This window comes from Hasllibacter sp. MH4015 (assembly GCF_020177575.1).
In the GTDB taxonomy this organism is placed as follows: domain Bacteria; phylum Pseudomonadota; class Alphaproteobacteria; order Rhodobacterales; family Rhodobacteraceae; genus Gymnodinialimonas.
In genome coordinates, this window is the sequence record NZ_JAHTBK010000001.1 from 1,443,387 (window position 1) to 1,667,601 (window position 224,215).

Consider the following 224,215-nt stretch of genomic DNA (forward strand, 5'->3'; position numbering starts at 1 on the left):
GCCATGGCATATGACCGATCAACTGCATCGCGACGCGGCCATCGTCGGAGGCCAGCATCAGGTTGGCGGACGGGGCAACGAAATCCTCCCCCGCGTCCAATCCCTCTTCGATCGTGCGGGCGCGCATCAGGCGCAGCGCGGCCTGGATCGACGTGTTCTCGTCACTCAGCGCGGTCCAGCGCATCGACATGACGTGACCGGGCGGGGTTACGGCGGCGATGTTCCAGTGGCCGCCCGGGATGACCGGGCCATTTTCCGTGTTGCGCAAGGTGATCGTCACCGGGGCTTCGCCCGCGATCTCGATGATCTCCCGCCGTGTCTCGAACCGGGCCCATCCGTCGGGGGTGCGGTATTCCTCCGGATTGTCCGGGTTTATCTGCTCCACATAGAGGTCGATATCGTCGAGATAGGCGGAGGTGATGCCCCAGCTCAACCGCTCGGACCGACCGTTGAGGATGGCGGGTGTGCCGGGAATGCTCGCGCCGATGACGCCGCCCGTGGCCAGCTCTAGCCGCACAAGGTACCATAGCGACGGCGCGGTCAGTGTCAGGTGCGGATCGGACGCCATGAGAGCACCACCGGCGGCGGACCGGGCGGGGGTCGCGGCCCAGATATTCGACGCGCCGCCCCTGTTCACGCCCTGCCAGTTCGGATGCAGCGCATCGCGCGGCCAGGACGGGGCCGCACTTGCATCGGCGAACATGGTACGGGGGATTTCCAGGATACTTGCGAAATCGCCCAGTTCCGCGGCACCGGTGCCGGGCGCGTCGGGCATCAGATCTGCGATCCTTGCGGGCTCTGGCAGGGCAAGGGACGCGCGCGCGCGCAGCACCTCGTTCTCGTGGTGCGTGGCCAGTTCGAGGGCGAGAAGCTGCGAGACCATGATCGAATCCACCGGCCGCCACGGCGCGATCTCGGGCTCGAAGAGGAACAGCTCTGGCGCACCGCGCCCCAGCGCCTCCGACCCCACCAGCCTGAGCCAGGCATTCACCCCGTCGGCATAGGCCTGAAAAATTGCGCGACTGTCATCGGAATAGGCATCAAGGGAAGCGCGCGCATGGGTCGTGAAATCCAACCGGCGCATCAGATCGTCGATTTCCAACGTGCGCGGGCCGAACACCTCAGACAGGCGGCCCTGGGCCGTCCGGCGCATCATCAGCATCTGCCACAGCCGGTCCTGGGCATGGGCGAATCCAAGCCCGTAATAGACGTCGTGGTCGGTCAGCGCGAAGATATGCGGCACGGCAGCCGTGTTGCGGACGATCTGCACCTGGCCATCAATGCCACGCACGTCCCAATCGGCCTCGTAGTCCGGGATCGACCGGCTGGCCATCCACCATCCAAGGATCACGACAACGACAAGGATGCCGACACCCACGGTCACAAACCGTGTCAGCCATCGCAAAATCGTCACCATATGCGCGCTGGTCCTTGCCCGGGAAACTCACATCGCTCGCGTCTATCGCGTGGCGGCGGTCTCGGCAATGGCGGCGAAGATCCCATCAAGCTCCGACGCAGCGTCGGAAAGCTCCACGCCCGCCTCCCCGACATAGGGTGCAAGCAGCGTGGACGGGCGGATATAGCTGAGCGTGGCCGTGCCGTCGGCATTCTCCGTCACGTAAAGCCGGACCGGCGCGTGGATCATCGCAGGCGTCGATAGGCGCAGAATCCGCACCGCGAAGTCATTGTTGAAGACACCGATCACCATATTGCCCGGTATGGTAATGCCCCGGTTGGCCGCGGCTCCGGTCGGGCCGGCCCGGGTGACGATGGCCATGCCGTTGTCCGCCACGGCTGCGCCGGTCCGTTCGACCAGGGTGTCGAAGTCCAGATCCGTGGAATGCACCGCCCACCCGTCGCGCGGGGACAGGTCCGAGACCTCCTGCGCGGTCAGCGGCAGGGACAGAAACAGCAGGGCGGCAAGTATTCGAAACATGCGAAGATCCTTTCCCGAGATGAGGAAAGGGTGGCATGGCCCGCACCGACGCGACCAGTCACATGTCCGAGAGTGTCAGGGAATGATCCGCGTGTAACGGGTGCCGTCCAGCGTCGCCCCGATGATCAACCCGGCCTGTCCGTAGATCACGGCGATCACCGGCTCCGCCAGTGTGGCCGTGTCGAAGCCGAGCGTTCCGGCATTGGTGTTGACCGCATAGCGCACGTCACCGCCCACGGACCAGCCGACGGAATTGCGGAATTCGCTGAGGGAGGCGGGTGTCATGAAGAACAATGTATGTGCGTATTGCTGCGCGCCGATCTGCAACCCGAACGAGCCGGATACGGCGGAATAGTAATCCACCGTCGCGCCGCCGACCCGCAAAGCGCCACGCCCGTAAGCGCCGCCAAAGCCAAAGCCCGCTTCGGTGATCAGCGGCATCACCAGCATGCCTGACGCGGTGTTCACCAGCTCCGTCGTGCCGGGCACCTCTTGCTGCATAAAGTCGATTGCGGCATCAACGCGCGCGTCGATGCGCGGGCCGTTGGAATTGCCAAGCGGGTTGCCGCACGCCGCCAGAAGCGGAACGGAGCCTGCGCCAAGAAGGACGGAACGTCTCGAAAGACCATGTGCCATGGGAGTACCTTGCCTAGTTGAGCCTCACGCCGGGGATTGGTCCCCGGTCATTGTCGGCAAGGTTACGCCGAAACCGGCGCGCTGTCATCCGGGAAACCACAAGACCTGCGGGTTTTCGCCGATGATACCGCTATCGGTTGAGGATGCGCGCGACCCGTGGCGCGAAGTAGCTGAGCACGCCGTCACAGCCTGCGCGCCGGAAGGCCATCAGGGATTCGAGCATTACCTTTTCGCCGTCGATCCATCCATTCGCCGCTGCCGCTTCGATCATCGCGTATTCACCGCTCACCTGGTAGGCATAGGTCGGCACGGCGAAGCGGTCCTTCACCTGTCGACACATGTCGAGGTAGGGCAGGCCGGGTTTGACCATCACCATATCCGCGCCCTCCCGCAGATCACGCTCGACGCATCTGAGCGCCTCCCGCCCGTTCAGCGGATCAATCTGGTAGGTTTTCTTGTCCCCGACCAGTGCACCGGAGGCGCCCACGGCATCGCGGAAAGGACCATAGAAGGCCGACGCGAACTTCGCCGCGTAAGACATGATCGTGACGTTGGTATGCCCGTTCTCTTCCAGCGCGGAACGGAGCGCGCCGATGCGCCCGTCCATCATGTCGGAGGGGCCAAGGATATCTGCGCCCGCCTCCGCCTGCGCGAGGCCCATCTTGACCAGGGCCTCTACCGTTTCATCGTTCAGGATTTCTCCGTCCCGGACGAACCCGTCATGGCCGTTGATGTTGTAGGGGTCGAGCGCGATGTCGGTCATGATCGCGATCTCGATGCCCGCGTCGCGAATGGCGCGAATGGCGCGGTTCGACAGATTGTCGGGGTTCCACGCCTCCTCGCACAGCTCGGTTTTCAGGGAGGCGTCGGTGTAGGGGAAGATGCAGATGGCCGGGATGCCAAGCGATGCGGCATGGCGGGCGGTATCCACTAGCAGATCCACCGACAGGCGTTCGACGCCGGGCATGGAGGCCACGGCCTGCCGCTCGTTCTGCCCGTCACACACGAAAACCGGCCAGATCAGGTCATCCACGGACAGGCTGCTTTCGCGCACGAGGTTGCGGAGGGGCGCCGTGGCGCGGGGCCGGCGGAAGCGGGTCATCGGGTAGGGGGCTTGATTGACGCTCATCGTGTCAGGTCTTTCTGTCGTCACGTTTCCCTGACAGGGGTGCCACGGCAACGCCCGTCGCGCAAGCATGGCGCGGGGGGCTGGTATCCCGCAAACCGCCCGCCTATTGTGCCGCCGAATTAGGCACACGACCACGCTGGACACCCCCCGTTGGACTTCCTCGATCTCGTCACCGAAGTGATTGACCTCAGGTCGTTTTCGAACCTGTGGTACTGGATCGTGCTGGCGATCCTGTGGTCGTCGATGTCCCACTGGACGATCGGGGTACCCTATCACCTTGTGACCCGCGCGCGCCGTGGCGATGCCCAGGCAGAGGCGGACATGCTGGTGCTTGCCCGGATGAACGCGGAGCGGATGCTGCATTACGCCGAGACGTCCAGTATCCCCGCCACCGCGTTCGCCACCTTCCTTCTGACCTCCCTTGCCCTAATCGGGTGGGTGTACGGCGTGGAGTTCTGCCAGGCGATCTTCCTCTTGCTCTGCCCCTCCATGCTGGTGCTGGCGCTGGGGACATGGACCGCGGCGCGGCTGCGCGCGGATGACTATTCCCACGTGCCGCAGATCCTGCGTCAGCACCGGACGATGGTGCAGATGCTTGGGGTCGTGTTCATTTTCATTACCGCCTTCTGGGGCATGTTCCAGAACGTCAATGTTGGCCCGTTGGGCTAGTCCATCTTGACACGGGCGCGCGGCGGCGTAGGTCAGGCGCTCCATGGCTGATCCCAAACATATCCTGTGCGGCGGCGCGCCCGAAGGCTTCGACGCCACGCTGGTCCTGCGGGAGGCGGCGAAGGGCCCGGTCCTGCATATCGCACGGGATGACAAGCGGCTGCGCGCCATGGCCACTGCGCTGGCGTTCTTCGATCCTTCCATGCCGGTCCTTCAAATGCCCGGATGGGATTGTCTACCTTACGATCGCGTTTCGCCCCAGGCGGAGATTTCGGCGGCGCGCATGGCGACCTTGGCCACCCTTGCCGCGGGTTTGTCCGGATCGTTCGTAGTTCTGACGACGCTGAACGCGGCGACGCAATACGTGCCACCGCGGGATCTGCTCGCCACCTCGGCTTTCGTCGCGCAGGTCGGCGGACAGATTAATGAAACCGCTTTGCGACAATTTCTGGTACGCATGGGTTATGTCCAGACGCCCACGGTGACGGAGCCCGGCGACTATGCCGTGCGCGGCGGGATCATCGACGTTTGGCCCCCGGGGGAGGACAGCCCCGTGCGGCTGGACCTGTTCGGCGACGTGCTTGATGGCGCGCGCCGCTTCGACGCAGCGACCCAGCGCACCACGCAAACCCTCGACCGGATTGAACTGGCGCCGGTGTCGGAAGTCATCCTCGATGAGGCGGCGATTGCGCGCTTCCGGCAGAATTACCGTGTCGAATTCGGGGCCGGCGGCTCCGAAGATCCGCTCTACGAGGCGGTGACCGCGGGGCGCAAGGCGCAAGGCATGGAACATTGGCTGCCCTTCTTCCATGAGCGCCTTGAAACCCTGTTCGATTACGTGCCTGACGCTACGATCACGCTGGACGATCAATCCACTCCGCAGCGGATCGCACGGTGGGACAGCATCACGGATCAATACGACACGCGCAAAACGGCCCTGACCCAGAAGGGGCGGCTCGATACCGTCTACAAACCGGCGCCACCGGAACTGTTGTACCTGGACGATGCCGCCTGGACCAAAGCGGTGGCCGATAGACGAGTGATGCAATTCTCCGTTCACGCAGCCGCGAGCGGGCCCGGGGTGATCGACGCCGGGGGGCGGCTGGGGCGTAATTTCGCACCGGAGCGACAGCAGGAAAATATCAGCCTTTTCGGAGCCTTGGCAGATCACGTTAACGCGATGCGCAGGACATCCGCCGTGCTGATCGCGTCGTGGTCCGAGGGGGCGCGAGAGCGGCTTGAAGGCCTGTTGGAGGATGAGGGCATCACCGAGATGACCCGCGCCGACGACGCGCGGGGGATCGGCGCGAAGGGAACCCTCACTCTGACCGTCTGGCCGTTGGAGGAAGGGTTCACCGGTGGCGATCTGACCGTGATTTCTGAGCAGGATGTGCTCGGGGATCGCCTGATCCGACCCAAGCGCCGAGTCAAACGGGCAGAGAATTACCTGACGGAGGCCCAAAGTCTCAGTCCCGGTGATCTGGTGGTCCATGTCGATCACGGCGTCGGACGTTACAAGGGGTTGGAGACGGTCACGGCCGCCGGTGCGCCGCACGAATGCATCGCGCTGGAATATGCGGGCGGCGACCGGCTGTTCCTCCCCGTCGAGAATATCGAATTGCTCAGCCGCTATGGCCATGACGAGGGGTTGCTCGACAAGCTTGGCGGCGGCGCGTGGCAAGCCAAGAAAGCGAAGCTGAAGGAGCGTATCCGGCAGATTGCCGACAAGCTGATCCGCATCGCCGCAGAACGGGAGTTGCGCAGCGCGCCGATCTACGAGCCGCCGGGCGATATGTGGGAGGCGTTCAACGCCCGCTTCCCCTATGAGGAGACCGACGACCAACTGGCGGCCATCGCCGATGTGCTGGAGGATCTGACCCTCGGTCGCCCCATGGACCGGTTGGTCGTGGGTGACGTCGGTTTCGGCAAGACCGAAGTGGCGATGCGCGCGGCATTTGTTGCGGCGGCGGCGGGCATGCAAGTGGCGGTGATCGCGCCCACCACGCTGCTTGCGCGTCAGCATGCCAAGACTTTTCAGGATCGCTTCCGCGGCTTCCCGATCACCGTGCGCCAGCTTAGCCGTTTCGTCAGCGCCAAGGAGGCGGAGCAGACTCGCAAGGGCTTGGCCGACGGCTCCGTCGATATCGTGATCGGCACCCACGCGGTTCTGGCGAAATCCGTGCGGATCAAGAACCTTGGCCTGATGATCATTGACGAGGAACAACGGTTCGGCGTGACCCACAAGGAACGTCTCAAGGAAATGCGCTCGGACGTCCATGTCCTCACGCTTTCGGCAACGCCAATCCCGCGCACGTTGCAGATGTCGCTTTCGGGCGTGCGCGACCTGTCGATGATCGGCACACCGCCGGTCGACCGGCTTGCGATCCGCACCTATGTCAGCGAATTCGACGCTGTCACAATCCGCGAGGCGCTGTTGCGGGAACACTACCGCGGCGGGCAATCCTTTTACGTCGTTCCGCGCATCCAAGACCTGCCGGAGATCGAGGAATTCCTGCGCGACCACGTGCCGGAAGTCAGCTTCATCACCGCCCATGGCCAGATGGCCGCGGGGGAATTGGACGACCGGATGGTCGCGTTTTACGACGGCAAATACGACGTGCTACTGGCCACGACCATCGTGGAATCCGGCATCGACATCCCGACCGCAAACACCATGGTCATCCACCGCGCCGATATGTTCGGCCTCGCGCAGCTTTACCAAATCCGGGGCCGAGTGGGGCGCGCGAAGACGCGGGCTTATGCCTACCTGACGACCAAGCCGCGCGGAAAACTGACACCTACCGCCGAGAAGCGACTGCGCGTCTTGGGCAGCCTCGACAGCCTTGGCGCGGGGTTCACGATTGCGAGCCAGGACCTCGATATTCGTGGCGCAGGCAACATCGTGGGGGAGGAGCAATCGGGCCACGTCAAGGAGGTGGGGTTCGAGCTTTATCAGTCGATGCTGGAGGAGGCGATTGCCAACATCCGCTCCGGCGCGGGCGAGGGGTTGGTGGCCGACGATGGCCAATGGTCGCCCCAGATCAACCTCGGCGTGCCGGTTCTGATTCCGGAGGATTACGTGCCTGATCTGGACGTGCGCCTTGGTCTTTATCGCCGCCTGTCGCAGCTTGAGACCAAGGTGGAGTTGGAGGGTTTTGCCGCGGAGTTGATCGACCGCTTCGGAAAGCTGCCTAAGGAGGTCAACACGCTGCTGCTGATCGTGCGGATCAAGGCGATGTGCAAACGCGCCCACATCGCCAAGCTCGATGCCGGGCCGAAGGGCGCGACCATCCAGTTCCACAATGACAAGTTCCCGAACCCCGCCGGGCTGGTCGATTTCGTTCAGGCGCAGGACGGGCGCGCGAAGGTCAAGGACAACAAGATCGTCGTGATGCACGAATGGCTGAAGGACGCCGACAAGATCAAGGGAACCTTCGCCATTGCCCGCGACCTCGCGACCTTGGCGAAGGATGGCGCCGGGAACAAATAGCACGATACTTGCGTTTCACGCGGAAGGGGTGGCCCGCATATGATTGACGATCGTGACGTATTCTACACTGTCGCCGGGTTGGCGTTCCTCGGGCTGACCCTGCAACCCGCCTTGTCAAAATACCGCCTCGCCAATTTTCCGTTGATCTACGTCGCGTGCGGCGCGCTTCTGGCTTGGATCGGGCTGCCCACGCTCGATCCGCTGGCGTCGGACCTGCAGGCGCGGGTGTTGGAACATATGTCCGAGTTGATCGTCATCATCTCATTGGCCGGTGCAGGCCTGGCCATCGACGCGCGCCTGACCTGGAAGAACGGCAACGCGGCGTATCGCCTGCTTCTAGTCACCATGCCGCTGACCATCATTGCGGTGGCCTGGCTGGGAATGTGGCTTCTCGGCATGTCGCTTGCAGCCGCGATGCTTCTGGCCGCAGCCCTCGCGCCGACCGATCCGGTCTTGGCGCGGTCCGTGCAGGTGGAGGCACCGGGCAAGGGTGAGACGCCGATGCAACTGGCGCTCACGACCGAGGCGGGCCTGAATGACGGGCTGGCCTTCCCCTTCATCTACCTTGCGATTTCCATCGCGCTTTACGGGGCGAGCCAGGGTCAATGGCAGGACTGGATCTGGGACTGGCTCAGCTTCGATTTCGCCTACAGGGTCGCGGCGGCCATCGTGGTGGGATACGCTGTAGGCTGGATCCTGACGCGCTTCGCAACCTCGCCCTGGGGGGATGCAAGCAACGGCGCGTGGAATTCCATCATCATGGTGCTGGGTGCCACGATGCTGTCCTACGGCGTTACCGAAGCGGTCGATGGATACGGGTTCCTGGCGGTTTTCGTGGCGACGCGCGCCGGGCGATCCCATACACGCGACACGGATCAGGAAAACTACGAGAAATTCGTGCATCACGGGGCGGATCAGCTGGAATCCATCCTGCTGGCGCTCCTGCTGATCTGGCTGGGGATGTATGCGGCCTCGGGCGTGTTGGACGGGATCGGCTGGCGGGAATGGGCCCTGGCCTTGCTGCTTTTGTTGGTGGTGCGGCCCGCCGCGGGGTTCCTCGCCATGGTCGGGCTCCGATGCGATGACCTGTCCCGATGGAAGGTCGCGGCCTTCGGGATCAGGGGGATGGGGTCGATCTTCTATATCGCCTATGCCCAGAACCACGCCGATTTCGGCGCGGATATCGAAGGGGTGTGGGCCGCGGCGATCTTGACCATCTTGTTGTCGATCGTGCTGCACGGCTTTGGTGCCAGTTTCACAATCGGGCAGGAGGAGACGGCGGATACCGACGATGAGGGCGGCGAGGTTCATCCCTACAAGGCCGCGTCCGAGGGGCGCAGCGCCGCCGAGTGAGCGCGCTGCCATTGAGGTGGGCGAACGCTTCTAGTATGACCCACATCAAGGCGCAGCCAGTGCGCCAGTGGCAGAGCCCTGAGCATGACAGACAAATACCAATCCGGTCCCAATCCCACCCCGCGGCGCGAGATGCCGCGATGGGGTTGGTACGCGTTTCTGCTCTTCTCCGCCCTGTCCGCGGCATCGGCCTTCAAATTCGTCCCGCCCGGCTTGATCCACGGCGTCTTCGCCCATTGGGGGGAGGGGTTCTGGCCCACATGGGGCGCGTTCGTATACGAGGGGATTTCGCGCGGTGCGGACCATGTTGCCTACCACATCGAAAACGTGGGCTCGATCCTTGCGGTGCATATGGTGGCCGGTGGCCTTGCGGTCCTACTTGTGCCGCTGCAGGTCAGCCGGATGTGGCGCCGCGGCGACCGACGCAAGCACGTCTACCTTGGATGGGCGCTCGTTCCGATCGTCACGATTGCCGCACTGACGACCCCGCCCATCAGCTTCAACATGGCGCTTCCCTTCTGGTCGGAGGCAGGTTTCGCGCTTGGCTCCGTGGCATGGTTCGGCGCATTGGTCATGGGCATGTGGTACATCCGGCAGCGCGACTTCGAATATCACCGGCGCTGGATGGTGATGATGGCCGCGCTCAGCTTCGGGGCCGTGTCATTCCGCCTGCAATTGCCGATCCTGCGGCTGTTCTGGGACATGGATGTGGTCTTCCCGTATCTCGGCTGGACCTGCTGGGTGCCGAACGTGATCGTCGTGGCACTGTGGTGGCGGTCGCTGGACCGTCGCCGCGCGCAGGCGGGCGCGACGGCCCCGGCCGAGTGACCCCTCAGAGCTTTTCGCGCGGCATGTAGCGCATGGCGAACGCACCGATGCCGCACAGGATCGCCGTGGCGACGGCCAGCGGCACCGCGCTTCCGTCATAAAGCTGTCCGATCAGGGCCCCGAGGACCGCGCCGCCGATGGTTGCGAAGGATCCCATCAACGATGCCGCCAACCCCGCAATGTGTCCCAACGGCTCCAGCGCCAAGGCGTTTAGGTTGCCGATGGTGAAGCCGAGGGTTGCGAAAACCGTCACGCACCAAAGGAAATACACCCAGACCTCCGCCCCAAGCGGAAGGCCGATAAGCAGAAGGCCAATAACGGTGGCGGCAATCGCCGTCTGAACGACAAGGGCGCGCCGCACCAGCGGGCGCATGCCAAGCCGCACGACGAGCCTGCCGTTGAGCGGGGCGGCGGGCGCCGACAGGATCGCAATCGCGCCGAACAGCCACGGAAACGCGGCCTCCATCCCGTAGGTCAGGTCGAAAATCTGCTGGATGGACGAGATGGTCCCGAAAAGGAACCCGAAGATCAGGGTCTGCACGCCGATCGAAAACTGCATTTGCCGATTGGCCAGGGCCTCTTTCGTGCTGGCCCACAATTGCCGCGCATTCAGGGGTTTGCGCGCGCGCGGCGGCAAAGTCTCCGACTGGCGGAGGGTCAGCCATCCGACGGACAAGGTGATGAACAACACGAATGTCAGAAAGATCGTGCGCCAATCGAAGGCGGCGATGATGCCCGCACCGATCAGGGGGGCAATCGTGGGGAACAGCGTGAAGACCAGCATCGCGAAGGACACGATCTTTGCCATATCGCGCCCGGAATAGAGGTCGCGGACCAGCGCAAGCGAGACAACGCGCGGCCCGGCGGCCCCGAAGCCCTGAAGAATGCGCGCGGCGACCATCAGCTCCATCGTCGGCGCGAGCCACGCCAGAACCGCCCCGACCATGTAGAGACCCGCAAAGACCAAGATGACCGGCTTGCGTCCAAAGGCGTCGGACAGGGGGCCGGTGACAAGCGTGCCCAGGCCCATGCCAAGGATAAAGCTCGTCAGCACCAATTGCGCGTAGGTCGGCTGTGTCGGGGTCAGCTCCGCCGCGATGTCGGGCAGGGCGGGCAACATCGCGTCGATGGAAAACGCGATGGTGGCAAACAGCATTCCGATCAGCGCCACGAACTCCACCTGCGACAGGCGCGGCGGCGCGGAGATGCGCGTGTCGTTCATGGTGTTCGTCGCATATGCGCGCGATGTATTTGCCCGCTCACGCGTCGGAGCCTTCGGATGTCGCCTTGGCCAGCTGTGCGTTCAGATCGTCGATGATCGCCACCCATTGCTCGGGCGGCTGCGCACCGGGCACCGCGTGTTGCGACGCGACGATGAACGTAGGCACCGCTTGAACGCCTCGGGACCGGGCATGGGCGTCGCGGGCCTGCATGTCCGCGGCGTCCGCGTCGCTCTCGTATAGCTTCGCGATCATGTCACGCTCCAGCCCCACGCTCTCGGCGATGTCCAGAAGCGTCGGAACATCCCCGATATCGCGTCCGTCAATGAAATAGGCCCGGAACAGCGCCAGAACGGTTGGTGTCTGCCGTCCCTCGATCCCCGCCCAATGGATCAACCGATGCGCGTTGAGCGTGTTGGCCGTGCGCGTGATCCCTTCCAGGTTCAGGGAGAGTCCAGCTTCTTGTGCCTTTTCCGCGACCGGCGCATAGGCACGCACGGCGTTTTCCTTGCCGCCGAACTTGCCCTCCAGATAGGCGCGGCGATCCATGCCTTCCGGTGGCATGTCGGGGTTAAGCTGGAACGGATGCCATTCGATCGTGAACGGATGATCGGGACGGGATTCCATGGCACGGGCCAGATTGGTCCAGCCGATATAGCACCACGGGCAAATCGGGTCGGATAAGATGTCGAGCTTGATCATGTCAGATCCTTCACAAGGGCGGGCAGGGCGCGGCGGTCCAGCTTGCCATTTCCGCCGCGCGGCAACGCGTCGACGCGGAGATAGGCGCGCGGGTGTTTGTGTCTGGCGAGGTTCGGCTCCGCAAAGCGTCGCAGGTCACCCTCACTGGCAGTGCCGGAATAGGCAAGGGCAAGAAGGGTCGTTTCCGGGTTCGGTTGGATCGTGAGCGCCGCACATTCCGTCAGCCCCGGCGCGCCATCGAAGGCCGCCTCGATTTCCGCGGGCGCGATACGGAAACCGCCAGCGGTCAGCACATCATCGGCGCGTCCGTGATAGGTGAACGCCCCGTCCGGGCGGCGCGTGACCAGATCGCCGCTGACGAAATACGCGCCTGTCAGGGGCAAGTTCGGGCGCCCTCCCGCCTCGATATATCCCAGCATCAGCCCCGGATCGGAACGATGAATCGCCAGATGGCCCGGCGTGCCGTCCGCAACGGGTTCACCTGCGTCGTCCAGAACCGCAAGCTGGCGCCCTGTCTGCGCATAGCCGATGCACCCCTCGGGCGCTGGCCAGGTCGGGGAGCCGCTGAGAAACGTAGAGCATTCCGACATGCCGAGTGCTTCGTGGATGTCGGTTCCGGTGGCCGTCTGCCAGCGGGTGCGGAGAGACGGGGGCAAAGCCTCCCCCGCCGACAGCGCGTGGCGGAGCTTGGGCAGTTTCGGCAGATCGTGGGCAAGGAGCTTGCGGAAGATACCCGGGCTTCCGGCAAGGATCGACGCATCGTGGCGCTTGGCAAGAAGCCCCAGCATCGCGGGGTCCGTGCCGGCGGCAGGCACAAGCGCGGTGGCCCCAGCGGCCCATGGATCCAGCAATCCGGTGCCAAGTGTGTAGGTCCAGTTGAACGCGCCCGTGTGCATGAGCCGATCATCCGCGCGCAGGTCGTACCAATCGCGCCACATCATGCGCCGCGCCCAAACGGCGCGGTGGGCATGGCGCACGGGCTTCGGGCGACCGGACGTGCCGGAGGTGAACACGACATAGGCCAATTCATCGGCCAGCGTCTTCCACCACGGGCTTTCCGGCCCGTCGAGAATGTCGACGCCGTACACGGGCACATCGATCTTCGGCAAGGCGATTCCCGGTTCGGCCAGGATAGCGTGGGGCGGAAGGCTTTCTGCGACCCGCGTGATCTCCGGGCCGGTCAGGGCGGCCGATGTCGGCATCGGCACGATCCCTACGCGGATCGCGCCCAGAAACGCAATCGGGAAATGCGCGCTGTTGCCCATGCGCAGAAGCAAGCGATCGCCCGGCGAAATGCCCGCCGCAAGCATCCCACCTCCCGCGCGCGTCACCGCCTCCGCCAGACGGGCGTAGGACCAGCGTTCGGCCCGTGAGGGGCCAAGGATCGCCAGGGCAATCTTCTCAGGCTGCTTGTACGCCGGGGCCAAGACATACTCGGACAGGTTGAAGGGATCGGAAGGAAGCTCCATGGCCTTTGGCCTATGCGCGCACGCGCGCTGTTGCAAGCGCGGCCCGGCCTGCGGTAGGGCACGGACCATGAGCGATCCGACGTCTCAACCAAGCCTGATCCGATTGGCCCGCGCCTCCGGCGAAGAAGCCCGGGCCACACCCGTCGATTTGGGTCAGCGCGTTCGCGAGTTGCGCAAAGCGCGCACGTGGACGCTGGAACAAGCGGCGCAGGAGGCCGGGTTGGCGCGCTCAACCCTCTCCAAGATCGAAAACGGGCAGATGTCGCCGACGTATGAAGCGTTGAAGAAACTCGCCTCCGGCCTCGGCATGTCGGTCCCGCAGCTCTTTACCCCGGCCGACACGCCCCAAGCGGGCGGGCGCATGGCGACGTCGCGGCGGGGGGAAGGGACGCCTCACCTGACCACCACTTACGAACATGAATTGCTGGCCGACCAGCTGACCCGGAAATCCATGCTGCCCTACCGCGCGCGTATCCGAGCGCGGTCCTTCGAGGAATTCGATGGCTGGATCCGCCACGAGGGCGAGGAATTCCTCTATGTGCTGACCGGGCGTGTCCGCCTCTTCACCGAATTCTATCAGCCGGTCGACATGGTCCGCGGCGACAGTGCCTATTACGACGCTGGCATGGGACACAACGTCGTTTCCATTTCCGACGACGATGCGGAAATCCTGTGGGTCACGTCGATGGCCTAGCCACGTTTACCGCGCCGCGATAGCCCGATCTCAGGCGCGGCGACGGGCAGGCTCTTCCACCGTTTGATCATCCCCGAACCGCGCATCGTCGGAATAGACGTCTTCCTGGGCGGGCACGTATTTGCGGCTGTTGAACATCGCCACGTTGTCTTGTGTCGGATGGGTCCGCGCGTCGGACGGCATCGGGCCTTCCAGCCAATCGTCCAGAGCCTCGCGCGCTTCGGAGTGAGACAGGTCATGCTCATTGGCGATCGCAACTTCCAAGGCGCGGCGCTGGCCATCCGCAGCGATCAGAATGTCGTCCGTCAGATAGGGAAACCGCGCCTTCAGCGACGCAAAGACCGAGGGCCAGTTGGCAGTGACGTCATTCCATTTCATGGGGTTTCCCTTTCCTGTTGCACAGGCGGGAAACGCGACACGGGCCTCCGGGTTCCGCGCTATCCGAACATTGCGCGCAAATCGACGGTACTGTCCTCGCCGATCCGGTCGATATCCTCGCGCAGGAACGTCTCCGCTGCGTCCCGGCCCGCAACGCGTAGTTGATGCAAGATCTGCGGTGTTGCCACCAGTTTCGTCGCCACCGACAATTTGCGCATCAGCGCATCGTCGGCGATCATGTGGATCAGGACATCCTTCATCCGGTCGCCGTCGATCAGATCGCGGTGCAACAGCCGCTGCACGAATTCGATGGCGCGCAATTCGCGCAGGAGCGAGGTGTTGAAGCTGATCTCGTTGACACGGTTCTGGATCGCGCGCGCCGTGGTGGGCACCTCGTCGCGGTAAAGCGGATTGATGTTCACGATCACGATGTCGCGCGGCAGATCCGGCGCAAAAAGCGGGAAAAGCGCCGGGTTGCCGGTATAGCCGCCGTCCCAATAGGCCTCCAGCGTGCCGGTCACGGGATCTTCGATCTCTACGGCGCGGAACATGGTGGGCAGGCAGGCAGACGCCATGATCGCACCGGGAGAGATTTCCGGCCCAGTAAAGACGCGGATCTTGCCCGTGCGGACATTGGTTGCGCAGATGTGGAAGGCCGGGCCCTCTTCACAGCATATCGTGTCATAGCTGAAATCGGCCACGATGGGTTGCAGAGGGTTCTGGTAAAACGGGCCGCTGGCATAGGGGCTGACCATGCGGCTGATCGTGTCGCCGACTGCGAAGGGCAGGGAGGTTTCGATCGCCATACTGACGGCCTGGGGGGAAAACGTGTTGAGCCAGGGCGCGAAGGCATCATCCGTGATCGCACCGACCTGTTCCCAGACCTTTTCCAGCGTTTCCAGGGCCAGCGCCCGGGACCCCTGGGACAGGCCGGATTTCACCGCCACCCCGTTCAACGCCCCCGCCGACGTGCCGGAGATCGCGGCGATCTCAACCTCGGGGTTCTCCAAAATGGCCTCAAGCACACCCCAGGTGAACGCGCCGTGCGCGCCGCCCCCTTGCAACGCAAGGTTGATCGGTTTGGCCGCGGCCATTGCCTTACGCGCCATGGGTGTCTTTCCAAAGCGTCAGAAGATCGCTGACCAGAATGCCGTCGATCTTCATGTCGGTGATGTTTGCGTTGGCGATCTCTGCCCCCGTCAAGTTCACGTTGGACAGGTGGAAGCCGGTCATGTTGACGTTGCTGATGCGCGTGTCGGTCATGTTGGCGTCGGTGATCTTGAGCCCGGTCAAATTGGCATAGTCGATATGGGCCTGCGCCATGTTGACGTCATGAAACCTCGTCTCGGTCAGGTTGACGTTCTCGAAGGCCAGACCGGTCGCATTCACGTCTTCGATATGGGCATCCATCAGGTGGCTGTCGGTGATCCGCGCGTCCTTGAGGCTGACCCGGACGAAGGTGGAGCCGCACAGAAACGTATCCTCGATCTCCAGCTTGTCGCGCCGGGCCTCGGGTTGATCGGCCATGGGGAAGCTCCTTGAATGAGGGTTCGTATGAGGTGGTGCAGGTCACAAAGCGGTCCAACCGCCATCCACGCTGATGGTCGTGCCGGTAATCTGGTCGGCAGCGGGAGAGCAGAGGAAGGCAACGACGCCGCCCAATTGCTCCGTCGTGGCGAATTCCTTGGAGGGTTGGCGCTCTAGAATGACTTTCTGGGTCACTTCCTCTTCCGTCATGTCGTATTTCTTGGCGGTGTCGGGGATCTGTGCCTCCACCAGCGGCGTCAACACGTAGCCGGGGCAGATCGCGTTCGCGGTGATCGGCTCCTTCGCGGTTTCCAACGCCACCACCTTGGTCATGCCCACAACGCCATGCTTGGCGGAGACGTAAGCCGACTTGTAGGGCGACGCGGTCAGCCCGTGGGCGCTGGAGATGTTGATGACGCGCCCCCAGCCTGCGTCACGCATCATCGGTAACGCGACCGCGGTGGTGTGGAAGGCCGAGGACAGCATGATGGCGATGATGGCGTCCCATTTCTCCACCGGGAATTCGTCGATGGGGGCCACGTGCTGGATACCGGCATTGTTGATCAGGATATCGCAAGCGCCCGCCTGCTCGATCAGCGCGCGGGCCGCTTCGCCCTTGGACAGGTCCGCCTGAATGTAGCGCGCGTTCACGCCATGGGCCTCCGCGATCTCGCGGGCCAGTGCGTGATCCTCGTCCCGGTCGGTGTAGGAGTTCAGGACGACATCGGCGCCCGCGCGCGCCAGTTCCCTTGCGATACCGAGCCCGATGCCAGAATTCGAGCCGGTGATGACGGCGGTTTTGCCGGAAAGATCGGTGATGATCGCCATGGGTGAATGCTCCGTTCGTTCGATTTGCCCGCACGGTAATGCTGCAGGTGCGAGATGAACAGGGCGGAGCGCCACATTCCCGGATGCCCGGAAGACAACCGGGCGCGCGCGGCGTTCGTGTGCTGGGAGCGGGACAAAAAAAACCCTGGCACAAGGCCAGGGTTAAGTCATTGAGGCAGGTTTCATACAGGCAAGAAACCTATCGAGCAGTGACCCCTTTATAAGCAATGACTTGGCCCTTGTCCAACCGAAAAGTTTGCCCTTCCCGGCAGGCAGGGATAGCCTTGATCCATAACAAAATCGAGCCGCAGGAGGATTGTTCGCAGATGCAGACGAATTGTTTCAGGAAAGGTGCGGCACTTGCGGCGCTGACACTCGGTCTGGCCAATATGGGCTTGGCGGACGCCACCCATGGTGTCGCGATGTACGGGGAGCCGGCGCTGCCGGCGGATTACACCCATCTGCCCTATGCGAACCCCGACGCGCCCACGGGCGGACGAATCGTCACGGGCGAGGTTGGTTCCTTCGATTCGCTCAACCCGCATATCCGCGAAGGCTCCGTCCCCTGGCAGCTGCGATTCCTCGCCTACGAATCGCTGCTTGGCCGGTCCTGGGACGAGCCGTTCACGCTTTACGGCCTGCTCGCGGAATCCGTGGAGATTGCGGACGACAACACATGGGTGGAATTTACGCTGCGCCCGGAAGCCGCGTTTTCCGATGGCAGCCCCGTCACGGTCGAGGATGTGATCTGGTCCTACGAGACGCTCGGGACAGAGGGCCATCCTCGCTATCTTGGCGCGTGGAGCCGGGTCGAAAGTCTTGAAGCCGTGGGCGAGCGCACCGTGCGTTTCACCCTGGCGGAAGCGGATCGCGAATTGGCGATGATCATGGGCTATCGCCCGATCCTGCAAGCCGCCCAATGGGAGGATCAGGATTTCTTTGAAAGCGGCCTCGACACGATCCCGATCACTACTGCCCCCTACATCATCGACGATTTCGAGGCCGGGCGATATCTCTCCCTGCGGCGCAATCCCGATTACTGGGGTGCGGACATTCCGTTCCGGCGCGGCACCAATGTGATCGACGAGATCCGCATGGAGTTCTTCGCCGACGGCACCGCGATGCGGGAGGCGTTCACCTCCGGCATTGTCACGACCATGCGGGAAACGTCGGCACAGGCCTGGGCGGAGGATTACGATTTCCCGCGGGTTCAAAATGGGGAGGTCGAATTGGCCGAAGTCGCCCACCAGCGGCCGTCGGGCATGACCGGGTATGTCATGAATACGCGCCGCCCGCTCTTCTCCGACTGGCGGGTGCGCGAGGCGATGATCCAGGCGTTCAACTTCGAATTCATCAACCAGACCGTGAATGGTGGGGTGGATCCGCGCATCACGTCGCCGTTCTCCAACTCGCCCCTGTCAATGGAACCGGGGCCGGCTGAGGGGCGGGTGGCCGAATTCCTCGAACCGTTCGCGGAGGATTTGCTGCCGGGCGCGATCGAGGGTTATGAATTGCCCGTCTCCGACGGATCGGAACGCAACCGGAGCGGTATCCGGCGCGCCATCGAGTTGATGGAGGAGGCGGGATACGAGCTGGTTGACGGGGTGATGACCGGCCCCGATGGCCCCGTGACCTTCGAGATCCTGTTGCAGACCGGATCGTCGGAAAATGACGCGATCACCAACATCTACACCGAGGCGCTGGATCGGCTTGGCATTGATGTGGAGGTCACGCGGGTTGACAGTGCCCAGTTCCGCGAACGGCGCGATGTCTATGATTTCGACATGATCTACTACCGCTGGGGTCTGTCGATGTCCCCCGGCAACGAGCAGCGCAACTACTGGGGCTGCGAGGTGGCAGAGCAGGAGGGAGGTCGTAACCTCCACGGCGGTTGCAACCCGGCGATCGAGGCGATGATCGACCAGCTGCTGAATTCCGCTGACCAGGCCGATTACCGTGCGGCGGTTCAGGCGCTGGACCGCGTCCTGATTTCGGAACGCTACGTGGTGCCGTTTCACCACAACCCGATCAGCCGCCTGGCCTTCAACGCGGAGCTGAACTTCCCTGACTATATCCCGATTTACGGGGACTGGATCGGCTGGCAGCCGGATGTCTGGTGGGTCGAGGAATGAGGGGGGGATAGGCGGGGCGCGCCGGGCGTACCGGCGCGACGGTCTTCAAGCGAGGGGCCAGCCCCTCGCGCTCCCCGGGATATTTTTGGCACATGGAAGACGGGGCCGGGGGGAAACTGGCAAGCGGCGGTGGCGCGCGTTAACCTTGATGGAGTGTGACTTGCGGCGCGGCTATTCTGCCGCGTCCGGCAATTGCTCCGTCGGCCGCGTCGGGTCTTGGGAATTGGGATAGACGAGACCCGCCGAGATGATCAGCTTGGCCGAATCCTCCACGCTCATATCCAACACGATCACGTCCTTCTTGGGGATGAACAGCAGAAACCCGGATGTCGGGTTGGGCGTGGTGGGCAGGAAGACCGACACCATATCCTCGGGCGCGCGGGCCGCGATTTCACCCTTGGCAGTGGTGGAGATGAAGGCGATGGCCCAGATCCCCTTGCGCGGATACTCGACCAGGCACGCCTTGTCGAAATTCTGCTGGCCCTGTTGCAGGATCGTCTCTGCGATCTGCTTCAGGCCGGAATAGAGCGTGCGGATCAGCGGGATGGACAAGACAAGCGATTCCGCCCACCGGATCATCGACCGCCCGATCAGCCCCTTGGCCATCCACCCCACCATGATGGTGAAGAGCAGGAACGTCACCACGCCGATGCCGCGGATATTGATCTCGATCCCCGTCCAGCGGTTGATGAGCATCGCCGGGTTATAGGCGTCGGGGATGAACGGCAGGACCCATGAATCGATCCAACCCGTGAGCGACCAGATCAGCCAGACCGTGATCCCGATCGGCGCGATCACGATGAGCCCCGTCAGGAAGCTCGACCGGATCGAGCCGAGAAAACGGCGCTTCGGGGGCTGATTGGGATCAGGCAGTTGCATGGGGTCGGCGGAACTCGGGCGAAGACTGGTCTGACATGTATCTAGGCAGGCGCGTGGGGCGGCACAAGCGTCGGTTCGCGGACAAGCCGTTTACGCCGGTAATGCGCCCGCAATTTGGGCGGCAAGGCGCGCGTTGTTGCGCACCAGCGCGATATTTGCGGTAAGCGTCGCACCTTCCGTCAGCTCGAACAGCCGTTGCAGCAGGAACGGGGTGACGGCCTTGCCGGTGATGCCTTTTTCCTCCGCCTCCGTCTGCGCCCGTGCGATGAGCGGAAGAAGCGTCTCAGCGGGGATCTCCGCCTCCTGAGGAATCGGGTTGGTGACAAGCTGGCCACCCGGCAGGCCAAGGCGCGCCCGCATGCGATGGGCGGCGGCGATCTCGCTGGCCGTGTCGAGGCGTAGGGGAGTGCCCAGGCCGCTGTCCCGGCTCCAGAAGGCGGGGATTGCATCCTGGCGGAAGGTGATGACCGGCACGCCGAGGGTTTCGAGTACTTCAAGCGTCTTGGGAATGTCGAGGATCGCCTTGGGGCCGGCCGCAACGACACTGACGGGTGTCCGGGACAATTCGGTGAGGTCGGCGGAGATGTCAAAGCTCCGCTCCGCGCCCTGATGCACGCCGCCGATACCGCCCGTGGCAAAGACAGCGATGTCGGCAAGGGCGGCACAGATCATTGTCGCGGCCACGGTCGTCGCCCCGATACCGCCCGTGGCAAGGCACACGGCGAGGTCCGCGCGGCTGAGCTTGGCAGCGTTCCGTGTTTGGGCGAGCGTTTCCAGTTCAGTATCGTCCAGCCCGATATGGATCCTGCCTTCCATCACCGCGATGGTCGCGGGCGCCGCCCCGTTGCGGCGGATATCGCCTTCCACCAAGCGCGCGGTCTCGAGGTTCTGGGGATACGGCATGCCGTGGGTAATGATCGTCGATTCTAACGCAACGATCGGGGTGCCCGCGGCGCGGGCGACGGCGATCTCGGCGGAAAAATGGAGGGGCAGGTCGGTCAAAACGGAGTCTCTCCGGACACATATGTGGCGGCGGCGCGCAGGGCGGTGCCAAGCGCGGTTTCGGGGTCTGCGCCGGCATGTTCGGCGCTGATATGGCCCGCCATGAATGTATCCCCGGCCCCCGTGACCCGGGTGACGAGCACTTCGGGTGGTGTGGCGGTCACGATGTGGGTGTCCCAGGCGAAGGCCGCCTCCGCCCCACTATTTGTGACGGAGACGCGGTGGGCGCCGCGCGCGCGCAGGGCAAGGGCCGCTTTCGTGGCGTCGGGCTGTGGCGCCTTCAGCAGTAGCCCCGCCTCCTCAAGATTGACGTAAAGCGTTGCCCGCGTGGCATCGAGGAACGGCAGCAGGCGCAGGGCCTTGCCGGGGGAGGCGGGCGCGACACGCAGATCGGCGGCCGCGAAATGGGTGCGGGTTGCGATATCCGTCAGCAGGCCGACGGTCAGGTTTCCGTCAAGTACGACAATGCCCGGAAACGGATCCGTGCCAAGGGTGCCACGCTCCAACGGGCGCAGGATTTTCGCGCCGGCCGCCTCCAGCGAATGGGCATCGGCGATGGCGGCGATCAGGCCGTTTGCGCCTTCCACGGCCATATAGCGGTCCGTCGGCAGATCGGCCGAGCGATAGATGTGATCGGTGATGAGCCCCAGCGCATCGCAGGCGCGGATCAGCTCCGCCCCTTCCTCGTCCTGACCCACAACCGTCAGAAGCGCGGGTGAAAGGCCGAAACCTTTGAGCGCCATGGCTATATTGAGCGCCACGCCACCCGGTAGGCGCGTGATCCGCCCCGGCACGTCGGAGCCTTCGCGCATTACCGACGGGCTGCGCCCGATGATGTCCCACAGGACCGCGCCGATACACAGGATGTCGGGTGTCTTCGCCATGGCCCTCTCTTGCCTGCCCCGTCCCGCGCCCGCAAGCGTTGCGCGCGGCATCTTGCCCAAAAACCGACACCCATGGCGCGCTAGTCGGGGGCAGGCGTGGCTGGGGGCTTGCATCGTATCGCCATCTCCCCTAATGGACCCCCACTTCTCAGGCGAAGGCGGGCTTCCGGGGCAAATTCCCCGGGTCGGTCCACCGGTTGGAGCAATCCTATCCTTCGCCCTACGCGCAAACCGGAAAGGAATATGGCATGGCGCTTCCCGAATTCTCCATGCGTCAGCTTCTTGAAGCTGGCGTTCACTTTGGCCACCAGACGCAACGCTGGAACCCCCGTATGGGCGAGTTCATCTATGGCGACCGCAACGGTATCCACATCATCGACCTCACGCAGACCCACCCGATGCTGGAGCAGGCGCTTCAGGTCGTGCGCGAAACCGTCGCCAAGGGTGGCCGGATTCTTTTCGTCGGCACCAAGCGCCAGGCGCAGAAGCCCATCGCCGAGGCGGCCGAACGCTGCGCGCAGTATTACATGAACCACCGCTGGCTCGGCGGCACGCTGACCAACTGGAAAACCGTGTCGAACTCCATCTCCCGCCTCAAGGAGATTGATGAGAAGACGGCGGATGGATCCCTCGAAGGTCTGACCAAGAAAGAACGTCTGGGCATGGAGCGGGACCAGACCAAGCTGCAGGCGTCGCTTGGCGGTATCCGCGAAATGGGTGGCCTGCCTGACCTGATCTTCGTGATCGACGTCAACAAAGAAGACCTGGCGATTGCCGAAGCCAAGAAGCTGGGTATTCCGGTCGTGGCCGTGGTCGACACCAATTGCTCGCCCGATGGTGTGGATTACATCATCCCCGGCAATGACGACGCGGCGCGCGCGATTGCGCTCTACTGCGATCTGATCTCCCGCGCGGCGCTCGATGGTATGACCACGCAGATGGAGACCGCCGGTGTCGATCTGGGTGCGCTTGAGGAAGGGTCCGTCGAGGAGGCGCTGAGCGAAGAAGCGCCCGCCGCCGAGGCTGCAGCCGACGCGCCGGCCGAAGAGGCCCCCGCCGAGACGCCCGCCGAAAGCTGAGGCCCACGCGTCACAGGAACTGACATGAGGATCGGGGGGAACCGTAAGAAGCGTCCCCCGATCCGATATTCCCCATTTCAGGAGACATGACATGGCAATCACCGCAAGCATGGTGAAAGAACTGCGCGACTCGACCGGCGCAGGCATGATGGACGCCAAGAAGGCGCTGACCGAGACCGATGGCGACATGGACGCCGCCGTTGACTGGCTGCGCACCAAGGGTCTGGCGAAAGCCGCCAAGAAATCCGGCCGCACCGCCGCAGAGGGCCTTGTGGCCGTCACCGTGGATGGGTCTACGGGCGTGGCCGTCGAAGTGAATTCCGAGACCGATTTCGTCGGCAAGAACGCGGAATTCCAGCAGATGGTGGCTGGCATCGCCAAAGCCGCCGTCACCGCCGACGATCTCGATGCGCTTCTGGCCGCCGATATGGGTGGCAAATCCGTCGCTGATACCGTGACCGACAAGATCGCCACGATCGGTGAGAACATGGGCGTGCGCCGCATGGCGAAGCTGGAGGGCGAAAACGTCGTCTCCTACGTCCACAACGCGGCCGCAGAAGGAATGGGAAAGATCGGCGTTCTCGTCGCTTACACGGGCGGCGATGCGGGTTTCGCCAAGCAGGTCGCGATGCATGTCGCCGCCGTGAACCCGGCTTCGCTGAGCGAGGATGATCTGGACCCCGCCGTGGTCGAGAAGGAAAAGCAGGTCCAGATGGACATCGCGCGCGAAAGCGGCAAGCCGGAGCAGGTCATCGAGAAGATGATCGTGGGCCGGATGAAGAAGTACATGGCCGAAGTGACGCTGGTGAACCAATCCTTCGTCGTGAACCCCGATCTGACCGTGGGCGACGCGGCGAAAGAGGCGGGCGCCGAGATCACCGGCTTTGTCCGCCTTGAAGTGGGTGAAGGCATCGAAGTGGTGAAGGAAGACTTCGCCGCGGAGGTCGCAAAAGCCGCACAGGGATAAGGGTCCAATCGGGCCGCAAAGGACACGCAAAGAACGGACCGTTTCTGTCGAGGGACAGCGAAGACGGGGCAGGGGAGTGATCCTCTGCCCCGGTTTGTTCGTGACGTCAGTGCCGCCTTGAGCGGGCGAAAGCGAGCATGATTACAACCATTAAGGGATTTTTATAGGTTGTAATACGCCCACGGCGCTGCGCGTCACGGATCAGCTGTTTTCGTCGAGGATCGCCTGAAGCTCCGCCAGGGCCGCATCGGCCTGGCCGGTATCGCGGTAAAGGTCGCGCAGCTTGAAGCGGATGATGTTGCGCGCCGGCTGATCGTCGGGATATTGCGCCAGCGCCGATTGCAGGATCGGGATGGCTGCGGCTTCTTCACCGCGTTCCTCGAAAATCTCCACGATGCCTTCCACGGCAAGGAAGACCGTCGCCTCCTGCTCGGTCGCGAAGCCCACGAATTGCTCGGCGATATCCATGTAGCTCTGGAACAGTTCGATCCCGGCCATCTCGGCGTCTTGCGCCTGGGCGGTGTAGACGGGGGCCAGCGTCGCGGTGACGCTCAGCAGGCCTGCAGCGATAAGGGTTTTCATGTCAGTTTCTCCTGTTTCATTGGGGAGGTGGCTTGGTTCTTGAGGGTTCGGGTGGCCCGGTGCAGGTGGGCCTTCACGGTGCCTTGGCGGCATCCGAGAATCTCGGCGGTCTCGGCGGTGTCGAAACCTTCGAAGTATCGCAAAACCACGACTTCGCGTTGGCGCAGGGGCAGGGCGGCAAGGGCGCGCCCGAGATCCCGAAGCCGGTCAAGGCGGGTGGGATCGGCCGTCGGGTCGGCGATGGTCGCCAGCACATCGTGCGCCTGCGCATCGCCCCAGACCCGGCGCCGCTTGCGGGCCTGTTCGCGGGCGGAATTGATCGCGACGCGGTAGAGCCATGTCGTCAACCGGGCACGGGGATCGGCGCGCATCCGGCCGTCATGGATGCGCAGGAACACCTCTTGCACGACATCGTCGGCGGCGGCGTCTTCGCCCAAGATGCCCCACGCCACGCGAAACACGTAGTGCCGATGCCGCTCATAGAGCAGCGTGAGCGCCGCGGGATCGCGCGCGGCCCGGGCAAGAAGCGCCCAATCCTCCGCGTGCTGGTCCACGCGGTTCATCCGTTCGATCCGCCGGGCCGCTCGGGCAACGCGAAGCTGAGCGTCGGGCGTGTGACATCCAGGACCGGACGTTGCGCGCTTGCGATATCAGGCCGCACGATCGGTACATCGGGCAGCGCGCTGCGCGACGCGATGGTCGACGGCATCGCACGTTCCGGCAATTGCGCGGACTGCCATGCGATGACGCCCGTAATGCCGATCGCGAGGGCGACGGACGCCGCGATTGCAATCGGCACAACCTTTCTACGGCGCGGCTCAGGCCGTTCGATGCGTAGGGGGGGCGCGTGGCGCAGGGCGTGATAGTCTGCCTTCGCTTGCCCAAACACTTGATCCAGCGCAGCGATGTCATCGTCCGTGTCATGCATGATCTGCCCTTTCCATGTCTATTGATGACATGGGCCACCGGTTCGGTTTACCGGCGTGCGTAATTTTTTCTCTCGGTCGGGGGCAGGGCATTGGAGCGGGCCAAAGAAAAACGGCGTTGCCAAGGGACAGGGCAACGCCGTTCTCTTGCATGTCCGGCGCGAGGGACAAGGGACAGAAAGGCGCCGGACCGAAAGCACAAGCGGGGGACAGCCGCCGGTGCCTATGTCGTCGGCGGCGTCGGGGAGGGAGGGACCCGGGCCACCGTTTCCCTGAAGCGGAACCGTGGCGCTGAGAAATACGCACCACCCGCTTCAGGCCCCGAGGGCGCGGCCCCCGGGTGGGTCCGGAGGCGGGAAAAAGCCGCTCCGAAACCCGATGTTCCTGGCTGTAATTGCCATCACTCACGGAACACGCTCCTTTTGCGATATTCCGGAAGATGGCGATAGATGAGGGAATCCTTACCCCTAGATTTCGAGACGCTTAACCGTCGTCAGCGGCGGTCGCCCACGGCCCCGGTCAGGTGTGGCAGACGCGCGGTCTTGTCGTCCTTGTCGTCGAGGCGGAAGATTTGGTTGAGGATGGAGGCCTTGCGCACTGCCTGGGCCGTCGTCTCCACTCCCAAAGCGTCGCGCGCGCCGCGCAGGTGCTTTTCCACGGTTGCGACGTTGCGTTCCAGCAATAGCGCGATGTCGGCCATGGTCTTGCCGTCGGCCACAAGTTCCAGCACCTCGGATTGGCGCGGGGTCAGCAGCTTGCGCTGGCCGGTGGCGGGCAATTGCAAGATGCAAAGATGCGCGACATGGCAGATGGTTTCGATGTCTTCGCCATGCTGTTCCCAGATCGCGTCGGCCTCATCCTGGCCCATGCCTTTCTTGACGGCCATGCCGATGCCCGCATTGGCGTTCTTGATCGCCATGGGAAAGCTGATGGTGTAGCCCGCCGTGATCCCGTGCTTCTCGTTCAGGCCGCGCATCGCAAGCTCCCCCTGCGAGGGTTCTTCGTGCGCCATGGCCATGTAGACATCCCGCCACGACGCGGCCCCGGTGTTGGAGATCGCCCACCGCATCATCACGCCGTTGCGGAACATGCCGCCGTCCACATAGGCCTCCACGTAATCCGTGGGCATGTTGGTCAGCAGCAGGGCATCCTCGGGATTGTCGTAAAGACCCGCACCGCGAAAGGCGTTGAAGCCATAAAAGACACGGTCAAAGCCGTATCCGGCCAAAACCTTGGTGTGGTGGGACCAGAGATCTTCCACCGTGGTCATTTCGAGATAGGGACGTAGGCGTTTCATAAGGGGGGTCCTCGCCAATCGTGTTTATGATTTTGGGTTCAAATGTCCGTGGAGCGCGCGCAGGGCGAGCGGATAGCCCGCGGTGCCGAAGCCAAGAATGACGCCGACACAGGCGCTCGCGATCATCGAATGATGGCGGAAGGCCTCGCGTGCGTGGGTGTTGGAGATATGGAGTTCGACTGTCGGTAATTGTGTGGCCTCGATCGCATCGTGAAGCGCGATGGATGTGTGGGTATAGGCGCCCGCGTTCAGGACGACGCCGTCATGGGTCTGGCGCGCCCCATGCAGGGCGTCGACCAATCCGCCCTCGTGGTTGGATTGGGCGAAGGTCAGCTCCACCCCCAGCTCCGCCGCCGTGGCATGGCACGCGGCCTCCACCTCCGCCAGGGTGGTGGAGCCATAGATTTCGGGCGCGCGCTCTCCCAACAGGTTGAGGTTCGGCCCATTGAGCACCAGGTATTTCATGCGTCATTGTCCCTTTGGCGCCACCCTATATTCAACAATGGGTTAACGTCGAGTCGTGCGGGCGTTCAATCCCGCGGTTCCGGCATCTGAACCGGCCCGCCCTTGGCTGCCCATGGCGAAAACCCCTCCCGCAGATGCGCGGCGGCAAAGCCCATATCCTGCAAGGTCGCGACCGTCAGGGCCGAGCGCCAACCCGATGCACAGTGGAAGACATAACGTTTGCCCTCCTGCGCGAAGACGGGCTTGTGATAGGGGCTGTCGGGATCGACCCAGAATTCCACCATGCCCCGCGGCGCGTGGACCGAGCCGGGAATGAAGCCGCGATTACGTTCGCGGATGTCACGGATATCGACGACGACCAGATCGGGGTCATCCAATTGCGCGATCAGATCGGTGATCTCCACCTCCTCGATCCGCGCGCGGGCGTCTGCCACCATCTCGGCGGCTGTCTTCTTCAATGGCATGTCATACCCCAATCGTCGCAGATAGCGTTAACGCACATTGACCGCGACCAAGGCCCGCCGCAACCTGACCCACGGAAGGATCGGGCCGCAATGCGGGTGGTCCGCTGCAATGGATTGAGACGGCAATGACCTATAAAGACACCTATGCGGCCTGGGCCGCTGACCCGGCCGAATTCTGGGCCGAGGCCGCGACCGGCATCGACTGGATCAAGGCCCCTGATGTCACCTTCGACGCCGATCAGGGCATCTACGGGCGCTGGTTCCCGGACGGGGTCTGCAACACCTGCCACAACGCGGTCGATCGCCATGTGGCGGCGGGCAACGGCGACCGCTTGGCGTTGATCTATGACAGCCCGGTGACGGGGCAGGTGCGCAAGATCACCTATGCGGACCTGCAAGATGAGGTCGCTGCCCTAGGCGCAGTGTTGCAGGATCACGGCGTGGGGCAGGGGGACCGCGTTATCGTCTACATGCCCATGGTGGCGGAAGCGGTCATCGCGATGCTGGCCTGCGCGCGGATCGGCGCGGTGCATTCGGTGGTTTTCGGCGGGTTCGCGGCGCCCGAGCTTGCCACGCGGATCGACGATGCCGGTGCGAAGGCCGTGATCACGGCATCGTGCGGGATCGAGCCCGGGCGCATCATCAACTACATGACCCTCCTCAACGACGCCATTGACATCGCTCAGGTCAAGCCGGATTTCTGCGTCGTTCTGCAACGGGACACACAGCCCTGTGATCTGACCGAAGGGCGCGACGTGGATTGGGCCGAGGCTGTCGCGGACGCAAAAGCAAGGGGTCGGAGGGCCGATTGCGTTTCGGTCAAGGCAACCGATCCGGCCTATATCCTCTATACGTCCGGCACGACCGGCCAGCCCAAGGGCGTGGTGCGCGATACCGGCGGGCACATGGTGGCGCTGCACTGGAGCATGGAGCACATCTACGGCGCTAAACCGGGGGAGGTTTTCTGGGCCGCGTCCGATGTCGGCTGGGTCGTGGGGCATTCCTATATCTGTTACGCGCCGCTTCTGGCGGGCTGCACAACGCTTGTCTACGAGGGCAAACCGGTCGGCACGCCCGATGCAGGGGCGTTCTGGCGGGTGATGGCCGATCACGATGTGAGCATCCTGTTCACTGCACCCACGGCGTTCCGGGCGATCCGTGGCCAAGATCCCAAGGGCGAGCTGATCGGGCAATACGACCTGTCAACGTTTCGCACCCTGTTTCTTGCCGGCGAACGCTCCGATCCCGCGACCCTGCAATGGGCAGAGGAGCAGTTGGGCGTGCCCGTCATCGACCATTGGTGGCAGACGGAGACGGGATGGGCGATTTCCGCAATCCCTATGGGGATCGAGGCGCTGCCGGTGAAGCATGGTTCGCCCGGCGTCCCGATGCCGGGATATGACGTTCAGGTGCTCGACGATGCAGGACAGGCCGTGCCACGCGGAACCCTGGGCAACATCGTGGTGAAACTTCCGCTGCCACCAAGCTGTCTGCCGACATTGTGGAACGCGGAGGAGCGGTTCCAAGCCAGCTATCTCAACGATTTTCCCGGGTATTACGCCACATCCGACGCCGGGATTCTGGACGAAGACGGCTACCTGCACATCATGGCGCGCACCGATGACATCATAAACGTCGCGGGCCACAGGCTCAGCACCGGCGCGATGGAAGAGGTTCTGGCCCACCACGACGCGGTGGCGGAATGCGCGGTGATCGGCAAGGCTGACGCGCTGAAGGGCCAGACGCCGCTGGGGTTTTTCGTGCTGAAATCCGGTGTGGACTTGGCGGAGGACGAGATCGTTCGCGACCTCGTGGCGCTGGTCCGCGAGGAAATCGGCGCGGTGGCGGCCTTCAAGACGGCCGTGGCGGTCAAACGGCTGCCCAAGACGCGGTCGGGCAAGGTGCTCCGTGGCACGATGCAGAAGATCGCGGATGCGGAAAGCTACAAGATGCCCGCGGCCATTGATGACCCGGCGATCTTGGACGAGATTACAGAAACGCTGAACGCGAAGGGATTGATCGGATGATCGAGCGGATGGAAACCGGCGCGCGGATGTCGAAGATCGTAAAGCATAATGGCGTGGTTTATCTGTCCGGTCAGGTGGGCGAGGGCGCGGACGTCACGGAACAGACAGAGGAATGTCTGCGCCGGGTCGATGCGCTGTTGCAGCAAGCCGGTTCGTCGCGGGCGCATCTGTTGCAGGTCACGATCTGGCTGGCTGACATGGCAGACTTCGCCGCGATGAACGCGGTCTGGGATGCGTGGGTGCCGGACGGCCATGCACCGGCACGGGCCTGTGGTGAGGCAAAGCTGGCGCGCGACGTGTTGAAGGTGGAAATAATCGTGACGGCAGCGCTCAAATGAGCCGTGCACGCGTGCACATCACGCTAAACACTTGATCTTACGGTATATCACACAAGTGCGTATATTTAACATAATCATGATTACTGGCCAACTGGATATCGTGTAATGGCGTTGAAAGATCTCCTCCCCCACGGCTATATCGACGCGCATCACCATGTCTGGGCGCCGGAAAGTCGCGGTGACGAAATCGGATACGGCTGGTTGCGCGATGTCGGTGCAATGAAACCGTTCGGCGACCCGACACCGATCCAGCGCGATTACCTGATGGACGAATTCCTGGCCGAGGCCGCGCTTGCGCCCCGTGCCTCCGTCCACGTCCAGACCGATGGCGCGCTGCCGGACCCCGTCGCGGAGACGCGCTTCGTGCAGGATCAGGCCGATGCGGCGGATCACGCGGTAAAGATCGTGGCGCTCGTCGACCTGAGCGCCGATGATCTGACCCAGACGCTTTCCCGCCACGCAGAAAGCAAGGATTTTTGCGGCGTACGTCAGATCGTGGCGCGGCTCGATCAAAGGCCGGATTTGTCATTCGCGCCAAGGGATTACCTGACGGAGCGAAGGTGGATTGACGGCCTTAAGGTTCTGGAGGATCGCGGGCTGAGCTTCGATTTTCAGATGTATCCAGAACAGGCGGAGGCGGCGTTGGAGGCGCTGTCCGACACCCCTGCCCTGACCGTCGTCATCGACCACGCGCTTTGCCCGTATGACCCGCGGGCGGAGGGCTACGAACTCTGGTCGGACGCGGTGCGACTGATGGCGGAGCGGCCCGGTACGTTCATCAAGCTCAGCGGTTGGGGCATGTACGATGCCGTTTGGGGACGCTACGGCAGCGAGGCAATTGGCCCGTATATCGACGATATTCTTGCGACTTTCGGAGCCGATCGCGTGATGTGGGGAAGCAATTATCCGGTCGAAAAGCTGGCCACGCCCTATGAGACTTGCGTGGAGACGATTGCCCGCCATGTTCCCGACGTAGATCGTGAGAGCGTATTTATCCGTTCTGCGGCAAGGGCTTACGGATTGAAGTTAACCTAGGGAATAGCCCGCACCGCGTACTGTGCGGATGGGGTCACCCGCCTCCCCGGCCTTGAGCGCCTTGCGCAGGCGGCCGACATGGACATCCACGGTGCGGCTGTCGACATAAATCTCCCGCCCCCAGACGCGGTCGAGCAATTGTTCGCGCGACCAGACGCGGCCGGGGCGTTCCATCATCGCGGTCAGCAGGCGAAATTCCGTGGGGCCGAGCGACAAGGGTTCGCCCGCCCGAAAGACGCGATGCTCCGTCAGATCCACCATTATGTCTTCGTATTCCAACCGCTCGCCCACTGTGGCCGGGCGCACGCGGCGCAGTTGGGTCCGCAGGCGGGCAAGCAATTCGGCGACAGAATAGGGCTTGGTGATGTAATCATCGGCCCCCGTTTCCAGCCCCCGGACCTTGTCCGTTTCCTCCGACCGGGCCGACAGCATGATGATCGGGATACGCGCGGTGTCGCCGGACATCTTGAGCTGGCGGCACACCTCGATCCCCGAGACATGGGGCAGCATCCAATCCAGCACGATCACGTCGGGGGGCGTTTCGCGCACGGCGATCAACGCCTCGTCGCCCGCCGAAGCGGTCTGCACGTCGAAGCCTTCGGCCTTGATGTTATAGGCCAGAACCTCACGCTGTGCGGGTTCATCTTCCACCACCAGAACGACGGGTTCGCCAGCCATGCTCACGCCTCTTGCACGTAGGGGGTCTTGTCTTCCTTGGGGCGATCCTCATCCGGCATCTCACCGGTCACGAGGTAGATGACCTGTTCGGCGACCGAGGTGACGTGGTCGCCCATGCGTTCGATGTTCTTGGCCATGAAATGCAGGTGCATGCACGGTGTGATGTGGCGCGGATCTTCCATCATGTGGGTGAGGTATTCACGGAACAGCGCGGAATACATCTGGTCCACCTCCAGGTCACGCTGGCGCACATCCTCGGCCAGTTCAGCGTCGTGCTGGATATAGGCGTCGAGCACGTCCTTGAGCATCAGTTCGACCTGCCGCGCCATGCGCCTGAGCGATGCGGTGGAGCCTTCGACGGGCGGCAATTCAATGACAGACTGGCTGCGCTTGGCGATGTTCTTGGCGTAATCCCCGATGCGTTCGAGATTGGCGGAAACCCGAAACACGGACAAAACGGTTCGCAGATCGCTTGCCGTGGGCGCACGAAGCGCGATGATGCGTGCCGCTTCCTCGTTCACCTGTTCCTCCAGCGCGTCGATGGCCTTGTCGGCCTTGCGCACGGCCTGGGCCAGTTCGATGTCGCGGGTTTCCAACGCCTCGGCGGATTTGGCAATCGCCTCTTCCACGAGGCCGCCCATGCGCATGATCTTGGCCTGGATGCCCTCCAGGTCGCGGTCAAAGCCGCTGACGATATGTTCTGAATTCGGCATTGGTCTGCCCTGCCCTTGAGGATTCAGCCGATACGGCCGGTGATGTAGCTTTCCGTGCGGGGATCGCTTGGATTGGTGAATATCTTGTCGGTGTCGTCGAATTCCACGAGGTTGCCGAGGTGGAAGAACGCCGTCTTCTGGGAAACGCGTGCGGCCTGCTGCATGGAATGGGTGACGATGACGACGGAATACCGCGAACGCAGGTCGTCGATAAGCTCCTCCACCTGCGCCGTGGCGATGGGATCGAGGGCTGAGCACGGCTCATCCATCAAGAGCACTTCCGGAGACGTTGCGACGGCGCGCGCGATGCACAGGCGCTGCTGCTGGCCGCCCGACAGGCCGGTGCCGGGCGCTTGCAGGCGGTCCTTCACCTCGTCCCAGATGGCCGCCCGGCGCAGGGAGCGTTCAACGATCTCCTCCAGGTCGGCCTTATTGCGCGACAGACCGTGGATGCGGGGGCCGTAGGCGACGTTGTCGAAAATGGATTTCGGGAAGGGGTTGGGCTTTTGGAAGACCATGCCGACCTTGGCGCGCAGCTGCACCGGGTCAACGGCGGGGTCGTAGATGTCTTCACCCTCCAGCAGCACGTCGCCCGTGACCTTGCAGCCATCAATGGTGTCGTTCATCCGGTTGAGCGCGCGCAGGAACGTGGATTTGCCGCAGCCCGAAGGGCCGATGAAGGCCGTGACGGTCTTGTCGGCGATATCCACATCCACGGCTTTGATCGCGTGGGTGACGGATTTGTCCTCGGCCATATCGGCCGCACTGCGCGTGCCGCCCCCTGCCCCGTAAAACACGTCCACGTTGCGGGCCTGCATCTTCAATTCACTCACGCCAACCCCCTGGTCGATCTGGGTCATGTCGTTCATCGCTGCATCCTCCATCGGGGTCATCCTACCACCGTCTCTCGAACCGGCGGCGCAGCAAGATGGCCAGAAGGTTCATAAATACCAAGAAAATCAACAGCACGATGATCGCCCCGGAGGCGCGTTCCACAAAGGCAGGGTCGGAGCGCTGTGTCCAGCTATAGACCTGCACCGGCAAGGCGGTGGCCCCGTCGCCCATCAGGGGGAAGCTGTTGGAATGGCCCGACAGGAACTCGGGATATTCGCGCACGAAGGCGACCATGCCGATCAACAGAAGCGGCGCGGTTTCGCCAAGGGCCTGGGCGAGACCGATGATCGTGCCGGTCAGGATGCCGGGCATGGCAAGCGGCAGGACGTGGTGAAAAATCGACTGCATCTTCGACGCGCCCAGGCCAAGCGCCGCCTGCCGGATCGATGGCGGCACGGCGCGGAGGGAAGCGCGCGTGGCGATGATGATCGTGGGCAGCGTCATCAGCGTCAGGACCAGCCCGCCCACGAGCGGCGACGATTGGTTGAACTCCATGAAGTTGATGAAGACCGCGAGGCCGAGAATGCCAAAAACGATGGACGGCACGGCGGCAAGGTTGGAGATATTCACTTCTATCAAGTCCGTGAGGCGGTTTTTCGGGGCGAATTCCTCCAGGTAGATCGAGGCCGACACGCCAATGGGCAGGGCCAGCGTAAGCACCACGATCATCATGTAGAGCGAGCCCATGATCGCCACGCCCAGACCAGCGGCTTCGGGCCGCTGTCCGGAGGCATCGGGGAAGGTGATGAAATTCCAGTTGAAGCGTGTCGTGATGATCCCGGCCTCGGCCAGCGTCTGGGCCAGCATCAATTGCTCGGGCGTGACGTTGCTGTCGCGTTCCGCCGTTTCCAGGGTCACGCGGCCCTTGAAGAAGCCGTCGATGCGTCCACCGGCAAGGATGTCCACTTCGATGGTCTCTCCCACCAGGTCGGGGTTGGCCAGCACCATCGCGCGGACCTGCGCGGGCGCTTCCTCGGAGATCATAGCGGCCAGTTCGCGGGCGCCCAGATCGTGTTCGATGCCTTGCTCGGCCAGATGTTCCTGAAACGCCATCGCCAGGATCGGCAGGTAGCCGAAGGTCGTGACGGAGGCCATCTCCTCGGGATTGCGGTTGCCCTGGGGGTCCACACGCTCGGCCGTCAGGGTCACGGGGTAGCTGACATAGGTTTGCCGGAAGGAGCTGAGGCCATTGCCGAGGATCGAGACCAGCAAGACGATCAGAGCGAGAAGACCCACGCCCACGGCGGCCGTGCCATAGGCGCGGAACCGGGCCTCCGCCCGATTGCGGCGCTTGGTGCGGGCATCCTGCGCCAGAAGCGAGCGTTTGGGCGTGGCGGGTGCGGCGGTGATGTCGCTCATTCGTACTGCTCCCGGTATTTGCGGACGATGGCGAGCGCCAGGATGTTAAGACCCAGCGTGATGACGAAAAGCGTCAGGCCAAGGGCGAAGGCGACGAGGGCTTCGGGGGAGGAGAAGTCGGTGTCGCCGGTCAACTGGCCCACGATCTTCACGGTCACGGTGGTCATCGCTTCGAATGGATTGAGGTCGAGCCGTGCCGCCGCCCCTGCCCCAAGCACGACGATCATCGTTTCGCCGATGGCGCGCGAGGCGGCCAGCAGGATCGCACCGACGATGCCGGGCAAGGCGGCCGGCAGCACAACCTGCTTCACGGTTTCCGATTGCGTCGCCCCAAGCCCGTAGGAGCCGTCGCGCAGCGATTGGGGCACCGCGTTGATGATGTCGTCGGAGAGGGAGGAGACGAACGGGATCAGCATGATGCCCATCACGATCCCAGCTGTCATCACCGAAGACGAAGAATTGCCCAGACCGAGGGGCTGCGCGAAGTAATCCCGCAAGAGCGGACCCACCGTAATCAGCGCAAAAAGGCCGTAGACGATGGTGGGAATGCCCGCCAGCACCTCGATCAGCGGCTTGGCGACGTTGCGCACGCGGCGCGAGGCGTATTCGGCCATGAAGATCGCGGCGAACAGGCCGATCGGCACGGCCACGAGAAGCGCGATGAAGGAGATGTAGAGCGTCCCCCACAGAAGCGGGATCAAGCCAAGTTCGGAATTGCCCTCAAAGGAGGGTCGCCATTCGAGGCCGAAGAAGAAATCCTGCCATGGATAGAGCTGGAAGAAGTTCCGCGTATCCCAGAGCATCGACAGAACGATGCCCACCGTCGTCAGGATCGCGATGGTGGAGGCGATGAGAAGCACGCCGAGGATGGCGTATTCCACCCGGTTGCGCGCGCGTAAATCCTTGTGGGTGCGGATATAGGCATAGCCAAGGCCCGCAAGCGCCAGGGCGAAGACCGCGACCAGCATCGTGGTGCGGCCCGTGGCCGACATCTCCCGCAGGCGTTGGGCGGCGGTCAGGATCTCCGGCTCCACATCGGCACCGAGGGCCACGCCGACCTCAGCCAATCTGTCGCGGATAGCACCATCACCGGATTGCAGGGCCAGTGCCTCCGCCTCCGAGAACGCGCCGCGGTCGATTGCGGTGTCGATCCCGTCCGCCAGGCGGCGCACCTCCGTCATCAGGAGGCTGCGGGAGCCGCTCTCCTCCACCAGCGTATCCGGAAGGGTCCCGGTCACGGCGCGGTCGATGGCGATAGGTTGGACCACCAGCCAGACCAGAAGCACCAGAAGCGCGGGCACCAGGGTCAAGAGCGTGACGTTCAGCCCGTAATAATTCGGCAAGGAATGCAGCAGCCGCGCATCGCCATTGGCGCTTGCGACGGCCCGCTGACGTCCCAGAACATAGCCGAGGGCACCGAGAAACAGGAGGGCTGCGAGGATCCAGATCATGTTTTCGGTCCGGCCACTGGGAGGAGGTTGAACCGGGCCCGCATATCGGCCCCGGTCCGGTTCATGGAGCAAGCGTTATTCGCCCATCAAGGTGCCGTTGGCGACCACGGCCTGGGTTTCGGCCAGTTCCGGGTCGGAGACAAGGCCGTAAGCCGCAAGCGGGCCGAAGGGACCGGCGATGTCATCGCTGACGAAGAATGCGGCGTATTCCTGGAGGCCGGGGATAACGTCGAGATGCGCGGCCTTGATGTAGAAGAACAGCGGACGCGACACCGGGTATTCGCCCGATGCGATGGCGTCGACCGTCGGCGTCACACCTGCCATCGTGGCCACTTGCAGGACGGAGGTGTTGTTCTCGTAGAAGGCCAGGCCGAAGACGCCGATGCCGTTCGCATCCGCGTTGATCCGCGCGAGCGTTTCGGTGTAGTCGCCGTCGATGTCGACGGACACGCCATCGGCGCGGATTTCCATGCACGCTTCCTCTGCCGCGTCCTCATCCATGCCCATGTCGAGCATGGCCTGGTAGGCGCCGGTATCTTCGCAACCTTGGAGGATCACACGCTCGTCAAAGACTTCGCGAGTCCCGTGGCGGGTGCCGGGGATGAAGGCCGAAATCGGCTGATCGGGAAGATCGGCACGAACCTCGTTCCAGTTGGTGTTGGGGTTGGCGACCATCTCACCGTCGACGGGAAGTTCGGCGGCCAAGGCCAGGTACCAGTCGGACTGGGTGAATTCGAATGACGGGCCTTCGATGTCGGAGGCAAAGACGATACCGTCATAGCCGAAGCGGACTTCGACGATATCGGTCACGCCGTTCGCGGCACAGGTCTCCACCTCGCTGTCGCGGATGGAGCGCGAGGAATTGGCGATGTCGATCGTGTTCTCGCCCACGCCTTCACAGAAGCGGCGCAGACCGGTGGAGGAGCCACCCGATTCGACGACGGGGGTGGGGAATTCGAAGTTCTCCCCGAAGGCTTCGGCGACGATGGTCGCGTAGGGCAGCACTGTGGACGACCCGGCGATCTGGACGTTGTTTCGGCTTTGCGCGGCGGCTGCCGTGGCAGAGATGGCGACGACGGCAAGCACCGACACGCTGAGCTTTGCGAAGGACATTGGGTTTTCTCCGATATTGTCTTCAGACATCACACGCGCGGACATCCCGAACGCGCTTGAGCCATCGCCTAAAGACGGGCTGCAATGCTTTTGTGTCAGTTGCGTAACAGTTTTATGACGGTGGCCACGGTGGGCCGCGCGGCGCCGGTCAGGTGGCGTCCGAGAGGGCCGGCAATGTCACCGTGAAGGTGCTGCCCTGCCCCCGTTCGGAGGTGATCTTGAGCCGTCCGCGGTGGCGGTTCACGATATGCTTTACGATGGCCAGCCCGAGCCCCGTGCCGCCCATTTCCCGCGATCGGTGGGCGTCGACGCGGTAGAATCGCTCCGTCAGGCGCGGCAGGTGCAGCGAATCAATCCCCGGCCCCTCGTCCGTGACGTCCACCTGCAGGACCGGACCGCGCAAAAGGCCCCTGCCCTCCACCCTGCTCAGGTGCAGGCGCACGGGCTTGTCCGGCCCGCCGTATTTCAGAGCGTTTTCGGTAAGGTTCAGGAAAACCTGCATCAGCTGATCCGGATCGCCCTGCAAGTGCGCCTGTGTCGGGTCCAGGTCGGCAGCACAGGTCAGATGAAGATCATTGCCCGCATCTTCCGCCGCCGGGCGCAGGGCGGCAAGGACACCTTTCAACAGCGTGTGCAGGTCGATGGATTTGTTGGGGCGCTGACGCTCCTCCGCCTCCACGCGGCTGAGCGACAGAAGGTCGGAGACGAGCCGGTTCATCCGGCGCGCCTCCTCCTCCATGATGCCGAGGAACCGCGCCTGGGCGTCGGGATCCGTGCGGGCCGGGCCGCGCAGGGTCTCGATAAAGCCCAGAACGGCGGTGAGGGGTGTTTTCAACTCGTGGCTGACATTGGCCACGAAATCGCGCCGGATCTCTTCGGCGGCCCGAAGGTGAGTGATGTCGGTGAAATGCAGCATTACCCGGCGCACCGGCGGCCCCTGCCCCGAGGTGAGCGCGGTGACGTGGACCTTGTATTCCGTAACGCCCGCCTGTTCAGACCGCTCGAACCGCGCATCCCCCAGCGGGGCGCCGGCCCGCACCGCCTCGATCCGCGCCAGAAGCGCGGGTTGGCGCAACACCGCGTCGTGGCTGCGCCCGATGATCCAGTCCCCCATCAGCGCAACCGCCGCACCGTTGGCATGGGAAATCTCACCACCCGTATCAATCAGCAGCATCGGGTCCGGCACCGCATCCATGGCGCCGTTGATCAGGTCCGTGGGCATGTTCGTGTCAGCTCCTGCCATGGCGGACCATGGGCGTTTCGCGCGATGCCTGTGCGTTTTGCACCAATGGCCCCTCGTGACAAGGCAAGGGTAATGGCCGCGCCCAGAAAAGGTTTCATTGGAAAGTAATATACCCTCTGATATAGTCGACCGCGTCGGGAGATGGCTCCTGCCAGGCGCGATTCCGGGTCGTCAGACCGCCCGGATCCATTCTACGTGCCGCATATAGGTAACGACGCGATGACCAAGATCCTTCACCTCCAGCCGCGCGCGCCGCGGATGCCCATGGCCGAGCCCACGGCACGACCGCCCGATGTGCTGGCCGTCTCCTGCTCCGATATCGGGATCGACGCGATGCCGCGGCATATCCTGTCCCCCGATGCGCGCCTCCGCCGGGCGCGCCTTGGCGATGTGACGGCGCAGACCGTGACGGGACCCGGCGCACCCGACCTCATCCTGTCACCGCTCCTGTCGCGGGGCTTCGATGCGATGGATCTGCTGACCACGTTGCGCGAATTGCGCTATGGCGGGCGATATCTTGTGGTGGCCCCGGGCCTCCACCATGTCGGGCTGATCCGCTGGGAAATGCAATCGAGTGCGCCGGATCTCAACGTCGATATCGTGTCACTCAACGGCAAGTCCGTTCTGCACCTGGCCCAGGCCGCCTGAACGATCAGACCGCGTCGAGCCCCGCCGCGAAATCCCGTTTCAGAAGCCCGATATCCTCGATCCCAACGGAGACGCGGAACATCCCGTCCGATATGCCAAGCGCCGCGCGCCCCTCCGCCGAAAGCCCCCGGTGGGAGGAGGACGCCGGATGGCTGAGCGTGGTGCCGACATCGCCAAGGGTGGGCGCAAAGGGCAGGTCCGGCGCGCCCTGCACCAGGCGATCCGCCGCAGCCTCCGTCGCGTCCGCAAGCTCGAAGCTGACCATATTGCCGAAATTGGCCCCCACCAGCCGCGCGGCCAGCGCGTGGTCGGGGTGATCGGCGCGTCCGGGATAGAGCACGCGGCCCACCTTGGGGTGATCCGACAGCCAATCGGCAAGGGCGGCGGCATTTTCCTGTGCTTGCTGGAAGCGCAGGGGGAAGGTGTAAAGGCCCCGCTCGGCCAGCCAGCATTCCTGGGGCGCGGGCGTCATCCCCACCGTTACGGCGAAGTCGTAGATCGCACGCATCCGGGCCGGGTCCCTGGCCGCCACGTAGCCAAGGGTGACATCGGAATGCCCGGCCAGCAGCTTGGTGACGGAATGGATGACGATATCGGCCCCCTCCTCCAGCGGCCTGTAGGCGAAGGGCGTGGTGAACGTGTTGTCGACGGCCAGCATCACGCCCTTATCCCGCGCCAGCGCCACGATACCCGCCATGTCCGCCACCCGCAGGGTGGGGTTGGAGATCACCTCGACCAGGATCATCTTCGTCTCGGGCCGGATCGCGGCCTCCATCGCGGCCACGTCGGACGGGTCGGCAAGCGATGTCGCGATCCCAAACCGCGCCAGGTCTTGATGCATCAACCGCAGGGAGCGTCCGTAAAGCTGGTTGCCACCCACGATATGATCGCCCTGTCCCAGCAGGCCCATAATGGCCGCCGTCACCGCCGCCATGCCGGAGCCGAGGATCAGGCCATTCTCCGCCCCTTCCATTCCGTCGATCTTGCGCGCCAGCAGCTCCGCATTCGGATGCCCCTCGCGGGCATAGGTATATCCGTGGGCCTCGCCCTCATATTGCGCATGGAGCGTGGCGATTGACGGCGAGGCATAGACAACGGACGGCTGGATCGGCGTCACCACCGGTCGGCTCACCCCTTCGCGCAGGGCCGCGCGCCGCACCAGCGTATCCGGTCTTTCGTTTCGCCCGTCACTCATCTCAGCGCCCCTGTCTTCCATGTGCCAAAAGTATCCCGGGGGGAGTCCGGAACGGACGGGGGGCAGAGCCCCCCACGCCCGCTCGCATCCCGCGCGCCGTCAGCCGCGCACGGTCCCGTCCCCCGTCACGAGATACTTGAACGAGGTTAGCTGTTCCGCCCCCACCGGTCCGCGCGCGTGCATCTTACCCGTTGCAATCCCGATCTCCGCCCCCATGCCGAATTCGCCCCCATCGGCGAATTGCGTCGATGCATTCCGCATCAGGATCGCAGAATCGAGCCGTTGGAAGAACCGTGCAGCGGCGGCGTCATCCTCGGTTATGATCGCGTCGGTGTGGTTGGAGCCATGGGTCCGCACGTGGTCCAGCGCCGCGTCGATATCGGGCACGACGCGCGCGGCGATGATCATGTCGAGGAATTCCTGCCCCCAATCCTCCTCCTGGGCGGGCACGACCCCGTCGATGTCCTGCAAGGTCGTGTCGCCACGCACCTCCACACCGGCATCGATCAGCGCGCGCACCACGCCTTGTCCAATCGTCTGCGCGATATCTTCGTGGATCAGCAGGCATTCGGCGGAGCCACAGATGCCCGTGCGCCGGGTTTTGGCGTTCAGCACGACCTTCAACGCCTTCTCCGGGTCCGCTGCCGCATCCAAGTAGATGTGGCAAATCCCTTCAAGATGCGCGAAGACCGGGACCCGCGCTTCCCGCTGGACCAGGCCGACAAGTCCCTTGCCGCCGCGCGGTACGATCACGTCGATGGCGTCCGTCATGGTCAACATTTCGCTGACCGCCTGCCTATCGCGCGTCGGCACCCGCTGCACCGCGTCTTCGGGCAGGTCCGCCGCGCGCAGCCCGTCTTTCAGGCACTCCACCAGCAGGCCCGAGGAATGGAAGCTTTCCGAGCCGCCGCGCAGGATCACCGCGTTGCCGGATTTCAGGCACAGGGCGCCCGCATCCGCCGTCACGTTTGGCCGCGATTCGTAGATCACCCCTATGACACCAAGCGGCGTGCGGACCCGCTGGATATGCAGGCCGCTTTCCATGTCCCATTCGGTCATGACCTCCCCCACGGGATCGTGCTGCGCTGCCACCGCGCGCAGGCCCTCGACGATGCCACCCACCCGGGCCTCGTCCAGCATCAGACGGTCCAGCATCGCGTCCGACAGCCCCTTGTCGCGGCCGTATTCCATGTCCTGCCCGTTGGCCGCGATGATCTCCGCCATGCGCGCGGTCACGGCGTCGGCTGCCGCGTCGAGCGCCTGCCGCTTCTGGGCGGCGGGTGCGAATGCAAGCGTCGCCGCTGCGGCTTTCGCGCGCGCACCGATATCTTCCATCAGGGCGGGAATGTTGTTGGTCAGGTCTTTCATGGCGAACCTCGTGGCGGGGTTGGGCGCAGAATATGGGGTTTTTCGGAAAGAGGAAGGGCTGTCAGAGCGCCATGTCATCGCGGTGGACCAAAGCGGCGCGGCCCGGATAGCCCAAAAGCGCTTCGATCTTGTCGGATTGATGGCCCGCGATCACCCGCGCTTCGTCGGACGTATAACGGCTCAACCCCATGCCGAGCGCGTCGCCGTCCGGCCCTTCGAGCTTGAGCGGATCACCGCGGTGGAACGTACCCTCCACAAGCGCCACACCCGCCGGAAGAAGCGACTTGCCCCGTCCAAGGGCCGCAGCCGCCCCGGCATCGAGGCGCAGGACCCCCTTGGGCTTCATTGCGCCGATCCACGCCTTGCGTGCCTGTTGCGGGCTGAGCGTGGCGGGGAACCAGGTCGCGCGTGCGCCGCTTTCAAGCGCAGCGAGCGGGCGCATCGTCGCGCCTTGCGTGATGACCATGGAGCACCCGGCCGCCGTGGTCGTGCGCGCGGCCAGCACCTTGGTCTTCATCCCGCCCTTGGACAGGCCCGATCCCGCATCGCCGGCCATCGCCTCGATCTCGGGCGTGATGGCCTCGACCAGCGGCAGGTGGGTCGCGCCATCCGTCCCCGGCGGCGCGGTGTAGAGTCCGTCCACATCGCTGAGCAGAACGCAGACATCGGCCCCCGCCATGACGGCCACATTGGCGGCCAGACGGTCGTTATCGCCATAGCGGATCTCGTCGGTGGCGATGGTGTCGTTTTCGTTGACGATGGGCACCGCCCCGCGCCCCAAAAGGGCGGCGAATGTGGCACGGGTGTTGAGGTAGCGGCGCCGGTCAGCACTATCGTCAAGCGTCAGGAGGATTTGGGCCGAGGTCAGGCCATGGGGGGCCAGAACCTCCTCATAGGCGCGGGCAAGCCGGATCTGTCCTACGGCGGCGGCAGCCTGTGCCTCGTCCAGCGACAAAGCTCCGGCCCCGAGGTCAAGCGCGCCGCGCCCCAGTGCGATCGCGCCGGACGAGACGAGGATCACGTCACTGCCCCGCGCCTTCAACGCCGCCACATCTTCGGCCAGTCCGCGCAGCCATTCACCGCGCAAGGCGCCGCTCTCCCGGTCCACCAACAGGGCGGAGCCGATCTTGACCACGACGCGGGATGCGCCGGACAGTCCGCCCCCTAGGGCCGCCATGCGCCCGCGTCCTCTTTCTCCGCCCGCTCCGCCGCGCGGTTCGCATCCACGCGCGCGCGCAGGGCACGCAAAACGTCCGTCAGACCAGTGCGCGCGACGCCCGACATTTCCATCACGGGGCCGGCGACATCCTCCAGCAAGGCGCGCTGCTCGGCCACCTGTTCAGGCAATAGGGCGTCGATCTTGTTGAGCACCGTGACCCGCGGCTTTTCGGCCAGCGCGCCGCCATAGGCCTCCAACTCTCCAATGATCGTCCGGTAATCGGCCACCACGTCTTCGCTGGTGCAGTCGATCAGGTGCAGAAGTGCCGCGCAGCGTTCGACATGGCCCAGGAACAGGTCGCCGAGGCCCCTACCCTCGCTCGCGCCCTCGATCAGGCCCGGAATGTCCGCCACGACGAATTCCGCGCCGTCCACACCTACCACGCCTAGATTAGGGTGCAGGGTGGTGAAGGGATAATCCGCAATCTTGGGCCGGGCGTTGGACGTGGCCGCAAGAAACGTTGACTTGCCCGCGTTGGGCAGGCCGAGAAGCCCCACATCGGCGATCAGCTTCAGGCGCAGCCAGATCGTGCGTTCGACGCCGTCCTGGCCCGGATTGGCGCGGCGCGGGGCCTGGTTGGTGGCGCTTTTGAAATGCAGGTTGCCGAAGCCACCGTTGCCGCCCTTGGCGATACAGATGCGCTGGCCCACCTCGTCCAGGTCGGCGATCAGCGTTTCCTGATCCTCTTCCAGCACCTCGGTGCCCGCAGGCACACGCAGAACGATGTCATCGCCATCCTTGCCGGTGCGTTGCTTTCCCATGCCTGGCTGGCCGTTCTTGGCGAAGAAATGTTGCTGATAGCGGAAGTCGATGAGCGTGTTCAGCCCCTCGACGACCTCGATCCAGACATCGCCGCCGCGTCCGCCGTCGCCGCCATCGGGACCGCCGTATTCAATGTATTTCTCGCGCCGGAACGAGACCGACCCGCCCCCGCCGCTGCCCGAGCGGATGTAGACCTTCGCAAGATCGAGAAACTTCATCTATTTCGCGCGCGCCGGTCGGCCCGCCCTTTCATCTTGCCAAAAACGCCGGGGGTGTGGGGGCAGGCCCCCACCCGTCCTTTGCTCGCCTCTTACGACACCCGCTTGAGGTAAGTCCACGTTGCAACCTTGGCATTGCGCGCGACGGAGAACGCCTCCGCATCGCCCAGGTAATCGAAGCCCGCATTGGTCAGGACCCGCGCGGAGCCGGGATTGTCCTGAAAGACCGACCCGAAGATGGTGCAATTGTCGAGCGGGTTGGCATCGACAAGCGCATTCACGGCCTCGGACGCGAAGCCGGTGTTCCACATGCCGGGCGCGACCCAATAGCCGATTTCGGATTGGTTGCGATCCATCTGGTCAAGCGTGATGACCCCCAGCAATTCGGCCCCGCCAAAGGCGCTGGCATCCATGGCCCAGGCAAATTGCACACCATCGGCGCGCAGGAACTTGCCCACGAATTGTTCGGCCGCGCCGGGCGGTAGCGGATGGGGGATGGTCGTCGTCATCTCGGCCAGGCGTTTTTCGGCGTGGTAATGCTCCACAAGTCCGACGTCGGACGTCCGCAGAGGGCGCAGGATCATGCGCGCGGATTCGATCACAGCCTGGGCCAAGATGGTTTCCTGTTTCATATTCCGGTCCTCCTCCGACCCGAAATTTTGGCCCCTGCTCAAGGCCGTCCCCCCGTTTCAGGTGGGCGTTGTGCGCTTGTGCCACAAGATGTGTGACCAAAAAGCGAAGGGGCCGGCGTTTCCACCGACCCCTAAATTTTCAACCACGGGATGCGGTGCTTACTCGGCGGCCTCCTGGGCCGGGAGTACGGAAATGAAGGTGCGGTTCTTGAAGCCCTTGCGGAACGTCACATGGCCTTCGACGGTGGCGAAGATCGTGTGATCCTTGCCTTCGCCGACACCTTCACCGGGCCACCACTTGTTGCCGCGCTGGCGCGCGATGATGTTGCCGGGGATGACGGCTTCGCCACCGAACTTCTTGATGCCGAGGCGGCGACCGGCTGAGTCGCGGCCGTTGCGGCTGGAACCACCTGCTTTTTTATGTGCCATGGTGAATTACTCCTGTTCAGCGGCAAACGTCTTGGCTTGCTCGATCCAGTTGTCACGCTCGATCCGACCCTTGAACGACAGCTGGTCGTCCATATAGGCGATCTCGTCCGGGCCCCATTCCATGATCTGGTCGAAATGGAACACGCCGTTCTCGTGCAGCACGCCTTCCAGCTTGGGACCGACGCCGGAGATCTTCTTGAGATCGTCGGGCTGGCCGCCACGGGCCTCGGTCAGAAGGTTGGCGGGGCGGGTGCCTTCACCGGCTTCCGCAGCTTCGGGCGCTTTCGCGGGCTTCTCGGCCTTGGCTTTCTTTGCCTTGGGCTTTTCCTCGGCCTTCGCCTCTGCCTTGTCGGCCTTGACCTTCTTGGCGACGGCAGCACCGGCCACAGCCGCACCGGCGACGGCGGCGATGGCAAGACCGGCACCGACGGCGGCTTTCACGCCGGACTTGTCGGCACCCTTTTCAAGGATGTCGGTCACTTCGATCAGCGTGAGCTGCTGGCGATGACCCTTGGTGCGCTTGGAAGAATGCTTCCGGCGGCGCTTGACGAAGTGGATGAGCTTTTCGCCCTTCACCTGGTCCACGACAGTCGCCTGAACGGCCGCACCCTCGACGAGCGGTGCGCCAACGGTGGCTGTGTCGCCCCCGAGCATCAGAATTTCGTTGAATTGGACCGTTTCACCGGCCTCTGCCGCAAGCTTTTCCACGCGCAGTTTGTCACCGGCCTGGACTTTGTATTGCTTGCCGCCTGTCTTCATGACAGCGAACATGGGTGTCTTCCTTTTTTACCCGCGTCCTGTGGCCCCGGCGATCACCGGTGTTCGTGGGGGAGGGTTCGGCCCCTGCCCCGCCTCGGACGGCGCGCCCCGTCGGGGGCGTCTTATACCATTCTGATGCGGCATATCCGAACCAGAGCGCGCCGTATCGGGGATCGCCCGGCTTTTGTCAACAGCACTTGCGGCCATTTCGCCCGGCGCACGTGCGGTTTTTCGCGTGCGGCGCGGGTCAGATATCCTCGACCGCGATGAACCCCGCCGCCGCGCGCCCGATCTCATAGCTCAGCGTGCCCAACATCTCGTCGAACGCGGTGAAGAGCGCGGCATTTACCGCCCGGCCCGCATTCGTTTCACCAAACGCCACATATGCGCGCAATTCCGCGTCCGAGATGTCGCGATAGGCGGCCAGTTGGTAGGAGAACAGCCATTCCACCGTGGTGCGATAGATCTCGTCCTGCTGGCTCCAGACCTGCTCCAGCATCAGGTCTTCGCCCATGTCGTCATCGAACGCGCCGCCGTCGACAAGGCCGCGCAGCAGCGCGAAACGCAGGTTCAGGGCGCCGGTGACATTTCGGTCGATGAACCCGTTGACCTCGTTGAATTCGTAAAGGATCGGCAGGCGGTCGTCGTCGGCTTCCATCGCGTCGGCCAGTTCTGCGCTGGCCATATCCACGCGGTCTTCATCCATGAAGTCCACCCGCGCCTCGATTTCCCCTGCAACCAGGCGCCGCCCGAGATCCGAGGTCATGAACTCCGTGACCTCCGCCACCTGGCCCGGTGTCATCGCATCTTGGGGAAACCCTTCCTCGAACAGCATCGAGAGGCGTTCGGGCGTGTGAAGCTCCGCCATGAGCGCCACCCATTCCGCGCCGCCGCGCCCGGGAAACAGGCTCGCCTCCAGAGCCGGTGCGCTTGCGACGTTTTCTTCGGCCACGATACTGAGGAGCCTGTAGACCTCCATCGCGTCCAGCATGGCGTGAAGCGCGGGCGCGCTTTCATCCAGCCCGGCAGACGGGGCCGGGTCCGGCGCGTCATCTCCCTGACCCAAGACGGGACCGCTCAAGACAAGCGTGAAGGCCAGGGTGACGGCTCGGATCATGGCGGGCATCCTCGGGTAGACAATCTCTGCTTCGCACCATGGCCTGCGGATCGCCGAATGGCCAGTCTCCCCTGCGCGGGCATGCATCACACCGCAATTCCCGGCAATGCCCCCTTGCGCGGTTCCGCGCGTGCCGCTATCCCCCCGCCATCGGTGCGGCGCGTGCGCGGCCCGATACGCGGAGAGGTGCCGGAGTGGTCGAACGGGGCGGTCTCGAAAACCGTTGTGGGTGCAAGCCCACCCAGGGTTCGAATCCCTGTCTCTCCGCCATCTGATCCTTAGCATTGCCCCCCACGCCGATCGCGCCATGCGCCCTATACAAGGGCAGCGGGAGGCTTTAGGGGCGGGCCTCTGGCGGGATGTTCCGCCCAATTGCCAAAACTTGCCGAAAAGCGACACGCCCGTGATCCCTGCCCTCCAAAAAGCCCTCGACGCCCGGGGATATGACAGCCTGACACCGGTGCAGGCGGCGGTCACGGAGCCCGCGCTTGAAGGGCGCGACCTTCTGGTGTCGGCCCAGACCGGGTCCGGCAAGACGCTCGGCTTCGGGCTGGCGATTGCGCCGGGTCTGCTTGCCGGCGCGGATCGGTTCGAGGATGCGGGCGCGCCGCTTGCGCTGGTCATCGCGCCGACGCGAGAATTGGCGATGCAGGTGAAGCGGGAGCTGTCGTGGCTGTTCGAGCATGCGGGCGCCACCCTGGCCTCCACCGTCGGTGGGATGGATATGCGCGACGAACGGCGGGCGCTGGCGCGTGGGGCGCATATCGTCGTTGCCACGCCAGGCCGCCTGCGCGACCACATCATGCGCGGCTCCATCGACCTGGGTGCCATCCGCGCCGTGGTGCTCGATGAAGCGGACGAAATGCTGGACCTGGGGTTTCGGGAGGATCTGGAATTCATCCTTGATGCGTCACCGAACGACCGCCAGACCCTGCTCTTTTCCGCAACGGTGCCGGCTGCCATAGCCAAACTCGCGCAGAATTACCAGAAGAATGCGGAGCGGATCGCCACCGTTACCGGGGCCGCGCAGCACGCCGATATCGAATACCGGGCGCTGAATGTCGCGGCACGCGATGGGGAGAATGCGGTCATCAACCTGCTGCGCTATTACGAGGCGCCAAATGCCATCGTCTTCTGCAACACGCGCGCGACCGTGAACCGCATGACCACGCGCCTGTCCAACCGGGGCTTTTCCGTCGTGGCCCTGTCGGGTGAGTTGTCGCAATCGGAACGCACCCATGCGTTGCAGGCCATGCGCGACGGGCGTGCACGGGTCTGCGTGGCGACAGACGTGGCGGCGCGTGGCATCGACCTGCCGAATCTTGAACTGGTGATCCATGCCGAATTGCCCACCGGCAGCGACACGCTGCTGCACCGATCGGGGCGCACGGGCCGCGCCGGGCGCAAGGGGGTCAGCGCGCTGATCGTGCCGCCCGCCGCCCGCAAGAAGGCGCAGCGCCTGCTGGGATGGGCGAAGCTGACCGCCAGCTGGGGCGACGCGCCGTCCGCCGATGACGTGCGCGCCAAGGACAATGCCCGGATGCTGGAGGAGACCGATTGGTCGGTCCTGGACGATGGTCCCGACCGCGCGGCGATGGAGGCGTTGACCGAGGCCCATTCGGCGGAGGAGTTGGCCAGCGCCTTCGTGCGTCTTTACCGGGAGCGCCATTCCGCACCGGAAGAGCTTTCGGACGCCTCCGCGCCCGCCCCGGCCAAGGAGCGCGCCCCGTTCGGACCGAGCGTGTGGTTCTCCCTCGACGGGGGCCGCGCCGCGCATGCGGAGCCGCGCCGCCTTCTGCCGATGATCTGCAAGATCGGCAATATCACCCGCGACGATGTGGGCGCGATCCGTATTCAGCCCGAAGCCTCCCTGATCGAAATTCGGGAAAGCGCCGTTGCCGGTTTCCTCGCTTCCGTGGGTTCGGACATGGTGTTGGAAAACGGGGCGCGCTTGGTCCGTTTGGACAAGGCCCCGAATCTGGAACGCGCACCGCGACCGCCGCGGCACGATACCCCCCGTCCGCCTCGGCCCGACACGCCAAAGGGGGATGCGCCAAAACCAAGGGGCAAAGCACCCGGCACCACGACGCCTGTCGATTGGAACGACGCGCCCGAGCCGCGCCGCAAGAAACCCAAGCCCGGCGTGAAACCTAAGGGCGAAAAACCGAAGACGCGCGCGGAGGACAAGGACCGTGCCGGCACGAAGCAAGGCGAGCCCTACAAGCCGCGCAAGCCCCGCCACAAAGCTGGCGATACCAGTGCGAACCGTGGCCCCGCGCCGCCTAAGGGAAAGCCAAACAGCAAGAAGAACAAGGCACGCGCGGCCGCGAAAGCGGCGGAGACCGGCACCAAGCCCCGCAAACCCCGCGCACCTAAAAAGCCCAAATCGCGCGGCGGGGCGTGATTGCACCCGCACGTCCGGGCTGATTGACTGGTCGCCGAGGACGGAGGTGCGAAATGGCGGAAAACGAACTCTTGTACGCCGGAGAGGCCGCGGCCCGCGCGCCCGCCTTTCGCGACCGCATGGCGCAGTTGATCGGGTTTCGCACCGACGCCCAGGCCAAGGATGCAGCGCCACAGATCGAGGCTTGCCTGTCTTGCATGACCGACTGGCTGTCGGCGCTCGACTTCGACGTTGCGCGGGTGGACAAAAACGGGCGACCTTTCGTGATCGCGAAACGGGTGGAGGGGGCAGACCTTCCCACGATCCTGACCTATTCCCATGGGGACGTCGTGCCGGGAATGGCGGGCCGCTGGTCGGAGGATCGCGACCCGTGGATTCTGACCGAGGCGGGCCCGCTTTGGTACGGGCGCGGCATCGCCGATAACAAGGGGCAGTTTCTGGTCAACCTGACGGCGGTGGAGGCGGTGATTGCGACACGCGGCGCGCTTGGGTTCAACCTGACCTGGCTGATCGAGATGGGAGAGGAAATCGGCTCCCCCGGATTGGCGGAGATCTGTGCCGAACACCAAGAGCGCCTGCGCGCCGATGTCTTGCTGGCCTCCGACGGACCGCGGCTTGCAGCGGATCAACCGACCCTCTTCTTGGGTGCGCGGGGCGGCATGACATTCCGCCTCGATCTGGATTTGCGGGCGGCAGGACGCCATTCGGGGAATTTCGGCGGGGCCTTGCGCAACCCGGCGCTGGAGATGGCCCATGCGCTTGCCGCGATCACGGACCGGTCCGGCGCGTTGCAGATCCCTGGCTGGACCCCGGGCGACATTTCCGCGCCCACCCGCGCGGCGTTGGAGGGATTGACGCCCGCAGGCGGCGCGATCGACCCGGATTGGGGCGCGCCGGGTTTGAGCCCTGCGGAGCGTATTCACGCCTGGTCCTCCGCCGAGATCCTGGCGTTCCACGCGGGCGATCCCCCTGTCCCGGTCAACGCCATCCCGCCCCGGGCGACGGCGTGGGTGCAGTTGCGCTACGCGCCGGGGACGCCCGATGATGATCTGGAAATGGAGCTGCGCGCGCATCTGGACAGACACGGTTTTGGCGACATCACGATCACGACCGAGGGGCCGCGCTTCCGCGCCTCCCAGACGCCAGTGGACCACCCCGCCGTCACCCATGCCGCGGCCTCGCTGACCCGCGCGATGGGCCGTGCGCCGGTGATCCTGCCTGCGCTTGGCGGCTCCCTGCCGAACGACATCTTTCGCGACACGCTTGGCCTGCCGACGATCTGGATGCCCCATTCCTATCCCGGCTGTTCCCAGCACGCCCCCGATGAGCATCTGCCCGCCGCCCTTCTGGTGGAAGCGGTGGGGCTGATGGCGCATCTGCTGGGGGACATGGGAGATATGCCGCGCGGAACGGACACCTAGTCGTCGCTGCGCCAGTCAGACAGGGCCGGGTTGTCGGGCGCGGGATCGCCCGCCGCCTGCCGCCTGCGGCGTCCGAATATGCCGCCCAGACGGTCCCGCAAACGTCGCCGTCCGGCGGCCGCACGGCCTTGAGTGGGCGTGCGCGCGTAATGCAGTTCCCGCGCGCCGAAATAGAAGCTGACGATCGCGCCAAGAAGCCACCAGAGCGGCTCCGGCACTTCCTGGAGGCCGATCATCCGGTCGGCGAAGGCGCCCGGGTCCACCATGGCGTAGACGAACAGGCCAAGCGTTCCCAAGGCGAGGAACGGGCGCGGCAGGCGGTTGATGCCGTTGATCATCCGGTCGAACCAGCCGTCGCCCGCATATTGGAATTCCGCCGCCGCCGTGGCCAGCGTGGCCTGGTGGATGTCGGCGGCCAACTCCATGGATCGGGTGGCGTTGGGCACGAACACTTCCGACAGGCCTTCCGCCGCCTCCCCCAAAGCCTCCACCGGACCGGCGCGGCCCAGGGCGCGGTCGATCAATGCCATGACGCGGTCCTTTCGCGGTGCTGTGCGAGGGTGAGGTGGTAGCGGGGAGAGATGAACTCCTCCGCCCGGATAATCCAGCCGCCCTTGCCGCCATCCCGCCTGCGCGCGTATTTGCGGCTGGCCGGTCTGCGGTCGCCGATCCGGTAATAATAATTGCGCCGCGCGATGCCGTAGGCGTCGACAAGATGGTCGGGCGCTTGCAGCAGCGCCGCATGGGCCGCACGCGCCGTTTGCGGACCGATCACACCATCCACCGCGATGTCGAGGCCCATGTCCCGCAAGAGCCGTTGCAAGATGCGCACGGCGTTGGAGCCGGCGTTGACCTGCATATCGAAGACGGTCGCCTGCAACGGGTCCGGCAGCAGGTGGATGCGCGGCGCGGTGAAGTAATGGTCGATGAAGATGTCGGTCGCGATGTCGGGGGTGATGCGTCGCACGTCGGCCACATCCACATCGCCGTCCGCGTCCAGGTCGAGGCCGAGCGCGCGCATCGTGTGGATCGTCACACCGTGCTTGGTCGCGCCGCCGGGATCGTCGGGGTCGTTCACGAAGCCGCCCTCGCGGGCCACGATGGATTCTGCAATAGATCGAACCGACTGCATGGGTTCGCCCTCCATGCTCAGTGGTTCGGAATGGCCAATTGACCATGGCAGGGTTAAGAAACCCCTAACGCGCCCGCCTCAATTCGAAAGAATGGGTCGACGCATTTGTCCGTGCCTGTCAGCTTTCACTGGGGTCGCGGTAGACGCCCTGATCCTGCAAGGCCTCGATGACTTCGGCGGGCATGTAGGTCTCATCATGGCGGGCGAGGATTTCGGTTGCCTCGAATACGCCGTCCACAAGGCGCCCGGTGCCGACCATGCCTTCCCCCTCACCGAAGAGGTCGGGCAGGATACCGGTGTAGGAGACGGGGACGGAGGCCGCGCCATCGGTGACGTTGAAGGTGATCGTCGCGCCTTGGCCGCGGACCAAGGTGCCCTCCTCCACCAGACCGCCGATCCGGAACACTTCATGGGGTGGCGGCGGGCTCGCCGCGATTTCGGCAGGGGGACGGAAGAAGTTGAAGGTATCCTGGGAGGCATAGATGATCAGCCCGGTGCCCGCGACAAGCGCCACCGCCGCGATCGCCATGATCTGAATCCTGCGCTGCTTCTTCAGACTTCTCATTCCATCCCCTCCTCAGGGAAACACACCCAGCCCCGTCAATCCTGCCGTTTCCTCCAACCCGAGCATCAGGTTGGCGTTCTGTATCGCCTGCCCCGAGGATCCCTTGCAGAGATTGTCCAGCGCGGCAACGACCTGCGCGCGCCCGGCCCGGCGATCCCTCGCCACGCCGATATGACAATAATTGGTGCCGCGCACGTCGTGTGTCGAGGGGGTGCGGCCCATTGGCAGCACGTCGATGAACGGCTCGTCGGCATAGGCCGCTTGCAGACATTGGAGGATCGCGTCGGCATCGCCCTTGACGTAGCAGGTCGCAAGGATGCCACGGTTGAACGGTGCAAGATGCGGTGTGAATTGCACCTCCACCTTGCGGCCCGCGACACGGCTGAATTCCTGGTCGAATTCGCCCAGATGCCGGTGTGTGCCGCCGACGGCATAGGCATTCGCGCCCTCGCTCAACTCCGCATGGAGGAGGTTTTCCTTCAGGCTGCGCCCCGCCCCGGATACGCCGCAGATCAGGTCGAGGATGATGTCATCGAGATCAACGGCGCCCGCGGCCACAAGCGGACGCAGCGCGAATTGCCCCGTGGCCGCATTGCAGCCTGTCCCGGCCACAAGCCGCGCGGCCCTGATGTCGTCGCGGTAGAATTCCGTAAGGCCATACACGGCCTCGGCCTGCAAGTCCGGCGCATCGTGGGGCTTGCCGTACCATTTGGCATAATCCGCCGGATCACGGAGCCGGAAATCGGCCGACAAGTCCACAACTTTAAGGTCGCTCGGCAAGTCTTTGATAACGCTTTGTGACGTGGCATGGGGAAGTGCGCAGAATGCGAGATCAACCCCAGAGAAATCCACATCTTCGATCCGCACCAGATCGGGCAATCCGGCCCCACGCAGAAAGGGGAAGACATCGCCCATGGTCTGGCCCGCCTTGCGGTCGCCGGTCAGCGCCGCAATGTGCATGTCCGGGTGCGTCCGGATCAAGCGACACAGCTCCGCCCCGGTATAGCCCGACGCCCCCAGGATCGCGATGTTCTTGGTCATGGGATCAACCCTTTGCCGAATGTCCCGCGCGGTCTAGGGCAAATCGCTGCGTGGTTCAAATCAAGGTTGCTGATCGGGATATAACAAATCGAAGACAACCTCGACGGGGGCCCGGGCCGCATCCTCCATCCGAAGGTCATCGGTGAATTCCAATGCCAGTTGGTACATGCCGGGTTCGAGTATGGGAGCCAGCCCACCCGTCACCCAGCTTTGGAAATACTCCGGGTCATCGGGCCGCATCGTCATGGTGCCGGTATAGGTATGGACCTCCATCCAATCCATCATCGCTGCGCCCTCGATGGATCGGACCTGGGCGCGCAGGGATATGGCGAAACGCGCGCCGTCTTCTCCCACCGGATCGCGGGCGACATTGGCCAGCGAGACGTAGAAAAACACCTCCTCACCGCTCGCGTAGGCATTGTCGGGCCGTTGCAGATGTTCGCGGTTGGGTCCACGCTCCTCCTTCCGGGCCAGAAACGCAGCGCGGACGGCGATGGACGGCATGGCAGTCTGCCAGGCGGCGGGATCGGCGCGCGAAGCATCGGCCAGTGCAGGCACCGTGGGGCCTACGCGTAGGATCGGGACATCGGCGAAATTGGGGCCGGTATGGACAAGAAAGGTTGGGATCAGCAGGGCAAACAGGTAACGCATGGAACCTCCGTATGCCGCCACATTGGCATCGGGCACAGTCCGGCGCACGGCAAGGTTCAGTCCACGGCCTCGAAGGTGATTTTCCGCCGAAGGAACAGGGTCGCCTTATCCTCCACCGATCGGGGATCGCCGGTCGTCAGGAAGGCGGGCGTGCCGTCGCCCACCATTTCGGGTCGGCGTTCCAGGTAATCGGCCAGGCTGTCGGCCACGAGCGCGGGTTGCGAATAGACCGCCACGTCCTTGCCAAGGGCCGCGCGAAACACGTCCTCGACCAGCGGATAATGGGTGCAGCCCAGGATAGCGGCCTGCGGCTTCGGCATCCGGCGGCGCAGTGCATCCACGTGGGAGCGCACCAGCGCCTCGGCCAAGATCATGTCGCCTTGCTCGATTGCATCGACCACGCCGCCGCAGGGCTGCGCCTCCACATCCACCCCGATGGCGCGGAAGGCGAGTTCGCGCTGGAATGCGCGGCTGGAAACGGTGGTGGGCGTGGCGAAGAGCGCCACCTCGCGCACATCGACCTGGCGCGGGGGGGAATTGTCACCCCATTGGCGTTCCGTCAGCGCCTCGATCAGGGGTACGAACACGCCAAGCACGCGCTTGTCCTCCGGCACCCAACCCTCCTGCATCCGGCGGAGCGCCGCCGCCGAAGCGGTGTTGCAGGCGAGGATCACCAGATCGCAGCCCCGGTCGAACAGGTGCTGCACACCGGCAATGGTCAGGTCATAGATATCGTCGGCTTCCCGCACGCCGTAGGGCGTGTGGGCGTTGTCGCCAAAATAGATCAACGGCAGGTCGGGCAGGCGCTTGGACACCGCATCAAGAACCGTCAATCCGCCAAGGCCGGAATCGAAAATGCCCACTGCCATCAGTAGCGATCCTTCAGGGTCAGGCGGGCCGATTTCTCTTCCGGCGCGCGATGCTTGTCTTCGAACTCGAATCCGCGCGCCGATGGGTCCAGCGGGCGCGGGGACAAGGCATAGGTGGTCTTGCGCAAATGGTCCATGAGGGCTTTCGCATCGCCCGCCATCTGGTCCAGGTCCGCGCGCGGGATCGGATCGCCGACGACCACTTCAACGGGCGAGTTCACCCGCTTCTTGAACTCCTTGATGAGCAGACCCATCCGCAAGGTGTAATGCAGGTGGCTCATCAACTGGAACAGGCGCGAATTGTGCCCATCGAAGAAGACCGGGACGACGGTCGCGTCCGATTTTGCGATCATGCGTGCGGTGAAACTGCGCCAGATCGGGTCCATGGGCCGCCCGAACGGCTTGGCGGCGGTCGATACGGTACCGCCCGGGAACACGCCGATCGCGCCACCGTCTGCCAGATATTTCAGCGCCGTCTTGCGGGTGGCGAGGTTCTGGGCCAGCGCCTCCTTTGTCTCGTCGAACGAGACCGGGAGGATCACGCGGTTCAGGTCCTCGGCCTTGCGAAACACCTGGTGGGCCAGGATGCGGAAGTCGCCCCGCGCCTGGCTGAGGATATGACCCATCATCAACCCGTCGAGGATGCCGTAGGGGTGGTTTGCGATCAGGACCACCGGCCCCTCGGCAGGGATGTTGGACAGCGACCCGCCCGTGACCTTCAGCTCCAGCCCGTAGCGTTCCACCATGACCTGCCAGAAATCGCGGCCTTTGCGCACTTCCTCGTCATACCCGTCTGCCTGCTTGATCAGGCGCATGCGGCCTGTCGTGTTTTCCATCACGCGGATCATGGCGCGTCCGCCCTTGGTGCTTGCGGAACTGGCGTAGGAGATTTCGCGCGCAACGGTGCGGCTGTCTCGCCCGGGTCGGCGGCGTTTCGGCATCTGCTCGGCCTGTCCTGTGACTACGTGCTGGTGCCTAGATAAGGGGGCGCGGCGCACCGGTCCAGCGCACTATCGCCGCGTCCAGCCCCACAGGCACAAAAGCTCCATCGCGACATGGGCGCCGGCCACGGCGGTGATCTCAGCATTATCAAAAGGCGGTGACACTTCGACGACATCGCCGCCCACAAGGTTGATCCCTGCCAGATCGCGTAAGAGGATCGCGGCCTGCGCGCTGGATAATCCGCCCCAGACCGGCGTGCCGGTGCCCGGCGCAAAGGCCGGGTCGAGGGCGTCGATGTCGAAGCTGAGATAAACCGGCGCGTCCCCCGCCCGCGCCTTGACGGCCGCCGCAACGGCAGAGGCGCCGTCCTCATGCACCTCGCGCGCGTCGTGGATGTGGATACCGAGATTGTCATCCACCACCGTGCGGATACCGATATGGGAGGATCGCTTCACGTCGATCAGCCCTTCCTTGACCGCCGTGTAGCAAAACGTTCCATGGTCGATGCGCGCGGCATCGTCATCGGGCCAGGTATCGGTATGGGCATCGACCTGGATCAGCGCTAGGGGGCCGTGAAGGGCCGCATGGGCGCGCAGGATCGGAAGCGTGATCGAATGGTCGCCACCGAGGCTGATGGCGGCGGTCCCGGCCCCCAGGATACCGGCGATATGCGCCTCGATCCGCGCGGGGACATCTGCGGTATGGGCGTAGTCGAAGGCCATGTCGCCATAATCGGCAATCGCCAGCGCCTCCAACGGGGAATAGCCGTCCCAGCCATAGGGCGGATCGAAGGGTTGCAGGCTGGACGCCGCCCGGATCGCGCGGGGGCCAAGGCGCGTACCGGGCCGGTTCGTGACGGCTTGATCGAAGGGAATGCCCGTCACGGCCACGTCGACACCGGCCAGGTCCTTGGTGTATTTGCGCCGCAGAAACGATGGCGCGCCGGCAAAGGCATTCTCGAAGGCGAGACCCTTGAGATCTTGCCGCGTGACGGCCCCGTCGACCTCGTTCTTTGCGTCTTCCAGCGCCATTGCACCCTCCCGGTGATCTGCCTTCATCGATGCTATAGCGCAGATTTCGCGCGACGCAGCCCCGAATTGATCCATCTTGTGCGCCCGGTGGCCTTGGGCGATGGTCCGGGCGCGCGAACATGGGGCGGATAATGGCGGATATGGACGAGTTGAAAGCGAGCTTTCTGGAGGGGATGAGCCGATCCGCCGCCTCCGTGTCGGTGGTAACAACCGATGGCCCCGCCGGGCGCGGGGGGGTCACGGTGTCGGCCATGACCTCGATCTCCGCCGACGGCGACGCGCCGACGATGCTGACTTGCCTCAACGCCTCCTCCTCCGCCCTTCCGTTGGTGCTGGAAAACGGGTGCTTCTGCATCAACGTGCTGGGGATCGGGCAGACCGACATCTCGGACGTCTTCTCGTCCCGCAGCCCGGCACCGGGGGGCGACAAGTTCAACGCGGTCACCTGCGACGTCCTGCAAACCGGCGCGCCGTGGTTGACCGATGCGCTGGTGGCCTTCGACTGCCGGTTGATCTCCGCCGACCGGCACGGCACCCACCATATCTGCATCGGCGCGGTGGAGGCGGTGCGCGTCGCGCCGGAGGGGGAGCCGCTGCTCTACGGGATGCGCCGCTACCTGCGGGCCGAGGATCACTGAACCGTGCCGCGCGCCACGGCAATCTGTTGCAGATCGCGTTCGGTCAGGTTGGCGGACCCCAAACGCTCATCCAGTTCGTCGATGATTGCGTTCGCGCCGTCGGCATAGACATCGGGCGACAGGGCGGCCAGCCCGCGCAGGGCCGCGATCAGACGCGCCAGAACTTCCGCCTGTCCGATCCCGTCCCGTGCGATGGGCCGGAACGCGGCGTCCAGCATCTCATCGGGATCGACCGACGGGACATGGAGGCGGTCGAAGTGGACGTCCGGGCCCTCCTCAACGCGCCAATCCGACAGGACGGAGAGCTGGCGGCCGATCACCGCGATCGCCGTACCGGGATCGTTGATCCCCGGCGACAGGGCGCGGGACGCGATTTCAGAAAACACGATCATCCCGAAACGGGGATCTTGGTCGAAGGTGCGGTCGGCGGCGATGGTGAAGGCATTGTGGAAGGTCTTCCGCGCCGCGTCGTCGGGCTCCCCCCCCAGAACGTGCACCACGGCCATGGCCGGATGCACGAAATCGCCCGGCAGGACCGCCAGCCAGACCTGCGCGCCCGCCTCCTCCGCCCATTCCTGCAAAGGCCCCATGTCGATATGCTGGACGTACCCCGCCAAGTCGCAATTGACCGGATACGCCCCGTCGGGAACCGTTGCGCCATCGGGATGCGCGCCCAGATACGGGGATTCCAGACGCGTGGACAGCGCGTCGCGCGCGGCCTCCTCCACCCGGTCGAGCGTGTTTTCCATCCGCCCGAAATCCGGCAGATAGCCGATCCACCGCAGCAGGGCGATCACGACGATTGCCGTGACGAGGATGGTGGAGAAGAACAGTACCACGCGCCCGCCATCGTCGTAGTAGCTGGCGTTCAGCCCTATGATCGCGACGATGGAATAGACGAAAGCGCCCAGGAACGTCGCCAGGGTCGTCTGGGTGATATGATCCTCCTGCAACAGCTTGATCGCGCGGGGCGTCGCACTGCTGGCCGCGGCGGTGAACGCATTGACCGCAATCGAGAGTGAGAAGGTCGTCACGGCAAGCATCGAGGAGGCGAGGATCGTCAGGACCTGGTCAACCGCGTCCCCACCCAGAAGCTCCGCCCATCCATCGGGGACCAGCGGCGACAGGGCCGGAGCCGCGATGGCCGAGGCGATGGCGAGCACCGCGAAGGAGGCCACGCGCACCCAAAGCCGGCGCAGGATCGAACGCAGAAGCCAGAGCCATTTCGCAATCATGGGCGCAATGTCCGGTGCATCTGATCGTGTTCCTTCAACGCCTCAGCACATCAAAGCGGTTGTGCCGTCTCCACAAGTCTCGCGAAGAAGCTAGCGCCGATGGGCGCAATGTCTTCGTTGAAGTCGAAGGCCGGGTGATGCAGCCCCGCACCCTCCCCCGCACCAAGGAAAACGTATGCCCCGGGGCGCGCCTGAAGCATGTAGGCGAAATCCTCCGCCCCCATCTCCCGACTGGCATTGGGATCGACCGCGTCCGCCCCCACCACGTCGCGCGCCACGTCGATGGCGAAGGCCGCCTGCGCCGCATCGTTGATCGTCGCGGGGTAGCCGCGCTCGTAGACCAGCTTGACTTGCACGCCGTAGGCGGCGGCGATCCCATCCACGATCTCTCCCATGCGGCGTTCCACCATGTCCTGAATCGCCGTATCGAAGGTGCGCACCGTGCCGTTGAGATGCGCGTCTGCCGGGATGATGTTGGAGGCGGTGCCGGAATGGATCTGGGTAACGGAGACGACCAGATCATCGAGGGACCTGTGATTGCGCGACACGATGGAGCCGAACGCCTCCGCCATGGCCAGGGCGGGGGGGATCGGGTCGATGCATTCATGGGGGTAGGCCCCGTGGCCTCCCTTGCCCGTGATATCGACGTAGAATGTGTCAACCGCGGCCAGAAGCGCGCCGTCATTGGTAAAGAAAGCCCCCTCGGGCGCACCGGGTACATTATGGATGCCGAAGACCCGTTCGATCCCGAACCGATCCATGATGCCCTCCTGCACCATGACCTCTCCGCCGCCGCCATCTTCCTCGGCCGGTTGGAAGATCAATGCGACGCGCCCTTTGAATGCGCGCGTCTCCGCCAGGTATTTCGCGGCCCCCAGAAGCATCGTCGTGTGCCCGTCATGGCCGCAGGCATGCATCTTGCCGGGAATGGTGGAGGCATAGTCCGCCCCCGTGATCTCCTCCATCGGCAGCGCGTCCATGTCGGCGCGCAGGCCGATCGTGGGGCCGTCCCCCTGCCCTTCGATGATCGCCACGAGCCCGGTCTTCGCGATGCCCTCGTGGATCTCCGTGATGCCGAATTCCCGCAGACGCTCCACCACGAAAGCGGCGGTCTGGTGGCAATCGAACTGCAATTCGGGATGTGCGTGCAGATGTCTGCGCCACGCCTTGAGGTCGTCGGCCATGGCGGCGATGGAGTTGATGACGGGCATGGGGGGCAACTCCGAGGCGGGGAATGGTGGTCAGGGTCGTCGGACCAGTGCCAAAAATGCAATAGCAGCAAGGAAAGTCCAGCCCCACTATTGCCTGAGCCTGTCGAATGACCCAAAAACTTCCTATTATTAAGGAGGGATTTTCAATGCGACTTTTGACTGCCGCTGTCACTGCACTGTCTGTTTCCGCAACCGCCGCGTTCGCCAGCGGACCTGTTGACCGCACCCCTGCCCCACCCGTGATCGTGCCCGAGCGGGTCGCCGATTGGTCGGGCTTCTATGGCGGCCTCAGCTTTGGGGCGGTCAGCTACGACTGGGTTGGAAACGCTGGAGGCCCTCTCGACTCGGAAGATTCGACCGAGCCGGGGGCGTTTATCGGGTACAACTTCCAGTCCGGCAATATCGTCTACGGTGCTGAACTCAACTACCAGATGCTCGAAGCGCCGCTGGTTGCGTTCCCGAATTCGATCCAGCATGATGTCCTGCAGGTGCGTGGGCGCGTCGGCTATGTCGTCATGCCCGACCTGTTGCTCTACGGTTTTGTCGGTTTTGCCCAGACCTCGTTCAACGATGGTGGAACTAACTACGACCAGACAGGCCCGGCCTTTGGAATCGGTGCCGATTACATGTTGTCGCGCAATTTCTTCGCAGGGATCGAATATTCCTATTCCGACACGTTCGGTGAGGCTGACAACAACCCAGCCCTGAGCATCGAATCGGACGTTCAGGTGATCAGCCTGCGGGTCGGCTTCAAGTTCTGAGGCTTCGTGATGCGATGGCCAAGGCCTAGCTGTCGCGCCGGGCCTTTTCCAATGAAGCGAAACCCGCCGCCCTTGCCGCGCCCTCGCTCTGTAGCAGACCATTGCTTCCGTCGTGCCGAGGACATTAAAGAGGCCAATGAGGTCATCAACGCCATCGCGTGCGGGGACACAGGATGGATGACCGCCATGGGTCGCTAAGCGTATGGTCTCGAAACGCTATCCTGCGGCAGATTGCACCACGATCCGGGATGTCAGGTCTGGTCATCGCCCTAAGCAGGAAGGTTACATGTTGCGATTCGGACACTTGCATCCACAAGATCGACCGTAAGACCCATCCCTTTCTTGCCGCCAAAGCGGTTTTCGCGGCAGATAATGCCAAGCGGTCGTTAACCTAGGGGAATTTTCAAGTGACACATTTTCGCATTGCCGCTGCCGCATTGATCGCATCGACCGGCTTCGCGGCTGCCGACGAACCTTACAACTGGACCGGCGTGACCGGCGGGGTGGCCTACGGCTCCGTGACCGGGGAAAGTATTCTTTCATCATTGACTACGGGTGCGGTTCAGAGCCGAACCGGCGTTTCAGATGAGACACCGACCAGTGCCTATGTTGGCGTGAACTATCAACATGGATCCTTTGTGATCGGCGGCGAGATCACGTTCACGGATTACTCCAGCACCTTGGACAGCAATCCGGCAAACACCTTCGACAACCTGACCGAAGTGCGGGCACGGCTCGGCTATGCCTTTGATCGCATCCATGTCTACGGCACGGTCGGACATGCGGAACTGGACCTCAACTATATCGGTGCGCAAGCTTTGGGGACAGGTACCGTTTACGGTCTGGGCGCCGAATATGCGGTGCACGATAACGTCATCGTGGGTCTGGAATACACTCAAACGGAAGTATCCGCCGACTTCGGGGCTCCCTTTAATCAGAGGGGGACGATTGAGCTGGAAGCTGCCCGACTTCGCGTCGGTCTTCGGTTCTGATCGCTTGCTCTGACCTTGTGCATGGCGCATTCGGTGCGCCATGACAGCCCTGCCCACTAACCCGATGCCCCGCCTGCGCGCCATCATGGCAAGGCTGCGCGACCCCGTGCACGGCTGCCCTTGGGACGTAGAGCAGTCCTTCGCCTCCATCGCCCCCTACACGATCGAGGAAGCCTACGAGGTCGCCGACGCCATTGCGCGCGGGGATATGGAGGAGTTGAAGGGGGAATTGGGCGATCTGCTGTTTCAATCCGTGTTCCACGCGCAGATGGCAGAGGATGAAGGGCTGTTCGATTTCGATGACGTGGCGCGGGCCATCGGGGACAAGATGATCGCCCGCCATCCCCATGTCTTCGGCTCGGAAAGTAACGCCAAATCCGCCGAGCAGCAGGTGCGTGACTGGGAAGCTGTGAAGGAAGCGGAGCGCGCGGCGAAAGCCAGGGGCGGTGTGCTGGCGGATGTCGCGCTGGGGTTGCCCGCGCTGATGCGGGCCGAGAAACTGCAAAAACGCGCCGCGCGGGTCGGGTTCGACTGGCCGGAAATTGATATGGTTATCAACAAGATCGCCGAGGAAGCTCAGGAACTGGCCGACGCGCGCGACACGCTGCCGCCAGCCAAGGTCGCGGAAGAGATGGGTGATCTCCTGTTCGTCATGGCCAACCTCGCGCGGCACCTGAAGGTCGACCCGGAAGAGGCCCTGCGCGGGGCCAACGCGAAGTTCGTGCGTCGGTTTGCCTATATAGAACAGGAGCTTGCGGCGCGATCTTCAAGTCCCGAAGACAGCACGTTGGAGGAGATGGACGCGCTTTGGGACGCGGCCAAAGCGAACGGGCTATAGTCGTCGTCCACGCTTTTCCCCGCCCTCCCTCTGGCCATTTCGGCGGGTCGCCGTAAGGTCGCGCCATGGACGATCCCGCCCCCTCGAACGTGCCTGTGGCCGCGCTTTGGATGATCGGCGCGGTCGTGTCGTTCTCCGCCATGGCAATCGCAGGGCGCGAAGCGTCGGTGGAACTCGATACGTTCGAGCTGATGACCTACCGCTCCATCGTGGGGTTGATCCTTGTCGTCCTCATCGGCGGCCTCGCCGGAACCCTGACGCAAATCCGCACCAACCGGATGCGCACCCATGTCTTTCGCAACATCGCCCATTTCACAGGACAGAACCTGTGGTTCTGGGCCGTGACAATAATCCCGCTGGCCCAGGTCTTCGCGCTGGAATTCACCTCACCGCTCTGGATCATTGCATTGGCCGCGATCTTCTTGGGGGAGCGGTTAACAACAGTGAAGGTGCTTGCCGGTCTCCTCGGCTTCATCGGCGTCTTGTTCGTGGTCCGCCCGGGTGTCGTGCCGGTCTCTGCGGGGATGGTGGCGGCGGGGACGGCGGCGATCTTCTTTGCGATCACGGCGATCTTCACCAAGCGGCTGACACGGGACCAGTCGATCACCTGCATCTTGTTCTGGCTTACGGTGATCCAGCTCGGCCTCGGCCTGGTTGCCTGTCTTTATGACGGGGACATGGCGTTGCCGTCCCTGGCGTCCCTGCCATGGGTGATCGTGATCGGCCTGGGCGGACTTGCCGCGCATTTCTGCATCACCACCGCCCTGTCGCTTGCCCCCGCATCGGTCGTAATGCCGATCGACTTCGTGCGCCTTCCGGCCATCGCAATCGTCGGCATGGCGCTCTATGCAGAGCCGTTGGAAATCGGTGTCCTGATCGGCGCGGTCCTGATCTTCGGGGCCAATTACATCAACATCCTGGCGGAGCACCGACGCAGCCGATCCGCGCCGCCACGCCCTCCGCTGTAACAAAACTGTCGCTTTTCGGACACAGGGCGCAGCCCATTGCGCCGTCCGTGGCCCCGTGACGCTGGGGAAGAATTGACCGGATCGGCCCTTTTCCGCCCATAGTTTGTGCAAGAGACATTCGGGACACCTGTCGGGGAGGACAACCATGACCCGCTTTACAATTACCGCCGCCGCCGCGCTTCTGGCAACCACATCGCTCGCCCAGGCCGGTGGCCTTGACCGCAGCATTTTGAACGTGTCGCCGCTTTTCGAGGACGGCAATTACTTCGAGTTCAGTTTCTCTGCCGTGATTCCGGAAGTGACCGGTACGCTTGGCCCAAACACCTCGGGCGACATGGCGGACGATTACTTCAATGCCGGCTTTGCCTATCGTCACGAGATCAGCGATACCTTCGCCGTCGCGCTGATCTACAGCAACGCCTACGGCGCAGACGTCAACTACACCAACACGTCCGTGGCTTATCCCGTTCAGGGCTTTACCGCATCGTTGACCGGCAACGCGCTGAGCGTTTTGGGCCAGTACCAATTCAACGAGAATATCAGCGTTTACGGTGGCTTGCGCTACGTCAGCATGTCGGCGGAAACGGGCGTTGCTTCGGTGGGTAACGTGAACGATTACGCGGCCGATGGAGCGCTCGGCTACGTCGTCGGCGCGGCCTACGAGATCCCGGACATCGCATTGCGGGCAAGCCTGACCTACACCTCGGCGACCACGCACGACAACTCAATCACGGTCAATGGCCCGAACGCGCTTACCGTCGGCGCCACGCAGACCGGCGAATACACCATGCCGCAATCGCTGGCACTGGATTTCCAGACCGGTGTGGCAGAAGGCACGTTGGTTCTGGCCTCGATCCGCTGGACCGATTGGACCGAGACGATGATCAACACCCAATCGAGCTTGGGAACCATCGACTACGACAACGACACCTGGGCCTATTCCATTGGGGCTGCGCGCCGGTTGAGCGAGGAACTCGCGGTTGTCGGCACCATCTCCTATGAAGCGTCGAGCGGCCTGCCCGCATCGAACCTGTCGCCCACGGACGGTCAGATCGGCGTGTCGGTCGCAGGCATTTACGACCTGTCGGACCAGGTGACGCTGACGGGCGGGCTCAACTACACCTTCCTCGGTGACGCGACGACCGAAGGTGTCGGCGCGACCTTCGCGGACAACCGTGCCTTCGGTGTCGGCTTCCGGATCGGCTACAACTTCTGATCTGAACAAAACTGTAGACATCCAACCCCGCGCGCCAATCGGCCCGCGGGGTTTTTCTTTGCCCCATCCGCATGTTCCGGGTCGCGGGGCGCAGAAACGCGCCCTAGACAGGTCCCATGACCCAGACCCAAGTCAGCCCCCGCGCATGGACGGAGATTGCCCTTCTAGGCACGATCTGGGGGGCATCCTTCCTTGCCATCAAAGTGGGGCTGGAGGAGATCCCCTTCCTCACCCTTGTCGCGCACCGCGTGTTCTGGGCCTGCCTTATCCTTTGGGCCTATGTCCTGCTGCGCCGCCTCGCGATCCCCACGGAGTGGCGGATCTGGGCGGCTTTCCTGGTGATGGGATTGCTCAACAACGTGATCCCCTTCGCGTTGATGGCATGGGGGCAGCAATTCATCGAAACCGGCCTCACCTCCATCTTCAACGCAGGCACGGCGATCTTCGGGGTGCTGGTCGCGGCGATGGTGTTCCCTGACGAACGCCTGACCCTGCGCAAGGGCATCGGTGTGCTGGTCGCTTTCCTTGGCGTGGCTGTGGCCATTGGGTTGGACAGTTTCCGGCAATTCGACATCCGGTCATTGGCGCAGCTTGCGGTGATCGGGGGCACGATCTCCTACGCCTTTGCCGCGGCATGGGCACGCAAGACGATGTCGGGCCTGGCGCCCCAGGTCTCCGCCGCCGGAATGCTCACAGGCTCAACGCTGATCCTGCTGCCCGCCGCATTCCTGATCGACGGGGTGCCAAGCTGGCCCACCCTGCCCCAGACCTATGCCGCCATCGCCTATTTCGCGATTCTGGGCACGGCCGTGGCCTACCTGCTTTACTACCGGGTGCTGGCCATGGCGGGGTCGGGTAACGCGATGCTGACCACGCTGTTGATCCCGCCGGTCGCGATTGTCCTGGGTGCCCTGGTGCTGGGGGAGGAGCTTGCCCCCTCCGCCTTTGCCGGGTTCGGCCTTCTGGCGTTGGGGCTTCTGATCCTGGATGGGCGTGTGCTTGGCTGGGTTCGGGGCCGCCGGCGAGTTTGACCCCACGACATCCAGCAACGGCACCGGATATGAAGCCTGTTGCATCCACGGCGCTTGCCTTGGGCGGGAAACCCGTGGCAAGCAACCGCCCATGACCTTGCTTTACGACAGCCCCCAAGCCTTCCGTGCCGCGCCCGACAAACGGGTCGCGGTCTTCGGCATGTCGGGGCTCGGCAAAACGGTGCTGTCCAACCTGTTGCGGCAGCGCGGGGACTGGTTCCACTATTCGGTCGATTACCGGATCGGCACCGCCTATATGGGCGAGCACATAACCGACAATTTGAAAAAAGAGGCGATGAAGGTGCCGCTTCTGGCGCGTCTTTTCCGGTCCGACAGTATCTATATCGGCTCCAACATCACCTTCGGCAATCTCGCGCCGCTCTCGACCTTCCTGGGCAAACCGGGCGATCCGTCCAGGGGTGGCCTGCCGTTTGTGGAATACAAGCGCCGCCAGGCCCTGCACCGTCGGGCGGAGGTCAATGCGCTGCTCGACACCGTGCCGTTCATCCACCGCGCGAGGGAGCTTTATGGCTACGGTCATTTCATCTGCGACACCGGCGGTTCCATCTGCGAGGTGGTGGAGCCCGGCAATCCGCAGGACGAGGTTCTGCGCACGCTCAGCGCCCATACGCTGATGGTCTGGATCGAAAGCCCCGATGGTCACGACGCGGAGCTGATCCGGCGCTTCAAGGCCGATCCGAAACCGATCTATTACCGGCCCGACATGCTTGATGCACTCTGGTCCGAATACCTAACCGACACCGGGCTGTCCGAGGCGGATGTCGATCCCGACGCTTTCGCGATCCACGCCTTTTCCCGTGTGATCCGCCACCGCGCACCGCTTTATGAGGCGATGGCGCGGAACTGGGGGATTTCCGTTGCGTCGCAGGACGTGGAGAAGGTGCGCGACGCCACGGATGCCGAAGAGATGATTGCCGCCGCCCTTGGCAGCGCCGCCGCGACCGCCTAAATCCGCCCTTCCGAAGACTTCATCGACGGCCCTGATCCATGCCCATCAAGATCCCGCAATCGCTCCCCGCCTACAACGTGCTGTCGCGCGAGGGTGTGATGGTCATGCCCGAGGAAACGGCCGCCAAGCAGGACATCCGCCCCCTGCGCATCGGGTTGCTGAACCTGATGCCCAAGAAGATCCAGACGGAGACGCAATTTGCCCGCCTGATCGGCGCCTCGCCCCTGCAAATCGAATTCTCGCTGATCCGCATGTCGGACCACGAAAGCCGCAACACCTCCACCGAGCACATGGAGGCGTTCTACCGCCCCTTTGCCGAGGTTCAGGCCAGCGGGGAGAAATTCGACGGTCTGCTGATTACCGGTGCGCCCATAGAACATCTGCCGTTCGAGGACGTGACCTATTGGGACGAGCTGAAATCGGTCATGGACTGGACGCAAACCCATGTGCACTCGACGTTCGGCATCTGCTGGGGCGGTATGGCGATGGCCTACCATTTCCACGGGATCAAGAAACACATGCTGGACGCCAAGTCCTTCGGCTGTTTCCGGCACCGCAACCTCGCGCCCGCCTCCCCCTATCTGCGGGGCTTTTCCGATGATGTGCTGATGCCCGTCAGCCGCTGGACGGAGATACGCGCCGATGAGATTGCGGAGGCCGGGTTGACCACGCTGATCGCGTCCGATGAAGTCGGCCCCGCGCTGGTGGAAGATCGCGCGCACCGGGCGCTCTATGTCTTCAACCATTTTGAGTATGACAGCGACACGCTGAAGCAGGAATATGACCGCGACGTGGATGCGGGCACGCCGATCAATGTGCCGGTGAATTACTACCCCGCCGATGATCCCACGCGCGATCCGATGAACCGCTGGCGGTCCCATGCCCATCTGCTCTACGGCAATTGGGTGTCCGAAGTGTATCTGACGACGCCCTTCGATATGGAGCAGATCGGCCTGGCAAGCACGGATCTGCGCGCGTGAAACTGATGCTCTGGATTCTCATCGCGCTCATCGTCTTCGCGGGCCTGACCCTTTGGCGCGCGTCCGCCCGGCAAGCGTCGGCGGAGGCGGAATACCCGCCCGCGGGACAGTTTGTGGAGGTTGACGGCACCCGCGTACATTACGTGGAGGCGGGCGAAGGGCCGCCTGTCGTGCTTATCCACGGATCATCGGGCAACGTGAACGACTGGACCTTCGACATGTTCGCGCGGTTGAGCGGCAATTACCGCGTCATCGCCTTCGACCGCCCGGGCCTGGGCTATACGCAGATGATCGGGCCCAATGCGCTGGCTGCGGATCAGGCAAGGCTTCTGGCCGATGCCGCCGCGGCCATCGGGGCCGATGCGCCCATCGTCGTCGGCCATTCCTATGGCGGGGCGATCGCGCTTGCCTGGGCGCTGGAACGGCCCGAGAATGTCTCCGGGCTGTTGATCCTGGCCGGGGCATCGCACCCCTGGGATACCGGGATCGGCACGTATTACACGCTTCTGTCTCACCCGATTTCGGGGCCGATCATGGCCAGTCTGCTGGCGGCCTGGGTGCCCGACAGCGTGGTTGCGGCCAATATCGAAGGCGTCTTCGCGCCGCAGACGGCCCCGGATGGCTATGCGGAGCATTTCGGCCCCGGCCTGACCCTGCGCCGCTTCTCCCTTCTGGAAAACGCGCGCCAGCGGGCGAGCCTGCTGCCCCAGATCGAGGACATGGCATCCCGATATGGCGAGATCACGGCCCCGATGGAGATCCTGCACGGCGACGCCGATGCAACCGTCGGCCTGCATATCCATTCCGAGCCGCTGTCGCGCGCGGTGCCGAACGGCAATCTGGTGGTGATGGAAGGCGTGGGTCACATGCCCCACCACGCCGATCCGGAGGCAATTGTCGACGCAATCGACCGGTTGAGCGTCGCGTCGGGTTTGCGTTAAGCCCTCCGAGTCCCTAATGTAATAGGGAATAACATTCGCGATCACGCGATCCCCTCAGAGGCGGGCACGCATATGAGCAACAAGCATGTCGGTGCGATCAGCGCCTATTTCGATGACCTCGCGCCGGATTGGGTGCGCGATCAGATCAAGGATGCCAAGAAGGGCCGTATGCTCGACCCGTCCTACCCCTATGAGGAGCGGATGGACAAAGGCGACTACGAGGATGATTTGGAGGCGCTCCAGATCGAACTGGTAAAGATGCTGGCCTGGGTGCGCGAGACCGAACAACGCGTCGCCGTCGTGTTCGAGGGCCGCGATGCCGCCGGCAAGGGCGGCGCGATCAAGCGTATCCGCGAAAACCTGAATCCGCGCGCCGCGGGTGTCGTGGCGCTGTCCAAACCGACGGAGCGGGAGGCCGGCCAATGGTATTTCCAACGCTACGTGCCGCATCTGCCGTCCGCGGGTGAAATCCGTCTGTTCGACCGATCCTGGTACAATCGGGGCGTGGTGGAGAAGGTGTTCGGTTTTTGCACCGATGCGCAGCGAGAGACGTTTTTCGCCCAACTCCCCGGCTTTGAGAGCACGCTGGCCAACGATGGTATCCACCTGACGAAGATCTGGCTGAACGTCGGTCGTGCCGAACAATTGCGCCGGTTCCTCGACCGGGAAGGCGACCCGCTGAAGCAATGGAAGCTCAGCTGGATCGACGTGGAAGGCCTACAGAAATGGCAGGAATATTCCGATGCCATCGCGGAAACGCTGGACCGCTCCCATAGCCAGGCCGCGCCCTGGACCGTGATCCGATCCGACGACAAGCGCCGCGCGCGGTTGGCGGTGATCCGGTCCGTGTTGCAACACCTGGACTATGACGGGAAGGACAAGGAATTGGTCGGCGCACCGGATCCGAAAATCACCGGCGGGCCGGACATGTGGTCGGACCCGGGCGCGCGGGACTGATCCATGCCCAAACGCGGCTACCACCACGGCAACCTCAAGCAAGCCCTCGTCGATGCAGCCCTCGGCCTGATCGAGGAGAAGGGCCCGACCGGCTTTACCCTGTCGGAGGCGGCCAAGAACGCGGGCGTGACGCCGGCGGCTGTCTATCGCCATTTCGAGGGGCGCGAGGATCTGATCGTGGAATGCGCCCGCCAAGGGCATGAGATTTTTGCCGATCTGATGCAGCACGCCTTCGATTCCGGCCAACCCTCCGCCCTTGCGGCGTTCGAGGCGACGGGGCGCGCCTACCTCGCCTTCGCGCGCAAGTTTCCGGGGCATTACATGGCCATGTTCGAAAGTGGCACCGCCCAGAACGCCACCCCGGAACTGGCCGCCGCCGCGGGCCGGTCGCGTGCGGTGCTCGAAAGCGCGGCGGAGGCGTTGTCAGAGAATATTCCGCCCGAAAAGCGACCGCCGCCGTCGATGTTTTCCGCTCATATCTGGGCCATGAGCCACGGGGTCGTGGAATTGTTCGCCCGTGGTCGCCCCGGCGCCAACGCCCCCTTCCCGCCCGAAGACCTTTTGGAGGCCGGGATCGGGATCTACCTGCGCGGCCTTGGTCTTATCACGCCGGATAGCTGAGCGTTCCGGGCCGCGATCAGGCGAATAGCTCGTGGCACAATTCCAGCGCGTCGACCAAGACGTCGACCTCCTCGCGCGTGTTGTACATGCCGAAGGACGCGCGCGCGGTGGCGCTGACGCCCATATGCTCCATCAGGGGTTGCGCGCAGTGATGCCCCGCGCGCACTGCCACCCCCTTCTTGTCGAGCACGGTAGAGATGTCGTGGGCATGGGCCGCCCCATCGAGCGTGAAGCTGAAAATCGCGCCTTTCGTGGCGCTTTTGCCCTGCACGCTCAGCCAATTCAGCCCGTCGAGCCGCCCGCGCGCGTAGCGGGTCAAGTCCGCTTCGTGGGCCGCGATATTCTCCATCCCGACGCCCATCATGTACTCGAGCGCCGCGCCAAGGCCGATCTGCTGTACGATGCCCGGCGTGCCCGCCTCGAACTTCATCGGCGGGTCGTTCCAGGTGATCTCGTCTCGATGTACTTCGCGGATCATGTCGCCGCCCCCCAAGAAGGGCCGCATCTCGGCCATCCGGTCCTTGCGGATATGGATCGCGCCCGACCCGCTGGGGCCATAGAGCTTGTGGCCGGTGATCGCGTAGAAATCCGCGCCGATCACATCGACATTGACCGGCATGTGCACCGCCGATTGGCTGCCGTCGATCAACACCGCGATCCCCCGCCCATGGGCGGCCTCCACGACCGTTTTGACGTCGAAGACCGTTCCCAGCACGTTGGACATGTGCGCCATCGCCACCAGCTTCGTGCGCGGTCCCATCGCGTCGATCACGGCCTGCGGGTCCAGATCGCCATTGGCGTCCACGTCAACCCAGACCAGCTTCACCCCCTGACGTTCGCGCAGGAAATGCCACGGCACAATATTTGCGTGATGCTCCGCAACCGTCAGCACGATCTCGTCGCCCGCCTCCATCCGCGGCATGGCCCATCCATATGCTACCAGATTGATCGCCTCCGTCGTGCCGGTGGTGAACACGATCTCCTCTTCATCGCGCGCCCCCAGGAACCGCGCGATGATGCCGCGTGTCCCCTCATACTTCTCGGTCGCAAGGTTGCTCAGGTAGTGCAGACCGCGATGCACATTGGCGTATTCCATCGAATAGGCTTGCGTGATTGCGTCGATCACCGCTTTCGGCTTTTGGGCGGATGCACCGTTATCGAGGTAGACCAGCGGTTTTCCGTTCACCTCCCGCGACAGGATCGGAAAATCGGCGCGGATGGACTGGACGTCGTAGCTCATGGATCAAACTCCGCTCGGGGCGGTGCCGGGCAGCGCCACGCCAAGGATGGTAAGGACAAGGCTGAGGGTGAACAGGATGCCGATGAACGACACCAGCGTCATCACGAACACCATCCCCACGGAGCTGAAACCGTGAAGCGTTGCGATGAAATTCACCAAAAGCCAGAAGAACAAGCCGATCGCGATGACTGAGATCATCGGGGCGAAGGGCGGCAGCACGATCATCAGGACCAATTGCACCAACTGCACACCGAGGAAGATGAATTGCAGCCATGTGATGAGCGCCAGCGCGCCGTCGAACGTGCCATGGCCGTCGAAGATGCGTCCGATCTGCGTGATGGCGTGGACCGCGACGAACAGGATCGCCGCCTGCATCAGACCCAACGCCAATGCGGAGCGTCCGGTCAACGGCCCCTCCTCCACCGGTGGCGCGATCATCGTCACGACCTCCCCCAGCATGAGGGAGCCGACGACGACGAGCGAAAACGCGAGGTAAAGCGCGGCCCGCGGCAGGTTGAGGGCCAGGATCGCCTCCGCCCCCGATTTGGGGTCGCGGATCGTATGGACGGCAAGCGGAACGAGATAGCGGAGACTTGTCACATCCGTCATCGCGCGGCCCCGTCGGGATTGGTCTCCGCCTCTCTCAGGCAGACGCTCCAGAACAGAAAGAACGATCCCAGAACGATGATCCCGGCCAATTGCTGCCCCGGTCCCGGACCGATGAAGCCTTCGACCAGGCCGTAGAAAAGCCATGCGGGCGTGGAGGCGAGAAGCGCCCAGAACAGCGCCAGTCGAGCGGTATACGTGGTGCCGCGTCCCCGGAAAAGCTTGGCGATCAGGTGGGTCAAGGTGCCGATCCCGTAAAACAGAAGCGGCCAGACCAGCAGCCAGACGAAGAAGGTGATCCCCATCTCGGCCCCGAAGCTCAGCACCTTGTCCGATGCCTTCTGGTCCAATGCCGCCCTTTCGAACCCGGCCAGCGCATGTTCCCGCTGCAGGCGCGGCAGTTGCGATACGAAGATCAGCGCACAGGCCCCCAACAGGATCGCAAGCGCGCGATCCTCCCGCTGACCCATGGCCAGCAGGCGCCGGAACACCGCCCGGGGGCGGCGCCACGTGGCGGCTATGTCCTGTGATACGCTCATCTATGCCCGCCGTCGCCGCTCCAGCCAGTCCTGAAGACGTCCGGTGATATCGTCGCGCAACGCCTCGTCGGCGATCTCCTCGATCGCTTCGGCAAGGAAGGCAAGCGTCAGAAGGTCCGTCGCCTCTTCCGTCGGCACCCCGCGCGAGCGGAGATAGAACAGGGCGTCCTCGTCGATCGCCCCGGTGGTGGACCCGTGGGAACAGATCACGTCATCGGCGTAGATCTCCAGCTCCGGCTTGGCCTGGAACGAGCTGTCGTCGTCCAGCAGAAGCGATTGGCTGATCTGGTAGCCGTCGGTTTTCTGGGCACCGGCCTTCACGAGGATCTTGCCCTGAAACACCCCCTCCGCCCCGTTGCGCAGGACTTTCTTGAACACCTGACGGCTTTCGCAATCGACCGCGTCATGGGTGACGAACACGGTATCGTCATGGTGGAAATCGCCGTAATTGCCGTCACCCAAGGCCGCACCGGCGACATGGGCGGACGCATTATCGCCCACGATTTCAATGACATGTTCGTTTCGGGTCATCACGCCGTTGGCGGTGGTGGTGAAGGACTTGTAAAGCGCCTCTGCCCCCACGCGGGCGAACATGTGGCTCATGCAGCGGCGTTCATGGTCGCGGCCTTGGGCGCGGACATGGTGGAACGCGCCACCCTCGGCCACGTCGATCTCCATACACTTGTTGAATCGCGCCGCCGCCGGGCCGGCCTCAAGCACCGTGACCTCCGCGCCCGGTTCGACCTTCACCAGATGATGCAGGGTCGCGTCCGACGTTTCCTCCTCGTGGAGGTAGATCAAGGCGACGGGTCGGGCGGCCTTTCCGGTTGCGCGGATCACCACGCCGTCGCTTGCAAACGCGGTGTTGAGCGCGGCCAGCGGGCGCGGCACGGGCACCTGGCCCCGTGCCTCCAACGTTCCATAAAGGTCCTTGGCCCAGTGAATATCCTTGGCCAATGCCTCAGACAGCCGTTCGATCTCTAGGCCCGCCATTGACAGGTCATCGGATTTCTCGGGGCTGAACACGCCGTCGACGAACACGACTTTCAGCCGGTCGATGCCCCGGAACATCGCCACTTCGTCGTCGGGCCGGAACACCGCCGCGCGGGGGGCAGTGGCTTGGGTCAGTGTCGCGGGGTTGGTGTAGCGCCAATATTCGTCGCGCCGGGTCGGCAGGCCCATCTCGCGCACGCGCGCCAGGGCCGACTTCCGCAGGTCCTGCGCCCCCTCGGGCATCGTCAACGCCGCGATCCGCGCCTCGGTCAGGTCGGGTTTCGGTGCCGGGTTGGCCATCTACGCCACCTCCGACAGGATATCGGCATAGCCGTTCTTCTCGACCTCAAGGGCCAGTTCCGGACCGCCGGATTTCACGATGCGCCCGTCGGCCATAATATGCACCACGTCCGGTTTGATGTGATCCAGCAGGCGCTGGTAGTGGGTGATCACAAGAAACCCGCGCCCCGCATCCCGCAGGGCGTTCACCCCTTCGGAGACCAGCTTCATCGCATCCACGTCCAAACCGGAATCGGTCTCGTCCAGGATGCACATCTTGGGCTCCAGCATCGCCATTTGCAGGATCTCGTTGCGCTTCTTCTCGCCGCCCGAAAAGCCGACATTCACAGGACGTTTCAGCATCTCGGCGTCGATCTTGAGATCCTTCGCCTTGGCGCGGATCAGCTTCAGGAAATCGCCCGCGCTCATCTCCTCCTCGCCGCGCAGTTTGCGTTGGGCGTTCAGCGCGGTGCGCAGGAAGGTCATGTTGCCGACGCCGGGGATCTCGACGGGATATTGGAACGCCAGGAACAGGCCCGCGGCCGCGCGCTCCTCGGGGTCCATGTCCAAGAGGTCTTCACCTTCCAGCGTGGCTTCCCCACCTGTCACCTCGTAGCCGTCCTTGCCGGACAGCACGTAGGACAGGGTGGATTTGCCGGAACCGTTCGGCCCCATGATCGCGTGGACAGAACCGGCCTCCACGCTCAAATCCACGCCCTTGAGGATCTGCTTATCCTCTTCTTCAAGTTTGACGGACAAGCCTTTGATATCAAGCATCTTCTGCTCCCTTTTCTGCGCGCTCCGCCGGGATCATCAGGACATTCTCCGACTTGGCGTAGCGTCTGTATTCGGTCACCGGCTGGTAGCTGTGGGCCTGGGCCCAGTCCTCCAGCACGGCGCGGTTTTCATCGTTCAGTTCCACGAACAAGGTCGGCCTTGAACGTGCAATCGTCTGCTCAAGACCCTTGAGGACGTCGATCTCCATCCCCTCCACGTCGATCTTGACGAAATCTATCGCGGCATCGCCCGCCAGACGGTCGGCGGTTGAAACCGGTATATTGCCTTTACCGGCAACCAAATGCCCGCCGCCCAGGTTCGCGGGCCCGGCGCGCACGCCAAAACCACCGCCATCTTCGGCCCCCATCCCATAGCCAAGGCCCCGGCCCTCCACCACACGCTCCAACCCGTTGAGCGCTATATTGGCCAGCAGCACGGCATAGGCTTTGGGGTTCGGCTCCACCACGAACACACGCGCGGCCTGCAAATGGATCGCGGCGTAGAGCATGTGGTTGCCCACGTTCGAGCCGATATCGAAGAATGTGCCGCCGGGCCGGAAATGCCGGCGCATGATCTCCAGCTCTTCTTCCTCGTAGAACTGACCGTTGATGTGGTGGCCCTGGATTTCGTCCTCGGGGTTCATCACCGCGAACATCACCGGGCGGCCCTGGGGGCTGGCCTTGGCGACGTGATACTGACCCAGCCGCACCGGGCGACCGCGGCGCATCCTGAGAAGTTTCTCACCCGGCTCCAGAAGGGGCAGATCGCTCATTGGGCGGCCTCCGTCATATCGGCGCGCAATTCGTGGGGGAAATGGCGCAGCAGGCTGTCGCGGCACCGTGCGATGCCATCGGTATAGGGCAAGGGCGTATCTTTCACCGCGCGCGCGACGGCGGGGACATCTGCAATCTCAACCGGCGCGATCATGTCGCGCCCGATGGAGGCGGCGTAATCGTGGTATTTCAAACGCCCCTGTGCATCGGGGTCCATCCAGGTATTCCCGACGCCATAGGCATCGGCGACGATCAGCCCATGCAGGCTGGCGGAAAAGACATGGGCGGAGCTTGCGATCTCGTGGCAGACCGTCACCGGATCAAGGCGCACGTCCACCAGGTGCAGCGCCGGGTCCCGCTCCACCATGTCGACAAAGCGCGGATCTTCCATCTGGCTGTGATGGGGCAGGATCGTGATCTTGTCCTCCCGCGCCGGGGCCTTTGGCAGGGCCTCGGGGGCCAGCAGGCCGGGATCGCCGAATTCGTTCATCTTCAACCGTAAAAACGCGGCAGAGATCGGGCCGCGTAGCAGCCTTACGCGCACATTCTCAAGAAAGTCCTTCCGCCAGAACGGGTTCAGCACGCCCGTGCCCCACAAAAGCGGCCCGTCCCCTACCGAGCGATCCGTCCAATGCTTGGAGATGACGTGCATCAGCGAGCCTAACGCAAACAGCTCCGCCTGTTTCGGGCGCGCATTCACGACCGCCCTGCCCGAGACGTGCTCCACCACCAGATGCGACAGCGCATCGCCGAAATTCGGCGCGGGCCAGTAATACAGGCGAATGGGATCGCTCATTCGAATTCCCCAAGACGCTCTTCGGGAACGCACAGGAAGTTTCGGTTTTCCTTGTAATGCTTGATGGAGGTCGGCAGCGCGAAACCGTGGGCCAGCCGCCAATCGGCGAAATCGTGGATGTTCTCCCGATCCACCTCCACCAACATGATGGGCCGGGTCCGCGCGATGGTCTTCTGCAAGCCGCGCAGGACCGCCATCTCCATCCCCTCGACGTCGATCTTGATGAAGTCGGGCCATTCGTCGTGCAGCACGTCATCGGGCCGCACCGCGGCGATGTCCCCCTGCCCCGGCAGCATCTGCGCCGCGCCCAGGTTGAACTCCCGCTCGCTCATCCCGAAGCCGTCTTCGGGGATGTCCGACGCGCCGACGCCCACGAAATCGAAGCACGTGATGTCGTGGAGGTTGTTCAGCACGATGTTCCAGATCAGCAACCGGTAGGCGAGCGGATTGGGCTCGAACGGGATGATGCGCTTGGCCTCCAGAAACAAGCCCGCAAACAGACTGTGATTGCCGACATTGGCCCCGATATCGAGGATGCAGCCCCGCTTCGGAAACACCTCCCGCATCAATTCCAATTCGTCGGGCTCGAAGAAGCCGCCGCCCCGATGGCGCCGCTGGATCGGATCGCGCTGCATGTCAGTGGCGAAATGGACCGCGCGGCCTTCGATGCGCGCCTCCGTTATCTCCGGCCGACCTTCCGCGCCGTCCATCAAACGCTGCAATTGCGGCGTGGATCGGATCACGTCACCCGCCGCGCGCAGGGCGTCACTGTCCATGGTCTCACTCATCGTGCGACGTCCGGTGCGAGTGCGCTGGTCATACCCCATGTGTCACCGAAACCGGCAACAGCGGGCAAGCCGCGGGCGCGGCGCTTCTGTCGGGACAAAGCGTTCAGCATCTCAGCGCCCCCGGGCCTAGCCCACCGAACCTTCCAGGGAGATCGCGACAAGCTGCTGCGCCTCCATCGCGAATTCCATCGGCAGGGCCTGCAAAACCTCGCGGGCAAAGCCGTTGACGATCAGCGCCACGGCCTCTTCCTCGTCCATGCCGCGGCTCTGGCAGTAGAACATCTGGTCGTCGTCCACCTTCGACGTCGTCGCCTCATGCTCCACCCGGGACGAGTTATTCTTCACGTCGATGTACGGCACTGTGTGTGCCCCGCATTTGTCACCGATCAGAAGCGAGTCACATTGCGTGTAATTGCGGCTGTCCTTGGCCTTCGGATGCATCGACACGAGCCCGCGATAGGTGTTCTGCGCTTTGCCCGCACTGATCCCTTTCGAGACGATCCGCGATTTCGTTCGCTTCCCCAGATGCACCATCTTCGTGCCGGTATCGGCCTGCTGCATGTTATTGGCGATCGCGATGGAATAGAACTCGCCCTGGCTGTCATCGCCGCGCAGGATGCAGGACGGGTACTTCCACGTCACGGCGCTGCCAGTCTCAACCTGGGTCCACATCACCTTGGACCGGTCCCCACGGCAATCGGCGCGCTTGGTCACAAAATTGTAAATCCCGCCCTTGCCGTTCTCGTCGCCCGGATACCAGTTCTGGACCGTGGAATACTTGATCTCCGCATCGTCATGGGCCACCAGCTCCACCACAGCCGCGTGCAGCTGGTGGGTATCGCGCATCGGCGCGGTGCAGCCTTCCAGGTAGCTCACGAACGAGCCCTTGTCGGCGATGATCAGCGTCCGCTCAAACTGCCCGGTATTCTCGGCATTGATCCGGAAATAGGTGCTCAGCTCCATCGGGCATTTCACGCCGGGCGGGATGTAGACGAACGACCCGTCCGAGAAGACGGCCGAATTCAGCGTCGCGAAGAAATTGTCGGTGATCGGCACGACCGAGCCGAGGTATTTCTTCACCAGATCCGGGTGTTCCTGAATCGCCTCGGAAATCGAGCAAAAGATCACGCCCGCCTTCTTCAACTCCGCCTGAAACGTCGTGCCCACGGAGACGCTGTCGAAGACCGCATCAACGGCCACCTTGCGGCCCTCTGCGGGCGCATCCTCTGCGCCCTCAACGCCTGCCAGGATCATCTGCTCTTTCAGCGGGATGCCGAGTTTCTTGTACGTCTCCAACAGCTTGGGGTCCACGTCGTCCAGCGACTTGGGCTTCTCCGCCATGCTCTTGGGCCGGGCGTAGTAATACTGATCCTGGTAGTCGATCTTCGGATAATCGACCATCGCCCAGTCGGGCTCCTCCATCTGCTTCCAGCGTTTGAAGGCCTGCAGACGCCAATCCAGCATCCATTCCGGCTCCCCGTTTTTCTCGGAGATCAGGCGCACGATATCCTCGTTCACGCCCTTGGGCGCGTAATCCATCTCGATATCCGTGTTCCAGCCGTATTTATACGCGCCGCCCAGATCCTTGACCGCGTCGACCGTCTCCTGATCCACACCGTCCTTGACCTGTGTCACATCCGTGTCGAGTGCGCTCATTCTAACCCTCCAACCCGGGCTTGATCCGGGAATTTCCTTTGATAGGCGCGGGTCCATGCGTCGCAAAACGCGCGGACCTCCGCCTCCGTCGTGTCGGGGCCGAGGGAGACGCGCAACGCGCATCCCGCCTGTGCCTCCGAATACCCCATGGCGCGCAGCACGCCCGAAACCTTCACCTTGCCGCTGGAACAGGCAGAGCCCGCCGATACGGCAAATCCCGCAAGATCCATGGCCATAACCTGCGTCTCGCCGCGCCACCCTTCCGTGATGAACATGGAGGTGTTGGGCAGGCGGTCATGGCCTTTCCCGACAAAAATAGTCGATCTCGCCCGATCTTCCAGAATCTTTTCTAGAATATTTCTAAGTTTGTCCACCTTGGCCCAGGTCCCGTCGGCCAGATCCCGCGCTGCCGCTTCCGCCGCCGCCCCGAATCCGGCGATCCCGATCAGGTTTTCCGTGCCGTGGCGCCGCCCCATTTCTTGCCCGCCGCCCTTGATCCGCGCCTCGACATCCAGACCACGCCGCATCACCAGCGCGCCCACACCCTTCGGTCCCCCCAGCTTGTGGGCGGAGACGAAGGCCATCTCAACGCCGGACCAATCGAAGGCGAGGGGGATCTTGCCGAAACCCTGGGTCCAGTCGCTCACTGCAAGCCCCTGGGGCAGGTCCTGCACGATCCCGGTTTCGGAATTCGCCGCCTGCACCGCGGCCTGCCCGGGATCGGGCACGTGCACCCTGCCGTCGCGCGATACGGAAAGCTCCCCGTCGCCCCAGGCCAGCACCGCGTCATGTTCCACGCCCGCAACGCGCAAACCCCGCCCCGCCATCGCGAGGGCGGCGGCTTCCGTGGCCCCGGACACGAAGACGATATCCGCCCCCTGCGCGCCCAGGGCTTCCGCCACCTTTGCCCGCGCGCGCTCCATCATCGCCTTGGCCGCGCGCCCTTCCGCATGGACGGAGGATGGGTTGCCGACCAAATCCATGGCCGCCGCCATCGCCGTACGCGCCTCCGCCCGTAAAGGCGCCGTCGCGTTCCAATCCAGGTAGACCCGATCGCTCACGCGCCGCACCCGCCGCTCAGGCGCGCCGGCGCGGTGCCATTCCCAGCCCTTGTACCTTCGGCCCAATCCCTGCTCTGCACCGGCCTATTCATCCACCAGCTCGAACAGGTTCGGGACGGCCGGGCATGGGGTCAGGTCGTTCTTGACCACGTCCGACAGCCGCGTCTGGTGCAAGAACACGTAGACATGGGCCGAAAATCCTTCCCACAACCGGTTCGTCAGGCTCTGCGCGCGGCTGCCGGACGTGCCGCCCGACGCGCCTGCCCCGGTATGGAGCGCGCTGACCGTCTCATCCACCGCCTCGAACACCTCGACTACGCGGATCTCCGACGCGGCGCGCGCCAGCTTGTAGCCGCCGCCGGGGCCGCGCACCGATTGCACCAGCCCTGCCCGGCGCAGCTTGACAAACAGCTGCTCCAGGTAGGGCAGGCTGACATCCTGCCGCTTGGCCAGTTCCGACAGGGATGTCAGCGCGCCCTCGGGCTGCAGGGCTAGATCAGCCATCGCCACCATCGCGTAGCGTCCCTTGGTGCTCAACTTCATCGCTGTCTCTCCCCCACGGGTCCCATCGCAAACGCGCAATCGGCGCTTGAATGATTGACCTTTCGCCGCCCCGCGCTTAACTGCGAGACAGCCCCGCGCGGCGGCCCCATGGCCACCCGCACTTTGGAATCGTTCTAAGCACGACAGGGGGACGCGTCAAGAAACCCGCGCCCTGTCCGCCGGAACGCACGAGACGATTAGGAGACGCGGATGCCCGAGGTCATTTTCCCCGGACCTGAAGGCCGCCTTGAAGGCCGTTACCACCCCCAGAAAGCCAAAGACGCCCCCATCGCCATCGTGTTGCACCCGCATCCGCAATTCGGCGGCACGATGAACAATCGCGTCGTCTACAACCTGCATTACGCCTTCCACCAGATGGGCTTCACGGTCCTGCGGTTCAATTTCCGCGGTGTGGGCCGGTCCCAAGGCGAGTATGACCAGGGCATCGGTGAGCTTTCCGACGCGGCCTCCGCGCTTGACTACCTGCAATCCATGAATCCCAATTCCAAGCATTGTTGGGTCGCGGGCTTTTCCTTCGGCGCTTGGATCGGGATGCAGCTTCTGATGCGCCGGCCCGAAATTACCGGCTTCATCTCCGTTGCGCCGCCGGCCAACATGTACGATTTCTCGTTCCTGGCCCCCTGCCCGTCCTCGGGCCTGATCATCAACGGCACCGCCGACCGCGTGGCCAAGCCCCAAGACACGCGCATCCTCGTCGATAAACTGCACGAGCAGAAGGGCATCACCATCACCCATGAGGAGATGGAGGGCGCGGGCCACTTCTTCGAGGATCCCGCCATGGACCCGATGATCGACCACGTGCAGACCTATGTCCGCCGCCGCCTGACCGAAAACACGAGGTAAGCGGTTATGGGGCTGGCAAACGATCTGGCAGAGCAACTGGCGCTGGACGCCTGCAATGCAGCCGACAAGATCGGTGATGAGACCCTGCCGGAGACCATCGCACAGGTCGTGGGCGCGTCGTCCCCCACGACGGAGGAGCTCTACCGCACCGCCGTCCGCGTGATCCAGGCCGAACGCCGCGCCCGCGGCATCCTCGAGCAGAGGATCAAGGCGGCGGAGGCAAAGGCGTCGGGCGGTGACACCGCCTAAAGGACGCAACTATTCATTATTGAATAGGCCCTTTTCGCCGCCCGTTTCCATGGTTTAGAAAATCTTACCCGAGCGGCTCGCCTCACGAGTCAGGAAAACTGATTCTGGGCGCGCGCACATTAAGGATAACAGCGACTCACCTGTATTTTCTGGAGTCACTGCCATGTCTCACCCCGCTGAAGCCGCGCGTCCGATCGAATTCGAGCTGACGTTCCTCAAGGTGTTCCGATTATCCGCGACCTATCGAAGCCTGTGCGTGCTCAAGCAATTGGCCGTTTGCGTCGTGCTTGCGCTCTACGGAACCGTCCTGCTTCTGGTCGTCGTGAACGCGGTAACGCCTTGGATGCTTGGGGCAGCGTAGCGGACGCACCATCCCCCTGCGACGGTATGCAACGGTATACGCTCTTCCCTTGTGCCCCCCGGATCGTCTAACAGACGCCAACAGACCCAATCGACCCCGGAGGGCACGCGCCATGACCAACCCCGATATCATCTATACCAAGGTGGATGAAGCACCCGAACTGGCCTCGGCCTCGCTGCTGCCGATCATCCAGCGCTTCGCCTCCGCCGCGGGCATCACCGTGGGTACCAAGGACATCTCACTTGCGGGTCGCATCCTTGCCACCTTCCCCGAGCATCTGAACGAGGATCAACGCATCCCCGATGATCTGGCCGCCTTGGGTGAACTGGTGAAGACGCCCGACGCCAACGTCATCAAGCTGCCCAACATCTCCGCCTCCGTCCCGCAACTCGTCGCGGCGGTGGAGGAGTTGCAGGCCAAGGGTTACGCCTTGCCCGACTACCCCGAGAACCCGCAGACCGACGAAGAGAAGGCCATCCGCGCCAAGTATGACGGCATCAAGGGCTCCGCCGTTAACCCGGTCTTGCGTGAAGGCAATTCCGACCGCCGCGCCGCTGCCGCGGTGAAGACTTACGCCCAGAACAATCCGCACCGGATGGGCGAATGGAAGGCCGACAGCAAGACGCGCGTCGCTTCCATGTCGGGGGGTGATTTTCGCTCGAACGAGACATCGGTGACGCTGACCGATGACACGACCGTACAGATCGTCCTGGAAAGCGACGGCAGCGACACGATCCTGAAAGACGGCCTGTCCTACCCCGCCGGCACCGTGCTCGACGCGACATTCATGAGCGCCGATGCCCTCGACACCTTCCTTGCCGAAGAGATCCGGAAGACCAAGAAAGAAGGCGTCCTTTTCTCGCTCCATATGAAGGCCACCATGATGAAGGTCTCTGACCCCATCATCTTCGGCCATGCCGTCAAGACCTTCCTCGCCCCCGTCTTCGACCAGTTCGGGGACGAGATGGCCAAGCTCGGCGTGAACCCGAATTCCGGCCTGGGCGACCTGCTGGAACGTGTGAACGGCCATTCCGAAATCATGTCCGCCATCGACGCCACGATGGCCGACCGCCCGCCGATGTATATGGTCGACAGCGACCGTGGCATCACCAACCTGCATGTGCCAAGCGACGTCATCATCGACGCCTCCATGCCCGCCCTCATCCGCGCAGGCGGCAAGGGCTGGGGCCCCGATGGCAAGGAACACGACGCCGTCTGCGTGATCCCCGACAATTCCTACGCCCCGGTCTATGATGAGGCGATCGCGTTCTTCAAGGAAAACGGCGCGCTCGATCCGGCCACGGCGGGCACCGTTCAGAACCTTGGTCTGATGGCCCAGAAGGCCGAAGAATACGGCTCCCACCCCACCACGTTCAAGATCGAGACCGCAGGCACCGTCAAGATGATCGCCCAGGACGGCACCGTGCTTCATTCCCATGAGGTGCAGCCCGGCGACATCTGGCGCTCCGCCTCCGCGCGCCGCGCCCCCATTGAGGATTGGATACAACTGGCCATCGACCGCCAGAAGGCCACGGGCTTCCGGTCCATCTTCTGGCTGGACGCGGACCGAGCCCATGACGCGGAGTTAATCCTTTACGTGAGAAACGCGCTGGAAGCCGCTGGCGTTGCTGACCAATTCGAGATCATGGCACCCCGCGAAGCCACTCGCGCATCGCTCGAGACGATCACCAAGGGCGAAAACACCATCGCCATCACCGGCAACGTCCTGCGCGATTACCTGACCGACCTCTTCCCGATCCTGGAACTGGCGACGTCGGCCAAGATGCTCTCCATCGTGAAGCTGATGCAGGGCGGCGGATTGTTCGAGACGGGCGCCGGCGGCTCGGCCCCCAAGCACGTCCAGCAGCTTCACGCGGAAAACCACCTGCGCTGGGACAGTCTTGGCGAATTCTGTGCACTCGGTGAGAGCTTCAAGTTCCTCGCCGATGCCAAGGACAATTCCAAGGCCCGCACCCTTGGCGACGCGGTCGAGAAAGCCACGCAAGGCATCCTCGACGACAACCGCTCCCCCGGCCGCAAGGTGGGCCAGCCCGACAACCGTGACAGCCATTACTGGTTCGCCCGCTATTGGGCGGAGGCGCTGGCAAACGGCCCCGATGCCGAGCTGGCCACGGAGTTTGCCCCGATGGCCCAGGCGCTTGCGCAGAACGAGGCGACGATCATCGCTGAGCTTGATGCGGGTGCGGGCGACCCGGCGGAAACCGGCGGATATTACATGAACGATCCGCACAAGCTGGCGGATGTCATGCGCCCCAGCGTGACGCTGAACGGGATCATCGGCTGACCGAGAGCGTCGTCCGGGGCGGGTCCATCCCTGCCCCGGCGCGCGCCCTTCAGAACCGCCAATCCACGCTCACATCCAGCCCGTAGGATTCGTAGCGTGCCTGACCAATCCCGTCATAGAACAGGCCAAAATCGAAGCTGACCGGCCCGGCGCCTTGCCGCCTGAGGCCCAGATCAATGCGCCCCCGCGCCCCCTCCGGATCGCCATTGCCGCCCTCCTCCGCGGTGAAAAGGCCCGCGAAGCCACCCACGAAATCCACGCCCCCCGTGCCAAGCGGCATGGTCCAATCCAGCGCCGCCTCCAACTGGCTCAACCTCACGCGCTGTGCTGCGACCGGGTTCGACAGCGCGTCAATGTAGCTCTCCGACCGGTCGTCCACGTAGGACCAGCCGATCAGGGGCCGCAGGGTCACGCGCTCCAATTCCACTTCGCCCGATAAGTTGACCGTCGCTAGGATGCGTTCCGTCGCGAAGCGGTCGGTATAGGTGCCGATGGGCGAAATCTCATTCTCCGTCCGCCCCCAAAGCAGCCGCGCGTCCAGATCGACGTCACCATAGCGCGCCACGTAATACGGCCCGATCAGCCAGCCCGTCCCCTCGATCTCCGCCAGCCCCTCGCCGGACGCCGCGTGGTCCAGTTGCAGCATCACACCCAGCAGCGTCTCGTCTTGCAGATACATGTGAGAGCCGAAGGTCAGATGCGTATAGGCCGTCTCGAACCCGTCCAGATCGCTCCATTGCGCGTCGAGCGCGGCCCAGATCGGCCCCTCCGTCCCGGTCCGCATCTGCACGATCCCCTGGCCCCGCGTGACCTGGATGTTGCCGCTGGGGCCATCATTGCTAAGCAGCCCGGCAAGATCGGGTTGCGCTGCAAGCAACGCCAGGCTCCGTGCGCCAAGGAAATCGCGGATCACCTCTTCCGCGACGGACCCGCTGGCGAAGGCACCGGTGGCGCTTGCCGCCGCCGACGGCGTGCCGCTCGCGTCCTGCACCGCGCTGGCGGCCACGTTCACCGTCACATTCGCGTCGCCATCCACGGTCAATTCCGCGGTCCAGGCCTGCCGCCCGCCGGTGATCGGCCCCAGCGTCCCGCCGGTGACGGAGATATCAGCCCGCTCGAAGCCCAGGACATCTTCGCCCCAATCGAACGTGACTGTCGCCGTGACCGGCCCCGTAAACCCGTCCGGCACTCCGGTGATCGCGACAACCGGCGCGGTGCCGTCCGGCGGTGGCGGGGTGGAGAGGGCCGAGGCGGTGTTGTCGTTGCCCGCCGCATCCTGGGCGACGCCGGCCAACACCTGCACGGAATGGGTGAACTCACTGCCCGGATCGGCCGTAACCACCGCACTGAACGTGGCGCAGGGGTCCGTGCCGCAGGTGTTCACGAAATCGGAGACCGTGGCATTGTTGGCGGTGATGTCGCCAAACACGAAACCGTTCACCGGCTCATTGAACGTGATGCCGATGCTGTAGGGATCGCCCGGGAAACCGGGGCTGCCACTGATCGAAACAGAGGGTGGAGTTACGTCGAATGTCCCCACATTGATCGGCCCCGTCGCGGCTGAGGTATTGCCCGAGGCCAGATCGGTATAGGCCCCTTCCGGAAAGTTGAAAACGACGGCCCCGCCGGTCACGCGACCGGGAAAGCCATCCGGAATTGTCGGTGAAGACACTGGTAGGCCATCGGTCTCGGTCGGCCCGTCGAAATTCGAAATGTCGACATCGACACCGCCCCGTATTCCGGCCCCACCCGGGTTTGTCACACCGAACGTGAACACGTATTGATCCGGCGCCGCCAGAAGCCTCGCACTGAGAAGCGAGATTTCCGGTCGACTGGCGATGGCATTGGTCGTGATTTCTGCGGCGGCGGTGTTCGCGCCACCACCGCTGGTTGCGTTGGCCACAGCCGCCGGAAGGGAGATGCGCCCGGTTCCGTCACCCGTTGCGGTGACGTCGAACGTGAAGACCGTATTGTCACTGGTCTGCAGGTTCGACGCCGCCAAATTCGTCAGAGACAGATCGCTCAATTCGAACCCCGTCACCGCCTCGCTGAATGTCAGCGTCACTTGGTCCCCGGCCAGACCCACATTTGCCGCAAGACCCGACAACGTGGCGGTGACCGGTGGCGGTGGATCGAATACACCGCCGCTGATTGCGAAGGATGCGACGCTCACGGATGGTTCGCCAGCCACTTCCGACGCCGTTGCCGTGAACGATGCCGAAACGGCCTGACCATTCTGGTCATTGTAGGAAATCGAACACGTCACGCTCGACGATCCCGAAGTCGTAATGGCAAGGCCGACTTCAGTTTGCGGAGTATCGAAGACGGGCGCATATGAAACAGTCCCCCCGCTACACACCAGCGCCGCGTTTGTGATCGCAATCGCTGGCGGGGCGGCGCCTTGCGGACGCAGGTCTATCGAAAATATCGCACCGGATGTGGTTTCTCTCCCGAAAATAGACAGCGACGCTCCGTTGATGCCTGGAGGAAGGGATATGAGCGGCACATTCACGCAGGTTTCGGCATCGGCATTCATTTGGAATGTAATCGCCGCCGTGGTGCCACCGGGGCTTGGCGGACCTGCCGTCGTTGCCGGGCAGGTTAACGATGCCTGCGCCGCCGAAACGGACAGAATGAACACAAAGAAAGCAGCGACTGCGCGAAATCCGGAACGAACCATGGAAATCCCTCAAAAAAACCAAACCCAAAGCGTCGCCGCGAGGAGACGCTAGATCCTGGCCTTCTTCCTGCGACGGAGGGGCACAGCCCCCGGGTTCAACCCCGAAGCCGACATCTTACCGGCGGGGCCTAAACCGCCGGAGGTTCTCAGGTACCTCAAAGATTTCCTGCGTTGCGGATTCGCTCAAGCGCGAACAAGGGCCTCCGCTCCGACCTGTGGCATCGACGCCACAACCCTGCCCGCCATCGCCGCTTTCCCATGCCGCATCCGTGGGTTACACCATCGCTCACACGCCCACGCCCTGACCGGAGGCCACCCATGACCAAGATCAAGGTAGACAACCCCATCGTCGAAATGGACGGCGATGAGATGACCCGCATCATGTGGCAGTTCATCAAGGACAAGCTGATCCTGCCCTACCTCGATATCGACCTGCTCTACTACGATCTCGGCATCGAATCCCGCGACGCGACGGACGACCAGATCACCATCGACGCGGCGGAGAAAACAAAGGAAGTCGGCGTCGCCGTCAAATGCGCCACCATCACGCCGGATGAAGCGCGGGTGGAGGAATTCGGCCTCAAGAAAATGCGGCGCTCGCCCAATGGCACGATCCGCAACATCCTGGGCGGCGTGATCTTCCGCCAGCCGATCATCTGCCGCAACGTGCCCCGCCTCGTCCCCGGCTGGACCCAGCCGATCGTCGTGGGCCGCCACGCCTTTGGCGACCAATATAAAGCCACCGACATGAAGTTCCCCGGCCCCGGCACGCTCACCATGAAATTCGTGGGCGAAGATGGCACCGTGGATGAGCGGGAGGTCTACAAGGCCGACGGCGCGGGCGTGTTCATGTCGATGTATAACATCGACGCCTCCATTTACGATTTCGCCCGCGCGTCCTTCAACTACGGTCTGAACCTCGGCTGGCCGGTCTACCTGTCAACCAAGAACACCATCCTGAAGCAATACGACGGTCGCTTCCTCGAAATCTTCGCCGAAGTCTATGAGGCTGAATTCAAGGACCAATTCGAGGAAAAGGAGATCTGGTACGAACACCGCCTGATCGACGACATGGTCGCCTGTGCGATCAAGTGGAACGGCGGGTTCGTGTGGGCCTGCAAGAATTACGATGGCGACGTGCAGTCCGATGTCGTGGCGCAGGGCTTCGGCTCGCTCGGCATGATGGCCTCTGTCCTGATGACGCCCGACGGCAAGATCGTGGAATCCGAGGCCGCCCACGGCACCGTCACCCGCCATTACCGCAACCACCAGGAGGGGAAGGCCACCTCCACCAACTCCATCGCGTCGATCTATGCCTGGACCGGCGGCCTCAAGCACCGCGCGAAGCTGGACGGCAATGCCAAGCTGATGGAATTCGCGGAAACGCTGGAGCGCGTGATCGTGGAAACGGTCGAGAGCGGGTTCATGACCAAGGACCTCGCCTTACTGGTGGGCCCGGACCAGAAATGGCTCACCACGATGGGTTTTCTAGAGAAGATCGACGAGAACCTGAATAAGGCACTTGCGGGCTAGGAATGCGCCGCTGATGGCGGGCCTCAGGCGCCCGTCACCTCCGCGGCGCTTTGCACGTCATCGCCCATCGCTTTCGGGACGATCCGGAACAGCGCGTTGACCAGGCAAAAGAGCGCGAAGGCCAGAAGGCCGACGCAGAGCGCGACCACAAGGATGCGCCCGAAGGCCCGGTCGCGCAGCCAGTCGAAGACCGAGCCAAGCCCGCCCGCCTCGGAAGGGTCGACCTCAATCGCGGCGAAGATCAGCAGCCCGCCGATGATCCCGACAAGGACACCCTGCGCCACGACGCCCAGGCGCAGCATCCAGTTCCAGTTCCGCGTGAAATGATTGGCGCGCAGGCTTTCCAGATAGGTCATCTGAAAGGCCTTGTGCAGGTAGTAGATGCCCGCCGCGACCGTCAGGCCGCCCGCGATGCCGATGATCCAGGTACCGCCCTGCATCCCCATGATCGCGCGCAAGAGGGATTGCGTGCCACCGCCGCCACCCGATGCGTCCGCCGACCGCGCAAGGCCGAGCGCGGTGATCGCAAGCACGCCGATCCCCGCATGGGCCAAACCAGTCACCACCATACCAGCCCGGGCGATCACGCCTTTGAGCGTCCAGCCATAGGCTTCCAGATCGTAGAAGCTGTCCACCGCGCGCCAGATCGCGTAGGCAAACAGCCCCGCCGCGATCAGCGCCACCACCAATGTCCCCCACCCGCCGTCAAGGGAGCGGAGCGCCGCCTCGGTCCCCTGCGCCTCCCCCCCTTGCCACACCGACAGGAGAGAGATGATCGCAACCGCGCAATAAACCATCGCACGCCCGCCGTATCCGGCGCGCATGATCGGGATCGCCCATTTGAAATCGTCCGGGCTGACCGCCGCCAGTATCTTCGCGCGGGCCTCGTCGGCCTTGATCGACGGCAACTGGCCGGTTGGCATGGGGTCGAAACCTCTCTGGGTGATGCGAGGGGCGGATGCGCGACAGATCGCTCCGCACCCATCGGCACGACATGTGGGGAAAGAACCGTCCGGGGCGCGCTTTTGTTCCACAAACGGCGCGTGGGACAGTGGTGCGACCGGTCGCCTTGCCATAGCCCCCACACCCGCGTCCAACCAACTCTCCCCTCATGCGTGGCAAAAGCGCCAGCCGCCACGAAGGAAAACGCGCGAAACCGGATCACGCTTTGACAGGCCACGCGCCGCCCAACAGATTGCGGTCAACGCAGTAACTCCGGGGCGCGATATCATGGGCATCCTTTCACCAACCGTGCAGACATGGCTCGCCAGCGCGGTGATCCTTGCACTCGCAGCGCCCGCCATGGGCCAGGGGCTGCAAGTCGGCGACGAATTCATCGCCATCGACGCCACAAGCGTGACGCGAGAGGACCTGGGGACGGAACGCAACGCCACAACGCTCATGGCGACGCACGGTTATCAGTTCAGCGGTGATTGGCAGGTGCTCACCCAGATCGGGTTCACCCGCAATGAGAACCGCTTTCCGCCCGCCGACACCCAGCATTCCGACGCCACCAGCCTTGCACTAGGGTTGTCCTATACCGGCTTCACCGGTGGAACGGCCACGGCGATGGTGATCTATGGCCGGATCGAGGAAGAAAGCGTGATCGGCGGCTCGACCACCACCGGGTCGGGCGATCTTCTCGGCCTGTCGCTGTCCTACCAGCAGATCGTGCCCCTGTCCGACCGGTTGGCCGCGATCGGCCTGATCGCCTATTCCACCACGGACAGCGATTTCACTTCCGCCGGGGCGGGCGTCATGAACGACATCACCGGCACGCGCTTCACCCTTGGCGCGACGCTGGCCTATTCCGCGACACCCGATCTAACGATCCTGGCTGGCGTCGATCATGCGGCGTCGAACCAGATCATCACCATCACCGGCAGTCAGGAACTCACGCGCGCCACGCTTGGCGCATCGTGGTCGCTCTCCCCCGATCTCGACCTGCGCGCCAGCTACGGCCACGCGATCAATGCCGAACAAACCCACAACCGGTTGAGCCTCGGGCTCACCCGCCGGTTCTGATGGCCTCGCAAAGGATGCTGACAATGACTTCGACCCTCCGACGCTCACTGGTCCTTCCTGCCCTTCTGCTCCTCGCCGCCATCGGGCTTTCGGCCTGCATCACCTACTCTGGCCCGACGGAGCTTGTGGACAGCGCGCGCAGTCAGGTCGCCGATCCCGAAGATCCCAGCCAGACCTACGAGATCGAGATGAACGTCTATGTCCGCGACACGACGCAAACCGTGCCGGGCTTCGGTGGCGGACGGGAGTATATCGGCACCACTTTTATCACGCAGACCATCATCACCCGCCCGGACGGCACGCAATTCGTGCTGGTGGTTCCGCCCGGCCGGTTCTTGGAAACCACGTCAGGGCTGTTCGGCCGTACCAGCGAACGCGGCTTTCCCACGGCGGAAGAGGCGGCGCTGGCCGCGCAGGAGGAAATCCTGGCCGCCATCGCAGAGGACAGCGCGGGCACGCTCTACCTGGAACCGGCCGGGGCGGCCAATCTCCTGCATTCCGATCTGATGTTCGCCACCGTGGATGCCGTCACGAACTGATCTAGACGACGGCCGCCGGTTCGGGGTGCGGGGTGGCGCTATCGCGTCGATGGCGCGCACCTCCACCTCCGCGCCCTCGAACCGTGCCACATGGCCCGCTGGCAGGGCCGTCCAACCGCCCTGCCCAACCTCAAGCGGTTCGCTGACCACGGCCCATCCCTGGCGCGTGTCGCTCCACCGGTAATAGACCGACGGCGCGATATGGTCCGATGACAGGCGCAGGGCATAGAGCCGCTTGCCATCGCTCCACGCCGCCGAGGATCGCAGATGCGGGGTCGTTCCGTGCGTGACCGACATGTCCCAAAGCCGCCGATGCACTGCAACCATCGCCCCGATCGGGTCGGCGTCCAATCCCGCCTCCAATGCGTAAAGCAACAGCAATTCGCTGTCCGTGGCCCCCTTGCGGTAGGGATAGAGCGCGTCGCTCACCCCCATATCCGCTTGTCTGCGAAACCGGTCGAACCCGCCGATTTGGCCGTTATGCATGAAGCTCCACCGCCCGTGAACGAAGGGGTGGCAATTGTTCCGACTTGTCGCCGCCCCGGTGGAGGCGCGAACATGGGCTAGGAAGGCGTGGCTCTTCACCGCCCGGCACAGGGAGGCGAGGTTCGGGTCCGCCCATGCGGGATAGACGTCGCGGTAAATCCCCGGCTCCGCCCGGTCGCCGTACCATGCCAGCCCGACGCCATCGCCGTTCAGCGCCGACTTGCACTCCGTCGCTTCGCGCGACTGGTGGATCAGGGAATGGCCGGGACTTGTGACCAGCTCCTCAAGATAGATCGCGCGCCCCAGATACGCCGCCCATCGGCACATTACTGGCCCCTGTTATGGGTCTTCGCGTACATCTCCGCGATGATGCGGCTGGCCGTTTTCTCGAACAGACACGGGATCACCGCATGAACCGCCGCCGCGCCCGCCGCCAGAAAGAGCTTGCCGCTGAACTTGCCCGCGAAGGCCGCATGTTCCAGATAGCTTTCGTCAACGCTTTGCGGATGGTCGAGGAAGACGCGATTGATCATGGGAAGCTCCTGTTCACTGCTGCTGCGATCAAGATGCCCCATGGGCCACGTGAAATGATCCCAAATGATGCGCAGAACCCGCGTGACGCGTGGAGATTTTCCCGTCATATTACGCAATATGATGACACTTGATGAAACCGACCGCCGAATCCTCGCCCGTTTGCAACGCCGCTGCGATGAGCCGTTGGAGGAGCTTGGCACCCATATCGGCCTGTCGCGCAACGCGGTCTGGCGGCGGATCAAGGCGCTGGAGGAGCGCGGCATCCTCAAGGGTCGCGTCGCGGTCGTGGATGCGGAGGCCGTGGGCCTTGGCCTGATGGTGTTTATCCAGGTCCGTGCGGCGCATCATTCGGGCGATTGGCTTGACCAGTTTCGCCGCGCCGTGCGCGCGATGCCGGAGATCTTGGGCGTCTACAGGATGACGGGTGATCTGGATTACCTGATCCGCGCGCGGGTGGCGGATGTGGCGGATTACGACCGGCTTTACCAGCGCCTAATCGACCGGGTGGAGATGGGCGATGTCAGCGCGTCCTTCGTGATGGAGGAGTTGAAGGAGGGCACCGCCCTCCCCCTTTGATCCCGCGCAATGGGTAAATCAATGCTAGATCAATTGACCCCTCAGGCGTTCACGTCCACCACGACCCGGCCCCGCACCCCGCCCTTCAGGATCGACCGCCCGAGATCGGGCAGATCGCTGAGTGTCGCGGGCTGCACCATCGCCTCCAGCTTCTCCATCGGCAGGTCCTTGGCGATGAAGTTCCATGCGCGCACCCGATTGTCGTAGGGCTGCATCACGCTGTCGATCCCCAGAAGGTTAACGCCGCGCAACAGGAACGGAATGACGGTCGCGGGAAGCTGCGCCCCGCCCGCCAGACCGACAGCGGCGATGGAGGCGCCGTATTTCATCTGTCCCAGCACACGGGCCAGCATGTCGCCGCCCACCGCATCGACGCAGCCCGCCCATGTCTCCGCCTCCAGCGGGCGCTTCGTGGTCTCGTTCAACTCTTCGCGCGGAACGATGCGCGTCGCGCCGAGGGATTTGAGGTAATCCGCCTGCTCCGGTCGTCCTGTCACCGCCGCGACCTCGTGGCCGAAATTGGCAAGGATCGCCGTCGCGATGGACCCGACGCCACCCGCCGCGCCGGTGACAAGAACCTCACCCTGGTCGGGTTTCAGCCCGTGATCTTCCAGCGCCATGATTGCAAGCATCGCCGTGAACCCCGCGGTGCCCACCGCCATGGCCTGTCGGGTCGTCAGACCGTCGGGCAGCGGCACCAGCCAATCGGCCTTGACCCGCGCTTTCTGGGAATAGCCGCCCCAATGGGCCTCCCCCACGCGCCAGCCGGTCAGCACCACCTTGTCGCCGGGCGCGTAGCGCGGATCGTCGGAAGCCTCCACAGTACCGGCCAGGTCGATACCGGGCACATGGGGGTAATTGCGCACCAGCCCGCCGCCGGGCCCGATGCACAGGCCGTCCTTGTAGTTCACCGTCGAATATTCGACTGCGACGGTGACATCGCCCTCGGGCAGACGATCCTCGGTCAGGGATTGGACGGAGGCGCTGGTCTTGCCCTCGTCATCTTTCTCCACCACCAGTGCATTGAAGCTCATCTCATCTCTCCCCGTTCATCCATTACATGAAGATCGTCTGGCAAAACCCTGCGATCAAATCCAGAATTTCTCTCGCACCTCGACATTGTAGGTGCCGTCCGGCGCCTCGACGTATAATTGCACACCCGGATCCCAATGGGTCATGCGGACCATGCCGATGGCCACGCCTTCCCCGAAATCCGGGCTGTGGGCGGCGGACGTGATCTGCCCCACCCGTCGGCTGCCCGCGAAAAGCGGCCAGGCGCGGTCGCAGGACGGCAGCGCGTCCGCCTCGATAGCCAGCGGTCGGATCTGTTGCACCGGGCCTTCCAGCGCCACCCGCAAGAGCGCGTCACGCCCAATACAGCCGATCGCGGTCGCGGTGTTGCAGAAGCGCCCGAGGCCGCATTCGTGCGGCGTGTTGTCGTCGGTCATGTCGTTGCCATAGCTCAACAACCCGGCCTCGATCCGTTCAATGCTGTTGGGACAGCCCGCATGGACATCAAGATCGCGCCCCGCCTCCATCAGCGCGTTCCACAGCGGCATGGCAATATCGGCCCCGTCCACGTAGATCTCGAACCCGCCCTGCTTGGAATAGCCCGACCGGGCCACCGCCATCGCGCGGCCCTGGAAATCGAACCAGCCGAAGCGGAAGAAGCGGATATCGCGCACCCCGTCCCCGAACACCCGCGCCATCAGGTCGTCGGATTTCGGACCCTGCACCGCAAGGGGCGAGACATCGGGTTCATCGACCAGCACGTCGAGGCGGTAGCCCTGCGCCACGCCCTTGACCCAAAGCAGCAAGTCGCTGTCGGCGATGGAGATCCACCAGCGATCCTCTGCCAGTTTCAGCACCACCGGATCGTTGAGCATCCCGCCCGTCTCATCGACCACCGGCATGTAGTAGCATTGCCCCGGCAACATCCCGCGCAGGTCCCGGGGCGTCAGCATCTGCACAAGGCGACCGGCATCGGGGCCGCGTACCTCCACCTGGCGTTCCACCGCGACGTCCCAGAGCTGCACGGCGGTCTTGAGGTGGTGATAATCCTCCTCCACCGAGCGGAACATGGTGGGCAACAACATGCGGTTATAGACGGTGTAGGCCTTCACGCCCGCGGCTTCGACACCGTCGGAAAACGGCGTGCGGCGCAAGCGGCGGGAGGGTGAGATCAGGGCCATTGCCGGGTCTCCTTACCTTGGCGGCGGTTCCCGTCCGTCCTAGGCTCCAAGCCGAACGTGAAAGGACCCTTTCCATGAAACACGGTATTATTCTTGCGGCGCTCGGCGCGGTGATGCTTGTCGGCCGTGCCGACGCCCAGACCCACAGCGCGGAGGCCGTTGCCTCCGCCGTGCTGGAGGGGATGCGCAGCCAGGATGCCGGCCTGATCGCGTCCCATTCCAATGCCGCCAACGCGGCGTTCTTTGCCGAGGCCGCCGTCGATCCCGACACGGCCTCCGAATTGTTCGACGGCACGAGGGGCGAGGCCGGCGTGACATGGGACGGGATGATCCTGCCCGCGCGGTATCGCACAGGGTCGGAGGGCCTGCCGGAGGCGATCATCCCCTTCGCGATCGAGACGGAGACGGGCGTCGCGGCACTCGGCTCCGGCCAGCCGGGGCGCTACATCTCCCTGGTCCTGACGCTGGATACGCCCGAGGATACCACTTGGGGGGCGGAGGACATCAACTTCATCGACCGCGCCGATTACCTGGCCGCGTCCGAGGCCCGCTAAACCCATTCCGGCACCTCGTCCGGCATGAAGGGCAGGTCCGTGTCCGTGGTCTTGACGCCCAGTTGCGTCAGCGCCGCGTGGACCTGTCCACGGTGGTGGGTCTGGTGGTTGAACAGCTGAACCGCGCACAAGGCGCGCGGCTTGGTGATCTCCCGCCCCGCCCCCATCGAATACCAGGTCAGATCGCCGTCGAAATCACTTGCATCCGCGCCCCAGGCCCAGGCGGCGATACGGGCGTCCAGCTTGGGACGTTCCGCCATCAGGGTGCGCCAGTCATAGGCGGTTGCGGTCTCGGTCAGGGGGGCGTCCGGCCCCGGACCACCATCGAAGCGCGAAATCCAGATCATGTCGCCCCAGAATGCGTGGGACAGCGTGCCCTCGATACTGGTCCAGAACAGCCCCCGATCCTCGGCCCGCTGCGCGTCGGACAGCCCGTCGCAGGCCTGGAACATCCATTGGTTCTGCCACGCATTGTAGCGCGCCATGCATTGCGCGTAGGCCGGGCCGATCATCCCTTGCCGCCCGCCGAGCCGGACCAGTCGATCGGACAGATCTCTGCCGACTTGCCGGAGAAATCCCACATCTTGCCGAAATCACGCACCTTCGATTTCAGCCCGCGCGCGGCGATGATGTCCGGGCCCATCCAATACTTGGAATTGGTGATCATGACCGGATGATCGGGATTGCCGCCGTCGATCATCTCGATCTCACCCTGGATCTTGCGGCCCACGAAAAGGCCGCGTTTCTTGCCGTCGCGGGTGATCTCCACCTTCTCGCGCTCGGCGCTCACGATGTCGGAGACCAGGAGCGTGAACAGCCCCGTGGTGCCGCCCGCAGCACCCGAGAAGATCTCCAGCAGGCCCTGGTAGGCCTTGCCGGAGGCGCGGTCATCCACGTAGGCCGCCACCTGCCAGCCACCCTCGGCCATCTTGCCGGGGATATAGACCATCAGGCCCACGTTCAGGCCGCTGAGGTCCTCCCCCTCGAAATGGCCTTCGTCGATTGCAATGCCCATCCACGCCTTGCAATCGCCCTCTGTCGGGTCGTGTTTGCCGAGCGAGACCACGCAAGGGCAGAAGACAGTGCAGGAGCAATTGAGGATCAGCTCGCCCTTGATCGCCCAATCGCGGGGTTTGAGCGCCCGGCGCTTGGGGTTGTCCATCCGCTGGTCGATGCGCTGGCTGACCGGCAAGCGGTCCGCGTCGGGGCGTTTCCTGGTGGCCATGAGCGTCTCTCCCTATCCCGCGATGGCGGGGTAGATGAGCACGCCCACACCCCCCAAAATCAATGCAACCCCGAGGGGTTTCGTCACATGATGCCCGATCTGGGGCAGCTTTTCGATGACCATGAAGAGCGTGGCGAGGCCCATCCAGAGCAAGCTCATCATGCCGCCGACGAATCCCAGCGCCATGAAGCCCCAGCAACAGCCCGCGCAGAACACGCCAAGGCCCGCGCCCATGCGAAGCCCGCCGGAGAACCCGGTGCGCCAATGGCCAAGGAAATAGGTCATCGGGGCGTGACAGACGCCGTGGCAGACCTCCTTGGCGCGGGTGAACTGGAACGCGCCCACCGCGATCAGAAGCCCGCCCGCGATCCATCGCGACCGGGCGATGCCCATCATGTCGATGATACCCGCGCGCAGCAGCCCGATCTGGACCAGCGCGAACAGCGCCGCGACCCCGATCCAGACGATCGAATAGCCGCCGAATACGCCGAGCCAACCCGCCCGCGTCCCGTCGGCCGAGACCATGAGGCGTTCGTAATTCACCAATGTCGGGACAAGCGTGGGCAGCATCATGGCGGCCATCATCAGCGACCACATGCCGAAAAGCGGGGCGAAGCGGGTCATGGCGGACATGTCCATGCCGCCCATCGCCATATCGTCCATCGCCAAGCCGTCCATCGCCATACCGTCCGCCGGCGCGGCCTCCATCGGCATCGCGCCATCGACGTCGCCGCCCGCGTCCATCGGCATCGCCTCGCCACCCATCGGGGCGGGTTCCACCGGGGCGGACATGTCCGTATTCATCGGCATGGCGGGGCGACCGATCCAGTCCAGCCCCATGCCCGTCGCCATCTGGTACAGCACGATCCACGCGACGAGGATGCCGGAGAAGAACATGAGCCACAAAGCGGACCGAATGGTGTGGGTCATCCCCTGCCGCCCTCCCCCTGGCGTGATTCCTCTTGCCGAAATTGATGTCAGACAATTAAATGTCTGACAAATGAAAATCGACCCCAACAACCCCGCCGACCTGTCCGCGCAAATCGCCGCCGCCATCCGGGACGCGATCGTCGCGGGCAAGCTGATCGTGGATGAACGCCTGCCGTCGGAGGCGGAATTGTCCGAACATTTCGAGGTCTCGCGCTCCACCGTGCGGGAGGCGTTGAAACGGCTGGCCGCGCAAAGCCTGATCCGCACCCAGCGCGGGGCCTTCGGCGGAGCCTTCGTGAACCGATTGTCCTATCACGATGCCTATAACCAGCACATCACGACCTCCACCTTGCTTCTGGGGATGAACAACGTCTCGTTCGATACGGCGTGCGAGGCGCGGTTCGCGCTGGAACGGGCCTGCGCGGATCTGTCTGCGGCGCGCCGTGACGCCGACCACCTTGCCACGATGCGGGCGGAGATCGTGCGCCAGGCGCAGCCGGGGCTCAGCGACGAGGCGTTCTGCGCCTCCGACGTGGCGTTTCACCGGGCGCTGGTGGACGGGGCGGGCAATGCGGTGATGTCCTACCAGCTTGCCGGCGCGGTGGAGGCGATGCAGCCTCTGATGAACATGATTACCTTCACCGCACGGGACCGGGCGGAGATCGTGCGGGTTCACGAACGGATCGCCGATGCCAGCGCGGCGCAGGACGGCGCAGCGGTCTCAGATGCCCTGACGGAGCTGGAAGCCTATACCAAGGCGTTGGCCCAATCGGTCTTTGCCGCGCGCGCTCAGACCGGGGCGGAGGGCAAGGCGCGGTAGATGCGGGTCAGGATCGCCGCACCGATCAACGTGGTCAGCGTGTCCGCCACCACGTAGGCCAGCCGTCCGGCATATTCGTGGGCGAAGCGCAGCGTCTCCGTCTCCCAGTCTAAGGTCATGGAATAGGCCCCGTAGGACGCGGCGAAGAGCGCGGCCTGCCCCAGCACGGCCAGAAGCGCCGCGCCCCCGATGGGCCGGGCCAGGTCGCGCGTGGCCCGCCACGAGGCGCGCATCGCGATACCTTGGCCGTCGCGCACGGCCACGCTCGGCATCGCCATGCCCATGCGAAACAACAGGTAGAGGTAGAGGAACCCGGCCAGCGCGGCGATAGCGCTCAGCAAAAGCGCGGGAAACAGGCCACCATCGACCACGAGATACGGGTCAGGGGCGATCACGTTCAGCATCAACTGCCCCAGAAGCGGGTCGATCACGACGCCGAGGAGAAGGACCGGCACGCCGACGCACAGCAGCACGATCAACCCCACGACCAGCCCGATCACGATCCAGGCCAGCACGTAGCGCAGCACGAGGCTGGGTTTCAGGCGTGGCACGAGCCCGGGCACCTCACCCAGGATCATGAACCGGTGCCAGGACGTGGCAAGAATGCCCAACAGGGCGAGGAACGCGAAGATGGCGATGAATTCGCCGAGCGGGCTGTCCGGCCCGTCGAAATCGTTGAACCAGTTCACATAGGCGCGCGCGAGGATCGCCTCCATCACCAGGAACACCGCAAGCGGCAGCAGTCATAGCCGCAGGACCGCGCCCCGATGGCGCAGGAGGTCGCCGATCGCCCCGAAGAAAAGCGACCGCGCGGTCGGGGATGGGTCCATGTGATCCTCGCGTCTTGCGCGCCCGATCCTGCCAGCATCGCTTGCAGCGTCAAGCAATTCCGTGCCGTCAGCGGGTGAATGTTGCGGAAACAGACATCGTTTTGTCCCGGTCTTTCAGAAGTTTAACCCGGTGGATCATACGTGCGACCACCGCCTCAAATCCGCTGGACCGCACCGCGCCCAAGCCCTAAAATCAACGCCAGTCTGAATGAAACAAGACGCCAACAGGGATCCTACAACATGACAAAGACCTTTCTTCTGGGCAGTGCAGCCGCCCTTGCCCTCACCCTGCCCGCCGCGGCGCAGGAACTGACCGTCTTCGACTATTCCGGGTTTGAGGATCCGTCCTTCCACCAGCCCTATATCGACGCGCGCGGCGCGGGGCCGGATTTCGTCTTCTTCGGTGACGAGGACGAGGCGTTCCAGCGTCTGCTCGCGGGCTTCCAATCGGACGTGACCCATATCTGCGCGGGCTCCGTCCCCCGCTGGCAGGCATCCGGCATCATCGAGCCATGGGACACCGACCAGATCGAAGCGTTCGAGACGCTCAATGCCGCACTTGTGGGCCAAGACGTGCTGGCGGGCTCCGAGGAGCTGTTCTTCCTTCCCACCGATTACGGCTCCACCGCGGTGATCTACAACACCGAAACCGTCCCGGCCGAAGACGTCGCAAGCCTGGAGATCTTCAACAACCCCGCCTATGCGGGGCGTCTGTCGATCCCCGACAACGTCGATGATGCCTATGCGCTGGCCTACCTCGCCACCGGCGTCTCCGACTGGTCCGACGTGAGTGACGAACAGTTCGAGGCCGCGACCGATTGGCTGCGCGGCATCCACCAGAACCTGCGAACCTACTGGACCGACCCCGCCGAGATCAGCCAGCTTGTGGGCTCGGGCGAGGTCCAGGCGGCATGGGTCTGGAACGAGGTTCCGGTGGCCATGGCCGAGGAAGGCTTCCCCGTGGGCTTCGCCCGCAATACCGAGGAAGGCACCTCCGTCTGGCTGTGCGGCTACGTCAACATGGTCGATGCCCCGTCTGACGAGGCGCTGGCCTATCAATACGTGAACGCGGTCCTGTCCGAAGCCTCCGCCGGGCCGCTGTTGGACAACGGCTTCGGCTCCGCCAATGACGCGGCGTTGCAGGCGCTTGGCGCGGAGGCGATGGAAGCCGCCGGTCTGGGCGAGGTCGATGTGCCGGTGCTTGCGCAGCTTCCGATTTCCAACGAGCAGCGGGAGCGTCAGGCCGAAGCGTTCGAGCGGATCAAGGCGGGCTTCTGAGCCACGATCCCCATCGGTCACTCAAAGGCGCGCGTCCGGGTTCCGGGCGCGCGTTTTGCGTTTCGGGGACGGCGTCGGACAAAGAAAAAACGCGCATGGCCGGGCCACCGCGTTTTGAGAAGGGGACCCTATGCCGGGTCGGCGCGATCCACTGCGGGTCTGCGCGTTATACGTACTCTCGCGGTGGGGCCATGACACGGGTAAAGTTGGCCCCACCGCAAGAGTTACAGGGGCTTGGAGATTTCCGGATCGCTCCGGGCACGCTTCAATCGCCATGCACCCTGCGGACCTGTATACAGGTGTCCAAGGAACGTCTCAAGGCAAATTTTCCGCGCGTCAAGTTGCCGTTGCGTCAGGCGCGCGCGCTTGGGTCAGGGATGCCGGGCGCGCAGCCAGTCTTCCTGGGCCGCACTTTCCACCGCGTCCGGGAAATGACTGCGGACAAGCCGCATCGCCGCGTCGGGCGCCATGCCGCCCTCGATCAGGCACAGGGACGCCATGAGGCCGGACCGCCCTGCCCCGTATTGGCAGTGGAACGCAAGCGTGCCGCCCGAGGCCAGAACCTCCGCCCGCGCGGCGCGGCCCGCATCCCACCTGGCGAATTGCGTGTCGGACGGGACAGAGTAATCGGCGATCGGAAACGGGATCAGGGCAAGGCCGGTATCCGCAGCACTGGCGCGCAGGAGGTCCATGCCGAGCGTGTCGATCTCGCCCGGTTCCACAAGGACATGCAGATCACGGGCGCCGAGGGCGCGCATACCCGCCAACGTCTCTTTACAGGTTTCGGGATCGAAGTAGGTCTGCCCGTCAACCGACGTCTCCAGCCCCGGAAACCCGCTCATCACCAAGGTGCCACCGGTGGGATGGGAAATGACCGCACGGATCGCACCGGGATGGGCGGCATCCGTTGCCGGTTCTGTCGTCGTCTGCATCGAGGTAATCCTTCCCCCACAGGTGTATACGGATATACGTTGGAGGCAAGCACCCCCACCCGATCCCCCGAAGGACCCTCGCCGCATGTCGCGTCACAACGCAGATACCATCGCCACCGCCCTGCGCAAGCGCGTCTGCATGGAACCGCCGACCTCCAGCCCGGTCCTGCACGAACAGGCGCTCGCCGCCGAATTCGGCGTGTCACGCACCCCGGTGCGCCAGGCGCTGCAACGGCTGGCCTATGAGCGATTGGTGGAGGTGCGGAGCGGCGTGGGCACCGTGATCTCCCCGCTTTCACCCGCACGCAAGGCGCAGGATATCGCGCTGGCCCATGCCTTGGCCCATGTGGCGGCACAGATCGAAGGCGACCGGCCCCTGTCGGAGGAGGCAAAGGCCTATATCGTCGCGCTGGATCGTCAGGTCGCCTCCGCCGAGGCGCTGGATTTGGAGACGAATTACACAATCCGGTCCACCTGCATCCATGTCCTGACCCGGGAGATGACCAACGACATCCTCGCCGATGCGCTCAAGGCGGCGCTCTGGCGGTTGTTCCGCTGGCGCATGGCAGAGGCGGCGGAAATCGCGTCGGGCATCGACCCGCGCCTGCCCCAGGTCATGTCCCGGATGGCGGAGGCCACGCGCGTCGGCACCCTGCGCGCCCTGCTTGCCGCGCAATCGGCGGGGCCGGATGATGCCGCCCGCGCGGATGCAGGTGGTTGAAACACGCCCCGCGCGCCCGTATATCTGTTCTGTTCCTTCGGGGACTATGGACATAAACGCGCTCGTAATAAGCGGATCGGACCCGGGGGCGGTACCCGGCGACTCCACCAACGCACACCCGTCATTTGCGGGCAGGTTAAGGGGTCGAAATAGGATCGACGAACGTCTAAAGGGGTTAGCTTTGTCCCGGTGAGATACCACCGTTATCGGTTCAAATCGTACAGTTGCAAATGACAACCGTGCTCCGGCAATGGCTCTCGCAGCGTAAGCTGTCCTGAGTCGCCGACTTTAAGCCCAGTTCTCTAGCCAGAGCTGGCGGGGTTCGCAGGCACCTGGCAACAGAAGCCTGCACTTACTCCCTGCACGAACGACGATATCGCCGCGCGCAAAACACCCGCACCGCAAACGACGCGCCTTTGCACGGCAAAGACGCTGGGGCAACAGAAGCCTGCACTTTCACCCCCATCGCTATGATCCAAGGCTTTGTGCCGAACACCCGCACCGCAAACGACGCGCCTTTGCGCGGCAAAGACGCTGGGGCAACAGAAGCCTGCACATTCCGGTGAACGGTAAGCACAGGTTCCCGCGTCAAGCATCGTTCGGTTGCAAGGTCCGCGTCCCAAGCCAAAGTGACAGGGATCATGGCCGATGATACCGTCCACAAATGGGCCGCGCGTATGTATTCGAACCAGCAAAGACCGAACATGTCGACGGCATCAGCCGCGTCATTCGCGAAGCGATCAGTCAGGTCAACGCAAAGGACTATCCGCCGGCCGAAATTGAACGCCTCTTGCGGAACTTTTCGGAGCGAAGCGTGCGCGCGTTGCTTGGGCAGAGACAGACCCTAGTGGCCCTGCTCGAAGGGCGCGTGGTCGGGACGGCGGCCCTTCAGGGCTGTGAGGTGAAGTCCGTTTTCGTGTCGCCGTATCTGCACCGCACTGGCATCGGGTCGTCGTTAATGCGCGAACTTGAGCGGATCGCCAGACGTCAGGGCATTGCATCACTGGACGTGTCGTCTTCCCTTTCCGCCGTGCCGTTTTACGCGGCTTTGGGGTATGTCGAGAAGGAACGGACCTTTTTCGGCGACGAGGAAACGGTCCTGATGAGGAAAACGTTGGGCAATACCCCACCGGACTAGATCCCGCGGAATGCCGTCGAGCCTCTCTCGATCAAGCCGTGGTCCGGCTTGGCGAAAATTGCCCATATCAATTTCGGGCTAAGAACTATAGAGACGTGCAAAAGCTCGCGTCCTAGTAGCTCGCGCCGCGGGACATCAGCGCCATGCGTGGGCGGACGCCGCGCGGCCAATAAGGAAACGCCCCACCTCTCGGCAGGGCGTTGAAATACTCGGACCTGCCGTGGCTTATTCGACGGTATTCATCCGGATCGTCCGCGTGTTCAGCGCGTGGCCGTCGCGCCCTTTCAGGCCGACCCGTGCCGCGGACATCGTTTCCAGCCCTTCCTCCAGCTCCGGGAAGATCGCGTAAAGCTCCTGCCGCTGGGGTTCGGTCAGCACCGACACCGTGTCGGCGGCGGGGTGGAAGCTCTCGGTCTCCAGCCCCTCGGAATAGATCACCTCGTGGCTGTCGAAGGCGATGTGGAAGTAATCCACGCCGTCGGGCAGATCGCAGTCGGGTCGGACACTCGTGTCGTTTATCAGCGTGAAGGCAGGCGTCAGGACGCCCTCGGCGCTGCCGAACATCATCTCCGCCCGCCAGTCGCGGACCAGAACCCGGTGTTGGCGCGACACGCACAGGTCGCGGACCGGGATGTCGGGGCCAAGCGCACCGGCGGAAATGCGCACCGGGCGCAATTCGGGGCGCGCCGCAAGGGCGGAGGCCGGAAGCCGGGTGCAGCCGATCCAGCGAATGGGCTGCACGCCATGGTCGCGGGTCACGACCCGGTCGCCGATCGCCAGATCCTCGATCCGCTTTTCGCCCGAGGGCGTCAGGATGTGGGTGCCGCGCACGAAGCAGACGAACATCGGAAGCGCGAAGCCGTCCACGACCAGCGTATCGCCATTGGGGGTGAAGACGGCGCGGACCTCCACACTGAGGCTCTCCCCGACCTCGTAATCGTAGCCCGAGATAGGCTCGCAATCTATGCGCAGGCCAAGGGGCGTCTCGATGATCCGCGGATCGCCCGCGGGGATCGTCGTGATCGTCTCGATGCCGTCCTCGTCCGTCACCACGATCTGCACTTCGATCAATTCGGGGAGCGGGGGCGGGGCGGTAATCAGATCGCCCAGTTGCGTCAGGTCGGTGATCTGGGTGGCGCCGCCGGTATTGTCGATCGCGTTAAGCTGCGTCAGGCTGGAATTGGCCCCGATGCCGATGGCGGTGATGTCGGCGTCGAAATCGTTCTCCAGCGTCGCGATTTCGCCGGTGAAATTCGTGCCTCCGCTGGTGGGGCGCCCGTCGGACAGGAACAGGACCAGGTTACTGTCATTGGCCGTGACTTCGCTTTCGGGATTGTCATCGGCGGTGCCGTCGGTTGTGGTCGCCTGCCATTCCGAAATCACCTCGTCGAGGGCATCGTCGAAATTGGTGCTGCCGCCGGCGGTCAGCCCATCGACGGCGGATTCAAAGGCCGTCTCGTCGTTCAGGTCGAAATTGCCCACGGTGCTGCCATTGCCGTTGTATTCGATCAGCGTGATTGTGACGGCGGCCGGATCGTAGCCCGCATTCTTGAGCGATTCGAACACCTCCTTCGCGGCAAGTTTCTGGGCCGCGAGAAAGGTGTCGTTGATGCCGTCGCCATCCACGTCAGACCCGGAATTCTGCGCCGTCGATCCCGACGTGTCGATCACGAGGGCCACATTGATGTCCTGGGTCGACGATCCGGTGGTGATATCGGCCGTCACCTCGAACTGGTCGGTGGCGAATGTCGGCAATTCCGCGGTCAGGCCGACGTCAATGCCGTTGATCGTGCCACTGTCGGACCCGGTCTGTGTATCGGTGCTGGAAACCATCATCCACCCCACGTGCGATTGTTTCGATTTCGGAAAAAGTCTTGTTAATCAATGGTAAACCAGATCACGCGGCAATGCAAAAGGGGAATATGTGCCGGCACGCGTCACGGGGGGCGTCGGCGGCGGTTTGGGCGGAATGCCGCCCTTTTTTTGCACAATCAAGTGATCCAAACGCCGCGATCCTGCGTTTAACGAGTATCAACCCTAGCGACCGGACCTGACATGACCGCCATTGATTATATCAACTTCGCCGTTGCGATCGTGACCGTGGGCCTTGGCCTGTGCGGTTGGCTTGCCCCCCGATGGACCATGAACGTGCTGGATATCAAATCCGGCCCCAGCAACATGGCCTATACCGAAGTGTCCGCCGTGTCGGGGTGCCTGTTCGTCGGCATCGGCATCGGCGTGCTGATCCTGAACGAGCCGATGGCGTGGATCGCACTTGGGCTGGCCTATGCGGGCGCGGCGGTGGGGCGCGTGACGTCGATTTTGCGCGACGATGCGGCCTCGCGCCAAAGCTGGACATTCTTCGGGACCGAAGCCGCCCTTGGCGCGTGGCTGGTCCTGGCCAATTGGCCGCCGGTCTGATCGCCGCTCCGTTCGCCGCGCCCGTGGCCCGCGCGGCTTTCATCTGAACGCGAATCTTCTATGGTGGGGGGCATATCTGACCCTCCATCTTTCGTTTGGCCGCATCCAATGACCGATCTGCCCTCCTCCATTCCCTATGGCCGCCTGATGCACGATGCCGTCTGTGGCGTGATCCGCACGGTGCTGGACGGGGTGGCGCAACACGGGCTGCCGGGGGAGCATCACTTCTTCATCACCTTTTCGACCCAGCACGAGGATGTGGACCTCGCCGATTGGCTGCGCGACCGCTACCCCGAGGAGATGATGATCGTGATCCAGAACTGGTATGACGATCTGGTGGTGGACGAGGCCGGCTTCGCCATCACGCTCAATTTCGGGGACGCGCCGGAACGGCTGCGCGTGCCGTTCGACGCGATCCTGACCTTCGTGGACCCCTCCGTCGAATTCGGCTGGCGGTTCGAGCGCACGGATGAGGAAGGCGACGGCCCCGATGGCGATCCCCCTGCCCCCGACGACGATCCCGGCGGCGAGGCGGAGGAGACCGGGGAACGCCGCGATGCGCCCCACGATGCCGAGGTCGTCAGCCTCGACCGGTTCCGCAAGTCGCACTAGACGCATCCCGACCACGATTTTCTTCCAGGAGGCCGCCCTTGGCCAGCAGTGATTTCGCGCTTTTCATGGGGCAATTGTTGCGCAAGCCCCATCAGGTCGTGGCGCTCGCCCCATCGTCGGCGGGTCTGTGCGCGGAGATGGTGGCAGAGCTTGATCCCGATGGCGGCCCGGTGATCGAACTGGGTGCCGGCACCGGCAACATCACGCGCGCGATCCTTGGCACCGGCCTGCCGGCGGAACAGTGTCATTCCATAGAGATGAACCCCGAATTCTGTGACCGGCTGCGCGAGAATTTTCCGGGCCTGAACGTCCACCGCATGAGCGCGGGCGATTGCGGCGATCTGGAGGTGGCGGATGTCCAGGCCGTGATCTCAGGCCTGCCGCTCCTGTCGATGCCGACCCAGCTACAGCGCGATATCCTGACCGGCTTTGCCCGGAAGGTCCGCCCGGGCGGCGATTACGTGCAATTCACGTATGGCCCCAAGCCGCCCGTCACCAAGATCGTTCGGGAGGAGTTGAACCTCACCTGGCGCAAGTCCGACAAGATCTGGTGGAACATGCCGCCCGCCCGCGTCTACCGGTTCCGGCAAGCGGGCTAGGCAAGGGGACCCAGGAATATGTCCCGCTGCGCGCGCAAGGCCGCGGCCAGGTGATCGACCAGGAGCCGCACCCGGGTCGTGCGGCGCAGGTCGGAATGAAGCAGCAGCCAGATCGACCGATCAAGCCAGGGCTGCGTGCCCGGAACCGGAACCAGGTCGGGGTAATGGTGCTGAAAATAGACCGGCAAACGCCCCATCCCCATGCCCGCGCGGATCAGGTTCACCTGGGTGTAGAAGCCGCGCACGATGTGCCGGAGATCGGCGTTGGGAAACGGCGTCTCGCGCACCCATGCGCCATTGTCGCCCCATCCCAGCCAGGTCAGCCCCTCCCCGCCGGGACCCGCATCGTCCAAGTGGCGCGCGATGTAGCCTTCGCTGGCATAGATCGCGGAGGCGGTCTGGACCACCTTGCGGCCCACCACGTCGTCATCCACGGAAAACCCGACCCGCACCGATACGTCCACTTCGGCTCGCTCCAGGCTCTGGATGCGGTTGGAGATGTCGATATCCAGCTCGATCTCTGGATAGGTGCGGGCGAAGTCGCCAAGGATCGGGCAGAGCACGTCGAAGGCAAGGCCCGGCGGCATGGTCAGGCGGATCAGGCCCGACGCTTCCCGGTCCAGCCCTTTCACGCGCCGCCGCGCCGCGATCACCGCCGCCTCCGCCGCTTCGGCCTGGGGGATGAGCGTCTCGCCCGCCTGGGTCAGGACAAGGCCCTTGGGCGTGCGGTCGAACAGGCGCACGCCATAGCTCGCCTCCAGCGCGCGCAGGTGGCGGTCCACCGTGGCATGGGTCGCGCCAAGGGCGTCCGCCGCCGCGCGCAGGCTGCCGCCGCGGGACACGGCAAGGAAATAGGGCAATCCGGTCCAGTCCATTCCGGACCCTTACCATGATCCGGCGCTCCATGTGGATCGAAAACGAACCACGGCGGCCCAATTCCGTGCATTCCGGCGCGTCAGCGATCCGCATAGGTCTGGAGCACCGGGGGGCTAGATGGCCCCGCCCCACCAGACCCATCCACCCGAAAGGACCAGTCCAATGCCTTCAGTTTCCGTCACCCGCACCATCGACGCGCCGCTCGACCAGCTTTGGGCGTCCTGGGATGAGTTCGGCGATATCGCCCGCTTCAATCCCAACCTCAACGCCTCCTTCCTGATCGCGAACAAGCAGCCCACCGGCAAGGGCGCCGAACGGCAATGCGACCTGAGCGACGGCAAGACCTTCCTCAAGGAGCGGATCGTGGGATACGAGCCCCATCGCCGCCTCGACATCGACATCTACGAGTCGAACATGCCGATCAAGAACGCGCGCGCCACGTTCGATTTCCGCGCAAGGGGGCCGAAACGCTCCGAAGTGACGATGACCATGCACTTCACCCCGCCGATGGGGCCGCTCGGCTACCTCATGCTGCCCCTGATGAAGCCGCAGATGCGCGGTCTGCTGGCCAAGCTGCTGGACGGCAACAAGGCGTTTGTCGAACGGGGCGTCGAAATCGACCGGATGGCGGCGTGACCATGGCCCATTACGTGATCGCGCAACTCGACGTGACCGACCCGGACGCATTCATGGAAAGCTACGCCAAGCCCCTTGGCCCGCTCTATGAACGCCATGGCGGCAAGGTCATCGCGGCCTCCATGGCGCCCGCCATCGTCGAAGGCGCCAGCACCGCCAACATGGTCGCGGTCCTGGAATTCCCGTCGGAGGACGCATTCGAGAATTGGTACGGCGACCCGGATTACAAACCGCTTCTGGCCAAGCGGCGGGCGTTGACCCGCATGGGCTCCAGCCGGTTGATCGCCCTGCCAGGCACCTGATGCATCGGCCCGCCCGTGCGCCAATTTGCGCGGGCGGCGGAATTGCCTCCCCGCGCGGGGCTGGGTAAACCGGCCCTGCGCTTTGACCGGAGGACGACATGGCCCAGACCCGCACCGAAACCGACAGCTTTGGCCCGTTGGAGGTTCCCGCCGACAAGTATTGGGGCGCACAGACCCAACGCTCGATCCTGAATTTCCCCATCGGCTGGGAGAAGCAGCCCGTTGCCATCGTCCGCGCGCTCGGCGTCATCAAGCGCGCCTGTGCGGAGGCGAATGTGGCCCGCGGCAAGCTCGACGGGATCGGCGATGCGATCATCGACGCCGCGCAGGAGGTGATCGACGGCAAGCTCGACGACAACTTCCCCCTTGTCGTGTGGCAAACGGGCTCCGGCACGCAATCGAACATGAACGCCAACGAGGTCATCGCCAACCGCGCGATCGAGATGCTGGGGGGCGAGATCGGATCGAAAGACCCCGTCCACCCCAATGACCATTGCAACATGGGGCAATCGTCCAACGACACGTTCCCCACGGCCATGCATATCGCCACCGCAATGACCGCGCGCGACGTAACGCTGCCCGGCCTGCGCAAGCTGCACGCCGCGCTTGAGGACAAGGTGGCGGCGTTCCAGGGCATCATCAAGATCGGGCGCACCCACACGATGGACGCCACGCCGCTCACGCTGGCGCAGGAATTCGGCGGTTACGCGCACCAGGTGCTGAAAAGCATTCAGCGGATCGAGCTGGCGCTTGGGGACATCTATGAACTGGCCCAGGGCGGCACGGCGGTCGGCACCGGTCTCAACACGCCCGAGGGTTGGGGCGAGGAAGTGGCAGGCAACATGGCGCGGATCACCGGCCTGCCCTTCGTCACAGCGCCCAACAAGTTCGAGGCGCTGGCCGCCCATGACGCGATGGTGCAGATCTCCGGCGCGATGAAGACGACGGCTGCGAGCCTGTTCAAGATCGCCAACGACATTCGCCTGCTTGGCTCCGGCCCGCGCTGCGGATTGGGCGAATTGATGCTGCCCGAGAATGAGCCGGGCTCGTCGATCATGCCCGGAAAGGTGAACCCCACCCAGTGCGAGGCGATGACTCAGGTCTGCGCCCATGTCATCGGCAATGACGCCGCCGTGGGTTTCGCCGGATCGCAGGGGCATTTCGAGCTGAACGTCTACAAACCCATGATGGCCTACAATGTCCTGCAAAGCATGCAGCTGATCGGGGATGCCGCCGTCGCCTTTACCGACAATTGCGTCGTGGGGATCGAGGCGAATACCCAGCGGATCGAGCGGATCATGAACGAGTCGCTGATGCTGGTGACGGCACTCGCGCCGACCATCGGTTACGACAACGCGACCACGGTGGCCAAGACCGCCCACAAGAACGGCACCACCTTGAAGGAGGAGGCGATCGGCCTCGGCTTCGTGGACGAGGAGACGTTTGACCGCGTGGTGCGCCCCGAAACCATGATCGGGCCGAAGTGACGATGCGGGCTGGCGCCCATATCATGCTGGACGGCGGACAGGGCGCGCAGGCCATCGACCATTGGCAGCGCGCCTTTCCGGATCTCTCGGCAGAGGCCGATGCCGATCAACCCGGCCTTTGGACACTCACCTTCGCGGGTATGACCTTCACGCTTTTCGACAGCCCCGAGCCGCACGATTTCGCGCCCACGCCGTCGTGGTCGATGATGGTGGACGTCGACCGGGCGCAGGATGTGGAAGGTCCGACCGCGATCCTGGCCGAAGGCGGCAAGACCCTCATGCCCCTTGACCGATACGATTTCGCCGATCGCTTCGCGTGGGTGGAGGATCGGTTCGGCATCTCGTGGCAAATCCGGTTCATCGCGCCATGAATGGCAAGCTGGTCAGCCTGTCGAAAGCGCGCAAGGCGCGCGCGCGCGCGGAGGCAAAGACGCGGGCCGATGAGAACGCCGTGAAGCATGGCCGGACCAAGGCCGAACGGGCCGCCGAAGCGCGCCGCGCCGAACGGCAGGAGAAGGCGCTCGACGGTGCCAAGCGCGATGACTGACGCGCGGCCTCGAAAGCACTCCCTGACGTTGCAGGGCCACCGCACCTCCGTCTCGTTGGAGGATGCGTTCTGGGACGCGCTGCGGGAGATCGCGGCACGGCGCGGCATGTCGATGAACGCGCTGGTGGCCGAGATCGACGGGGCGCGCGGTGTGTCGGCGGGCCTGGCCTCCGCCATCCGGGTTCATGTCCTCAACGATCTGCGCGCGCGGGTCGAGCCGTAACCCCTCGTTTACCAAGTCCCTGCTAGAGCGGGGAATATGCGGATTGCGATTTTACAGACCGGCGGTGTGCACGAGGAAATCGTGCCAAGCCTGATCGAGGCGATTGGCCCGGATGCGCGCGTCGCGGTGTGGCTGAACGCGAAATGCCGCGCCACGCGGGGCGACATTTTCGCCGAAATTCCGGGGCTTGGGGCGCAGGTGCATGATGTGCGGCTGGAGGGCCAGGCAGATTGGGATGCCCTGGCCCGGGAGGTCCACGCCTTCGCCCCCGAAATTATCCTCGTGGCCACGTTCCAGCGGCAGGGCGTGGCGGAGTTTGTGGCGCAATTCGGCAAGCCCGTCCTTGGTGTGATCCACAACGTGCCGATGGCGTTGAAATCGCCGCTGATTGCCACGATGATCGCCGATGGACGCTGCCGGCCCCTAACCCTCGCGCCCCATGTTGCTGCCCATTTCCACCGCAGCACCAAGGGCGCATATATCGACCGGGTCGGCGTGGTGGAGCCGGTCCATTGGGGCTCGCCCGCGCAGGCCCAAGGGCGGCGCCTGATCGCCATTCCGGGCGGCGTGAATGCGACAAACCGCGATTTCGACGGGTTGATGGCGGCGTTGGCCGACGGCTTGGCGGATGATCTGGCCGCGCGGGACATGGCCTTGGCGATCCTGGGCGGCGGGCCGGACCGCGCGCGGCTGGAGGCGGAGGTCGGCAGGGCCGGATGGCAGGATATCGTGCGCTTCGCCCCCCTCGGACCGAATGGGCGGGTGCTCTACGACGCGTATCTGGGCACGCTTCGGCGGGCCTGGGCGCTTCTGCCGCTCATCCCGCTCAGCAAGGCCGATTACCGGGAGTTCAAGATCACCTCTGCTATCCCCACCGCCATCGGATTTGGGCTTCCCCTGCCGCTCGACCGCTGGACATCTGCGGTCTATCGCTGCCCCCACATCCCCGCCCTGCCCGACGCGGCGGGCAGTTTGCGCGCGCTCGTTAACCTGACCGAAACCTCCCATGGGGCATTGTCCGACGACATCGCGCGCAGCCGCCAGGCGGCCTTGACGCGCAACCGGGCAGAAATGGCCCGCCTCCTCCCATTGCCACCCTGATCTTACCGGAGCCCTGCCCGTGTTGCGCGCCGCCTTTCTGTCCTTTTGCGAAGATCTGGCCCCCGCATCCTACGCGCAGCGGTTCCAGGACCTCTTCTGCCTCTGGATCTCGGGCCTGAAACACGACGGGTATTTCGTCGAATTCGGCGCGCTTTCGGGCATCAACGTCTCCAATTCCTACCTGTTGGAGCGTCTGGGATGGGACGGCATCGTGGCCGAACCCCACCCGGCTTTCGCGGATCGCCTGCGGGCCAACCGCCGCGCGCGGGTCGTGACCGACTGCGTCTGGTCGGAAAGCGGCGCGACCGTGCCGTTCCACGCGGTCAAGGGCAAACCGGCGCTTTCGGGCATCGGCGGCCTCGGGCAGGACGACATCCAGGCAGTGCAAGGATCGCGCGCGGCCTTCGTGCGCCATGACGTGCGCACGATCTCCCTCAAGGACATGCTGGATCAGGCCAAGGCGCCAAGGGTGATCGACGCGATCTCCATCGACACCGAGGGCTCGGAATTCGAGATTCTGAAGGCCTTCGATTTCACGGCCTACCGATTCCGCGCGATAGTCGTGGAGCACGGCTTTTCGGCGATGCGCCCCAAGATCCACGCCTTGCTGAGCGACCACGGCTATCTGCGCCTCTGGCCGGAGCTTTCGGGCCACGATGATTGGTACGTCCACGCCGCCCACCTGCCCGAGAGCCCGCCCGACGCCGGTGCCTACCGCGCCCTGATCCGTGCCCTTCCCACGGACGCCCCCTTGCCCAAACCCGGTCCCCGCCTGCGCGTGCTGGCCGAGATGGCGCAGGCCATCGGCCACCGCGACCTGCGCCTGCGCTGCCTGCAACAGGCCGCCGCCGCCCTGCCCGACGTGGCAAGCGTCCACAGCGAATTGGCGCGCGCCTTTGGCGATCTGGGCCTGACGAACCGGGCCATTGCCGCGTTCGACGCGGCCCTTGCCCTGAACCCCGATCTAGCCCCCGCCCGCAAATGCCGCGCGCGGATGCTGGACGGCGCCGACCCATCCCCAGCAAAGGAGAGAGCGAGATGATTGCACTACAAGACAGACCAACGGATCAGGAGGCGTGGATCGAACAGACCTTCGACTGCCCGGCGGTCCGAAACGGGGGCATCCTGCGCACCTCCGCCCACGCGATCAAGGCAGGCGCAGGCATGGACCGCTTCGTGGCGGAAGTGCATCGCCGCGGCTTTCGGGCGCTCGAAAACAATGGCCACGTGGTCGTGTTCTGCAATCGCAAATCGGTGGCGATCCTGCGCCCCAAAGACGTCAGCGCGGCGTGACGCGCAACCGGATCCCGTCCTTCGCCCGCACCGTCAGGTAGGCCACCGGCACCGGATCATCGCCCGCAATCCGCTCAAACCGGAACGCGCGCACCAGCATGGCCAGCAGAAGCGGCCCCTCCACCATCGCGAACCCCGCGCCCGTGCAGACCCGTGCGCCCGCGGAAAACGGAATGAACGCATCGCGCATGCACGCCTTGCCGTTGTCCGTGTGCCAGCGGGCGGGATCGAAGCCGTCGGGATTGTCCCAAAGACGGGTCTGCCGGTGCAGGTGCCAGGGCGAAATCACGATCTGGCTGCCCGGTTTGACAGCGCGGTCCCGGAAGGTTTCCGGGCAGGTCGCCTCCCGCACCATCATCGGCACGGGCGGGTAAAGCCGTAACGCCTCCCGAAACACGTCGCGGGTGATCTTCAGCCGGGACATGGCGGCGAAGTCGGGCGTATCGGGCAGGCTCCCCGCCTCCTCCGCTACCTTGTCCTGCCACTCGGGGTAGCGCGCCAGCAGGTAGAGCGCCCATCCAAGGGCTGAGGCGCTGGTCTCGTGCCCTGCAAGGAAGAAGATGGCGACCTGATCGACCATTTCATCCGTCGTGAAGCGTTCGCCCGTCTCGGGATCGGCGGTGGTCATGATCTTCGTGGCGAGGTCGTCGGGGGCGGTCCCGGCCTCGATCTCCGCCATGCGATGGGCCGTCAGCTCGGTAATCAGGGCGCGGATCGCGGCGGCGGTCTTCCGCGTCTCGGCCCTGTGGCCCCGCGGCAACCAGCGTGGCAGCGGCACGAAGGCGGCCGCGTTCAGGATCGGCTGGGTCCGCTGATAAGCGCGGAACTGGTGGAAGACCCGGCTTGCGATGTCGGCCTCGATCGGCAGGGAAAAGAGCGTGCGGAAGATGACGTCGGCGGCCGCGTGGGACATCTCCTCCTCGATCTCCACGACATGTCCCTCCGCGCCCTCCGTCGCACTCTCCGGCGCGATGCTTTCCTGCGCACTCTCCGGCGCGACTCCGGCCCCCATCCGCGCCACCGATGCCTCCCCCGCCGCCCACATCGCCGGGAACGTGTCGCGCAGCCGCCCGCCCTCAAAGGCCGGGTCGATGATGCGTCGCTGCCGCTGCCACTCCGCCCCGTTGGTCAGGAAGACCGAATTGCCCAGAAGCGGGCGCAACCCCTCCCCCACCCGATCGGATTTCGGGAAGTCGAGCGGGCGCGCCTTGAGCACCTCATCCACCAATTGCGGCTGGTTGATCATGTAGGAGCGGAAGAACGGCGTGCGGAACTCTGCCATCCACGCGCGATAAAGGCGCGCGGGCTGCGCCGACAGGATGTCATCGCGAAACAGCCGCATGTAGCGCCACAGCGACACACGCTCCGCCCGGGCGGGCGGTTTGGGGGGCAGATCGCTCATGCCGCGATGTCGGTGAAGCGGTTGACCGGCGCCTCGATCCGGCTTCTGGACGGCGCGCGGGTGGCATAGCGGTCCGCCAGGGTGAGCGGCCCCGCGGTGATGCGGAAGTAATCATAGGCATCGGGCGCGTCGGGCAAATTGTCGAAGGCATTGAGGTATTGGAAATGCAGCTCGAACAGATGCCATTTCAGCGCCTTCTGCCGCTCAGGGCTGAGCGTCTGGGTAAACGCGGCGGAGATCACCAGTGGCCATTTCTTCCCTTCCGGCGCAACGCCGGAGACAGCGACCGGATCGCAGAGCGCAAAGGCACAACCATCGCCCGGTGCCGTGACATCGACCCACGGCACGTCCTGCACGCTCAGAAAGGCCAGATCGGCGCGCAGCCGCGTGGCCTCGGGCAGGAAGCTGACCATCGGCACCACATGGCCAAGCGTCAGGAGCGACAGGACAGGCCCATCCGCAGGCACACGCCCCGCCCGGATCAGATCGGCGAGGACCGAAATCGCGATATAGGCGCCCGAGGAATGGCCGACGACCAGCACCTCATCCACGTCACCCTGCAAAACCTCCGCGATCCGGTCGGCAAAGTCGCGCATCCGCGCCTCCTGCTCCGGCGGATAGGCTCCGTTCAGGGAAGACGAGAAGGCGTAATCCTTCATCAGATACCACGCGTAAAGGTGATCGCGCCGGGCGCACCATCGCAGGAAAAGCCACGCGCAAGCGGGGCCAACAACCAAAAGGCCAAACCATCCCCGCAACCCAAACATCGGCTGGAGCAACGCCTCCCCCAAGATCAGGTCAAGAAGCCGTTCGGACCCGGCATGAAACGCAAAATAGCCAAGATACCAGATCGCAGCGGCAAGGGCGGCTTGCCCGAGTAGAACGACCACCGGGTAAAGCGCCGCGATCACCGGCCCCTTGCGCAGCCGCATCAGCCGAAACAGCGCCCCCGACCCGATATAGGTCCAGGCCGTGCGGGCCAGTTGCAAATAGGTGGCCCCGATCCCCGCCGCCATGCCCTTGCGCACGATATCGGCCCAGTAGAGCACCTCCAGATCCGTGGCGACCTCCGCCCCCTCCATCACCGTGTCCACATGCCAGCCGAACCGCGCCCCGCGCGGCCCCTTGCCATTGGCCACCTCGAACCCCGACAGCCTGGCCTGCGCCGCGATCTCCCGCCGGTACCGCTCCCGGTAGGCGCGCGGCGGCACCGGGTCGAACCCAGGGATATAGAGAACATGTCTGCGGCTCACCTGCACCATAGGGTGCAGCATACCGACGGAATGCGGCAGGGCTAGGGCAGATCAGCCAAGCTGACCCAAAGCGGGGAACGTCTCCAGCAGCCAGAAGGCAAAGGCAGAAAAGGCGCCGGTCATCAGCGCCGTTCCGACCGCGATCAGAAGCACGCCCATGATCCGCTCGATCAGCTTCATATGCCGCTTCATTCGCGCCATCAGCCCCTGCGCCTGGTCGATGAACGCCGCCGCCAGCAGGAACGGCAGGCCGAGCCCCACGGCATAGACCGCAAGCAGCGCCGTTCCCTTCTGCACGCTCGCCTCCGTCGCGGCAATCGACAGGATCGCGCCCAGTTGCGGACCGATGCATGGCGTCCAGCCAAAGGCGAAGGCAAGGCCCAGGACGTAAGCCCCTAGGGTGGAGCCGCCCTTGTCGCCCGCATCCAGCCGTGCCTCCCGGTCCAGCAGCGGGATCCGGATGATGCCGAGGAAGTGCAGCCCGAAGACAATCACCACCGCGCCCGAAATCCGCGCCAGCAACACCTGGTTTTGCAAGAAGAACTGCCCAAGGATTGACGCGGTGAACCCAAGAAAGATGAACACGGTCGACAGCCCCAGCACGAAGAACAGGGCTGGCAGGATCGCCTTGCGCCTGGCCTGCTGCGCCTCGTCTCGGATCTCGTTCATCGTGATCCCGCCCATATAGGCGAGGTAGGGCGGCACGATCGGCAACACGCAGGGGCTGAGGAAACTCAGCACACCGGCGGCCAGCGCCACCAGCATCGCGGGCAGAAGCGACGCATCGAACAGATCAATCCCGAACATGTTCAACCCTTAGTGCGCGCCGCGCGTGCCGTCACGGGGCCAAGGGGTCACATTCCCGTGGACGTGCCCGAAATCCCGCACTACCCCTCCGCCCATGGATACACCCATTGAGATCGACGCGCGCGACCTGCTTTGCCCCCTGCCCGTCCTGCGCCTGCGTAAGGCGCTCGCCAAGGCGGGCCCGGGGGCGCAGGTTCACCTGCTCGCCACCGATCCCGCCGCCCGGATTGACGTGCCGCATTTCTGCGCCGAACAGGGCCATGATCTGCTCGGCACCGACGATCTGGACCATGGCGTCACCCGCTACCGTCTCCGACACCGCGCCTGAGCCACCCGGCCCCGGCCCGGTCCCGCTGCGCGCCCCGTCTTCCATGTGCCAAAAATATCCCCGCCGGAGGCATCCCGCACTCACCACAGGCCCCACGGCCCGGAACTTGCGCGCAACGCCACGGCCCGCGCCGACGGGCCGCCTGCGGCCCCCGGCGCGCGCGGCCCAAATGACGCAAGGCCGCAAGGCCGAGGCAGATGCGGGAGCACCCCGCTGCCGCAGCCCCATCGCTCAGTCGGGGAACACCACCATCGCGCGGGGATCCCAGGCCACCCGGGCCGACGCGCCCACATCCAGCACGTCGCGGCCCACCACGTTGCGCATGGAAATGCGCACCGGTGCCTCCGCCCCTTCCAGCCGGACGTCGTAATAGGTCATGTCCCCGTAATAGACGACCTCGTCGATCACGCCGTTTGCCTCCCGCGCCGGGGCGGCCTCCGACCCGTGCAGGATCGACAATGTTTCGGGCCGCAGCCCCACGCTGCACGGCCCCGAAACCGGACCGCCGGGCATCTGCGCCGAAGCCACCGTCGCCGCGCCAAGGCCGCGCACGTCCAGCGTTGTCCCCTCTGCCGTGGCGGGCAGGAAATTCATCACCCCGATGAAATCGGCCACCCGCTTGGTGGCGGGCCTGCGATACAGCACTTCGGGATCGTCCAGCTGCGCGATCTCGCCCTCGAACATCACCGCGATGCGGTCGGACATGACCAGCGCCTCCTCCTGGTCGTGGGTCACGAGGATGAAGGTGATCCCGACCTCGCGCTGGAGCTTCATCAGCTCCACCTGCATCTCCTCGCGCATCTTGCGATCGAGCGCGGAGAGTGGCTCATCGAGCAGCAGCACCTTGGGTTTGAGGATCAGCGCGCGGGCCAGCGCCACGCGCTGCCGCTGCCCGCCCGAGAGCGCATGGGCCGCGCGTTTGCCCAGATGGCCCAGGCCCACCATCTCCAACGCCGCCCCGATCGCGCGCGTCTTCTCCGCGCTCGACATGTCGGACCGGCGCAGGCCGAAGCCCACATTCTGCTCCACGCTCAGATGCGGGAAAATCGCGTAGCTCTGGAACACCATGTTGGTGGGGCGCTTGTTCGGCGGCACGCCGGCCATATCCTGCCCCGACAGGGTGATGGTCCCGCCCGAGATATCCTCGAACCCCGCAATGGCGCGCAGAAGCGTGGTCTTGCCGCAGCCCGACGGCCCGAGCAGCGAGAAGAACTCTCCCGCACCGATCTCCGCCGTGATGCCGCGCAACGCGTGGTACTCGCCGTAATATTTCTGCACATCGCGCATTGCGATCAGCGGATTGTCGGTCACAGGAATCCTCCGGACTTGCTTTGCCCCATACGGGCCTGCCCCCAACGGCGGAACGCATCCGCCACGATCAGAAGCACGATCGACAGCGCCACCAGCAAGGTGCCGAGCGCCATGATGACAGGGACCCGGCCGGGGAAACGCAACTGGCTCCAGATATAGACGGGCAAGGTCGGCTCGTTGCCGCTGAGGAAGAAGGCGATGATGAATTCGTCGAGCGAGATGATGAAACAGATCAGCATCGACGCGATGATGCCCGGCAGGACCAGCGGCAAGATGATGACCCGGAAGGTGGAGGCGCGGGTCTCCCCCAGGTCAATCGCGGCTTCCTCCAGGCTCTGGTCGAGGCCCTGGAAACTGCCCTGCAGGATCGCGATGGCGAACGGCATGCACAAAAGCGTGTGGCCGAGGATGATCGTGAAGATCGAGGTGCCGAGGCCCAGTTGCGACAAGGTCAGCAGAAGCGAGATCGCCACGATCACCTCCGGCAGGACCAGCGGCAGCATGATGAACCCCATGATCCCGGCTTTGAGCGGAAAGGTATGCCGCGTGGCCGCCCGCGCGGCGAAAAGGCCCAGGCAGGTGGCAAGGATCGACACCGATACCGCGATCACCAGCGAATTGCCCGTCGCCTCGATCAGGTCGGGCGTGTTGGCCAGTTGATAGAACCAGTCGGTGGTGAAGCCCTGCAAGGGGAAGGCGATCACCGTGCCGTCGTTGAACGCGAAAAGCGGCAGCAGGATGATCGGCGCATAGAGGAACACCAGGTACAGGACCGCGAAGGCGGTGAGCGGGGTCAGGCGCCTCATATCCCCCACCTCCCCTTGGGCAGGAAGATCGCGATCAGGATCGCACCACCCCCCATGATCGCCGCCAGAACGCCCAGCGATCCGGCGGGGCCGAACCAATCCGGTCCATGGACGAAGACCCAGCGTACGATGGCGATGTCGACAAGTGCGGCGAGGGCTGCAAGGGCCAGCCCCGCCACGCCGCCGCCCACGCGGTCCGACAGATGCACCCAGAACCGGATATGCAAGATGAACCACGCCAGCGTGATCGTGACCGTCAGCATGGCCAGCACCGCCAGCGTCGCCCCCATGGGCCGGTTCGACAGATCGAAGATCTGCACGTAAATCATGTTGGCGATCATCGTGCCGCCCGAGCCCCCCACCAGCCGCGGGGTGACGTAATCGCCCACCGTCGGGATGAAAACGATCAGGATCGCGGCCAGAACGCCGGGCATGGCCAGCGGCAGGGTAACGCGGAAGAAGGTCATCGCCGTCGCCTCCCCCAGGTCGCGCGCGGCTTCCAGAAGGGAGCGGTCGATCTTCTCGAGGCTCACGAAGATCGGCAGGATCGCGAAAGGCGCGAAGGCATGGGCCAGCGTGATGATGACGGAATTGGCGTTATAAAGGATGAATGACAACGGCTCCTCGATGATCCCAAGGCCCAGGAGCGTGCCGTTGACCGGCCCGTCATAGGCCAGGATCACACGCCACAGGAAAATGCGGATCAGGTAGCTGGTCCAGAACGGGATCGTGATGAGGAACAGCCACAACGCTTTCTTGTCGGGCCGCACGTGGAACGAGATGAAATAGGCAATCGGAAAGGCCAGGATCACGGTCGCCGCCGTCACGAAGCTCGCGATCCGTAAGCTGCGCAGCATCAGCGCGCGGTAGAGCGGATCGCTCAACGCCTCGGCATAGTTGGCGGTGGTGAAGGTCCGGTCGATGGTCAGGAAATTCTGGGTCCAGAAACTGAACAAGATGATCGTCAGAAGCGGCGCGGCCAGCAGGATCAGCGCATAGGTGAGCGCCGGGCTGACCGTGATCAGCCCCTGGCGCGCCTCTTTCGACAAACGACCCGTATTCATCCGATCCTGCCCATCCCCATTGGCCCACGTTCGCCGGAAGCGGCACGGATCACAAGGTCAGATTGCGGCTCAGAGGGACATCAGAAACCCAAGCGCGGTCAGGACGACAAGGCCCACGCCAAGCCCCCGATAGAACCCGACGCGATTGTAAAGCGGCGTGCGCGACCAGCACGCTCCGCATTGCGACGACCCAAACCGCAACCGATGCCCGCAAAGCGCGCAACGAAACAGGCGCCGGGTCCGCGGCCTCTGGGACGGGATATGCAGATCGGGCATGGCGCGTGTCCCCTTTGCTCCGGGCGGCACTGCCGCGCGCCGCACCTGGACACCTAGGCGCCCCATCGTCGTACCCGATCCACGCGCAGGGCAAGGCGCACCTCCGCCCAAGGGCCTTTCGGGCGAGCCACGGCCACTTCCTGTCCGAAAGGCCCCCTTGCGGCTGGCGGTTTCTTGCCGCGTCCCCCGGGGCCAAAAGAAAACGGGCCACCCCAAAGGGGCAGCCCGCTGAATTCCGACGCTTGAGACCGGCTTAACGCTTGGAGAACTGGAAGCTCCGGCGGGCCTTGCGGCGACCGAACTTCTTGCGTTCCACCACGCGGCTGTCGCGGGTCAGGAAGCCTGCCGCCTTGAGGGCCGCGCGCAGCGACGGCTCATAGAGTTGCAGCGCCTTGGAAATCCCGTGGCGCACCGCACCGGCCTGGCCCGACAGGCCACCGCCCTTGACGGTTGCCATCACGTCAAACTCGCCATCGACACCGGCCACGGTGAAGGGCTGACGCAGCAGCATCTGCAAAACCGGACGCGCGAAATAGTCGGGCATGTCCTTGCCGTTCACAACCATCTTGCCGGAACCGGGCTTGATCCAGACGCGGGCGACCGCATCCTTCCGCTTGCCGGTCGCGTAGGAGCGGCCAAGCGCGTCGCGCTGCGGCTCCCGGTGGATAGTTTCAACGGCGGCGGGTGCGGCGGCATCTGCGCCGTCCACTGCGCCTTTCAGCTCATCGAGCGAGGAGAGGGTCTCGGACATTATTTCGCGTCCCTTGTGTTTTTCTTGTTCATCGACGCCACGTCGAGAACCTGGGGATCCTGGGCTTCATGGGGGTGCTCGGCACCGGCATAAACGCGCAGGTTGGTCATCTGCTGACGGCTCAGCTTGTTGCCCGGCAGCATGCGCTTGACGGCCTGCATGACGACCCGCTCGGGGTGGGCGCCTTCCAGAATCTGGCCGGTGGTGCGGGACTTGATGCCGCCCGGATACCCGGTGTGCCAGTAATTCGGCTTGTCGCGCTTGTTGCCGGTCAGCTGCACCTTGTCGGCGTTGATGACGATGACATTGTCGCCCATATCCATGGACGGCGTGAACGTGGCCTTGTGCTTGCCGCGAAGACGCGTGGCGATGACCGACGCAAGACGGCCCAGAACGATGCCTTCGGCGTCGATCAGGATCCATTTCTTGTCGATATCCGCCGGCGTGGCAGAGAAAGTTTTCATTTCGACGTTTCCTTACGGGGGCCGATCCGGCCTAGAAAAACGAAAGAGGGGCCTGTGCCCCCCGAACATGGGCGTGTTCTACGCATCTCTGCGCCCGCGTCAAGCGCCATAACTCCACCCTCTTCCAACGAAAACAATGCCTTACGTATGGGGTTTTATTTTACCCCATCTTTCTGGACCCCAATGTACCGCAAAACCGCCCCCCTTGCCCTCGCCACGCACCCTGACGCATAGACCCCGCCATGACCGACACCCACCTCACGCGCAAAGACGGCACGACATATGCGGGCACCCACCTCATCGTGGATCTGCATGGCGCGCGCCACCTCGACGATCAGCCGCATATCGAACAGGCCCTGCGCGATGCGACAAAGGCCACCGGTGCCACGCTGCTGAGCCTCCATGCCCATCGCTTTTCGCCCCAGGGTGTCACGGCCATGGCGATCTTGGCGGAATCCCACATCTCCTGCCACACCTGGCCCGAGATCGGTCTCGCGGCCTTCGACATCTTCATGTGCGGCGCGACCCACCCCCATGCCGCCCTGCCCGTCCTGCGCGCCGCGTTTGAGACCGACGATATCCGCGTGACGGAACTCCATCGCGGCGCCATCTGAGCGCCCCTCTTCCATGTGCCAGAAATATCCCGGGGGGAGTCGCGCAAGCGATGGGGGGCAGAGCCCCCCAAACTTACAAATCGAATGCGGCGTCAGCCGCTCCTTTTGTGACGACCCACCTATCCCGGCGGCATCGAATAGGTCATCGACATCCGCGCGACCGGCTCCGCCATCCCTTCGGAGAACAGCAAGCATTCGCCCACCGCCAACACGCGCCCCAGTTTCAGCAACCGGCATTCACAGATCAGATCAACGCCCGCCGCGGGTTTGCGCATGAAATCGAAAGACCCGCCAGTGGTCACGGCCAAGGCCTCGCGGCCCGTCATGGCAAGGACCGCGATATAGACCGACACATCGGCCAACGCGAACATGGCAGGGCCTGACACCGTCCCGCCGGGGCGCAAATGCCGCTCAGCCACCGGCATGCGCACGCGCACGGCGCGGTCGGCCACGTCCTCGATCACGAAATCGCCGCGCACCTGCGGGAACACCTCATCGAGGTAGGTCGCGATCTCTGCGGCGTTCATCTTTACCGTCAATGGCCTTTCCCCCCTCACACTTGCCCGCTACCTTTCGCCAAAGCCCACGGCCAGCGCAAGGGAGGCGCGCCCATGTCATCCGACCCCCTCGTCCTGCGCGACGATCACGGCGCCATTACCCATCTGACGCTCAATTCGCCCAAGAACCTCAATGCGCTGAGTGATGAGATGCTGGCCGCCCTGCAATCGGCGCTCGATGCGCTCGAAACCGAGGCCACGCAAAAGGTCATCGTCCTGAAAGGCGCAGGCCGCGCGTTCTGCGCGGGCCATGACCTCAAGCAAATGCAGGCCGCACGGCAATCAGACGACAATGGCGCCGCTGCGTGGAAGGACCTGTTCGACCGCTGCGCACGTTTGATGCAGACGATCCCCCGCCTGCCCCAGCCCGTCATCGCGCAAGTTCACGGCCTCGCCGCCGCGGCCGGATGTCAGCTTGTCGCGTCCTGCGATCTGGCGGTGGCGGAGGAGGATGCGAAATTCGGCGTCAACGGCGTCAATATCGGCCTCTTCTGCTCCACGCCCATGGTCGCACTCAGCAGGGTCATGCATCGCAAGCAGGTGTTCGAGATGTTGACGACTGGGAAATTCCTGACGGCGCACGAGGCGCAGGCCGCTGGCCTCATAAACCGAACCGCGCCCGCCGACGATCTGGACGCATCCACAACCGAGCTTGCCGAGACCATCGCCGCCAAACTCGGCTCTGCCGTTCGCGTCGGAAAGCAGGCCTTCTATGCACAGGCCGAACTCACCACGGCGGAGGCCTATGCGCTTACCGGAGACGTGATGGTCGAAAACATGCTTAACCGCGATACGGACGAGGGGATCAACGCCTTCCTCGAAAAGCGCCCACCGACCTGGACTTGACCGCCGCAAGCCCGGGATGAGACCCCCAGAGGCCGGAACCGCTTGCCCGTTGAGCCCGCTTCACAAGGGTTAACGAATGGTAAACCTTGGTGAGAATATTGCGCGTTTCCAGATACATAGATAGGGGTTGCGACCTTGCAACCGCCTCTCAAACCCCAAACAGCGCGCCGTATTTCGCATCGAGGTAATCCAACAGCGGTGCTTCGCTGATCTCGCCACCCGTTGCGTGCATTATCGTCGCGCGCGGCGTCCGCAAGCCGCCATGGCGCTGCAAATTCTCTCGCAGCCATTCCAGCGCCGCCGATGGGTCACCGGCCTCCAGCTGCGCATCCAGATCCGGCACATCGCGGCGCAACGCCTTGTTCAGGCAGCCCGCATAGACGTTCCCAAGCGCGTAGGTCGGGAAGTAGCCGAACAGCCCCACGGACCAATGCACATCTTGCAGCACGCCGTTTGACGGTTTGTCCACTTTCATCCCGAAATCCGACGCAAAGCGCGCGTTCCAGGCCTCCTCAAGGTCCTCGACCTCAAGCGCACCGCCGAACAATTGCCGCTCCAGATCGAAGCGCAGCATGACGTGGAGGTTGTAATGCACCTCGTCCGCTTCCGTCCGGATAAAGCCCGTCTCCACCCGGTTGATGACCCGCGCAAAGTCCTCCGGCCCGGCGGACAGCGCACCGAAATGGGCCTCCATCCGCCCGTGCAGGAACCGTGTGAACGGGGCCGAGCGCGCAAGCTGGTTTTCGTAGATGCGGCTCTGGCTCTCATGGACCCCCATCGACACGCCCTGCCCGAGCGCGCTCAACCGGAATTCCGGCGCGATACTCTGCTCGTACGTGGCGTGGCCGACCTCGTGGATCGTGGAATAGAGACAGCCCAATGGCTCCCCCTCATCCACGCGCGTCGTGATCCGCACATCCGTGCCCGAGCCGGAGCTGAAAGGATGCACGGCCAGGTCGATCCGGCCATTGTCGAAGGAATAGCCGAAAGTGCCCGCGATCTCCGCGCTCAGCGCCAATTGGGCGTCGGCGGCGAATTGACCGTCAAGCGGCGCGGGTTGTTCCGCCCCCGCCAGCCGATCCCGCAGCGCCACAAGGCGTGGACGCATCCGGTCAAACAGCGCCGAAATATCCGCCGCAGAGGTGCCGGGCTCATAATCCTGCAACAACGCATCGTAAAGATCGCCCCCGTCGGCAATGGCCGCCGCCTCCTCGCGCCGCAGATCGACCACCTGTTTGAGCGTCGGCAGGAAGGCCGCCACATCGTCCGCGGCGCGGGCCCTGGCCCAGATCCCCTGGCTGAGCGACGTGACCCGCGCCAATTCCTCGGCCAAGGCGGCAGGTACCTTCACGGCGCGAGTGTGGCTGCGCGTGATCTCCCGCAGCTGGGCGGTTTCGGCCTCGTTGCGCGGCGTGGCATTGGCCAGCCACTCCCCCACACGCGGATCGGTGCGCCGCGCGTGCAGCACGCCTTCCAGTGCCGCCATCTCCTCCCCCCGCTGATCGGCGGCACCGGGCGGCATCATGGTCTCCTGATCCCAGCCCAAACGGCCCATCACCTGGCCAAGCGCCTCCGTCTGGCGGTTGAAGGCAAGCAGATCATCAAGTGCAGGCATGGCTCACGCACCCCTAACGGATTGTGGACGTGGATAGCGCGCCAGGAAGCGCGCGCGCAGGATAAGCGTGATCAGGACTACCGCGCCAATCTGATGCAGGATCGCCAGATACCAGGGCGAGGAATGCATGACGGTCACGATACCAAGGACGATCTGGCCGAACAGCATCACCGCCATCCAGTCGAACGCCCGCCTTGTCGCGGATCGGGCGGAGCGTCGCGCTGCCAGCCATGCGCCGATGCCGAGCGCCAGGAGCAGGTAGCCCGTGATCCGATGGAAAAACTGCACCGTCCCGTCATTCTCGAACAGGTTGCGATACCACGGCTCCAGCGCCCACATGTCGGGCGGCGTGAAGGCGCCGGCCATCAGGGGCCAGTCGATGTAATTGCGCCCCGCATCGATACCCGCCACCAGCGCGCCGATCAGGATTTGCAGAGCCGTCAGGTGCAGCACGCCTGTGGCCATGCCGAAAAGCCTGCGGTCGCCGTCCCGGCGCGCGGTCATCAACTCCGCCTCCGCCCGGCCAAGGACCATGATGTACCACGCCATCAGCCCGAGGATGAGGAAGGCGAGGCCCAGATGCACGGCGAGGCGGTAGGATGCGACGTCGAACATCCCCGGCGCGAGGCCGGAATGGACCATCCACCAGCCCGCCACGCCCTGCACACCGCCAAGAGCACCCAGAAGCAACAGCCGCCCGGTCCAGCCCGTCGGCACCGATTTCGTCGCCAGAAGCCCGACAAACCCCACGGCCCAGACCAGCCCGATGACCCGCGCCCATTGCCGGTGGCCCCATTCCCACCAATAGATCACCTTGAACTCGGCAAGCGTCATGCCGCGGTTCTGTTCCTGGTATTCGGTGGTGGCGCGATAGGCCTCCAGCTCAGCCTCCCACGCGGCCTCATCCAGCGGGGGGATCGCGCCGGTGATGGGCGCCCATTCGGTGATGGACAGGCCCGAGTCGGTCAGACGGGTCAGACCGCCGATGACGATCTGCACCACGACCATCACGAAGAGAATGAGGATTAAGGCGCGCACGCGGCGGCGGCCCCGACCCCGGTCGCCACTGACCCCGCCGGGGGTCGCGGCGGGTTTCCGGGCCGTGTCGACCTCTTCAAAAATGCTTCGCTGGCCTGCCATGGCGCGCCCCTTTTGCGTCTTTCGCCAGACCTATCGCGCGCCACGCGCCCCTTCAAGCGTCCGCGACACTTGTGCAGGCGGGGCGGCCGGGGCCCCGTCAGTCGCTGCGCCCGGACCGGTCGCGCCGTCTTTCCGCCCATCGCACCATCTGGCGCATGATCCCGTGGAGGACCTGCACATCCGCGCGGGTGAGCGGCAGACGCCCCCAGAGGTTGCGGAGTGTCAGTTTCATGCTGTCGGCCTTGACCTCGGGCCAGAAGAACCCGGCCTCCTCCAGCCGTTCCTCGTAATGCTGCGCCAGCCGCTCAACCTCCTGCCCCGTGGCGAATTCGGTCTTGGCAAGGTCCATGATCTCCGGCGCGACCTCCGCCGTTTGCCGCCGCCATTCATAGGCGCAGAGCAAGGCGCATTGGCCGAGGTTGAGGGACGGAAAATCCGGGTTCACGGGGACGGAGATGATGGCATTGGCCAAGGCGATGTCGGCGTTTTCCAAGCCCGCGCGTTCCGGTCCGAAAAGGATACCGACCTTGCCGCCCTCAGCCGTGATGGCGCGCGCCTGCTCCATCGCGCGCTCGGGCGTGACGACGGGTTTGGTCATGCCCCGTTCGCGGGCCGTGGTGGCGAAGACGTAAGTGCAATCGGAGAGTGCTGCCGGGACATCCTCGAACAGCCCCGCATGGTCGAGCACCCGACCGGCGCCGGAGGCCAGGGCCACGGCGCGTTCGTTGGGCCAGCCGTCGCGCGGGGCGACCACGCGCATATGATCGAGCCCGAAGTTCCACATGGCTCGCGCCGCGGCACCGATATTCTCGCCCATCTGCGGACGGACAAGGACGAAGGCGGGCGATTTACGGGGGCGCGGATCGGACATGGCGGGGCCATACAAGCGCGCGTCACCGGGGGCAAGATGCGCACCATTGCCCAAGCCCCGACCAGAGGCTATCAGCGCGCAACGACTGACTTGATTGCAAGGAGGGTCTGCCTTGGCCGATCCGGACCGCCCGCAAATCTACCTCATCACGCCGCCTGCCTTCGAGGCGGAGGTGTTCGGCCCGGAGCTTGCGCGCATCCTTGACGCCGTTGACATCGCCTGCCTGCGCCTGGCGCTTGCGGAAAGCGACGAGGGGCTGATCGCGCGCGCCGCCGATCAATGCCGGGAGATCGCCCATGCAAGGGACGTGCCCCTGGTGATCGAACGCCATGTTCAGCTGGTCGAACGCCTGGGCCTTGACGGTGTGCACCTGACCGATGCCGCGCGGTCGGTGCGGGCCAGCCGCAAGGCGCTGGGGGGCGATGCGATCCTGGGCAGTTTCTGCAATGCGTCCAGCCATGACGGCATGAACGCGGGCGAAAGCGGGGCGGATTACATCAGCTTCGGACCGGTGGGTGAGACGGATCTGGGCGATGGTACCCGCGCCGAACACGACCTTTTCGCGTGGTGGTCGCAGATGATCGAATTGCCCGTGGTGGCCGAGGGGGCGCTTGATGCGGCCCTGATCGAACGCCTTGCCCCGGTTACGGATTTCTTCGCCATCGGGCCGGAGATCTGGCGCGCCGATGATCCGCTTGACGCGTTGCAGGCGCTGATCGCGCCGCTCGACTGAACCCTAGCGTTCCATGCCCGCGCGCACCGCAGCCTCTGCGGCGGCGGCTAGGGTCTTGCGCGTCTCCGCCTCCGCCACGGGCAGCGGCGTGTGATAGATCACCTCTACTCGCCCGCGGCCCGGCGTGGCGAGGATCTGCATGAGGCTCGGCCCAAAATCCATGTCTCCCCACCACCCGTAATGGCGTGGATGCGCGCCCGGGGGCGCGGTATAGCGCAGGGTCACGGGCTGGATTGCCAGCGTGTCGCGCAGGCGGTCTGCGAAGAAGGCCGCGAAAAGGGTCGTCTTGAACGGAAGGACCCGCATCCCGTCGGTCGACGTGCCTTCGGGGAAGAAGAGGAGTTGATGGCCGGCCATCAGGCGATCCTCGAACAACTTGGCCTGAACGGCGGCCTCCGCCCGGTTGCGGCGGATGAAAACGGTGCCCGTCGCGCGCGCCAGCCAGCCGATGCCGCCCCAGCCCGACACCTCCGACTTGGCCACGAAATAGAGCCGTTTGCCCGCGTTCAGCACGAAGATGTCCAGCCAGCTGACATGGTTGGCGACATACGCGCCCGGTCGCTGCATTGGCGTGCCGGTCACGGTCCGGCGCAGGGCGAGGCAGCGGCACGCGACATTGCAGACGAATTGCGTGAGGAAGGGCGTGATCGGGCGATGCAGGCCCCAGATCAGCCGCTCCGGCACCCGAAGGATCAACAGAAGCGGAAAGCAGATCAGCAGCACGATCGCCAAGGGCGTGACGCGGAAGAGGATGCGTGGCCAATCCGCCGGGCCGATCGCCCGCGGCTCTGGCGTCGGCACCCCTTCCCACCGATCACTCATTTCCCAGGTCCCCGTGCGTAGATCGCCCGGTGCCGGTCGGACATGCGCGCGACATCCATCACAAGGCAGACGTCGATGCAGTTAAAGGGACGGTCGATGAAGGCCCCCTGCCCCACGAAGCCGCCAAGGCGCAGGTAGGCCTTGATGAGGGCGGGGATCGCGCGGCTGGCCGCGACGCGGTCAAGGTCCCGCTCGGCCACGAGGTCCATGGCCTGAAACCCATCGACCCGGGCGCGGGGCCGGATGTCGGCCGGGGCAAGGTGGCGATGGTGCAGGAAGGACAGCGGATGGGCCAGCGGCGCCGGATCGGTGCCATGGAACGACGCGACGCCGAACATCACCTCCACCCCCTGCTCCGCGATATAGGCGGCGAGGCCATTCCATAGATGCATCATCGCCGTGCCACCGCGATAATCGGCATGGACGCAGGACCGGCCCAGTTCCAGGAGTGTCCGGTCCGAGCGGCGCAGCGCATCGAGGTCGTATTCATCCTCGGAATAATATTGCCCGGCCCGCGCCGCTCCGTTTTCGCCCATCACGCGGTAGACGCCCACGACCCGGTCGCCCTCTGCGCGGCGGTGGTCCAGGAGGAGGAGGTGGTCGAAATAGGGATCGAAGCGGTCCGCCTCCAGCCCCGCATCGTGGTCCACCAGCGCGCCATCGCCGCCCAGTTCCTCCACGAACACCGCGTAACGCAGCGCCTGCGCGGCGCGCAGATCGGCCGCATCGCGCGCCAGGCGCAATTCGAAATGCGGCTCATCGAGTTGCATGAAAGCGGCCCATCCTTTCGGCGCGGTTTAGCAGGACATCGCCTGTTTGCAACCATCCGCAAGGGAGGCTGGACGCGCCGGTGACGTGAACGTTAAGCCCCTGTTAACCACTGTGCGCTACGAACGGCCAAAGGATCAGGAGGGATCGTCGATGACCAAAGCCGCTTTGTGTCCGTCCAGCACGACTTTGCCCTCGTGCTCGAAATTGACCGTGACCTTGCCCCCGATATTCGATTGCACCTGCCCCAGCCCCCAATCGGGTGCCGCGGGAAGACGCACATACATGCCGGGTTCCAGGATCGCCGTGATGTCGGCGGCAGCGGAATTGTCTTTGTCCATTTGCGAAGGACCCATTTGCCATGCGTGACGTCTTGACGGATTCGAGCCTCAGCCTTGCGGACCTCGTGGCGTCGCGGCTGTGCCACGATCTAGTTAACCCGTTGGGCGCCATAGGCAATGGCGTCGAATTGCTGGAGATGACGGGAAAGGCCGATGGCCCGGAAGTCGATCTGATCCGCGATGCCGTGCGCGCGGCGGAGGCGCGTATTCGCCTGTTCCGCCTTGCCTTTGGCGGCGCATCGGAAGGGCAGACCACCAGCCAGAGGGAGGCCAAGCAGGCGGTCGATGGTTATTTCCACCAAAGCCGGATCGACGCCCGTTGGGGGGCCACGGGGGATCGCACGCGACAGGAGACCAAGCTCGCCTTCCTGATGCTGCTTTGCGCCGAAAGCGCGCTGCCGATGGGTGGGTCCGTCTCGATCGAGCCGCGGGCCGATGGCCATTGGGAGCTGACGGCGACCGGCGCGCGGCTGAGCGTGGAGGAAAGCCTGTGGAGCCGCCTGCGCCTTGCGGAGCCTGCCGATAGCCGCCCCGTCCGCGCGGCGGAGGCGCAGTTCCCCCTGTTGCTTCTGGCGGCGGAGGCGCTGGGGCTGACGATCAATTACGTGGCCGATGGCGATACGCTGCGCATGTCCACAGCCTGACGGCGCCTAGGCGATGGCGGACAGTCCACCACGGAACCGGCGCATATTCTGGCGGTAATGTTCCGCTGATTGTAGAAGGCCCTGGCGCGCGGCGTCATCCAAGTCTCGCACGACCTTGCCCGGCATCCCCATCACAAGCGACCCGTCCGGGATCACCTTTCCCTCCGGGATCAGCGCGCCCGCCCCGATCAGGCAGCCCGCGCCGATCACCGCGCCGTTCAGCACCGTGGCCCCCATCCCGATCAGAGAGCCGTCACCGATCGTGCAGCCATGGAGCATCGCCTTGTGGCCGATCGTGCAATCGGCACCGATCGACAGGGGACACCCGGGATCAGTGTGGCAGACCACATTTTCTTGCACGTTGGAGCCCGCACCGACGCGGATCACCTCGTTATCGCCGCGCAGGGTGCAGCCGAACCAGACGCTGCCGCCCGCCTCGACCACGACGTTGCCGATGACATTGGCATCCGGTGCGATCCAGGTATCGTCCGCAATCGTCGGGGCTGTGCCGTCCAGCGCGTAAATCATGGCGTTTCCTCGAATTCCGATTGCAACTTGCGGACATGGTCCATCAGTGCCGGTTGCTGTGCGGCCTTCATCCGCTCGGCCTCGATGATGCATTTCAGGTGGCCTTCGGTCGCGTCCAGATCGTCATTGACCAGTACATAATCGTAGCCATCCCAATGGCTGATCTCGTCCCAGCTTTTCTGCATGCGCTTGGCGATCACGTCTTGCCCGTCTTGCCCCCGCGCCTCCAGCCTGCGGCGCAATTCGGCGATGGAGGGCGGCAGGATAAAGATCGACAAGACGTGCGGGGCCAGCACGCTTTTCTGGATCTGCTGCGCGCCCTGCCAGTCAATGTCGAAAAGAACGTCGCGGCCCGCGTCGATGGCCTTTGCAACGGGGCCCATGGGGGAGCCGTAGAAGTTTCCGAACACGTGGGCATGTTCCAGCATCTCGCCGGAGGCGACAAGGGACCGAAAACCGCTATCGTCGATAAAGTGGTAATCCTGCCCATCAACCTCGCCCGGGCGCGGTGCGCGGGTCGTGGCGGAGACCGAGAAGCTGAGCGTCGGGTCCCATCCCATCAGGCGACGCGCCAGCGTGGATTTGCCCGCGCCCGACGGCGAAGACAGGATGATCAGAAGGCCGCGTCGCGTCGTTTCAGCCATGCTCACTCCACATTTTGAACCTGCTCGCGCATCTGATCTATGGTCAGTTTCAGGTCAAGCCCGATGGCGGTCAGACCGGCGTCGCCGGATTTCGAACACAGAGTATTCGCCTCCCGATTGAATTCCTGCATCAGGAAATCGAGCTTGCGCCCAACCGGCCCACCACCCGCGATCAGATCGCGCGCTGCGGTGACGTGGGCGCGCAGGCGGTCGATCTCCTCCGTCACATCGGCCTTCACGGCCAGCACGGCGAGTTCCTGGGCCAGCCGCCCCTCATCGACGATATCCGTGGTCTCCAGCAGGGCGGATACCTGCGTCTTCAGTCGCTCACCCTGGGCGGCGGCGCGGGCGGTGGCGCTTTCGGCGGCAGCTTCCGTCAGGTCCGCGATGCGGGTCAGTTGCGCCTCCATCACCTCGGCCAAGGCGGCCCCCTCGGCGCGCCGCATGGCGACGAAGGCGGCGATCAGGTGCTCGGCCTCGGCCATCAGGGCGGCGAGATCAGGGGCCGCCGCCACCTCACGGATGTCCCAAACACCCCGCTGCGCCAGGATACCGGACGCGTCGCTGGGGGCGAGGTGCAGGCCCGCATCCGCCGCGCGCGCCTCCACCTCGGCCATGGCGTGTAGAACAGCGCCCAGGGCATCGGGGTCCAGCATGCCGCCCCCGGCCCCCTTGGTGCGCGTGACTTTCAGGTTCACCGTGACGTTGCCGCGCGCCAGCGCCTTGCCGAGCGCCGCACGCAACGGCACCTCCAGCGCACCGAACCCGTCCGGCAGACGCAGGCGCAGGTCCAGTCCCCGTCCGTTGACGCCGCGCATGTCCCACGTCCAGGCGGATGCGCCGTCGTCCCCTTCCGCCGCTGCGAACGCGGTCATGGATGCAATGCCCTTACCGGCCAATTTCCGCCCCCCCACGATTAACCAACTGGCCAGACTCCCCCTGCTGCCGACAATTTTATGCGTTATATACGAAAAGGGACAGGAAGCGGGTCCGGCGTCAACCGATCAACGGCGCAGCCCCCGTCCTTCCGCGGGGGCGGGAACAAGTTTGACGGCAATCGCCGAGGAGCCAGAGCCATGACCATACAGACCGGCACAGCCCGCAATCTGCCCACGCTCGACACACGCCTGACCAGCGTCCTGCGCTATTGGGACGAGGTGCGGGCGGGGCGCACGGCCCCCGGCCGGGTGGAATTGCAGCCCGCCGCCATGGCCCGTCACCTGTCGCGGATCTGCGTGCTGGAACGGCCCCGCGCGGGCACGATCCGGATGCGCCTGACAGGGGCCACGATCTCCATGCGTCTCGGCATGGAATTGCGCGGCATGCCGTTCCGGGCGCTGTTCGAGCTGGATGACCGCGCATTCGCTATGGCCGCGGCGGAGGCGGCGATGACCACCCCTAATGTCAGCCTGTTGTCGCTGTCGCGGATGGAACGCACCGGCGCGACGGCGGAGGCGACGATGGCCATCCTCCCCCTGACCGACACGCGCGGCGCGCTGACACGGGCGCTGGCCGTCTACTCCGAACGTCCGTCCATGACGCCGTATCTCTCGGACATTCGCGGGCGCTTCCTCGTCAATGGATGCCACACGCTGGACATCCCGGAAGTGGGCAGCATCCTTGAGAACGCACCTTTGGCGGAGCGGATGCGCCCCCAGGTGCGGATCGCGCGCGGGGTCGATACAGCGCCGCAGGACGATGTTCAGTGCCTGACCGGACAACGCCCGACATTCCGGGTGATCGAAGGCGGGCTGGCCTGATCCGGCCAGCCGCCGTTTCTCAGGCCGTCGCGCGCAGCGCCTCACGGCTCGACGACAGCTCTTCCGCCACAAGGAACGCCAGTTCGAGGGATTGCGACGCGTTCAGGCGCGGATCGCAGGCGGTGTGATACCGGCTTGACAGATCCTCGTCGGTCACGGCCCGTACGCCACCGGTGCATTCGGTCACGTCCTTGCCTGTCATCTCGAAATGCACGCCCCCGGCGATCGTGCCCTCCGCCCGGTGGACGGCGAAGAATTCCTGCACCTCGCGCAGCACGCTTTCGAACGGCCGGGTCTTGTAGCCGCTGTCGGACTTGATCGTGTTGCCGTGCATCGGGTCACAGGACCAAACGACGGGATGCGCCTCCTCCTCGACCGCGCGGATCAGCTTGGGCATGTGATCGCCCACGGCCCCCGCGCCGAAGCGGTTGATCAGCACGATCCGCCCCGCTTCCCGGTTCGGGTTCAGGGTGTCGAGCAATTCCTTGAGGTCGGAACGCGTGATCGACGGGCCGCACTTGATGCCGATCGGGTTCTGCACGCCCTTGCAGAACTCCACATGGGCGCCGTCGGGTTGCCGGGTGCGATCGCCGATCCAGATCATGTGGCCCGATCCCGCCAGCCATTTGCCGGACGTGGAGTCCAGTCGGCAAAGCGCCTCCTCGTATTCCAGCAACAACGCCTCGTGGGAGGTGTAGAAATCCACCGCCGACAATTCGTGGTTGGTCTCGGATGTCAGGCCCGCGGCGGTCATGAAGTCCAACGCATCCTGGATACGGTTGGCCATATCGCGATATTTCGCGGCGTCATCGCCATCGGTGAAGCCGAGGGTCCAGGAATGGACGTGGTGAATGTCGGCATAGCCCCCGGAGGAGAAGGCGCGCACAAGGTTCAGGGACGCCGCCGCCTGGGTATAGGCCTGCAACATCTTCTGCGGGTTCGGGATCCGCGCCTCGGGGGTGAAGTCCAGCTCGTTGATGATGTCGCCGCGATAGGACGGCAACTCCACCCCATCCTTCACCTCCGTAGGGGCGGAACGCGGCTTGGCGAACTGGCCCGCCATGCGCCCGATCTTCACCACCGGCACCTTCGCGCCATAGGTCAGGACCATGGCCATCTGGAGCATGACCTTGAACGTGTCACGGATGTTGTCGGCGGAGAATTCCGCGAAGCTTTCCGCGCAATCGCCGCCCTGCAAAAGGAAGCCTTCGCCACGCGCCACGGCCGCCAATTCCTGTTTCAGCCTGCGTGCCTCGCCTGCAAAAACCAGCGGCGGATACTGGCTCAACTGAGCCTCCACGGCATTCAGAGCGCCCTGATCGAGGTAATCTGGCATCTGAATCCGCTCTTTGCGGCGCCAATCGGCTTTCGTCCAGGTGGTTGCGGCGGTCATGGTCGTCTCCATTTCCAAGGATCGGCCCCCTCCATACACAAGGCCCGCATGGCTTCCAATCCCGCAAATGCGATGATTTCGGGATTGCGCGGGCGATAAATTGGTGCTTTCGGTGGAGCCGGGGCGAACAAGGCGCACAAGCAACGATGCGACCGTCCCCAAGGGAGACATCGGATGTCCAATGCACCGGCACGGACGCGCAATACTGACGGGCCGAAGCGGTTCGTCTTCGTGTTGCTGGACCAATTCACCATGCTTTGCCTTTCCTCCGCCGTCGAGGCGTTGCGGATCGCCAACCGTATGTCCGGCTCCGAGATCTATTCCTGGACCCTTGCCGGCGAAGGTGGCGAACACGCCCAAAGCTCCGCCGGGATCTGGTTCCGGCTCGACAGCGATCTGGAGGAATTCGACCGCGACGATACGATCCTCGTTTGCGGCGGCATCGACGTGGCCGGTGCCACGACCAAACGCATGCTCAGCTGGCTGCGCCGCGAGGCACGCAAGGGTCCGGTCATCGGCGGGCTGTGCACCGCGGGCTATACGCTGGCCAAGGCCGGTCTTCTGGACGGCAAGCGGGCCACGATCCACTGGGAAAACCAGGACAGCTTCACCGAGGAATTCGAAGAGGTCACGCTGACCAAATCGGTCTTCGTCGTGGACGGCAACCGGATTACAACTGCCGGGGGCACCGCCTCCATCGACCTGATGCTGAAGCTGATCGCCCAGGATCAGGGGGAGGATCTGGCCAACCTCGTGGCCGATCAGTTGATCTATTCCTCCATCCGCACCGATCAGGACACGCAGCGCCTGTCGATCCCCACCCGGATCGGCGTGCGCCACCCCAAGCTGGGGCAGGTCATCCGGATGATGGAGCAGAATATCGAGGAGCCGATCAGCCCCGCACAGCTTGCGCAGGATGTCGGCATGTCGACCCGGCAGTTGGAGCGGCTGTTCCGGCGCTACCTCAACCGCTCCCCCAAGCGGTATTACATGGAATTGCGTCTGGGTAAGGCGCGAAACCTGCTGATGCAGACGGATATGAGCGTCATCAACGTGGCGCTGGCCTGTGGCTTTGCCTCTCCCTCGCATTTTTCCAAATGCTACCGCGCCCATTACGACACCACACCGTACCGGGAACGCGGCACCCATGCGGCCCGCGAACGGGCGTGATGCGCCTTGCCGTGATCGGCGCGATTTGCGTGGCGCTGATCGTGGCCATCGTGGCGCTGGCCGGGGGGCCACGGCAATCGGTGACGGCGCTGCGCGATGCACGGGCGTTGGCCAACCTGCCGCAGGTCGAACTCGGCCCCATGCTGAGCGCCGACGAAGGCACGCCCGATCTTGTGGTGTTTCAAGACGGGGCGGACGGGTGGTTCGAGCTGGACATGGCCGCCCTGCCCGAAGGTTTGCGTATCGGGTTCTACGGCACACGCCTGATCGATGCGTTCACCGGCAACGCCCACGTGCCGCTTTATTGCACAGGCACGACACAGCGGCCGGGCAAGATCATCTGGGTGGTGCAAGATGCGCAGATCGTGGCGGATTACGCCTTCTGTTCGCCCCGACGCATGGACCTGGGGCCCCTTCGGCCCTTTGCCGTATCGGTTGAGTTGGTGAGGGAAGACTTGACGCGGGACGAGGTCGAGGACTTGGAGCTTGCGCTTGCCGACGACCCGCACCGCGCGCCTGTGGTGCTGCCGCAAGACATCTCCGACCTGACCCACCGGCGCATCGTCACCCTGCCGCATCTGTGGGTCGCCCCCCAGTCACGCGGTCGCCTCTACGATGTGGAGCAAGCGTTGCAAGACGCCATCGAGACCCATCTGGGGGAGGCCGAGGTGTCGTTCACCCGGCGGCCCCAGAGCAATCCGAACCTTGTCCTGACGCCCGAGGATGGGGGGCCGCAGGTCAACGGCATGGCCATCCAGGTCGGCGCGCGGTCCGGCGTGGTTCCGGGTATCTGGGCCGAGCCGATGGTGATCCGCGTCGCCTGTCGGCCCGAGGCCTGCGCGCGGCTCGATTCGCTGGACTTCACCCCCCTGATCGCGCCCGCGCGCGACATCGAGGCCTTGCACGCGGCGATGGCAGAAATTGTCTTGCGGGCGGCGGATGATCCGGGCCCGACGCCCGGCCTATACCCCACAATTGAGGCGTTGGAGGACGACCGGCTGGAGATTTCAGACCCGCAGCCCGTCACCTACCAGACCCGGTATATCGTCCGGCAGGGCGGGGATTAATCGCGCGCCACGCGGGCCGCGCGCCCGCCGCGCCGCTTGGGCATCGGGCTGGAGAGCAGCCCTTCTTCCAGAACCGCCTTCATGGGGTGATCCGCCGGATCGCCCGCGTGGCGCGCCAACAACGCGCGGATCGCGGGAAGGTGATCGGCTTGCCCGTGGCTCAACGCCCAATCCACGAAGATGGACCGACACTCCGCCGCAGTGATCCCGTCGATGCGGAACGCCTCCCGGATCAGGTTCTTGGGGTCGATCGGGTCCTTGTCGGCCATCAGGGATCACTCGCGGCATCGGGCATGATGTGGGCGATCCTAGTGGCAGCATCGGCGCGGGATGTGTCCAACTGCGTCACCAAAGCGTCCGCGTCCGTCATTTCCGTGAGCCGAACGAGGAAGGCACGCCCGCCCGCACCAAGCGTGTCGGCCCTGAGCGGTCCGGCGCTGAGAAGATGCGCGCCCTGTTGAAGGCGGCGAAACAGGGTGTGCGTGGCGCTCAACGCATCCGCGCTTTCCGTGTCGATCAGGCCCGCGCCACACGCCGCATGCAACTGCTCCGCCGGTCGACGGTCGGGCGCACCGGCGGCAAGGGCCAGCGCCTGGCTCAACAGCGCGATATCCTGCGTCCCGCCGGGGCCGTCCTTCACCGCCCAGGTTGAACCCGCGCGCCCCGCCTGCCCCAGCCGCGCGCGCATATCGGCGGCGTCTTGCAATATCGCGTCCCGCGCGCCCCTGCGGCCCGCGATCACGGCGCAGCGCACCGCCTCCACATCCGCCGCAAGGCCCGCATCGCCCGCCACGACCCGCGCACGGGTCAGCGCCATATGCTCCCACGTCCACGCCTCTTCACGCTGATACCGCTCGAACGCGCTCAAGGCCGTAGCGACCGGCCCCTGCCCGCCCGAGGGACGCAGGCGCATGTCGACGTCGTAAAGCTTGCCTTCCGCCGTCGGCGCGCTCAACGCCGTGATCAGCGCCTTGGTGGCCTTCGCGAACCAGCCGCGTGGGTCCAGCGGGCGGCGGCCTTCGGTCATCTCCACGCCCTGGGCATCGAAGATCACGATCAGGTCTAGGTCAGACAGGGCGGTCATTTCCGACGCGCCGAGGCTGCCCATGGCCAGCACGACGCCACCGCGTCCCGGCGCGGGCCCGTGGCGCCGCCCGATATCGGCACAGACAGACGGCCAAAGCCCGGCCACGACGGCTTGCGCCAGGTCGGAATACTGCGCCGCCGCTTCGCCCGCACCGATCAGGCCCCGCAGCATGTGAACCCCGATCCGGAAATGCCATTCCTTTTGCCAGATCCGCGCCGCGTCCAGCTGCGCCTCGTAATCCAGCGGGGCGAGCGTTTGGCCCAGATCCTCTGCCAGCCCGTCCGCGCCGGGCCATGGCGCGAAGAACTGCCCGTCAAGAACCGCGTCCAGAACCCCGGAATTGCGGCTGAGATAAGTCGCCAGCGCCGGGGCCGTGGTGCAGATATCCCCGATCAGGTCGATCAGGCTCGGGTTCGCCTCGAAGAGCGAAAACAACTGCACGCCCGCGGGCAGGCCCCGCAGGAAGCCGTCGAAATTCGACAAAGCCTCCTCGGGCTTGGCGGCCTGGGCCAGGCGCGCCAGAAGATCGGGCTTGAGGCGTTCAAAAATCTCCTGCCCGCGCGGTGACCGCAATGCCGGATATCCGGGCCAGCGTGCCACGACATCGCGGGCCGCATCGCTCAAATCCGGCGCGGCCTGCGCGCGGGTCTTGGTTGCGTAGAGATCGCCGGTGATTTTTGCGACCGCCGCCATCCGCTCCCGCAATTCCGCGCAATAGGCGACGGTGTCACCCTGCCCGCTCAACCGGGCCAGGCGATCGAAGCCCTCTGGTGATTTCGGCAAAGTGTGGGTCTGGGCATCGTCGATCATCTGCACCCGATGCTCCGCCTCTCGCAGGTGGGCGTAGTGATCGGCCAATTCGCCGGCCACATCGCGGGTGATCCAATCGGCTCGCGCGAGCGCCGCCAGCGCCTTGACGGTGCGCCGCTGGCGCAGGCCCGGATCGCGCCCACCGGCCACCAATTGCCGGGTCTGGGCGAAAAACTCGATTTCCCGAATGCCGCCTTTCCCCAGTTTCAGGTTACGCCCCTCAAGCGCGTCCCCGTGCAATCCCTTGTGGTCCTTGATCCGCTGGCGCATATCCATCGTCTCGGCCACGGTCGCAAAATCCAGGTGCCTGCGCCACACGAACGGCGTCAGCGTATCGAGGAACCGCGCGCCCGCCGCCACGTCGCCCGCCGCCGCACGCGCCTTGATATAGGCGGAGCGTTCCCAGGTCCGCCCCTCCGCCTCGTAATACCGTTCCGCCGCCGCCATGGAGATGCAGACCGGCGTCACGGACGGGTCCGGGCGCAGGCGCAGGTCGGTGCGGAACACATACCCCTCCCCCGTCACGTCGTTGAGGCTGGCGGCCATGGCGCGGGTCGCCTTGATGAAGCCTGCGCGCGCCTCCATCTCCTCCGCCGGGCCATCGAAGCGACTTTCGTCGAACAGGCAGATCAGGTCGATGTCTGAGGAATAGTTCAACTCCCCCGCGCCCATCTTGCCCATGGCGAGCGCCACCATCCCCGCCCCGTCGCGCAAGGCGTCTTCCTCGGTCTGGCCGGGGATCTTTCCGCGTTTCGCGATCTTGGCCACCTGGATCGCCAACGCCGCCGCCACGCAGGCATCGGCAAAATCGCTCCAGGCTTGGGTGACCGTGCCTAGCGCCCAGACCCCGCCCAAATCGCACAGGGCCACGATCAGGGCCGCACGTCGCTTCAGCTTTCGCAATCCGGTGTCGAGCGTGCTTGCGTCCAACGTGCCGGTTTCCGCGATCAGGGCGGCAATCACCTCCTCCGGTGTATCGTCAAGCGCGTGGGACAGCCAATGCCCTTCCTTCGCGATCAGTCCCGCCAGATAGGGTGATGACCCAGCCGTTCCTTCGATCAACTCCGCAATCTCCCCGGGTGGGCCATGGAGATGAGCCAACGCCTCCGCCCCCCTCTCGGGCACATGGGCGATGGGCGTGCGCGTGATGCGGGAGGCGAAGGTCATTGGCGGCGCGGATATCCTGTTACGGGCCGGGTCTTGTCGGCGCGTGCGATCCTTACGAGGGTCCGCCGGATTGGCAAGGGATCACGGACATGTCGAAGTCACTCAAACGGGTCAGGCGCGCGCTTGAGGAGGCCGGGATCGCGGCAGACGTGGTCGAGATGGCCGATGGCACCCGCACCGCAGCCGAGGCCGCACGGGCGGCGGGATGTGAGATCGACCAGATCGCAAAATCCATCATCTTCCGGGCGGAAACCTCCGGCGAGGCGGTGCTGTTCGTGACCGCAGGCAGCAATCAGGTGGATGCGACCAAGGCCGGCGACGTCGCGGGGGAGCCGCTTGGCAAGGCCGACGCCGCGCTGATCCGGGCGCAGACTGGTTTCGCCATCGGGGGCGTCGCGCCCATCGGGCATCTCAACCCGATCCGCGCCTGGTGGGACCCGCGCCTGTCGGAGTTCGCCACGGTCTACGCCGCCGCCGGAACGCCGCGCCACATTTTCCCCATTGCGCCCGACGTGCTGCAGCGGATGTGCGGGGCAATCGACGCGGATTTCACCGGCTGAGGACGCGCAGAACCGATTGCGCCGCCCGCAGGCCCGGCGGCGGACCGCCCCGGCCCAGACGGTCCATCGTCGTCTTCATCGCGGCCAGTTGATCCGCGCCGTCGCCCGCCAATATGCGGTCGAGCGTCTCGCGTATGGCATCCGGTCTGCACTTCTCCGCCAGGAATTCCGGCACGGCGCGGGTCTCCGACACCAGGTTCACCAAGGTCACGGTGTCGACCTGGATCGCGCGTTTGACGATGAACCGGGTCAGCCAGTTCATGTCATAGGCGATGACCATGGGCGTGGTGGCGGCGGCCAGTTCCAGCGACACGGTGCCGGATGCGGCCAGTGCCACGTCGGCCGCCGCGAACGCCGCGCGTTTCTTTGCGGCGAAGCTCGGGTCTGCATCTCCTTCGGGGGCCAAGATGATCGGGCGCGGCGACCAGCCCCGCGTCACCGCCTCCACCTCCGCCACCAGATGCGGCAGGGTCGGCAGGACCAGCCGCGCGTCGATGCCCGACAAAGCCGCCCCGAAGATCGGCGCAAGCCGCGTCACTTCCGACCGGCGAGATCCAGGGAGGACAAGCACCAGCTTCTCTGCCGCCCCGATACCGTTTTCGTCCCGAAACGCGGTCACGTCCGGCGCCGTGGCCACGGGCTCCGTCACGACCGGATGGCCCACGAAATCGCAACTCATCCCCGCCGCTTCCATATACGGCGGCTCGAACGGTAAAAGCGCCAGAACATGGTCCACCACGCGGGCCATCTTCGTCGCGCGCTTCGGGCGCCATGCCCAGACCGAGGGCGCGACGTAGTGGATTGTGATGGTCTCGGGCCGGGCCGCCTTCACGATCTTGGCCACCCGCAGGCAGAAATCTGGGCTGTCGATGGTGACAAGCGCCTCCGCCCCGCTGTCGAGGAAGGCCTGCGCCGTCTGCGCGATCCTCCGCTTGAGCGCGCGGTATTTCGGCAGCACCTCGGCGATCCCCATCACCGCGAGTTCGTCGTAGGGAAAGAGGGAGGCAAGCCCCTCCGCCGCCATGGCCGGGCCGCCGACGCCCGACGCCGTCACATCGGCCCCCGCCTCGCCCAATCCGCGCAGGAGCGCCGCACCCAGACGGTCGCCGGACGGCTCTCCGGCCACGAGGAAGAGCGTAACGGGTCGCGGCGTCACGGCCCCGCCCAGAGGTTCATGCCGGTTTGCAGACACGCCTCGGTCACGGCCGCGCGGTCGAGGATCAGAACCTCGCCCGTCGCAATCTCGATCCCCGAAAGGCCGGCGCGCGCCGCGGCGTGAATCGTGTCAGGCCCGATTGCGGGCATGTCCACGCGCAGATCCTGACCCAGCTTTGGGCGCTTGACGAAGATGCCACCGGATCCGGGCCGGGTGCGTCCCACGAATTCCAGCATCGCGTCCGTGCCCTGCAATGTCTCCACCCCCAAGACCTGCCCCTTGGCGACAATCGCGCCTTGCCCCACATCAAGCGGCCCCAATGCCTCCAGCACCGCGCGGCCGCGCGCGGCATCCTCTGACCCGACCTTTGCACCCGCAATCACACCGGCCTGCGCCACCAGATCGGGACGCACCTCATGGGCGGCGATGACCTTGAACCCCTGCCCCTCGATCACTTCGATGATGGCGCGCAACAGCGCGTCGTCGCCCTGCCCCATGGCCTGCATGAGCGTGGGCATCAGCTTGGCGGTGAACGGATCGAACGCCACCGGGTCCAGCGACGGGCGCGACATCGCACCGGCAAGGCAAACTTCCGAGACATGCTTGGCGCGCAGATCGTCGAATAGGCGGCCCAACGCCTCGAACCGGGCCTTGATCGGGGGGGCCTTGAACGGCGCCACCTGCACGCCGCGGAACTTCACGACATAGGCCGGCTCCGCCTGAAGCAGCAGGTTCGGCAAGACGCCGCTGCCCGCAAGGATCGCCCGCATCGTTGTCATTCCGGTGTCAGGTAGGATCGGTCGCTGTCACCGAGGACGAAGTCCACGATCTCGCGCACGTATTCGCTGTCGATTTCCTCGCTTTCGCCAAGGCGGCGGGCCCGTTCCTGGAAGCTCGCGCCTTCGCCTTGCTTGAGCGCCTGCAGCGCCGCGCGCAGGGCCGTGATGTCGGCCTTCGCCACGCCACGCCGCTTCAGCCCCACAAGGTTCAACCCGTCTAGTCGCCCGCGCGGCCCCTGGACAAGGCCGTAGGGGATCACGTCATTCGTCACCATCGTAACCGCGCCCACGATCACGCCGCGCCCGATGCGAACGAACTGATGCACGCCCGACAGCCCGCCGATGATCACGTCATCGCCCACTACGCAATGGCCCGCCAGTGCGGACGAATTCACCATGATGACACGGTCGCCCACGATGCAGTCATGGGCGACGTGGGAATTGGCCAGGAACAGCCCGTCATCGCCGACCCGCGTGACACCGCCGCCGCCTTCGGTGCCGGTGTTCATCGTCACGCCCTCGCGGATGCGGTTGCGCTTGCCCACGATCAGGCGTGTGCGTTCGCCGCCGAATTTCTTGTCTTGCGGGATCTCTCCGATATTGGCGAAGGGAAAGATCTCGCACCCCTCCCCGATCTCCGTCCAGCCGGTGACGATGGCGTGGGATTTCATCACCACGTCCGCCGCAAGCGACACCTCGGGTCCGACGACGCAGAACGGGCCGATCCGGCAGCCGGGGCCGATGCTGGCCCCGTCCTCGATCACCGCGCTTGGGTGGATCTGCGCGCTGGCGTCGATGGCCATGTCAGCCTGCCTCCGTGGGCAGGTCCATCATCGCGGTGAAGGCGCATTCGCAGGCGAGTTCCCCACCCACTTCCGCGCGCCCCTCGAACTTCCAGACCTTCGCACCAGGCTTACCGCGAGTGGCGGTCACATGCAGCTCCAACACATCGCCGGGCACCACCTTGCGGCGGAATTTGCAGGTGTCGATACCCATGAAATAGACGAGGAAATTCTTGTCGGCCAGATCGGCGGACACCCCCACCATGACCGCCGCGGTCTGGGCCATCGCCTCCACGATGGTGACGCCGGGCATGATCGGCACACCGGGGAAGTGGCCCTGAAAATGCGGCTCGTTGATGGTGACGTTCTTGATGCCCACGGCGGATTTGAACCCGTCGATATCCCGCACCTTGTCGATCATCAGGAACGGATAACGGTGGGGCAGGATCCGCTGGATCAGGTCGATATCGGCAGTGGTCTGGACGTCACCATGCATGGCAGGGCCCCTGGCTGTTTCATATTCGGTCGAACCGGGTTAGCAACTCCACCCCCGCGCGGCAAGGCGCGGTGTCAGTCCGGGTCGGGCGGGGCCTCATCCTGACCGGGAAGGGAGATCAGGGGCTCGTCACCGCCATTGCCAAGGGCCTCGTCGATGGCGGCGATGGCCGCGTCGGTCACATCCACTGAACCCGCCGACAAAAGGACCGACCGGCTGTCGAGCAGAACCGCCGCGCCCCGCGCCTGGACCAGGTCCAGAAGGACGGGCACGATCTCCTCGAAGAACCGTTGCTGCGCGGCGTCGAACTGGGATTGCAGGTTGCGCGCCTTGGCGTCCTGGGCCGCGCGAATGCCGCGCACACGCTCGTCGAATTCATCGGCCAGGGTGCGGAACGCGCTCGGCTCCATGGTGGGGCGCAATTCCGTCAGCTCCAGCTCTTCCTCGGTCAACTGCGCCTCGATCCGCCGGTTCTCGGCGGCCAGACTTGAGGACGCGGCTTCAAGCTCCGTCTGGATGCGCTGGCCGAATTGCGTCTGTTGCAGCACCCGATCCTGGTTGAGCACCAAGATACCTCCCGCAGGCGGTGCACCCAGACGCGGCAATTGCGCGTCCTGCGCCAGCGCGGGACCGGTCATGCAAAGCGCCGCCAACCCGAGGGCGGCGGCGCGAAGAAGGGCAAAGGGCCGGTGCATCACGCTCAGAAACGCGCCTCAACCGTGAAGTCGAACTGGCGGGTCCGGTCGTAATCCTCGACCTCGATCGGATGGGTGAAGTTGAACCGAAGCGGCCCGAGTGCGGTGTCCCAGAAGATCGACACACCCACGACGGAGCGGAGCGAGAAGCTGTCGTCTACCGTGGCGTGGCCGGCCGTGTCGTCTAACCCCCAGACGGAGCCGACATCGGCAAACACACCGCCCGAGATGCCATATTCCTCGGGCAGACCAAGCGGGAAGGCCGCCTCAAACCGCGCCACGGCGAAATAATTGCCGCCCAGGAAGTTCTCGTTATCCGCTCCAAGATCGCGTGGGCCCAAACCGCCGCTCTCAAAGCCCCGCATCTGCCGGGAATTGAGCGAAAACCGGTTTGCAAAGCGCGTACCATCATCGAGAGAATTGATCGCGCCCGCCTCAACCGTCGCACGCAAAGTCACTTCCTCACGAGCGACCCGGGTTTCCGCGATCCCTAGAAATTGTGTCCGAATAAACTCGGTATCACCGCCCACGCCTGCATATTCGCCTGTGAAGCTCAGTGCGATACCGGCATTGGGGTTCAGGCCCGTCGAGCGGTTGTCAAAGCTATAGGTGAAGCCAACTGCGGACGTGTCGGCCTCAAGAGGCTCGTTCAGCAGGATCAAGGAGTTGACAGTGCCCGTATTGTCGAGCGCGGACACTTCGTCATGGGCGAAGTTATAAAACAGCCGCAATCGTCCATTCTCGCTGATTGGGAAAGCCAAGCCGACGCCAGCTCCGTAGCGGACTGTGTCGAAATTGGTATTCCCCTGCTGCTGCGTCACGCCGTAATAGGCGTTCAGACCCAGGGCCAGGTCGCGGCGGAGGAATGCGGGCTCCTCGAAGGAGAAGTTGAGCGACTGCCCGTCCCCCACCGTGTTGAAGCTGATCGCCAGCGCCTGGCCCCGGCCAAGGAAGTTCTCTTCGGAGAAGTTCACGGCAAGGCCCGCGCCGGTATCGGTCGAATAGCTGGCCGAGAAGCCGAGCGAGCCGGTGGGCTGCTCTTCCACATCCACATCAACGATCACCTGCTCGGGCGAGGTGCCAGGGCGACCTTCGACCTGCACGTCGGCGAAGAAGCCGGTGGCACGGATGCGTTCGGCGGCGGCGCGGATCTGGCGGGCGTCGAGCGGATCGCCTTCCACCACGTCGAACTGGCGACGGATCACCCGGTCCAGCGTTGTCTGGTTGCCCTCGATGTCGATGCGCTCCACGAAGACGCGCTCGCCGCGGGAAATGACGAATTCGACGTTGATGATGAGGTTGGCATCGTCGCGGATCACGTTGGGCTCGATCCGCACGAAGCGCAGGCCCATGTCGGAGGCGAGATTCTCCATCCGGGTGATCTGGTTGTCGATGATCCGGGGGCTGTAACGGACCCCGGGGCGCACGCGGATCGCCTGCTGGAACATCGCAGCATCGGCACCGGGAAGCTCCGACCGGACCGACAGGTTCCCGATGCGATAGGATTGCCCCTCGCGGATGTTGAACGTGACGAAATATGCGCCGCGGTCGCGGCTCAATTCCGGCGTCACCGACAGGATCTCGAAATCAATGTAGCCGCGATCCTGGTAGAAATCCGTCAGCAGCTGACGGTCCAGCGCGATGCGGTCCTGGATGAAGGTGTCCGACCGGATGATCGCGCGGAACAGGCCCGCTTGCGTGCTTTCCAGAACCTGCCGCAGGCGACGGTCGGAATAATCACGGTTGCCCACGAAGGCGATGCGCTGCGTCTCTACGATCGACCCTTCGGAGACTTCGAAGACCAGGTCGACGCGATTGTCGGAGCGGCGGATGATCTGCGGTGTCGCGACCGCCGTAAGGCGCCCGGTCAGGCGATAGGCCTCCGCGATGGCGGCAGCGTCCCGTTCGGCGGTGATGGGCGAATAGACGCGGCGAGGCGTGGATTCGATGACGGCCAGAAGCTCCTCATCGTCCAGGCGGCGATTGCCTTCGATGGCGATGCGGTTGACCGTGGGATATTCGACCACGGTGATGACCAGCGTGTTTCCGCGTGGCGCGACCTCGACCGACTGGAACAGGCCCGAATTCTGCAAGCGTTGCAGCGCGTCGTTCACCTGCCCCGCGGACACCGCGGTTCCGGGCGAGATTCCGGCCACCTGAAGCACACCGGCATCGTTTGTCCGCTCGTTGCCCTGCACGTCGAAATTGGAAAAGCTGAATGTCTGCGCGGTGACGGGGACTGCCATGACGGCAAGCGACAGGACCAAAGCGACCGGAGCAGCCAGATGGCAAATGCGCTCGAACAGACGCGTAACCACAACACGGGCCATAGTATCCCACCCCTAGGATAAATTGCAGACCCGTTCTGGGTATCGTGCGGGATGGGGGTAGTCAAACCGATGTGGCGCATGGGTTGTGGCGTGGGCAAGGTTTATCACAACCTGTGGCGAATCCAGCACGGCGGCCGGATTGCTCCGCCGCCGTCTCACACGTCCAATTCGTTGATTTCAGCCGGGTTTAGAAGGGCTGCGTCAGGCTCAGAACCCAACCTGCAAGGGTCAGGGCCGCAACGATCAGAAGCGGCGTCAAAAAGCGGTCGGTGTTCAGCATCACAAGCTGGGTCACGCCGCGGTAGCTGTCTGCAAGAATACGCATCGGGTCACGTCCAAGGATTTGTCTTTCCGTTGTTCCCAATGTCGCGTCCAAATGTGACGACACTGTGGTCGGGGGATGGAGTTTTAACGCCTACCGCCCCGGAATGCGCCGCATATGACTGCGACGCTACAGGCCCGGCATCAGGGGCAGAACAGATCATTGGTCAGGGCAAACAGCATCAGCGACAGCAGCAGCGTCAGGCCGATCGTCATGAACACCCGCAGCACCTTGTCCGAGGGCGGTTTGCCCGTGACCGCCTCGTAGGCGTGGAAAATCAGGTGTCCACCGTCCAGCACCGGGATCGGGAACAGGTTCAGCAAGCCCACGGCGGTCGAGAGGACCGCGATGAACCAGATGAAGTTATCAAGACCTTGGCTGGCCGCCGCACCCGAGGTCTCCGCAATGCCGATGGGGCCTTGCAGGTTACAGGTCGAAATGGCGCCGGTGATGATGTGCCACAGGCCGGACAGGGAGGATTCGATGATGAACCCGGTCTGGCTGAACCCGTAGGAAATCGCGTCCCATGGGCTGACGGACACGATTTCCGGCTCGAAGATCAGGCCGCCGGTGATGCCGATCAAGTAGCGCGTCTCGAACCCGTCCTCGGTCGGCAGGTCGGTGGATCGCGGGCTGAGCGCCAGGTCGAGCATCTCACCCGCGCGCCAGACCGTCAGTTGCAATTCGTCCCCCTGGGAGGCGTCGACCGCCTCCCGCAACTGGCTGAACGCGAAGATGCGTTCGCCGTCCACGGACATGATGACATCGCCCTCCTCGATGCCCGCCGCGATGGCCGCCGATTGCGGCGCAACGGAGCGGACGATGGGCAGAAGCGGGAATGCGGCCTCCACCCGTTGCGGGGTGTCATCCCGGACGACGTCGTAGATCAGCGTCTCCGCCGGGGTGAGGTTGCGACCAAGCTCATAGACATCCGACAGGGTCTCCACCGGCTCATCTGCGATCGCCGTGATCAGGTCGCCGGGCTCCAGCGTGATGATCTCCTCGGGTACCGGCACCAGGGCGCCCACCCGCGCCTCCTCCGCCGCGCGCCCGCCCAGAAGGACGATGCCGCCGAAAATCAGGATCGACAGGATGAAGTTGAAGATCGGACCCGCGGCCACCGTCGCGGCCCGGGCCCAAAGCGGTGCGCCGGGCATGGAGCGTCGCCGTTCCGCCGGATCAAGGGCGTCTATGACCGCCCCGTCCGCCCCGGCAGAGGCCGCGTTGGCGTCGCCCAGGAATTTCACGTAGCCGCCGAAGGGCAAGGCCGCCAATTGCCAGCGCGTCCCGCGTTTGTCCACGCGGCTGAACAGAACGGGGCCGAACCCGATGGAGAAGACCTCCGCATGGATGCCGGACCAGCGCCCGACGATGTAATGGCCGTATTCGTGGATCGCCACGATGATCGACAAGGCTGCGATGAAGGCCAGAAGCGTGAAGCCGAAGCTTCCGAAGCCGGGGAGGAAATCCATATGCGCGTGCCCTTTTCAGGTTCGGGTCTCGTGATGCTCGATTGCGGCCCAGGCCGTGTCCCGTGCAATCTGGTCCGTTTGCAGGACCTCCTCAAGGGTAGCTGGGGCATTTGAAAGGCTGATCTTTGACGACATAGCGTCAAGGGTCGCCTCGACGATGGCGCTCATGTCCATGAAGCCGATCCGACGGGCCAGAAACCCGTCCAGCGCGGTTTCCTTGGCCGCGTTGAAAATCGCGCCCGCCGCCCCGCCCGTCTCCATCACCTGCCGTGCGAGCCCCAGCGCGGGATAGCGGATGTCGCACGGCGCGTGGAACTCCAGTGTCGCGATCTGCGCAAGGTCAAGCCGCGCCACGGGGATATGGCCCCGGTCCGGGTGGTACAGCGCATAGCCGATGGCATGGCGCATGTCGGGCGGGCCCAGATGCGCCATCAGCGCCCCGTCGCAGAACCCCACGAGCGCATGAACGATGCTTTGGGGGTGGATCACCGTTTCAATCCTGTCCGGCGCGATCCCGAAGAATTCCTTCGTCTCGATCAGTTCCATCGCCTTGTTGAACATCGACGCGGAATCGATGGTGATGCGCTGGCCCATGTCCCAATTGGGATGCGCGCCGGCATCTTCGGGTGTGGCGTTGGCCAGCGCCTCCACCGGCCAATCGCGCAGGCCACCGCCCGAGGCGGTGATGATGATCCGCTCCACCGCCGCGATGTCTTCGCCGACAAGGCCCTGGAAGACGGCGGAATGCTCGGAGTCCACGGGCAGGATGTCCGCCCCGTTCGCCGTGGCCTCAGCCAGCAGAAGCGGACCGGCGGTCACGAGGCTTTCCTTGTTGGCCAGCGCGAGGGTCGTGCCATGGCGCAGCGCGCGGAAACCGGGGGCCAGCCCCGCCGCCCCGACAATCGCCGACATGATCCAGTCGGCCGGGCGATCCGCCGCCTCCAGAAGCGCGGCCTCCCCCGCCGCGGCCTCCACCCCGGACCCGGCCAGCGCGTCGCGCAGATCGGGCAACAGCGCCTCCTCCGCCGTCACCGCGACCTGCGCGCCCAATCGCTTCGCATCGTCGGCCAATAGCTTGATATTGCTGGCCCCGGTCAGGGCCACGACGTCGTAGGCATCCGCGTCCCGCGCGACCAGGTCTATGGTGTTCTGCCCGATGGACCCGGTCGCGCCAAAGATCGAGATCCGGCGCGCCCCGCTCACAACGACACCGTAAACCCGGCCAGCACGAAGGCCAGCCCGGCAACGAGGAATCCGCCCAACATCCCGTCGAAGCGATCCAGCGCCCCGCCATGGCCGGGGATGATCTTGGAGCTGTCCTTGACCCCCGCCCTGCGCTTGAGCGCGGATTCCGCGATATCGGCCATTTGCGCGGCGAAGGCCACGGCCACAAGGAAGATCACGGCCACGATCATCGTCGGGAACGGATCATCGGCGCGGATGCTGACGACCACAGCGATCAGCGCCGCCATGACCCATCCCGACGCGGTGCCCGACCACGTCTTGTTGGGGCTGAGGCTCGGCCAGAATTTCGGCCCGCCGATGAGCTTGCCGAAGAAATACCCCGCCACATCGGTGGAAATGACAACCGCCACGACAAGCCACATCGCCAATGGGGCCGATTGGTGCAGATAGAAGAACAGGAACGTCGCCAGCGGGATCATCGCGCCGAAAAGCGTCTCCAACCGGCTCTTGCGGACCGGGATCATCACCGCGATCATCGTCACGACCAGCACGCCCACCGCGACCGGCGACAGGGCCAGAACCTCCGCCCCCACGGTCAGGCGATCCTCGAGGATCAGGGCGATGGCCAATAGGATCGACGTGATGATCGTGGCCCCCATCGCATAGGGTTCCGTCAGGCGAATGATCAGGCGGAAGTATTCCCACAGCATCACCGCGCCGAAGATCGACAGGAGCACGGCCAGCACCAGCCCGCCAAGCCACAGGCCCAATCCCGCAACACTCAGCAGCACGAACGCCGAGGCGATGCGCGGCAGCAGGTCCGCGAATTTCGGGCCGCCTGCCATCGCGCGCCTCAGACCGTGACGGCGCCGAACCGGCGTTCCCGTGTCCCGAACCGCCCCACGACCTCCGCAAAGATGTCCTTGGTGAAATCGGGCCACAGCGTGTCGATGAACTCATATTCCGCATAGGCCGATTGCCACAGCAGGAAGTTGGAAATCCGCGCCTCCCCGCTGGTGCGGATCACCAGGTCGGGATCGGGCAGCACGTGGGTGTCGAGGTATTTCGGAAAGGTCTCGTCGCAGATCGACTTCGGGTCGAGCTTGCCCATGGACACGTCATAGGCCAGGCGCTTGGCGGCACGTGCCACCTCGTCCCGGCCACCGTAATTCAGCGCAATGGTAAGATGCACCTTGTCATTGTCCGCCGTCAGAAGCTCCAGCCCGTCCATCAGGTCGACCAATGCCGGTTCCAGCCGCACGCGATCCCCGATGAAGCGGACGCGCACGCCCTCTTCCAACAGGCTCGCGGCCTCGCGTCGGATATAGCGTTTGAACAACTTCATCAGCCCCGCCACTTCCGTCTGGGTGCGTTTCCAGTTCTCGGTCGAAAAGGCAAAGATCGTCAGGTACTTGACCCCCAGATCCGGACAGGCGCGCACGACCTCCTGCACCCGCCGTGCGCCCGCATGGTGGCCCATCAGGCGCGGGCGATGGCGCATCTGCGCCCACCGTCCGTTGCCGTCCATGATGATGGCCACGTGGTTGGGGGAGTTTTCGGTGTCGGGCATGGGGCGTCCTTTCGGGGGCGTCCGTCTTGGTCCTGGGCGGGTGGTCGGCGTCGTTGGGCTCAGATGGGCGCTTGCCCCTCGAAAGTCCACTCTCGCCACGGCCACGCGGGCCGGGCCAGCCGATCGCGACCGGCTCTCAGACCTGCATGATCTCTTCTTGCTTGGTGTCCAGCGATGTGTCCACGCGCTTGATGAACGTATCGGTCAGTTCCTGCACCGCGCCTTCCCAAAATTTCGCATCGTCTTCCGAGATATCGGCCTTCTTGATCCGGTCCATCCCGTCGCGGCGCACGTTGCGGATCGCGACGCGGGCATTCTCCGCATAGGTCCCGGCGACCTTGGTCAGCTCGCGACGGCGTTCCTCGTTCAGTTCCGGGATCGGCAGCATGATGATCGTGCCGTTGAGCTGCGGGTTGATGCCGAGCCCGCTTTCACGGATCGCCTTCTCCACCTTGCCCACAAGACCCTTGTCCCAGACATTGACCGTCACCATCCGTGGCTCGGGCACATTGACAGTGCCCACCTGGTTGATCGGCGTGAGCGCACCGTAGGCGTCAACCATCACCGGCTCCAGCATGGAAGCACTGGCCCGCCCCGTCCGAAGGGAGGCGAATTCGGTGCGAAGCGATGCAATCGCCCCCTCCATCCGCCGCTCCAGATCGTCGGTGTCGAGCATGAATTCGTCTGACATTAGGTGAAGCCTGTTTTTGTTTGCGCGTTTCGTCGCTTGTAACCCGTGCAGGCGCGCATCGGCAACACCTCTACGCGATAGGCGCCTTGAAAGGCCCCGCGCTATGCTGCTTGTGCGATTTGACCGCTACGAGACTTTCGTCGGCAAAGCGTGATACTCGTTCAGGGTTCCCTTCAGCCAACCTGTGATCCTCAGGTGACCAATCCCGCGATTGTCCCTGAGGCGGGGGTTGATCCGACACATGTGTCGAAGTCAGAAGATGAAATCATCGAACGTCAGCAACGAAAGATCGGTGTCTTGCAGCGTCACCAACGGCGTCCGATCGGACACGTCGCGCGCCGGCATTCCATTCCAGAACACAACGTCATCGCCCACCTGGCTGGCCCAAATGAAAACGTACGCCAAGTCCTCTGGGACGTGGCACACTTGCCGCGGGTCGTACCCTGCGCCGAAGAACATGGATAGAATCTCTCCATTCCCGACGAACCCGCTTAAGTCCAGCTTGTCCGCCCCTGCTTCGAAATCAGTAACGACATTGTCCGCTTCGCCAGTGAGAAAAACGAAGTGATCCGAACCCTCTGCGCCGGTCAGAACATTGGCTCCTGTACCACCCATCAATACGTCGTCGCCCGCACCGCCAAGCAGAACATCGTCACCTTTGCCGCCTATCAACGTGTCGGCGCCTCCACGTCCATCAATCGTGTCGTTGCCATCAAACCCGTCAAGCGTGTTTCCGATTGAACTGCCGAACAATTGATCGTTTCCACTGCCGGTCGTGGCATTCTCTATGCTGTGAAGCTCGGCGTCCGTCCGTATGAATTGAAAGGCCGATCCCGCCTCAAGGTCGATCGTGCTGGGTGCGGTGGAAAGCCACCATAACACAACGGTATCGCTGCCTTCACCGCCGTAGACAGTGTCATTACCCTGGATCTGAAACTCGTCATCCCCAGCATATCCGAAAAGCAGATCTGCAGACCCATCCTGACCAGATATGACATCATTCATGTCGCCGCCATGAATGGTGTCGGACCCCTGCCCGCCAAACAGAAAGTTCTCCTGACCGTTGGCCCCGATGATCAGGTCCATCGAACCACCACCGTTGACAATCTCAAAACCCGATATGGTGTGACGAACGCCCATCGTGTCGATGAAGTACCCCTCTTGGAGGTTCACGGTATTCAGGCCACCGCGATAGTCGCAGACGAGGTTGTCCCGTCCTTCACCGCCATGGATCGTCATTGGTTCGAATTCGTGGAAATTCACATGTACGTAGCGGTCGTTGCCGCCACCCAGATCGACGTAGGTGACGTTGTAATATTGGTTGTTCTCAAACAACTCATCATCGTCACCGCCCTGTACCGCTACAAGCGTCGGAATGAGTGCTTCCCACATCGGGGTCCAGATGCCGTTGTCCCAGTCCGTCACCAGGTCTTGGAAAAGAAGACCATCATAATCGAAATCCAAAAGAGCGCCGGCATAGAATTCGTAGTCGCGGACATAGAAATCCAGCCGGTCCACCGTCCCGCTTACGATGCGACCGTCAACGACACTTAACCCCTCGCCAGAAAGGACGACGGTGGACCGGACCGCGAGCGGATCGTTCGCTGTCTCGGGCGTCAGAATCTGAATTTCCACGTCGTCACCAACTTGCGTTACCTCGATAACGCTTTCGGGCGAGGTCGAACGCATGTGTCGACCTACGAAATAAAAGAGGTCGTAGAGCGCATAAGGATCAAGCGTGGCCATGAAACCCCAAGCAGATTTTACCCGTTACGATATGGCGCACAGATGAAATGATCGCATATCTCGAAAAAAGTTAACCTAATCCACCACCTTCGTAAACGTCCCCTCGCCCGCAAGGATCGACCGGAACCCGCCCGGCGCGTCGAGGGAGAAGACGATGATCGGCAGATCGTTTTCCCGCGCCAGTGCAATGGCCGAAGCGTCCATGACCCCCAGATGCTGCGCCAGGACCTCGTCATAGGTAACGGTCTCGTACCGCTTGGCATCCGCGTGCTTGGCCGGGTCCTTGTCGTAGACGCCGTCGACCTTGGTGCCCTTGAAGATCGCCTCGCAATCCATCTCCGACGCGCGCAGGGTGGCGGCTGTGTCGGTGGTGAAATAGGGGTTGCCGGTGCCCGCCGCGAAGATGCAGACGCGCTTCTTCTCCAGATGCCGGATGGCGCGGCGGCGGATATAGGGCTCCGCCACCTCGTTCATCGTGATCGCGGAAATCACCCGAGTGAAGACGCCCAGGCTTTCCAGTGCGCCCTGCATGGCAAGCGCATTCATCACCGTCGCCAGCATCCCCATGTAATCCGCCGTCGTCCGTTCCATCCCCTGGGCGCTGCCTTGCAACCCCCGGAAAATGTTGCCGCCCCCGATCACGAGGCAGATTTCGACGCCGAGGTCATGGACCGACTGGATCTCCTTCGCGATGCGCTCGACGGTGGGCGGATGCAGGCCGAACCCCTGGTCGCCCATCAGCGCCTCCCCCGAGATTTTTAGCATGACACGGGAGTAGCGGGCGGCATCATTGGACATGACGGGAGTTCCTTGTTTGCTCTTGCCGCGCACAATGGTCTAAATGCCGTCTCGGTTCAACGCCTGACCTTCGGGTCATTTCCCCTTCATGTGATGCATGAACAAGATACTGCAACCCATTGTTTGATATAGATTCCATTCCTGAACCTGGCCCTGTGTTGATCGCGGGGCCGACGGCATCCGGCAAAACCGCCCTGGCCATCGCGATCGCGCGGGCGCAGGGCCGCCCCGTGGTCAATGCCGATGCGCTTCAGGTCTACGATGGCTGGCACGTGTTGACCGCGCGGCCCTCGCCGGAGGAAGCGCGCGCTGCACCCCACCACCTCTTCGGTCACGTGCCGTTCACCGAGGATTACAGCGTCGGGCAATGGCTGCGTGACGTCACCCCCCACCTCTCCGACCGCCCGGTGATTGTCGGCGGCACGGGGCTCTACTTTCGCGCCCTGACGGAAGGGTTGGCCGACATCCCGGCCACGCCCGCCGCCATCCGGGCGGAGGCCGACACCCTGCCCACCGACGTTCTTCTGGCCACGCTCGACGCCCAGGACCCGGACCTTGCCCGCCGCATCGACCGTCAGAACCGCGCCCGCATCCAGCGCGGGTGGGAGGTTCTGCGCACCACCGGGCGGCCGCTGTCGCAATGGCAGCGGGATACGCCGCCGCCCCTCGTGCCCCTACGAAACGCGACACCGCTGGTGCTGGAGGCCGAAAAGGATTGGCTCACCGACCGGATCACCCGCCGCTTCGACCGGATGCTGGAAGCCGGCGCGCTGGAGGAGGCGCGCGCGAACCTGCCGCGATGGGACCGTGCGGGGGGCGCGCGCAAGGCCATCGGTGCGCCGGAACTGATCGCGCATCTGCAAGGCAAGATCACCCTCGATCAGGCGCGGGAGGCCGCGATCATCGCCAGCCGCCAATACGCCAAGCGTCAGCGGACCTGGTTCCGCTCCAACATGGGCGCCTGGACCCGCATCCCCTGCCCCTGACCCGTCCCCTCATGCCCCCTTGCGCCTGACCGCGCCGCGGTTACGCTGGCGCCATGTTTGAAACCGCCCGCCGTCCGCTTGTCCATTCCGTCGCCTCCCTGGGCAAGTTGCGGATGCAGGGCGCGTGGCGGATCGAGATGCTGCACGGCTCGCCGCGCAACCGCCTGTACTGGATCACGCGCGGACAGGGCCGGGTGACGGTGAATTGCGTCACGCGCGGATACGGGCCCAACACGGCCGTCTTCGTCCCCGCCCGGGTTCCCATGGCGCTGGAGCTTGCGGCCCAGACCCAGGGCCTTGAACTCGCCCTGCCCAACGACCGATCCCTCGACCTGCCGGATCAGCCGTTTCACCTGCGCGTGTCGAACATCGAAAGCCAGGCCGCGCTGACTTCCCATATCGAGAAGATCGAGACGGAGATCGCGGCCCGCGCCCCGGCCATGGACCGCGCGCTCACCGCCTATTCCCTGCTCGTCTCCGCGTGGATGTCGCGCGAATTGCTGCGCCAGGAAGGACAGACGGGGCGGGAGCGGAACCACCGGCTTGCAGAATTGTTCGCCGAGCGCATGGAGGCGACGTTCCGTTCGGGCCGTCCCATCGCCGATTACGCCCGCGAATTGCAGGTCACGCCCACTCATCTCAGCCGCGTGTGCCGGGATGCCGCCGGGCGTCCCGCCCATGCCCTGCTCAGCGAACGGGTCATGCACGAGGCGCGGCGGCTGCTGCGTGACACCGACCTTCCCGCCCGCGAAGTGGCGGAGCAACTGGGCTTTTCGTCGGCTGCATATTTCACCCGCGCCTTTTCCAGCGCCACCGGCCAGACCCCCGGCGCGTTCCGCAAACCGCGGCTGCGGGCCTGACATGGGTTCACGCTTTAAGCCGCGCGCGACGAGTCGGCACAGCCGGATCGGGGACCGCCATCCTATACACCTGTATACCGATCCGCTTGCACTCCGCGCGTTTGTCGGTTCTGTTCAGTCACAATGTCGCAAACAGACCATCAGCAGGCGCAACTAATCATTGACGCAAGTGTCCAATCGGGGCGCTAATGCGTGCAGTGGTTCACGGACCGTTCGCGAAAACGCCGGGCTGATAGAACGACAGAAAAACGAAAAAAGCGTCACAGGGAGACGACCCAAAATGAAAGACTTCACCCAAATCGATCGGGCCAAGGGCCTGACGACCCATCCGGTGGCGGAGATGTATGCGCGTGAGCATAAATCCGGCCAGCTGGATCGCCGCGAATTCCTCGTCCGCTCCACGGCCCTCGGCCTGTCGGCGGCAGCGGCCTATTCGCTCATCGGCGCCTCGCCCGCCCTGGCCGACGGACACCGCGCCGTCCCCGCCGCCGGCGGCACCCTGCGCATCCAGCAGGAGGTCCGCGCCCTCAAGGATCCGCGCACCTATGACTGGTCCCAGATGGCCAATGTCAGCCGCGGGTTCCTGGAATACCTGATCCAGTATAACGAGGACGGCTCGTTCGAAGGCGTGCTCCTCGACAGCTGGGAAGCCAATGACGACGCCACCGTCTATACGCTGAACCTGCGCCAAGGCGTGATGTGGAACAACGGCGATGCCTTCACCGCCGAAGACGTGGTCGCCAACTTCATCGGTTGGTGCGACAGCACGGTGGAAGGCAATTCCATGGCCACCCGCATGGGCGGCCTGGTCGATCCCGACACCGGCGTGGCGCGCGAAGGCGCGATCGAAATGGTCGATGAACACACCGTGCGCGTCACCTACCCCGCGCCCGACATCACCCTTGTCCCCGGCATCGCGGATTATCCGTCCGCCGTGCAGCACCGCGACCTGATCGGAACCAACCCCGCCGACCACAACGTGGGCACCGGCGCGTATGAGATCGCGGAATACGAAGTGGGCGTTCAGGCCCGCCTCGTGCGCAAGGAAGGCCACGAATACTGGGGCGAGACCTATCTCGACGAGATCGTGTTCGTCGACCTGGGCCAGGATCCCGCCGCGTGGTTCGCCGGTGCGGAAGCCGATGAATTCGACATGACGTATGAAACCGTCGGCGAATTCGTAGACCTCTTCGCCGCGATCGGTTGGGAGCAGTCCGAAGTGACGACCGCCGCAACCGTGGTGATCCGTCCCAACCAGAACAATGCGCCCTATGACGACGTTCGCGTCCGCCGGGCCATTGCGATGGCATGTGACAACCAGGTCTGCCTCGATCTGGGCATCAACGGCCAGGGCGTGACCGCGCAGAACCACCATGTCTGCCCGATCCACCCGGAATATGCCGATGTGCCGGCCCTTGCCTTCGATCCGGCGGCCGCCCAAGCCCTGCTGGAGGAATCCGGCAATGCCGATTTCGAGTTCGAACTGATCTCGATCGACGATGATTACCGCAAGAACACGACCGATGCCGTGGCCGCACAGCTGCGCGATGCCGGGTTCAACGTCACGCGGACGATCATCCCCGGCTCCACCTTCTGGAACGACTGGGCGAACTATCCCTTCTCGTCCACGAACTGGAACCACCGGGAGCTTGGGGTTCAGGTCCTGAACCTCGCCTATCGCTCCGGTGTGCCGTGGAACGAGAGCGGCTTTGCCAACGAAGAGTTCGACAGCCTCCTTGATCAGGCCAACGGCATCCAGGACGCCGATGCGCGCCGGGAAGTCATGGCCCAGATCGAACAGATCATGGTCGACGAGGGCGTCACGATCCAGCCCTACTGGCGCTCGCTCTTCCGGCACTACCGCTCGGGCGTTGTGAATGCGGGCATGCATCCCAAGTTCGAGATCAACGTCCACTATCTCGGCTTCGACGCGTAAGCCACATCAACCGAACCGGCGCTCCGATCCACGGGGCGCCGGTTTTCATGTGCGCCGGCGACAACGACCGCTCACCACCGAAGCCCGCGCTTCGATCGAACCGCCCCGCAGCGTCCACAGCCGACAGGCCTGCGAGAGACAGAGGGGCGGACGGTCCATCAAGGTTCCGTGCACCGCGCGGCGCCCAGACACAGGGGACTAAATCATGGGAGCCTTCATCCTACGCCGAACAGGCGTGATGATCCTGACCGCACTTTGCCTGACATTCGTGGTGTTCTTCCTCACGAACCTCTTCCCGAACCTCGAAAAGCTCGCCAAGACGCAGGGCAACGCGCGGATGACGGATGCCGAAGTGGTCAGCTGGCTGGACCGCAACGGCTATGGCGGCCCCCTGATCGTGCGCTACGGCGAGTGGTTGGGCGTGGTGCCCGGCTGGACCCGGGAGGATGAAGCGACCGGAGAGGTCACCGGCCGCTGCATTGATTTCGGCATGGACCCCGCCGATGCCCCCACCTTCTGCGGTCTCCTGCAAGGCGATCTGGGCTTTTCCACCGTCTCCGATGACGAGGTCGGTAATATCATCGGCGGACGGCTCGTGCTGACCGGCAAGCTGATGTTCTGGGCGTTCCTGCTGATGGTGCCCTCCGCTCTTCTGGTCGGTGTGCTGGCCGGGATGCGCGAAGGCTCGCGCCTCGACCGGACGTTATCGACCTTCTCCATCGCGTCCACCGCGACACCCGAATACGTCTCGGGCGTGATCTTCATCGTCCTTCTCGCCTCCTCCACCGCCGGATTGTCCCCGATCCTCGCGGAATGGGGATGGATCGACGGGCGCACGCTGTTCCTGGGCTCCGCCCGCTCGGCGATGGAAGACGGCATCACGTTCTGGAACTTCGCCCTGCCCGTGACCACCATCGCGCTTTACGGCATGGGGTATATCGCGCGCATGACCCGCGCCTCCATGGCCGAGGTGATGACCGCCCAATACATCCGCACCGCGCGGCTCAAGGGCGTCAGCTTCCGCAAGATCGTCCTCAAACACGCGCTCCGCAACGCCCTGATCGCGCCCTTCACCGTCATCATGCTGCAATTTCCGTGGCTTCTGACCGGCGTGGTGATCGTGGAGACGCTGTTCAACTACAACGGCTTCGGCTGGACCATGGTGCAGGCCGCTTCCAACAACGATATCGAGCTGCTCCTGGCCTGCTCCATCGTCGCGGTCTTCGTGGTCCTCGTGACGCAGCTGATCTCGGATATCGGCTACGTCTTCCTCAACCCCCGCATCCGGATTTCGTAAGGAGTATATGAGATGGAACCCCTTACCTGGACCGGTACATTCGGCACTTTCCTCAACCCCCTGATCCTCGCTTCGGTGGTGATCTTCATCCTCGGCTTCCTCGCCAATACCGTCCTGACCCTCGCCGGGCAGCGCGCGGGCGAGATGGTCGTGAACCCCGATCACACCCTCACGTTGGAGCGCACATCAGTCGATTACGCGCTCAGCACGATGAAATACGCGGTGCTTCTGTTCGTGCTGTGCTGCGTGGGCTACGTGATCGGCGGCATCGTCCTGCCCTCGCCCGAGCAGAAGGGCATCCTCGGCGCCATGGGCCTACGGCTCCTGCCCGTCTGGATCGCACTGATCGTAACCTTCGTCGTTTCGATCAGCTTCAAGCGCCGCCTCGGCCTTTACGGGAAACTCTTCGACAGCCCCATCGGCATGGCGGGCTTCGGCCTCGTGATGTTCTGGATCTTCGCCGCAATCTTCTCGGGCATCTTCCCGCTGGTGCCGACCCACGGCGCCATCGACCTGGTGTCGTCGATGCGCAACGAGTTGCCCGGCACCCCCCTGCCCAACCCCGATGAGGGGGATTATCCCTACTACCTTCTCGGCGGGGACAATCTGGGTCGCGACGTCTTCAGTCGCGTGTTCTTTGGCGCGGCAGACGTGCTCAAGATCACGCCCGCGGCCACGCTTTTCGCCTTCATGGTGGGCGTCACCCTCGGGCTTCCGGCGGGCTATTTCGGCGGCAAGCTCGATACCGTCCTGACCTTCATCGCCAACCTCGCCCTCGCCTTCCCCGTCATCTTGCTCTTCTTCTTGCTGGTGACGCCGGAAATCGTCGCGGCGGGCGTGCCGCAATACATGTCGATGGTCCTGTTCCTGTTCCCGATCCTGTTCCTGGTGGTGCTGTTCAATTCGCGCTACCACACCGATCCGGTGCGCCGGAACATCTTCGTGGGCGCTGCGCTGGTGGTGGGCCTCCTCCTCTACTTCTCCCTGATCTCGAACCGCGATGACGCGGATCTTCCGGGCCTCTTCCGGATCTGGCCCGAGGCGCTGGACCTCTTCGACATTGCGGGCAACCTGCTGATCGTCTTCGTGTCGGTGGTCTTCGTGAACTCCCCCACGGTCTTCCGTATCGTGCGCGGCATCGTGTTGGACGTGAAAACCCGCGACTACGTGGCCGCGGCGCAGACGCGCGGCGAAGGCCCTTGGTACATCATGCTGTGGGAAATCCTGCCCAATGCGCGCGGCCCCCTGATCGTCGATTTCTGCCTGCGCATCGGCTACACCACGATCCTTCTGGGCACCTTGGGCTTCTTCGGCCTCGGCGTGTCGCCGGAAAGCCCGGATTGGGGCTCCACGATCAACGAAGGCCGCCGCCTTCTGACGATCTACCCCCACCCGGCCCTGCCCCCCGCCCTCGCGCTGATGAGCCTTGTGCTTGGCCTCAACCTTCTGGCCGACGGCCTGCGCGAAGAGAGTTTGAAGGATTGAACGCTCGCGTGGCGCGGCGCATCCGCGGCGCCACGTGGAGATCTCGAATATATACCGGTCCTATACCGCAGATATACCGGTTCCATACGCGGCCAAATGGTCGGTCAGTTGAGGAAAACTTGAAATGGTCGATGTAATCGCAGAAGACGTCAAAGCGGTCCCGGATCGGTACGATGGCCCCATTCTGGAGATCGAAAACCTCTCCATCTCCTTCTTCACGCGGCTCCGCGAAATTCCTGCCGTGATGGATTTCTCCTGCACCGTGATGCCCGGCGAAGCCATGGGGCTGGTCGGCGAATCCGGGTGCGGCAAATCCACCGTGGCGCTTGGCGTGATGCAGGATTTGGGCGTGAACGGGCGTGTCGTCGGCGGCACGATCAAGTTCAAGGGCCGCGACCTGAACACCATGTCGGACGAGGAATTGCGCGACCTGCGCGGGTCCGAGATCGCGATGATCTACCAGGAGCCCATGGCGTCCCTGAACCCCGCGATGAAGATCGGCAAGCAGCTGATGGAAGTGCCCATGATCCACGAGGGCAAGTCCGAGAAGGAGGCCTATGACCTCGCCCTGCAAGTCGTCACCGACGTTCGCCTGCCGGACCCGGAGCGGATGCTGAAAAGCTATCCCCACCAATTGTCCGGCGGTCAGCAGCAGCGCATCGTAATCGCCATGGCCTTGATGTCAAAGCCTTCTCTGCTGATCCTGGATGAGCCGACGACAGCGCTCGACGTGACGGTGGAGGCCGGGATCGTCGATCTGGTGAAAGGGTTGGGAGAGAAATACGGCACCTCCATGCTGTTCATCTCCCACAACCTCGGGCTGGTGCTGGAAACTTGCGACCGGCTTTGCGTGATGTATTCCGGGGAGGCGGTGGAGACCGGCTCCATCGCCGACGTCTTCGACAAGATGCAGCACCCCTATACCCAGGCGCTCTTCCGTTCCATCCCGCTGCCGGGCGCGGACAAGAACGCGCGTCCCCTCATCGCCATTCCGGGCAATTTCCCCCTGCCCCATGAACGCCCGCCGGGCTGCAATTTCGGGCCCCGCTGCAATTATTTCGAAGAAGGCCGCTGCGATGCCGGTCCGATCAAGATGGCCCCCGTCGCCGGCGACGACCGCCACGCCACAAGGTGCCTGAAGTTCGAGGAGATCGACTGGAACGCCCCACCCGAACTGGGCGCGACCTCCGAGAAAGCCCCGATCGGCGACACGGTCATCAAGGTCGACAACCTCAAGAAATACTACGAGGTCGCGGCCAACGCGCTGTTCGGCGGCGGCGACAAGAAAGTCGTAAAAGCCAACGAAACCCTGAGCTTCGAGGCGCGCGAATCCGAGACGCTCGCCATCGTGGGGGAATCGGGGTGCGGCAAGTCCACACTTGCCAAGGTGCTGATGGGGCTGGAGACGGCCACGGACGGCACCATCCTGATGGGCAACAAGGAAATCCAGAATACGGCCATCGAGGATCGTGAGACGCGGACCGTGTCGAGCATCCAGATGGTGTTCCAGAACCCGTTCGACACGCTCAACCCGTCGATGACCGTGGGTCGCCAGATCATCCGCGCGTTGGAAGTCTTCAAGATCGGCAATTCCGACGCCGACCGGCGTGAGCGGATGCTGGAGCTACTGGACCTCGTGAAGCTGCCCCGTGCGTTTGCCGACCGGATGCCGCGCCAATTGTCCGGCGGGCAGAAGCAGCGCGTGGGCATCGCCCGGGCCTTTGCAGGCGACGCGCAGATCGTGGTGGCGGACGAACCCGTCAGCGCGCTTGACGTGTCGGTACAGGCCGCCGTGACGGACCTTTTGATGGAGATCCAGCGCCGCGAGAAAACGACGCTTCTGTTCATCTCCCACGACTTGTCCATCGTCCGCTATCTTAGCGACCGCGTCATGGTCATGTATCTCGGCCACGTGGTTGAACTTGGCTCCACCGAGCAGGTGTTCAGCCCGCCCTACCACCCCTATACCGAGGCGCTTCTGTCGGCCGTGCCGATTGCGGACACGTCCATTGAAAAACAGCATATCGTCCTGGAAGGCGACATTCCGTCGGCCATGAACCCGCCGTCGGGCTGCCCGTTCCAGACGCGCTGCCGCTGGAAATCCGACGTGCCGGACGGCTTGTGCGAGAAGGAGGTGCCGCCGATGCGGACGCTTGCCACCGGACACGAGATCAAGTGTCATCTGGCCGAAGACATCCTCGCACGGATGGAACCGGTGATTAAAATCGCCGCGGAATAGGTGCGAGGCCCGGGGGCCAGCCCCCGGACCCCCGAGGTATTTGGGAAGCAAAGAGGGGCGCAGCCGTGTCAGGCCGCCCCGACATTGCCGGACGCGACGGCGACGGATTTGATGACGGCGTAGCCCTGCCACCCTTCCCGGAGCGCCATCGCATCGGCGGAGCGGCCCGTGACGCGCGCAAGCAGCAGGTCATCGCCCGCGCGCAGCTGCACCATGACACCCGGCCCATCGCCGCGACGGAGCGCGGAAATTGCCACCGGCAAGACGTTCAGCGCCGATATGCCCTGTGGCCGGGTTTCCGCGAGCATCACATCCTGCGCCTTCACCCGCACGCGAACGGACGCACCCTCCACCTCCGACACGCGCGGCAGCCAGAGGGGACCGGCGGCGCATTTAAGCTCCGTCAATCCATCGCCGTGGTGCCGGACGACCCGGGCTGAGAGAAGCGCACCCGCCTCCCGCACCCCCAGAACCGGGCTGATATCGGGGTCCGACAGCACATCGGCCGCAGGCCCCACCCGCACGACGCGCCCCGCCTCCATCGCCACAACCGTCGTGGCCAAACGCGCGATTTCGGCGACGGAATGGGAGACGTAGAGGATCGGCAGATCGGCCTCCGCTTGCAGCCGTTCGATATAGGGCAGGATCTCCGCCTTGCGCGCCTCGTCCAATGCGGCGAGCGGCTCGTCCAGCAGCAAAAGCCGGGGCCGGGTCAGGAGGGCGCGGCCAATGGCCACCCTCTGCGCCTCTCCGCCCGACAGCGCGCCGGGGCGGCGGGACAGGAGATCACCGATACCGAGCATCCCCACGATACCGTCCATATCGCCGTCACGCATGCCGTAGCGCAGGTTCGCCGCCACGCTCATATGGGAGAACAGGCGCGGCTCCTGAAAGACGTATCCGATGCGGCGGTCGGAGACGGGCAAGCGCAGGCCGGTCGCGGTGTCTTCCAGGCGTGTTCCGCCCACCGCGATCCGTGCGACATCCGCTTTAAGAACGCCCGCTATTGCTTTGACCACGCTCGTTTTTCCGGCACCAGACCTGCCGAACAGGGCCGTCACACCCTTGGGCGCCTCGAATTGCGCATCGAGGTCGAAGCCGGGAAACCCGTGCCTGATCCGAACGTCAATCATCGCGCCCCCCGATCCGCCGGGCCATGCGCCGCGCCAGTATTTCTGAGGCCAGGAGCGCCCCCATCGCGACCAGGACAGATACGATCACCAGCCGCCACGCCGCGCCCTCCCCCCCGGGCACTTGCAGGAACGCGTAGATCGCCGATGGCACGGTACGGGTCTGACCGGGGATGTTGGAGACGAAGGTGATCGTCGCCCCGAACTCCCCCATCGCCTTGGCGAAAGCCAGGATCGCGCCGGTCAGGATGCCGGGCGCGGTCAAGGGCAACGTGATCGTTGCAAAGACCCGCCAGCGGGACGCGCCAAGGGTGCTCGCCGCCTCCTCCAGCTTCGGGTCCACGGCTTCGATCGACAGGCGGATCGCGCGGACCATCAGCGGAAATGCCATGATCCCCGCCGCCAGCGCCGCGCCGGTCCAGCGGAAGGCAACGCCGAGGCCCATATTTTCCAACCATTGCCCAAGCGCCGTCTGCGGCCCGAAGCTGATCAGCAGAACATAGCCGGTGACGACGGGCGGCAGGATCAGGGGCAGATGGACAAGGCCGTTCAGGATCGCGTGGCCCGGGAAACGGTGCCGCGCCAGGAGATACGCCACCGCGATGCCCAGGGGCAGGCTGACGAGGGTCGCGGTCAGCGCCACGCGCAGGGACAGGGCCACCGCCTCCCATTCCGCCGGGCCAAGCCAGTTGCTCAACGTTCCACCAGGCCGAAGCCCGCCCCGGATAGCGTGGCGCGGGCCAGTGGCGTGTCGAGATAGGCGAGGAAGGCGGATGCCTCCGGCCGCGCCGCGACCGTCAGGGCGATAGGATAGCGGATCGGCGGATGAAGCTCTTCCGGCACATGGGCCAGCACCGCCACGCGCCGTTCGTCCACCGGATCCGTGGCATAGACGATCCCCATCCGCGCGGCACCGATCGCCACCAGAAGCTGCGCGGCGCGCACGTTGTCGGTTTCGATAATTTGCGGGCGAAGCGGCCCCCACAGCCCCAATTCCTCTAATGCGGCGCGGGCATAGATACCCGCAGGCACGGCGTCGGAAAGGGCAATGGCGAGGCGTCCGCCCTCAAGCGCCGCACCCAGGTCAGCAAGGGCGACCGGATCCGTGCGGTGCCAGCTTCCGATCAGGACCAGCCGGTTGGTCAGGAGGTCGCGCCGTGTGCCCGGTTGCACCGCGCCCACAGCCTCCAGATGGTCCATCCAGGCGGCATTGGCGAGCAGAACGATATCCGCGGGCGCGCCGCTTTCCACCTGTCGGGCCAGGGCGGAGGAACCCGCATAGACAAGGGTGACGTCATGGCCAGTCTCCCGTTCCCACGCCTCCGCAATCTGATCGAGCGGTCCGCCAAGGCTTGCGGCGGCGAACAGGGTCACGTCCCCGGCGAGGGCCGGATGAGCAAACAGGAACGTGGTAAGAAGCGCGCGGAACATGGGGCGACTATCGCCGGAGATGGGCCAAGCGGCAAGGCGCGGCACGTGGGTGCAAATCCGCGACACGCAAAGAAAAATGGGGCCCCCGAAGGGACCCCAAGGTTCGCTGATCAGGCTCTGATAGTTTACTGCCCGAGTGTTCTGCCTGCGGCCTGATCCGCGTCAGGGGCGAGCGCACCCGCCCCGGAACTCAGGTTCGCGTCTCTGGTGAGGACGACGCGAACCCGATCTTGTTAACTGCAGCCGCTTGTCGCGCCGCAGGTGTTGCACTTCATGCAGGTGCCGTTGCGAACCAGCGTGTAGTTGCCGCATTCGCCGCAGGCTTCGCCTTCATAGCCCTGCATTTTCGCCTTGGTCCTTGCATCCATCGACACCGTGCCGGTCGTGACCGCCGTGGTGGACGTGACCGCCGCCATCGTGCCGCCGCCGCCCTTGGTCTCGGGCACCAGCGCCTCCAGCACTGCGACCGGGTCCGCGCCGCCTTGCAGCACCACCAGCTCTTGCGGGGCGCGGTTGCGAAGGTATCCGGTGGAGGCGACCTGCTTCAGGACGTCCACGGCGCTTGCCGCGCGGCTGTCGGGGACTTCCTTGACGTTGGACACGCCTTCCTCCGCCCCGCGGCCCACATCGTCGAAGCTGGCGCCTTCCGGGGCCACATGGGCCAAGTCGGTGCGGTCGAGGTAGCTGACGGCCAATTCGCGGAAGATGTAATCGAGGATCGAGGTCGCGTTCTTGATCGTCTCGTTGCCCTGCACCATGCCCGAGGGTTCGAACTTGGTGAAGGTGAAGGCGTCCACGAACTCCTCCAGCGGCACACCGTATTGCAGACCCACGGAGACGGCGATGGCGAAGTTGTTCATCATCGCGCGGAAGCCCGCGCCTTCCTTGTGCATGTCGATGAAGATCTCACCGAGGTTGCCGTCCTCGTATTCACCCGTGCGCAGGTACACCTTGTGGCCGCCCACAATCGCCTTCTGGGTATAGCCCTTCCGACGTTGGGGCATCTTCTCGCGCGCCCGGCTGATCTCCTTCACGATGACCTTTTCGATCACCTTCTCGGCCAGCACCATGGACTTCTCATGGGCCGTGCCGGTCTCCAGGATTTCGGCGGCCTCGTCGTCATCCTCCACCAGCGCGGCGGCCAGAGGTTGGGACAGTTTGGAGCCGTCGCGGTAGAGCGCATTGGCCTTCACGCCGAGGGACCAGGACAGCTCATAGGCCTTCTGGCAGTCCTCGATCGTGGCGTGGTTGGCCATGTTGATCGTCTTGGAGATTGCGCCCGAGATGAAGGATTGGGCCGCCGCCATCATGTGAATGTGCGATTCCACGCTGAGGTAGCGTTTGCCTTTCTTCCCGCAGGGGTTCGCGCAGTCGAACACGCCAAGGTGCTCGTCCTTGAGGAACGGCGCGCCCTCCAAGGTCATGGTCCCACAGACATGGTCATTCGCGGCCTCGATATCGGCTTTGGAGAAGCCGAGATGGCGCAGCAGGTCAAAGGTGGGATCGTTCAGTTTTTCCGCCGGGATGCCCAGGGTCTCGGTGCAGAATTCCGCGCCGAGGGTCCATTGATTGAAGACGAAGCGAATGTCGAAAGCCTGCGGCAGCGCGGTCTCGATCTTCTCGATCTCCGCAGGGCCGAAGCCGTGGCCGATCAGGCTTGTGTGATTGATGCCGGGGGCCTGACCCAGGGTGCCGTGACCCACGGCATAGGCGATAATCTCCTCGATCTGGCTGGACGTGTAGCCAAGCCCTTCCAGCGCCGAGGGGACGGACCGGTTGATGATCTTGAAATATCCGCCGCCGGCCAGCTTCTTGAACTTCACCAGCGCAAAGTCGGGCTCGATCCCGGTCGTGTCGCAATCCATCACCAGACCGATGGTGCCGGTGGGTGCGATGACGGTGGCCTGGGCGTTGCGATAACCATGCGCCTCACCCAATGTCAGCGCCTCGTCCCAGGCCTGCTTGGCCAGTTCGACCAGCTTGGCATCGGGGCAATTCACCTGGTCCAGCGCGACCGGGTTCACATTCACGTCCTCGTAGCCGTCGGTCTTGCCATAGGCTGCGTTGCGGTGGTTGCGCATGACGCGCAGCATGTGTTCGCGGTTCTTGGCGAACCCGTCGAAGGGCCCAAGTTCGGAGGCGATTTCAGCTGACGTTGCATAAGCCACCCCGGTCATGATCGCGGTCAAAGCCCCGCAAAGCGCGCGGCCCTCCTCACTGTCATAGCCGTAGCCCATGTTCATCAGCAGGCCGCCGATATTGGCATAGCCCAGGCCGAGCGTGCGGAAATCGTAGCTCAGCTGCGCGATCTCCTTGGACGGGAACTGCGCCATCATGACGGAGATTTCCAGCGTCAGGGTCCACAACCGGCTGGCATGCATGTAGCTTTCCGCGTCGAACGTGCCGGCGGTGTAGAAGGTCAGCAGGTTCATCGAGGCGAGGTTGCAGGCCGTGTCGTCGAGGAACATGTACTCCGAGCACGGGTTGGAGCCGCGGATCGGGCCGTCTTCGGGACAGGTGTGCCAAGCGTTCACGGTGTCATGGTACTGGATGCCGGGATCGGCGCAGGCCCATGCGGCATGGCCGACCTTTTCCCACAGGTCGCGGGCCTTGATCTCCTTGGCGATCGTGCCGTCCTTGCGATTGGTCAGCTGCCACATCTCGTCATTCGCAACCGCTTTCAGGAAGTTATCGGTGACGCGGATGGAGTTGTTGGAATTCTGGCCGGAGACAGAATTATACGCCTCGCTGTCCCAGTCGGTGTCGTAGGTCGGGAACTTGATGCTGTCGAAGCCCTGCTTGGCGTAATCCAGTACGCGCTTCACATAGGTCTCGGGGATGGCGACCTTCTTGGCCTCGCGGATCGCCTGTTTCAGGCTGTCATTCTTGGCCGGATCGACCGCGTCTTCCAGCGACCCGTCCCACGTCTTGATGGCCGTGAAGATATTGTTGAGCATCCGCTCGTGCATCTTGGAGCCCGCGACGATGCTTGCCACCTTCTGCTCTTCCAGCACCTTCCACTCGATGAATTCCTCGATATCCGGATGGTCCGCATCGACGATGACCATCTTGGCCGCGCGGCGTGTCGTGCCGCCGGACTTGATCGCGCCCGCCGCCCGGTCGCCGATCTTGAGGAAGCCCATCAGGCCGGAGGACTTGCCGCCGCCCGACAGCTTTTCGCCCTCGCCGCGCAGGTGAGAGAAGTTGGTGCCGGTGCCAGAGCCGTACTTGAAGAGGCGCGCCTCACGCACCCACAAATCCATTATGCCGCCGTCATTCACCAGGTCGTCCTGCACGCCCTGGATGAAGCAGGCGTGCGGCTGGGGATGCTCGTAGCTGCTGGTGGATTTCGTCAGCTTACCCGTTTTGTAGTCGACGTAATGGTGGCCCTGCGCCGGGCCGTCGATGCCATAGGCCCAGTGCAGGCCGGTGTTGAACCATTGCGGGCTGTTGGGTGCTGCCATCTGGCGCGCCAGCATCAGCTGCATCTCGTCGAAATAGGCGCGTGCGTCGGCTTCCTTGGTGAAGTAGCCGCCTTTCCAGCCCCAATAGGCCCACGCGCCCGCAAGGCGCCGGAAGACCTGCTTGGCGGATGTTTCCCCACCATAGCGTTGGTCCTCCGGCATAGCCTCCAGCGCCTTTTCGTCGGCCACGTGGCGCTGAAGGAATGCAGGCACGCCTTTTTCCTTAACCGGCTTGGTGGCAGCAGGCACACCGGCCTTGCGGAAATACTTCTGGGCAATCACGTCGGACGCGACCTGGCTCCAGCCGGTCGGCACTTCGACGTTGTCGAGCTTGAACACGATGGTCCCGTCGGGATTGCGGATCTCGGACACCGTCGTGGTGAAATCGAGGTCCGCATAGGCGTCTGCACCGTCACGGGTAAATCTGCGTTCAATCTTCATCGTCTTGCCTCTTTGCACTTGGACCGCTCGATGCGTGCCCCTTGTTCCCTACGAAAGCGGCCTGCCAGGGTCTTCTGCCCTCTGACCGTCAAAAGCGTGTGGGGCGCATTGCGCGCAGCCGATGGCACACATCATTCGGGTCGGCCGCTTTTTGTCGCGGTCGGCTGATGCAGCATCCGTGCTAGTCTTTGCTGAGGTTACCCTCTGCCCCCGTCGGGCTGCGCTATATATTGTGGCGCTTCACCCGGCCCGCACAACCTGACGTGTTTGGACCGATTGGGTCAATGACATTTTTGTATTTTTCCACGGGAATTTTTCCTTGAAATCGTGATTGCAGGCCGGGCCGTCGACCGCCCATCCGATTCCCCCCACCCGCCCCGGCGCGGGTTTTCCTTTGTTCCGGGCGGGATAGCGGGCGAACTCCAAGTCATACCTTCACGGCCCGGTTGACGCAGGGGCCGCCCACAGCATTTCGATGCTGCGCTGCGGCGTGCCACAATATGTAGTCGAATTGTCACAATCCGTGACAAGGGCCACCACATCAGGGGGCCGCTTGTCGAAAAACACACAACATTTAGACGATGGCGGAGGAGTGGTCGGGGAGGCGAGATTCGAACTCACGACCTTCTGTACCCAAAACAGACGCGCTACCAGGCTGCGCTACACCCCGACTGCCGCGCTCATATCGGGGCGGGCGGCCCCAACGCAAGCCCTTACTCTTCGCAGGGCCACACGGCGAGGTCTTGATTGATCGCCGGGTGCCGCAATTCCGTGCCCTCGGCGATCCCGAACCGCTCCGCAACACCGCCATTGATCTCCAGCACATACTGGATGTCGTTGCTGCCGCCCGGGATCGGCGTGCGGTCCAGCGGCACCGCCTCCGCATGGACATGGCGCACGACGCCCGTTGCATCCACGAAGATCATGTCGAGCGGGATCAGCGTGTTCTCCATCCAGAAGCTGACCCTCTGCGGGCGGTCATAGACGAAGAGCATCCCGGCCTGTTGCGGCAATTCTTCCACATGCATCAGGCCCTGCGCCCGCTCCCTCCGGTCATCGGCGACGGAGACACGGAAGCGCGCCGCGCCCCAATCGCCGCGCACCTCAACCCGATCCTCGCGGCACGCGGCCTGGGCGGCCAACGGAAAGGCGGTCAGGGCGGCAATGGACGCGAGGGCTATAAGCGATGCTTTGAACATAACGGCATATTTGCCCCGACATCTTGCGCCGTGCAATGGGGCCGAAAGCACAAACCTGTGTGTGGGGCCAAGGGAACGCCTGGCGCCTGTCAGACCGGGATGTCGTCCCAGACCCTGATTTCCGCTGCCATCTTGCCGCGCGGCCCGTCGATCACTTTGATCGCCACGGCCTCCCCCGGCTGCAATTCCGAAAAGCCCGACGCGCGGAGCACTTCTATATGCACGAACACATCCTCGGACTTTCCGAAGACATTGGCGAACCCGAAGCCCTTGCTCTTGTCGAACCATTTCATCCGCGCCGCCTCGAACGGAACGCGGGTCGTGTCGGGCAGGTCGAAGCTCTTCTCGGGCTGCGCCCCCGGCGGCGTCTCGGGCGTGTCGATCGACAGGATCTCCGTGGCCTGAAGCCCGCGTTGCGTCGGGTTGGCGCGCAGCGCGACGCGCGCGCCCTCCGCGACCGAGCCGCGCCCGAAATTGCGCAGGACATTGGCGTGCAGCAGGATGTCGGGCCCGCCCTTGTCGTCGATGACAAAGCCAAAGCCCTTGCCCGCGTCGAACCACTTCACCTGTCCACTTACAACACCGTCTGCCATCACGTCCCGGACTACGTTCACGGTCAAATTCCTAACACTACGACTATGTCCCCATGGTGGCGACACTGTTGCGACATACAAGCAATAAAAATTGTTCAATTTCATCACTTTGCAATTTCACGCTACGTGAAATTGCGAATATGCAACACCGAAAGTCAGGTAACGTTCACGTAAGCTAGGGGTTCAGGCGTCGGACATCCCACGCCCCCTCCGGGCCTGTTCTGCGCCACTGAAACCGGTCGTGCAGGCGGAAGGCTCCGTCGGCCCAGAACTCGATTTCCACCGGCCTGATCCGGAACCCGCCCCAGAATGGCGGGCGTTTCGGGTTGGCGCCCTGCTCGGCCGTCACGCGGGCCACTTCGGCGACCAAAGCCGCGCGGCTCGACAGCGGTTGCGACTGGTCCGAGGCCCAGGCCCCCAGGCGGCTTTTGAGCGAACGGGAGGCATAGTAATCATCGGCCTGCTTGCCGTCCTCACGCTCCGTCAGACCCCGCACCCGGATTTGGCGCCGCAGGCTTTTCCAGTGCATCACGAAGGCGGCCTTGCCCGCCGCCTCGATCTCGCGCGCCTTGGCCGAGCCGTAATTGGTGTAGAAGACGAACGCCCCCTGCCCGTCGCCCGCGCCCTCGATATCCTTGAGCAGGACCATCCGCGCATTGGGCAACCCGTCGGCGTCGACGGTCGACAGGGCGATCGCGTTGGGATCGTTGGGCTCCGACGCCTCCGCCTCCGCCAGCCAGCTCCGGGCGAGCGTGAACGGATCGTCGCCCGCGAAAATTCCTTTTCGGTCACTCATGCGACCCTCCCCTTCCATGCCCCGTGCGGGTGGAGCTAGCGGCCACATCGCGCCTCGGCAAGCCCCGCGCTGGCTTGAAGCGCCCCATTAAACGGCCTACGAGAGAGACAGCGAATGAAGTGACGGGGGCTCGGCATGGGTCTGATGGAAGGAAAACGCGGCCTCATCATGGGGTTGGCCAACGACAAATCCATTGCATGGGGGATCGCAAAGGCCGTGGCCGCCGAAGGGGCGGAACTTGCGTTTTCGTACCAGGGGGAGGCGCTCCTGAAACGGGTCGGCCCGCTCGCCGAACAACTGGGCTCTTCGCTGGTGGTGCCCTGCGACGTGGGCGATCCCGCGTCCCTCGATGCGCTGTTCGAGACGCTGAAGGACGAATGGGGCAGCCTCGATTTCGTGGTCCACGCCATCGGCTTTTCCGACAAGAACGAATTGCGCGGACGCTACGTGGAGACCTCGTCCGCGAATTTCGCGATGACGATGGACATCTCCGTCTATTCCTTCACCGCCGTGTGCCAGCGGGCGGAGAAGTTGATGCCCAATGGCGGCTCCCTCCTGACGCTCACCTATTCCGGGGCGGAGCGGGTGATGCCCCATTACAATGTCATGGGCGTGGCCAAGGCGGCGCTGGAAGCATCGGTCATGTACCTGGCGGAAGATTTGGGCCGCGACGGCATCCGCGTCAACGCGATCAGCGCGGGCACGATCAAGACACTCGCGGCAAGCGGGATCGGCGATTTTCGCTACATCCTGAAATGGAACGAGAACAACGCCCCCCTCCGCCGGACCGTCACGCAAGACGAGGTCGGCAAATCCGCCCTTTACCTGCTCAGCGACCTCGGCTCCGGCGTCACCGGAGAGGTCCACCACGTCGATGCGGGCTATAACGTGATCGGCATGAAAAACCCCGAAGCCCCCGACATGACGCTGGAGAAGAAAGGCGAATGACGATCGAATGGGTGCATGTGCTGGCCTTCAACCTTGCGCTGTTGGCGGCCATCGCCTCTCCCGGGCCGTCGCTGCTGTTTCTCGTCCGCACCGCGATGGCCGAAGGGCGCGCTGCGGGGCTTTTCGCGGCCTTGGGGTTGGGCGTGATGGCGCCGCTCTGGACATTGGCCGCCCTCCTCGGCCTCGACGTACTCTTCACGCTCTTTCCATGGGCCTACAGTGCCGTGAAGATCGGCGGCGCCGCCTACCTGATCTGGATCGCCGTGCAAACCTGGCGGCACGCCCGCGCGCCCATCGCGCAAACGTCCACACGGGACCACAGGCGCGCCTTCCTGCAGGGGCTGCTCATCAATCTCGCCAATCCCAAATCCGTGCTGTTCGCCGCCGCCGTGATCGTGGTGATTTTCCCCGAAGGTTTGACGACCGCCGATAAGGCACTGATTTACCTCAACCACCTGGCGGTGGAGCTGGTGTTGCAACCGGCGCTCGCGATTGCCCTCTCGACGGGCGTGGTGCGCAGGCGCTATCTGGGGGCCAAACCGATCTTTGACCGCATCGCGGCTTGCGTCCTGGGCGCGCTTGGCCTGCGGCTGTTGCTGGAACGAGGCTAAGACATGACCACGCGACTTCCCCACGAAAAAGGCTTCCACATCTCGTGGGATCAGATCCACCGCGACAGCCGCGCATTGGCGTGGCGGCTCGATGGCAAGGGCCCCGATGACGGCGCGTGGCGGGCGGTGGTGGCAATCACGCGCGGCGGAATGGCGCCCGCGATGATCGTGGCGCGTGAGCTGGACATCCGCACGGTCGATACAATCTCGGTCGTGTCCTACCATTCCGGCGGCGGCAAGGCCGACCAGCGGCGGGAGGCCAAGGTACTGAAATCGCCCAATGACGATCTGATGGGCGATGGCGAAGGCGTGCTGATCATCGACGACCTCGTGGATAGCGGCAAGACGCTGGAGCTGGTCCGCACCCTCTATCCCAAGGCCCATTTCGCCACGGTCTATGCCAAGCCCGAGGGGGAGCCGATGGTGGATACCTTCATCACCGGCGTGAGCCAGGACACCTGGATCTTCTTCCCCTGGGACATGGCCCTGCAATACGTGGAGCCCTATCGGGGGGTGGACTGACCCACGCCGCAGCATCAGCTCGCGTGAATGATCACAAAGCGAGGCAAAGTCGCCGGTCAGATGTCCAACGGCACCACAGACAGGAAACCTGATACGGATATTGCCGTGTCAATTTGGTTCGAGGTGCAGCGTGCGAAGTGAGATCCTGAAAGGCTATGAAGACGCGGCCAACGGCGACTTCATCGCGCGGGTCGAAGCGATTTCGTCAGCCGATCTTCTCGCGCGCGTCATCGAACATATCCCGAAGCAGCCGTGCCGTATCCTGGATGTTGGATCAGGGACCGGGCGGGACGCCGCGTGGCTTGCCTCGCTCGCTCACACAGTTGTGGCCGCGGAGCCCGTGGATGCCCTGAGGCAGGCCGGCATGGCGAAACATGCGTCGCCGAATGTATCTTGGGTAAAAGACGCCTTGCCAGACCTGTCGCGCACGATTTCACTCGGGCAAACGTTCGACATCGTTCTTCTGAGTGCCGTCTGGCAACATCTGGGTGATGCTGACCGTAAAGTCGCGCTTTCGGTCCTGCGGTCTTTGACCGTCGATGGCGGCAAGGTCATCATGTCCATCCGACACGGGGCCGGTGCGCCAACTCGACCCGTGTTTCCCGCCAATGTGGAAAACACCGTGCGATGGGCGCAAGCCGTCGGGCTGTCCGCTGTAGATCGAACAACAAGCCGGTCGGTTCAATCTGGCAATCGTCAAGCAGGCGTCACATGGACCTGGTTGGTGTTGCAGGCGCAAATCGGCGGCAGTTAAGGCCGCAAACCTGCCAATCGCGGCTGGTGCGTCAATCGCTCAAACTCGCCCGCTGCGCACACAATCTCTCAATCGCAATCGCCAGGTGCTTGTCGGCAATCGCGTCGTCGCCCGCCGCGACACGGACCTTGTGCGCCTCCATCAGGACATCGGCGTGGGTGTGGCCCTCGGGCGGCTCGAAGCGATAAGACGCCAGTTCGATCAACATCCCCAGGGGATCGCGGAAGTAGATGGAGTTCATGAAGCCCCTGTCCTTCTCCCCCGAATGGGAAATGCCGCGTTCGTCGAGGCGCTCCACCAATTGCGAATACATCGACTGGCTGACGGAAAATGCGATGTGGTGGAGCTGGCCGACATTCTGTTCAGCCGCATTGCCCGGTGGCTTGCGGTCTTCCGACGTGAAGATCGTGATAAGCCGCCCGTCGCCCGGATCGAAATAGAGGTGCCCCTGATCCGGATCGTCGAGGTTGGGTTGCTCGAAAATGAACGGCATACCCAGCACCCCTTCCCAGAAGTCGATGGAGGTCTGCCTGTCCGCGCCCATCATCGTGATGTGGTGCAGGCCTTGGGATTGGAGCTTGTGCATGGGAAACCTTTCATCGGAGTGATGGGGTATCACGGTCAACGCAAGGTTAACGGGACCCTCGTAATCTTTTCAAATCAACGGCTTGAGGCAGGGTTGCAACCTTGCAACCTCCGGCCTTACAGCCGCCTGATCTTGAGCTTCGTCAGCCGGTTCGCCTCCCGCGCGGCCACTTCGAAGCGGAAGCCGTGGAAGGCGAAGCACTGCCCCGGCTCGGGGATCGTCTGCGCCTCGTGGATTACCAGACCTGCGACCGTATTCGCCTCTTCGTCGGGCAGGGTCCAGTCGGCGGCGCGGTTCAGGTCGCGGATCGTCATGGCCCCGTCGACGGTGTAATTCCCCGCCGCATCCGTCTTCAGGACCGGCGCATCGGGCGTGTCGAATTCATCCGTGATCTCGCCCACGATCTCTTCCAGGATGTCCTCCAGCGTGATCAAGCCACGCAGCGCCCCGTATTCATCGACCACGAGGGCGAAGTGCGTGTGGCGGCGCAGGAACTGGCGCATCTGGTCGTCCAGCGTCGTCGTTTCCGGCACGAAATAGGGCTTCATCGCCACCGCACCGATATCGAACCCCGCAAGGCCCGCCGCATTCTCGCCCCGCGTCAGCCGGTCGATGCCGCGCAGAAGATCCTTGGCATGGACCACGCCCACGATATTTTCCTGATCTTCCTTGAAGACCGGCAGGCGCGTATGGCGCGATTGCAGGGCCTGGCTCAGAATCGCTTCGGGGTCGGCATCGGCGTCGATCATCTCGATGCCGGACCGGTGGAGCATGATCTCCTCCACTGTGCGTTCATGGAGGTCGAGCGCGCCAAGAAGCCGGTCACGCTGTTCCTTCTCCACGCTGCCTTCCTCGTGGCCGATGGACAGCGCGCCCATGATCTCTTCCTTGACGGACAGCATGTTGTCCCCCGCCTCGATCCGCGTGCCGAACAGGCGCAGGACCCCGCGCACGAGGAAGCGGACGATGGCCACAACGGGTGCCATGACCGCGATGATAAGGCCGATGGGCCGCGCGATCCGCGCCGCCGACGTCTCTGGGTTGTTGATGGCATAGGTCTTGGGCAGAACCTCCGCGAAGATCAGCACAAGCGCCGTCATCACAAGGGTCGCAATCGCAACGCCGCCTTCGCCCAGAAGGGCCGTGAAGAGCGCCGTGGCCAGCGCCGTGGCGAGGATGTTGACCAGGTTGTTGCCCAGAAGGATGCCGCCGATCAGACGCTCGTTGTCTTCCTTCAATTCCAGCGCCCGCTCCGCGCCCTTGGCCGGCCCATCCTCCCGCCCGGCGATAGAGCGCAGCTTGCCGCGCGACGCCGCCGTCAGCGCGGTTTCAGAGCCGGAGAAGAAGCCGGAACACAGCAACAGAAACAGGATCACTGCCGCCATGATCCAGGTCGACGGATCGGACAGGGCGGACGGATTGGGTACGGGAAGTTCGTTTTCCATGGACGGGTTATGGGGGCGCGGGGCGGGCCGTTCAAGTCAGGCCGCGCCCGGCAACGGCACAGACAGCACTTTTCGGGTGCTTTTCACGAGGCAAGCGCCCTAGTCCGATCGGGCGAGCGGGTGCTTTTCAAGGACCAGCGCGCGCAGGCGTTCGTCCAGGATGTGGGTATAGATCTCGGTCGTGGCGATGTCGGCATGGCCCAGAAGCGTCTGGATCGCGCGCAAATCGGCCCCGTTCTGCAACAGATGCGTGGCAAAGGCGTGGCGCAGCGTATGGGGCGTGACCCGCGCGGGGTCGAGGCCGGCGGTCACGCTCAATTCCTTGATGAGGGTGAAGAACCGCACCCGCGTCAGATGGCCGGATTTGCCACGCGAAGGGAAGGCAAAGGGGCTGGGTTTTGCCCCGGTCTCAGTCTGCGCGCGCGCCTCCTCCGCATCGCGGTGGGCAAGCCACGCGGCGGCGGCTTCACGGGCGGGCGGGGACAGGGGCACGACCCGCTCCTTCCCGCCCTTGCCCATCACCAGAAGCATCTGCGGATCGCCGCGCAAGGCCGCCACGGGCAGCGAAACAAGCTCCGTCACCCGAAGGCCGGTGGCATAGAGGATCTGCATCAACGCGCGGTTGCGGAGACGGTCGGCGGCGTTGCGGCCATGGACCTCCGACGCCGCGAGAAGCGCATCGACATCCTCAAGGCTCAACGTCTTAGGCAGGCGTCGCGCGCGGGCGGGGCCCGTGATCTGCAAGGTCGGATTGTCGGCGCGCCAGCCTTCTTCATGGGCGAAGCGGTAGAGCTGCTTGAGCGAGGACAGACGCCGCGCACGGGTGGCCGGCGCCAGCCCGTCGGCCTCCAGCCCCGCGATATAGCTCTCAAGCGCCGCACGGTCCGCCATGGCGAACCCGCCGCCTTTGGCCAGCGCGCCCGCGGCATCCTGCAAGTCGCGCCCATAGGCGAGAAGCGTGTTGCGCGCCGCGCCTTGTTCGGCGGCCGCCGCATCGAGGTAGAGCGTAATCCAGTCGCTGTCGCTGGCCGGTCCTCCCACGCCCCTACCCCCGCAACAGATGCAGTTGCAGGGCCGCGCGGCGGGCCACGTCCTCAAGCCCTACGCTGCGAAACAGCACAAGCGCGTCGGTCAGGTCATCGGCATCGGCACTGCCCGCGCCCCGCGCCAGAACGATGGACGCGCGCAAAAGCGCCTCCCCCAACCGATCTTCCGAAAGATAGCTCGCGTAACGGTGGACGGGCGGCTCCGCGGCGAAGGCGGCGGCGATGGCCTGGTCCGTGGAATGGTCGAACGTGGCGGCGTCGGGGGGAAGGCCGCGCGCGATAGCGAAGGCGAACGCCTCCTCCGTGCTTTGGGCGATGGCGCTTTGGGCAACCTGCTCGTAGATCGGAGAGAGCAGACCGACGCGCCGGGCAAGGATACCGGCCTCGCCCACCAGGGGCGTGCGCATCAGGCGCTCGGCATAGATATCGGCGAAGGCCACCTCCAGCCCCGCCTCCTGCATCGCTTGCCACGCGGGGCCAAGACGGCGGCTGGCTTCCACCGGATCACCGGCCAGAAGCGCCGCGTCAAAGGCCTGCAACGCCGCGACCCGGTCCCATACCGCGCCGGAGGCTGACGGCGCCTGCGCTGTATAGATCGCCAACCATTGCTGCGGTTCGATCGCACCGGATCTTGTCAGGCGCTCCGCCGCGTCCAGCTGCGCGCGCCAGCCGGCCAGCACCGACAAATCGGCATAGACGAAGGCCAACGGCAGCCCGGTCATATCGGGCCGTTCCGCGATTGCCATGCGCATCTTGAATTCCAGCGGCGTCAACGTGCTGTCGGGGGGCAATGGCGGTTCGCCCTCGAACAATTCGGGGTCTAGGAAGCGCGCGATCAAATCGCCCTCCTCCTCCGTGATCTGGCCCAGAGCCTCTCCGGTGCCGAGTGACAGGGCCGCGGCGGACCAATCGCCGCCCCGCGCAAGGCAGAAGATGCGCGCAGGAAACGTGGGCGCGATGTCGGGATTCGCATTCATCGCAGCGCAAGCCCGGTCGGAATGGCCCGTCAGGAGGGAGACGTCGAACCAGCGGCGGAACACGGCCGGATCGGTCGGCCCCGCACGTTCCATCATCGCTTGCGCCGGTTCCAATGCGCCGCGGCTCAGCAACATGTCGAGCCGGGCCAGGAACAAGGCGGCGCTTTCGGGGGGCGCGTCCCGCGGCGGGTCCAGTTCGGCCAGGGCCAGCGTTTCCGTGAAACCCAGCATCGCGGGCAGGCCCTGGGCCGGTTGACGGCGCATCAGGTCGGCCAGCACCGCCGTCTCCGACGCGCCCCACAGGCCCTCCGGCAAGCCGGTGATGGAGGCCGGAAGCAGGCCCGTCGCGTCCAACTGAACCGCATCCAGCGGTAAAACGGTTATCGCGGGCACGGAGGCATCGGTGGCGACATTTGCGTGCGGGCGAGTGATCGCGTCCGATAACCAATCCGGTGTGCCAAGCGGCGGCAGGTCACTCGCGACGTCCTGGGCCAGTACCGGGCCGGCAAGCGCGCCACACAACAACGTCAGGGTCAGGGTCGCGCGCGCCACCGGCCTAGTCCGCATCCAGCGTCACGGGTTGCGTCACGCTGCGCACCTCGGGCTGCATCAGCCCGGAATAGGCATAGCCCACAAGCGCGAGAAACCCGATAAAGACCAGGCCAAACAAAAGGATAATGATACGCCCCATGGAGTGGACCCCAGACCCCGCAATCGTCTTTTCCCGCGCCCCGCGCGCGGGCCGATCGGCGTTTGCCGCCGGTTGGAAATCACTATAAGCCATGGACGGCGGGAATTTGCCAGTCGGGGGGGACAATTTTCAGGGATGGGCGAAAGCGTGCCACAGACCGGGCTCAAGCTCACGCGGTCCATCGTGCTGATCGGCATGATGGGCGCGGGCAAGACCGCCATCGGCCGCGCTCTGGCCGCCGAACTGGGTGTGGAGATCCGCGATTCCGACACGGAGATCGTCGCCTCCGCCCAATTGAGCATCGCCGAGATTTTCGACCGATTCGGAGAGCCGTTTTTCAGGGAGAAGGAGGGCCAGGTCATCGCCCGCCTGCTGGAGGGTCCGCCTTGCGTGCTCAGCACCGGGGGCGGCGCGTGGTTGTCGGCCCAAAACCGCGAGATGCTGATGGCACAGGCCAGTGTCGTCTGGCTGGAGGGCGATCTGAACCTTCTGTGGTCGCGCGTGAAACACAAGAGCCACCGCCCCCTTCTGCGCACCGAGGATCCCAAGGCCACGCTGGCCGGATTGCTGGCGACGCGCACGCCCGCCTACGCGCTCGCCCCCGCCAAGGTCACGGTGCAGCCCCATTGGTCCATCGACCGCACGGCGGCGGAGGTCATGCATATTCTTCGTGCCAATGGCACGGTCGTGGCCTCCGAAAACGCAACGCGCGCGGGATGAGGGGGCACCGGGTATGAAGGATGTGGTGCATGTCGATCTGGGCGACCGGGCCTATGATGTGGAAATCGGCTCCGGCCTGTTGGCGCAATCGGGCGCGCGCCTTGCCGCCCTCACCCCACGCCCGAAGGTCTGGATCATCACCGAGGCGCGGGTGGCGGAACTGCACCTCACCACCCTGAAAGCTGGCCTGGACGCGGCCGGGATTGAGGCCCGTGAGTTGATCCTGCCCCCGGGCGAGGCGACGAAATCCTGGGACCATCTGCAACAGGTCGCCCATTGGCTGCTGTCGGAGAAGGTCGAACGCGCCGATATCGTCGTGGCCTTCGGGGGAGGCGTGATTGGTGATCTGGTCGGGTTCGCCGCCGCCATCCACCGCCGCGGCATCCGGTTCGTGCAAATCCCCACATCCCTGCTGGCACAGGTCGACAGCTCGGTGGGCGGCAAGACCGGGATCAACGCGCCCCACGGCAAGAACCTGATCGGGGCGTTCCACCAGCCGACGCTGGTGCTGGCGGATATCGACGTGCTTGGCACAATGACGCCGCGCGATTTCCTGGCGGGCTACGGCGAAGTGGCAAAATACGGCCTTCTGGGCGCCGCCGACTTCTTCACCTGGCTGGAGGAGAACGGCCCCGCCATGGCCGCAGGCGATGCCACTTTGCGACAGGAGGCGGTGCGCCGTTCGGTGCAGATGAAGGCCGATATCGTGGTCCGGGACGAGACCGAACAGGGCGACCGCGCTCTCCTCAACCTTGGCCACACCTTTTGCCACGCGCTGGAGGCCGCGACCGGCTATTCCGATCGCCTGCTCCATGGCGAAGGGGTGGCCATCGGCTGCGCGCTGGCCTTCGATCTGTCCGCCCGCCTCGGCCTCTGCGCTCAGGAAGATCCCAGCCGGGTACGCGCCCATCTGGCGGCTATGGGCATGAAGCGGGACCTGCGCGACATCGACGGGTCCCTGCCCGATGCGGACGGTCTTCTCGACCTGATGGGGCAGGACAAGAAGGTTGTGGCGGGGCAGTTGCGCTTCATCCTCGCGCGCGGCATCGGAGAGGCGTTCGTGACGGGCGACGTCCCGCGCGATGCCGTCCGGGCCCTCCTCCAGGATCATCTGGCAGAGCGTTGAGGCCCGCGTTTTCGACGGCCTCGGCACACCCCGCCACCGGCGTCGGCCACATGTCAAACGCGCGACCCGCTGATGTCGTTTTCCGGCTTGCCGCCCCCCGCCCCCTGCCCTCAGATGAGCCAAATCATACCGGAGGTCGCCCATGAAATCCCATACCCGCGTCTGCATCATCGGCGGTGGCGTCGTCGGGTGCTCGGTCGCGTATCATCTGACGAAGCTCGGGTGGTCCGATGTTGTGTTGCTGGAACGCTCCGAGCTGACATCCGGCTCCACCTGGCATGCGGCGGGCGGGTTTCACACGCTCAATGGCGATACCAACATGGCCGCGCTTCAGGGCTACACGATCCGCCTGTATCGAGAGCTGGAGGAGATGACCGGCATGTCCTGCGGCCTGCACCATGTGGGCGGTGTGACGCTGGCGGATACGCCGGAGCGGCTGGACATGCTGAAGGCCGAGCGCGCGAAGCATCGGTTTATAGGGCTGGAGACGGAAATCGTCGGCCCGGACGAGATCAAGGCGCTGGCACCGATCACAAATACCGACGGTATCCTGGGCGGGCTCTACGATCCGCTCGACGGGCATCTGGACCCGTCCGGCACGACCCATGCATATGCAAAGGCCGCGCGTATGGGCGGGACGGAAATTCACACCCATACCAAGGTGTTGGAGACGAACCCTCGTGTGGATGGATCATGGGAGATTGTAACCGATCAGGGCACCCTCATCGCTGAGCATGTGGTCAACGCCGCGGGCCTCTGGGCACGGGAAGTGGCGGCGATGGCGGGCTGTTACCTGCCGCTGCACCCGATGGAGCATCAATACCTCGTCACCGAGGAGACGCCCGAAATCTACGAACGCGATACCGAACATCCCCACGTGATGGACCCCGCGGGCGAAAGCTATCTTCGACAAGAAGGGCGCGGGCTTTGCATCGGGTTTTACGAGAAAACCTGTCGCCCCTGGGCCGTCGATGGCACGCCGTGGGAGTTTGGCCACGAATTGCTGCCCGACGATTTCGACAAGATCGAGGATTCGATCGCCTTCGCCTATAACCGGTTCCCGGTTCTGGAACGCGCGGGCATCAAATCGGTCATCCATGGCCCCTTCACCTTCGCCCCCGATGGCAACCCGCTGGTCGGCCCCGTTCCGGGCTTGCGCAATTACTGGTCCGCCTGCGGTGTGATGGCGGGGTTCAGCCAGGGTGGCGGCGTGGGCCTCAGCCTCGCGCAGTGGATGATCGAGGGCGAGGCGGAGCGCGACGTGATGGCCATGGATGTCGCCCGCTTCGGGCGCATCATCACGCCGGGTTACACGCTGCCCAAGGTGATCGAGAACTACCAGACGCGATTCTCAGTCGTCTACCCGAACGAGGAGCTGCCCGTCGCGCGGCCTTTCCGCACCACGCCTATGTATGACGTCTTCGACGCGATGGGCGCGGTCTGGGGGCAGCAATACGGGTTGGAAGTGCCGAATTACTTCGCGGAACCGGGCGAGCCCCGGTATGAGACACCGTCGTTCCGCCGCTCCAATGCCTGGGACGCCACGGCGCGAGAGGTCAAAGCGGTGCGGGAGGCGGTCGGCATCAACGAGGTCCAGAATTTCGGCAAATACGACGTGCAAGGCCCCGGCGCGCGGGACTGGCTCGACCGCATCATGGCGGGTCGCATCCCGCAGCCCGGTCGCCTGTCCCTCAGCCCGATGTTGTCCCGGCGCGGCAAGATCATCGGCGATTTCACCATCTCCTGCCTCAGCGAGGGGCATTTCCAGCTGACCGGGTCCTACGGCGCGCAGGATTATCACATGCGCTGGTTTATGCAGAACGCGCCGGAGGGCGAAGTCACGCTCGACAACATCTCCGACCGGCGCACAGGGTTCCAGATCGCGGGCCCACGCGCGCGGGACGTTTTGCGGGAAGTTGCGCGCGAGGATGTGAGCGACATGAAGTTCATGGATGTGCGCCAGCTGACCATCGGGCTCAGCACCGCCATCGTGCAGCGGGTCAGCTATACCGGCGATCTCGGATACGAGATCTACGTCAACGCGATGGAACAGCGCGCGCTGTGGGACGTGCTGTGGGACGCGGGCCAGCAATTCGGCATGAATCCGTTCGGGATGCGGGCGATGATGTCGCTCAGGCTCGACAAGTTCTTCGGGTCCTGGATGCGCGAATTCTCCCCCGATTACACGCCCGCCGAAACAGGGTTGGACCGCTTCATATCCTTCAAGAAGAACGCGGAGTTCATCGGGCGCGCGGCGGCGGCGGCCGAACGCGCCACGCCGCCGGATCGCGTGCTGTCGGCCTTCGAGGTCGATGCCGACGATGCCGATGTCGTGGCCTATGAGCCGATCTGGATCGACGGGGCGGTGCATGGCTTCTGCACATCGGGCGGTTATTCCCACCACGCGGGCAAGTCTATCGCGTTGGGGTTCGTCCCGCGCGCGCAAGCCACCGAAGGGTTGGAGGTGGAGATCGAAATCCTCGGCCATATGCGCCGCGCCCACCTCATCACCGCGCCGCTTTTCGATGCCGACGGCACACGGATGCGGGGATGAGCGACGCACTGATCGTGCTTCTGGCCGCCGGTGCCTCGATGCGGATGAAGGGCAAGGACAAGCTGTTGGAAGAGGTGGACGGCGAACCCCTTCTGCGCCTGATGGCCGACCGCTGCGCCAAGGCGGGGGCCACACGCGTCGTTCTGGGGCCGGGCCAAGGCGCGCGCCGCGCCGCTTTGGACAATGCGGATGTCGACATCGTGGAAGCGAAAGGGGACGACGGCATGGCCGCGTCGATCCGCGCGGGCGTGGCGGGGCTCACGGATCAGGCGGTGATGATCGTGCTGGCCGACATGCCCGAGATCACGGCGTCGGACCTGCACCTGCTTCTCGGCATGCACGGGCAGGGTCTGGCCCCGATCCTGCAAGCCGCAAGCAAGGACGGGCAGCCGGGCCAGCCCGTGGTGTTCGCCCCGAAATACCTCAAATCGCTTGGTAGGCTCCACGGCGACGAAGGGGCGCGATCCATCCTGAAAGCGCATTCCCGCGACGTGGCCCTGATCCCCCTGCAAGACCACCGTGCGCTGGTCGACCTCGACACGCCGGAAGACTGGGCGGCGTGGCGCGCGGGGCGCGGCGCCTGACCCCTAGCCCTTCGGCGTCTGCTGATGGGCAAGCAACTTCCACGCCGCACCGTCGCGAATGTAGGTGCTCATGCAAAACGCGACGTAAGGCTCCTCCCCTTCGCGCGATCCCGTCGCTTCATAGGCAAGGACGGCGACGTCATCGGTGCCGGTTTCCGTGCGATTCTCGAACGCGACCTCGTCCCAACGCGGCGCGTTGCGCAAACCCTCCAAGATCGCGTTGCCCTCCAGGATGCCCACGGGTGCCGGAAACACCATGCGCGCATCGGCCGCCATGGCCTCGCCGTAGAAATCCGGGCCATCCAGCCAGAACTTCTCCTCCATCGTCCAAAGCTCTTGCATATCCATCGTCGACCCCTCCTTGCCCCATCAATTCACAGGGCGCGGCACGGGTTCCCGATAGGGATTCGCGCACAAAAAACGGACGACCCCAGCCCCCTGGGATCGTCCGCGCCACTCGTTACTTGTAGCTACAGAATCCGGGGGGTCGCGTGTGGTGCGAGCAACACGCGACCCCAGGCACACTCAGAGTTGCAGAAGCTTCGCCTCGTGAGCCTTTAGCGAGCGGCGCGCGGCCGCGTAATCGGTCAGACCGTCCTGGGTCGCAAGCTCGGGGAACAGCGCGAGGATTTCCTCGCGTGTCGCCTCACCCATAGATCCCAGGCTCTGATCGCCGGGCTGGAAGCTTTCGGTCCAGGCCCCGTCGGACAGAACGACCTCGTGACGGTCGAACATGAAGTGGATGTAGGTGGTCCGCATCGCATCCACGACACTGACGCCCTGCTTGCCGACCAGGTGCTTGGCCGCCACCAGAACTTCGCTTTCGTCGAAGTAGAGTTGCGGCGTCTCGCCCGTGACCAGCACGCGGTGTTGCGGGCTGACCAGCATGTCCCGTTCGGGCAGATTGTGCCCGAGCGAGCCTGCCTTCACGAGGATCGGCTTCATGTTCGGCGCTTCGGCCAGTTCGGTGCGGTTCAGCGTCCGGCTGCCGGTCCAACGGATCTCCTGGATGCCGTTGTCGCGGGTGATGACCTTGTCGCCTTCGCGCAGGCTTTCGACCGGCACTTCCCCTTTCGGCGTGGCGATCATGGCCCCCGGCGTGAAGCAGGGGATGACATTCTCGATCTCCTTGAACGTCAGGCGGCCCGATTCTTCGGTCTGCGTGTCGTCCGTGTAGAAGATCACGGTGCCGGATTCACCCGGCTCACCGCCCGGATCGACCGCATCGTCGAAGATCACCTTGAGCGAGCCCGAGCCGGTGAGGTCAAGGACATCCTCATCCTCGTCATCGGGGTCTTCCCCGCCGACGATCGTATCGCCCACGCCTTCCTGGTAATCTCCGGTCCCGTTGGGATCGGTGAAGGTGCCGACATTGAACGTGTCGTTGCCGAAGCCACCGTCAAGGCTGTCCGCCCCTTGGCCGCCGACAATCACGTCGTTGCCTTCGCCACCCAGCACGGTGTCGTCGTCGATGCCGCCGTCCAGCGTATCGTCGCCTTCGCCGCCGTCGATCAGGTCATTGTCGTCTTCGCCGTTGACCACGTCGTCGCCCGCGCCGGCATTGATCGTGTCATCGCCGTTGTCGAGGATCGGATCGCCGGTGAAGCCGTCATTCGGCTCGTCGATGAAGTTGGCCGCAGGATCGCCGACGCCGCCGTCGATGGTGTCATCGCCGTCACCGCTGTCGATGCTGTCGCTGCCTTCGCCGCCGACTATGCTGTCATTGCCGTCACCGGTGGTGATGGTGTCCGCATCGGTGCCGCCGTCGATCACGTTGTCACCATTGCCCGCGTCGATCACGTCAGCGTCGTCACCGGAATTGATGGTGTCGTCGCCGTCACCGGTGGTGATGGTGTCCTTGTTGTCGTCCGGATCGGCATCCGGGGGCGTCACGATGAACGGACCGGTCAGGCCGCCCGTCGGGATCGGCACGCCGAGATCCGGATCGAAGGAGCCGGGATTGTCGGAGTTGATGACATTGTCGCCGTCGAGATCGGTGATGCTGTCCGCGCCGGTTCCGGCCGTCACGGTATCGTCACCCTCGCCGCCGTCGATCACGTCATCGCCGGAGCCGCCGGTCAGGCTGTCGTCGCCGGTGCCGCCGTCGAGCGTATCGTCACCCGCGCCGCCCGTGACGCTGTCATCGCCGTCGCCGCCCGAGACGACATCGTCGCCTTCGTTGCCGCGCACGGTGTCATCGTCGTCACCGCCGTCGATGGTGTCGTCGCCTTCACCGCCGAGGATCGAGTCATTGCCCTCGTCCCCGTCAATGCTGTCGTCGCCATCATCTGCGCCGCCGTCGATCACGTCGTCGCCGGTGCCACCGGATACGGTATCGGCGCCGAGGCCCGCGTCGATGGTGTCATTGCCACCATTGCCTTCGATGACATCGTCGATGCCATCGTCGCCGTCGATCTGATCGCCGCCACCATCGGTGGGGGCGTTCGCGTCGTCATAGCCCGGGCCCATCAGCTCGCCGAACTCCTCGCCGTCGACGATGCCGTCGGCTTCCTTCGGGGGCAGCAGCAGCGTTTCGATCTCGGCGAAGGTGACTTCGACCCATTCGTCCTCGTCGTTCTTCACCTCGACGGTGCCGGAGGTCGAGTCGCCGTCGCCATCGACCGTTTCCACCAGGTTCCGGTAGGAGACGAAATCGGTCAGGTCGAGCGTGTCACGGTCATCGCCATTGCCGGAGCCGTCGGCGAAGATGGCGGTGTCGTTCTCGCCGTCGCTGTCGACCTCGTCCTGGTCGATGATGATCGTGTCGCTGTCGCCGCCGCCGATGATACTGTCGCCCGCGCCGCCGATGATAAGGTCATCGTCGCCGTTGCCTTCCAGCGTATCGTTGCCGCGACCGCCTTCCAGCGTGTCATCGCCGAAGTTGCCCTGGATGCTGTCGTCCCCATGGTCGCCCAGCAGGCTGTCATCGCCCTGGCCGCCGGAGATCTCATCATCATCCACACCGCCGTCGATCGTATCGTTGCCGGTGCCGCCGGTGATGGTGTCGTCATCGTCCTGACCGAAGATCAGGTCGTTGCCAGCGCCGCCGTCGATCAGGTCGGCGTTATTGTCGGTCAGCGGATCGGGACCGAACGGGGCGCCGAAGCCATCATCGGCCAAGTTCACGCCATCGGGTGCCGGCGTTTCCAGACCGCCGAAGATGGTGTCGTCGTCACCGCCACCGGACAGGACGTCATTGCCTTCGGACCCGATGATCAGATCTTCACCCGCACCACCCTGCACAGTGTCGTCGTCGATGCCCGCGTCAACGGTGTCGTTACCGGTGCCCGCGTCGATCAGGTCGGCATCGTCACCGGTGGAGACGACGTCGTCGCCTTCGCCAGCAAAGACCGTGTCCTTATCATTGTCGGGGTCCGCATCGGGGTCGACGGGCGGGATCGGGCCGTAGCCGGGCCAGCCGGTATCCAGCAGATCCTCGGACCCGGACGTGTCGATGGTGTCGTTGCCGCCACCGCCGATCACGCTGTCATTGCCGTCGCCGCCGGTGATCGCGTCATCATCCGCGCCGCCGTCAAGTACATCGTCGCCTTCGCCACCGTCGAGCGTGTCGTCACCGCCGCCACCGCGCACAGTGTCGTCGCCTTCGTCGCCCGACAGGTCGTCGCCATCGGGCGATGCGCCGCCGTCGATCACGTCGTCGCCGGTGCCGCCCGAGACGGTGTCGGAGCCCTGGCCCGCGTTGATCGTATCATCGCCGCCATTGCCTTCGATCACATCGTCGTTGCCATCGTCGCCGTCGATCTGGTCGCCGCCACCATCGGTGGGGGCGTTGTCGTCGTTATAGCCCGGCCCCATGTTCTCGCCGAACTCTTCGCCGTCCACGACGCCATCGGGCGGGGTCGGGTCCGCGCCCACTTCGATCGTGTGAACCGCGCTGTCGGTGCCGCCATTGCCGTCGGAGATGGTATAGGACACGGTCGCCGTACCCTCAAACCCATCGGCGGGCGTAAACAGGTAATTGCCGCCGCCCTGATCTTCGAGCGTGCCCTGTTCGGCGGGCACGGTGGCCTCGGTCACGGTCAGGCTGTCGCCATCCAGGTCCGTGTCATTGTCGAGCAGGTCGATGGAAACTGGCGTCTCGAAATCGGTGCTGTCGCTGTCGTCCACGGCATCGGGATCGTCGTTCACCGGGTTCACCGTGAAGGTGATCGTTCCCGTATCGGTGCCGCCATTGCCGTCGGACACGGTGTAGGTGACTTCATCGGTGCCGTTGAAGTTCGGATCAGGCTCGTAGGTATAGGTGCCGTCACCGTTGTCGGTCAGCGTACCGTTGGCCGGATCGGTGATGTCGGTCACGGTCAGCGTGTCGCCATCATCGTCCGTGTCATTGTCGGTCGGGTTGAAGGTGACGCTGTCATCCTCGTCCACCTCGATCGGGTCGTCATTCGCCACGGGGCCATCGTTCACACCGGCCACATCCACGGTCACAAGGCCCGTATCGGTGCCGCCATTGCCATCGGCGATGGTGTAGGTGATCTCGGCCACGCCGTTGAAATCGTCGGCCGGCGTGAATTCCAGCTTGTTGTCGACGATATCGACCGTGCCTTGCGCCGGATCGACGGTCGCGGAAATGATCGTCAGATCATCGCCATCCGCATCGGTGTCATTCTCCACAGCGTCGATTGTGACGGTCGTATCCTCGTCGGTGGAGGCACTGTCATCCACGGCAACGGGGCCGTCATTGACCGCACCCACGGATACGATCGCCTCACCCTCATCGGTACCGCCATTGCCGTCGGACACGGTATAGTTGATCGTGACCGGCCCGTTATAGTTGAGCGCAGGTGTGAACGTCACCGTGCCGTCGCCATTGTCGACAACCTCACCCAATGCCGGATCGACGGAGACGGAGGCCAGCTCAAGCGTGTCGCCGTCCACATCGGTGTCGTTGCCAAGCAGGTCGACCACAACCGCGACGTCCTCATCGGTCGTCTCGATGTCATCTACCGCAACCGGATCGTCGTTGACCGGCGTGACGGTCACGTTGACCGTGGCGGTGTCGGTGCCGCCGTTATTGTCGGTCACGGTATAGGTGATCTCGGCCGGACCGTTGTAGTTTTCCGTGGGCGTGAAGACCAATTCATTGCCGATAACCTCGACCGTACCCTGGGCCGGATCGACCGTGGCCCCCACGATCTCCAGCGTGTCGCCGTCGGGATCGCTGTCATTGTCGAGCACGTCGATGGTGATGGGCGTGTCTTCGTCGGTGGTGGCGCTGTCGTCCTCGGCCACCGGGCCGTCATTCACAGCGCCAACCGAGACAACGGCCTGACCATCATCTGTGCCGCCATTGCCGTCGGACACGGTGTAGTCGATCGTCACCGGCCCGTTGTAGTCGGGGGCAGGCGTGAACGTGACCGTGCCGTCGCCATTGTCGACAACCTCACCCAATGCGGGATCGACGGAGACGGAGGCCAGCTCAAGCGTATCGCCGTCCACATCGGTGTCGTTGCCGATCAGGTCGATCACGACACTTTCGTCCTCCATCGTGGACGCGCTGTCATCCACGGCGACCGGGTCGTCGTTGACCGGCGTGACCGTCACCGTGACCTCGGCGGTGTCGGTGCCGCCATTGCCATCGGAGATGGAGTAGGAAATCGTCGCTTCGCCGTTGAAATTCTCGGCCGGCTCGAACAGCAGCTCGCCACCGACGATGGACACAACGCCCTGATCCGCGGGAACGGATGCGCCGGTGATCTCCAGCGTGTCGCCATCCACGTCGGTGTCGTTGTCCAGCACGTCGATGGTGATCGGCGTGTCTTCATCGGTGGTCACGGAATCGTTCACCGCGTCGGGCGCGTCGTTCACCGGGGCCACGTTGAAGGTCACGGTGGCCGTGTCGGTGCCGCCATTGCCGTCGGAAATGGTATAGGTGACGGTGTCGGTCCCGTTGAAATCTGGATCGGGCGTGTAAGTGAAGGTGCCGTCGCCATTGTCGGTCAGCGTACCGTTGGCCGGGTCGGAGATATCGACCAGCACGGGCGTGTCACCATCGGGATCGCTGTCATTGCCAAGCGGATTGAAGGTCGCCGTGGTATCCTCGTCCAGGTCGACCGTATCGTCCATGGCATCGGGATCTTCGTTGTAGCGTTCGCCGCGGATTTCTTCGATCTCGATGAAGGTCATCTCACCGGTGACGCTGCCATCGGTGGGGTCGATGAACTGGATCGTGCCGGAGGTGGAGTTTCCGTCGGCATCATTGGTCTCGTTGATGATGCGGAACGGGCCTTCGCCGGTCAGGTCCAGGACGTCGAGGTCATTCGCGTCGCCCGGCGCGCTGGAGCCGGTGCCGCCATCGGCAATGTCGCCATCGTCGCCGCCGACGATCGTGTCGGCATCGTCGCCGCCCGACAGCTCGTCCATGCCGATGCCGCCGGTCAGGATATCGTCGCCGCCTTCGCCGAAGATCGTGTCGTCGCCTTCGTTGCCCATCAGGACATCGTCGCCCGCGCCGTTGCCCACATCGCCCGGCACGTCGAAATAGACGTCCGTGATGTTGATACCGGAATTGTTGCCGCCATCCTGGCTGTGGTCGATGATGATCGTGGACACGGGGCCCGGGATCGTCACGAGGACGGAGTAATCGGCCGATGTATCGGGCTGGTAGCCGCCATTGGAATCCGCCGTGTCGTTGCCGGCCACGCCATCGGTGTCCAGAAGCGTCAGGTTGGACCCGGCCTCCAGCTCGACCGTGATCGGGTTGCCCGCCGCATCCAGCGCGGTGATCTTGACGATCCCGTCGCCGTCGATGTCGTTCACGCGGAACGAGACGTTTTCGACCGGGTCGGAGAAGTCCAGCTCATAGCTGGCCTCGTTGCCGTTGCCATTGGTCGTGCTGTCATAGGACGACGTGTCGTCGATTGTCTCGGTGCCGGTGTCGATGCCCGTGACGTTCTGCTGGTCGGAGGCGACTTCGTCTTCCACACCCGCATCGGCGGTCACAACGCGGAAATCCACGGTGACGGAGCCGGTATCCTGCGAGAAGGAATCCGCCGTGCCATCGGGCACCGAATTCCACTCAAAGCTTTCGCGCACGGTCGGCGTCGCGGGGCCACCGTTATCGCCGTAAATCAGGTCATCGCCGACATTGCCGGAAATCGTATCGTTGTCGCCGCCGCCGAAGACAGTGTCGTCGCCAAGGCCCGCGTCGATCTCGTCATCGCCGCCATTGCCCATGATCACATCGTCAATGCCATCGGCCCCGTCGATGATGTCGCCACCGCCATCGGTGGGCGCGTTGGAATCGTCGTAATCCGGTTCCATCACCTCGCCGAAATCCTCACCGTCGACGATGCCATCGGGATCGGCCGGGATCGTGTCGTCGGTGGTGTAAAGCGCCACGTAGTCGATGGAGCCCTGGAATTCCTTGTCGTAGACGCCATCGTCCTTTTCACGGGCGCCGAAGGTGAACTCCTCGTCGTCATTGTCCGTCAGGTCGAAGGTCAGCCCGGTCTCTTCGGTCACCAGCGTCTCGGACGCCCCGGTCGTCAGGTTTTCCACGATCAGCTGTGCGCCGGTCGCGCTGTCGAAGACGTACTTCACGTTGATGACATCCCCGGGCGAAAAGAAGCCGGAGGAGGTGCACAGCGTCGCTTCCGCGTTGCCATTGTCGGTGTTGTGGTAGGACTGGACCTGGCCGTCGTTGGTCACGCGGATCTCGAAGAAGCCTTCGTCATCCTCGTCGATATGCTTCTCGCCGCGCGACAGGATGACGTCTTCGGAACTGCCGGAATGCGCCGATTGCGTGAACTGGACCTCCAGCGTCCCCTTGTCGAGGTTGAACTGCTCGTCATCGGCCGAGGTGCTGCTGTCGGCATTGACGTCGAACACCGTGGGGCTCGAATTCGTGCCGCCGCCGACGTGAAGCTGGTCGTTGGAGAAGGTGGGCGATTGACCGTTGCCGTCGATGGCATTGCCGTTCTGGGCGATCCCGTCATCCAGCCCCGTATCGGCGGTTTCGTTGCCGCTGCGGAAATCCCACAGGCCGATCAGCTGATCCAGGTTGGACGGCTCGTTAAAATTCGTCATCTCGCACTCTCCTAATCGCCGACGTCTGAGCCGGCCCTCCCACGCGCAGGGCGTGGGTCAACACAAGTCAACTGTACATGCGACGACGCGAGGCTAAGGGCGGCACGCAGCACAATGATCCGACTAGAAGGAGGATGAGGTTACGGGTGGCAGACCCGCATTACGGCACACAGGTGATCTCTGGAGAAGATCGCCGGTCTATCGTTCGTTCCCGAGCCCGGTCTTCGACCGGATATTGTTACGGCAACACCCCTCCCGCATCTACAGCGGTCATCGTGTGCGGCCGCCCCCGTGGCCTATTGCAGACATCGCCCCCCAGTTGGGCTGAAAGTGGAATAGCGGAAAATTTGACGGGATTAGAAGGGAAATTTTCGGGGATTGCGTCAGGAATAGGGCTGAAAGTGGTAAATGACGGCCTCAATCTAAGGCTGAATCCGGGCCGATTGTTTCGCTTCCGTAAATGAACGCCGCGGGGGGCACCCGATCATAGGCGGCCATCCGCCTGTCTTTCATGGCAAATCATCCAAAAGCTCTGGCAATCCAGTTTAACCATCACCGAAGATTGTCCACGTACCGGTGACAAACGTTAACTTACCCAACGGAAACAGTGTGTGTCACGAACCGTTGGGAATGCCCTCCGACCGACCTGTCCTTTTAGACATGTCACAAAGGTACTTATTCCGTTTTGGCCGCGAATCGAGTGACGCGGGACGCCACGAAACACGCGCGCGCCGCGACGCGCCCGCAAGGGGCGATCCAAAGACGTGATCTAGTCGGCGATAAAATGCATGGTACCCGCGGTCGGACTCGAACCGACAAGCCTCGCGGCGGGGGATTTTGAATCCCCTGCGTCTACCAATTCCGCCACGCGGGCCCGACGCCCCGCTTACCCCCGCAATTTTGCCGCGTCAACGGCTGCTGACCCGCGCTTGACCCCCCTGCCCCGATGCGGCACGTCAGGCGGCGAATGATTGTCAGGATACGCGATGCTACGCCGCCTTTACGACTGGACCATGGGGTTTGCGGGCCATCGCCACGCTTTGTGGGTCCTGGCAATCGTCAGCTTCGCCGAAAGCTCCGTCTTTCCAATTCCGCCCGACGTCCTGATGATACCGATGATCCTTGCGCGCCCGTCGCGCGCGTGGCTGATCGCGGGCGTGTGTCTCGTGGCCTCGGTCCTGGGCGGGCTTCTGGGTTACGCGATCGGCTACTTCGCGTTCGAGGAGATCGGCCGCCCGATATTCGAAGCGTTGGGCAAGGTCGAACGGATCGAACAATTCAACGAACGCTTCAATGATTTCAGCTTCTGGCCGGTCCTGATCGCGGGCCTGACGCCCTTTCCCTACAAGGTCATCACGATCATGTCGGGCTGGACGGGCCTGCCCCTAGCGACTTTCATCGCCGCGTCCGTGGTGGCCCGCGGGTTGCGGTTCTTCATCGTTGCCGCCCTTTTGTGGAAATTCGGCGCCCCGATCCGCGACTTCATCGAAAAGCGTCTGGGCCTGATGTTCATCCTGTTTTGCGTCCTGCTTGTCGGCGGCTTCTATGTGTTGAGGTATCTGTGACCCTCACCCGCCGTCATCTGATCGCCATCGCCGGTGCCGGGTCCCTTGCCCTGTTTCTCGGGGCGCTCGCCTTTGAATATATCGGCGGGCTTCTGCCTTGTGCGATGTGCCTGTGGCAGCGGTGGCCGCACCGGATCGCCATCGGCCTTGCCCTTGTCGGTGTGATGGTGCCCAACGCGATCATCGCGTGGTTGGGCGCGCTCAGCATGGTAGTGAATGCGGGCATCTCGCTGTTGCACACGGGGGTGGAGCGGGCTTGGTGGCAAGGCCCGCAGGTCTGCGGCGCATCGGCGGCGCAGGACCTCGGCTCGCTTTCGGTCGATGAATTGTTCGACACGACGTCCGGGCCCCAGCTGGTTCTGTGTAACGAGGCCGCGTGGACATTCGCGGGGCTCAGCATGGCAAGCTGGAATGGAATTTTCTGCCTGATCCTGGCCGCGATCTGGATCATGGCCGCCCGCCGCCCGGCCTAACGCATCCGTCGCGTCAGGCCCGCCGCCCGCCCTTGCGCGTGTTCAGAAGCAGCGAGGTCTCCGACGTCTCAACCCCGTCGACCCGGCGAATGTCGAACAGCACGCGGTCGAAGGCTTCCAGCGTATCGGTGCCGATCTCCACGATCAGATCCCATTTGCCATTGGTCGAATGCACCTCTTTGACCGCCGCGTTGCCCGTCAGGCGATGCATCACGCGCTCCGCCCCCGGCCCGGAAATGGCAAGCATCATCAGCCCGCGCACCGGCGCGTCCATCAGGTCATGGGCCGTCTGCACCGTGAAGCCCCGGATCACTCCCGCCGTTTGCAGCTTCTCCATCCGCGCGCGCACCGTCGCCCGCGACAGTCCAAGCGCCGCCCCAAGATCGGAGAGGGACGCCCGCCCGTCGCGGCGCAAGGCCGCCAGCAGTTTCTGATCCGTATCGTCCATATCGGCGGCATAATCCGCCAATTTGTGAAAGTCACGCGCGTTTTGCGCGATCTGACGGCTTCCCGATCACCCGGACCGGACGCCAAAAAGGGCGAAACATCTATCCGGAAGGGCCTTCCCATGTCTCGAACCTGTCTTCTGATCGGCGCGCCGGTCGATAGCGGCAAAGATCGTCGCGGCTGCATCATGGGCCCCGACGCCTATCGCACCGCCGGTCTGGCAAAGACGTTGAACGATCTCGGGCAGGACGTACGCGACCTGGGCAACCTGCACCCTGCCCCGATCCGCGATGTCACCGGTCCAGCCCACCTCAAGGCGCTGCCGCAGACCGTCGCGTGGTGCGAGGCGCTGACCGACGCCGCGCGGGACGCGATGGGCCAGGGCCTGCCGATCTTCCTGGGCGGGGACCATTCGCTGTCCATGGGCTCTGTCGCGGGCGTGGCGGCGCATGCATCAGCAGTGGGGCGACCGCAATTCGTCCTGTGGCTCGACGCCCATTCGGATTTCCACACGCCGCGCACCACGACCTCGGGCAATCTGCACGGCACGCCGGTGGCCTATCTCACCGGTCAGCCCGGCTTCGATGCCTTTCCGCCCGTCCCCGCCCCGGTCCCGGCGGAGAATGTCTGCATCATGGGCCTGCGTTCCGTCGATCCGGAGGAACGCGCGGCGCTCGCCGATCTCCCCGTCGACCTCCACGACATGCGCGCGATCGACGAGACGGGCTTCGCAACCCCGCTCAGCGCATTCCTCGCGCGGGTGGCGGCGGCGGACGGCCTGCTCCATGTCTCGCTCGACGTGGATTTCCTCGACCCCTCCATCGCGCCCGCCGTCGGCACCACCGTCCCCGGCGGTGCCACGTTCCGGGAGGCACATCTGGTGATGGAAATGCTCCACGAAAGCGGCCTCGTAACCTCCCTCGACCTGGTGGAGCTGAACCCGTTTCTCGACGAACGCGGGCGCACCGCGTCGCTCATGGTGGACCTGACCGCGTCGCTCATGGGCCGCAAGGTCTTCGACCGCCCCACGCGCAGCTTCGACGGGAGGGTCGCGGCATGACCCTTCCCGAACCCTCCGCCCGCGCTTTCGTCCCCTTCGTCTCCGTCGCCAACATGATGGCGCTGATCCACCATATCGGGCTAGAACGAATGCTGGTGGAGCTTGCCGACGCGATCGAGGCTGACTTCCGCCGCTGGCCGCTGTTCGACAAGACGCCCCGCGTGGCCGCCCATTCGCCCGATGGCGTGATCGAGCTGATGCCGACCTCCGACGGCACGCAATACGGGTTCAAATACGTCAACGGCCATCCGCTGAACACGCGCGACGGGCTTCAGACCGTGACGGCATTCGGATTGCTGGCCGATGTCGATACCGGCTATCCCACCTTGTTGAGCGAGATGACGGTCCTGACCGCTTTGCGCACCGCGGCGATGTCGGCCATGGCGGCCCGCCACCTTGCCCCCAGGGACGCGCGCGTAATGGCGATGATCGGAAATGGCGCGCAATCCGAATTCCAATGCCACGCCTTCAAATCCGTCTGCGGGGTGGAGGAGGTGCGCCTCTACGACATCGACGCGGACGCGACCGCAAAGGCCGTGCGGAACCTTGCAGGCAGCGGGCTGCGCGTCATCCCCTGCGCCACGCCCGAAGACGCCGTGGAAGGCGCGCAGATCGTCACGACCTGCACCGCCGACAAGCAATGCGCCACGATCCTGACCGACAACATGGTCGGCGCGGGCGTGCACATCAACGCCATCGGCGGCGACTGCCCCGGCAAGACAGAGCTTCACCGCGACATCCTGCTGCGGTCCGACATCTTCGTGGAATACCCGCCCCAGACCCGGGTGGAGGGGGAGATCCAGGCCCTGCCAGACGACCATCCGGTGACGGAGCTTTGGCAGGTGATCGAGGGTCAGGCGACGGGCCGCCGCGATCCCCGCCAGATCACGCTGTTCGATTCGGTGGGGTTCGCGGTCGAGGATTTTTCCGCCCTGCGCTACGTGCGGGAGAAGCTGCGCGGCACGGATTTCTACGACCGGCTCGACCTGCTGGCCGACCCCGACGATCCGCGGGACCTGTTCGGGATGCTCCAGCGCGCCCGCCCCGCACCTTAGCGCGCGGGTCGCCAGAAGAACCCACCGGCTTGACGCGTGGATCCCGCGCGCCTCAGTGAACCGTGAATTCGCCCGTCACGTTGCGCCACTGCCCCGGCGCGATCACCTTGCGATGGGTGAAACGGACCGAGTGCAACGGCCCCTCGATCTCGTCATGCCAGAAGGCAATGAATTCGAACAGCTTCGGATAATCCGGGGCCAGGTCGTAGTCCTGCCATACGAAGGTATTGAGAACATTGCGATAATCCGGCATCCGGTAGATCATTTCAGCCGTGGTCAGCCCGTATCCTTGCAGCATCAGCTCGGTCTCGGTCATTTGGCACCTCTTGAATGTTGCCTCCGCTCGTTCATCCAGATTGCCGCGAAATCGGTTACTGTCAAAGAAAACAATGTGTTAGCACGCATGACTGGGCGCTGCCAAAATCCCGCCTCGGCATTGCGCCCCATATCCCGTGCGGATATAGTGAGAGCCAACAAAATATAGCGTAACGCGCAAGCGACAGGCGGACATATGACCGATACACCGGAACCCCCTGAATCCGATGGGGAAACCCGCCCCGAGCGGCCGCAATATTCCGGCCCCTCGATCGACATCTCGGCGGAGATGAAGACCTCGTTCCTCGACTACGCCATGTCGGTCATCATCTCCCGCGCGATCCCGGATCTGCGCGACGGGTTGAAACCGGTGCACCGCCGCATCCTGTTCGCGATGCACGAGACGGGGAATACCCACGACAAGTCCTACCGCAAATCCGCGCGGCCTGTGGGTGACGTGATGGGCCAATACCACCCCCACGGCGACGGCGCGATCTACGACGCGCTGGTGCGGATGGCGCAGGATTTCTCCATGTCGCTGCCCTTACTCGACGGGCAGGGCAATTTCGGTTCCATGGATGGCGATAACCCCGCTGCCATGCGTTATACCGAGGTGCGCATGGACGCGCCCGCCGCGTTCCTTTTGGCCGATATCGACAAGGAAACGGTTGATTTTCAGGACAATTACGACGGCAAGCAGCAAGAGCCGACGGTTCTGCCCGCCCGCTTCCCCAACATGCTGGTCAACGGCGCGGGCGGCATCGCGGTCGGCATGGCCACCAACATCCCGCCGCACAATCTGGGTGAGGTGATCGACGCCTGCCAGGCGCTGATCGAGAACCCCGATCTGTCCTCGGAGGAATTGATCGAATACGTCCCTGCCCCCGATTTCCCCACGGGTGGCATTATCCTTGGCCGCTCCGGCGCGCGGAAGGCGTATCTGGAAGGCCGTGGCAGCGTCATCATCCGCGCCAAGACCCGGACCGAGGAAATCCGCAAGGACCGTTACGCCATCGTCATCGACGAGATCCCCTATCAGGTGAACAAGGCCTCCATGATCGAACGCATCGCGGAGCTTGTGCGCGAGAAGAAGATCGACGGCATTTCCGGCGTGGCCGACGAATCCGACCGGATCGGCGTCCGCGTCGTGATCGAACTCAAACGCGACGCGACCCCCGAAGTGGTTCTGAACCAGCTGTTCCGCTTCACACAGATGCAGACCTCGTTCGGGTGCAACATGCTGGCGCTCAATGGCGGGCGGCCCGAGCAACTGACGCTGCGCGGGTTCCTGACCGCCTTCCTCGACTTCCGGGAAGAGGTCGTGGCCCGGCGCACCGCGTTTGAATTGCGCAAGGCCCGTGACCGCGCCCATGTGCTTTGCGGTCTGGCCGTAGCGGTGTCGAACGTGGACGAGGTCGTGCGCACGATCCGCGCCTCCGCCGATGCGCCCGAGGCGCGGCAAAAATTGATGGAACGGCGCTGGCCCGCCGAAGAAATCCTGCCCTTCATCAAGCTGATCGACGATCCGACCCATACGGCCAACGAGGACGGCACATACAACCTGTCCGAAACCCAGGCCCGTGCGATCCTTGAGCTGCGCCTGCAACGCCTAACCCAATTGGGCGTGAAAGAGGTGACGGATGAGTTGGAGGAGCTTGCAGGCAAGATCAAGGAATACCTCGCCATCCTCGCCTCGCGGGAGCGTATCCTTGCGATCATCTCCGAGGAATTGGCGGAAGTGCGCGAGAAATTCGCCGTCGACCGCCGGACGGAGATTGTCGACTGGTCCGGCGACATGGAAGACGAGGATCTGATCGAGCGCGAGGACATGGTCGTGACGATCACGCAAGGCGGCTACATCAAGCGCACACCGCTCGCCGATTTCCGGGCGCAGAAGCGCGGCGGCAAGGGCCTCAGCGGCGGGTCGATGAAAGACGATGATGTCGTCACGTCCCTTTTCGTCGCCAACACCCATACACCGCTTTTGTTCTTCACCACCTCCGGCATGGTCTACAAGCTGAAGACCTGGCGCCTGCCCCAAGGCTCCCGCTCCAGCCGCGGGAAGGCCATCGTGAATATTCTGCCCATCGAGATCGGCACGGGGATCGCCGCGATCATGCCCGTGGATAGGAATGAGGATCACTGGGACGAGTTGCAGGTCGTGTTCTGTACCGACCGCGGCACCGTCCGGCGCAACGCGCTTTCCGATTTCGCCAACGTGATGCGCAACGGCAAGATCGCCATGAAGTTCGAAGGCGACAGCGAAGGCTGGCGCATGATCAACGCGCGTATCGCCTCGAACGACGACGATGTGATGCTGGTCACGAAGCAGGGCCGCGCGATCCGCTTCCCCGCAACGGACGTGCGCGTGTTCAATTCCCGCGCCTCCACCGGCGTGCGCGGCATCAAGCTCGGCCACGATGATGAGGTCGTGTCGATGTCGATCATCCGCCATTTCGACGCGGAGGCTTCCGAACGGGCCGCCTATCTCAAGCAACGCCGCCTGATGGCCGGCGCGCCGGAGGAGGAGGTTGATCCAGACGAGGAGGAAGTGGCCGAGGGCCAGCTGTCCCAGGAACGCTACGCGGAGATGTCGGCCTCAGAGGATCTGATCCTGACCATCACCTCCGGCGGGCTTGGCAAGCTGTCTTCCAGCCACGATTACCCCGTTCGCGGACGCGGCGGTCAGGGTGTCATGGCCATGGACAAGGCGATGCGCGGCGGCACGCTCGTGGCCAGTTTCCCCGTGGATATGGACGACCAGATCATGCTTGCCACCTCCACCGGTCAAAGCATCCGGGTGCCGATTGACGGCATCTCCTTCCGCTCCCGCTCTGCCGGTGGCGTGAAGGTGTTCAACACCGGAAAAGGCGAAGAAGTGGTTTCCGTGGCCTATATCGCTGACCAAGGCGACGAAGACGCCGAGGTCATCGACGAGGGCGGGGCGCCGGACACAAGCGGTGACTGACGCGCTCGCGCTGATCGGGCGCCTTCTCCTGGCGGCGCTGATGCTGGCGGGCACCGCGCAGAAGCTGGCTTCCCCGACCGAGGCGCAGGCGCTCCTTGCGCTTGCCGCCCTGCCCGGCTGGCTCCTGTGGCCCGCCGGCCTCTTCACCACCATCGCCGGGATCGGCCTCGCCCTCGGCGTTGCCACCCGCCCCCTCGCCATCCTCGCCGCGCTCTATTGCATCGCCACCAGCGTCTTTCACGTGCTGATGGATGACCCGTGGCAAATGACGATCGCCTTCAAGAACTGGATCATCGCGGGCGGCTACCTGATGCTTGCCGCCCATGGCCCGGGCCGCTTCGCCCTTTCCCTCGGGCGTCTGAGCGCCTAAATCCCCCCCATGACAGATCTCACCATCATCGGCGGCGGCATGGCCGGGGCGGAGGCCGCGTGGCAAGCCGCAAATCAGGGCCTCAAGGTGCGTATCGTGGAGATGCGTCCGAAGGTCGAAACCTTCGCCCACCGTACTGGCCACCTCGCGGAAATGGTCTGCTCCAACTCCTTCCGTTCCGACGATGACGAACAGAACGCCGTGGGCCTTCTGCATTGGGAAATGCGCGCCGCAGACAGCATCATCATGACGACCGCCGACGCGCACAAACTGCCCGCGGGTGGCGCGCTGGCGGTGGACCGCGACCCATTTGCCGAAGCTGTCACTGCCAAGCTGTCCGCCCACCCGAATATCGAGATCACCCACGACGAAATCACCGCCCTGCCCGACAGCGGCCCGACCATCATCGCCACCGGCCCGCTCACCGGCGGCGCACTGGCCCAGGCCATCGCGGACGAAGCGGGCCAAGACAGTCTCGCGTTCTTCGACGCCATCGCCCCCATCGTCTACGCCGATAGCATCGACATGTCCGTCGCCTGGCGGCAATCGCGCTACGACAAGGGCGACACGCCGGAGGAGCGGGAGGCGTACATCAATTGCCCCATGACGAAGGATGAATACGACGCCTTCATCGACGCACTTCTCGCCGCCGACAAGACCGAGTTCAAGGAGGGGGAGACGGCCACCTATTTCGACGGCTGCCTGCCCATTGAGGTCATGGCCGAACGGGGCCGGGAGACGCTGCGCCACGGCCCGATGAAACCCGTCGGCTTGACCAATCCCCACGATCCGCAGACCAAGGCCTGGGCCGTCGTGCAGCTCCGCCGCGACAATAAGCTCGGCACGCTTTACAATATCGTGGGCTTCCAGACCAAGATGAAGTACGGCGCGCAAACCTCTGTTTTTCGTATGATTCCGGGCCTTCAAGACGCCAGTTTCGCGCGGCTCGGCGGCATCCACCGGAACACCTTCATCAATTCCCCCACGCTGCTGGATGACCAGATGCGCCTGCGCTCCAAACCCCATATCCGCTTCGCGGGCCAGATCACGGGGGTGGAAGGCTACGTCGAATCCGCCTCCATGGGCCTGCTTGCGGGCCGCTTGGCCGCCGCCGAACACCACGGGCACGTGCTGCCGCCGGTGCCCCACACCACCGCGATGGGCGCGCTCGTCACCCACATCACCGGCGGGGCGGAGGCGAAGAGCTTCCAGCCGATGAACGTAAATTTCGGCCTGTTCCCCCCCGTCGAAGGCCTCAAAGGCGGACGGCGCGGGCGCAAGGACCGCTACAAGGCCTATACCGATCGCGCCAAGGCCGATTGGCAAACGTGGCTCGCCCCGCAAGCGCAGGCCGCCGAATGATCTGGACGCAGGCCGTTTGCGCCGCCTAGGCTTCCCCCATGGCAACGTTCGACAAACCGCTCTGGCAGCCCCGCTCACCCGAAGAAACCCAGGCCATCTACCGCGACTGGGCCGCGACCTATGACGTCGATGTGCAAGGCGCGGGCTATGCCACGCCGGGCCGCCTCGCCAAGGCATTGGCCAAGGTCGCACCCGACAAAACCGTCCCGCTTCTGGATTTCGGATGCGGCACCGGCCTCTCGGGCATGGCGCTGGCGTCAGAGGGCTTCACTGCCATCGACGGCACCGACATCACGCCCGAAATGCTCGACATCGCATCCCGGACCGGCGCTTACCGTTCCACTTGGATAAGCCAACCGGGCGACGCGCCGCCTGGCGGCCATACGATCATCGCGGCCATCGGCGTCGTCAGCCTCGGTGCCGCCCCGGCGGAGACGTTGCACACGCTCATCGCCGCCTTGCCGCCGGGCGGGCTTCTGGGGTTCAGCTACAATGACGCGACCCTTGCCGATCAGACCTACATGGAGGCGCTGGCCAAGGCGCGGAACAGCGCCGATCTGATCCATGACAGCTACGGCGATCACCTGCCGGGCAAGGACATGAAGTCCTCCATCTACATCCTGCGCAAATCGTGATCACCCGCTTCGCGCCGTCGCCCACCGGGCCGCTGCATCTGGGCCATGCCTATTCGGCGCTGCTGGCCCATGACATGGCGCGGGCCGCCGGTGGGACATTCCTTCTGCGCATCGACGATCTCGATCAATCCCGGGCCCGCGCGGAATGGGAGGATCTGATTTACGAGGATCTGAGCTGGCTCGGCATAGGTTGGGACGGCCCCGTGCGCCGCCAATCGGATCATTTCGACGGATACCGGGCAGCCCTGGAAAGCCTTGCGACCCACGGCGCGGTCTATCCCTGCCGATGTTCGCGCGCCGACATCGCCGCTGCGGCCTCCGCCCCACAAGAAGGTGTGCCGGATTTCGGCCCCGACGGGCGCATCTATCCCGGCACCTGCCGGGGCCGCGCCTTTTCAGATCGGCAACCCGGCGACGCCTTGCGCTATGACCTGTCCCGCACGGTCGGACCGCCCTCCCGAATGCCGGCCTTCACGGAAACCGGCCCCCTTCATGAGGGAGAGCATGACGTGACCGCCGAGCATCTGCTGACCCGTGTGGGCGACCCGGTCCTCGCCCGGCCCGGCATGGCGGCGAGTTACCATTTCTCGGTCATTCTCGATGACGCCGAGCAGGGTGTGACCCACGTGATACGTGGCGAAGACCTGTTCGAGGCGACATTCCTGCAAAGGTTCCTACAATGGGAATTGGGATTGTCGCCACCAATCTACCACCACCATCGTCTGATCCGGGACACGTTCGGCAAGCGGCTGGCCAAGCGTGACGACGCGCGCGCAATCCGCAAGTATCGGGAGGATGGGGCGAGCCCGCAAGATGTTCGGGCAATGGTGGGCCTATGATCTCCAATCCTTAAGATTTGGTTACCAGAAAAGCCTTTTTTGTTTTCTTTTAATGACTTAACCCCTGGTTGCAAGCGCGCAACCCCTCACTCCGGCGCCATCAATTCCACCTCTTCGCCGGAGGTAACCGAGGTGAAGAAACACACCCGCCGGTTCGTGTGGCAGGCCGGGCCGGTCTGGTTCACGATCGCCAGCAGGCAGTCGCGGTCGCAATCGACCCGCAGGTCGACCAGGTCCTGCGTGTGGCCACTGGTCTCTCCCTTCACCCAGAACGCCTGCCGCGACCGGCTCCAATAGGTCACGCGTTTCGTCTCCAGGGTTTTCGCGACGGCATCGGCGTTCATCCACGCCATCATCAGAACCTCGCCGCTCCCCTTCTCTTGGGCGATGCAGGGGATCAGGCCGTTGGCGTCAAAGCGGAGTGTGGCCGGGTCGAAGGCGGTCATGGGCGCACCCTTTGCAAATCGAAAACTCACCGCTACCTATGGGCAGACGGCACGAAAGGCAAAGCGATGACGACCGACACCGATCTCATCAAGCTCTATTCCCAGCGCATCCTCGCGCTTGCGGCGGACATCCCCCACCGCACGCGGCTTGCCGACCCGCAGGCCAGCGTCAAGAAACGCGCGCCCCTCTGCGGGTCGACGGTGACGGTGGACGTGGTGATGGAGGATGGACGCATCAGCGCGTTCGGGCAGGACGTGAAGGCCTGTGCCCTTGGCCAGGCCGCTGCCGCGCTGTTGGGCCGGAACGTGATCGGACGCACCCGCGCGGAGGTCGAGGCCGCCCGCGACGCCCTGCGCGCGATGCTGAAGGACGGCGGTGATCCCCCGTCCCTGCCCTTCGCGGGATATGAGGTGCTGGAACCCGCGCGCGACTATCGCAATCGCCACGCCTCCATCATGCTTGCGCTGGACGCCACCGCCGACGCCATGGCCGAAGCCGAACGCGCCGCCTGCGCCTAGGCGCCGTCCCGAACGACCTGCCATCCAAAAAAACCGCCGCGCATCCAGGGCAGGATGGCGGCGGAGTGATGCGTATCCGTGACGCCCCGAGGCATGGGGCTATGGGCGAGGCAGATGTTCGGGCGGGGACAAGTCGCCGGAACAAGAAACCCAAGAATGGATCGCAGGCAGAACCGTGTCGGACCTCAGATGAGACCCGGAAGATGCAAGAGCGCGACCGTCATCCCGGCAAGGGCCACGACACCGGCCAAATCATACATCAGCGTGTCGCGCGACCGGGCGAGGATCTGAGTGGCTTGGCGGATCATGGGGACCTCCGGGTGTTGGTTAACGTCTTTGTTGACCCTTTGTTCTCATGTCCGGTCGCATTTGTCCAGAACTTTTTGAGAACATTCGCGAACAAACCGCGTTTGTTCTCATTTTTAGCCTTACCCTACGTCGAGCAGGCGGATGGCCTTGTCCTGCTCCATCAGCCACAGCAGAACCCGCGCTGATTGCCCCCGTGCGCCCTCCAATTCCGGGTCGCGGGCCAAGAGGGTGCGCGCGTCGGTCTGGGCCAGCGCCATCAACGCCGCCTGCCCTTCCAGATCCGCGATACGGAACCGGGGCAGACCCGATTGCGCCGTGCCGATCAGGTCGCCCGCCCCGCGGATCGCAAGATCCTCTTCGGCAATGCGGAACCCGTCCTCGGTCTCTCGCATGACCTGCAAGCGGCGTGTTGCGGTCTCTCCCATCGGGGCGCGGTAAAGGAGGAGGCATGTGGATTCCGCCGCGCCCCGCCCAACGCGCCCCCGCAATTGGTGCAATTGCGATAGGCCGAATATCTCCGCCTGTTCGATCACCATGATCGACGCGTTGGGGACGTCCACGCCGACTTCGATCACCGTTGTCGCCACAAGGACCCGCGTGTCGCCCGCCTTGAATGCGGCCATGATCGCGTTTTTCTGGGCCGACGGCATCTGGCCATGGACCAAGGCGACGGCGTCATCGCCCAAGGCGGCGCGGAGCATCTTGAACCGCTCCTCCGCCGCCGTGGCGTCGTAAACCTCCGATTCCTCGACCAGCGGGCAGACCCAATAGACTTGCCGCCCTTCCGCCAATGCCGTGCGCAGTCGATCTACCACTTCGTCCAGCCGCGCGGTGGAGATGAGCGCGGTTTTGACCGGGGTGCGCCCGGGCGGCTTTTCGTCCAGCACGCTCAGATCCATATCGCCGTATTGCGCCAGTGACAGCGTGCGCGGGATTGGCGTGGCGGTCATCACGAGGATATCCGCGGCCGCCCCCTTCTGGCTCAACCGGACCCGTTCACGCACGCCGAAGCGGTGTTGTTCATCGACAATCGCAAGGCGCAGATCGTGGAACGTGACGTCGTTCTGGAACACGGCATGGGTGCCGACGAGAATGTGGATGTCACCTTTTGCCAGTGCGGCCAGCTTCGCCCGCCGCTCCGGCCCCTTGTCCGCGCCGGTCAGGATTTCGCACACGATCCCCGCCTCATCGGCCAGCGGTTTGAGGTTCAGGTGATGCTGCCCGGCGAGGATGGAGGTCGGGGCCATCATCACGCCCTGCCCGCCCGCTTCCACCGCGATCAGCAGCGCCATGAGCGCCACGAGCGTTTTGCCGGATCCGACATCGCCTTGCAAAAGACGGTTCATCCGGTGCGGCTGCGCCATATCCTCCGCGATCTCCTCCACCGCGCGGATCTGCGCGCCGGTGGGCTTATAGGGCAGCGTCTTCAGCACCTTGTCGCGCAACGCACCGTCACCCTTGCTGACCAGACCGGGCTTGCGCCTGCGATGGGCGCGGGCGAGCGACAGGGTCAACTGGTGGGCGAAAAGCTCATCGTAGGCGAGGCGTTCGCGGGCCGGGTGGGCGCGGCTGAGATCGGCGGCACCCTTCGGCCTGTGCGCGGCCTGGAGCGCGTCGGACCAGGCGGGCCAGTCCCGCTCCCGCACCAGATCGAGGTCGATCCATTCGCCCAATATCTCCACCCGGTCCAGCGCCGATGTGACGGCCTTGTGAACCCCCTTCTGCGTCAGACCCTGGGCCAGCGGATAGACCGGCTCGAACGGTGGGATGCTCGCGGCCTCTTCCGGGGGCAGCATGTGATCGGGATGGGCCATCTGCGCGATGCCGTCGTAAAGCTCCACCTTGCCGGAGACGACACGGCGGCTTCCCGTCGGCAAAGTCCGGTCCAGATAATCGCCGCGCGCGTGGAAGAAGACCAACTGGAACGCGGTCTTGGCATCCTCCACGTCGATGCGATAGGGGCCGCGGCCCTTCGGTTTGAGATGCGCGCCCACCGTGACCTCGACCGTGGCCATCCCGGGAAGGGGAACATCCCGGATGGACTCTCGGCGTGTCCGGTCAAGCCCGCCCACGGGCAGGGTCAGGATCAGATCCTTGGGGGTTTCAACGCCGATGCCCGCGTAGCTTTTTGCGGTCTTCGGCCCGACGCCGTCCAACGCATCGAGGCTTGCAAAGAGCGGGAACAGGATCTCCGGCCGGCCCTTGGGAATATGCGCCTTCGGGCGATCTTTCTCAGCCATCGCCGATCAGATCCAGCCATTGATCTTCGTCGAGCAGTCTTACACCAAGCTCCCGCGCCTTCTTCTCCTTCGATCCCGCGCCGGGCCCCGCCACGACGATATCGGTCTTGGCCGAGACGGAGCCGGAGACTTTCGCGCCCAGGCTTTCGGCGCGCGCTTTCGCTTCCGCCCGCGTCATCTTCTCAAGGCTGCCGGTAAACACGATGGTCTGACCGGCGACCGGGCTTTCGCTCGCCCGTGCCTCGGGGGCCTGGATGTCGAGATGGGCAATCAGACGCTCGATCGAGTCCCGTTCCCGCCGTTGCTTCAATGTCGTGACCAGTGACACGGCCACGGTCGCGCCGATCCCGTCGATGCCGATCAGATCCTCCCACGCTGTCTTGGCCTCCTCGGGCGTATTGGCCCAGGCCATGTCCCGCTGCGCTTGCAGATTGGCGCGTCGGCCTTCATCAGCGGCTTGCTTGCGTTCGGCCAGGATCAGTTCCTCCGCGCGCAAGTGGGCCTGGGCGGCCTCAGCCGAGGCGTCCACCGTTTCGGCCAACGCGGTCCAGCTTGTGTAATGGCGCGCAAGATCGGCCGCGGCGACCTCCCCCACATGGCGTATGCCGAGGCCGAAAATCAGGCGCGCGAGCGGAATTCGGCGCTTGTCGTCGATGGCGTCAAACAGGTTTTCGGCCGACTTCTCCCCCCAGCCTTCGCGGTTCTTGAGCTGGTGCATCCCCTGACTGTACCGGTCGCGCAGGGTGAAGATGTCGGCGGGCTCCCTGATCCAGCCGTCGAGGTAGAACGCCTCCACCTGTTTGGCGCCCAGACCTTCGATATCGAACGCGGCGCGGGAGACGAAGTGTTTCAGCTTCTCCACCGCCTGCGCGGGGCAAATCAGGCCCCCGGTGCAGCGGCGCACGGCGTCGCCCTCTTCCCGGATGGCGGCGGATTGGCATTCGGGGCAGGTCTCGGGGAAGGCATAGGGCACCGCGTCGTCAGGCCGCTTGGAGAGGTCCACGTCGGCCACCTTCGGGATCACGTCGCCCGCGCGGTAAACCTGCACGAAATCGCCCACGCGAATGTCTTTTCCGTCCCGGATCGGCGCGCCGTTGGCGTCGCGGCCCGCGATGTAATCCTCGTTATGCAGCGTCGCGTTGGAGACGACGACACCGCCTACCGTCACCGGCGTCAGGCGCGCGACGGGGCTGATCGCGCCGGTGCGCCCGACCTGGATGTCGATGGCCTCCAACGTCGTCCAGGCCAGCTCGGCCGGGAATTTGTGGGCGATAGCCCAACGCGGCGTCGTTGAGCGCATCCCGAGGCGGCGTTGAAAGGCCAGGTCATCGACCTTGTAGACCACGCCGTCGATGTCATAACCCAGCGCCGCGCGCGCCTCCTCGATGCTGGCATAGTGGTCCAGCATCTCTTGCGCGGTCTTGCAGGTCTTCGTGGTTTCGTTGATCTGGAAGCCTATGCTCTCGAGGCGGTCCAGGGCGCCGGTCTGGGTATCGGCAAGCGGTTCGCTGACCTCCCCCCAGGCATAGGCGAAGAATTTCAGCGGGCGAGACCGCGTGATTTCAGAATCCAATTGGCGCAGCGATCCGGCGGCGGCGTTTCGGGGATTGGCGAAGGTCTTGGCGCCGGCATCCGCTTGGCGCGTGTTGAGCGCCTCAAAATCCGCATGGCTCATATAGACCTCACCGCGCACTTCGAGGATATCCGGCGCGCCGTCCAGGCTGGTTGGAATATCCGTAATCGTCCGGGCATTCGCGGTGACATTTTCGCCCACCGCCCCGTCGCCCCGTGTGGCCGCGGTGACGAGTTGGCCGTCCTCGTACCGCAGGGACAGAGACAATCCGTCGATCTTGGGCTCCGCCGTGAAGGCAAGCGGGGTATCGGTGGACAGGCCAAGATAGCGCCGGATGCCGGCCACGAAATCGCGCACGTCATCGGCATCGAAGGCGTTGGAAAGCGACAGCATCCGTTGGGAATGGGTCACTTTAGCGAATCCATCCGACGGGGGCGCGCCGACCTGATCACTGGGGCTGTCGGACCGCTTGAGCGCGGGGAAGCGCGCCTCGATCGCCGCGTTTTCACGTTTGAGCGCGTCGTATTCCGCATCGGTCAGGTCAGGTGCATCGTCCCGGTGATAAGCGGTATTCGCCTGGGCAAGCACCGCGGCCAGCTCTTTCAAGCGGGACTTGGCCTCCGCCTCCGTCAGGGCATCGGCCAGGGCCGCCGCGTCGTGCATTCTGTCTGACAAGGTCGCGCCCCCATGGCCGGTGTCGATGCCCTAGGTGATAGGATCGTGCGCCGCCCGCGTCCAGAGATGGCGGGTTCGGTGGGCCGGGTTCGGTACGGGAAAACGGCCCGGGGCAGTGACCGGGCCGTTCCAAGCGCATCAGGCTGCGTGTTCGGTGAAAGCCCCCACAGAAACCGCCGCGCCGTGGCGCTAGGGGTGGTGCGGAAGGGTCAGGCGGAGGCCGCGATGCCAAGCGGTTCGGCAGCCGGCATCGGATCACGCAACACGTAACCGCGTCCCCAGACCGTTTCGATATACGTGTCGCCGCCGGTCGCTTCGCTCAGCTTCTTGCGAAGTTTGCAGATGAACACGTCGATGATCTTCAATTCCGGTTCATCCATGCCGCCATAGAGGTGATTGAGGAACATCTCCTTGGTCAGCGTCGTGCCCTTGCGCAGACTCAGAAGCTCCAGCATTTGGTATTCCTTGCCCGTGAGGTGGACGGGCGCGCCTTCCACCTCCACCGTTTTGGCGTCGAGATTGACGGAGATGCGACCGGTCTCAATCACCGATTGGGCATGGCCCTTGGAGCGACGGATGATGGCGTGGATGCGCGCGACGAGTTCTTCGCGGTGAAACGGCTTGGTCAGGTAATCGTCGGCACCGAAGCCGAAACCCTTGAGCTTGTTTTCCGGATCGTCGAGGCCTGAAAGGATCAGGATCGGCGTCTCCACCCGTGCGGTGCGCAGGTGGCGCAGCACCTCGTGGCCGGAAACATCAGGAAGGTTCAGGTCCAGAAGGATGATGTCGTAGTCGTAGAGCTTGGCGAGATCCATCCCCTCCTCCCCCAGATCGGTGGAGTAGACGTTGAGGTTGGCGTGCTTCAACATCATCTCAATACTGCGGGACGTGGTGGGATCGTCTTCGACAAGCAGAACGCGCATCAGCTCTCTCCGGGTAAACTCTTTTGTGTTGTCGCCCACTTTTCGCCGAAATGGTTAATTACAGGTTACTGACACCGGATCGATTCACAAAAACATCCGGATTTTTTTGAGCCTTAGTCGCGAAACTGCTGCAAAGCTGTTGCTTTCAAGGCGTTTTCGCCGTGCTGGTGCACCGCGGCGCGCCACGCCTCCAACTCCTCCTCCGACAGGCTGTAGGTACGAATCGCCTCCTCCGCCGTCAGAAGCCCGTGGTCGACCGCCCGCACGACGGCCGCTTTCCGGCTGGCCACCCACCGCGAGGTGCGCGGCGATGGCAGGTCCGAGCGCGTCATGGTGGAGCCATCGGGCAAGGTGACGGCATGGGGCCCCTGGATACGTCTGATGTACATCTTGGCCTCAAATCTCGCTTGTGTTGCCGGGACCATGGAACAGGAGGCTTAAGATCGCGTAAGCAGTCCTTGAGATAGCGCGCCTTTTTCCTATATTCCGCGCTTACCCTTCCTCGTCAGGACCGATCCCATGGCGCTCGACCAAAAAAGCGGCCTCAACTCCCTTGGCTTTGCCAAATCGCCTGCGGATACGCGCGTGGTGGTGGCGATGTCAGGTGGTGTGGATTCCTCGGTCGTCGCCGCGCAATTGGCCGAAGAAGGCTATGACGTGGTGGGCGTGACTTTGCAGCTTTACGACCACGGCGCGGCCTTGGCCAAAAAGGGCGCGTGCTGCGCCGGGCGCGACATCCACGATGCCGCACGCGTGGCCGAGACGATGGATTTTCCGCACTACGTCCTCGATTACGAGAATGTGTTCCGTGACGCGGTCATCGACGAATTCGCCGACAGCTACCTTGCGGGCGCCACTCCGGTGCCATGCATCCGCTGCAACGAGCGGGTGAAGTTCAAGGATTTGCTGGCGACGGCGAAAGACCTCGATGCGGATTGCATGGCGACGGGCCATTACATTCAACGCAAGATGGGTGTGGAAAAGGCGGAGCTTTACTCCGCCGCCGATGCCGCGCGCGACCAGAGTTATTTCCTTTTCTCTACCACGCAGGAGCAACTGGATTACCTACGCTTTCCGCTTGGCCACCTGACCTCCAAGGCCGAAACCCGTGCGTTGGCCGCAAAATACGGGCTGAGCGTGGCCGACAAGCCCGACAGCCAGGATATCTGCTTCGTGCCGAATGGCGATTATGCGTCCGTCATCGAAAAGCTGCGCCCCGGTGCGGCCGATCCCGGAGAGATCGTGGATACGGACGGCAACGTCCTCGGCCAACACCGTGGTGTCATCCATTACACGATCGGGCAACGGCGCGGCCTTGGCATCGGGGGGCTGGCCGATCCGCTTTACGTGGTGAAACTCGACCCCGACACGCGCCGCGTCATCGTCGGCCCGAAAGAAGCGCTCAGCACCCGAACCGTGCCGGTGCGGGAGATCAACTGGCTGGGGGATGCACCCTTCGACAGCCGCGATGCGTGGGAGCTGGAGGTCAAGATCCGCTCCACCCGCCCGCCGCGCGCCGCGACAATCCGGCCCCTGTCCCCGACTGAGGCAGAGGTCGAACTGATCGTGGCCGAAGAAGGCGTCAGCCCCGGACAGGCCTGCGTGTTCTATTCGCCGGAAGGCGGGCGCATCTTCGGGGGCGGCTGGATTCACAGGGGCTGACGCCCTTCAGAACCCACCGCCCATCAGGAAGCTGCGAAAGGTCAGGGATTGGTGTCCGAGGGTCAGGACGATCTGGGCGCTTTCAACGTGGATCACAGTATCCGATGGACCGTGCCGTCCGGTAAGGGCATAGCCGTCCGGGCCGTAAAGCGCTTGGCGGAACGCGATATTCGCGCTTGATCCGACCTCCGCGTAATGCGCGTTCAGCGTGGCAAGCGCGGCATCCTCCGGCACGATGGCCACAACCCGCGCGTCGTCCCACACGAAAGAGCAATGCAGCCGCGCCACGGCCCCGTCGGGCCAGACATCGGGGTCGTCGGATAGGGGAAGGGCCGCACGCATCAACGCGAACATGCGCGGCTCCACGAAGCCGCGTTCCGCGAACGCCTCCCGCGTGGCGAGGCCGTACCGCCCGCACCCAAAGATCGCGCCGGGCAAGGCGCGCGCGCTGTCGGGGCCGAACGTGCCGCCGATGGCCCACAGGAACGGGTCCGGTTCGGGCGTATCCATTGGGCCGGATCGGATCAGATGGGTCGGCACGGCCTCTGACAGGGCCGCGATGAACCGATCCTCCGCCAAGAACGGCTGCCGCGCCAGATCGAGGATCGCGGCCATCGGCATGATCAGCGGGTCCGGCGCGTCCTGACCTTTAGCGGACGCCGCGGCGCAAAGGCAGAACAGGAAGGCGAATACGCGCGTCATGGGGTTGGATAGAGCGCGGCGAAGCGCCGTTGCAAGGCGCGGGACACAGATGTGATGTCAGCGCGATGCGCGCCCGCGATCCAGAGGGGTCTAGCATCTGGCATTGGAATTGGCGCGGTTGACGGGGCTCGAACCCGCGACCCCCGGCGTGACAGGCCGGTACTCTAACCAACTGAGCTACAACCGCGCATCACGCCTTGACCGTCGAAAGTGCAGGATGGTGGCGCGGTTGACGGGGCTCGAACCCGCGACCCCCGGCGTGACAGGCCGGTACTCTAACCAACTGAGCTACAACCGCTCACCCTGCACCGGACTGCTCCGGCGTGAGGGGCGGTTTAAGACCCGCCGCCTACCCCGTCAAGCGCCGTTGCGCGCCCCCGCCCGGTATTGTTGCGGATAATCCGAAACGTGGCCCCTTCGCCCGGCGCAAACCGCCTCAACCCCGCCGGATCGGACGTTCCGCCGCCGGGCCGACGCCCGCTTGCCTGCGTTCGCGCGCAAAGACATAGAGCCCGCCCCCCGCGATCAGTGCAGCACCCAGGATCGTCGCCACGCCGGGACGTTCGGCAAAGACGGTCCAGCCGATCACGATGGCGGCGGGAAGGGCGACGTATTCATAGGACGCGATGGTGGCGGCATTGCCCAAACGATAGGCTTGGCTGAGGCTATAGCCGATCGCCGCTGACATCAGGCCGAGAGTCGCGAATTTCCACCAATCCCCCGGCTCCGGCCAAATCCACGCGCGCAGCAGGAATTGCAGGCTGGGATTGTTCACGCCCTGCGCGAACCGCCCGTCGCCTACGCCAACGTAGAACAGCGCCGATACCGCGATAAATGCCACCTGGATGTAGATCGCCATGGCCGATGCCGCCGATTGCGCGCCAAGCTTCCGCGTCATGACCTGCATGCCCGCGTAACACGCCGCCGCCAGGACCGGCAGGATCAGCGCCCCGCGGGGGGCCTCCCCCCAATCGACGCCGGGGGCCATCATCACGGCCACGCCCGCCAGCCCGACCAGAATGGCGGTCAGGCGATGCCGACCGACACGCTCCCCCAGGACAGGGATCGCCAGAAGCGTGATGAAAAGCGGCGCCACGAAAAACAGCGCAACCGCCGCGCCGAGCGGCATAACCGCAAGGGCCGCGAAATAGAGCATGTTGGCCGCGACGATCAGAAGCGCCCGGATCGCGTGCAGGCCCGGCTGCGCCGTCCGCAACAGCCGCAAGCCGCCCTCGTATCGCAGAATGATCGCGGTGAAAACGACGCCGATGATCGAACGCACGAAGACCATCTGGTGCAGGGGGTAGCCGCCCGAAAGCAGCTTGATGAGCGTGTCATTGACCGAAATGCAGACCATCGCGACGAGGATAAGCACGATCGCGCGCGTGGGCGTCGGGGCCGCGTCAGCCATGGGGCAGACCCCGCAAACGGTCGACCAGTTGCGTCGCCTCCGGCCAGCCCACGATGACGGATGGTACGGCCTCGCCCAGGATCGTGTCATTGAATTCCCGCCCCTCGATACCGCCCCAGCTCCGGTAGATCCGGCGCGCCGTGCGATTGGCGCTCAGCACCTCAAGGGTCAGCGCACCGGGAATGGCGAGGATGGCCACCGCCGACATCAGCGCCCGACCCACCCCCTGGGCGCGTGCCACCGGTGCCACATGCAGATTGTCGAGATACGCACAGCCGTCCGGCCCCTCATCGAGCATGGCGGCGAACCCGATCAGGTCGTCGCGCGCATCGTGCGCCACGAAGGCGCGGCTGGTCGACAACACCCCCGGATGCCACCGCTGCTGCATATAGGTGCTGAGCCGGGAACCCAGGGCCGCCTCGGGCAAGAGGCCCGCGTAATCGCGCCGCCAATTCGCCTCGTGCAGATGCGCGATGGCGGCGAGGTCGTCTTGCATGGCGGGGCGGATGAACATGCGCGCACGCTGCCTGCGCGCGCAATCGCTGGCAAGGGCGGATAGGGCGGCCCAAGGCGCGGCGACGGGCAGGACGGCCCTGGGGCGTTTACCGCTCAGGCAGCGGAATGAATTCGCCGTTGTCGGTCGGGGGCAGTTGGAAGCGACCGTGTTGCCAATCCCCTTGGCGCCAGGCCTCTTTCGCCTCTTCGATGCGCTCCTTGGAGGAGGCGACGAAGTTCCACCAGATGTGACGAGGGCCTTCGAGCGTCTCACCGCCCAGGATCATGACGCGCGCGCCTTTCGATCCGGCCTGCATCGACACGCGGTCGCCGGGGCGGAAGACCATCATCTGCCCCCGCTCGAAGGTCTCGCCCGCAATCGTCACGTCGCCATCGAGGACGTAAGCGCCGCGATCCTCGTGATCGTCGGGCATCGGCAGTTTGGCACCGGGCTGCAATAGCGCGTCGGCGTAGAACATCTCGGACGGCGTCTTGACCGGCGCAGCCGCGCCATAGGCCGTGCCGAGGATCAGGCGAAGCTCTTTACCCTCCCCCTCCAGAAACGGCAGATCGGCCTTTGCGGCATGGACGAAATCGGGCGCACCGTCTTCGGCATCCTTGGGCAGGGCGATCCAGGTCTGAATGCCCGAAAGGCGATAGGGTTCGTTCAGCATATCGCCGTCGATCCGCTCGGAATGGGTGATCCCACGGCCCGCCGTCATCAGGTTCACCGCGCCCGGCTCAATCCATTGATCCGTGCCGAGGCTGTCGCGGTGGTGAAACTTGCCCTCGTAAAGGTAGGTCACAGTCGAGAGGCCGATATGGGGGTGCGGACGGATGTCGACCCCCTGGCCCGTCAGGAATTCCGCCGGACCCATCTGGTCGAAGAAGATGAAGGGGCCGACCATCTGCCGCTTGGGCGCAGGTAGGGCGCGGCGGACCTCGAAATCGCCAAGATCGCGAGCCCGCGGCACGATCACGGTCTCGATCGCGTCCACGGCGTCACCGGTCGGGCATTCGGGGTCGAGGGCGGGGTTCCAGCTCATGTCACGCGGCTCCTTGTGGGCTTGGGACTGAACCAGAGATAGCGGTCAGGCCGCCCGCCGCCAATTCCCCCGCACCGAACCCGTCCTGTGCGCCACCGCGCAGATCAGACGGCTTTCAGCCCGAAGAGTTCGACATCGCGGATCGGCTGTTGTTTCTGGGCCAGTTGGATACCGGTAATCAGGCGAACGATCGTCCAGACCATCCAGAACAACAGCACCAATGCGCCCACCAAGACGAAGGACAGGATGATTCCAAGCACGATCATCAAGAACCCCCACCAGAAGGTGCGGATCAGGAAATCCAGGTGCGTGTCGAGGACCGCGTTATTGCCCCGTTCCACGTAGGCGTAGACCAATCCGCCGATGGCCGCGAAGGGCACGAGGAAGCTTCCGGCATAGACGATATAGATGATGATCGCCGGTTGCAGGGGGTTTCCTTGGCCGGGGGGCATGATCTTGGTGTCGCTCATCGGGCCGTCCTGTCATGTCTGCGCGTTCGGGCGGAGTGTGGCCAGGACTGGACCGGCGGGTCAAGTCGGCGGACCCGTCGGGCCGGGATTTGTCGCCTCCCCGGGAAAGGACCGGGCAAGCGTCCCCGCGTGCTCGGCTGGTGTGCAGGAGCGCCGATGCGGCATCGGCCCCCGGCAGAACCCGCTTCCGGGCGCACGTCTTTTTCTGGAGAAAGGTATGGTGGTGGGTGGTGAGGGGCTCGAACCCCCGACATCCTCGGTGTAAACGAGACGCTCTACCAACTGAGCTAACCACCCGAACCGACGCTCCGCATAGCAAAGGACGCGGCCCCCCGGCAAGCGATTACTCGGCCAGGACGCGCGCGCGCCCCGCCTCCACATGATGCACCACCCCCTGCCCGCCCGGCAGCGCGCCCAGATCGGTCGGCGGCAGATGAAGGGCAAGGCAGCGCAGCAGGCGGGACGTGACGCCATGGGTCACGATGACCGTCGGCCCGGTCAGATCGTCGAGGACCGCGCGGCACCGTTGCGTCATCTCCTGCAACGTCTCTCCACCTGGCGCGTCGAATTTCCAAAGGTGCCGGTCGCGGGACATGTCGATATCGGGGAACTCGGCCCGGATCTCCCCAAGGCTGCGCCCGACCCAATGGCCCACGTTGATCTCTTTCAGCCGATCATCGCTTACCGCATTGGCGACCATGGGACCCAACGCAATCTCGGCGGTCATCTGCGCCCGCCCGGACGGGCTGACCCTGATATCGTAGTGATCCGGCGCGTGCCGTGCCAGAAGCCGCCCCTGCGCCGCTGCCTGCGCCCGCCCCAGATCGGTCAGGGGGGAATCCTTCCACCCCTGCATCCGATCGGCCAGGTTCCACTCCGTCTCGCCGTGGCGAAGGATGAAAAGCGGCGGATAGGTCATGCGGGAAGGCTGGATTTCGGGCACGTGATGTCGTCGCGGGATACAACGCGTCGGTCAGGCCATCCGCAAAACGTCGTGCTCAAAACAACCGTAACAGAAGAAAAATCGTGGGTGATAAGAGACTTGCACTCCTGACCCAGCGCCGCGCATAGCGAGGCGCGTCGGTCAGGCCACCCGCAAAACGTCGTGCTCAACACAACCGTAACACAAGAAAAATGGTGGGTGATAAGAGATTTGAACTCCTGACATCTTCGATGTGAACGAAGCGCTCTACCACTGAGCTAATCACCCGTTGGGCGGGCTTTTAGCTTCCATCGCCGGCATCTGCAAGGGGGGCGACATCGCCCGCATCGGGCGCCTCATCCGCGCGCTTGAGCTTGATCGTCAGCACCGCGCCGTTGGGCTTTTCCATGCGCTTCTTGACCATCAATTTGCCCATGGGCGGCACCACGATTTCGTCTGCTTTGTCGAGCGCCTTGCCCAGTTCGTCCAGCAGAACATCCATCACCATCTTGACGTCGGAGCGTTTGACCGACACGCGATTGGACACCGCTTCGATGAGGTCCGGACGGCGCAGGCGCTCATCCGCCTCTGCGGTGGCGGGGGCCGCGGGTTCGGGCGCTTTGGCCATTTTGGTGGGCGTTTCCTTCACGACGCCAAGGGGGGCGGCGGCCTTCTCCTTCGCTGTGCTCTTGGTCGAGGTCGTCCGGCTGCGGGTCGTGCCGGTCGCGGAGCGTCTTGGCCCCGCCGATGTCGATTTGCGTTTCGTCGTTTTGGTGGATTTCGTGGTCGTCGCCATGCGTCTCGTGCCCCTTTGTCCCTGCGTTGCCTTGATCCCGGCGGATCGGAGCGCAGATTGTTTCCGTTTCACGAACAACCTAACGGATCAGGGGCTTTTCTGCCACCCCGACGCTACAAAAGCGTTAAGCCTGTGGCGAAACCAACCGCAGACGACGGCGATCCCATCGCGGCCAGCCAATCAGTTCGGACACCGTGACGAATCGAAATCCACGCCCGGTGAGGCCGTCAAGCGCCGACGGCATAGCGCGCACCGTCGCCGTGTGGATGTCATGGGCAAGGATCACACCACCGGAATGCCCGCCGCGTACGATGCGCTGCGACACCACCGTCGATCCGGGCCGTTGCCAGTCAAGCGGATCGACCGACCACAGGATCGTGGGCATGGAGCGCGATTGGTGCAGCATCAGGCGCTGGCGGTCATAGAGGTTTCCGTAAGGCGGGCGCATCGTGACCGGCGGGCGGCCCACGGCCGCGAAGACCGCCTGATTTGTGCGGTCGATCTGGTTCAACAGCGCGCCGTCCGAATGCCCGTAGAGGCTGGGATGCGACCACGTGTGATTGCCGATCTCGTGCCCCTCCGCCACCATCCGTTGCAGGATCTGCGGATAGCGCGCGGCGTTGCGCCCGATCACGTAAAAGGTCGCCCGGATACCGCGGACGCGGAGCATATCCAGAAGCTGCGGTGTCAGGCGCGGATGGGGGCCATCGTCGAAGGTCATCGCCACCAGCGGCTGCGCCGTGGGGATGTGCGTGACGGTCGCGTCCACACCGCGCAGGATCGGGCCGCGGCCGGCAAAGCTCTGCCCCGCGGCCTGCGCCTGCGCCGGGCGAACCAAGGCGGGGGCGGCCAGGGCCGCGATGGAGCCAAGAAGCAGGGAACGGCGGTTGAACGAAGACATGTAAACGGACGGCGCAAAAAGGAAAAACGATGCGCTCAACCATGGCGTGCGCTTGCCGCGGCAGGCAACGAATCGGTGGCGGAGGGCTGCGAATCAGTTTTGCTGCGTGGTGTGCGGGCCACGCTTTTCGCGATCTGCGCGCGATTTGAGCGCCATTCCGCCCGCCGGAACCGTGGCTCTGCGGCCACTTTGGGCGGTTTGAACGGCCCGAAAGGATCGATTCCGGCCCCCGGGCGTTGATCGGGGCGCACAAACGTTGTGTTCTACGTGCCGTAATGCTGGCCGTTCCGATCCGGCCACGTCTGCCTGCCTAACTATCTGAGGGGAAATCTCATGAAAAAGCTCGCCTGCGCTGCTGCGCTCAGCCTCGCCGTCATGGCGCCCACCGCGAATGCATCGGGTTACGTGCAGCCGCACACGCCCGAAGTTGTCGTGATCGAAGACACAGCCGCCTCGAACCAAGGCATCTTCGTCCCGGTCTTCGCGCTGCTGCTGCTGATCATGCTGCACCACGGCTGAGGCGCCGTCACGGAACATTCCCGTGACATCCATGAATTGAGAAGCCCCGCCGGAGTGGTTTCCGGCGGGGCTTTTCATTGTCTGGTGAAAGGCGCGACGGATCAGTGCGCCGTGGCCCCGGTGCCCCCGCGTTCGAGTGCCGCCTGGGCCGCGGCCGCTTCTTCCGCCGCCTCGTCCCATTCGATCGGCTCGGGCGTGCTGGTCAGGGCATGTTCCAGAACCTCGGATACGTGATTGACGGGGATGATATTCAGCCCCTCCTTCACGTTATCAGGAATCTCCGCCAGGTCCTTCTCATTCTCCTGCGGGATCAGAACCGTTGTGATCCCCCCGCGAAGCGCGGCGAGCAACTTTTCTTTCAACCCGCCGATGGGCATGGCGTTGCCGCGCAGGCTCACCTCACCGGTCATGGCGATGTCGCGTTTCACCGGAATGCCCGACAGGACCGACACGATGGACGTCACCATCGCAAGACCCGCGCTTGGCCCGTCCTTGGGCGTCGCGCCGTCGGGCACGTGGACGTGGATGTCCATGCGGTCGAATTTCGGTGGTTTCACCCCGATCTGCGGCGCAATCGACCGGACGTAGGAAGAGGCCGCGTCAATCGACTCCTTCATCACATCGCCCAGTTTGCCGGTGGTCTTCATCCGACCCTTGCCCGGCAATTGCAGCGCCTCGATATGCAGCAGGTCGCCGCCCACGGAGGTGTAGGCCAACCCGGTGACGACACCGACCTGGTCCGCATCCTCCGCCAGACCGTAGCGGTACTTCTTCACGCCCAGGAAATCATCGAGATTGTCGAGGGTTACGACAACTTCTTCAACCTCTTTGCGGACGATCTTCGTCACCGCCTTGCGGCAGAGTTTGCCGATCTCCCGCTCCAGGTTCCGCACCCCCGCCTCGCGGGTATAGACGCGGATCATTTCCTGCAGCGCCTCGGGCTCCAGCGTGAATTCCTTGGCCTTCAGCCCGTGGTTCTTCACCTGCTTGGGGATCAGGTGGCGATGGGCAATCTCCGCCTTCTCGTCCTCGGTGTAGCCCGCCAGCGGGATGATCTCCATCCGGTCCAGAAGTGGGCCCGGCATGTTGTAGGAGTTCGCGGTCGTCAGGAACATCACGTTCGACAGGTCGTATTCGACCTCAAGATAGTGGTCCACAAAGGTCGAGTTCTGTTCCGGGTCCAGCACTTCAAGCATGGCCGACGCCGGGTCGCCCCGGAAATCCTGCCCCATCTTGTCGATTTCATCGAGCAGGATCAGCGGGTTCGTCGTTTTCGCCTTCTTCAGCGCCTGGATGATCTTGCCGGGCATCGAGCCAATGTAAGTCCGACGGTGGCCGCGGATCTCGGATTCGTCCCGCACGCCACCCAGCGAGATGCGGATGAACTCGCGCCCCGTCGCCTTGGCAACCGACTTACCGAGCGACGTCTTGCCCACACCGGGAGGGCCGACAAGGCACATGATCGGGCCTTTCAGCTTTTTCGAGCGTTGCTGCACGGCTAGATACTCGACGATCCGCTCCTTCACCTTCTCAAGCGAATAGTGGTCGTCATCGAGGATCTTCTGCGCGCGGCCCAGATCCTTCTTCACGCGGGATTTGGTGCCCCACGGGATCGACAGCATCCAGTCGAGGTAGTTGCGCACGACGGTGGCTTCCGCGCTCATCGGCGACATGTTCTTGAGCTTTTTGAGCTCGGCTTCCGCTTTTTCCCGCGCCTCTTTCGACAGCTTTGTCTCGGCGATCTTTTCTTCGAGTTCCGCGACCTCGCCCGCGCCCTCTTCGCCATCTCCCAGCTCGCGCTGGATCGCTTTCATCTGTTCGTTGAGGTAATATTCGCGCTGCGTCCGCTCCATCTGGGATTTCACGCGGGTCTTGATCTTCTTCTCGACCTGCAGAACCGACATCTCGCCCTGCATCAGGCCATAGACCTTCTCAAGCCGGCCTGCGACTTCAAGCGTTTCCAGAAGCTCCTGCTTCTGCGCCACCTCAATGCCCAGGTGGCCGGAGACCAGATCCGCAAGCTTCGCGGGATCAGAGGCTTCCGAAACCAGCCCTAACGCTTCCTCGGGGACGTTTTTCTTGACCTTGGCGTATTTCTCGAACTCTTCGCCGACAGACCGGGTCAGCGCCGCGATCGCGTCGAGATCGCCCGCCGTCTCGGCCAGCTCCGTCGCGCGAGCCTCGAAAAACAGGTCGGTGGCGGTATATTCCTCGATCCGGACACGGCGACGGCCTTCGACCAGCACCTTGACGGTGCCGTCGGGCAGTTTCAGCAGCTGGAGCACATTGGCCAGCACGCCCATGTCATAGATGCCTTCGGGGCCGGGATCATCCTCGGCCGGGTCGCGCTGGGACGACAGAAGGATTTGTTTGTCATCCTCCATCACCTCTTCGAGGGCGCGGACGGATTTTTCCCGCCCGACGAACAGCGGCACGATCATGTGCGGAAACACGACGATATCGCGCAGCGGCAGGACGGGGTACGTTGTTTGCTCTGGCATAAGCTTCATGCCTTCCTTTGCTTTGGCCGAAGGTCTGGCCCCGCTTTGCGGCAGCCTAGGCCCTCTCCTCTTCAGGATGTCTTAACGTGGGGCGCGCGTGCGGTGGTTTCAAGCGCGTCCATCGCCGCAAATCCTGCACCTCAAGAGGCGTCGCCACAACCCATCCTTTGCGTCCCGCCGACATGACGCCCCAAAATACTGTGGAGAACACCGAAAAACCGACGCCGACGCGCGCCCGTAAAGGAAGGTTTAACGCTTGGGGGTCACACCAGTCGGGTGACGCACGGCGCGCGGGTGCACGATTTGCCCGCCTCGCCCAACTTTGGTCACTTTTCCCCGGCATTGTTTCCAAAACCGGCCCAATCAAGCAGTCATCAAGAGGCAAGACCATGAATATGCAGGCCCCCATCAGCGCCGCACAGCGCGACTACAACAAGTATTCCGGCGGCGAGAAGCTCAGCGTCAGCGAAATGGTGGCCTATGCAGCCAAGAAATCCGGACGCTCCGCCTTGCAGATCGGACGGGAATTCCAGGCGCTGAACCGGTCGGTACGCAAGATCAACATGGAAGAATATCTGCGCTGGGGCCTCTACGACGACACGCGCTTCGATGATGCCAAGCGCGCGGAGTTTATCTCCAACGACGTCCACTGGCCCATCGCGCACAAGGTCAACAAACGCTCGTGGCAGGCCAGCGCCGAGGACAAGATGATGGCGGCATCCGTTCTGTCCACGGGTGGCGTCGCCGTGCCTGAGACAGTCGCCGTGATCGACCATTCGCAACGGATTTACCCCGGCATTGAGAAAGTCGGCTCGCCCGAGCAATTGCGCGATGTGATCAAGGCGCTTGGTACAAGCAAACTCTTCGGCAAGATGCGCGATGGCATGGTCAGCTTCGGCGCGTTTCGGGTCCGCGACGCCGACGCGACGCATATCATTTGTGACGGGCTTGACCCGATGACCTATGAGGCCTTCTTCCGCGAACACCTCGCGGGCGACGCCTACCTTTTGCAGCGCCGCCTCGACAATCACAGCGACCTTGACCCGTTCGCGTCCGGGCTGGCCACCGTGCGTATGCTGAACCTCGTGCGTCAGCAGGACGTGTATTGTCCGATCGCCATCATCTCCATGCCGCAGGGCGACAACGTGGCCGACACGCTTTGGCGCAGCGGCAATATCGCGTGCGAAGTCGACGTCGCAAGCGGCCAGATCAAGACCATCGTTCGCCGCAATGGCCACGATATCGACTTCCTGCCGGACCATGACGTCAACGCGGGCCTGATGGGCATGACGCTGCCCCATTGGGACAAGCTGCGCGAGATGAACGAACGCGCCGCCCGCATCTTCGAGCCGATCAAGTTCCAATCCACCGACATCGCCATCACACAAGATGGCCCGGTCGTGGTTGAACTGAATTACGGAAGTGGCTTCGGCCTTCCCCAAAACGCCAGTGGTCGCGGCCTTCTAAATCCGGTCGTCCGCGGCTTCTTCGAGCAGAACGGGATCAACTTCGATGGACAGGCCGGCACGGAAGAGAAGAAGGCCAAGGGCGGTTTCAGCCTCTTCGGCAAACGCAAGTAGTCGCGACACCAAAAAACAATGCGCGTCGGGGGCTCCCCTCGGCGCGCTGTGTCGTACTGGTCCAGATAATTAACGGCTGAGCGTTACGAAACGGCGCGCCGCGTGACCCATGAACTCCATGTGAAAAATGCCCGAAAGCAGGTCTTCGTTCACCATGTAGAGCAAGGCCTCGAACTGGATCTGCTCCCCTTCCATCACCGCGTCGCCCCGGAAAGACACAAGCGGCAGAAGGTCGGTGGAACAATTTACCGCAACGCCCAGATTGTCGAAATCCAT

The 224,215-nt window shown here is 64.3% G+C and carries 224 protein-coding genes, 7 tRNA genes, 1 other RNA gene and 1 pseudogene (2 of these 233 only partly in view); 90 read left to right on the forward strand and 143 right to left on the reverse strand.

Features of this window, described 5'->3' with window-relative positions:
• From KUW62_RS07530 to hemB, 4 genes are all read right to left on the reverse strand, one after another.
• Positions 1-1,417, reverse strand: partial view of a penicillin acylase family protein gene (locus tag KUW62_RS07530; RefSeq protein ID WP_224814877.1) — the 5' portion only. Its footprint begins 1,067 nt before the window's first position; the window shows 1,417 of its 2,484 coding nt (coding positions 1-1,417); it begins with the start codon at positions 1,415-1,417; the stop codon falls past the left edge of the window.
• Between the two features lie 42 nt (positions 1,418-1,459).
• On the reverse strand, positions 1,460-1,936 hold the full coding sequence (locus KUW62_RS07535; protein WP_224814878.1) for a DUF302 domain-containing protein: 477 nt from the start codon (positions 1,934-1,936) through the stop codon (positions 1,460-1,462).
• Positions 1,937-2,011: 75 nt separating this feature from the next.
• Entirely contained in the window at positions 2,012-2,572 is a 561-nt protein-coding gene (locus KUW62_RS07540) for a YSC84-related protein (protein ID WP_224814879.1), read from the reverse strand.
• Positions 2,573-2,702: 130 nt separating this feature from the next.
• Entirely contained in the window at positions 2,703-3,701 is a 999-nt protein-coding gene (gene hemB, locus KUW62_RS07545) for a porphobilinogen synthase (protein ID WP_224814880.1), read from the reverse strand.
• A 150-nt stretch (positions 3,702-3,851) separates the two neighbouring features.
• Between hemB and KUW62_RS07550 the strand changes: the two genes are divergently transcribed.
• From KUW62_RS07550 to KUW62_RS07565, 4 genes are all read left to right on the forward strand, one after another.
• The gene (locus KUW62_RS07550) at positions 3,852-4,370 is read left to right on the forward strand and encodes a component of SufBCD complex (protein WP_224814881.1); all 519 of its coding nucleotides are present in this window, start codon (positions 3,852-3,854) and stop codon (positions 4,368-4,370) included.
• 43 nt (positions 4,371-4,413) lie between these two features.
• Complete coding sequence (gene mfd, locus KUW62_RS07555; RefSeq protein ID WP_224814882.1) at positions 4,414-7,860, forward strand: transcription-repair coupling factor; 3,447 nt, start codon at positions 4,414-4,416, stop codon at positions 7,858-7,860.
• Between the two features lie 39 nt (positions 7,861-7,899).
• Entirely contained in the window at positions 7,900-9,213 is a 1,314-nt protein-coding gene (locus KUW62_RS07560) for a sodium:proton antiporter (RefSeq protein WP_224814883.1), read from the forward strand.
• A gap of 84 nt (positions 9,214-9,297) precedes the next feature.
• Positions 9,298-10,041 carry a DUF2306 domain-containing protein gene (locus KUW62_RS07565; protein ID WP_224814884.1) on the forward strand — a complete coding sequence of 248 codons (744 nt, stop codon included), beginning with the start codon at positions 9,298-9,300 and terminating at the stop codon, positions 10,039-10,041.
• A 4-nt stretch (positions 10,042-10,045) separates the two neighbouring features.
• On the opposite strand, the gene KUW62_RS07570 is transcribed toward KUW62_RS07565, so the two are convergent.
• Genes KUW62_RS07570 through KUW62_RS07580 form a run of 3 tightly spaced genes read right to left on the reverse strand, consistent with a single transcriptional unit; the run spans position 10,046 to position 13,432 of the window.
• Positions 10,046-11,263, reverse strand: coding sequence for a multidrug effflux MFS transporter (locus tag KUW62_RS07570; RefSeq protein WP_224814885.1), 1,218 nt, complete (start codon positions 11,261-11,263; stop codon positions 10,046-10,048).
• A 37-nt stretch (positions 11,264-11,300) separates the two neighbouring features.
• A complete protein-coding gene (locus tag KUW62_RS07575; RefSeq protein ID WP_224814886.1) occupies positions 11,301-11,963 on the reverse strand; it encodes a DsbA family protein in 663 nt (220 codons plus the stop codon).
• On the reverse strand, positions 11,960-13,432 hold the full coding sequence (locus KUW62_RS07580; protein WP_224814887.1) for a class I adenylate-forming enzyme family protein: 1,473 nt from the start codon (positions 13,430-13,432) through the stop codon (positions 11,960-11,962). The genes KUW62_RS07575 and KUW62_RS07580 overlap by 4 nt, the downstream gene beginning before the upstream one ends.
• A gap of 67 nt (positions 13,433-13,499) precedes the next feature.
• Between KUW62_RS07580 and KUW62_RS07585 the strand changes: the two genes are divergently transcribed.
• Positions 13,500-14,126 carry a helix-turn-helix domain-containing protein gene (locus KUW62_RS07585; RefSeq protein ID WP_224814888.1) on the forward strand — a complete coding sequence of 209 codons (627 nt, stop codon included), beginning with the start codon at positions 13,500-13,502 and terminating at the stop codon, positions 14,124-14,126.
• Positions 14,127-14,156: 30 nt separating this feature from the next.
• Here the strand turns inward: KUW62_RS07585 and KUW62_RS07590 are convergent, their stop codons facing one another.
• From KUW62_RS07590 to KUW62_RS07605, 4 genes are read right to left on the reverse strand one after another with little or no spacing between them, the layout of a single operon-like run.
• The gene (locus KUW62_RS07590; RefSeq protein WP_224814889.1) at positions 14,157-14,504 is read right to left on the reverse strand and encodes a hypothetical protein; all 348 of its coding nucleotides are present in this window, start codon (positions 14,502-14,504) and stop codon (positions 14,157-14,159) included.
• A 59-nt stretch (positions 14,505-14,563) separates the two neighbouring features.
• Positions 14,564-15,613: a patatin-like phospholipase family protein gene (locus KUW62_RS07595; protein WP_224814890.1), complete on the reverse strand. Its 1,050-nt coding sequence runs from the start codon at positions 15,611-15,613 to the stop codon at positions 14,564-14,566.
• The gene (locus KUW62_RS07600; protein WP_224814891.1) at positions 15,603-16,031 is read right to left on the reverse strand and encodes a pentapeptide repeat-containing protein; all 429 of its coding nucleotides are present in this window, start codon (positions 16,029-16,031) and stop codon (positions 15,603-15,605) included. The genes KUW62_RS07595 and KUW62_RS07600 overlap by 11 nt, the downstream gene beginning before the upstream one ends.
• A gap of 42 nt (positions 16,032-16,073) precedes the next feature.
• Positions 16,074-16,859 (reverse strand): 3-hydroxybutyrate dehydrogenase, encoded by a 786-nt coding sequence (locus KUW62_RS07605; RefSeq protein WP_224814892.1) that lies wholly within the window; start codon positions 16,857-16,859, stop codon positions 16,074-16,076.
• 326 nt (positions 16,860-17,185) lie between these two features.
• On the opposite strand from KUW62_RS07605, the gene KUW62_RS07610 reads away from it, so the two are divergent.
• Positions 17,186-18,991: an extracellular solute-binding protein gene (locus KUW62_RS07610; protein ID WP_224817068.1), complete on the forward strand. Its 1,806-nt coding sequence runs from the start codon at positions 17,186-17,188 to the stop codon at positions 18,989-18,991.
• A 171-nt stretch (positions 18,992-19,162) separates the two neighbouring features.
• Here the strand turns inward: KUW62_RS07610 and KUW62_RS07615 are convergent, their stop codons facing one another.
• From KUW62_RS07615 to KUW62_RS07625, 3 genes are all read right to left on the reverse strand, one after another.
• Positions 19,163-19,870 carry a DUF502 domain-containing protein gene (locus tag KUW62_RS07615; RefSeq protein ID WP_224814893.1) on the reverse strand — a complete coding sequence of 236 codons (708 nt, stop codon included), beginning with the start codon at positions 19,868-19,870 and terminating at the stop codon, positions 19,163-19,165.
• Between the two features lie 90 nt (positions 19,871-19,960).
• Positions 19,961-20,872 carry a pseudouridine-5'-phosphate glycosidase gene (locus KUW62_RS07620; RefSeq protein WP_224814894.1) on the reverse strand — a complete coding sequence of 304 codons (912 nt, stop codon included), beginning with the start codon at positions 20,870-20,872 and terminating at the stop codon, positions 19,961-19,963.
• A complete protein-coding gene (locus tag KUW62_RS07625) occupies positions 20,869-21,756 on the reverse strand; it encodes a PfkB family carbohydrate kinase (protein WP_224814895.1) in 888 nt (295 codons plus the stop codon). Before KUW62_RS07625 ends, KUW62_RS07620 begins: the two co-directional genes overlap by 4 nt.
• A gap of 248 nt (positions 21,757-22,004) precedes the next feature.
• Between KUW62_RS07625 and rpsB the strand changes: the two genes are divergently transcribed.
• The gene (gene rpsB, locus KUW62_RS07630) at positions 22,005-22,835 is read left to right on the forward strand and encodes a 30S ribosomal protein S2 (RefSeq protein ID WP_224814896.1); all 831 of its coding nucleotides are present in this window, start codon (positions 22,005-22,007) and stop codon (positions 22,833-22,835) included.
• A gap of 91 nt (positions 22,836-22,926) precedes the next feature.
• Positions 22,927-23,802: a translation elongation factor Ts gene (gene tsf, locus KUW62_RS07635; RefSeq protein WP_224814897.1), complete on the forward strand. Its 876-nt coding sequence runs from the start codon at positions 22,927-22,929 to the stop codon at positions 23,800-23,802.
• 201 nt (positions 23,803-24,003) lie between these two features.
• Here tsf and KUW62_RS07640 read toward each other — a convergent pair whose 3' ends face one another.
• From KUW62_RS07640 to KUW62_RS07665, 6 genes are all read right to left on the reverse strand, one after another.
• A complete protein-coding gene (locus KUW62_RS07640) occupies positions 24,004-24,384 on the reverse strand; it encodes a tetratricopeptide repeat protein (protein ID WP_224814898.1) in 381 nt (126 codons plus the stop codon).
• Positions 24,381-24,947, reverse strand: a complete 567-nt coding sequence (locus KUW62_RS07645) for an RNA polymerase sigma factor (RefSeq protein ID WP_224814899.1) — start codon at positions 24,945-24,947, stop codon at positions 24,381-24,383. Before KUW62_RS07645 ends, KUW62_RS07640 begins: the two co-directional genes overlap by 4 nt.
• The gene (locus tag KUW62_RS07650; RefSeq protein ID WP_224814900.1) at positions 24,944-25,312 is read right to left on the reverse strand and encodes a hypothetical protein; all 369 of its coding nucleotides are present in this window, start codon (positions 25,310-25,312) and stop codon (positions 24,944-24,946) included. Before KUW62_RS07650 ends, KUW62_RS07645 begins: the two co-directional genes overlap by 4 nt.
• A gap of 491 nt (positions 25,313-25,803) precedes the next feature.
• Positions 25,804-26,607: a LuxR family transcriptional regulator gene (locus KUW62_RS07655; RefSeq protein WP_224814901.1), complete on the reverse strand. Its 804-nt coding sequence runs from the start codon at positions 26,605-26,607 to the stop codon at positions 25,804-25,806.
• A gap of 24 nt (positions 26,608-26,631) precedes the next feature.
• Complete coding sequence (gene aroQ / locus KUW62_RS07660) at positions 26,632-27,072, reverse strand: type II 3-dehydroquinate dehydratase (protein WP_224814902.1); 441 nt, start codon at positions 27,070-27,072, stop codon at positions 26,632-26,634.
• 65 nt (positions 27,073-27,137) lie between these two features.
• On the reverse strand, positions 27,138-27,536 hold the full coding sequence (locus tag KUW62_RS07665) for a rhodanese-like domain-containing protein (RefSeq protein ID WP_224814903.1): 399 nt from the start codon (positions 27,534-27,536) through the stop codon (positions 27,138-27,140).
• A 125-nt stretch (positions 27,537-27,661) separates the two neighbouring features.
• Between KUW62_RS07665 and KUW62_RS07670 the strand changes: the two genes are divergently transcribed.
• The 3 genes from KUW62_RS07670 to KUW62_RS07680 all read left to right on the forward strand — a co-directional run bounded on the left by KUW62_RS07670 (position 27,662) and on the right by KUW62_RS07680 (position 30,936).
• Entirely contained in the window at positions 27,662-29,563 is a 1,902-nt protein-coding gene (locus KUW62_RS07670; RefSeq protein ID WP_224814904.1) for a propionyl-CoA synthetase, read from the forward strand.
• Positions 29,560-29,901 (forward strand): RidA family protein, encoded by a 342-nt coding sequence (locus KUW62_RS07675; protein ID WP_224814905.1) that lies wholly within the window; start codon positions 29,560-29,562, stop codon positions 29,899-29,901. The genes KUW62_RS07670 and KUW62_RS07675 overlap by 4 nt, the downstream gene beginning before the upstream one ends.
• 105 nt (positions 29,902-30,006) lie before the next feature.
• Positions 30,007-30,936, forward strand: a complete 930-nt coding sequence (locus KUW62_RS07680) for an amidohydrolase (protein ID WP_224814906.1) — start codon at positions 30,007-30,009, stop codon at positions 30,934-30,936.
• On the opposite strand, the gene phoB is transcribed toward KUW62_RS07680, so the two are convergent.
• The 7 genes from phoB to KUW62_RS07715 form a co-directional block, all read right to left on the reverse strand.
• A complete protein-coding gene (gene phoB, locus KUW62_RS07685) occupies positions 30,928-31,614 on the reverse strand; it encodes a phosphate regulon transcriptional regulator PhoB (RefSeq protein WP_224814907.1) in 687 nt (228 codons plus the stop codon). The two genes, KUW62_RS07680 and phoB, sit on opposite strands and share 9 nt — an antisense overlap.
• A 2-nt stretch (positions 31,615-31,616) precedes the next feature.
• Positions 31,617-32,327, reverse strand: a complete 711-nt coding sequence (phoU, locus tag KUW62_RS07690; RefSeq protein ID WP_224814908.1) for a phosphate signaling complex protein PhoU — start codon at positions 32,325-32,327, stop codon at positions 31,617-31,619.
• A 23-nt stretch (positions 32,328-32,350) separates the two neighbouring features.
• Complete coding sequence (pstB, locus tag KUW62_RS07695; RefSeq protein ID WP_224817069.1) at positions 32,351-33,196, reverse strand: phosphate ABC transporter ATP-binding protein PstB; 846 nt, start codon at positions 33,194-33,196, stop codon at positions 32,351-32,353.
• A gap of 25 nt (positions 33,197-33,221) precedes the next feature.
• On the reverse strand, positions 33,222-34,580 hold the full coding sequence (gene pstA, locus KUW62_RS07700) for a phosphate ABC transporter permease PstA (RefSeq protein ID WP_224814909.1): 1,359 nt from the start codon (positions 34,578-34,580) through the stop codon (positions 33,222-33,224).
• The gene (gene pstC / locus KUW62_RS07705) at positions 34,577-36,031 is read right to left on the reverse strand and encodes a phosphate ABC transporter permease subunit PstC (protein WP_224814910.1); all 1,455 of its coding nucleotides are present in this window, start codon (positions 36,029-36,031) and stop codon (positions 34,577-34,579) included. Before pstC ends, pstA begins: the two co-directional genes overlap by 4 nt.
• A gap of 75 nt (positions 36,032-36,106) precedes the next feature.
• A complete protein-coding gene (locus KUW62_RS07710) occupies positions 36,107-37,144 on the reverse strand; it encodes a substrate-binding domain-containing protein (RefSeq protein WP_224814911.1) in 1,038 nt (345 codons plus the stop codon).
• A 148-nt stretch (positions 37,145-37,292) separates the two neighbouring features.
• Positions 37,293-38,387, reverse strand: coding sequence for an ATP-binding protein (locus KUW62_RS07715; protein ID WP_224814912.1), 1,095 nt, complete (start codon positions 38,385-38,387; stop codon positions 37,293-37,295).
• 219 nt (positions 38,388-38,606) lie between these two features.
• Between KUW62_RS07715 and KUW62_RS07720 the strand changes: the two genes are divergently transcribed.
• The gene (locus KUW62_RS07720) at positions 38,607-39,035 is read left to right on the forward strand and encodes a hypothetical protein (protein WP_224814913.1); all 429 of its coding nucleotides are present in this window, start codon (positions 38,607-38,609) and stop codon (positions 39,033-39,035) included.
• A gap of 4 nt (positions 39,036-39,039) precedes the next feature.
• Here KUW62_RS07720 and KUW62_RS07725 read toward each other — a convergent pair whose 3' ends face one another.
• The 8 genes from KUW62_RS07725 to KUW62_RS07760 all read right to left on the reverse strand — a co-directional run bounded on the left by KUW62_RS07725 (position 39,040) and on the right by KUW62_RS07760 (position 46,734).
• A complete protein-coding gene (locus KUW62_RS07725; protein WP_224814914.1) occupies positions 39,040-40,230 on the reverse strand; it encodes a PLP-dependent aspartate aminotransferase family protein in 1,191 nt (396 codons plus the stop codon).
• Between the two features lie 99 nt (positions 40,231-40,329).
• Entirely contained in the window at positions 40,330-41,676 is a 1,347-nt protein-coding gene (locus KUW62_RS07730; RefSeq protein ID WP_224814915.1) for a glutamate-5-semialdehyde dehydrogenase, read from the reverse strand.
• On the reverse strand, positions 41,660-42,775 hold the full coding sequence (proB, locus tag KUW62_RS07735; RefSeq protein WP_224814916.1) for a glutamate 5-kinase: 1,116 nt from the start codon (positions 42,773-42,775) through the stop codon (positions 41,660-41,662). Before proB ends, KUW62_RS07730 begins: the two co-directional genes overlap by 17 nt.
• Positions 42,763-43,797, reverse strand: coding sequence for a GTPase ObgE (obgE, locus tag KUW62_RS07740; RefSeq protein WP_224814917.1), 1,035 nt, complete (start codon positions 43,795-43,797; stop codon positions 42,763-42,765). Before obgE ends, proB begins: the two co-directional genes overlap by 13 nt.
• A gap of 92 nt (positions 43,798-43,889) precedes the next feature.
• Entirely contained in the window at positions 43,890-44,429 is a 540-nt protein-coding gene (locus KUW62_RS07745; RefSeq protein WP_224814918.1) for a GNAT family N-acetyltransferase, read from the reverse strand.
• Positions 44,430-44,588: 159 nt separating this feature from the next.
• Positions 44,589-44,858 (reverse strand): 50S ribosomal protein L27, encoded by a 270-nt coding sequence (rpmA, locus tag KUW62_RS07750; RefSeq protein ID WP_224814919.1) that lies wholly within the window; start codon positions 44,856-44,858, stop codon positions 44,589-44,591.
• A 6-nt stretch (positions 44,859-44,864) separates the two neighbouring features.
• Positions 44,865-45,629 carry a 50S ribosomal protein L21 gene (locus KUW62_RS07755; RefSeq protein ID WP_224814920.1) on the reverse strand — a complete coding sequence of 255 codons (765 nt, stop codon included), beginning with the start codon at positions 45,627-45,629 and terminating at the stop codon, positions 44,865-44,867.
• Positions 45,630-45,864: 235 nt separating this feature from the next.
• Positions 45,865-46,734: a hypothetical protein gene (locus tag KUW62_RS07760; RefSeq protein ID WP_224814921.1), complete on the reverse strand. Its 870-nt coding sequence runs from the start codon at positions 46,732-46,734 to the stop codon at positions 45,865-45,867.
• A 180-nt stretch (positions 46,735-46,914) separates the two neighbouring features.
• On the opposite strand from KUW62_RS07760, the gene KUW62_RS07765 reads away from it, so the two are divergent.
• The 3 genes from KUW62_RS07765 to KUW62_RS07775 all read left to right on the forward strand — a co-directional run bounded on the left by KUW62_RS07765 (position 46,915) and on the right by KUW62_RS07775 (position 50,559).
• Positions 46,915-47,004 (forward strand) — tRNA-Ser (locus KUW62_RS07765).
• A gap of 133 nt (positions 47,005-47,137) precedes the next feature.
• Complete coding sequence (locus KUW62_RS07770) at positions 47,138-49,138, forward strand: DEAD/DEAH box helicase (RefSeq protein WP_224814922.1); 2,001 nt, start codon at positions 47,138-47,140, stop codon at positions 49,136-49,138.
• 53 nt (positions 49,139-49,191) lie between these two features.
• Positions 49,192-50,559 (forward strand): M20/M25/M40 family metallo-hydrolase, encoded by a 1,368-nt coding sequence (locus tag KUW62_RS07775; RefSeq protein ID WP_224814923.1) that lies wholly within the window; start codon positions 49,192-49,194, stop codon positions 50,557-50,559.
• Here the strand turns inward: KUW62_RS07775 and KUW62_RS07780 are convergent.
• The 8 genes from KUW62_RS07780 to speB form a co-directional block, all read right to left on the reverse strand.
• On the reverse strand, positions 50,556-51,089 hold the full coding sequence (locus tag KUW62_RS07780) for a holin family protein (protein WP_224814924.1): 534 nt from the start codon (positions 51,087-51,089) through the stop codon (positions 50,556-50,558). The genes KUW62_RS07775 and KUW62_RS07780 overlap by 4 nt on opposite strands.
• A complete protein-coding gene (locus KUW62_RS07785) occupies positions 51,080-51,691 on the reverse strand; it encodes a holin-associated N-acetylmuramidase (protein WP_224814925.1) in 612 nt (203 codons plus the stop codon). Before KUW62_RS07785 ends, KUW62_RS07780 begins: the two co-directional genes overlap by 10 nt.
• A gap of 118 nt (positions 51,692-51,809) precedes the next feature.
• Positions 51,810-52,256: a cytochrome c maturation protein CcmE gene (gene ccmE, locus KUW62_RS07790; protein WP_224814926.1), complete on the reverse strand. Its 447-nt coding sequence runs from the start codon at positions 52,254-52,256 to the stop codon at positions 51,810-51,812.
• A gap of 12 nt (positions 52,257-52,268) precedes the next feature.
• Positions 52,269-53,297 (reverse strand): N-acetyl-gamma-glutamyl-phosphate reductase, encoded by a 1,029-nt coding sequence (gene argC, locus KUW62_RS07795; protein WP_224814927.1) that lies wholly within the window; start codon positions 53,295-53,297, stop codon positions 52,269-52,271.
• 60 nt (positions 53,298-53,357) lie between these two features.
• Positions 53,358-53,948 carry a hypothetical protein gene (locus KUW62_RS07800; RefSeq protein WP_224814928.1) on the reverse strand — a complete coding sequence of 197 codons (591 nt, stop codon included), beginning with the start codon at positions 53,946-53,948 and terminating at the stop codon, positions 53,358-53,360.
• A gap of 56 nt (positions 53,949-54,004) precedes the next feature.
• The gene (locus tag KUW62_RS07805; protein ID WP_224814929.1) at positions 54,005-54,817 is read right to left on the reverse strand and encodes a glutamate racemase; all 813 of its coding nucleotides are present in this window, start codon (positions 54,815-54,817) and stop codon (positions 54,005-54,007) included.
• Positions 54,817-55,758: a lysophospholipid acyltransferase family protein gene (locus tag KUW62_RS07810; RefSeq protein WP_224814930.1), complete on the reverse strand. Its 942-nt coding sequence runs from the start codon at positions 55,756-55,758 to the stop codon at positions 54,817-54,819. Before KUW62_RS07810 ends, KUW62_RS07805 begins: the two co-directional genes overlap by 1 nt.
• A 69-nt stretch (positions 55,759-55,827) precedes the next feature.
• The gene (gene speB / locus KUW62_RS07815) at positions 55,828-56,790 is read right to left on the reverse strand and encodes an agmatinase (RefSeq protein ID WP_224814931.1); all 963 of its coding nucleotides are present in this window, start codon (positions 56,788-56,790) and stop codon (positions 55,828-55,830) included.
• Positions 56,791-56,921: 131 nt separating this feature from the next.
• Between speB and KUW62_RS07820 the strand changes: the two genes are divergently transcribed.
• Positions 56,922-57,428: a flavin reductase family protein gene (locus KUW62_RS07820; RefSeq protein WP_224814932.1), complete on the forward strand. Its 507-nt coding sequence runs from the start codon at positions 56,922-56,924 to the stop codon at positions 57,426-57,428.
• Here KUW62_RS07820 and KUW62_RS07825 read toward each other — a convergent pair.
• Both KUW62_RS07825 and KUW62_RS07830 read right to left on the reverse strand, forming a co-directional pair.
• The gene (locus KUW62_RS07825; RefSeq protein WP_224814933.1) at positions 57,422-58,663 is read right to left on the reverse strand and encodes a DUF2254 domain-containing protein; all 1,242 of its coding nucleotides are present in this window, start codon (positions 58,661-58,663) and stop codon (positions 57,422-57,424) included. The genes KUW62_RS07820 and KUW62_RS07825 overlap by 7 nt on opposite strands.
• A 50-nt stretch (positions 58,664-58,713) precedes the next feature.
• Positions 58,714-59,874 carry a M20 aminoacylase family protein gene (locus KUW62_RS07830; RefSeq protein WP_224814934.1) on the reverse strand — a complete coding sequence of 387 codons (1,161 nt, stop codon included), beginning with the start codon at positions 59,872-59,874 and terminating at the stop codon, positions 58,714-58,716.
• 107 nt (positions 59,875-59,981) lie between these two features.
• On the opposite strand from KUW62_RS07830, the gene KUW62_RS07835 reads away from it, so the two are divergent.
• The 11 genes from KUW62_RS07835 to KUW62_RS07885 all read left to right on the forward strand — a co-directional run bounded on the left by KUW62_RS07835 (position 59,982) and on the right by KUW62_RS07885 (position 70,149).
• A complete protein-coding gene (locus KUW62_RS07835; protein ID WP_224814935.1) occupies positions 59,982-60,635 on the forward strand; it encodes an outer membrane protein in 654 nt (217 codons plus the stop codon).
• 407 nt (positions 60,636-61,042) lie between these two features.
• Positions 61,043-61,627, forward strand: coding sequence for an outer membrane beta-barrel protein (locus tag KUW62_RS07840; protein ID WP_224814936.1), 585 nt, complete (start codon positions 61,043-61,045; stop codon positions 61,625-61,627).
• 40 nt (positions 61,628-61,667) lie between these two features.
• Complete coding sequence (gene mazG / locus KUW62_RS07845; protein ID WP_224814937.1) at positions 61,668-62,465, forward strand: nucleoside triphosphate pyrophosphohydrolase; 798 nt, start codon at positions 61,668-61,670, stop codon at positions 62,463-62,465.
• Between the two features lie 65 nt (positions 62,466-62,530).
• Positions 62,531-63,433, forward strand: coding sequence for a DMT family transporter (locus KUW62_RS07850; RefSeq protein WP_224814938.1), 903 nt, complete (start codon positions 62,531-62,533; stop codon positions 63,431-63,433).
• A 145-nt stretch (positions 63,434-63,578) separates the two neighbouring features.
• Entirely contained in the window at positions 63,579-64,649 is a 1,071-nt protein-coding gene (locus tag KUW62_RS07855) for an OmpP1/FadL family transporter (protein ID WP_224814939.1), read from the forward strand.
• A gap of 116 nt (positions 64,650-64,765) precedes the next feature.
• Positions 64,766-65,680, forward strand: a complete 915-nt coding sequence (locus KUW62_RS07860; protein WP_224814940.1) for a DMT family transporter — start codon at positions 64,766-64,768, stop codon at positions 65,678-65,680.
• Positions 65,681-65,777: 97 nt separating this feature from the next.
• Positions 65,778-66,650 carry an ATPase gene (locus tag KUW62_RS07865; RefSeq protein WP_224817070.1) on the forward strand — a complete coding sequence of 291 codons (873 nt, stop codon included), beginning with the start codon at positions 65,778-65,780 and terminating at the stop codon, positions 66,648-66,650.
• A 38-nt stretch (positions 66,651-66,688) separates the two neighbouring features.
• A complete protein-coding gene (gene metA / locus KUW62_RS07870) occupies positions 66,689-67,630 on the forward strand; it encodes a homoserine O-succinyltransferase (protein ID WP_224814941.1) in 942 nt (313 codons plus the stop codon).
• A 5-nt stretch (positions 67,631-67,635) separates the two neighbouring features.
• On the forward strand, positions 67,636-68,571 hold the full coding sequence (locus KUW62_RS07875) for an alpha/beta fold hydrolase (RefSeq protein WP_224817071.1): 936 nt from the start codon (positions 67,636-67,638) through the stop codon (positions 68,569-68,571).
• Positions 68,572-68,643: 72 nt separating this feature from the next.
• Entirely contained in the window at positions 68,644-69,528 is an 885-nt protein-coding gene (gene ppk2, locus KUW62_RS07880; protein WP_224814942.1) for a polyphosphate kinase 2, read from the forward strand.
• 3 nt (positions 69,529-69,531) lie between these two features.
• Positions 69,532-70,149 carry a TetR/AcrR family transcriptional regulator gene (locus tag KUW62_RS07885; RefSeq protein WP_224814943.1) on the forward strand — a complete coding sequence of 206 codons (618 nt, stop codon included), beginning with the start codon at positions 69,532-69,534 and terminating at the stop codon, positions 70,147-70,149.
• 16 nt (positions 70,150-70,165) lie between these two features.
• Here KUW62_RS07885 and KUW62_RS07890 read toward each other — a convergent pair whose 3' ends face one another.
• From KUW62_RS07890 to KUW62_RS07940, 11 genes are all read right to left on the reverse strand, one after another.
• Positions 70,166-71,389, reverse strand: coding sequence for a cysteine desulfurase (locus KUW62_RS07890; protein WP_224814944.1), 1,224 nt, complete (start codon positions 71,387-71,389; stop codon positions 70,166-70,168).
• Between the two features lie 3 nt (positions 71,390-71,392).
• Complete coding sequence (locus KUW62_RS07895; protein WP_224814945.1) at positions 71,393-71,998, reverse strand: Yip1 family protein; 606 nt, start codon at positions 71,996-71,998, stop codon at positions 71,393-71,395.
• A complete protein-coding gene (locus tag KUW62_RS07900; protein WP_224814946.1) occupies positions 71,995-72,534 on the reverse strand; it encodes a hypothetical protein in 540 nt (179 codons plus the stop codon). The genes KUW62_RS07895 and KUW62_RS07900 overlap by 4 nt, the downstream gene beginning before the upstream one ends.
• Positions 72,535-73,827 (reverse strand): SufD family Fe-S cluster assembly protein, encoded by a 1,293-nt coding sequence (locus tag KUW62_RS07905; protein WP_224814947.1) that lies wholly within the window; start codon positions 73,825-73,827, stop codon positions 72,535-72,537.
• Positions 73,828-74,583 carry a Fe-S cluster assembly ATPase SufC gene (gene sufC / locus KUW62_RS07910; protein ID WP_224814948.1) on the reverse strand — a complete coding sequence of 252 codons (756 nt, stop codon included), beginning with the start codon at positions 74,581-74,583 and terminating at the stop codon, positions 73,828-73,830.
• The gene (locus KUW62_RS07915; RefSeq protein WP_224814949.1) at positions 74,576-75,355 is read right to left on the reverse strand and encodes an FkbM family methyltransferase; all 780 of its coding nucleotides are present in this window, start codon (positions 75,353-75,355) and stop codon (positions 74,576-74,578) included. Before KUW62_RS07915 ends, sufC begins: the two co-directional genes overlap by 8 nt.
• Positions 75,352-76,152 (reverse strand): polysaccharide pyruvyl transferase family protein, encoded by an 801-nt coding sequence (locus KUW62_RS07920; protein WP_224814950.1) that lies wholly within the window; start codon positions 76,150-76,152, stop codon positions 75,352-75,354. The genes KUW62_RS07915 and KUW62_RS07920 overlap by 4 nt, the downstream gene beginning before the upstream one ends.
• Positions 76,149-76,940: an FkbM family methyltransferase gene (locus tag KUW62_RS07925; protein WP_224814951.1), complete on the reverse strand. Its 792-nt coding sequence runs from the start codon at positions 76,938-76,940 to the stop codon at positions 76,149-76,151. Before KUW62_RS07925 ends, KUW62_RS07920 begins: the two co-directional genes overlap by 4 nt.
• A 126-nt stretch (positions 76,941-77,066) precedes the next feature.
• Positions 77,067-78,596, reverse strand: a complete 1,530-nt coding sequence (sufB, locus tag KUW62_RS07930; RefSeq protein WP_224814952.1) for a Fe-S cluster assembly protein SufB — start codon at positions 78,594-78,596, stop codon at positions 77,067-77,069.
• Complete coding sequence (locus tag KUW62_RS07935; RefSeq protein ID WP_224814953.1) at positions 78,593-79,657, reverse strand: aminotransferase class V-fold PLP-dependent enzyme; 1,065 nt, start codon at positions 79,655-79,657, stop codon at positions 78,593-78,595. Before KUW62_RS07935 ends, sufB begins: the two co-directional genes overlap by 4 nt.
• Positions 79,658-79,741: 84 nt before the next feature.
• A complete protein-coding gene (locus KUW62_RS07940; protein WP_224814954.1) occupies positions 79,742-80,200 on the reverse strand; it encodes an Rrf2 family transcriptional regulator in 459 nt (152 codons plus the stop codon).
• A 210-nt stretch (positions 80,201-80,410) separates the two neighbouring features.
• Between KUW62_RS07940 and KUW62_RS07945 the strand changes: the two genes are divergently transcribed.
• The 4 genes from KUW62_RS07945 (at position 80,411) to KUW62_RS07960 (ending at position 83,979) form a co-directional block, all read left to right on the forward strand.
• Positions 80,411-81,064: an alpha/beta hydrolase gene (locus KUW62_RS07945; protein WP_224814955.1), complete on the forward strand. Its 654-nt coding sequence runs from the start codon at positions 80,411-80,413 to the stop codon at positions 81,062-81,064.
• Positions 81,065-81,070: 6 nt separating this feature from the next.
• Complete coding sequence (locus tag KUW62_RS07950; RefSeq protein WP_224814956.1) at positions 81,071-81,313, forward strand: hypothetical protein; 243 nt, start codon at positions 81,071-81,073, stop codon at positions 81,311-81,313.
• 163 nt (positions 81,314-81,476) lie between these two features.
• The gene (locus tag KUW62_RS07955) at positions 81,477-81,674 is read left to right on the forward strand and encodes a hypothetical protein (RefSeq protein WP_224814957.1); all 198 of its coding nucleotides are present in this window, start codon (positions 81,477-81,479) and stop codon (positions 81,672-81,674) included.
• Between the two features lie 112 nt (positions 81,675-81,786).
• Positions 81,787-83,979, forward strand: coding sequence for an NADP-dependent isocitrate dehydrogenase (locus tag KUW62_RS07960; RefSeq protein WP_224814958.1), 2,193 nt, complete (start codon positions 81,787-81,789; stop codon positions 83,977-83,979).
• Positions 83,980-84,028: 49 nt separating this feature from the next.
• Here KUW62_RS07960 and KUW62_RS07965 read toward each other — a convergent pair whose 3' ends face one another.
• Positions 84,029-86,245 (reverse strand): Ig-like domain-containing protein, encoded by a 2,217-nt coding sequence (locus KUW62_RS07965; protein ID WP_224814959.1) that lies wholly within the window; start codon positions 86,243-86,245, stop codon positions 84,029-84,031.
• A 229-nt stretch (positions 86,246-86,474) separates the two neighbouring features.
• Between KUW62_RS07965 and KUW62_RS07970 the strand changes: the two genes are divergently transcribed.
• Positions 86,475-86,711 carry a hypothetical protein gene (locus tag KUW62_RS07970; protein WP_224814960.1) on the forward strand — a complete coding sequence of 79 codons (237 nt, stop codon included), beginning with the start codon at positions 86,475-86,477 and terminating at the stop codon, positions 86,709-86,711.
• Between the two features lie 266 nt (positions 86,712-86,977).
• Positions 86,978-88,192, forward strand: a complete 1,215-nt coding sequence (locus tag KUW62_RS07975; RefSeq protein ID WP_224814961.1) for an NADP-dependent isocitrate dehydrogenase — start codon at positions 86,978-86,980, stop codon at positions 88,190-88,192.
• A gap of 23 nt (positions 88,193-88,215) precedes the next feature.
• Here KUW62_RS07975 and KUW62_RS07980 read toward each other — a convergent pair whose 3' ends face one another.
• Entirely contained in the window at positions 88,216-89,115 is a 900-nt protein-coding gene (locus KUW62_RS07980) for a DUF1206 domain-containing protein (RefSeq protein WP_224814962.1), read from the reverse strand.
• A 307-nt stretch (positions 89,116-89,422) separates the two neighbouring features.
• Here KUW62_RS07980 and KUW62_RS07985 point away from each other — a divergent pair, with 307 nt between their 5' ends.
• Both KUW62_RS07985 and KUW62_RS07990 read left to right on the forward strand, forming a co-directional pair.
• Positions 89,423-90,217, forward strand: coding sequence for a TonB-dependent receptor (locus KUW62_RS07985; protein WP_224814963.1), 795 nt, complete (start codon positions 89,423-89,425; stop codon positions 90,215-90,217).
• 23 nt (positions 90,218-90,240) lie between these two features.
• Positions 90,241-90,756: a hypothetical protein gene (locus tag KUW62_RS07990; RefSeq protein ID WP_224814964.1), complete on the forward strand. Its 516-nt coding sequence runs from the start codon at positions 90,241-90,243 to the stop codon at positions 90,754-90,756.
• A 57-nt stretch (positions 90,757-90,813) separates the two neighbouring features.
• Here the strand turns inward: KUW62_RS07990 and KUW62_RS07995 are convergent.
• Together KUW62_RS07995 and KUW62_RS08000 are read right to left on the reverse strand one after the other, a co-directional pair.
• Positions 90,814-91,569 (reverse strand): annotated as a pseudogene (locus KUW62_RS07995) (class II glutamine amidotransferase); the annotation flags it as partial.
• Entirely contained in the window at positions 91,569-91,775 is a 207-nt protein-coding gene (locus tag KUW62_RS08000; protein WP_224814965.1) for a DUF6356 family protein, read from the reverse strand. The gene KUW62_RS08000 and the pseudogene KUW62_RS07995, both read right to left, overlap by 1 nt.
• A gap of 118 nt (positions 91,776-91,893) precedes the next feature.
• On the opposite strand from KUW62_RS08000, the gene KUW62_RS08005 reads away from it, so the two are divergent.
• On the forward strand, positions 91,894-92,352 hold the full coding sequence (locus KUW62_RS08005) for an Lrp/AsnC family transcriptional regulator (protein ID WP_224814966.1): 459 nt from the start codon (positions 91,894-91,896) through the stop codon (positions 92,350-92,352).
• A gap of 41 nt (positions 92,353-92,393) precedes the next feature.
• On the opposite strand, the gene acuI is transcribed toward KUW62_RS08005, so the two are convergent.
• Together acuI and KUW62_RS08015 are read right to left on the reverse strand one after the other, a co-directional pair.
• On the reverse strand, positions 92,394-93,386 hold the full coding sequence (gene acuI / locus KUW62_RS08010) for an acryloyl-CoA reductase (protein WP_224814967.1): 993 nt from the start codon (positions 93,384-93,386) through the stop codon (positions 92,394-92,396).
• Positions 93,387-93,440: 54 nt separating this feature from the next.
• Positions 93,441-94,544, reverse strand: a complete 1,104-nt coding sequence (locus KUW62_RS08015) for a dimethylsulfoniopropionate demethylase (RefSeq protein WP_224814968.1) — start codon at positions 94,542-94,544, stop codon at positions 93,441-93,443.
• A gap of 74 nt (positions 94,545-94,618) precedes the next feature.
• Between KUW62_RS08015 and KUW62_RS08020 the strand changes: the two genes are divergently transcribed.
• Positions 94,619-95,098, forward strand: a complete 480-nt coding sequence (locus KUW62_RS08020; protein ID WP_224814969.1) for a hypothetical protein — start codon at positions 94,619-94,621, stop codon at positions 95,096-95,098.
• On the opposite strand, the gene KUW62_RS08025 is transcribed toward KUW62_RS08020, so the two are convergent.
• The 3 genes from KUW62_RS08025 to KUW62_RS08035 are packed head-to-tail and all read right to left on the reverse strand — an operon-like array spanning position 95,095 to position 97,253.
• Positions 95,095-95,610 carry a DinB family protein gene (locus KUW62_RS08025; RefSeq protein WP_224814970.1) on the reverse strand — a complete coding sequence of 172 codons (516 nt, stop codon included), beginning with the start codon at positions 95,608-95,610 and terminating at the stop codon, positions 95,095-95,097. The genes KUW62_RS08020 and KUW62_RS08025 overlap by 4 nt on opposite strands.
• Positions 95,607-96,323 (reverse strand): DUF1326 domain-containing protein, encoded by a 717-nt coding sequence (locus tag KUW62_RS08030; RefSeq protein ID WP_224814971.1) that lies wholly within the window; start codon positions 96,321-96,323, stop codon positions 95,607-95,609. Before KUW62_RS08030 ends, KUW62_RS08025 begins: the two co-directional genes overlap by 4 nt.
• A gap of 12 nt (positions 96,324-96,335) precedes the next feature.
• Complete coding sequence (locus tag KUW62_RS08035; protein WP_224814972.1) at positions 96,336-97,253, reverse strand: DUF2182 domain-containing protein; 918 nt, start codon at positions 97,251-97,253, stop codon at positions 96,336-96,338.
• Positions 97,254-97,323: 70 nt separating this feature from the next.
• Between KUW62_RS08035 and KUW62_RS08040 the strand changes: the two genes are divergently transcribed.
• Positions 97,324-98,073, forward strand: coding sequence for a FadR/GntR family transcriptional regulator (locus KUW62_RS08040; protein ID WP_224814973.1), 750 nt, complete (start codon positions 97,324-97,326; stop codon positions 98,071-98,073).
• Here the strand turns inward: KUW62_RS08040 and KUW62_RS08045 are convergent.
• A complete protein-coding gene (locus KUW62_RS08045; protein ID WP_224814974.1) occupies positions 98,043-98,789 on the reverse strand; it encodes a hypothetical protein in 747 nt (248 codons plus the stop codon). The two genes, KUW62_RS08040 and KUW62_RS08045, sit on opposite strands and share 31 nt — an antisense overlap.
• A gap of 354 nt (positions 98,790-99,143) precedes the next feature.
• On the opposite strand from KUW62_RS08045, the gene KUW62_RS08050 reads away from it, so the two are divergent.
• Positions 99,144-100,181: an extracellular solute-binding protein gene (locus tag KUW62_RS08050; RefSeq protein WP_224814975.1), complete on the forward strand. Its 1,038-nt coding sequence runs from the start codon at positions 99,144-99,146 to the stop codon at positions 100,179-100,181.
• 371 nt (positions 100,182-100,552) lie between these two features.
• Here the strand turns inward: KUW62_RS08050 and KUW62_RS08055 are convergent, their stop codons facing one another.
• Complete coding sequence (locus KUW62_RS08055; RefSeq protein ID WP_224814976.1) at positions 100,553-101,113, reverse strand: hypothetical protein; 561 nt, start codon at positions 101,111-101,113, stop codon at positions 100,553-100,555.
• A gap of 85 nt (positions 101,114-101,198) precedes the next feature.
• Here KUW62_RS08055 and KUW62_RS08060 point away from each other — a divergent pair, with 85 nt between their 5' ends.
• The 3 genes from KUW62_RS08060 (at position 101,199) to KUW62_RS08070 (ending at position 102,972) form a co-directional block, all read left to right on the forward strand.
• Positions 101,199-101,834 carry a GntR family transcriptional regulator gene (locus KUW62_RS08060; protein WP_224814977.1) on the forward strand — a complete coding sequence of 212 codons (636 nt, stop codon included), beginning with the start codon at positions 101,199-101,201 and terminating at the stop codon, positions 101,832-101,834.
• Positions 101,827-102,187: a transfer-messenger RNA gene (gene ssrA, locus KUW62_RS08065) on the forward strand. The genes KUW62_RS08060 and ssrA overlap by 8 nt, the downstream gene beginning before the upstream one ends.
• A gap of 311 nt (positions 102,188-102,498) precedes the next feature.
• A complete protein-coding gene (locus KUW62_RS08070; RefSeq protein WP_224814978.1) occupies positions 102,499-102,972 on the forward strand; it encodes a GNAT family N-acetyltransferase in 474 nt (157 codons plus the stop codon).
• A gap of 225 nt (positions 102,973-103,197) precedes the next feature.
• Here KUW62_RS08070 and KUW62_RS08075 read toward each other — a convergent pair whose 3' ends face one another.
• On the reverse strand, positions 103,198-104,808 hold the full coding sequence (locus KUW62_RS08075) for a Hint domain-containing protein (protein WP_224814979.1): 1,611 nt from the start codon (positions 104,806-104,808) through the stop codon (positions 103,198-103,200).
• A 219-nt stretch (positions 104,809-105,027) separates the two neighbouring features.
• Between KUW62_RS08075 and KUW62_RS08080 the strand changes: the two genes are divergently transcribed.
• The 3 genes from KUW62_RS08080 to KUW62_RS08090 all read left to right on the forward strand — a co-directional run bounded on the left by KUW62_RS08080 (position 105,028) and on the right by KUW62_RS08090 (position 106,604).
• On the forward strand, positions 105,028-105,393 hold the full coding sequence (locus KUW62_RS08080; RefSeq protein WP_224814980.1) for a DUF4345 family protein: 366 nt from the start codon (positions 105,028-105,030) through the stop codon (positions 105,391-105,393).
• Positions 105,394-105,501: 108 nt separating this feature from the next.
• Positions 105,502-106,005, forward strand: coding sequence for an SspB family protein (locus KUW62_RS08085; RefSeq protein WP_370632869.1), 504 nt, complete (start codon positions 105,502-105,504; stop codon positions 106,003-106,005).
• A gap of 38 nt (positions 106,006-106,043) precedes the next feature.
• The gene (locus tag KUW62_RS08090; RefSeq protein ID WP_224814981.1) at positions 106,044-106,604 is read left to right on the forward strand and encodes a class I SAM-dependent methyltransferase; all 561 of its coding nucleotides are present in this window, start codon (positions 106,044-106,046) and stop codon (positions 106,602-106,604) included.
• On the opposite strand, the gene KUW62_RS08095 is transcribed toward KUW62_RS08090, so the two are convergent.
• Positions 106,601-107,479 (reverse strand): LysR family transcriptional regulator, encoded by an 879-nt coding sequence (locus KUW62_RS08095; RefSeq protein WP_224814982.1) that lies wholly within the window; start codon positions 107,477-107,479, stop codon positions 106,601-106,603. The genes KUW62_RS08090 and KUW62_RS08095 overlap by 4 nt on opposite strands.
• Before the next feature lie 163 nt (positions 107,480-107,642).
• On the opposite strand from KUW62_RS08095, the gene KUW62_RS08100 reads away from it, so the two are divergent.
• The 9 genes from KUW62_RS08100 to KUW62_RS08140 all read left to right on the forward strand — a co-directional run bounded on the left by KUW62_RS08100 (position 107,643) and on the right by KUW62_RS08140 (position 113,069).
• Positions 107,643-108,116, forward strand: a complete 474-nt coding sequence (locus KUW62_RS08100; RefSeq protein WP_224814983.1) for an SRPBCC family protein — start codon at positions 107,643-107,645, stop codon at positions 108,114-108,116.
• Positions 108,117-108,118: 2 nt separating this feature from the next.
• Complete coding sequence (locus tag KUW62_RS08105; RefSeq protein ID WP_224814984.1) at positions 108,119-108,418, forward strand: DUF1330 domain-containing protein; 300 nt, start codon at positions 108,119-108,121, stop codon at positions 108,416-108,418.
• Positions 108,419-108,516: 98 nt separating this feature from the next.
• Positions 108,517-109,905 carry a class II fumarate hydratase gene (gene fumC, locus KUW62_RS08110; protein ID WP_224814985.1) on the forward strand — a complete coding sequence of 463 codons (1,389 nt, stop codon included), beginning with the start codon at positions 108,517-108,519 and terminating at the stop codon, positions 109,903-109,905.
• Positions 109,906-109,907: 2 nt separating this feature from the next.
• Positions 109,908-110,276 carry a VOC family protein gene (locus KUW62_RS08115; protein WP_224814986.1) on the forward strand — a complete coding sequence of 123 codons (369 nt, stop codon included), beginning with the start codon at positions 109,908-109,910 and terminating at the stop codon, positions 110,274-110,276.
• Positions 110,273-110,452, forward strand: a complete 180-nt coding sequence (locus KUW62_RS08120) for a DUF4169 family protein (RefSeq protein WP_224814987.1) — start codon at positions 110,273-110,275, stop codon at positions 110,450-110,452. Before KUW62_RS08115 ends, KUW62_RS08120 begins: the two co-directional genes overlap by 4 nt.
• Positions 110,445-110,675: a ribbon-helix-helix domain-containing protein gene (locus tag KUW62_RS08125; RefSeq protein WP_224814988.1), complete on the forward strand. Its 231-nt coding sequence runs from the start codon at positions 110,445-110,447 to the stop codon at positions 110,673-110,675. Before KUW62_RS08120 ends, KUW62_RS08125 begins: the two co-directional genes overlap by 8 nt.
• 36 nt (positions 110,676-110,711) lie before the next feature.
• Positions 110,712-111,776 carry a hypothetical protein gene (locus KUW62_RS08130; RefSeq protein WP_224814989.1) on the forward strand — a complete coding sequence of 355 codons (1,065 nt, stop codon included), beginning with the start codon at positions 110,712-110,714 and terminating at the stop codon, positions 111,774-111,776.
• A gap of 19 nt (positions 111,777-111,795) precedes the next feature.
• On the forward strand, positions 111,796-112,818 hold the full coding sequence (locus tag KUW62_RS08135) for an FkbM family methyltransferase (protein WP_224814990.1): 1,023 nt from the start codon (positions 111,796-111,798) through the stop codon (positions 112,816-112,818).
• Complete coding sequence (locus KUW62_RS08140) at positions 112,815-113,069, forward strand: hypothetical protein (RefSeq protein WP_224814991.1); 255 nt, start codon at positions 112,815-112,817, stop codon at positions 113,067-113,069. Before KUW62_RS08135 ends, KUW62_RS08140 begins: the two co-directional genes overlap by 4 nt.
• Here the strand turns inward: KUW62_RS08140 and KUW62_RS08145 are convergent.
• From KUW62_RS08145 to KUW62_RS08155, 3 genes are read right to left on the reverse strand one after another with little or no spacing between them, the layout of a single operon-like run.
• Positions 113,056-114,471, reverse strand: coding sequence for a cytochrome P450 (locus KUW62_RS08145; protein ID WP_224814992.1), 1,416 nt, complete (start codon positions 114,469-114,471; stop codon positions 113,056-113,058). The two genes, KUW62_RS08140 and KUW62_RS08145, sit on opposite strands and share 14 nt — an antisense overlap.
• A complete protein-coding gene (locus KUW62_RS08150; protein WP_224814993.1) occupies positions 114,468-115,745 on the reverse strand; it encodes a hypothetical protein in 1,278 nt (425 codons plus the stop codon). The genes KUW62_RS08145 and KUW62_RS08150 overlap by 4 nt, the downstream gene beginning before the upstream one ends.
• Before the next feature lie 30 nt (positions 115,746-115,775).
• Positions 115,776-116,531: a cytochrome c biogenesis CcdA family protein gene (locus KUW62_RS08155; RefSeq protein WP_224814994.1), complete on the reverse strand. Its 756-nt coding sequence runs from the start codon at positions 116,529-116,531 to the stop codon at positions 115,776-115,778.
• 94 nt (positions 116,532-116,625) lie between these two features.
• Here KUW62_RS08155 and KUW62_RS08160 point away from each other — a divergent pair, with 94 nt between their 5' ends.
• A complete protein-coding gene (locus tag KUW62_RS08160; RefSeq protein WP_224814995.1) occupies positions 116,626-116,859 on the forward strand; it encodes a sulfurtransferase TusA family protein in 234 nt (77 codons plus the stop codon).
• A gap of 231 nt (positions 116,860-117,090) precedes the next feature.
• Here KUW62_RS08160 and KUW62_RS08165 read toward each other — a convergent pair whose 3' ends face one another.
• From KUW62_RS08165 to rplM, 6 genes are all read right to left on the reverse strand, one after another.
• Complete coding sequence (locus KUW62_RS08165) at positions 117,091-118,146, reverse strand: ABC transporter ATP-binding protein (protein WP_224817073.1); 1,056 nt, start codon at positions 118,144-118,146, stop codon at positions 117,091-117,093.
• A gap of 20 nt (positions 118,147-118,166) precedes the next feature.
• Entirely contained in the window at positions 118,167-118,976 is an 810-nt protein-coding gene (locus KUW62_RS08170; protein ID WP_224814996.1) for an ABC transporter permease, read from the reverse strand.
• Positions 118,973-120,040: an ABC transporter permease gene (locus KUW62_RS08175; RefSeq protein WP_255598723.1), complete on the reverse strand. Its 1,068-nt coding sequence runs from the start codon at positions 120,038-120,040 to the stop codon at positions 118,973-118,975. Before KUW62_RS08175 ends, KUW62_RS08170 begins: the two co-directional genes overlap by 4 nt.
• Positions 120,041-120,109: 69 nt before the next feature.
• Positions 120,110-120,316, reverse strand: a complete 207-nt coding sequence (locus tag KUW62_RS08180) for a hypothetical protein (protein WP_224814997.1) — start codon at positions 120,314-120,316, stop codon at positions 120,110-120,112.
• Between the two features lie 253 nt (positions 120,317-120,569).
• Entirely contained in the window at positions 120,570-121,067 is a 498-nt protein-coding gene (rpsI, locus tag KUW62_RS08185) for a 30S ribosomal protein S9 (RefSeq protein WP_224814998.1), read from the reverse strand.
• Positions 121,067-121,531 (reverse strand): 50S ribosomal protein L13, encoded by a 465-nt coding sequence (rplM, locus tag KUW62_RS08190; protein ID WP_224814999.1) that lies wholly within the window; start codon positions 121,529-121,531, stop codon positions 121,067-121,069. The genes rpsI and rplM overlap by 1 nt, the downstream gene beginning before the upstream one ends.
• Before the next feature lie 242 nt (positions 121,532-121,773).
• Between rplM and speD the strand changes: the two genes are divergently transcribed.
• Positions 121,774-122,145 (forward strand): adenosylmethionine decarboxylase, encoded by a 372-nt coding sequence (gene speD, locus KUW62_RS08195; RefSeq protein WP_224815000.1) that lies wholly within the window; start codon positions 121,774-121,776, stop codon positions 122,143-122,145.
• A gap of 119 nt (positions 122,146-122,264) precedes the next feature.
• Here speD and KUW62_RS08200 read toward each other — a convergent pair whose 3' ends face one another.
• Positions 122,265-122,672 (reverse strand): PaaI family thioesterase, encoded by a 408-nt coding sequence (locus tag KUW62_RS08200; RefSeq protein ID WP_224815001.1) that lies wholly within the window; start codon positions 122,670-122,672, stop codon positions 122,265-122,267.
• Between the two features lie 84 nt (positions 122,673-122,756).
• Between KUW62_RS08200 and KUW62_RS08205 the strand changes: the two genes are divergently transcribed.
• Positions 122,757-123,548: an enoyl-CoA hydratase gene (locus KUW62_RS08205; RefSeq protein WP_224815002.1), complete on the forward strand. Its 792-nt coding sequence runs from the start codon at positions 122,757-122,759 to the stop codon at positions 123,546-123,548.
• 148 nt (positions 123,549-123,696) lie between these two features.
• On the opposite strand, the gene KUW62_RS08210 is transcribed toward KUW62_RS08205, so the two are convergent.
• The 3 genes from KUW62_RS08210 to KUW62_RS08220 all read right to left on the reverse strand — a co-directional run bounded on the left by KUW62_RS08210 (position 123,697) and on the right by KUW62_RS08220 (position 127,174).
• The gene (locus tag KUW62_RS08210) at positions 123,697-125,163 is read right to left on the reverse strand and encodes a carboxypeptidase M32 (RefSeq protein WP_224815003.1); all 1,467 of its coding nucleotides are present in this window, start codon (positions 125,161-125,163) and stop codon (positions 123,697-123,699) included.
• Positions 125,164-125,166: 3 nt separating this feature from the next.
• Positions 125,167-126,303 carry a heme A synthase gene (gene ctaA / locus KUW62_RS08215; RefSeq protein WP_224815004.1) on the reverse strand — a complete coding sequence of 379 codons (1,137 nt, stop codon included), beginning with the start codon at positions 126,301-126,303 and terminating at the stop codon, positions 125,167-125,169.
• Between the two features lie 97 nt (positions 126,304-126,400).
• Complete coding sequence (locus KUW62_RS08220) at positions 126,401-127,174, reverse strand: RNA methyltransferase (protein WP_224815005.1); 774 nt, start codon at positions 127,172-127,174, stop codon at positions 126,401-126,403.
• Positions 127,175-127,286: 112 nt separating this feature from the next.
• Here KUW62_RS08220 and KUW62_RS08225 point away from each other — a divergent pair, with 112 nt between their 5' ends.
• The gene (locus KUW62_RS08225) at positions 127,287-127,907 is read left to right on the forward strand and encodes a thiamine phosphate synthase (protein WP_224815006.1); all 621 of its coding nucleotides are present in this window, start codon (positions 127,287-127,289) and stop codon (positions 127,905-127,907) included.
• Between the two features lie 3 nt (positions 127,908-127,910).
• On the opposite strand, the gene KUW62_RS08230 is transcribed toward KUW62_RS08225, so the two are convergent.
• The 3 genes from KUW62_RS08230 to KUW62_RS08240 form a co-directional block, all read right to left on the reverse strand.
• Positions 127,911-128,729, reverse strand: a complete 819-nt coding sequence (locus KUW62_RS08230) for a 1-acyl-sn-glycerol-3-phosphate acyltransferase (RefSeq protein ID WP_224815007.1) — start codon at positions 128,727-128,729, stop codon at positions 127,911-127,913.
• The gene (locus KUW62_RS08235; RefSeq protein WP_224815008.1) at positions 128,726-129,499 is read right to left on the reverse strand and encodes a GNAT family N-acetyltransferase; all 774 of its coding nucleotides are present in this window, start codon (positions 129,497-129,499) and stop codon (positions 128,726-128,728) included. The genes KUW62_RS08230 and KUW62_RS08235 overlap by 4 nt, the downstream gene beginning before the upstream one ends.
• A 135-nt stretch (positions 129,500-129,634) precedes the next feature.
• Positions 129,635-129,838 carry a DUF3553 domain-containing protein gene (locus tag KUW62_RS08240; RefSeq protein ID WP_224815009.1) on the reverse strand — a complete coding sequence of 68 codons (204 nt, stop codon included), beginning with the start codon at positions 129,836-129,838 and terminating at the stop codon, positions 129,635-129,637.
• 20 nt (positions 129,839-129,858) lie between these two features.
• Here KUW62_RS08240 and KUW62_RS08245 point away from each other — a divergent pair, with 20 nt between their 5' ends.
• Complete coding sequence (locus KUW62_RS08245; protein ID WP_224815010.1) at positions 129,859-130,482, forward strand: histidine phosphotransferase family protein; 624 nt, start codon at positions 129,859-129,861, stop codon at positions 130,480-130,482.
• A gap of 6 nt (positions 130,483-130,488) precedes the next feature.
• Here the strand turns inward: KUW62_RS08245 and KUW62_RS08250 are convergent, their stop codons facing one another.
• From KUW62_RS08250 to KUW62_RS08260, 3 genes are read right to left on the reverse strand one after another with little or no spacing between them, the layout of a single operon-like run.
• On the reverse strand, positions 130,489-131,010 hold the full coding sequence (locus KUW62_RS08250; RefSeq protein ID WP_224815011.1) for a gamma carbonic anhydrase family protein: 522 nt from the start codon (positions 131,008-131,010) through the stop codon (positions 130,489-130,491).
• Positions 131,007-131,654, reverse strand: a complete 648-nt coding sequence (gmk, locus tag KUW62_RS08255) for a guanylate kinase (RefSeq protein WP_224815012.1) — start codon at positions 131,652-131,654, stop codon at positions 131,007-131,009. The genes KUW62_RS08250 and gmk overlap by 4 nt, the downstream gene beginning before the upstream one ends.
• Positions 131,655-131,656: 2 nt before the next feature.
• Complete coding sequence (locus KUW62_RS08260; RefSeq protein WP_224815013.1) at positions 131,657-132,529, reverse strand: YicC/YloC family endoribonuclease; 873 nt, start codon at positions 132,527-132,529, stop codon at positions 131,657-131,659.
• 201 nt (positions 132,530-132,730) lie between these two features.
• Between KUW62_RS08260 and KUW62_RS08265 the strand changes: the two genes are divergently transcribed.
• Complete coding sequence (locus KUW62_RS08265) at positions 132,731-133,414, forward strand: PAS domain-containing protein (RefSeq protein ID WP_224815014.1); 684 nt, start codon at positions 132,731-132,733, stop codon at positions 133,412-133,414.
• A 19-nt stretch (positions 133,415-133,433) separates the two neighbouring features.
• On the opposite strand, the gene KUW62_RS08270 is transcribed toward KUW62_RS08265, so the two are convergent.
• Complete coding sequence (locus tag KUW62_RS08270) at positions 133,434-134,807, reverse strand: class II 3-deoxy-7-phosphoheptulonate synthase (protein ID WP_224815015.1); 1,374 nt, start codon at positions 134,805-134,807, stop codon at positions 133,434-133,436.
• A gap of 174 nt (positions 134,808-134,981) precedes the next feature.
• Here KUW62_RS08270 and KUW62_RS08275 point away from each other — a divergent pair, with 174 nt between their 5' ends.
• A complete protein-coding gene (locus KUW62_RS08275; protein WP_224815016.1) occupies positions 134,982-135,977 on the forward strand; it encodes a GlxA family transcriptional regulator in 996 nt (331 codons plus the stop codon).
• The gene (locus KUW62_RS08280) at positions 135,977-137,044 is read left to right on the forward strand and encodes a hypothetical protein (protein WP_224815017.1); all 1,068 of its coding nucleotides are present in this window, start codon (positions 135,977-135,979) and stop codon (positions 137,042-137,044) included. Before KUW62_RS08275 ends, KUW62_RS08280 begins: the two co-directional genes overlap by 1 nt.
• On the opposite strand, the gene KUW62_RS08285 is transcribed toward KUW62_RS08280, so the two are convergent.
• Both KUW62_RS08285 and KUW62_RS08290 read right to left on the reverse strand, forming a co-directional pair.
• Entirely contained in the window at positions 137,041-137,313 is a 273-nt protein-coding gene (locus tag KUW62_RS08285) for a hypothetical protein (RefSeq protein ID WP_224815018.1), read from the reverse strand. The genes KUW62_RS08280 and KUW62_RS08285 overlap by 4 nt on opposite strands.
• On the reverse strand, positions 137,313-140,108 hold the full coding sequence (locus KUW62_RS08290; protein ID WP_224815019.1) for a glutamine-synthetase adenylyltransferase: 2,796 nt from the start codon (positions 140,106-140,108) through the stop codon (positions 137,313-137,315). Before KUW62_RS08290 ends, KUW62_RS08285 begins: the two co-directional genes overlap by 1 nt.
• Positions 140,109-140,197: 89 nt before the next feature.
• On the opposite strand from KUW62_RS08290, the gene KUW62_RS08295 reads away from it, so the two are divergent.
• Positions 140,198-140,668, forward strand: a complete 471-nt coding sequence (locus KUW62_RS08295; RefSeq protein ID WP_224815020.1) for a YbaK/EbsC family protein — start codon at positions 140,198-140,200, stop codon at positions 140,666-140,668.
• Here the strand turns inward: KUW62_RS08295 and lpxB are convergent.
• The 14 genes from lpxB to pyrH all read right to left on the reverse strand — a co-directional run bounded on the left by lpxB (position 140,658) and on the right by pyrH (position 154,690).
• A complete protein-coding gene (gene lpxB / locus KUW62_RS08300; RefSeq protein ID WP_224815021.1) occupies positions 140,658-141,824 on the reverse strand; it encodes a lipid-A-disaccharide synthase in 1,167 nt (388 codons plus the stop codon). The two genes, KUW62_RS08295 and lpxB, sit on opposite strands and share 11 nt — an antisense overlap.
• Positions 141,821-142,603: an LpxI family protein gene (locus KUW62_RS08305; protein ID WP_224815022.1), complete on the reverse strand. Its 783-nt coding sequence runs from the start codon at positions 142,601-142,603 to the stop codon at positions 141,821-141,823. The genes lpxB and KUW62_RS08305 overlap by 4 nt, the downstream gene beginning before the upstream one ends.
• Positions 142,600-143,406, reverse strand: coding sequence for an acyl-ACP--UDP-N-acetylglucosamine O-acyltransferase (gene lpxA / locus KUW62_RS08310; RefSeq protein WP_224815023.1), 807 nt, complete (start codon positions 143,404-143,406; stop codon positions 142,600-142,602). The genes KUW62_RS08305 and lpxA overlap by 4 nt, the downstream gene beginning before the upstream one ends.
• Position 143,407: 1 nt before the next feature.
• The gene (gene fabZ / locus KUW62_RS08315) at positions 143,408-143,881 is read right to left on the reverse strand and encodes a 3-hydroxyacyl-ACP dehydratase FabZ (RefSeq protein WP_224815024.1); all 474 of its coding nucleotides are present in this window, start codon (positions 143,879-143,881) and stop codon (positions 143,408-143,410) included.
• Between the two features lie 74 nt (positions 143,882-143,955).
• Positions 143,956-144,576, reverse strand: coding sequence for an OmpH family outer membrane protein (locus KUW62_RS08320; protein WP_224815025.1), 621 nt, complete (start codon positions 144,574-144,576; stop codon positions 143,956-143,958).
• Positions 144,577-144,581: 5 nt separating this feature from the next.
• A complete protein-coding gene (gene bamA, locus KUW62_RS08325; protein ID WP_224815026.1) occupies positions 144,582-146,906 on the reverse strand; it encodes an outer membrane protein assembly factor BamA in 2,325 nt (774 codons plus the stop codon).
• Between the two features lie 187 nt (positions 146,907-147,093).
• Positions 147,094-147,231, reverse strand: coding sequence for a hypothetical protein (locus tag KUW62_RS08330; protein ID WP_224815027.1), 138 nt, complete (start codon positions 147,229-147,231; stop codon positions 147,094-147,096).
• Positions 147,232-147,371: 140 nt separating this feature from the next.
• Positions 147,372-148,700, reverse strand: a complete 1,329-nt coding sequence (gene rseP, locus KUW62_RS08335) for an RIP metalloprotease RseP (RefSeq protein WP_224815028.1) — start codon at positions 148,698-148,700, stop codon at positions 147,372-147,374.
• A 15-nt stretch (positions 148,701-148,715) separates the two neighbouring features.
• Entirely contained in the window at positions 148,716-149,903 is a 1,188-nt protein-coding gene (gene dxr, locus KUW62_RS08340) for a 1-deoxy-D-xylulose-5-phosphate reductoisomerase (RefSeq protein WP_224815029.1), read from the reverse strand.
• Positions 149,900-150,730 carry a phosphatidate cytidylyltransferase gene (locus KUW62_RS08345; protein ID WP_224815030.1) on the reverse strand — a complete coding sequence of 277 codons (831 nt, stop codon included), beginning with the start codon at positions 150,728-150,730 and terminating at the stop codon, positions 149,900-149,902. The genes dxr and KUW62_RS08345 overlap by 4 nt, the downstream gene beginning before the upstream one ends.
• Positions 150,731-150,738: 8 nt before the next feature.
• Positions 150,739-151,455: a polyprenyl diphosphate synthase gene (uppS, locus tag KUW62_RS08350; RefSeq protein ID WP_224815031.1), complete on the reverse strand. Its 717-nt coding sequence runs from the start codon at positions 151,453-151,455 to the stop codon at positions 150,739-150,741.
• A 136-nt stretch (positions 151,456-151,591) separates the two neighbouring features.
• A complete protein-coding gene (gene frr / locus KUW62_RS08355) occupies positions 151,592-152,146 on the reverse strand; it encodes a ribosome recycling factor (RefSeq protein ID WP_224815032.1) in 555 nt (184 codons plus the stop codon).
• A gap of 252 nt (positions 152,147-152,398) precedes the next feature.
• Positions 152,399-153,892, reverse strand: coding sequence for a calcium-binding protein (locus tag KUW62_RS08360; RefSeq protein ID WP_224815033.1), 1,494 nt, complete (start codon positions 153,890-153,892; stop codon positions 152,399-152,401).
• Between the two features lie 75 nt (positions 153,893-153,967).
• On the reverse strand, positions 153,968-154,690 hold the full coding sequence (pyrH, locus tag KUW62_RS08365) for a UMP kinase (RefSeq protein ID WP_224815034.1): 723 nt from the start codon (positions 154,688-154,690) through the stop codon (positions 153,968-153,970).
• Between the two features lie 119 nt (positions 154,691-154,809).
• Between pyrH and miaA the strand changes: the two genes are divergently transcribed.
• From miaA to KUW62_RS08395, 6 genes are all read left to right on the forward strand, one after another.
• Positions 154,810-155,676 carry a tRNA (adenosine(37)-N6)-dimethylallyltransferase MiaA gene (gene miaA, locus KUW62_RS08370; RefSeq protein ID WP_224815035.1) on the forward strand — a complete coding sequence of 289 codons (867 nt, stop codon included), beginning with the start codon at positions 154,810-154,812 and terminating at the stop codon, positions 155,674-155,676.
• A gap of 53 nt (positions 155,677-155,729) precedes the next feature.
• Positions 155,730-156,536 (forward strand): helix-turn-helix transcriptional regulator, encoded by an 807-nt coding sequence (locus KUW62_RS08375; protein WP_224815036.1) that lies wholly within the window; start codon positions 155,730-155,732, stop codon positions 156,534-156,536.
• A 280-nt stretch (positions 156,537-156,816) separates the two neighbouring features.
• Positions 156,817-158,472: an ABC transporter substrate-binding protein gene (locus KUW62_RS08380; RefSeq protein ID WP_224815037.1), complete on the forward strand. Its 1,656-nt coding sequence runs from the start codon at positions 156,817-156,819 to the stop codon at positions 158,470-158,472.
• Between the two features lie 205 nt (positions 158,473-158,677).
• On the forward strand, positions 158,678-159,769 hold the full coding sequence (locus KUW62_RS08385) for an ABC transporter permease (RefSeq protein ID WP_224815038.1): 1,092 nt from the start codon (positions 158,678-158,680) through the stop codon (positions 159,767-159,769).
• Between the two features lie 12 nt (positions 159,770-159,781).
• Positions 159,782-161,254, forward strand: a complete 1,473-nt coding sequence (locus KUW62_RS08390) for an ABC transporter permease (protein WP_224815039.1) — start codon at positions 159,782-159,784, stop codon at positions 161,252-161,254.
• Positions 161,255-161,378: 124 nt separating this feature from the next.
• Positions 161,379-163,493: an ABC transporter ATP-binding protein gene (locus KUW62_RS08395; protein WP_224815040.1), complete on the forward strand. Its 2,115-nt coding sequence runs from the start codon at positions 161,379-161,381 to the stop codon at positions 163,491-163,493.
• A 68-nt stretch (positions 163,494-163,561) separates the two neighbouring features.
• Here KUW62_RS08395 and modC read toward each other — a convergent pair whose 3' ends face one another.
• The 8 genes from modC to pdxH all read right to left on the reverse strand — a co-directional run bounded on the left by modC (position 163,562) and on the right by pdxH (position 172,547).
• Complete coding sequence (gene modC, locus KUW62_RS08400) at positions 163,562-164,626, reverse strand: molybdenum ABC transporter ATP-binding protein (RefSeq protein WP_224815041.1); 1,065 nt, start codon at positions 164,624-164,626, stop codon at positions 163,562-163,564.
• Positions 164,619-165,320 (reverse strand): molybdate ABC transporter permease subunit, encoded by a 702-nt coding sequence (gene modB, locus KUW62_RS08405; protein ID WP_224815042.1) that lies wholly within the window; start codon positions 165,318-165,320, stop codon positions 164,619-164,621. The genes modC and modB overlap by 8 nt, the downstream gene beginning before the upstream one ends.
• Complete coding sequence (modA, locus tag KUW62_RS08410; RefSeq protein ID WP_224815043.1) at positions 165,317-166,054, reverse strand: molybdate ABC transporter substrate-binding protein; 738 nt, start codon at positions 166,052-166,054, stop codon at positions 165,317-165,319. Before modA ends, modB begins: the two co-directional genes overlap by 4 nt.
• A gap of 233 nt (positions 166,055-166,287) precedes the next feature.
• A complete protein-coding gene (locus tag KUW62_RS08415; protein WP_224815044.1) occupies positions 166,288-169,959 on the reverse strand; it encodes a vitamin B12-dependent ribonucleotide reductase in 3,672 nt (1,223 codons plus the stop codon).
• 593 nt (positions 169,960-170,552) lie between these two features.
• A tRNA-Pro gene (locus KUW62_RS08420) sits at positions 170,553-170,629 on the reverse strand.
• Positions 170,630-170,672: 43 nt separating this feature from the next.
• The gene (locus KUW62_RS08425) at positions 170,673-171,158 is read right to left on the reverse strand and encodes a DUF192 domain-containing protein (RefSeq protein ID WP_224815045.1); all 486 of its coding nucleotides are present in this window, start codon (positions 171,156-171,158) and stop codon (positions 170,673-170,675) included.
• 89 nt (positions 171,159-171,247) lie between these two features.
• Positions 171,248-171,751, reverse strand: a complete 504-nt coding sequence (locus KUW62_RS08430; protein ID WP_224815046.1) for a cold-shock protein — start codon at positions 171,749-171,751, stop codon at positions 171,248-171,250.
• 175 nt (positions 171,752-171,926) lie between these two features.
• A complete protein-coding gene (gene pdxH, locus KUW62_RS08435) occupies positions 171,927-172,547 on the reverse strand; it encodes a pyridoxamine 5'-phosphate oxidase (protein ID WP_224815047.1) in 621 nt (206 codons plus the stop codon).
• A 135-nt stretch (positions 172,548-172,682) separates the two neighbouring features.
• Between pdxH and fabI the strand changes: the two genes are divergently transcribed.
• From fabI to KUW62_RS08455, 4 genes are all read left to right on the forward strand, one after another.
• The gene (gene fabI, locus KUW62_RS08440) at positions 172,683-173,495 is read left to right on the forward strand and encodes an enoyl-ACP reductase FabI (protein ID WP_224815048.1); all 813 of its coding nucleotides are present in this window, start codon (positions 172,683-172,685) and stop codon (positions 173,493-173,495) included.
• Positions 173,492-174,106, forward strand: a complete 615-nt coding sequence (locus KUW62_RS08445) for a LysE family translocator (RefSeq protein ID WP_224815049.1) — start codon at positions 173,492-173,494, stop codon at positions 174,104-174,106. Before fabI ends, KUW62_RS08445 begins: the two co-directional genes overlap by 4 nt.
• Before the next feature lie 3 nt (positions 174,107-174,109).
• Positions 174,110-174,628: a xanthine phosphoribosyltransferase gene (gene gpt, locus KUW62_RS08450; RefSeq protein ID WP_224815050.1), complete on the forward strand. Its 519-nt coding sequence runs from the start codon at positions 174,110-174,112 to the stop codon at positions 174,626-174,628.
• A gap of 130 nt (positions 174,629-174,758) precedes the next feature.
• Entirely contained in the window at positions 174,759-175,382 is a 624-nt protein-coding gene (locus KUW62_RS08455; RefSeq protein WP_224815051.1) for a class I SAM-dependent methyltransferase, read from the forward strand.
• A 31-nt stretch (positions 175,383-175,413) separates the two neighbouring features.
• Here the strand turns inward: KUW62_RS08455 and KUW62_RS08460 are convergent, their stop codons facing one another.
• From KUW62_RS08460 to KUW62_RS08480, 5 genes are all read right to left on the reverse strand, one after another.
• Positions 175,414-175,968 carry a VOC family protein gene (locus tag KUW62_RS08460; protein ID WP_224815052.1) on the reverse strand — a complete coding sequence of 185 codons (555 nt, stop codon included), beginning with the start codon at positions 175,966-175,968 and terminating at the stop codon, positions 175,414-175,416.
• Between the two features lie 116 nt (positions 175,969-176,084).
• A complete protein-coding gene (locus tag KUW62_RS08465) occupies positions 176,085-177,413 on the reverse strand; it encodes an HlyC/CorC family transporter (RefSeq protein ID WP_224815053.1) in 1,329 nt (442 codons plus the stop codon).
• A 99-nt stretch (positions 177,414-177,512) separates the two neighbouring features.
• Entirely contained in the window at positions 177,513-178,454 is a 942-nt protein-coding gene (locus KUW62_RS08470; RefSeq protein WP_224815054.1) for a tyrosine recombinase, read from the reverse strand.
• Positions 178,455-178,458: 4 nt separating this feature from the next.
• A complete protein-coding gene (locus KUW62_RS08475) occupies positions 178,459-179,988 on the reverse strand; it encodes a hypothetical protein (protein WP_224815055.1) in 1,530 nt (509 codons plus the stop codon).
• 4 nt (positions 179,989-179,992) lie between these two features.
• On the reverse strand, positions 179,993-180,220 hold the full coding sequence (locus KUW62_RS08480; protein WP_224815056.1) for a hypothetical protein: 228 nt from the start codon (positions 180,218-180,220) through the stop codon (positions 179,993-179,995).
• Between the two features lie 42 nt (positions 180,221-180,262).
• Between KUW62_RS08480 and KUW62_RS08485 the strand changes: the two genes are divergently transcribed.
• From KUW62_RS08485 to KUW62_RS08500, 4 genes are all read left to right on the forward strand, one after another.
• On the forward strand, positions 180,263-180,847 hold the full coding sequence (locus KUW62_RS08485) for a shikimate kinase (RefSeq protein WP_224815057.1): 585 nt from the start codon (positions 180,263-180,265) through the stop codon (positions 180,845-180,847).
• A gap of 13 nt (positions 180,848-180,860) precedes the next feature.
• Positions 180,861-181,973 (forward strand): 3-dehydroquinate synthase, encoded by a 1,113-nt coding sequence (aroB, locus tag KUW62_RS08490; RefSeq protein WP_224815058.1) that lies wholly within the window; start codon positions 180,861-180,863, stop codon positions 181,971-181,973.
• Between the two features lie 142 nt (positions 181,974-182,115).
• Positions 182,116-184,527, forward strand: coding sequence for an FAD-dependent oxidoreductase (locus KUW62_RS08495; RefSeq protein WP_224815059.1), 2,412 nt, complete (start codon positions 182,116-182,118; stop codon positions 184,525-184,527).
• Entirely contained in the window at positions 184,524-185,111 is a 588-nt protein-coding gene (locus tag KUW62_RS08500) for an NTP transferase domain-containing protein (RefSeq protein WP_224815060.1), read from the forward strand. The genes KUW62_RS08495 and KUW62_RS08500 overlap by 4 nt, the downstream gene beginning before the upstream one ends.
• A 3-nt stretch (positions 185,112-185,114) precedes the next feature.
• Here KUW62_RS08500 and KUW62_RS08505 read toward each other — a convergent pair whose 3' ends face one another.
• From KUW62_RS08505 to KUW62_RS08515, 3 genes are all read right to left on the reverse strand, one after another.
• Positions 185,115-185,459, reverse strand: a complete 345-nt coding sequence (locus tag KUW62_RS08505; protein WP_224815061.1) for a DUF4440 domain-containing protein — start codon at positions 185,457-185,459, stop codon at positions 185,115-185,117.
• Positions 185,460-185,636: 177 nt separating this feature from the next.
• On the reverse strand, positions 185,637-193,160 hold the full coding sequence (locus tag KUW62_RS08510) for a tandem-95 repeat protein (protein ID WP_224815062.1): 7,524 nt from the start codon (positions 193,158-193,160) through the stop codon (positions 185,637-185,639).
• 789 nt (positions 193,161-193,949) lie between these two features.
• Positions 193,950-194,034: transfer RNA gene (locus KUW62_RS08515), tRNA-Leu, on the reverse strand.
• A 112-nt stretch (positions 194,035-194,146) separates the two neighbouring features.
• Here KUW62_RS08515 and KUW62_RS08520 point away from each other — a divergent pair.
• Both KUW62_RS08520 and KUW62_RS08525 read left to right on the forward strand, forming a co-directional pair.
• Positions 194,147-194,725, forward strand: a complete 579-nt coding sequence (locus KUW62_RS08520; RefSeq protein WP_224815063.1) for a YqaA family protein — start codon at positions 194,147-194,149, stop codon at positions 194,723-194,725.
• Positions 194,722-195,198, forward strand: a complete 477-nt coding sequence (locus KUW62_RS08525) for a disulfide bond formation protein B (protein ID WP_224815064.1) — start codon at positions 194,722-194,724, stop codon at positions 195,196-195,198. Before KUW62_RS08520 ends, KUW62_RS08525 begins: the two co-directional genes overlap by 4 nt.
• Before the next feature lie 13 nt (positions 195,199-195,211).
• Here the strand turns inward: KUW62_RS08525 and KUW62_RS08530 are convergent, their stop codons facing one another.
• On the reverse strand, positions 195,212-195,646 hold the full coding sequence (locus KUW62_RS08530; protein WP_224817074.1) for an Lrp/AsnC family transcriptional regulator: 435 nt from the start codon (positions 195,644-195,646) through the stop codon (positions 195,212-195,214).
• Positions 195,647-195,766: 120 nt separating this feature from the next.
• Here KUW62_RS08530 and rocF point away from each other — a divergent pair, with 120 nt between their 5' ends.
• Together rocF and KUW62_RS08540 are read left to right on the forward strand one after the other, a co-directional pair.
• Entirely contained in the window at positions 195,767-196,705 is a 939-nt protein-coding gene (gene rocF / locus KUW62_RS08535) for an arginase (protein ID WP_224815065.1), read from the forward strand.
• Positions 196,702-197,760: an ornithine cyclodeaminase gene (locus KUW62_RS08540; protein WP_224815066.1), complete on the forward strand. Its 1,059-nt coding sequence runs from the start codon at positions 196,702-196,704 to the stop codon at positions 197,758-197,760. Before rocF ends, KUW62_RS08540 begins: the two co-directional genes overlap by 4 nt.
• 52 nt (positions 197,761-197,812) lie before the next feature.
• Here KUW62_RS08540 and KUW62_RS08545 read toward each other — a convergent pair whose 3' ends face one another.
• The gene (locus KUW62_RS08545) at positions 197,813-198,076 is read right to left on the reverse strand and encodes an usg protein (protein ID WP_224815067.1); all 264 of its coding nucleotides are present in this window, start codon (positions 198,074-198,076) and stop codon (positions 197,813-197,815) included.
• A gap of 195 nt (positions 198,077-198,271) precedes the next feature.
• On the opposite strand from KUW62_RS08545, the gene gyrA reads away from it, so the two are divergent.
• From gyrA to gluQRS, 5 genes are read left to right on the forward strand one after another with little or no spacing between them, the layout of a single operon-like run.
• Positions 198,272-201,043 (forward strand): DNA gyrase subunit A, encoded by a 2,772-nt coding sequence (gene gyrA / locus KUW62_RS08550; RefSeq protein WP_224815068.1) that lies wholly within the window; start codon positions 198,272-198,274, stop codon positions 201,041-201,043.
• Positions 201,036-201,413 (forward strand): DoxX family protein, encoded by a 378-nt coding sequence (locus KUW62_RS08555; RefSeq protein WP_224815069.1) that lies wholly within the window; start codon positions 201,036-201,038, stop codon positions 201,411-201,413. The genes gyrA and KUW62_RS08555 overlap by 8 nt, the downstream gene beginning before the upstream one ends.
• Before the next feature lie 9 nt (positions 201,414-201,422).
• Entirely contained in the window at positions 201,423-202,775 is a 1,353-nt protein-coding gene (gene trmFO / locus KUW62_RS08560; protein ID WP_224815070.1) for a methylenetetrahydrofolate--tRNA-(uracil(54)-C(5))-methyltransferase (FADH(2)-oxidizing) TrmFO, read from the forward strand.
• A 38-nt stretch (positions 202,776-202,813) separates the two neighbouring features.
• The gene (locus tag KUW62_RS08565) at positions 202,814-203,410 is read left to right on the forward strand and encodes a class I SAM-dependent methyltransferase (RefSeq protein WP_224815071.1); all 597 of its coding nucleotides are present in this window, start codon (positions 202,814-202,816) and stop codon (positions 203,408-203,410) included.
• Positions 203,404-204,249, forward strand: coding sequence for a tRNA glutamyl-Q(34) synthetase GluQRS (gene gluQRS, locus KUW62_RS08570; protein ID WP_224817075.1), 846 nt, complete (start codon positions 203,404-203,406; stop codon positions 204,247-204,249). The genes KUW62_RS08565 and gluQRS overlap by 7 nt, the downstream gene beginning before the upstream one ends.
• 86 nt (positions 204,250-204,335) lie before the next feature.
• Here gluQRS and hisI read toward each other — a convergent pair whose 3' ends face one another.
• Positions 204,336-204,695: a phosphoribosyl-AMP cyclohydrolase gene (hisI, locus tag KUW62_RS08575; protein ID WP_224815072.1), complete on the reverse strand. Its 360-nt coding sequence runs from the start codon at positions 204,693-204,695 to the stop codon at positions 204,336-204,338.
• 66 nt (positions 204,696-204,761) lie between these two features.
• On the opposite strand from hisI, the gene KUW62_RS08580 reads away from it, so the two are divergent.
• On the forward strand, positions 204,762-205,214 hold the full coding sequence (locus tag KUW62_RS08580) for an iron-sulfur cluster assembly scaffold protein (RefSeq protein ID WP_224815073.1): 453 nt from the start codon (positions 204,762-204,764) through the stop codon (positions 205,212-205,214).
• A gap of 185 nt (positions 205,215-205,399) precedes the next feature.
• Here KUW62_RS08580 and KUW62_RS19040 read toward each other — a convergent pair whose 3' ends face one another.
• From KUW62_RS19040 to KUW62_RS08600, 5 genes are all read right to left on the reverse strand, one after another.
• Positions 205,400-205,522: a hypothetical protein gene (locus KUW62_RS19040; protein WP_255598759.1), complete on the reverse strand. Its 123-nt coding sequence runs from the start codon at positions 205,520-205,522 to the stop codon at positions 205,400-205,402.
• 120 nt (positions 205,523-205,642) lie between these two features.
• Positions 205,643-207,763: an ATP-dependent DNA helicase RecG gene (recG, locus tag KUW62_RS08585; protein WP_224815074.1), complete on the reverse strand. Its 2,121-nt coding sequence runs from the start codon at positions 207,761-207,763 to the stop codon at positions 205,643-205,645.
• Positions 207,756-209,999 (reverse strand): NAD-dependent DNA ligase LigA, encoded by a 2,244-nt coding sequence (gene ligA / locus KUW62_RS08590; protein ID WP_224815075.1) that lies wholly within the window; start codon positions 209,997-209,999, stop codon positions 207,756-207,758. Before ligA ends, recG begins: the two co-directional genes overlap by 8 nt.
• A gap of 221 nt (positions 210,000-210,220) precedes the next feature.
• Positions 210,221-210,934: a response regulator transcription factor CtrA gene (ctrA, locus tag KUW62_RS08595; RefSeq protein WP_224815076.1), complete on the reverse strand. Its 714-nt coding sequence runs from the start codon at positions 210,932-210,934 to the stop codon at positions 210,221-210,223.
• A gap of 113 nt (positions 210,935-211,047) precedes the next feature.
• Positions 211,048-211,323 carry a DUF1153 domain-containing protein gene (locus tag KUW62_RS08600; protein ID WP_224815077.1) on the reverse strand — a complete coding sequence of 92 codons (276 nt, stop codon included), beginning with the start codon at positions 211,321-211,323 and terminating at the stop codon, positions 211,048-211,050.
• A gap of 130 nt (positions 211,324-211,453) precedes the next feature.
• On the opposite strand from KUW62_RS08600, the gene mnmA reads away from it, so the two are divergent.
• The gene (mnmA, locus tag KUW62_RS08605) at positions 211,454-212,596 is read left to right on the forward strand and encodes a tRNA 2-thiouridine(34) synthase MnmA (RefSeq protein ID WP_224815078.1); all 1,143 of its coding nucleotides are present in this window, start codon (positions 211,454-211,456) and stop codon (positions 212,594-212,596) included.
• A gap of 6 nt (positions 212,597-212,602) precedes the next feature.
• Here the strand turns inward: mnmA and KUW62_RS08610 are convergent, their stop codons facing one another.
• From KUW62_RS08610 to KUW62_RS08665, 12 genes are all read right to left on the reverse strand, one after another.
• Positions 212,603-213,298, reverse strand: a complete 696-nt coding sequence (locus tag KUW62_RS08610) for a hypothetical protein (protein WP_224815079.1) — start codon at positions 213,296-213,298, stop codon at positions 212,603-212,605.
• 110 nt (positions 213,299-213,408) lie between these two features.
• Positions 213,409-213,485 (reverse strand) — tRNA-Asp (locus tag KUW62_RS08615).
• Between the two features lie 34 nt (positions 213,486-213,519).
• A tRNA-Asp gene (locus KUW62_RS08620) sits at positions 213,520-213,596 on the reverse strand.
• Positions 213,597-213,734: 138 nt separating this feature from the next.
• A complete protein-coding gene (locus KUW62_RS08625) occupies positions 213,735-214,709 on the reverse strand; it encodes a DMT family transporter (RefSeq protein WP_224815080.1) in 975 nt (324 codons plus the stop codon).
• Positions 214,702-215,223, reverse strand: coding sequence for a GNAT family N-acetyltransferase (locus tag KUW62_RS08630; RefSeq protein WP_224815081.1), 522 nt, complete (start codon positions 215,221-215,223; stop codon positions 214,702-214,704). Before KUW62_RS08630 ends, KUW62_RS08625 begins: the two co-directional genes overlap by 8 nt.
• A gap of 88 nt (positions 215,224-215,311) precedes the next feature.
• On the reverse strand, positions 215,312-216,250 hold the full coding sequence (locus KUW62_RS08635; protein ID WP_224815082.1) for a pirin family protein: 939 nt from the start codon (positions 216,248-216,250) through the stop codon (positions 215,312-215,314).
• Between the two features lie 104 nt (positions 216,251-216,354).
• The gene (locus tag KUW62_RS08640) at positions 216,355-216,720 is read right to left on the reverse strand and encodes a hypothetical protein (RefSeq protein WP_224815083.1); all 366 of its coding nucleotides are present in this window, start codon (positions 216,718-216,720) and stop codon (positions 216,355-216,357) included.
• Positions 216,721-216,941: 221 nt separating this feature from the next.
• Positions 216,942-217,017, reverse strand: a tRNA-Val gene (locus KUW62_RS08645).
• Between the two features lie 46 nt (positions 217,018-217,063).
• On the reverse strand, positions 217,064-217,663 hold the full coding sequence (locus tag KUW62_RS08650; protein ID WP_224815084.1) for a histidine phosphatase family protein: 600 nt from the start codon (positions 217,661-217,663) through the stop codon (positions 217,064-217,066).
• 192 nt (positions 217,664-217,855) lie between these two features.
• Positions 217,856-217,930, reverse strand: a tRNA-Val gene (locus tag KUW62_RS08655).
• A 13-nt stretch (positions 217,931-217,943) separates the two neighbouring features.
• Positions 217,944-218,438 (reverse strand): HU family DNA-binding protein, encoded by a 495-nt coding sequence (locus KUW62_RS08660; RefSeq protein ID WP_224815085.1) that lies wholly within the window; start codon positions 218,436-218,438, stop codon positions 217,944-217,946.
• 124 nt (positions 218,439-218,562) lie between these two features.
• Entirely contained in the window at positions 218,563-219,339 is a 777-nt protein-coding gene (locus tag KUW62_RS08665; RefSeq protein WP_224815086.1) for a polysaccharide deacetylase family protein, read from the reverse strand.
• A gap of 333 nt (positions 219,340-219,672) precedes the next feature.
• Here KUW62_RS08665 and KUW62_RS08670 point away from each other — a divergent pair, with 333 nt between their 5' ends.
• Positions 219,673-219,858, forward strand: a complete 186-nt coding sequence (locus KUW62_RS08670) for a hypothetical protein (protein ID WP_224815087.1) — start codon at positions 219,673-219,675, stop codon at positions 219,856-219,858.
• A gap of 101 nt (positions 219,859-219,959) precedes the next feature.
• Here KUW62_RS08670 and lon read toward each other — a convergent pair whose 3' ends face one another.
• Entirely contained in the window at positions 219,960-222,359 is a 2,400-nt protein-coding gene (gene lon, locus KUW62_RS08675) for an endopeptidase La (protein WP_224815088.1), read from the reverse strand.
• Between the two features lie 389 nt (positions 222,360-222,748).
• Between lon and KUW62_RS08680 the strand changes: the two genes are divergently transcribed.
• Positions 222,749-223,939 (forward strand): sugar-transfer associated ATP-grasp domain-containing protein, encoded by a 1,191-nt coding sequence (locus KUW62_RS08680; RefSeq protein WP_224815089.1) that lies wholly within the window; start codon positions 222,749-222,751, stop codon positions 223,937-223,939.
• 69 nt (positions 223,940-224,008) lie between these two features.
• Here the strand turns inward: KUW62_RS08680 and KUW62_RS08685 are convergent, their stop codons facing one another.
• Positions 224,009-224,215, reverse strand: partial view of a hypothetical protein gene (locus KUW62_RS08685; protein ID WP_224815090.1) — the final stretch only. 351 nt of this gene lie beyond the right edge of the window; only the last 207 of its 558 coding nucleotides appear in the window; its start codon lies beyond the right edge, outside the window; it ends in the stop codon at positions 224,009-224,011.

Coding starts and splice junctions, on each gene's coding strand:
- KUW62_RS07535 (WP_224814878.1), bottom strand. CDS start 1,936: ATGTTTCGAATACTTGCCGCCCTGCTGTTTCTGTCCCTGCCGCTGACC.
- KUW62_RS07540 (WP_224814879.1), bottom strand. CDS start 2,572: ATGGCACATGGTCTTTCGAGACGTTCCGTCCTTCTTGGCGCAGGCTCC.
- hemB (WP_224814880.1), bottom strand. CDS start 3,701: ATGAGCGTCAATCAAGCCCCCTACCCGATGACCCGCTTCCGCCGGCCC.
- mfd (WP_224814882.1), top strand. CDS start 4,414: ATGGCTGATCCCAAACATATCCTGTGCGGCGGCGCGCCCGAAGGCTTC.
- KUW62_RS07560 (WP_224814883.1), top strand. CDS start 7,900: ATGATTGACGATCGTGACGTATTCTACACTGTCGCCGGGTTGGCGTTC.
- KUW62_RS07565 (WP_224814884.1), top strand. CDS start 9,298: ATGACAGACAAATACCAATCCGGTCCCAATCCCACCCCGCGGCGCGAG.
- KUW62_RS07570 (WP_224814885.1), bottom strand. CDS start 11,263: ATGAACGACACGCGCATCTCCGCGCCGCCGCGCCTGTCGCAGGTGGAG.
- KUW62_RS07575 (WP_224814886.1), bottom strand. CDS start 11,963: ATGATCAAGCTCGACATCTTATCCGACCCGATTTGCCCGTGGTGCTAT.
- KUW62_RS07580 (WP_224814887.1), bottom strand. CDS start 13,432: ATGGAGCTTCCTTCCGATCCCTTCAACCTGTCCGAGTATGTCTTGGCC.
- KUW62_RS07585 (WP_224814888.1), top strand. CDS start 13,500: ATGAGCGATCCGACGTCTCAACCAAGCCTGATCCGATTGGCCCGCGCC.
- KUW62_RS07590 (WP_224814889.1), bottom strand. CDS start 14,504: ATGAAATGGAATGACGTCACTGCCAACTGGCCCTCGGTCTTTGCGTCG.
- KUW62_RS07595 (WP_224814890.1), bottom strand. CDS start 15,613: ATGGCGCGTAAGGCAATGGCCGCGGCCAAACCGATCAACCTTGCGTTG.
- KUW62_RS07600 (WP_224814891.1), bottom strand. CDS start 16,031: ATGGCCGATCAACCCGAGGCCCGGCGCGACAAGCTGGAGATCGAGGAT.
- KUW62_RS07605 (WP_224814892.1), bottom strand. CDS start 16,859: ATGGCGATCATCACCGATCTTTCCGGCAAAACCGCCGTCATCACCGGC.
- KUW62_RS07610 (WP_224817068.1), top strand. CDS start 17,186: ATGCAGACGAATTGTTTCAGGAAAGGTGCGGCACTTGCGGCGCTGACA.
- KUW62_RS07615 (WP_224814893.1), bottom strand. CDS start 19,870: ATGCAACTGCCTGATCCCAATCAGCCCCCGAAGCGCCGTTTTCTCGGC.
- KUW62_RS07625 (WP_224814895.1), bottom strand. CDS start 21,756: ATGGCGAAGACACCCGACATCCTGTGTATCGGCGCGGTCCTGTGGGAC.
- rpsB (WP_224814896.1), top strand. CDS start 22,005: ATGGCGCTTCCCGAATTCTCCATGCGTCAGCTTCTTGAAGCTGGCGTT.
- tsf (WP_224814897.1), top strand. CDS start 22,927: ATGGCAATCACCGCAAGCATGGTGAAAGAACTGCGCGACTCGACCGGC.
- KUW62_RS07640 (WP_224814898.1), bottom strand. CDS start 24,384: ATGAAAACCCTTATCGCTGCAGGCCTGCTGAGCGTCACCGCGACGCTG.
- KUW62_RS07645 (WP_224814899.1), bottom strand. CDS start 24,947: ATGAACCGCGTGGACCAGCACGCGGAGGATTGGGCGCTTCTTGCCCGG.
- KUW62_RS07650 (WP_224814900.1), bottom strand. CDS start 25,312: ATGCATGACACGGACGATGACATCGCTGCGCTGGATCAAGTGTTTGGG.
- KUW62_RS07655 (WP_224814901.1), bottom strand. CDS start 26,607: ATGAAACGCCTACGTCCCTATCTCGAAATGACCACGGTGGAAGATCTC.
- aroQ (WP_224814902.1), bottom strand. CDS start 27,072: ATGAAATACCTGGTGCTCAATGGGCCGAACCTCAACCTGTTGGGAGAG.
- KUW62_RS07665 (WP_224814903.1), bottom strand. CDS start 27,536: ATGCCATTGAAGAAGACAGCCGCCGAGATGGTGGCAGACGCCCGCGCG.
- KUW62_RS07670 (WP_224814904.1), top strand. CDS start 27,662: ATGACCTATAAAGACACCTATGCGGCCTGGGCCGCTGACCCGGCCGAA.
- KUW62_RS07675 (WP_224814905.1), top strand. CDS start 29,560: ATGATCGAGCGGATGGAAACCGGCGCGCGGATGTCGAAGATCGTAAAG.
- KUW62_RS07680 (WP_224814906.1), top strand. CDS start 30,007: ATGGCGTTGAAAGATCTCCTCCCCCACGGCTATATCGACGCGCATCAC.
- phoB (WP_224814907.1), bottom strand. CDS start 31,614: ATGGCTGGCGAACCCGTCGTTCTGGTGGTGGAAGATGAACCCGCACAG.
- phoU (WP_224814908.1), bottom strand. CDS start 32,327: ATGCCGAATTCAGAACATATCGTCAGCGGCTTTGACCGCGACCTGGAG.
- pstB (WP_224817069.1), bottom strand. CDS start 33,196: ATGAACGACATGACCCAGATCGACCAGGGGGTTGGCGTGAGTGAATTG.
- pstA (WP_224814909.1), bottom strand. CDS start 34,580: ATGAGCGACATCACCGCCGCACCCGCCACGCCCAAACGCTCGCTTCTG.
- pstC (WP_224814910.1), bottom strand. CDS start 36,031: ATGATCTGGATCCTCGCAGCCCTCCTGTTTCTCGGTGCCCTCGGCTAT.
- KUW62_RS07710 (WP_224814911.1), bottom strand. CDS start 37,144: ATGTCCTTCGCAAAGCTCAGCGTGTCGGTGCTTGCCGTCGTCGCCATC.
- KUW62_RS07715 (WP_224814912.1), bottom strand. CDS start 38,387: ATGGCAGGAGCTGACACGAACATGCCCACGGACCTGATCAACGGCGCC.
- KUW62_RS07720 (WP_224814913.1), top strand. CDS start 38,607: ATGACCAAGATCCTTCACCTCCAGCCGCGCGCGCCGCGGATGCCCATG.
- KUW62_RS07725 (WP_224814914.1), bottom strand. CDS start 40,230: ATGAGTGACGGGCGAAACGAAAGACCGGATACGCTGGTGCGGCGCGCG.
- KUW62_RS07730 (WP_224814915.1), bottom strand. CDS start 41,676: ATGACATGGCGCTCTGACAGCCCTTCCTCTTTCCGAAAAACCCCATAT.
- proB (WP_224814916.1), bottom strand. CDS start 42,775: ATGGCGGCCCTAGGGGGCGGACTGTCCGGCGCATCCCGCGTCGTGGTC.
- obgE (WP_224814917.1), bottom strand. CDS start 43,797: ATGAAGTTTCTCGATCTTGCGAAGGTCTACATCCGCTCGGGCAGCGGC.
- KUW62_RS07745 (WP_224814918.1), bottom strand. CDS start 44,429: ATGAAACAGGAAACCATCTTGGCCCAGGCTGTGATCGAATCCGCGCGC.
- rpmA (WP_224814919.1), bottom strand. CDS start 44,858: ATGGCACATAAAAAAGCAGGTGGTTCCAGCCGCAACGGCCGCGACTCA.
- KUW62_RS07755 (WP_224814920.1), bottom strand. CDS start 45,629: ATGTTCGCTGTCATGAAGACAGGCGGCAAGCAATACAAAGTCCAGGCC.
- KUW62_RS07760 (WP_224814921.1), bottom strand. CDS start 46,734: ATGATCCGAGCCGTCACCCTGGCCTTCACGCTTGTCTTGAGCGGTCCC.
- KUW62_RS07775 (WP_224814923.1), top strand. CDS start 49,192: ATGGCGGAAAACGAACTCTTGTACGCCGGAGAGGCCGCGGCCCGCGCG.
- KUW62_RS07780 (WP_224814924.1), bottom strand. CDS start 51,089: ATGGCATTGATCGACCGCGCCCTGGGCCGCGCCGGTCCGGTGGAGGCT.
- KUW62_RS07785 (WP_224814925.1), bottom strand. CDS start 51,691: ATGCAGTCGGTTCGATCTATTGCAGAATCCATCGTGGCCCGCGAGGGC.
- ccmE (WP_224814926.1), bottom strand. CDS start 52,256: ATGAGAAGTCTGAAGAAGCAGCGCAGGATTCAGATCATGGCGATCGCG.
- argC (WP_224814927.1), bottom strand. CDS start 53,297: ATGACCAAGAACATCGCGATCCTGGGGGCGTCGGGCTATACCGGGGCG.
- KUW62_RS07800 (WP_224814928.1), bottom strand. CDS start 53,948: ATGCGTTACCTGTTTGCCCTGCTGATCCCAACCTTTCTTGTCCATACC.
- KUW62_RS07805 (WP_224814929.1), bottom strand. CDS start 54,817: ATGGCAGTGGGCATTTTCGATTCCGGCCTTGGCGGATTGACGGTTCTT.
- KUW62_RS07810 (WP_224814930.1), bottom strand. CDS start 55,758: ATGCCGAAACGCCGCCGACCCGGGCGAGACAGCCGCACCGTTGCGCGC.
- speB (WP_224814931.1), bottom strand. CDS start 56,790: ATGGCGCTGGAAGACGCAAAGAACGAGGTCGACGGGGCCGTCACGCGG.
- KUW62_RS07820 (WP_224814932.1), top strand. CDS start 56,922: ATGGCGGATATGGACGAGTTGAAAGCGAGCTTTCTGGAGGGGATGAGC.
- KUW62_RS07825 (WP_224814933.1), bottom strand. CDS start 58,663: ATGATTGCGAAATGGCTCTGGCTTCTGCGTTCGATCCTGCGCCGGCTT.
- KUW62_RS07830 (WP_224814934.1), bottom strand. CDS start 59,874: ATGCCCGTCATCAACTCCATCGCCGCCATGGCCGACGACCTCAAGGCG.
- KUW62_RS07835 (WP_224814935.1), top strand. CDS start 59,982: ATGACCCAAAAACTTCCTATTATTAAGGAGGGATTTTCAATGCGACTT.
- mazG (WP_224814937.1), top strand. CDS start 61,668: ATGACAGCCCTGCCCACTAACCCGATGCCCCGCCTGCGCGCCATCATG.
- KUW62_RS07850 (WP_224814938.1), top strand. CDS start 62,531: ATGGACGATCCCGCCCCCTCGAACGTGCCTGTGGCCGCGCTTTGGATG.
- KUW62_RS07855 (WP_224814939.1), top strand. CDS start 63,579: ATGACCCGCTTTACAATTACCGCCGCCGCCGCGCTTCTGGCAACCACA.
- KUW62_RS07860 (WP_224814940.1), top strand. CDS start 64,766: ATGACCCAGACCCAAGTCAGCCCCCGCGCATGGACGGAGATTGCCCTT.
- metA (WP_224814941.1), top strand. CDS start 66,689: ATGCCCATCAAGATCCCGCAATCGCTCCCCGCCTACAACGTGCTGTCG.
- KUW62_RS07875 (WP_224817071.1), top strand. CDS start 67,636: ATGCTCTGGATTCTCATCGCGCTCATCGTCTTCGCGGGCCTGACCCTT.
- ppk2 (WP_224814942.1), top strand. CDS start 68,644: ATGAGCAACAAGCATGTCGGTGCGATCAGCGCCTATTTCGATGACCTC.
- KUW62_RS07885 (WP_224814943.1), top strand. CDS start 69,532: ATGCCCAAACGCGGCTACCACCACGGCAACCTCAAGCAAGCCCTCGTC.
- KUW62_RS07890 (WP_224814944.1), bottom strand. CDS start 71,389: ATGAGCTACGACGTCCAGTCCATCCGCGCCGATTTTCCGATCCTGTCG.
- KUW62_RS07895 (WP_224814945.1), bottom strand. CDS start 71,998: ATGACGGATGTGACAAGTCTCCGCTATCTCGTTCCGCTTGCCGTCCAT.
- KUW62_RS07900 (WP_224814946.1), bottom strand. CDS start 72,534: ATGAGCGTATCACAGGACATAGCCGCCACGTGGCGCCGCCCCCGGGCG.
- KUW62_RS07905 (WP_224814947.1), bottom strand. CDS start 73,827: ATGGCCAACCCGGCACCGAAACCCGACCTGACCGAGGCGCGGATCGCG.
- sufC (WP_224814948.1), bottom strand. CDS start 74,583: ATGCTTGATATCAAAGGCTTGTCCGTCAAACTTGAAGAAGAGGATAAG.
- KUW62_RS07915 (WP_224814949.1), bottom strand. CDS start 75,355: ATGAGCGATCTGCCCCTTCTGGAGCCGGGTGAGAAACTTCTCAGGATG.
- KUW62_RS07920 (WP_224814950.1), bottom strand. CDS start 76,152: ATGAGCGATCCCATTCGCCTGTATTACTGGCCCGCGCCGAATTTCGGC.
- KUW62_RS07925 (WP_224814951.1), bottom strand. CDS start 76,940: ATGAGTGAGACCATGGACAGTGACGCCCTGCGCGCGGCGGGTGACGTG.
- sufB (WP_224814952.1), bottom strand. CDS start 78,596: ATGAGCGCACTCGACACGGATGTGACACAGGTCAAGGACGGTGTGGAT.
- KUW62_RS07940 (WP_224814954.1), bottom strand. CDS start 80,200: ATGAAGTTGAGCACCAAGGGACGCTACGCGATGGTGGCGATGGCTGAT.
- KUW62_RS07945 (WP_224814955.1), top strand. CDS start 80,411: ATGCCCGAGGTCATTTTCCCCGGACCTGAAGGCCGCCTTGAAGGCCGT.
- KUW62_RS07950 (WP_224814956.1), top strand. CDS start 81,071: ATGGGGCTGGCAAACGATCTGGCAGAGCAACTGGCGCTGGACGCCTGC.
- KUW62_RS07955 (WP_224814957.1), top strand. CDS start 81,477: ATGTCTCACCCCGCTGAAGCCGCGCGTCCGATCGAATTCGAGCTGACG.
- KUW62_RS07960 (WP_224814958.1), top strand. CDS start 81,787: ATGACCAACCCCGATATCATCTATACCAAGGTGGATGAAGCACCCGAA.
- KUW62_RS07970 (WP_224814960.1), top strand. CDS start 86,475: ATGAGCGGCACATTCACGCAGGTTTCGGCATCGGCATTCATTTGGAAT.
- KUW62_RS07975 (WP_224814961.1), top strand. CDS start 86,978: ATGACCAAGATCAAGGTAGACAACCCCATCGTCGAAATGGACGGCGAT.
- KUW62_RS07980 (WP_224814962.1), bottom strand. CDS start 89,115: ATGCCAACCGGCCAGTTGCCGTCGATCAAGGCCGACGAGGCCCGCGCG.
- KUW62_RS07985 (WP_224814963.1), top strand. CDS start 89,423: ATGGGCATCCTTTCACCAACCGTGCAGACATGGCTCGCCAGCGCGGTG.
- KUW62_RS07990 (WP_224814964.1), top strand. CDS start 90,241: ATGACTTCGACCCTCCGACGCTCACTGGTCCTTCCTGCCCTTCTGCTC.
- KUW62_RS08000 (WP_224814965.1), bottom strand. CDS start 91,775: ATGATCAATCGCGTCTTCCTCGACCATCCGCAAAGCGTTGACGAAAGC.
- KUW62_RS08005 (WP_224814966.1), top strand. CDS start 91,894: ATGATGACACTTGATGAAACCGACCGCCGAATCCTCGCCCGTTTGCAA.
- acuI (WP_224814967.1), bottom strand. CDS start 93,386: ATGAGCTTCAATGCACTGGTGGTGGAGAAAGATGACGAGGGCAAGACC.
- KUW62_RS08015 (WP_224814968.1), bottom strand. CDS start 94,544: ATGGCCCTGATCTCACCCTCCCGCCGCTTGCGCCGCACGCCGTTTTCC.
- KUW62_RS08020 (WP_224814969.1), top strand. CDS start 94,619: ATGAAACACGGTATTATTCTTGCGGCGCTCGGCGCGGTGATGCTTGTC.
- KUW62_RS08025 (WP_224814970.1), bottom strand. CDS start 95,610: ATGATCGGCCCGGCCTACGCGCAATGCATGGCGCGCTACAATGCGTGG.
- KUW62_RS08030 (WP_224814971.1), bottom strand. CDS start 96,323: ATGGCCACCAGGAAACGCCCCGACGCGGACCGCTTGCCGGTCAGCCAG.
- KUW62_RS08035 (WP_224814972.1), bottom strand. CDS start 97,253: ATGACCCACACCATTCGGTCCGCTTTGTGGCTCATGTTCTTCTCCGGC.
- KUW62_RS08040 (WP_224814973.1), top strand. CDS start 97,324: ATGAAAATCGACCCCAACAACCCCGCCGACCTGTCCGCGCAAATCGCC.
- KUW62_RS08045 (WP_224814974.1), bottom strand. CDS start 98,789: ATGGAGGCGATCCTCGCGCGCGCCTATGTGAACTGGTTCAACGATTTC.
- KUW62_RS08050 (WP_224814975.1), top strand. CDS start 99,144: ATGACAAAGACCTTTCTTCTGGGCAGTGCAGCCGCCCTTGCCCTCACC.
- KUW62_RS08055 (WP_224814976.1), bottom strand. CDS start 101,113: ATGCAGACGACGACAGAACCGGCAACGGATGCCGCCCATCCCGGTGCG.
- KUW62_RS08060 (WP_224814977.1), top strand. CDS start 101,199: ATGTCGCGTCACAACGCAGATACCATCGCCACCGCCCTGCGCAAGCGC.
- KUW62_RS08070 (WP_224814978.1), top strand. CDS start 102,499: ATGGGCCGCGCGTATGTATTCGAACCAGCAAAGACCGAACATGTCGAC.
- KUW62_RS08075 (WP_224814979.1), bottom strand. CDS start 104,808: ATGATGGTTTCCAGCACCGATACACAGACCGGGTCCGACAGTGGCACG.
- KUW62_RS08080 (WP_224814980.1), top strand. CDS start 105,028: ATGACCGCCATTGATTATATCAACTTCGCCGTTGCGATCGTGACCGTG.
- KUW62_RS08085 (WP_370632869.1), top strand. CDS start 105,502: ATGACCGATCTGCCCTCCTCCATTCCCTATGGCCGCCTGATGCACGAT.
- KUW62_RS08095 (WP_224814982.1), bottom strand. CDS start 107,479: ATGGACTGGACCGGATTGCCCTATTTCCTTGCCGTGTCCCGCGGCGGC.
- KUW62_RS08100 (WP_224814983.1), top strand. CDS start 107,643: ATGCCTTCAGTTTCCGTCACCCGCACCATCGACGCGCCGCTCGACCAG.
- KUW62_RS08105 (WP_224814984.1), top strand. CDS start 108,119: ATGGCCCATTACGTGATCGCGCAACTCGACGTGACCGACCCGGACGCA.
- fumC (WP_224814985.1), top strand. CDS start 108,517: ATGGCCCAGACCCGCACCGAAACCGACAGCTTTGGCCCGTTGGAGGTT.
- KUW62_RS08115 (WP_224814986.1), top strand. CDS start 109,908: ATGCGGGCTGGCGCCCATATCATGCTGGACGGCGGACAGGGCGCGCAG.
- KUW62_RS08120 (WP_224814987.1), top strand. CDS start 110,273: ATGAATGGCAAGCTGGTCAGCCTGTCGAAAGCGCGCAAGGCGCGCGCG.
- KUW62_RS08125 (WP_224814988.1), top strand. CDS start 110,445: ATGACTGACGCGCGGCCTCGAAAGCACTCCCTGACGTTGCAGGGCCAC.
- KUW62_RS08130 (WP_224814989.1), top strand. CDS start 110,712: ATGCGGATTGCGATTTTACAGACCGGCGGTGTGCACGAGGAAATCGTG.
- KUW62_RS08140 (WP_224814991.1), top strand. CDS start 112,815: ATGATTGCACTACAAGACAGACCAACGGATCAGGAGGCGTGGATCGAA.
- KUW62_RS08145 (WP_224814992.1), bottom strand. CDS start 114,471: ATGAGCGATCTGCCCCCCAAACCGCCCGCCCGGGCGGAGCGTGTGTCG.
- KUW62_RS08150 (WP_224814993.1), bottom strand. CDS start 115,745: ATGCTGCACCCTATGGTGCAGGTGAGCCGCAGACATGTTCTCTATATC.
- KUW62_RS08155 (WP_224814994.1), bottom strand. CDS start 116,531: ATGTTCGGGATTGATCTGTTCGATGCGTCGCTTCTGCCCGCGATGCTG.
- KUW62_RS08160 (WP_224814995.1), top strand. CDS start 116,626: ATGGATACACCCATTGAGATCGACGCGCGCGACCTGCTTTGCCCCCTG.
- KUW62_RS08165 (WP_224817073.1), bottom strand. CDS start 118,146: ATGCGCGATGTGCAGAAATATTACGGCGAGTACCACGCGTTGCGCGGC.
- KUW62_RS08170 (WP_224814996.1), bottom strand. CDS start 118,976: ATGAGGCGCCTGACCCCGCTCACCGCCTTCGCGGTCCTGTACCTGGTG.
- KUW62_RS08175 (WP_255598723.1), bottom strand. CDS start 120,040: ATGAATACGGGTCGTTTGTCGAAAGAGGCGCGCCAGGGGCTGATCACG.
- KUW62_RS08180 (WP_224814997.1), bottom strand. CDS start 120,316: ATGCCCGATCTGCATATCCCGTCCCAGAGGCCGCGGACCCGGCGCCTG.
- rpsI (WP_224814998.1), bottom strand. CDS start 121,067: ATGTCCGAGACCCTCTCCTCGCTCGATGAGCTGAAAGGCGCAGTGGAC.
- rplM (WP_224814999.1), bottom strand. CDS start 121,531: ATGAAAACTTTCTCTGCCACGCCGGCGGATATCGACAAGAAATGGATC.
- speD (WP_224815000.1), top strand. CDS start 121,774: ATGACCGACACCCACCTCACGCGCAAAGACGGCACGACATATGCGGGC.
- KUW62_RS08200 (WP_224815001.1), bottom strand. CDS start 122,672: ATGAACGCCGCAGAGATCGCGACCTACCTCGATGAGGTGTTCCCGCAG.
- KUW62_RS08205 (WP_224815002.1), top strand. CDS start 122,757: ATGTCATCCGACCCCCTCGTCCTGCGCGACGATCACGGCGCCATTACC.
- KUW62_RS08210 (WP_224815003.1), bottom strand. CDS start 125,163: ATGCCTGCACTTGATGATCTGCTTGCCTTCAACCGCCAGACGGAGGCG.
- ctaA (WP_224815004.1), bottom strand. CDS start 126,303: ATGGCAGGCCAGCGAAGCATTTTTGAAGAGGTCGACACGGCCCGGAAA.
- KUW62_RS08220 (WP_224815005.1), bottom strand. CDS start 127,174: ATGTCCGATCCGCGCCCCCGTAAATCGCCCGCCTTCGTCCTTGTCCGT.
- KUW62_RS08230 (WP_224815007.1), bottom strand. CDS start 128,729: ATGAGTGATCGGTGGGAAGGGGTGCCGACGCCAGAGCCGCGGGCGATC.
- KUW62_RS08235 (WP_224815008.1), bottom strand. CDS start 129,499: ATGCAACTCGATGAGCCGCATTTCGAATTGCGCCTGGCGCGCGATGCG.
- KUW62_RS08240 (WP_224815009.1), bottom strand. CDS start 129,838: ATGGACAAAGACAATTCCGCTGCCGCCGACATCACGGCGATCCTGGAA.
- KUW62_RS08245 (WP_224815010.1), top strand. CDS start 129,859: ATGCGTGACGTCTTGACGGATTCGAGCCTCAGCCTTGCGGACCTCGTG.
- KUW62_RS08250 (WP_224815011.1), bottom strand. CDS start 131,010: ATGATTTACGCGCTGGACGGCACAGCCCCGACGATTGCGGACGATACC.
- gmk (WP_224815012.1), bottom strand. CDS start 131,654: ATGGCTGAAACGACGCGACGCGGCCTTCTGATCATCCTGTCTTCGCCG.
- KUW62_RS08260 (WP_224815013.1), bottom strand. CDS start 132,529: ATGACCGCGTTCGCAGCGGCGGAAGGGGACGACGGCGCATCCGCCTGG.
- KUW62_RS08265 (WP_224815014.1), top strand. CDS start 132,731: ATGACCATACAGACCGGCACAGCCCGCAATCTGCCCACGCTCGACACA.
- KUW62_RS08270 (WP_224815015.1), bottom strand. CDS start 134,807: ATGACCGCCGCAACCACCTGGACGAAAGCCGATTGGCGCCGCAAAGAG.
- KUW62_RS08275 (WP_224815016.1), top strand. CDS start 134,982: ATGTCCAATGCACCGGCACGGACGCGCAATACTGACGGGCCGAAGCGG.
- KUW62_RS08280 (WP_224815017.1), top strand. CDS start 135,977: ATGCGCCTTGCCGTGATCGGCGCGATTTGCGTGGCGCTGATCGTGGCC.
- KUW62_RS08285 (WP_224815018.1), bottom strand. CDS start 137,313: ATGGCCGACAAGGACCCGATCGACCCCAAGAACCTGATCCGGGAGGCG.
- KUW62_RS08290 (WP_224815019.1), bottom strand. CDS start 140,108: ATGACCTTCGCCTCCCGCATCACGCGCACGCCCATCGCCCATGTGCCC.
- KUW62_RS08295 (WP_224815020.1), top strand. CDS start 140,198: ATGTCGAAGTCACTCAAACGGGTCAGGCGCGCGCTTGAGGAGGCCGGG.
- KUW62_RS08305 (WP_224815022.1), bottom strand. CDS start 142,603: ATGACAACGATGCGGGCGATCCTTGCGGGCAGCGGCGTCTTGCCGAAC.
- lpxA (WP_224815023.1), bottom strand. CDS start 143,406: ATGGCCATCGACGCCAGCGCGCAGATCCACCCAAGCGCGGTGATCGAG.
- fabZ (WP_224815024.1), bottom strand. CDS start 143,881: ATGCATGGTGACGTCCAGACCACTGCCGATATCGACCTGATCCAGCGG.
- KUW62_RS08320 (WP_224815025.1), bottom strand. CDS start 144,576: ATGCACCGGCCCTTTGCCCTTCTTCGCGCCGCCGCCCTCGGGTTGGCG.
- bamA (WP_224815026.1), bottom strand. CDS start 146,906: ATGGCCCGTGTTGTGGTTACGCGTCTGTTCGAGCGCATTTGCCATCTG.
- KUW62_RS08330 (WP_224815027.1), bottom strand. CDS start 147,231: ATGCGTATTCTTGCAGACAGCTACCGCGGCGTGACCCAGCTTGTGATG.
- rseP (WP_224815028.1), bottom strand. CDS start 148,700: ATGGATTTCCTCCCCGGCTTCGGAAGCTTCGGCTTCACGCTTCTGGCC.
- KUW62_RS08345 (WP_224815030.1), bottom strand. CDS start 150,730: ATGGCAGGCGGCCCGAAATTCGCGGACCTGCTGCCGCGCATCGCCTCG.
- uppS (WP_224815031.1), bottom strand. CDS start 151,455: ATGCCCGACACCGAAAACTCCCCCAACCACGTGGCCATCATCATGGAC.
- frr (WP_224815032.1), bottom strand. CDS start 152,146: ATGTCAGACGAATTCATGCTCGACACCGACGATCTGGAGCGGCGGATG.
- KUW62_RS08360 (WP_224815033.1), bottom strand. CDS start 153,892: ATGGCCACGCTTGATCCTTATGCGCTCTACGACCTCTTTTATTTCGTA.
- pyrH (WP_224815034.1), bottom strand. CDS start 154,690: ATGTCCAATGATGCCGCCCGCTACTCCCGTGTCATGCTAAAAATCTCG.
- KUW62_RS08375 (WP_224815036.1), top strand. CDS start 155,730: ATGTTTGAAACCGCCCGCCGTCCGCTTGTCCATTCCGTCGCCTCCCTG.
- KUW62_RS08380 (WP_224815037.1), top strand. CDS start 156,817: ATGAAAGACTTCACCCAAATCGATCGGGCCAAGGGCCTGACGACCCAT.
- KUW62_RS08385 (WP_224815038.1), top strand. CDS start 158,678: ATGGGAGCCTTCATCCTACGCCGAACAGGCGTGATGATCCTGACCGCA.
- KUW62_RS08390 (WP_224815039.1), top strand. CDS start 159,782: ATGGAACCCCTTACCTGGACCGGTACATTCGGCACTTTCCTCAACCCC.
- KUW62_RS08395 (WP_224815040.1), top strand. CDS start 161,379: ATGGTCGATGTAATCGCAGAAGACGTCAAAGCGGTCCCGGATCGGTAC.
- modC (WP_224815041.1), bottom strand. CDS start 164,626: ATGATTGACGTTCGGATCAGGCACGGGTTTCCCGGCTTCGACCTCGAT.
- modA (WP_224815043.1), bottom strand. CDS start 166,054: ATGTTCCGCGCGCTTCTTACCACGTTCCTGTTTGCTCATCCGGCCCTC.
- KUW62_RS08415 (WP_224815044.1), bottom strand. CDS start 169,959: ATGAAGATTGAACGCAGATTTACCCGTGACGGTGCAGACGCCTATGCG.
- KUW62_RS08425 (WP_224815045.1), bottom strand. CDS start 171,158: ATGTTCAAAGCATCGCTTATAGCCCTCGCGTCCATTGCCGCCCTGACC.
- KUW62_RS08430 (WP_224815046.1), bottom strand. CDS start 171,751: ATGGCAGACGGTGTTGTAAGTGGACAGGTGAAGTGGTTCGACGCGGGC.
- pdxH (WP_224815047.1), bottom strand. CDS start 172,547: ATGAGTGACCGAAAAGGAATTTTCGCGGGCGACGATCCGTTCACGCTC.
- fabI (WP_224815048.1), top strand. CDS start 172,683: ATGGGTCTGATGGAAGGAAAACGCGGCCTCATCATGGGGTTGGCCAAC.
- KUW62_RS08445 (WP_224815049.1), top strand. CDS start 173,492: ATGACGATCGAATGGGTGCATGTGCTGGCCTTCAACCTTGCGCTGTTG.
- gpt (WP_224815050.1), top strand. CDS start 174,110: ATGACCACGCGACTTCCCCACGAAAAAGGCTTCCACATCTCGTGGGAT.
- KUW62_RS08460 (WP_224815052.1), bottom strand. CDS start 175,968: ATGCACAAGCTCCAATCCCAAGGCCTGCACCACATCACGATGATGGGC.
- KUW62_RS08465 (WP_224815053.1), bottom strand. CDS start 177,413: ATGGAAAACGAACTTCCCGTACCCAATCCGTCCGCCCTGTCCGATCCG.
- KUW62_RS08480 (WP_224815056.1), bottom strand. CDS start 180,220: ATGGCTTATAGTGATTTCCAACCGGCGGCAAACGCCGATCGGCCCGCG.
- KUW62_RS08485 (WP_224815057.1), top strand. CDS start 180,263: ATGGGCGAAAGCGTGCCACAGACCGGGCTCAAGCTCACGCGGTCCATC.
- aroB (WP_224815058.1), top strand. CDS start 180,861: ATGAAGGATGTGGTGCATGTCGATCTGGGCGACCGGGCCTATGATGTG.
- KUW62_RS08495 (WP_224815059.1), top strand. CDS start 182,116: ATGAAATCCCATACCCGCGTCTGCATCATCGGCGGTGGCGTCGTCGGG.
- KUW62_RS08500 (WP_224815060.1), top strand. CDS start 184,524: ATGAGCGACGCACTGATCGTGCTTCTGGCCGCCGGTGCCTCGATGCGG.
- KUW62_RS08505 (WP_224815061.1), bottom strand. CDS start 185,459: ATGGATATGCAAGAGCTTTGGACGATGGAGGAGAAGTTCTGGCTGGAT.
- KUW62_RS08510 (WP_224815062.1), bottom strand. CDS start 193,160: ATGACGAATTTTAACGAGCCGTCCAACCTGGATCAGCTGATCGGCCTG.
- KUW62_RS08520 (WP_224815063.1), top strand. CDS start 194,147: ATGCTACGCCGCCTTTACGACTGGACCATGGGGTTTGCGGGCCATCGC.
- KUW62_RS08530 (WP_224817074.1), bottom strand. CDS start 195,646: ATGGACGATACGGATCAGAAACTGCTGGCGGCCTTGCGCCGCGACGGG.
- rocF (WP_224815065.1), top strand. CDS start 195,767: ATGTCTCGAACCTGTCTTCTGATCGGCGCGCCGGTCGATAGCGGCAAA.
- KUW62_RS08540 (WP_224815066.1), top strand. CDS start 196,702: ATGACCCTTCCCGAACCCTCCGCCCGCGCTTTCGTCCCCTTCGTCTCC.
- KUW62_RS08545 (WP_224815067.1), bottom strand. CDS start 198,076: ATGACCGAGACCGAGCTGATGCTGCAAGGATACGGGCTGACCACGGCT.
- gyrA (WP_224815068.1), top strand. CDS start 198,272: ATGACCGATACACCGGAACCCCCTGAATCCGATGGGGAAACCCGCCCC.
- trmFO (WP_224815070.1), top strand. CDS start 201,423: ATGACAGATCTCACCATCATCGGCGGCGGCATGGCCGGGGCGGAGGCC.
- KUW62_RS08565 (WP_224815071.1), top strand. CDS start 202,814: ATGGCAACGTTCGACAAACCGCTCTGGCAGCCCCGCTCACCCGAAGAA.
- hisI (WP_224815072.1), bottom strand. CDS start 204,695: ATGACCGCCTTCGACCCGGCCACACTCCGCTTTGACGCCAACGGCCTG.
- KUW62_RS08580 (WP_224815073.1), top strand. CDS start 204,762: ATGACGACCGACACCGATCTCATCAAGCTCTATTCCCAGCGCATCCTC.
- KUW62_RS19040 (WP_255598759.1), bottom strand. CDS start 205,522: ATGATCCGCCAAGCCACTCAGATCCTCGCCCGGTCGCGCGACACGCTG.
- recG (WP_224815074.1), bottom strand. CDS start 207,763: ATGGCTGAGAAAGATCGCCCGAAGGCGCATATTCCCAAGGGCCGGCCG.
- ligA (WP_224815075.1), bottom strand. CDS start 209,999: ATGCACGACGCGGCGGCCCTGGCCGATGCCCTGACGGAGGCGGAGGCC.
- ctrA (WP_224815076.1), bottom strand. CDS start 210,934: ATGCGCGTTCTGCTTGTCGAAGACGATCCCACCACGTCCCGCAGTATT.
- KUW62_RS08600 (WP_224815077.1), bottom strand. CDS start 211,323: ATGTACATCAGACGTATCCAGGGGCCCCATGCCGTCACCTTGCCCGAT.
- mnmA (WP_224815078.1), top strand. CDS start 211,454: ATGGCGCTCGACCAAAAAAGCGGCCTCAACTCCCTTGGCTTTGCCAAA.
- KUW62_RS08610 (WP_224815079.1), bottom strand. CDS start 213,298: ATGACGCGCGTATTCGCCTTCCTGTTCTGCCTTTGCGCCGCGGCGTCC.
- KUW62_RS08625 (WP_224815080.1), bottom strand. CDS start 214,709: ATGGCTGACGCGGCCCCGACGCCCACGCGCGCGATCGTGCTTATCCTC.
- KUW62_RS08630 (WP_224815081.1), bottom strand. CDS start 215,223: ATGTTCATCCGCCCCGCCATGCAAGACGACCTCGCCGCCATCGCGCAT.
- KUW62_RS08635 (WP_224815082.1), bottom strand. CDS start 216,250: ATGAGCTGGAACCCCGCCCTCGACCCCGAATGCCCGACCGGTGACGCC.
- KUW62_RS08640 (WP_224815083.1), bottom strand. CDS start 216,720: ATGAGCGACACCAAGATCATGCCCCCCGGCCAAGGAAACCCCCTGCAA.
- KUW62_RS08660 (WP_224815085.1), bottom strand. CDS start 218,438: ATGGCGACGACCACGAAATCCACCAAAACGACGAAACGCAAATCGACA.
- KUW62_RS08665 (WP_224815086.1), bottom strand. CDS start 219,339: ATGTCTTCGTTCAACCGCCGTTCCCTGCTTCTTGGCTCCATCGCGGCC.
- KUW62_RS08670 (WP_224815087.1), top strand. CDS start 219,673: ATGAAAAAGCTCGCCTGCGCTGCTGCGCTCAGCCTCGCCGTCATGGCG.
- lon (WP_224815088.1), bottom strand. CDS start 222,359: ATGCCAGAGCAAACAACGTACCCCGTCCTGCCGCTGCGCGATATCGTC.
- KUW62_RS08680 (WP_224815089.1), top strand. CDS start 222,749: ATGAATATGCAGGCCCCCATCAGCGCCGCACAGCGCGACTACAACAAG.